Raw genomic sequence first — 224,120 nt, forward strand, 5'->3', positions numbered from 1 at the left:
GCCTGGCACGGGTCGCATGGCTCGCTTGCGCCACCTGAATTGGTCCGCCTCCGCACGCTCCCGAATTTCCGCGACCGGCTCGCGGTCATGCTTCCCAATATCAGCGTTGTCGGCCCCGTCGCTGCGCCGCTCGGATTCTGCGCCATCAAGGCCGACGAATTGTACCAGCTCTTCGTGTCGGCCCAGGCGCACGGCACCGGTGTGGCCGCAGCACTGATTGCCGATGCGGAAGTACGGCTCGCCGCGCGCGGCGTGGAGCTGGCGTGGCTGGCCTGCGCCGTCGGCAACATGCGTGCCGCGCGGTTCTACGAGAAAAGCGGCTGGCACAACGCCGGCACGTTCGTGATGCTGTCGGAAACGTCGAACGGGCCGTTCCCCGTGGACCAGTGGCGCTTCGAGAAGCGGCTCGCGCGCCTGGGGTGAACTGCCCGCGCTCCCTCTTCCGTCATCGCGAGCGCAGCGAAGCAATCCAGATTCTTTCCGCGGAGGGATTCTGGATTGCTTCGCTGCGCTCGCAATGACGGTGGATGCGTCGGGGCCTTCAGGCCCCGACCACCTCCGCATCAGAACTTGAAGTTCGCAAACGCCCGCACGCCGATGCCAGGCATCAGCACCTCGTCCTTGTTGTAGGACACCGAGTTGCGGATGTTCTCGTTGAGGAGATTGTTGCCGACGATGCCGGCCATCATCTCGCGTGCGCCGAACCAGTTGCGGTCGAGCTTGGTCTTGTAGCTGATTTCGGCCTTCAACAGATTGTAGCCCGATGTCGGCGTCTCCGCGATCACGGCGACATTGTTTTGCGCGAAGGCGTGCAACAGGTTGACCCGCATCAGCCAGTTGTCGTCGCGCCAGAACATGCCGCCGCCCATTCGCATCGGTGGGATGCGCGGCACGTTGGTGCCATCGGAGAAGGTCGCACGGACGAAATCCATCTGGTTCTCGATGCCCCAGATGCCGCCCTGGAACGCGCCGACGTCGAGCTGCGACTGGAATTCGCCGCCGCGGAAATTCGCATTGCGTTGCGAGTAGACCGCCTGGTTCAGCTCCGCACCCGGATTGCCGCACGAGGCAAAATCGTCATCGCACATCACGCCGGTGAGGCGGCGATAGATGAAATTGTCGAAGTGGGTGTAGTAGACGGTCGCCTCGAAACGAAAAGGTCCCGTCGCCTTGCGCACGCCGAGCTCGACCGATTTCGCGGTTTCGATCGTGAGGTTCGGATTGCCGATGTCAAAGGTCGCGGTCGCGTCATGCCCGCCGCGCGAAAACAGCTCGGCCGCCTTCGGCGCGCGCTCGACATATTGCGCGGTGATGCTGCCGACCATGCCGCCCGGCAGATCCTGCAACAGGCCGATGCTGCCGCTCTTCGGCGTGAAGGACGGATTGCGCGAGATTGCCGCCTGCGGCGTGCCGTCGGGCAGATAGTCCGCCGGGAAGTCCGGCGTCGTGCCGTGCAGCTCGACATGCTCGATGCGGCCGGCGATCTGCGCCCGCGTCGCCTCCGTGAACTTGAACTCGTTGAAGGCGTAGCCGGCAACGCGGGTGCTGTTGTTCGGGTCCCACAACCCGTTGAACAGCGTGCCGGGATTGTCCGGGCTCGGCGCGTTCAGCTCCTGATGCCCGACCTGGAAGCCCAGCGCCGTCGTCACCTCGGCGAAGCGCGCGTTGAAGGGCATCAGCTGCACCTCGGTGCGGATTTCCTGCTCCTTGTTGGTGAAGGTCTGCCGGACGCCGTCGCTGTTGAGGTCGGCGGGATCGGCAAGGCCGATCTCGTTGTGCCGGTAGTCGGTCGCGCCGGCCCAGAAGCGGACGGCGTCGATCGCGGCGGAGTCGGGATGGTACTCGCCCTTGACGTTGATCTTGGTCTGGTGGCCGTCGATCCGCGTGTGGTGGTCGGCGCCGTCGATTCCGGGGATATGGTAGAGTGCGTCGTTCTGCGTGATCGAGGCGCCGATATAGCCGCCCGTGAAAAAGTAGGAGCCGCCGATCGAGGCCCCGTCCGAGCGCGTCGCCGAGTTCGGCTGGCGGCCGTTCACGGAGCGCGTCTGGTCGTTCAGATAGGGATAGCTCGGAATGCTGTAATCGGAAGTCGTCCGGCCATAGGCGTCGGCGTGGAAAGCAAAATTGCCGCCGCCGGTGTCGAGCAGTACGCCGCTCTCGACGCCTCGATCGACCGAGCTGAACGCGGTGCGCGTCTCGGCGGTGACGCAAGGAGCGGTCGCGGCGGTCGCGAGCGGCGCCTTGGTCGGCATGCCCCAGGACTGGAACGACGGTGCGCAGGACGGCAGCGCATCCGGAATCCGGTTGTTGGTGGCGCTGACGACGCCGCCGATCGAGGTCGAGCCGTAGCGCAAGGCTGCCGGCCCGCGCACCACCTCGATCTGGTTGGTCGCGAGCGGATCGATCGGGACGAAATGGTCCTCGCCGAGATCGGAGGCGCCGTTCGCATTGGTGCCGTTTTCGACGATGCCGACGCGGTTGACGTCGAGACCCCGGATGATCGGCCGGCTGGAGGCGCCGGGCGCAAAGCTCGAGCCGGTGATGCCGGGCTTGGAGAACAGGAGGTCGCCGAGCTGGCCGCCGCCCTCGCGGCGGATTTCCTCGTTCGGCACCACGGTGACCGTCGCGAACTGGTTGGTCACGACAGGCAGCACGCCCTGCTGAGGTGCGGCCGGTGCCGCCGGTGCGGCTTCCGCCGTGCGTTCGCGGGGGCGCGCGGGTGCGGTGCGTGCTGCGCGGACGGGTTTGCGCGTCGGCACGATCGCTGCTCTGCGCACGATGGGGCTGGGCGCGGTCACCGTGACCGACGGCAATTCGGTCGTCGCTGACTGGGCCTGCGCGGGGGTGGCGGCGGCGCCGAGCAGGAGCAGGCTTGCTCCGGCGAGATGCTGCACGCGTCGCAATTCAAATGACATGGTCCTGATTCCACTCAGGCGCCGTCCGAAGGCTTTGCTGTTGATCGGAGGCGGCCTGCCGTCGCAGCGCGACGGAATTCGACTTCAACTGCTCCCGGACATGCGAGCCCGGGCGTGATCAAGTGCTGTTGGAAGTCAGGACGCGGGAGGGGCGCGCGGCTGGAATGCCGTGCCGGCCGATTTCAGGTGAACGAATTCGGCATCGGTCGTGCGGTAGAGCAGGTCGATCGCCTGCGGCAGCTGGAGCAGCGGCGGCGTTGCCGATACGACGGTGCCGGCCATCGCGACGACGGCGCAAATCGCGCAATTGTCCTCGCCCGGCTGCTCCCGGTCGGGGCCTGCGGGCGATTGCTTCTCGATCGCCACGCGATCGATCGCAGCGATGCTCTTGCCGCCGTCGGTCTGCTGAAGCGAGGCCTGGCTGAGGGGAGCGGCTTGGGCGAACCAGTGGCTGTGGCCGAACGTCAGCGCGAACTGCACCAGCATCGCGAACATCGCGAGCCGGGCGCCGTGCCTGATATTCGACCGGAACCACTTCATCTGAAAAAGCCACCCCACATCGCGAGGGATCGTCCCCTGATCTCGCGATGTTATAATGTAACATCGCAGCACCGGTCAGTGGATGTCAACGGCGGTCAGAGGTTCGCGCGCGTGTCGCCGCGCGATGTGTCGTTCGGGCAACTAGGTTTGTGCCCCGAAGGAGGGCGGTCCCTCCTCCTTACGGGGAGGGCAATCGCATATGGGAGAGACTCCCCTGTGGCCATCCTTCGAGACGCCCGCCTTCGGCGGGCCCTCAGGATGAGGACCGAGTGTGCGGCCGCAGTTCTGACGTGTACCGGTGCTGCTTAGCCTCATCCTGAGGAGACCGCGGAGCGGTCGTCTCGAAGGACGAGGCGCGCGCTCAGGTCACCGCCCCTCGCGGATCCAGGTCGCCGCAAACGCGCCCAGCAGCAGCAACAGCCCGATCAGGCCGGCGAAGATCGGCAGCACGCCGACGCCCTTCACCACGCTGGCGTCGCGCATCCGCACGCCCATCCAGCCGTCGCCGGCGAAGACGCTGGCCGAGCGCACCGGCACGATGCGCGGCAGCTCGACGCTGGTGCCGTCGACCACGCGCACGGCATTGCCGCCGGTCGCCTGCGTCAGCGGCTTCAACGTCTCGGTGGTGGAGGTGACCTCCGAAAACTCTTTCGGATTGGTCGGGCCGACATTGATCAGCGCCTTCAAGGTGCCATCGGTGGCCGCCCACAGCCCGAGCTCGCTTGCCGGCAGGCTGGCGCGCCACTCGCCGGGGTCGCCGGCGCTGAGCGTCAGGTCCTGCGACACGCCCGACGGCGAGGTCACGCTGACCGGCTGCACGCTGTCCGCCATGGTCTGGCGCACCACGACGAGATTCTTGCCCTGCACCTGCAGAGCCGCTGTGGACGGAGCTTAGACGGCATGAAGCCAATTAGTTCCATGCCGCGGAGGCGGCTTAGGGTCGCAAGTACAACCTATAGCCGAACTGAAGTGCTTGTGCTTTATGGCGGCTACGGACAGCGCTGTCCGTATTCCACTAGTCGCCGATGTACACGGTGGCGGAAAGAGGTCCCATGCTAATCAGCATTCGGATCAAGATCATCCTGACAAGGTGATCAAATAAGGGGATGGTCAGAGCTCCCCGATTTAGGTGATTACTTTCGGTTAGAGATCATTCTGAAAGGCCGTCCTTTGGGGCGGCCCTTTCTTTTGTGCCTCGGTAAAGTCTCGGAAGTGATCACGGGATGTTGCCACGACACTCAAATGATCTGCTTAAGCACCTTGAAGACGTTGCCGAGTACGGCTGCACCGTGATTTCCAGAAAGAAGCTCATTTACTGGTACGGACAGCAAAGACTGACTGTCACGATATGGAGGGACATTCTGGAAAAATGGAGCGAGATCCTGGAGAGCATTCCAGGCCAAGACACCAAAATCCCTCTGTTCGCTGCCGGCGGAAACGTCAACGATAGCGAAGTCGTACTGGTGTGGGGTGAGGGGCTAACCTCGAACGGAAAGTGGCTTAAGCCGATTTCAGATTGGGCTCGTACCTAACCGTTGATTCTTTTCCATGGTTCGTTCTTGTGGCGATCCACCGCCATTTAGAGCGAACCATGCCCTCCATCGAATTCATCCGCTCGGAGAGCGAGCGGATGCGCGTGCAGATTGGTCGCCAGCGCAAGGAAATCCTCCAGCTTCAAAGGACAGGGGAGGGACGGCTTCGGCTGAAGCTTTCTTGATCCGTATGCAAGCGAAGGTGGACAACCTCGTTACTCAGCGTGACGAGATAAAGAAGGCCGGGCCGCCGGAGATCAGGAAGCGAGTGTTGGGAGGCCGAAGTGTTGAGCGAACGACCGAAGTATTTCTCCGACATACAGGACCCGCCAGAATTCGTGAGAGCCCTTGACCAAGCCCGGCGCCTTTTCCCAAAGGTGCCCTCCGACTTTTCCACAGTTTTCTAAATCCCCGTAGTGCGGGGTTACCCTGCGAAACGGGATTCGAAAAAGTGTAATTCAACCAACACTTAACCGGGTAGTGGTGACAAGCATTTGGAAAAAGCGCCGGGGGCGTTCTTCCACCGTTTCGTGGCCGATAATTATTTAGTTGCGCCGCTCGAAATTTTTGATCTTATGAATCTAGTTCGAAAGGGCGTATCGGGATGAGCGATACGAGATAGAGCTGATTGCAGGCAGCTTCCAAGTTTTAAATGGAGAGCTGCGCCCATGTCGGACCATCGTCTGGAATTCAAAGGCTGGGGGTTCAGCGTCAGTGCGACGGGGTTGGGTATCCTCGCCGCAGTCGCGATCGTTGTGTTTCTGGTTTGGGTGCCTCGTCCTTGGTGACCTTTATCTTCGACTGGCAGTAACAGCTATTCCAGACCGCGGGACGGCGTGTTGCCGCAAGGCGCGGCCGCATTCTGTGTCTTGGTGCGCACGATGGTTATATTCTGCGTATAACGGTTGGCATTCGCGAGGTCTTCTGACTACCGAAGCAACATTTCGCCGCAGCCAGTTCGCTTTACCGCCCTTCGCGCACCCACGTCGCCGCAAACGCGCCGAGCAGCAGCAGCAGGCCGATCAGGCCGGCGAAGATCGGCAGCACGCCGACGCCCTTGACGACGCTGGCGTCGCGCATCCGGACGCCCATCCAGCCGTCGCCGGCAAAGACGCTGGCCGAGCGCACCGGCACGATGCGCGGCAACTCGACGCTGGTGCCGTCGACCACGCGCACGGCATTGCCGCCGGTCGCCTGCGTCAGCGGCTTCAACGTCTCGGTGGTGGAGGTGACTTCCGAAAACTCTTTCGGATTGGTCGGACCGACATTGATCAGCGCCTTCAAGGTGCCGTCGGTGGCAGCCCACAGGCCTAGCTCGCTTGCCGGCAGGCTGGCGCGCCACTCGCCGGGATCGCCGGCGCTGAGCGTCAGGTCCTGCGACACGCCGGACGGCGAGGTCACGCTGACCGGCTGCACGCTGTCCGCCATGGTCTGGCGCACCACGACGAGATTTTTGCCCTGCACCTGCAGGCGCAGCGCTTCTTCGTCGAGATCGGGCTGCTTCATCAGCCAGTGCGACATCCGCCTGAGCAGATCGAGATGCGGGCCGCCGCCTTCATAGCCGCGCGCCCATAGCCAGATGTGGTCGGACAGCAAGAGCGCGACGCGGCCTTCGCCGAAGCGCGACAGGAACAGCAGCGGCTTGCCGTCCACGCCCGTCATCACGGGCGGGTTGACGGCGTTGCGGGTGTCGACGGTGCGGAAGAAGCGGCTCCAGCGCGGCGGCTCGGAGGCCGAGCCTTCGAGGCCGCGCGTGACCGGATGGCGTTTGCCGACGTCGGACAGATGCGCATAGAACGGCTTTTCGGTCACGCCGACGGGTTCTGCCGGCAGCACCGAATCCAGCGGCGTGCGCCAGATGCTGGTGTTGGAGGCATAGTCGGGACCGGCCGAGACCAGCACGGCGCCGCCGGCGCGGACGTAGCGCGCGATGTTGTCGAAATAGGCGATCGGCAGCACGCCCTGGCGGGCGTAGCGGTCGAAGATGATCAGCTGGAATTCGTTGATCTTCTGCTGGAACAGCTCGCGGGTCGGAAACGCAATCAGTGACAATTCGTTGATCGGCGTGCCGTCCTGCTTCTCCGGCGGACGCAGAATGGTGAAGTGCACGAGGTCGACGCTGGCGTCGGACTTGAGAAGATTGCGCCAGGTGCGTTCGCCCGAATGCGGCTCGCCCGAGACCAGCAGCACGCGCAGCTTGTCGCGCACGCCGTCGATGGCGACGACGGCGCGGTTGTTCACCGGCGTCAATTCACGTTCGAGCGGCGATGCCTCGATCTCGACGATGTTCGGGCCGGCATGCTTGATGTCGACGTCGACGCTGGCACTCTGGCCGCTCGACAGCGTGCGCTCGCTCAGGACCTCACCGTCCCGGCGGATCGTCACCTTGGCGCGCTCGCCGGTGACGCCCTGGTCGTCGAGGCGGTAGCTGATGGTCTGGTTCTGCCCGACGATGCCGAAGCGCGGCGCCGCGGTGATGGCGATGCGGCGGTCGCGCTCGTCCTTCTGCCCGGTGATCAGCGCGTGCACCGGCGCCTGGAAGCCGAGCCCGGCGGCGTTGGCGGGAATGTCGTGGACGCGGCCGTCGGTGATCATGAACGCGCCGGCGACGCGATCGACCGGTACGTCCGCCAGCGCCGAGGCGAGTGCGCCGAACAGCTTGGTGCCGTCGGTCTCGCCGTCGGCCTGTGCGGCGTCGACGACGCGGACTTCGAGGCCCTTGATCTTCTTCAGGCTGTCGACCAGCGCTTCCTGCGCCTGGGCCGCCTCGCGATTGCGGTTGCCGAAATTCTGGCTCGGGCTCTTGTCGACGATGATGGCGGCGACCGAGGTGAGGGGATCGCGGTCCTCACGCGTGAAGGAGGGATTGGCGAGCGCCAGCAGAAAAAGCACCAGCGCCGCCACGCGCACGGCCGCGCCGCGCGCGCGCGACACCAGCAGCACGATCGCGATGACGACAATCGCCGCCAGCGCGAGCCACAGCACGATCGTGGGAACAAGCGGCGTGAAGGCGATGCCGTAATTCATGTCGATCCTATTGCCCCAGCCGTTCGATCAGGGCGGGTGCGTGCACCTGGTCGGCCTTGTAGTTGCCGGTCAGCGTGTACATCACGATGTTGGCGCCGGCGCGGTAGGCGAATTCGCGCTGGCGGGCGTCGCCGCCGGACATCGGCAGCATGAACTGGCCGTCGAGCCGCTGCGCCCAGGCCCCGGCCAGATCGTTGGAGGTGATGATGATCGGCGAGACGCCGTCGCCGCCGCGGGCCGGCCGCTGCGCGCTGTCCTCGTCCTCGTCGCGGGGCAGCGCCTCGACCCAGGTCTGGCCGGTCGAGAAACGACCGGGGAAGTCGCGCAGCAGATAGAAGGTCTTGGTCAGCACGTGCTCGCGCGGCACCGGTTCGAGCTCGGGCACGTCGAGCGACGACAGGATCTCGCGCAGCGTCTGCATGCCCGGGGTCTGTGCCGCGCCGTTGTCGCCGGGCGGCGCCTCGATCGCGTCGCGGGTGTCGAACAGCACGGTGCCGCCCTGCTTCATGTAGGCGTCGATCTTGTTGATGGCATCCTGCGGCGGCTTCGGCGCGCCCGGCACGATCGGCCAGTAGATCAGCGGGAAGAAGGCGAGCTCGTCGCGGCCGGGATCGATGCCGACGGGATCACCGGCTTCGAGCGCGGTGCGCTGCGCCAGAAACTGCGTCAGCCCGGACAGGCCGGCCTTGACGATGGAATCGACGTCGGCATTGCCGGTGACGACATAGGCGAGGCGGGTCTGCGACACCGCCTTCATCGCGAACTCGTCGGACGCGCTATCTGCGCGCGACGGCGCAGGCACGAGCGCCACGAAGCCGGTGAGCGCCAACCCGAACACGATCATCGCCGTCGCAGCGCGCCGGCGCAGCAGCGCGGCGATGCCGCCGCCGAGCACCGCGACGATGATGGCGTCGACCAGAAACAGCGCGAGCGCCGTCGACAGCAGCCAGCCACGCAGGTCACGCGGCTCGGCATTGGTGTAGGTGGCGTGCCGGGCGCGCAGGCTCGCGGTGTTCAGCTCGGCGATGCGGTCGGAAGCGGCGAGCGTGTTCACGGCGAGCGGTCCTTCTGCCGGACCGTAGAAGCCGGGCGGATGATCGGGCGTGGCGCGGTCGCGGTAATCCGCGGGCAGCGGCTTTGCGGTGGCCGGCGGCGGCCCGAACGCGCCAAAGCCGTCGAGGATGTGCAGCGGCGCCACCGTCTCGGCGGTCGCTTCGCCCGCGATGCCGGGACCGGGCTTGGCGGTGTAGCCGGACATGTCGACGACCCGGCGCAGCATTTCGACGAAGGTGCCCGACATCGGCAGATCCGACCAGCGCATGTCGGCGCTGACATGGAACAGGCTGACCATGCCCTTGCCGCGATGCTCGCCGGTGACGAGCGGCGTGCCGTCTTCCAGCGAGGCCCAGCTCTTGGTGGCGAGCACCGCGTCGGGCTCGGCCAAGACCTGGCGGTTCACGGTGATGTCCTTGGGGACCGCGACGCCGGCAAACGGGCCATCGGCGGCAAAGGAGGCGAGATGCTGCGGCTTCTCCCAGGTCAGGCTGCCGCCGAGCGTGCGGCCGCCCTTGCGCAGCTTGACCGGCACCAGATCGTCTTCGGCCTGCGCGAGGCGAGGGCCTGCGAACCGCACCAGCACGCCGCCCTGGTCGATCCAGGCATTGAGGCGCTCGCGGATTTCGGGGGCGACGGTGCCGACATCGGCGAGGATGATCATCGGCAGCTTCTGGTCGAGGAATTGCGTGATGCCCTGCTGCGGCGAGCCGCGGTCGGCCAGCCGCACGTCGGCGAAGGGCGCCAGCGCGCGGGTGAGATAGAAGGTCGGCGCCAGCAGCGGCTGCGCGGTCTCGCTGGTCGTGCCGGTGACGATGCCGATGGCGCGGCGGCGCCAGCGCTTGTCGAGCAGTTGCACTGCGCCGGCGGAACGTTCGGCCGAGATCTCGAGCCTTGTGATGTCGTTGCGCAGCTCGACGGGGAGATCAAACGCGGCCTCGGTCTCCTTGTCCTGGGGGCCGAACGAATAACGCGCTTCGGCGATCGGCGAGGCCTTCTGGTCCAGTGCGCGCACGGTGCCCATCGCAATGCCGCTGTCGGTGCGCAGCACCTTCACCGTCATCTTGGCGGCCGCGTTCTCGGCCGCAACCAGTGCCAGCGGGGAGGAGGTGCCGCCTGCGAACACCGTCAAGCTGCGATCCCCGATGGTCTTGCCGAGGCCCTGCACGAAGTCGTCGCCGCGGCCGGTGTCGATGCCGTCCGAGAGCCAGGCGATCTCGCAATCGCCGGTCGCCTTCAGGAAACGGTCCACCGCCGTCAGGGTCTCGACGCGATCGATCGAATAGGGCTTTGGCGCGATCTGCCGCAGCGCCACGCGCGCCGCCCCCGCCGGCATCAGCGTGATGTCGCGGTTCGGCTCGGACAGCGGCACCAGCGCGATGGCGCGGCGGTCGTTGTCGGCATTGGCGATCAGCTCGTCGGCGGCCCTGATCCTGACATCCCAGTGCGATGCGGCGCTCCAGCCGTCGTCGAGCATGATCATCAGCGGCGCCTTGCTGCCTGCGCTGCCGGTCTGCGGATTCCAGATCGGGCCGGCGGCGGCGAAGATCACCAGCGCCGCAGCCAGCAGCCGTAATGCAGTCAGCCACCACGGTGTCCGCGACGGCGTCTCTTCCCGCGGTACGATGTCGAACAGCAACCGCGTCGGCGGAAACTCGATGCGGCGCGGCCGCGGCGGCATCACGCGCAGCAGCCACCACAGCACCGGCAGGCTGACGAGGCCGATCAGGAGCAGCGGTTCGGTGAAGGCGAGCGGCAATCCCATCATGCGGCCGGCCCCGCCTTGATCGTGCGCCCGCCCGACTTGCTCACCTGCATGCCGGCATGGAGAAACAGCAGCAGCTCCGCGGCCGAGCGGTCGGTCGTGTGCGTCGTGAACAGCCAGTCCAGCTTGGAGGTCTCGGCGCGGATCTGGTCGCGGTGCAGCGCCAGCCGCGCGGTGTAGTCCTGCGCCCATGTCTCGGCGCGACCGGCGGTGATCATGCCGAAGCCTTCCGGCTCGACGAATTCGACGCGGCCCGAATAGGGAAAGCTCTCTTCGGCGGGATCGACCACCTGCACCAGCGTGCCGTGCGCACCGGAGCCGGACAGCCCTGCAAGCGTGTTCCTGATCTCCGCGATCGGCGACCAGAAATCCGACAGCACGATGGTTTCGGCGAGCGCCGCGGGCACGAAGGACGGCGGCAGGCTCAGCCGGTCGGCATCGTCATGCAGCATCGCCTGCGCCATCTTGTCGACGACGCTGCGGCTCGCGGTCGGGGCCATCAGTCCGGGAATGCCGACGCGTTCACCGCCCGACACCAGCAACTCGGCCAGCGCGAAGGCGACGATCAGCGTCCGCTCCAGCTTGGACTCGCGCGCGGTCTTCGAGGCGAATGCCATCGAGGGCGAGCGGTCCGGCCAGATCCAGACCGTGTGCGAAGCTTCCCATTCGAGCTCGCGGACATAGAGATGGTCGTCACGCGCCGAGCGCCGCCAGTCGACCCTCTGCGCCGGCTCGCCGGAGACGAAGCGGCGGTATTGCCAGAAATTTTCGCCGGAGCCGGCGCGGCGGCGGCCGTGCAGTCCGTGGATGACGTTGGCGGCGATGCGGCGGGCCTCGAGCACCAGGCGTGGCAGCGAAGCGGCGAGCGTACGGCTTTCGCCATCGGCACGTCGGATCGCGATGATCTCCTTCGCTGTGTGCCCGTTCTCTGCGGCCATCAACCGATCCGTGTCTTCAACTGCTTGATCACGTCCGGAATGGTGCGGCCTTCAGCGCGTGCCTGGAACGTCAGCGCCATGCGGTGCTTCAGCACGGGCTCGGCGAGGTCGAGCACGTCATCGATCGATGGCGCGAGGCGTCCGTCGATCAGCGCGCGGGCGCGCACCGCGAGCATCAGCGATTGGCTGGCGCGCGGGCCGGGGCCCCAAGCGATGAACTTGCCGGTCTCGCCGCTCTCGGGGCCCGGACGGGCCGAGCGGACCAGCGACAGGATCGCCTCCACCACGGAATCGCCGACCGGCAGGCGGCGGATCAGCCGCTGCGCGGTGATCAGCGCATCCGCCGTCAAAGACGCCTTCGCCAGCGTCTCTTCGGCACCGGTGGTCTCGAACAGGATGCGGCGCTCGGCGTCGCGATCGGGATAGTCGACGTCGATCTCCATCAGGAAACGGTCGAGCTGGGCTTCCGGCAGCGGATAGGTGCCTTCCTGCTCAAGCGGATTTTGCGTCGCGAGCACGTGGAACGGCTTCGGCAGATCGTGACGCGCACCGGCGACGGTGATGTGCTGCTCTTGCATTGCCTGGAGCAACGCCGATTGGGTGCGCGGGCTGGCGCGGTTGATCTCGTCGGCCATCAGCAGCTGCGCGAAAACCGGACCCGAGATGAATCGGAACGCGCGCTTGCCGGCGGTGCTCTCGTCGAGCACTTCGGCGCCGAGAATGTCCGACGGCATCAGGTCGGGCGTGAACTGGATGCGCTTGGCATCGAGACCGAGCGTGACGCCGAGCGTCTCGACCAGTTTTGTTTTCGCAAGGCCGGGCACGCCGATCAGGAGCGCGTGGCCGCCCGAGAGGATCGTGACCAGCGTGTTCTCGATCACCCGATCCTGGCCGAAGATGACGGAGCCGATCGCCTCTTTCGCGGCGCGAATCTGGCTCGACACCTGTTCGGCCGAACGGACGATTCCGTCTTCGAGTTTCTCGACACTCTCCGCCATCCGTCAGCTCCTCAAGAGTCCGCCACGCGGCTCGCCTGCGTCGTCGCACAGTTTGTCACATGGGCCCTATGCTAGACTTGCAGGAAGGCCATGTATTCGTTGAATTAACCTATCCCCACCTTATCGGCTTGGGGTTATGTAGGGCATCACGAAGTGGCGACCTCCACACCGGACAAATCCGGGGTGGAACCGTGCACCCGGGTACAACGTAAACCTGCACCAATCGTGCCAGATGACAAAGTCAGGGCAAACCATGGCGAACCAAGGGCAGAGCGCCGATCGCGGTCTTGAGGGGCTGACTGCCGCCGCCAAAAGTGCTGCCAGTGCCGAAGGCGCCAAAAAGGGCCTGCCTCCGGTGCATCTGTGGAATCCGCCGTTTTGCGGCGATCTCGACATTCGAATCGCCAGTGATGGTACTTGGTTCTACTTGGGGACGCCAATCGGTCGCCCCGCACTGGTTCGCCTGTTCTCGACGGTCCTGAAGCGCGAGGGCGACAAGCATTTCCTGGTCACGCCCGTGGAGAAGGTCGGCATCCGCGTCGACGATGCGCCGTTCATGGCGGTCGAAATGCTGAAGGCCGGCGAGGACAACCATCGCGTGCTCAGCTTCCGCACCAATGTCGACGACTGGGTGACCTGCGACGCCGCGCGCCGGCTGCGCTTCGAGCAGGCCAAGGACGGCGGGCTGACACCCTATCTGCATGTTCGTGCCGATCTCTGGGCCAAGGTCACCCGCGCGCTCTATTACGATCTGGTTGACATGGGTGAGGAGCGGATGGTCGATGGCCAGCCGATGTTCGGCGTCGAATCATCAGGCGAATTCTTCGCCATGGCCGATGCGGAGCAGGTGAGGGCCGCGCTTTGAACAAGCCTATCCCCAAGAGCGAGCCTGGTCACGAGCCCACAGCGATCGGCGCGGCGGATTTCTTCGCCCGCTCGAAGGCCAGGCTTGATTTCGACGTGCCGGCCGGTTTGTTCGACCCGAACATCATTCCGGCCTCGGGCGATCCCGGCACCGACAAGATGCTCGAGATCGTCGCGCGCGAGCAGCCGGTGCGGCCCGCGGCGGTGCTGATCGCCGTGGTCGACCGTCCCGAGCCGACCATCCTGCTGACGCAGCGCTCGGCGCATCTCAACGACCACGCCGGCCAGATCGCTTTCCCCGGTGGCAAGATCGACGCGACGGACTCCTCACCGCTCGATGCGGCGCTGCGCGAGGCCGAGGAGGAGGTCGGCTTGTCGCGCGACTTCGTCGAGCCGATCGGCTATCTCGATCTCTACGGCACCGCCTTCGGCTTCCGCATCCTGCCGACGGTCGCGAGGGTCAGGCCCGGCTTCGATCTCACCATCAACCATTCCGAGGTTGATGACGCCTTCGAGGTGCCGCTATCCTTCCTGATGAATCCGGTGAACCATCAGGTGCACAGCAAGGAATTCCGCGGCCTGGAGCGGTTCTATTACGCGATGCCGTTCGCGGAGCGTTACATCTGGGGCGCGACGGCCGGCATGCTGCGTGTGCTGTATGAGCGGATCTATTCGTCATGATCCGGCCGATCCTGACCGAGATCGGAATCTTTCTCATCCCCTTTGCCGTCTATGCGCTGTTCCTGGCCGCCACCCGCTCCGGCGTGTTCGCGCGATCGTCCTGGCCGGTCACCGTCGTGGCGCGGCTTGTGCTGGCTGCGCTCGTGCTTGTGATCGCGGGTCTCGTCGGCCTGGCGCATTACTCCGGCGCCGCACCGGATTCGACCTACATTCCCGCCCATATCGACAAGAACGGCAAGCTCGTGCCGGGCGTGGAAAGATAGGATTGGCACGATGAGCGCGGAGCCATTACTCGCCGATGCGCCCTGGCTGACCGCTGGCGGCACCGCGCGCGTTCTCGCGCTGCTCAACGCTGATGGCGAGCAGGCGCGCGTGGTCGGCGGCGCGGTGCGCAACGCGCTGCTCGGTCTCGTGCCCGGCGACATCGACATCGCCACCACGGCGCTGCCCGACGAGGTGGTGCGTCGCGCCAAGGCCGCCGGCATCAAGAGCGTGCCGACCGGCATCGACCATGGCACCATTACGCTGGTCATCGACAGCGAGCCCTACGAAGTCACGACGCTGCGCGAGGACACCGAAACCTTCGGCCGCAAGGCCAAGGTCGTGTTCGGCCGCGATTGGGTGAAGGACGCCGAGCGGCGCGACTTCACGATGAACGGATTGTCGGTCGATGCCACCGGTGTCGTGTACGACCATGTCGGCGGCATCGCGGATGCCAAGGCCCGCCGCGTGCGCTTCATCGGCGATCCCGACCAGCGCATCGCCGAGGATTATTTGCGCATCCTGCGCTTCTTCCGCATCCACGCCGCCTTCGGCGCCGGCGAGCCTGACCGCGACGGCACGCTCGCCTGCATCCGCGGACGCGCGGGTCTTGCCAGCCTGTCGGCCGAGCGGGTGCGCATGGAGATGCTGAAGCTGCTGGTCGCGCACGGTGCCTCTGCGGCCGCGCACGCGATGGCGGATGGCGGGCTGCTGCAAGCGCTGAGCGGGGGTGTCGTCTATACCGGACCGCTGTCGGCGATGATCGCGATCGAGCGTGAGCTCGGCCTGCCCGCAAGCGCGACGCGGCGCCTGGCCGCGCTGACGGTGGCCGTCACCGAAGATGCCAGGCGCGTCGCGACGCGCTTCCGGCTCTCCAACGCCGAGGCCAAGGCGCTGGATTCGATGGGGCACCGCTGGTGGCGCTTCGCCGCCAAGGACGAGGCCAATGCGCGGCGGTTGCTCTACCGGCTCGGCGCGGAGCGCTATCACGATCGCGTGTTGCTCGGCTGGGCGCGCGCGTCGAGCGACGTGCATTCGTCGCACTGGCGCACGCTCGCCGAGCTGCCGCAGCGCTGGACCGCGCCGAAATTTCCGCTGAAGGCCGCCGACTTCATCGCGCGCGGGATGGCGGAAGGACCTGCACTCGGACACGTGTTGACGCTCGCCGAGGACGCTTGGCTTGCCGCGGATTTTCCACTAGAGGAAGCCGCACTCGCTTCCATCGCCGATCAAGCTGCGGCCCGCATCAGCCGCGATTGAGAGAACGTGACCATCGTTTCAGGCTTCGCCGACATCTCGATTTTCCAGCTCCTGCTGGTCGCAATGATGGCGTTGTTTGCTTCGATCATCGGTGGTCTCGCCGGCTACGGCACCGGCGCCCTGATGCCATTGGTGCTGGTGCCGCTGGTCGGGGCCGAGCCCGTGGTGCCGATCATCGCGATCTCCGCGATGCTCACCAATTCGAGCCGGGCACTCGCCTACATCCGTTATGCTGATCGCCGCCGCGCGCTGATCGTGCTCGCCTGCGCGGCGCTGACGACGGCGCTGGGCGCCTATGGCTACACACGGCTGACCAATGCCGGCGCCGCGCTCGTGATCGGCTCCATGCTGATTTTGAGCGTGCCGCTGCGCCGCGTGCTTCGCCGCCGACAGGTCAGGATCGGCGACGCTGGTCTTGCCGCCGGCTCGGTCGGCTACGGCGTGCTGGTCGGCGGCACCTCCGGCTCCGGCGTGATCCTGCTGTCGCTGCTGATGGCCGCGGGCCTCGAAGGCGCCGCGGTGATCGCAACCGATGCGATGATCTCGCTCGGCACCGGCCTCATCAAGATATCCGTGTTCGGCCTCGCCGGCGCGGTGGATGCGCAGGTGCTCGCCTTCGCGCTGCTGATCGGCGGCATCGCCATCCCCGGCGCGTTTCTCGCCAAGGCTTTCGTCGAGCGGATGCCGGTGCACATCCACACCGTGATTCTCGATGCCGCGGTGATCACCGGCGGGCTGGTGATGATCTCGGCGGCGGCGAGGCAGTTGATCGCGTAGATCGCCCTGGCTCAGCGCACGGTCCCATTGGGCGTCGTGTTCAACGGCGCTCCCCCGACCGAGATCGGGCCCGTCGTGGTCGTGACGCGCGGCGGCGGCTTCTTTGGCCTTGGGGCGACACGGGCTGCTGGAGCTGACGCGACAGCGGGCACTGACGCCGACGGCATCGGGATCGCCGGCGCAGTCAGTGGAGACGGTGCGGCCGTCGCCTGCGGGGCGGGGCTCTTCAGTGCGTCGATTTTCGAACTGAGGTTGGCAAGTTGACCGACGATCGCCTTCAACTGCTCTTGCTGGCCGGCGATGGTCCGGTCGATCGTCGCCAAATCTTCGGCTGTCTTCTGTTGTGCGGCGAGCAGGTCCGTCATGATCGCCCGGTCATTGGCTCTGCTATCGGCATCCCCGTCCTCGCGGCCCGCAGACGGAACGAACAATCCCGGATTCAGCCAGGCATAGGCCGCGCCTGCGCCTGCAAGTGCGACCACAACGGCCACGAAGAGCGCAAACGGCCATCGGCGACGAGGCGCGGGTAGAAAAGGCGGTGGCTCTACAACTGGCCAATTCGGAGACGATTCGGTGCTCATCCGAACTTCCTAGTCAGCCTTTTTACCCAGCGCAATTGCTGCGTCAGCGATCGGCAGGCGTGAGCAATTGATTGTGCAAGTGGCCGACCTCGACCCTATCGGTTTTCGCGGTCGGCTTCACGGCAGCAAAGTCGTCAGCTCATAGACGGCGACGGCTGCTCCGAGACAGCGCCGCCAGGGATTGACGCCGCGGATGATCTCATCTGCGGCCCAGACCAGAAGCCCGCCTTTGACGACGACCGTCAAGGCGACGCTGAATTGACCTGATGACGGCCAGATCCAGAGCAGAACGGCCGCCACGATCACGATCCACAGCACGAGATTGGGCCACTGCGCGATCGTGATGGCGCCTGTTTCGCGATTGCGGAAAAACCAGTTCAGGATCTTGCGCACAATCGCGGTTCCGTCGGCAGCCTCGACATGGGGCATCGCAAAGCAATTCGTACGACAGGGCCCTGTCCGCTCAGAGCGTGACCTCGCCCTCTTCGCGTCCTGACCAGTAGGTCGCCCTGACAGCCCTGACCTTGATCAGGACGATGCCTGGCGTGTCGATGCCGTTGTCGAACCATTTGTCGAGATCGCTGGTCCAGTGCTGCTGGAACGCCGCCTTGTCGCGGATCAGTTCGGCAGTGCCTTCGACGGCCACGTAGATCCCCTTCGAGAACAGACCGGCCTCGGACGAGAATCCGAGCGCCACCTTCGGATTTCGCTGGATATCCGCTACCGTCCGGGCCTTTTCGTAGGTGAAATAATACGACGTGCCGTCGTAGTCGACGTCGCCATTGTTGCTCATGGGCCGGTTGGCGATCTCGCCCGCCTCGGTGTGGGTCGAAAGAATGGCGATATCGATGCCGGCCATTTCCTTTGCGATCTCGGCGAGCGATTTCTTTGACATGAATTTTCCTCCAGTGAGATGGGAGCAACGACGGAATCGGACCCATGTTCCTCCGAGAATGGCGGAGCGCAGGGCGAATTGAGCCCTTGCGAAACCGATCGCTTCCTTCTGCAATCATCTTCCATCGTGACGTTCGCGACTTTGTCCCGGGCGGCAGCTTCGTCTTCACCGTCAATCCGGCGGAGCCATGATTCGACTCGCGCGCTCAATCTCGCTTTGATGTGCCCTTGGTTTGCTTCACGATCGACAGGCCGCCGGGGCGGCCCAATTTGGGAGGTTTTGAAATGAGGACGTTTGCACTCGCTTTGCTGTCGACAGTCGCTCTCGGCCCGATCACGGCCCAGGCTGCGGATTTGGCGCCGGTTCGGATGCCGTTGAAGGCTCCCGCTCAAATGGGCAATTGGACGGGCTTCTATGTCGGCGGCAACGTTGGTTATGGCTGGGGCAGCTACGACGCTTCGAACGCCACCGGGACGATCGTGAACGTGAATGGCGGTTCGGGCATCTACGGCTTCAACGCTGCATCCGGCAGCGGCAATGGTGTCACTGCCGGTATCCAGGCGGGTTACAACTGGCAGATCGAGCAGGCCGTGCTCGGCATCGAAGCTGATTGGCAATATCTCAATTCGAAGGCCGGCACCGGCAACGCGGCCATTGCCGTCCCCGTCTTCATCGGCGGCAATTTTAGCGGCAGCATGTCCGTCGGCACCGATTGGTATGCGACCTTCCGTGGCCGGGTGGGTTATGCGTTCGGGCCGGCACTGCTCTATGCCACCGGCGGTCTTGCGCTGGCTGATACCAAGGTCAGTTCGAATGCGACGGGCAGTATCGTCACCGCGCTCTTCCCGCCGGCCTTGGGACCGCTGGGCTCCATGACCGCGTCCGACAGCGCCGTCCTGATCGGCTATGCCGTTGGCGGCGGTTTCGAATACGCCCTGGGGGCAGGGTGGTCGGTCAAGGGCGAGTATCTGCACATGGGCTTCGGCACGAAAGGCTACAACCTGACCGGCTCGCTTCAATCGCCCGCCGGGGTGACGGCCGTCATCGCGACCCACGTCGATATCAAGCCGAGCTTCGACATCGTCCGCGTTGGTGTGAACTATCGGTTCTGATCGGCAGATGAGCAGCACTATCAAGATTGAACAAACGAAGAGGTAGGTTCGCGGTGGCGTACGCTTCAACTGACGACCCATTTTCTCAGGAGCCAACACGATGAACCTCGTCATAGCCTCCAGCGGGATCAGTCGCCCTCCGGGCAGGATCGACATCCCATCTGCCTGGCTCGGCGTCGAGATGAAGGCTAATCCCAATCGATGGTTGATATCGCTTGCGGCCAGCGAGATCGCGGAGCTTGAGAACGCGGCCGAATCCTATCTCGGCAGCGCCAAGAACATCGCTGACATCAGCAAGCAAAGCTTTCCGCTTCCCCGCTTCGGCGCGCACCTGGAAGAACTCAAGACAAAGCTCCTGACCGGCCTCGGCTTCGAAGTCATTCGCGGTCTCCCGGTGGCCAAATACAGCCAGGAATTTGCCGCCACGATCTTTTGCGGGGTGGGCGCGCATCTTGGATCGGCGCGGTCGCAGAATGCTGCGGGTCACATTCTCGGTCACGTCCGTGACGTCGGCGCCGATGCGAAGGATCCGAACACTCGTATCTATCAGACATCGGAACGGCAGACATTCCACACGGATTCGTCCGACGTGGTGGGATTGCTATGTATCCGCGAGGCGATGGAGGGAGGGGATTCCCTCCTTGTCAGCACGTCGACCATCTACAACGAGATGTTTGCCAGGCGTCCCGACCTCGCGGCCCTGTTGTTCGACGCAATCGCGACAGACCGGCGCGGCGAGGTGCCGGAGAACGAAAAGCCGTATCTCGAAATTCCGGTGCTGAACTGGCATGCGGGGTTCCTGACCGGGTTCTATCAGCGCCAGTATATCGATAGCGCGCAGCGCTTTCCCGATGCGCTACGGCTGACGGCGGCTCATGTCGAGGCGCTCGATCTCTTTGACGCGCTCGCCAATGACCCCAACCTGCATTTTGGCATGCGGCTTCAGCCGGGTGACATGCAGTTCGTCTACAATCATGCCTTGCTGCACGACCGGACCGGTTTCCGCGATTGGCCCGATGCAGGCCAGAAGCGTCATTTGCTGCGCCTTTGGCTCAGCATGGAAGGCGACCGGCCGCTGCCCGATTGCTTCAAGCAGCGTTATGGCTCGATCGAGATCGGCAACCGCGGCGGCATCATCACCAAAGGCACCAGCCTCAACGTCCCGCTGGATTGAGGGTCGAAGCCGCGCGTTAGTGCTCGCCGGCGTCTAGCGCGGTTCGGACCGCCGATGCAAGCTCGGCGGGCCGGAATGGCTTGCGCAAGAACGGCGCATTCCCCAGCGCCGCCGAGTCCGCGTAGCCGCCGACGAACAGGACCTGGAGTTGCGCGACCTGGCTGCCGTGCAGGACAGCGAACAGCAGGCTGTCGAGCTGGCCAGGAAAATTGCGGAGCGGAGCGGTCGAGCGGTGATGGTCAGCGATGCCGACGGGGAAGTTTTGGGTGTCTTCGAAGGCGCCACAAAAAACTAGGTTGCGTTAGTATTTCCGGCCTTGAGCCGCGCAACACGCTCTGCGATGCGCCAGAACTCCCGTACTGCTCGTGAACGCTGTTCTCAATCCAAAAATCAATGGACGTGCGCGCATTGCTCGTCGTCATCCTTTTCCCTAGCGCGGTCTAGTGGCCCGCTGAGAGCCTGACCAGACAGGCTAGGCCACCATCCGATTCAACGTGGCGACCAGCTCGGCCGGCCGGAACGGCTTGGTGAAGAACTTGCCGCCCTCCGGAATGACGACCTCCGTCGTATCGACATGCCCGGATACGAGAATGATCGCGATCGGGGGCCAGCGGCGGCGGACCATCGCGACTAGCGCCATCCCGTCCATGCCGGGGGGCATTTCGATATCGCTGAGGATGATCTTGATATCGAGCCGATTCTCGAGGAGTTTGATCGCCTGTTTGGCGTTGGCGGCTTCCAGGGTGGGAAAGCCGGCTTCCTCGACCAGATCAACCGTATTCATTCTCAGCAGGGGCTCGTCCTCGACCACCAGCACGAGCGGCTTGTTTGTTGTCAACTGCTCCTCCTTATCCATCCAGGTCAGCAAGGAGTGTTGTGAAGGTCGCCTCGAGGCCCGAAGGTAGATAATCGAGCTGCGCGCCTCCCGTTCCTACGAGCCCCATTTTCAGGAGACGAGACCCGAAACCTCCACGAGTCGGTGCAACGACGCTCGGTCCTCCGGTCTCGCGCCAGTCGAGGCGAAACGTCTGGCCAGAGTTCTCGCCGTCGACGGTCCAGCTCAGCGCGATCCGCCCGACATCATTGGAAAGTGCGCCGTATTTCAGAGCGTTGGTCGTCAACTCGTGGAGCACCAGCGACAGGGACTGCGTCGCGCGTGAGCCGAGCGTGACAGTCGGACCCGAGATGTCAAAGCGCGCTATGTCGGCAAACGTGCAGACGGTCGTTTCCACGACGTTTGCAACCCGTGCCGAGCTCCAGTTTTGCTGAAGCAGGACATCATGCGCGACGCTGAGGGCCAACACACGATCCGAGAAGGCCCTGACCGGTTCCTGTTCCGGAACGTTCTTCAGGGTTTGCGAGGCGATGGCCTGCACCAGAGCCATGGTGTTCTTCATGCGGTGGCTGAGTTCGTGATTGAGCAATCGCTGCTGCGCCTCGGCCTGCAGCCGCGCTATCTCGGCCTCGACCCGGTCGGCGATATTGCGCAGATAAACCAGCGTTTCGTCTGACCAGGAACGCGGCTGCTTCGCATGGACGATCAGCAATCCGGTCACGCGTCCGCGGTCGATGACCGGCACATTGACCAGCGAGCGAATGTCGAGCTTCAGAAGCTTCTCGGAGAAATCGGCTGTGATCGGATCGTTCAGCACATCGGGTATGATGAGCGGGTCTCCTTCAAGCAGGCCGCGCTGCAAATCGCGACCGTAGTCGGCCAGCCGATGCCGTCCGGCAATGGAGGCGATGCCTGCGGCCGTCCAGTCGGGTTCCACGTCGACGAATTCGCCAGTGCTGTCGAAGTGTCCAAATGCTGCGCGTTCGACCTTCAGGCTTTCTCCAATAACCGCCGTTGCCGATCGGGTCACGTCGCCGATTGTCAGGGCATTGCGCAGTCGATCGCCGATGTGCAGGAGGCCATTGCGGCGGGTCTCCGCTTCCTTTTGCTCGGCCAGCAGTTTGTCCCGCTCGGCGAGCGCCCGGCGTAATTCCAGCTGGCTCATCACCTGACGCGCGAGATTTCGCAACGCTCCGGCCTGAGCAACGGTCAACCCGTCCGGCCTTGGCTCGGTGTCTATTGCGCACAGGCTTCCAAGCACTTGGCCCTGCGCCGTTCGCAGCGGCGCTCCGGCATAGAAGCGGATGAAGGGGGCGCCTGTGACAAGAGGGTTCTCGCGGGTACGAGCGTCCAGCATCAGATCGGGGACGACGAGCAAATCGGGCTCGATCAAGGCATGCGCGCACACTGAGCTGTTCAGGTCCGTCTCACGATCGTTGATACCGACCTTGGCTTTGAACCATTGCCGATTGTCCGCGACGAGACTGACGAGCGCGACCGGAACGTTGCAGATCTGCGCCGCCAGCTCGACAATATCGTCGAATCCTCGCTCGGGCGGCGTGTCGAGGATGTCGAACTGCGCCAGTGCCTGGAGCCTGTCGAGATCACGAGTATAGCTTGGGGCGCCCACCACAACTCCAAAACTCGAAATGAGAAATGACCAATCCGTTTGCAGCAAGTCTGGTTCCACGCGGCGGGCGCATAACAAAGTGCGGGCAGCCAGCGGTTGCGCGGTGACAGCTTCCGCCCGCCTGAACGCCGAACCGTCGGCATCGAAGGCTTGTACCGTCCGTTGCCAGACCATAGCATCTGTCTGCGAGGAAGAGGCTGAATGAGTTTCGATAGAGATATTGCCAAGGTCAGCGGTATTGCGGCCGTTCCCACCATTCTGGACGTCGTTGGTCGGACCACAGGCATGGGGTTCACCGCCGTCGCGCGGGTGACCGAGGACAGGTGGATCACGTGCGCCTCGCGCGATGAACTGGCGTTTGGTCTGAAGCCTGGAGACGAGCTCAAGGTCGAGACCACCATTTGCCACGAGATCCGGCAGAACCGGGAAGCCGTCATCATCGATGATGTAGACAAGGACACCATGTTCTGCGGCCACCACACGCCGGCGCAGTACGGCTTCAAGAGCTACATTTCCATGCCGATCATCATGGCGGACGGTTCGTTCTTCGGCACCCTCTGCGCGATCGATCCCAAGCCCCGCACATTGAATACGCCCGAGGTGATCGGGATGTTCAAGCTGTTCGCGGAGCTGATCGCATTTCACCTCGACGCCGCCGACAAGATCGAGGTCAGCGAGACCAGGCTCGCGCTGGAGCAGAAATCCGCCGAGCTTCGCGAGCAGTTCATCGCCGTCCTGGGTCATGATCTGCGCAACCCGCTTGCGTCAGTCGCGGGTGGATTGCGCCTTCTGAGAAAAAAGGTCGACGCCGAGGGCCAGGACTGGCTCAACCTGATGCAGGTCAGCGTCAATCGCATGTCCGGGCTCATCGACAATGTCATGGACTTCGCACGGGCGCGCCTGGGCGGCGGAATGCACCTGAAACTCAGGGACGAGTCGCTTGAGCCGCACATCAGGCACATTGTCGCGGAATTTGAGAACGTGCATCCAAGCCGCCGGATGAGTTCAAGCGTGAACGTACCGGGAAAAGTCAGGATTGACGCGGGACGAATGAGCCAGCTCCTGTCCAACCTCCTTGGCAATGCGCTCGCCTACGGCGACCCGGATGCGCCGGTCATGGTGATTGCCAAAGCCAACGAACACGGCTTCGAAATCAGCGTCGCGAATGAAGGACCACCTATTCCGGGCGAAGCTATGCCGTTGCTCTTCACGGCCTTTCATCGCGGAGAAGTCCTGCCGAACGAAAAGGGATTGGGGCTGGGGCTTTACATTTCGCAGGAGATAGCCCGCGCTCACGGTGGTGAAATCCGGGTGACGTCCACGGCCGGACGAACCATCTTCACCGCCGAATTTCCGATCGCTCCCACCGACACTTCGAGCGATCGAGAATAAGGAACGTGATGTCCGCTATCGCCCCGTTGTTGGCAACGAAGCGGACATCAGGAGTGCGGAGCTAAACGCTCCGGTCTAACGAGGACGCTGTCTCAGGCGTGCCTACTCCTCGTCTTCGTCCTCGTCATCTTCATCGTCTTCGAGCTCTTCCAGCTGCTCGAGTACGGCCAGTGGCAACGTCTCGCGGAACAGGTCGCCCTCCGCGCCCATCCAGAGGCAGAGCACGTCGTCGCCCTTCACGTCCGCGACGGTCAGTGGCTGCCCGCCGGATTTCAACATCACGATATCGCCGGCTTTCAGTTTCATGGATGGTCCTTTCAGGTTGATTGACGAAAGACGCTAGCAAGCCGTCATGACACGCCGATCACGGGTTACGCGACCCGTGAATTTGCTTCGGCTTGCTTGTCGGCCTGCGTAGCCAAACGCAGAGGTTCAAGTGGGGGATCGCTCGATTGTCACCCAAGGGCTGTTCCGTCCCGGGTGCGGCGACCATGGCATCATGCGCCTGTTTTGCCCGACGGAGCAAGTTATTTCGTTAAATCCGTAAACCCTTGATATTGCAGCAGCCGGCTACTGTGCATGGGGTTGTTTTCGACATTTTTGATTTTGTGCGTCGGTTAAGTCTGGTTTGGCACCAGCTCCGTCAGCGAGCGGATGATGCGGTCGGGCCTCACGGTCGAGCCTTCGGGCAGGCCATCGCCATGCACGTCGATCCAGATCGCATAGATGCCGAGGCGCTGTGGCGTCACGACCTCCCATTCCAGATTGTCGCCGATCATCCAGGTGTCCGCAGGCGTGACGCCGAGCGCCTCCATCGCGTGCAGATAGGCGCGCTCCTCGGGCTTGCCGAAGCCGTGCTCGCCCTCGATCTGGATGTGATCGAAGCGATGGGTCAGCTCGAAGCGCTCGACCTTGGCGCGCTGCATGTCGGCGGCGCCGTTGGTCACCAGCGCGAGTTTGATGCCGTGCGCCTTGAACGCATCGATTGCATCATGGGCACCTGGGAAAACGAAGATCGCTTCCTCGCGATAGGTGGTGAAGCGATTGGCGATGCGATCGGCGAGATCGTCGGGGAGGGCGCGATGGCCGTTCGCGGCAAGCGCGGCGAAGCCGCCGCGCACCGTGAGCCGTCGCGCCTCGCCGAGCTTCATGCGCCAGATCGGCTCCGCGGTCGACCAGAACTGCCGCGCATAAGCGAGCACGGCCGTGGCGACCTGCGGCGGCGGAAGCGGCGCAAGCTCCTCGGCAAATTCCTCGGCGATCGTGTTCCAGGCGATCTCCGGCCGGCCATAGGCCGACAGGATGGTGTCGTCCATGTCGATCAGCATGGCGCGCGGCAGAGGCTTCATTGCAGTGCTCATGGCCATTTCACCTCCGGCGGCAGCGACGACAGGATGGAATCCACATTGCCGCCGGTCTTGAGTCCGAAGATGGTGCCGCGGTCGTAGAGCAGATTGAATTCGACATAGCGGCCGCGGCGGATCAATTGCTCCTCGCGATCCTCCGCGGTCCAGGCGCTCGCGAAATTGCGCCGGACGATGTCAGGGTAGATCTTCAGGAAAGCGCGGCCGACATCCTGGGTGAAGGCGAGGTCGGCATCCCAATCACCGCTGTCGTGCCAGTCGTAGAAGATGCCGCCGATGCCGCGCGCCTCTTTGCGGTGCGGCAAATAGAAATACTCCTCGCACCATTTTTTGTACTTGTCGTAATCGGCGATGCCATTGGGCTGGTCGCAGGCCTCCTTCATCGCGCCATGGAAGGCGAGCGTGTCGGCATCGTCCTGCGTGCGCCTTCGGTCGAGCACCGGCGTGAGGTCGGCGCCGCCACCGAACCACGCCTTGGTGGTGACGACGAAGCGCGTGTTCATGTGCACGGCCGGCACGTGCGGATTGCGGTGATGCGCGATCAGCGAGATGCCGGAGGCCCAGAATTTCGGGTCGTCCGCCGCGCCGGGGATCTGCGCGCGAAACTCGGGCGCAAATTCACCGTGCACGGTCGAGCAATGCACGCCGACCTTCTCGAACAGGCGGCCGGACATCATCGACATCACGCCGCCGCCGCCGGGCGCGCCGCTATGATCGGTGCGCTGCCAGGGTGTGCGAGCGAAGCGGCTGGCCTCGCCGGGATAGAGGCTTTGCGGCGCGTCGTCCTCGAGCCGCTCGAAGCTCGCGCAGATGTCGTCGCGCAGAGCCTCGAACCAGGCGCGGGCGCGGGTCTTGCGGTCTTCGATCGTCGAAACGTCCATCTGCATTCCACCGCTCTCGTAGGGTGGGCAAAGGCGCCCTTGCGCTGTGCCCACCATCTCTCACCGTCGTCTCAACTGGTGGGCACGCTACGCTCTGCCTACCCTACGAGACCGCGATCGTAGCTACCCCTGCGGACCGTAATAGGTGCAGCTCTCGTTGCAACTGTCGCGGTGGATGCTGACGCGGGTGAGCTTGCCGATATGCGCAAGCCGCTCCCAGACGAAGCGCGACAGGTTTTCCAGCGTCGGTGTGCCCAGCGCCTCGATCTTGTTGAGGAACTTGTGGTCCAGCGTGAGCCTGACCTCTTCGATGGCGCGCTGGAGCAAGCCGAGATCGACCACCATGCCGGTCTTGGGGTCCAGTGTGCCGCGCACCGTCACCTCGGCGCGGAAGGAGTGGCCGTGGATCTCTTCGCTGGCTGCACCGAACGTCGTTCCCGACAATGTATGCGCCGCCTCGAAGCGGAACGATTTCGTCAATTCCCACATTTGTCGAAAACCAATCCTATCTGATGCCGAGCGACTTATGCGTCTGCACGCTCAGCCGCCATTGCGGATGGCGCAGGCAGTAGTCGATCGCACGTGCGGTGTTCTGGATGACCTCGGGTCCGTCCATCGGCTGGAGCGAGAAGCGTTCGAAGGCGAGGTCCTCGAACGTCTCGGGAGCGGCTAGGGTTTGCGGATAGACTAGCTTCAACTCGTGGCCGCGGCGCAGGACCAGCTCGCTGCCGCCCTTGGGGCTGACGCAGATCCAGTCGAGGCCGTCAGGCGCTTCAACCGTGCCGTTGGTCTCGACGCCGATCTCGAAGCCGCGCGCATGGAGCGCGTCGATCAGCGCGGCGTCGACCTGGAGCAGCGGCTCGCCGCCGGTCAGCACCGCGTAGCGGTTGTCGTTGGAGGCGGTCCATTGCGCGGCGATGGTATCGGCGAGTTCCGCAGCCGAGGCATAGCGGCCGCCGAGCGTGCCGTCGGTGCCGACGAAATCCGTGTCGCAGAATTTGCAGGTCGCATTGTCGCGGTCGGCCTCGCGGCCGCTCCAGAGGTTGCAGCCGGCAAAACGACAGAACACGGACGCGCGCCCGGCATGGGCGCCTTCGCCTTGCAGGGTCAGGAAGATTTCCTTGACCGCGTAACTCAACGTTCTCTCCTCAACATATCAAACTTGCGGGTTCCGGAGTTGCCGCAGGGCCTCGCCTGCGGCCATCGCCGCGGTCATGGCGACATTGAGCGACCGCAGCCCCGGATTGATCGGGATCACCAGCCGCGCATCCGCGGCCTCGACCACCGCGTCGGTGACCCCGGCGCTCTCGCGCCCGAATAGCAGGATGTCCGACGTCTGGTAATGAAAATCGCGGTAGTCGGTGGCTGCCTTGGTCGTGAACAGCAGCAGCCGGGTGCCCTGGCCTGCGCGCCAGTCCTCGAATCTCGACCAGGAATCGTGGCGGGTCAGGCTGACATGGTCGAGGTAATCCATTCCCGCCCGGCGGAACAGGCGGTCGGAGACCGGGAAGCCCGCCGGTTCGATGATATGGGCGGCGATGCCCAGGCAGGCGCAGAGCCTGAGAATCGTGCCGGTGTTCTGGGCGATGTCGGGTTGGAAAAGCGCGATCTGCATGGGCTCTGCCGGGGCGGTGCGGGCCGGAAATGTCTCAATAAAACATCGCTGGCCGCGGAATTCGTGCATTGCACGCCCCCACGCCGTTAGCGAGCTTGCGCTCGCCCGGCAAGGGTGCCAATAGAATGATTCTGGACTGCTGTTTTCGCCTTGTTTTGGCGGGGACAAGTGAAGTTCTGCCGCCGCGGGGGGCCGCGGGCGCCGGCAGATCGTTCCGGGGACCTTGGGGGCCTCTGGAGCGGTTCCGCCGGCAGCATAAGAAGAAAGGGTTGGAATCGTGACGACAGCGTCTTCGGCGGACCATCCGACACGCCGTGATTTCTTATTCGTTGCAACGGGGGCCGCTGCTGCAGTAGGGGGCGCAGCTGCGCTCTGGCCCTTCATCTCTCAAATGAATCCTGATGCGTCGACCATCGCGGCAGGTGCGCCGATCGAGGTCGATCTCAGCCCGGTCGCCGAGGGGCAGGACATCAAGGTGTTCTGGCGCGGCAAGCCGATCTACATCAGCCACCGCACCAAGAAGCAGATCGACGAGGCGCGTGCCGTCAACGTGGCGAGCCTGCCCGATCCGCAGACCGACGAGGCCCGGGTCAAGTCCGGCCACGAGCAGTGGCTGGTCGTCATCGGCATCTGCACCCATCTCGGCTGCATCCCGATCGCCCATGAAGGCAATTACGACGGGTTCTTCTGCCCCTGCCATGGTTCGCAGTACGATTCGTCCGGCCGCATCCGCCAGGGGCCCGCGCCCGCGAACCTGCCGGTGCCGCCGTACCAGTTCGTGTCCGACACCAAAATCCAGATCGGCTGAGCTTCGGACCTGCGTCCGAAGCCTCGCGTCGTCTCGTCGTTTTATTTCCTCAGGATCGCATCATGAGCGGACCATCCGACTACCAGCCGAGCAATCCGGCCCTGCAATGGATCGAGCGACGTCTGCCGATCCTCGGTCTCGTCCATTCCTCCTTCGTCGTCTATCCCACCCCGCGCAATCTGAACTATTGGTGGACCTTCGGCGCCATCCTCTCCTTCATGCTGGGGATGCAGATCCTGACCGGCGTGATCCTGGCGATGCACTACACGCCGCATGCCGATCTCGCTTTCAAGTCGGTCGAGCTGCTCGTCCGTGACGTCAATTACGGCTGGCTGCTGCGCAACATGCACGCCTGCGGCGCGTCGATGTTCTTCTTCGCGGTCTATATCCACATGCTGCGCGGCCTCTATTACGGCTCCTACAAGGAGCCGCGCGAGGTGCTCTGGATCCTCGGCGTCATCATCTACCTGCTGATGATGGCGACGGGCTTCATGGGTTACGTGCTGCCGTGGGGCCAGATGAGCTTCTGGGGCGCCACCGTCATCACCAATCTGTTCTCCGCCATTCCCTATGTCGGCGAGAGCATCGTGACGCTGCTGTGGGGCGGCTATTCGGTCGGCAATCCGACGCTGAACCGCTTCTTCTCGCTGCACTATCTGCTGCCGTTCGTGATCGCGGGCGTGGTCGTGCTCCACGTCTGGGCGCTGCATGTGGCCGGCCAGAACAACCCTGACGGCGTCGAGCCGAAGACGGAAAAGGACACGGTTCCGTTCACGCCGCATGCGACCATCAAGGACGGTTTCGGCGTCGCCTGCTTCCTGCTGCTCTACGCCTGGTTCATCTTCTACATGCCGAACTATCTCGGCGACGCCGACAACTACATTCCGGCGAACCCGGGCGTGACGCCGCCGCACATCGTGCCGGAATGGTATTACCTGCCGTTCTACGCGATCCTGCGTTCGATCCCGAACAAGCTCGCAGGCGTCATCGGGATGTTCTCGGCGATCATCATCCTGTGCTTCCTGCCCTGGCTGGATGCAGCGAGGACGCGCTCGTCGAAGTACCGTCCGCTGGCCAAGCAGTTCTTCTGGATCTTCGTCGCGGTTTGCATCCTGCTCGGCTATCTCGGTGCGCAGCCGCCGGAAGGCATCTACGTGATTGCCGGCCGCATCCTGACGTTCTGCTACTTCGCCTACTTCCTGATCGTGCTGCCGCTGCTCTCGCGCATCGAGACGCCGCGGCCGGTGCCGAACTCGATCTCGGAGGCGATCCTGGCCAAGGGCGGCAAGGCCGTGGCCTCCGTCATGGTCGCGCTCGTCGCCGCCGGCGCGCTGTTCCTCGGCAGCCTCGGGGACGCACGCGCCTCCGAAGGCAGCGACAAGCCGCCGGGCAACAAATGGTCGTTCTCGGGCCCTTTCGGCAAGTATGACCGCGGCGCGCTCCAGCGCGGCCTCAAGGTCTACAAGGAAGTCTGCGCCAGCTGCCACGGCCTGTCCTACGTCGCGTTCCGCAACCTCGCGGAGGCCGGCGGCCCCGGCTATTCCGTGGCACAGGCTGCGGCGTTCGCCTCGGACTACAAGGTCAAGGACGGTCCGAACGATGCGGGCGACATGTTCGAGCGGCCCGGCCGGCCGGCCGACTATTTCCCCTCGCCATTCGCGAACGAGCAGGCCGCGCGTGCCGCAAACGGCGGTGCGGCGCCGCCCGATTTGTCGCTGATCACCAAGGCGCGTTCCTACGGCCGCGGTTTCCCGAACTTCATCTTCGACTTCTTCACCCAGTACCAGGAGCAGGGCCCGGACTACGTCACGGCGGTGCTCCAGGGCTTCGAGGACAAGGCGCCGGAGGGTGTGACCATCCCGGAGGGCTCGTACTACAACAAGTACTTCCCGGGGCACGCCATCAAGATGCCGAAGCCGCTCAGCGACGGCCAGGTGACTTATGACGACGGCGCGCCGGCCACGGTCGCGCAATATTCAAAGGACGTCACCACGTTCCTGATGTGGACCGCGGAGCCGCACATGGAAGCGCGCAAGCGCCTCGGTTTCCAGGTGTTCATCTTCCTGATCATCTTCGCCGGCCTGATGTACTTCACCAAGAAGAAGGTCTGGGCCAGCTCGCACTGAGCAAGGCGCGGCACGATACGAACAAGCCCCCGCAAGGGGGCTTTTTTGTTGGACACGCGCGTGTGTTGTCTGGCGCGGTTGCCTATCGCGCGCGCAGCCGCCAAAATACCGCCAACCGCTCCCCCAGAACTCATCGGAGGACATCATGGGAACCGCCATCACCTTCAAGCGCCCGGACGGCAAGGACGCCTCGGGCTATCTCGCCAACGCCGCGCGCGGCAACGCGCCGGGCGTGGTCGTGATCCAGGAATGGTGGGGCCTGTCGGACCAGATCAAGGGCCTCTGCGACCGCTTTGCGCTGGCCGGTTTCGACGCGCTCGCGCCCGATCTCTACAAGGGCAAGGTGGTGCCGTATCACGACACGGAAGCCGCCGGCAAAGAGATGAACTCGCTCGACTTCATGGACGCCACCACGCAGACCGTGCGCGGCGCCACGCAATATCTGTCGCGTAACGGCGCCAAGGTCGGTCTGACCGGCTTCTGCCTCGGCGGCGCCGTCACCATCATCGGCTCGGTGCATGTGCCGGAGCTCGCGGCCGGCGTCGTGTTCTACGGCATCCCGCCCGAGCAGGCCGCCAAGCCCGCCGACGTCAAGATTCCGCTCCAGGCCCACTTCGCCAACAAGGACGATTGGTGCACGGCCGAGCTGGTCAACGGCTTCGAAAAGGCCATGAAGGCCGCCGGCAAGTCGCTCGAGCTGTTCCGCTATGACGCCGAACACGCCTTCGTCAACGAACAGCGCCAGGCCGTGCACGACCGCGAAGCCGCCGAGCTCGCCTGGGGAAGGGCGACAGAGTTTTTCCGGAAGCATCTTGGCTGATCACCGGTAGCCCGGATGGAGCGCAGCGTAATCCGGGGCTATCTCGCCCTGGCACGAATCCCGGATTGCGCTGCGCTCCATCCGGGCTACGGCATCAGGGCCACCCTTGACGCCGCCCTTTTGCCATGGTGAGTATCCGCCCCATGAGCACCGCCGTCCGCCCAGCCCGTCTTTGGTGGCGCACCTCCTAAGAGGTGGCCGGTGCGATTTATTCTCCCAAAATCGTCTGAGGTCGCCTGCACAGTGCGGCGGCCTTCTTGTTTGTCCTGTGTGGCGTTCCCTCGGCAAGTTTCGTAAGAGGACCACATGAACAGGACAGTCTTTGCCCTCCCGGCCCGAAGCGATTACGTGACCCGCGCAGGTCTCGCGATCACGCGCGTGGCGGAGCAGTTCACCGGCGGCGCCAACCGGCTCGACGATCTCATCAACCTGCTCGACCGCCGCCACGGCGTGGTGCTGTCCTCGGGTACGACGGTGCCCGGCCGCTACGAGAGCTTTGACCTCGGGTTCTCCGATCCGCCGCTCAAGCTCGAAACCACGGGCGTCAATTTCAAGCTGGAGGCGCTGAACGGTCGCGGCCAGGTGCTGATCGCCTTCCTCGCCGACGTCCTGCGCGAGCCCTGCGTCGTGATCTCCGAGAAGAGCGCCACGCGGCTTGCCGGCCACATCATTCGCGGCGATGCGCCGGTCGAGGAAGACCAGCGCACGCGGCGCGCCAGCGTGATGTCGCTGGTGCGCGCCATCGTGGCTGCCTTCTCCGCCAATGACGACGGGCTGCTCGGCCTGTTCGGCGCCTTCGCCTATGACCTCGTGTTCCAGATCGAGGATCTCGTGCAGAAGCGCGCGCGTGAAAGCGATCAGCGCGACATCGTGCTCTACATGCCCGATCGCCTGCTCGCCTATGACCGCGCCACCGGCCGCGGCGTGGTGCTGACTTACGATTTCACCTGGAAAGGCAAGTCCACCGCAGGCCTGCCGCATGAAACGGCGGAGAGCCCGTACCAGAAGACACCGCGCCAGGGCTTTGCCGATCACGCGCCCGGCGAATATCAGGCGACCGTCGAGACTGCGCGCGCGGCCTTCGCCCGCGGTGATCTCTTTGAAGCCGTGCCGGGCCAACTCTTCGCCGAGCCCTGCGATCGCTCGCCGGCTGAAGTCTTCCAGCGCCTCTGCGTCATCAACCCGTCGCCCTACGGCGCGTTGATGAATCTCGGCGAGGGCGAATTCCTCGTCTCTGCTTCGCCCGAAATGTTCGTGCGCTCGGACGGCCGCCGCGTCGAGACCTGCCCGATCTCGGGCACCATCGCGCGCGGCAGCGATGCGATCGGCGATGCCGAGCAGATCCGCCAGCTCCTGAACTCGGAGAAGGACGAGTTCGAGCTCAACATGTGCACCGACGTCGACCGCAACGACAAGGCGCGCGTCTGCGTCCCCGGCACGATCAAGGTGCTGGCGCGCCGCCAGATCGAGACCTACTCAAAGCTGTTCCACACCGTCGACCATGTCGAGGGCATGCTGCGCCCCGGATTCGACGCGCTCGACGCCTTCCTCACCCATGCCTGGGCCGTCACCGTCACGGGTGCGCCGAAGCTGTGGGCGATGCAGTTCGTCGAGGATCACGAGCGCTCGCCGCGACGCTGGTATGCCGGCGCGATCGGCGCGGTGAATTTCGACGGCAGCATCAACACCGGTCTCACCATCCGCACCATCCGCATGAAGGACGGTCTCGCCGAAGTGCGCGTCGGCGCCACCTGCTTGTTTGACTCCGATCCCGCCGCCGAAGACCGCGAGTGCCAGGTCAAGGCCGCTGCGCTGTTCCAGGCGCTCCGGGGCGATCCGCCGAAGCCGCTGTCGACCTTCGCGCCCGATGCGACCGGTTCGGGCAAGCAGGTGCTGCTGATCGACCATGACGACAGCTTCGTGCACATGCTCGCCGATTATTTCCGCCAGGTCGGCTCCGACGTCACTGTGGTCCGCCATGTGCATGCGCTCGACATGCTCAAGAAAAAGCGGTGGGATTTGCTGGTGCTGTCGCCCGGTCCGGGACGTCCCGAAGACTTCGGGATCAAGAAGACCATTGATGCGGCGCTGGAGAAGAAGCTGCCGGTGTTCGGTGTCTGCCTCGGCGTGCAGGCGATCGGCGAATATTTCGGCGGCGAGCTCGGGCAACTGACGCATCCGGCCCACGGCCGGCCCTCGCGGGTCCAGGTGCGTGGCGGTCGGCTGATGCGCAATCTGCCGAACGAGATCGTCATCGGCCGCTATCACTCGCTCTTCGTCGAGCGCGACAGCATGCCGGAGGTGTTGTCCGTCACCGCCAGCACCGAGGACGGCGTCGCGATGGCGCTGGAGCACAAGACCCTGCCGGTCGCCGGCGTGCAATTCCACCCGGAATCGCTGATGTCGCTCAGCAACGAGGTGGGGCTGCGTATTGTAGAAAACGCGTTCCGGCTCGATGCCGGGGCGGATTGAGTAAGGGCCGTCATTGCGAGAAGCGAAGCGACGAAGCAATCCAGACTGTTGCCGCGGAGAAGATCTGGATTGCTTCGCTTCGCTCGCAATGACGGTGAAAAAGCCAGAGCGAGATAACCATGACCTTTGACCACGATCTGAAAGCGAGCGTCCGCGCCATTGTCGACTATCCCAAGCCAGGGATCATTTTCCGCGACATCACCACCTTGCTCGCGGACGCGCGCGCGTTCCGCCGCGCAGTCGACGAGCTCGTCAATCCCTGGGCCGGCAACAAGATCGACAAGGTCGCCGGCATGGAAGCGCGCGGCTTCATCATCGGCGGTGCGGTGGCGCATCAGCTCTCGGCCGGCTTCGTGCCGATCCGCAAGAAAGGCAAGCTGCCGCACACCACCGTGCGGATCGCCTACTCGCTCGAATACGGCATCGACGAGATGGAGATGCATGTGGACGCGATCCAGCCGGGCGAGCGCGTCATCCTGGTCGACGATCTCATCGCCACCGGCGGTACCGCGGAAGGCGCGGTCAAGCTGCTGCGCCAGATCGGCGCCAACGTCGTCGCGGCCTGCTTCATTATCGATCTGCCGGAGCTCGGCGGCGCCGCCAAGCTGCGCGCCATGGATGTGCCGGTGCGCACGCTGATGACGTTCGACGGGCATTGAGAGAGAGTCAGATCGCCTCGGCCTTCAGCTCGGCCTGCCAATGCAGCATGCGCTCCTTCAGGAGCGCGTTCCTGACATAGGCGCTTTCTTCATCCTCCAGACGCTCGCATTCGCAAAGGCCAGGCCGGCTTCGCCGTGCATGGTCCACGCGGCCTGGAGGCTGCGACACATATGATTGCCCTGGCGCAGCGAGCACCAGATGCGGTTCTGGATCGTCGCGAGGTTCGGCGCTTGTCCGACCCAGGCCTCGCCTGAGGCCGCACAGCGGACGACGTAGATGCCCGCAATGGTCTTGCGTTCCTTGTAGGCAGCGATCGCTGCTTTCCGGTCGACGGTCACGGTGAGGGCCTTGCTGAGAATGCTGCTACGCAAGCTCAGTAGCGGCAGCGGCGCCCGGCGTAAATATTATCCGGGTAAAATATTCAGGACCGTTGCAGGATCAGGCTGAGCTCGAGCTCCCGGAAGGCGAGGTAATTGCGCCGGGTCCACTGGTGCAACTCGGTCGAGGCGTCCTTCTCCTGGCGCAGATAGCCGGTGAAGGAGAAGTTCAGCCGGTCGACATAGGTCTTCAGGAAGCCGGGCAGCGCGGGCAGGCGGAACAGCCGGCCCGCGGCCATCGCAGCCGGCAGTTCGCCGCGGATGACGTGCTCGTTGTCCACCGTGATCAGGTTCATCCGCGGGATCTGATCCCGCAGCATCTCATGCGCGCGGGCCGAGACGCGGTCGGTGTCGGCAACGAACAGGATCTGTGGCGCGACATGCCGGCGCGCCGCTTCCTTCAGCAGGCCGATCTCGCCGGTCATCTTGAAGAACTCGTCGAAGGCGTGGAAGCCGAGGTCGATCACCTTGGCGAGGCCGTCATCGACGATGACGCGGTCCATCAGCTGCATCTTGCCGTAGGTGTCGATCACGTCGGCGGTTTCTGTGATCTTCGGGAGATAGTCGAGCAGCGACGGCTCCTTCAGATTGACGTCGAAGGCCGTCACGTTGCCGTTCTTGAGCAGCAAAAATTCACTCAAAAGCCGCGCCAGCAGGGTCTTGCCGACCTGCGGGCGGGGCGAGCAGATGATGTAGAGGGGCGTGGCGGACATTACGAACTATTATCTGAGCGAACGCGCCGCTCAATCCAGCCGTATCCGCCCGGCTTGTGCAACTATTTTTCGCTGCGCGTGGCGGATTTGGAGCCGACGATGTCGGTCAGCCGGATCCGGTCGAACTCGCTCCAGACGTTGGCCAGCCAGTGCCGGACATAACCGCGCAGCACGAACGAATAGTTCGCGGCCTCGTCGTTGATGCCCTTGTTGGCGACGAATTTCAGGAACGGGACGGACGACACCTCGACCTGCTCATAGGCCATTTCGTTGAGCTTCGGGATGGTCAGCTCGGTCGCATCCTTGATGCGGTTGAAATACGATTGGTAGGTCGCCTGGTCCCACTGGAAGAACTGGGTGTCGTTGATGAAGTTCTTCACCAGGAAATATTTCGCGCCGCCCATGAAGCCCGCGGTCTCGGCAATTTCGTCCAGCGAGGCGATCGAGGGGCCCAGGATGTGGAACACCGCGAAGGTGATCTGGCCGGCCTTGGCGGCATCGAGGAAGCCGATGTCGCGCAGCGAAGCCAGTGCCGGCGAGAGCAGGCCGGCGCGAACGTCGATCACGGTGACCGACGGGCTCGTCGCGTTGAGCGTGTCGAAAATCTTCATCTGGTCGGCCGTCGTCGTCATGTCGACGATTTCGGTGATGTCAGGGTGGAAACGCTTCAGGGTTCCGCGCGGCGACTCCGTATCGAAGGCGCGCGTCGGCACGTTGTTGGCGGAGAAATAATCGAGCAGGGTGCGCGACACCGTGGTCTTGCCGACCCCGCCCTTGTCTGCGCCCACCACAACCACTGCCGGCTTTGCCATTGCTGTCCCCTAACGCGCCCCCGATCGCGAGATCGCAATCGGCCGGGCCCCAAATCGATGTCCCAAGGATGTCCCAAGTCTGCTGTTGGGCGCGAACATGGCAGAAACAAGGGAGAATTCAAATCTCTGGCACCCGGTTGCGGCAATTCCCGGGGTTTTTCCCACACGCTGCGAAACCCGCCGCGCATGGCGGCAAATCGCGTCGTCAATGGCGGCCCCAGGGACCCATCGGATTGATTGGGTTGCCTGCTGCGGTTCCGGCGGGGCTGGGTGCAGGCACGGGCGGCGGACGGACTGAGCCGCCTGCATCATCCCAAGGTCCCTGGCGCAGCGGCGGCGGAGCGTTCTGCTGTTCAGCCTGCGTCTCAGGCTCGTCCGCCTCATAGCCCGGCGGCGGCAGCGGGCCGGGATCGTGGCCGCCGGCGAACTTGACCAGTGCGTCGACCCGGGACTGCACCGAGGGATGGGTCGCGAACAGATCGGCAAAGCCCTCGCGCGGATTGTCGACGCAAAGCTCCATCACCGCCGAGGTCGCGCCCGGCAGCTCGCCGCGGTTCTCGATCTTGCGCAGCGCCGAAATCATGGCGTCGGGGTCTTTCGTCAGCTCGACCGAGCCGGCGTCGGCGAGATATTCGCGCGACCGCGACAGCGCCAGCTTCACCACCTGCGACAGCAGCCAGGCCACGACGATCAGCACGACCGCGATGATGATGACGATCACCGCGCCGCCGCCGGAACTCTTGCTGTCGCTCGATGACGAGGAGGAGCGCGAGGACGAGGAGGAGCCTGACGACCACGAGCCGCCACCGGAGCTCCAGCTGAAATTCGTGAACAGGCGGAAGAACAATTCGCCGAAGAAGCCGACCACGCCGGCGATGATGACGGCGACCACCATCAGCTGCACGTCGCCGTTCTTGATGTGGGTCAGCTCGTGGCCCAGCACCGCCTCGATCTCCTTGTCATCAAGCGCGTCGAGAAGACCCGTGGTGACGGTGATCGAATATTGCCGTGGATTGAGCCCGGTCGCGAACGCGTTCAGCGCCGGGCTCTCCATGATCTTCAGCTTCGGCATCGTGATGCCGCGCGAGATGCAGAGGTTTTCGAGCAGATTGTAGAGCCGCGGCTGTTCCTGCCGAGTGACGTCGTGGCCGCCGGTCACGGCATCGATCATCGACTGGTGGAAGAAATAGGCGATCACGACCCAGACCGCCGCCACGACCGTTGCAACGGGGGCTGCGACCTTCAGATCGGAGAGGGCGTGGCTGAGGTAGAAGGCGACGGTCCGGTTGCTGTCGATCAGAACTTCGGCGACCAGCGCGCCGGCATAGACCAGCACATAGACCAGCGCGAACAGGCCGGCGAGCAACAGCATCGAACGAAACTTGTTCGAGGCGATGTGCGTGTAGAGACCATACGCGGCCATGACGCGATGCCCTGCCGGCCTATCGGCTCACATCAGAACTTCACCTGAGGCGTGGCTTCGACCTCGGTGCGGCTGGCGCCGAGATCGAAGAAATCCTTCTTGGTGAAGCCGAACATGCCGGCGAACAATGCGGCGGGCATCTGTTGGATGCCGGTGTTGTATTCCTGGACCGCGTTGTTGAAGAAGCGGCGGCTCGCCGCGATCTTGTTCTCGAGGTCGGAGAGCTCGGATGCGAGCTGTTGGAAATTGGCGTTGGCCTTGAGGTCGGGATAGGCCTCGGACAGCGCGATCAGCCGGCCGAGTGCGCCGGAGAGCTGGTTCTCGGCCGCGGACACTTGTGAGGGGCCCTGCGCCGACATCGCCGAATTGCGCGCCTTGATGACGTCGTCGAGCGTGCCGCGCTCATGCGAGGCATAGCCCTTCACGGTCTCGACCAGGTTCGGGATCAGATCGTGGCGCTGCTTGAGCTGCACATCGATGTCGGCAAAGGCCTGGCCGACGCGCTGACCCAGCGCCACCAGGCGGTTGTAGGCGCTGAACGCCAGGAACACGAGGACGACGATGACGCCGAGAACGATCCAGCCGGTCGACATGGAGAACTCCTGATGGGGGAAGAAGACGGGGCCAGCCTAGACCAAATTGGCGCGGAGCGAGAGCCCGGCGCAGAGGGGAGGTAGGATTTGGTCGGACCGGGAGCCATCCGAGTTCAAGGTGAAAGCGGTGAACGGTGGTTAACTTTCGGCAATGACCGCCAGCACTGGCTACGCCACGGTGTCGAACCTGGGGATGCCGGTGGCATGCACCAGATGCGATACGGCCAGACTGACATCGCGAAACGTCCCGTTTGGCATGGGAATGGAATATTTGCCGCCTTGCTTCAATTCGACATAGGCCCCGTAACTGACGCCGTCGTCGTTGCGGTATTCCATCATTCCAACCCGGGTGCATTCGTCTAGCGGACAATCGAAAACGATCGTGTTCGGGCGCCCAAGCAGACTTTGCGAAATCGTCAGCTTTTGACCGGTCAGATCGAACTCCACGATCCAGCGTCGCATGACGGTCAGGAGGAAAATGAATGTCACGATGACGAGGACGACGACGCCTCCGGCGGTGCCTCCGGGTGTAGCGACCGTTCCAGTCACGCCATTCGCGAAAATGACCACGAAGCCAACGGCGATGATGATCCCGAAGATGGCCGCGCCCAATCCAGGCCTGGACGAAACGTATGTGAGTTTTCCGTCGCGGACGGTTGGATGAAACGGGACCATCACAGCATTCTGACAAAAATCGGCTGATGATAGCGGGATATCGGCGTGAGTTGTAGCTCGTGCCAGCTTCAATCTTTGATAATTGATCTAGTTTGTCGTGTCGCCCCATCGCCAGCGACGGGCATCTGCATAAGCGACTTTGTCGCGCCGGGCGACTTTCGTCAGCGCGACCCCACTCTCCGTGCAGAGCTTTGCCGTGATCTCCGCCTTGCCGACATCCGGCGGTGCCAGCACGCGTGCGGCACGGCTGTCCGGCAGCGTGCGGGTCAGCGCGACGTAGATGAAGCGTTCGTCCTCGAACGGCACCTCGGCGCCCTTGATCTGGCGATGCGCCTGTGAGCGCGGCAGGCGCTGGTTGAAATGGCACCAGTCGGGGGCGGTGAGCGGGCAGGGCTTTTCGTGTGGGCAGGGTGCGGCGACATGGGCGCCAGCCGCGATCAACTGCTGGCGCAGCGCGAGGATGCGGGCGTAACCGGCGGGCGTGCCGGGCTCGATCACGACCAGCGCGTGGCGCGCTTTCGCCCACATCGCCTCCGTGAACTTGCGTTGGTCGGCCTCACTGAGCTCGCCGATAATGTAGCTCGCCACGACGAGATCGGCTTGCGCGACCTCGGCGAGGTTGCCGCCGGCATCGCCCGGCAGATAGCGGCACTCCGCCAGCCGCGTGCTGCCGCGCGCGAGGTCGAGCGCGAGCCGGCTCAGCGTGGCGTTGGCATCGAGCAGGGTGAAATCCTGCAGCGACGGAAACGCTTCGGCCGCCGCCCAGCTCGCGGTGCCCGGACCTGCGCCGACGTCGAGCAATGTTTCCGGGGCGAGATCCGGTGCGATCTCGGTCAGCGCATTCAGGCTCGCGGCCACGGCCGCGTAGGTCGCCGGCATGCGCGCGAGCGCGTAGGCGAGCGCGTCGGCGTCCGACTTGATCGTGCCGGAGCCGCCCCCCGCGCGGTACGTGGTCGAGATTTTTTGCGATCGCTGTGCCGCGTCGGTGCGGGAGAAGCCTTGCAGCTTGCCGTCGAGCGCGGCCTTGAGTTCAGCGGGGAGGGTGGGCGAGATCATGTCCGCCCACCGTCATTCCCGGGCCAGCCGTCTCACGCCACGTTCTGGTCGAGGATGTCCACCGCCTCGGACAGGCTGACCGACACCAGCTGCGAGACGCCGCGCTCGGCCATGGTGACGCCGTACAAGCGGTTCATCCGCGCCATCGTGATCGGATTGTGCGTGATGATGATGAAGCGCGTGTCGGTCGAGCCGGTCATTTCGTGCAGCAGGTTGCAGTACCGTTCGACGTTGTGGTCGTCGAGCGGTGCGTCGACTTCGTCCAGCACGCAGATCGGTGAGGGGTTGGTCAAGAACACCGCGAAGATCAGCGCCATCGCGGTCAGCGCCTGCTCACCGCCCGACAGCAGCGACAGCGTCTGCGGCTTCTTGCCCGGCGGTTTTGCGATGATTTCGAGGCCGGCTTCCAGCGGATCGTCGCTCTCGATCAAATGCAGCGCGGCCTCGCCGCCGCCGAACAGCTCGACGAACAGGCGCTTGAAGTGGTTGTTGACGACCTCGAACGAGGTCAGCAGCCGCTCGCGCGCTTCCTTGTTGAGGCTCTGGATGCCCTGGCGCAGCCGCTTGATGGCTTCGACGAGATCGTCGCGCTCGGTGACGAGACCGGTGTGCTGGGTTTCGACTTCGCGCAGCTCCTCCTCGGCGCGCAGATTGACGGCGCCGAGGCGCTCGCGGTCGCGGCGCATCTTTTCGAGGTCTTCCTCGATGTCGTGCAGCGGCGGCAGCTCCGCGCCGGGCTCGAGCTCGGCGAGGCCGGCAACGGCCTGCGGCTCGACCTCGAGCATGTCGCGGATCTCGCGCTCGATGTCGTCGAGCCGGCGCCGTGAACCTTCCATGCGCTCCTCGGCACGCGCAGTGGCTTCGCGCGAGCTGGAGAGCGCCTCGAGCGTCAGCTTGGCGACGCGGTCGGTCTCGGCCATCGCGGTCTCCGCGGTCGCGAGGGCGTCGGCGGCCATGCGGCGGTCGTTCTCGGCATATTCGATCTCGGTGATCAGCGCGCTGCGCTTCTCGGCAAACACGGCGGGCGCATTTTCGAGATCGCTGCGCTCGATCGAGACCTCGGTGATGCGGGTCTGGATGGTGTCGATGTGGGAAGCTGCGCTCTCCTTGCGGCTCGCCCATTCGGTGCGCTCGGCGAGGATCGCCTGCACGCGGCGGTCGGCGAGCTCGGCTTCGCGCGCCAGCGCCTGCGCCTCGGCGCGAACCTGGGCGGCCATGCGGCGATGGCCTTCGATGTCGCTGCGGACGGCGGCGAGACGGGTCTCGGTGTCTTCGCTCGACGGCAGCTCGCCGATGCCGGCCTCGGCGTATTCATACGCGGCTTCGGCTTCAGCGCGGTCGGCGGCGAGGCGGCTGTGCGCTTCCGACAGCGTCGCCTTGCGGGCGGCATGGCGGCTGATCTCGCGCTCGGCGGTGGCATGGCGCTCGCGCGCGACGTTCAGCTCGCGCTGCGCGGCGCGCCAGGCTTCGCGGCTGGCACCTTCGGTGCTGGCCGCCATTTGAAGCTCGGCCTCCGCGTTCTCCAACGCCTGACGCTTGATCTGCGCGTCGATGCGGGCCTGCTCAAGCTCGTTCTCGATGTCGACCAGACGGGCGCGCTCGGCGAGGCGGCGTGCGGCGCCGGTCGGCGCGTGAGCGGCCGCCACAAAGCCGTCCCAGCGCCAGACGTCGCCTTCGGGCGAGACCAGCCGCTGGCCGGTCTTGAGCTGCGAGACCAGCTCGGCCCCGCGCTCACGCGGCACCACGCCGATCTGGGCGAGGCGGCGCGTCAGCTCGGCGGGCGCCTGAACGTGGTTGGCGAGCGGCACGGCGCCCTCGGGTAGCTCCGGATCGCCGTCGGTGATGCCGGCGTTGGTCCAGCGCATCGGCGCCGAGGGATCGACCGGCGCGTCAAGATCGTCGCCAAGCGCTGCGCCGATCGCCTTTTCAAAACCCTTGTCGACGGTGATGCCGTCGATGATCGGCGGCCACAGGTTCTTGGTCTCGCCGTTGACGATCTTGGAGATCGTGCGCGCTTCGGTATCGAGCCGCTGCACGCGCTTGTCGGCTTCGACCAGCGGCGAACGCGAGGATTCCAGCGTCTGGCGGGCGGCGACATGGGCGGCTTCGCTGGCCTGTGCGGCAGCTTCCGAGGCGGCCAGCGTCTGCTCGGCATTCTCGACCGTCGCGGTCAGCTCGTCGAGGTCGCCGAAGCCGCCGGTCGCCTCAGTGAGCTTCTGCTCTTCCGCGGCGACGTTCGAAATCTCCTGGTCGAGCCGGGCGAGCTTGTCGCGGTGGGTGCGGACGTTGGCTTCGAGCTGGTTGCGCTTGGCGGTGAGGTCGGCGAGCGCGGTGGTGAGTTCGGCGAACTGCTGCTCGGTTTCGGTCAGCACCGCCTCGGCTTCGCCGACGCGCTCATCGACGCCGGAGCGCTTTTCAACGCGCGACTTGATCTCTTCCTTCAGCTCGGAATCTTCGCTGTCGAGCCGCTGCAACGCGACGTCGGCGTCCATGGTTTGTTGCTGAGCACGGGAGATGTCGCCCTCGAACTGGGCGAGGCGGCGCTCGAGCTCGGCGACGCGCTCCTTGGCGCGCTCTTCCTCGCGGTCGAGCAGCTCGCGGGCATTGGTCAGGCGCTGGAGCCCTGCGGCGGCGCGCGCTTCGGCATCGCGCAGCGCCGGCATTTCGGCGGCGCGGATCGCCTGGATGCGGGCAGCCTCGGCCTGGTGCTGGGTGCGCTCGGCCATCTCGCGGACGGCGAGATCATGGGTGTGGCCGGATTCGCTGACGTCGGCATGCGCGCCGATCCAGCGCAGATGGAACAACGTGGCTTCCGCCTTGCGGACCTTGGCCGCGACCTCGCGGTAGCGCACGGCCTGGCGCGCCTGCTTCTTCAGGCCTTCCATCTGGCCGCCGAGCTGGCCGATCACGTCCTCGACGCGGGTGAGGTTGGTCTCGGCCGCCTTCAGCCGCAGCTCGGCTTCGTGGCGGCGGGCGTGAAGTCCGGCGACGCCGGCGGCGTCTTCCAGCACGCGGCGGCGCTGCTCGGGCTTGGCCTGGATGATCTCGCCGATCTTCCCCTGGTGGACGAGGGCGGGCGAGCGCGCGCCGGTGGCGGCGTCGGCAAACAGGATCTGCACGTCGCGCGCGCGCACGTCGCGGCCGTTGATGCGATAGACGGAGCCTGCCTCGCGCTCGATGCGGCGGGAGATTTCGAGCAACTGGCTGTCGTTCATCGCCGCCGGCGCGGTGCGATCGGCGTTGTCGATCGTCATCGTCACTTCGGCGTGGTTGCGCGCGGGACGGTTGCCGGAGCCGGCGAAGATCACCGCATCCATGTCGGCGGCACGCAGCGATTTGTACGAGGTTTCGCCCATCGCCCAGCGCAGCGCCTCGACGAGATTCGACTTGCCGCAGCCGTTGGGTCCGACCACGCCGGTCAGGCCGGGCTCGATGACGAAGTCGGTGGCTTCAACGAAGGACTTGAAGCCGTGAAGGCGCAGGCGGGTGATTTTCATAAGCACGCATCTCTGTTGGCAGGCGCGAATCCCCCTGCCGGGACAATACCATGGAAGGCAGTGTCGCTATCCGGGCGAGTCGCGCGAGGCGCCTCATGCGGCTGGACAATGGCCGCGGTGCGTCGCGAGGGCAACCGGCGAAAGCCGCTTTTCCCAAGGGATTTATGCCGGGAAAGATACGGCTTTCGAGATGCGAATCAGAATCTTGACGAGCGAATCAGCTCTTCAGCAGCGGATTGATCTTCTTGGCGAATTCCTCGAACGAGGTCTCGCCCTTGATCTTCTCGCCGTTGATGAAGAAGGTCGGCGTCGAATCCACCTTCAACACGTCGCTGGCATATTTCTGGTCGGCGGCGATCTTGTCGAGCAGCGCCTGGTCCTTCAGGCAGGCCTCGACCTGCTGCTGGGTGAGACCGGCCTGCTTGCCGATCCGGGTCAGCGTTTCGGTGGTGTTCTTCATCACCCAGTCGTTCTGCTGGCGGAACAGCATGTCGGTGACGGCGAAGTATTTCGGCGCGTCGTCCTTGGCGATGCAGCGCGACAGCATCGAGCCGGCGGCGGCTTTGATGTCGAGCGGGAACTCGCGGAAGATGTAACGCACCTTGCCGGTGTCGATGTATTCCGACTTGATCTTGGGGAACACCTGCTCGTTGAACGCCGCGCAATGCGGGCAGGTCATCGAGGCGTATTCGGTGATGGTGACGGCGGCGTCCTTCGACCCCAGCATCATGTCGGGCAGTGACACGGGCTTGGCGACGTCGCCAGCCGCCTGAGCCATTGCGTCCGAAACGAAACGCAGTGGGGAGAACCCGGCGACCGCGGCAAGCCCGGTCAGCGACAGCATCGTGGTGAAGGCGCGGCGGGTGATGATCAAGGTCGGCTCCCGAATTGGCGTGGTCTCGCCCCAAGGTCCTTGTCGAGGTTCCCATTGGGCGGCCTGTCGCTAGCTTGAAACGTGGTTTGAGGCAATGGCGAGCGGCAGGAACGGGTCCAGATTAGCCCGGGAATGGGGCTCAATTTCGCTTGATGGCGGCCCCGAGGCGCGCCAGCGCCGTCTTTAATTGTTCATCTTCGATATCCCCCAGGCCTTCCGCCACCTTGGCGATGCTCTTGGGGTCCGGCGGCCCCGGACGGACCGGCTTGCGGGCGCGCGACAGGGGCGCCTGGCGGAAGGCCAGCTTGCCGACCGCGCTCCAGCCGAAGAAGCGGTTGACCCGCTCCAGGATGACGTCCGCGGAGTGCTGGATCTCCAGCGCCATCGGTCCCTCGACCCGCAGCACCAGGGTCGCCGGTTCCTGCGGCTGGCCCTCCACGGGGCGCGGCCATTGCATCTTGAGCGGCTCGGCATGCGCCGCAATCTCCGGCCCGGCGATCTGCGCCCACCGCGTCACCAGCTCACGCGCGGCAAAGCCCTGCTTGGCATAGGCCTCGGCAAAGACGTCGTCGAGCAGCAGCGCCAGCGGCTTCGCACTGATGGGACCGGGTTTGTAGATGGGAGGAAGCTTGGGCATGGGCGCTTTATAGCACTTCGAGGCGCCAGCCACAGGTTCTTCGCCGTCATGGCCGGGCATAGCCGTCCGAAGGACGGCGTCGCTTGCGTTCGCCTATGTCCCGGCCATCCACGTTCTTTCGCGAAGAAAGACGTGGATGCCCGCGACGAGCGCGGGCATGACGTGGAGAGATCGGCGTGACATCGCTACAGTGAGCGCATGAGCCCCAAAACCGCGCTGAAGGCCAAGTCGAAACCAGTTCAGTCGGCAGGTTCGGCTCGCCCCACATTGCTGCTCGCCTGGTACGACCGCCACCGCCGCCGTCTGCCCTGGCGCGCGATGCCCGGCGAGATATCGGACCCCTACCGCGTCTGGCTGTCGGAGATCATGCTCCAGCAGACCACGGTGAAGGCGGTCGGGCCTTATTTCGAAAAATTCGTGGCGCGCTGGCCTGACGTTATAGCGCTCGGGAGCGCCTCGCAGGATGATGTGCTGCGGATGTGGGCCGGGCTCGGCTATTATTCGCGTGCGCGCAATCTCTATGCCTGCGCGGTCGCGGTGACACGCGAGCATGGCGGCGCCTTTCCCGATACCGAAGAGGGGCTGCGCGCGCTGCCGGGCATCGGGCCCTATACGGCGGCGGCGATCGCGGCGATCGCGTTCGACCGCCACACCATGCCGGTCGACGGCAATATCGAACGCGTGGTGTCGCGGCTCTTTGCCGTCGAAGACGAGCTCCCGCAGGCAAAGCCACTGATCCAGCAACTGGCGGCGACGCTGCTCGCGAATGCGCGTGCCGGTGACAGCGCGCAGGCGCTGATGGATCTCGGCTCCTCGATCTGCACGCCGAAGAAGCCGGCCTGCTCGCTCTGCCCGCTCAACGAGGACTGCACGGCGCGTATGCAGGGCACGCAGGAGACGTTTCCGCGCAAGGCGCCGAAGAAGAGCGGGACATTGCGGCGCGGCGCCGCCTTCGTCGTCACGCGCGGCGACGAACTGCTCGTCCGCTCGAGGCCTGAGAAGGGCCTGCTCGGGGGCATGACCGAAGTGCCGGGCTCGAACTGGCTGGCCGGACAAGAGGACGCGACAGCGAAGCAGCAGGCGCCCGCGCTGAAGGGATTGTCACGCTGGCAGCGCAAGGTGGGCGTCGTCACCCACGTCTTCACGCATTTCCCGCTGGAGCTGGTGGTCTACACGGCCAAGGCCGAGATGCGCACCCGCGCCCCCGAGGGGATGCGCTGGGTGCCGATCGCGACGCTGGCCGACGAGGCACTCCCCAACGTCATGCGCAAGGTGATCGCGCACGCGCTGGACTGATGGCTCAGGCGGCGCGCGCGGCGCGCTCGTCCTCCGCCGGCATCAGGAAGGTGCGGTTGCGTCCGGTTTTCTTGGCGACATAGAGGCCCTGGTCGGCGCGTTCGATGACATCCTGTACGTCGCGGTCGCTCTCGTCGAACAGTGCGAGCCCGACCGAGACGGTGATGGGGATGACGACGTCGCCATGACGCACCGTCGCGCTCTCGATCGATGCCCGGATGCGGTCGGCGAGCAGCACGGCGGTCTCCTGGTCGATCTCACGCAACAGCACCACGAACTCCTCGCCGCCGAAGCGGGCGGCCTTGTCGGTGGTCCGGATCGACTGGCTGATGATCTCGGCAATGCTCTTGATCGCATCGTCGCCGGCGGCATGGCCGTGGGTGTCGTTGATCTTCTTGAAGTGGTCGATGTCGATCATCAGCGTCGCCATGTTGCGCTTGTAGCGGCGGCAATACGCGACGGCATCGTCGGCGACGGCGAGGAAGGAGCGGCGGTTCATCAGGCCGGTCATGAAATCGGTGTCGGCGAGCTGGCGCAGCTTCAGCATATCCTCCTGGAGCTGCATCGCATTCTCGCTCGCGCGCAACTCGGCTTCCTTGGTGCGCTCTTCGGCGAGGCCGATGCGGCGGAGCAGTGAGCGCAGTGCGCGCGAGAGCTGCACCACCTCGACCGAGCCGCTCTGCCGCGCCAGCATGGTCGGGCCGTGGGCGCGTCCGATGCGGTCGGCTTCCTGCGTGAGGGCGATGATCGGTGCTGCGATCCGCCGCGAGACCAGCACGGCCAGCGACAGCGCGATCAGCGCGGTCGCCGCGCCGATCGCCAGAATCATCTGCGCCGAGGAGATCGCGGCCTTGAGCGCCACGTTCGCCGGCTGGGTCGCGGTGACGATCCAGTTCAGGCCCTGATAATCGCGATGGCCTGTGCCGACATGGAAGGCCGTCAGCATCTGCTCGCCGCCCTCGATTTCCCGGAACGTGCCGGCGCCGGCCTTCACGATGCCCGCGAGCTCGTCGCCGCGATATCGGATGGTCTCTTTCTGGTGGCCCACCAGGACCATGCCGCCCTTGCTGAGGATCGACAACGTTGCGTCGGCGTTGCCATCGTTGGCCTCGACGTCCTTGATCAGACTGCTCGCCCAATCCCAGTTCAGGTGACCGCCGAGCACGCCGAGCACATCGCCGTTGGTGTCACGCACGGGAACGGCGATGTCGACGAAGCGGTAGGGCTCGTTGTTCGCGCGCTGAGTCAGCAGCGATGACAGCAACACGGCCTCATGGACGTCGCCGACGGCGACCTTCTCCAGGCCTTGCTTGAACCAGGGACGTGCGGCCACGGACTTGCCTTGCAGCAAGCCGCCGGTGGCGGCGAGCACATTGCCGTTTACGTCGGCGAAACCAATCCAGGCGAATTCGGTGAATGACCGCTGGAGGTTCTCCAGCGAACTGCGCAAGGCGGCCGGATCACCCTGCCACTGCGTTTGCATCGGCTGCAGCTCCGCGAACAGCTTCATCTCCTGCTGGCGCGTCGCCATGAAGCGATCGAGCCGGCCGGAGGCCGTGGAGGCGGTTCCGGTGAGGCTGTTCTCGATCAGGGCTGCGGTGTTTCGGTAGCTGATGAGCGCTGCGCCGGCTGCCAGCGTACCCACGAGAACGATGGACATGGCGGCCACGGCCGCGGCGATCTGCGTCCGTACCGTCAGATGGTCTTCGATCGCGTGCAGGCGGTTGGCTGCCTGCTGGAAGAGGGTGCGCATGGAAAGCTCCGGTGTCACCTTCGCTCATGCCATGTCCTAACTTCCAACCGCTTACCGGCGGATTGCCCAATTGGATCGTATTGAATCGGTCGTGAAGTCGCGTGGTTGAAACGGCCTTAAAGGTCCAGGAATCTCCGGATATTTCCGTAGTTCCCTGGATTATTGCACTGCGGCGCGTCGCCTGCTGACATCAAGCTGGCAGCAGCTTTACGCTATCTGTTGCCGATAACGGAGGCTCGCATGGTCAAGACTGCGCTCGACAACTTCAAGAGGCCGCCCTGTGCCGAACTGCTCGGCTGGCAACTGCTCGATGCCCGCCCGGAGGAAGGCTGGATCAAGCTCGGCTTCGTAGGCAAGCCGGAGTTCTGCAACCCCGCCGGCTTCATCCAGGGCGGCATGCTCTCGGCCATGCTCGACGATACCATGGGGCCGGCGGTGTTGGTGATGACCGAGGGCCGGCTCTACACCACCACCATCAGCATGACCGTGAATTTTTTGGCGCCGGCAAAGCCCGGACCGATCATCGGCGAGGCGAGGGTGACGCAGCTCGGCAAGACCATCGGGTTCGTCGAAGCCAAGCTGATGTCGGAGGACGGGACGGTGCTGGCAACGGCGAGTGCAAGCGAGCGGCTGCTGGAGGCAGCGAGGGTGCTGGGTAAATAAGCTGGCCTTTGGCCGCCGTTCCTAAGAACGCCGAAGCGGAGCTTCGGCTATGGCGCCGGATGAGGGGTTCTCTCCGCGAGTTCGAATGCGAGTTGGACTCGCGGACAGAACCCCTCACCCAAGTCAGCTCGTATCTACCGGCGTCGCTGCCCTCTCCCGCAAGGGGCGAGGGCGCATTCATGCGCATCCCGCTTCGTGCGAGAGCTTACGCTCCCACGCGCCTCGCATCTTTACTCACGATCGCAGGCTTCGCGTTCAGCGCTTCGACCTGGAATCCCGCCACGCGCTTGTAGTTCGCGGCAATGTCCTCCAGCTCCTTCTGCGAGAGCACATCGGTGACAACCTTGTAACCATCCGGCGCGCGCTCCTCGACGAGCTGCATCACCTGCTCGGGACCGTTCTTGCGGTTGAGCAGGACGAGGTCGGTGGTCGCGGGCCGGCGCTCGGCTTCGTAGGCGAGCAGCGCCGCCTGCGTTGGGCCGTGCGCGAGGATTTCACGGGTGATGGTGCGGGCATCGAGGATCGCTTGCGAGGCGCCGTTGGAGCCGATCGGATACATCGGGTGTGCGGCGTCGCCCATCAGCGTGACCTTGCCGAAGGTCCATTGCCCCACCGGATCGCGGTCGACCAGCGGATATTCGTAGGCGTGCGGGCAGTTCTTGATCAGGCCGGGCACGTCCAGCCAGTCGAACTGCCAGCTCTCGAACCAGGGCAGAAACTCCTCCAGCCACGCAGTGCGGTTATAGTCCTCACGGCGCCACTGATAGGTCGGCGGCATATGCCGCTCGGCGACCCAGTTGATCAGATGGTTGCCCGCAGCATCCGGCTCTTTCGAGATCGGATAGCAGACGAATTTCAGGATCTCGTGGCCCGCCATGATCATGGTGCGGCCGGTGAGGAAGGCTTTTGACGGGGTGACGCCGCGCCAGAGGATGCGGCCGTTCCAGATCGGCGGCCCTTCGTCGGGATAGAGCTTTTCTCGCGCGGCGGAATGAATGCCGTCGGCGGCGATCATGATCGCGCCGTCGTAGGTCCCCGCGGCCTTGCCGGTCGCCCGGTCGATGAAGTCGGCGCGCACGCCGTCGGCCGTCTCGGTCCAGCCGGTCAGATGGTGGCTGGTCAGGATGTTGTCCCGGCCGAGCCGCTCGATCGCGGTGTCGAGCAGCAATTGTTGCAGCGTGCCGCGATGGATCGAGAATTGCGGCCATTTGTAGCCGGCTTCCAGCCCGCGCGGCTCGCTCCAGATCGGCTTGCCGTGCTTGGAGAAATAGGCGAGCTCGCGGGTCCGCACGCCGCTGGCGTCCAGTCTGTCCATCAGCCCGAGCTCGATCAGCTCGCGTACCGCATGCGGCAGCACGTTGATGCCGACGCCGAGCGGCTTCAGCTCCGCAACGCTCTCGAACACTTTCACGGGAACGCCGATTCCGTGCAGGCTGAGCGCAAGCGTCAGCCCGCCGATGCCGCCGCCGGCGATGAGTACGGTCATGACAATTCCCCTCCAATTCCGGGCGTCTTGGCACAGGCGGGCGGCGGTGGGCAACTGCGAAGGAGAAAGTCGTGCTATGGACCTCGGGGACGACAGAAGTTAATTTCCAGCTTTCCCATGAGGTCCGACATGCTCAAGCTCTACTACGCCACCGGCACCTGCGCGCTTGCCACCTACATCACCCTGGAAGAGGCCGGCGCCGACTACGCGGCCGAGCGGCTGAGCTTCAAGGACAACCAGCAGAACAGCCCGGATTATCTCGCCATCAACCCGAAGGGCCGGGTGCCCGCGCTGGTGACCGATCGCGGCGTGCTGACCGAGACGCCGGCGATGCTGGCCTATCTCGCGCAGACCTTCCCCAAGGCGAAGCTCGCGCCGCTGGACGATCCCTTCGACTTCGCCCAGGTGCAGTCGTTCAACTCCTATCTCTGCTCGACCTTGCACATCAACCATGCCCACAAGATGCGCGGCGCGCGCTGGGCGACGGAGGCAAGCTCGTTCGCCGACATGAAGGCGATGATCCCGAAGACCATGGGCGCCTGCTTCGCCCTGATCGAGCAGAAGATGTACAAAGGCCCTTGGGTCATGGGCGACCAGTTCACGATCTGCGATCCCTATCTCTACACCCTCTCGACCTGGCTCGAAGGCGACAGCGTCGACATCAACGCCACGCCGAAGATCGCCGACCATTTCAAGCGCATGTCGGATCGCCCCGCTGTGCGCAAGGTGATGGACGCGCAGAAAGCGTAAGGGCGGGGCTTTCGTAGGGTGGGCAAAGGCGCGAAGCGCCGTGCCCACGATCTTCTCCGTCGGCGGCAGGTGGTGGGCACGCTTCGCTTTGCCCACCCTACGGCAGTTTGCGCTTGGCTTGCTCCAACTCCCGCCCCGTCTCCAGCATCAGCCGCCGTAGCCAGATCGACCCCGGGTCCATCTGCGCCCGGGTCGGATGGAACATGAACTGCTCGTCGACCCCCGGGTCGAGCGGCGGCGCCACCGCGACGAGGCCAAGCTGCTTCGACAGCGCTGCGATCAGCCGGCGCGGCACGAAGGCGACGAGGTCGGTGCGGGCGGCGACGTGCAGCGCTTCGAGATAGCCTGACACCACCAGCGAAATGTGCCGCTCGATGCCTTTGGCGCGCAGCCAGGTGTCGATCAGGTCCTCGGGCTGGCCGCGGATGATCACGCCGACGTGGCGTGCGGCCAGAAACGTTTCCCGTCGCTTCAGCTTCGTAGCCTGCGGATGGCCGCGCCGCACCGCCAGTGCATCGGCATCGGTGTAGAGCAATTGCCGGTGAAAGCCCTTGAAGGCATTGCCGATCGAGATCACGAGATCGATGGTGCGGGCGAACTCGGCGTGGAAGATCGCCGGCCCCCGCCACGGCACGATGTCGATGCGGACATTGGGCGCGGCCTGCGTCACCTTCGCCATCAACGGCGGCATCAGCAGCTCGACCGCGAGATCCGGCATCATCAGGCGGAATTGCCGCTCGCTGCGCGCGGCGTCGAACTCATCGCGCACGAATAGCCCGCGCACCTGGTCGAGCGCCTGCGCCAGCGGCGCGCGTAACCCTTGCGCCCGGGGCGTCAGCTCCATTCGCACACCGGTGCGCACCAGCAGCGGATCGCCAAAAATGTCGCGCAGGCGCTGGAGCGCGTGGCTCGCGGCCGGCTGCGACAGGCCGATCCGCAAGGCCGCGCGGCTGACATTGGCCTCGCGCAACAACGCGTCGAGCGCCGTCAGGAGGTTGAGGTCGAGCGAATTCAAATTCATGAGGCGAATAGATATCATATTCACTATCGATTTGAAGAATTGTTCTTGCGCCGCGATCATCTCAATGTTGCCACCACACGGAGATGCCGCCATGAGCGCGAGCGCCAACAAGAAACTGATGCAGGACATTTTCGCCGCTGCCGCCGATCCCGATCCGGCCGCGCGCGACCGTTCCCTGTTCACCGCAAGCCTTGCCGACGATGCCAGATGGGTCGTCACCGGCCAGTATTCCTGGTCCCGCACCTTCACCGGCAAGCAGTCGATCCTCAACGATTTGCATGCCTATGTGCGGACCCGCCTGGTCGACCGCACGCGCACGGTCGCCCACCGCTTCATCGCCGATGGCGATACCGTCGTGGTGGAGGCCAAGGGTGACAACGTCACGCCCGAGGGCGTGCGCTACGACAACGATTATTGCCTGGTGTTCCGGATCGAGGACGGCAAGATCAAGGAGATCCGGGAGTACTGCGACTCCATCCTGACCGAGAAGGCGCTTGGTCCGTTTCCCCAAAGAGTGGCGGGAGCCGGCTGCTGACAGAAATTGCTATCGTGTCCCAACAGTCGCCGCATGCTAGCGCGGCGGCGACTAAGTCGCTCTTGCTTTTGGCGAGTTATTTTTTTGCCCTCGGTCTCTTCTGAGAGATGGCTGTTACGAGATCGGATTTCTTGATCAAGCTGATCGCGGCCCTTGGATGAGGTCGGGCCAATTCCTTCAGCCAGATATTGTGAACGTCTTCCACTTCATCGTCGGTCAGAAATCCGTTCTTCCCGTTTTTTGCTAGCGAAATGACGTGTGTCTTTTGTCCAACGTCGCGCGCGGTTTCTGAAGAGAACTTTGCATCGAAAATGCGATAGATCGTGTCCGCTAAAGAATTTCCGAGTGGCTTTTTATTCAGAGCGGCAAGTGCCATTAACGAGCCGCTTCCAATGGCTGCGTAGCCTCGCAAGGAGTGATTAATTACCTTGCCCGGATTTGCCACTTCAAAGATTGATCTGCGGCCGTGCCCGTCGAATCCGTAAATCAGCAGTTCAAGGCCAAGGTCAAACCTCGCCAACTCCATCGAGTACTCATGATATAAATCCTTTCCCATTTCCTCGTAGCCCGTTCGACGAAATTCAGCGATATCTAAAAATCCGAATCTGGCGAGCTTGTCTCGGAAAAAGCGGGAGGAGAATTCTTTCTCATAGGCCTGCCGCGCAGCGTCCATGACGACGGCGGTATCGAAATTACGATCTTCGTATTCTGTTTTTTCATCGTGCTTCAGACTTTGCAGAGTGTCTATGGTCGCATCAATGACCGGATCGAACGCCGTCGCATCACTCGCGGCGAACATCATCGCCCATTTCCCGGCAATTTTTTTGTTTTTCATCGTCGCATCGTCAGCGGCCGGAATGGCTTCGCCATATGAAAGGCGGGCATCAGAAATGGTTACGATTTCCTTGCCTTTTGAAGGACTGAAAGCAGCAACGGCGACGGTCATTTCTCTCGCTCCTTTTGGAGAGCCGCCAAATGGGTCCTCCTCCTATATTGTCTTAGGGCGATCGCCCCAAGATGGATGATACGACGCGAAAATTGACGGACGAAAGGGGGTGCACGAGCAGATTGCACTCTTATTCGTCTTTTGCCGATTCCCAACGGGAACCTTTGTTTCCCGCCGGTGTTATCTGCCTTCCGGGGCAGTTGCGCTCCCGGCTATGCGCGTTGGGAATTTCATGCTGGCTGGGGTTTCTGACGTTTCGACACAGGTGGTGGGCGGCAGCTTTCCGGGACTCCGCGAACGATTGAGAGACGCGACAGCGCACGCGCACCGCGACCTCGATGCGCAATTGTCGTCATTCGATCTCACCGTCTTCTCGGGCTATCGCCGCTTTCTTCAGGCCAGCGCGGGTGCTCTGCTGCCGCTGGAAGCAGCGCTCGTCGAGGCCGGCGTTGTCAGGATGTTTCCGGACTGGCTCAAACGGTCGCGCAGCGCTGCGATCGCGGCCGATCTCGAACGCCTCGGCAGTGACACGCAATACACCGTATCGGTGTCGCCGCTGACCCATAGCGGCGTACTCGGCGCGATGTATGTGCTGGAGGGCTCCCGGCTCGGGGCCAAATTCCTGATGAAGACGGTCGCCGACGCGGCCGATCCGCGCATCGGTGAGGCCACGGCCTATCTCAGCCACGGCGCGGGCCAACGGCTTTGGCAGAGCTTTCTGTCGAAGCTTCAAAACGAAGAGGCGTGCGACGAGGACGAGGCGATCGAGGCCGCTCGCGCTGCCTTTGCGGCGTTCGAGCAGGCGGCGGACCGCGCATGAACGAGGCGGTCAACCTCACCAATTGCGATCGCGAGCCGATCCACATTCCCGGCAGCGTGCAGCCGTTCGGCTTCCTGCTGACGGTGCTGTCGGACTTCACGATCTGCATGGCGTCGGACAATGTCGGCAGCTTTCTCGGCCCTGACGTCGCCGACCTGCTCCAGCAGCCGCTGTCACGGGTTATTTCGGACGCGGCCATCGAGACCATTCGCAGCCGTGTTGATCATCTCAGCGGCCCGGATGCGACCGAGCGACTGTTCGGCGTCGAGCTCCAGGCCGGCAAGCCGCTCTACGATCTCTCCATCCACTTCTCCGGCGCCTATCTCGTCATCGAGGCGGAGCCCAGCGTCAACGAGCCCGGCGTCAATTCCGGCGAGCTCGTCCGCCTGATGCTGGAGCGGATTCGCAAGACGCGCGGCACGACCGAGCTCGCCCGCGAGGCGGCACGGCAGCTCAAGGTGCTGACCGGCTTCGACCGCGTCATGGTCTATCAGTTTCACCCGGACGGTTCGGGCGAGGTGATCGCCGAAGCAGCCGAAGCCGGCCTCGAGACATTTCTGGGCCTGCACTATCCGGCCTCCGACATCCCCAAACAGGCGCGCATCCTCTATCAGCGCAACTGGCTGCGCATCATCGCCGATATCAACCAGAAGCCGGCCGCGCTGCTGTCGGTCGCCACCCACAATGCGGGACTGCTCGATCTGTCGATGAGCGTGCTGCGCGCGGTGTCGCCGATCCACATCGAATACCTGCGCAACATGGGCGTCGGCGCCTCGATGTCGGTGTCGATCCTGCGCGACGGCAAGCTCTGGGGCCTGTTCGCCTGCCATCATTATTCGCCGCGCTACATCTCGTTCGAGAAGCGCACCGCGTCCGAGCTGTTCGGCCAGATGTTCTCCTGGATCGTGGAGGGACGCGAGCGCGAGGGCGATGTCGCCTATGAGTCGCGCGCCCATCAGGTCACGGAGCGGCTGATCGAGACGGCGGCCGCGCATGAGCACAGCCGGCGCGCGATCGTCGATTTCGTCGGCGACTTCCGCAAGATGATCGCCTGCGACGGCGCGGCGATCTGGTCCGACAACAAGATCACGCTCGACGGCGAGACCCCGACCGAGGACGAGGTGAAGGAGTTGGTTGCCTTCATCAACCGGACCTCGCCGGGCCGGATCTGCGCCAGCGCGGAGATCGCCAAGGTCTACGCCTTGGGTGAGGCCTTCAGGGACCGGGCGGCGGGATTCCTCGCCATCCCGATCTCGCGCACGCCGCGCGACTGCCTGATCTTCTTCCGGCGCGAGGTGCTGCGCTCGGTGACGTGGGCGGGGGCGCCCGAGAAGGTCTACGAGGAAGGCCCGAACGGGCCGCGCCTGACGCCGCGCAAGAGCTTCGAACTGTGGCAGGAAACGGTGGCGGGCCAGTCGAAGCCGTGGTCGGCGGCCGACATCCGCATCGCCGAGAGCCTGCGCGTCACGCTGCTCGAGGTCATCCTGCAACTGTCCGACCTTGCCGCGCGCGAGCGTCGCGGCGCGCAGGAGCGGCAGGAGCTGATGATTGCCGAGCTCAATCACCGCGTCCGCAACATCTTGAGCCTTGTCCGCGCGCTGGTGGCGCAGAGCAAGGACACCGCGACCACGGTGGACGAATTCGCCGCCGTGCTCGGCGGCCGTGTCCAGGCGTTGGCGCGGGCCCACGACCAGATCACCAATCTGAACTGGGCGCCGGTCGCGCTGCGCACGCTGCTCGAATCCGAGGCGGGCGCCTATCTCGGCGCGCGCGCCGGCCGCGTGAAAATGGGTGGACCGGACGTCTCGCTCGATCCCAAGGCGTTCGCGACACTGGCGCTGGTGGTGCACGAGATGATGACCAATTCCGCCAAATATGGCGCGCTGGCCGATTCTACCGGTCAGGTCGAAGTGGTCTGGCGGCTCGATCCGAATTCGAGCCTCGAGATCGAGTGGAAGGAGACCGGCGGGCCGCCGGTGCAGCCGCCGACGCGCCGCGGGTTCGGCACCACCATCATCGAGCGCTCGGTGCCGTTCGACCTCAAGGGCGAAGCTGAAATCCGCTTCGACCTGCTGGGCGTCCAGGCCAAATTCGTCATTCCCCCCAATTTCGTCGAGCTGGTGCCGTCGATCGCAGGAGCCGCCATGCGCGTAGAAGAGCAGCAATCCGCCCGCCCCCGGATTTCGGAGACAGCACTGATCGTCGAGGACAATCTGATCATCGCCATGGCGGCGGAGGTGATCCTGCTCGATCTCGGCGCCCGTCACGTCGACACGGCTGCGTCGGTCGACCAGGCCCTGCGCGCGATCGAGCGGACGCGGCCGAGCTTTGCACTGCTCGATCTCAATCTCGGCAATGAGAGCAGCATCAGGGTGGCGCACCGGCTGAAGGAGATCGGCGTGCCCTTCATGTTCGCAACCGGCTATGGCGAGCGTGCGCCGATTCCGGAAGAGCTGGCGTTCGCGCCGGTGGTCCAGAAGCCCTACACGCTGGAAGTGGTCGAGCACGCGCTCGGCAAATTGCAGCAGGCGACCGCCCAATAAACATTCATTGCGGCATCGCATGCAGCGCGCTGCATGCGGCTGCGGGCGTTACGCCGAAGCTTTGCGCAGCTGCATAGAAGATCAGCAGATTTTGCGTGCGCTTCTTGAGACGTGCGCGAAAAATCAGAAGGTTCAATTAACGAGTGTCCCCCATTGTGTCGCAGTGCAGCGTGAGTCGCCCAAGGTGCGACGCGCGGCTGCCGGGGGTGGCCGTGACGATCGCCGGGTTTGTTCGCCCACCCGAATTCACATGCATCCGGGTGGACAGTGGGAATGCCGAAGTTTCGTTTGCGGATCAGGGGACGCCTGTACGCAGGCTTCATGGCCTTGGTGGCGGTTGGTCTCGTGATGGCGGTGGTCGCCATCTGGAATTTGCGGTCCGTCCAGGACCAGGTCGCAAAGGCCTCGGCGTTTTCGGACAGCACGGCGCGGGTGCTGGAGATCTCGACCCATCTCCAGGCGATTCAGCGGGCCAATCTGCGCTACATCTACGACGCCAGCGAGCCCGCAATGAAGGAGGCCTCCGAGCGTGAGGCTGCCGCAACCGAGCTGCTGAAGGTCGGCGCGAACGGCACGGCCTCGGAGGAGCGAAAAAGACTCTACAACGACCTCATCGCCGACATCGCGAAAATGAAAAGCCTGCGTGACAATCTCGGCGATGCCGTCAACGAGGCCAGGACAGGCAAGGCAACGCTGCTGCCGAGCGGCGACGAGTTGACCGTCAAGATGAACAAGCTGGTCGACGTGGCGCGTGCGGCCGTCGATGAAGACACGGCGGCCCTGGTCGCGGACCTCGAATCCCGGCTGCTTCTCGTTCAGATCGCGAACTGGCGTTTCCTGGCCCTGCGCGACGTCAAGGGCCCCGCCAACTTCAGAACCAATGTGGACCGGGCGTCGCAGCGGCTGTCGGCGCTCGAGAAGAGCCCGCAGGCAACGGAATTGCGCGCCACGCTCGCGCCGGTGAAGACCTCGCTCGGAATTTACAAATCCGCGTTCGAGACGACGTCGGCGGCGATGCTCCAGGCCGACGAGATCTATCACAAGAACCTCGCGCCGCTCATCGTCGACAGCATCGCCAAGCTCAAGGTCGCGGAAACCACCCTGAAGAAGGATTACAAGGATTCGCGCAGCCAGGCCGAAGCCGTGATCGACGGCACGATGACCGTGCAGGAGATCGCCGGCGGTCTTGCCACCCTGTTCGGGCTGGTCGTCGCCTTCCTGATCGCCCGCAGCATCGTCGGTCCCCTGACGTCGATGACGCGTGCGATGGGACTGCTGGCCGGCGGCGATCTCGCGGTCGAGATCCCCGGGCGTGGCAAGACCGACGAGATCGGCGACATGGCCAAGGCGATCGAGGTGTTCAAGACCAACATGGTCGACACCGAGCGCCTGCGCTCGGAGCAGGTCGAGGTCGAGGCACGTCAGGCCGAGGATCGCAAGAAAGACATGGTCCGGCTTGCCGACCAGTTCGAGCAGGCGGTCGGCGAGATCGTCGACACCGTGTCGTCGGCATCGGGCGAGCTCGAGGCGTCCGCCGGCACGTTGACGGCGACCGCGACGCGCGCGCAGGACCTGTCCACCGAAGTGGCGTCCGCGTCGCAGGAAGCGACCGCCAACGTCCAGGCCGTGGCGTCGGCCACCGAGGAGCTGTCCTCCTCGGTCAGCGAGATCGCCCGCCAGGTGCAGGAATCCGCCCGGATCGCCAAGGACGCCGTGGGGCAGGCGAGCCGGACCAACGAACGCGTCGGCGAGCTGTCCAAGGCGGCTGCGCGCATCGGCGACGTGGTCGAGCTGATCAACACCATCGCCGGCCAGACCAACCTGCTCGCACTGAACGCGACCATCGAGGCCGCGCGCGCGGGCGAAGCCGGCCGCGGCTTTGCGGTCGTTGCCTCCGAGGTGAAGGCGCTGGCCGAGCAGACCGCGAAGGCGACCGGCGAGATCGGCCAGCAGATTGCGAGCATCCAGGCCGCGACCGAGCAGTCGGTCGGCTCCATCAGGGAGATCAGCGGCACCATCGAGCGGCTGTCGGAAATCTCCTCGGCGGTCGCCGCCGCCGTGGAAGAGCAGGGTGCGGCGACGCAGGAAATCTCCCGCAACGTCCAGCAGGCGGCCCATGGCACCCAGCGCGTCTCGACCAATATCGGCGACGTCCAGCGCGGCGCCTCCGAGACCGGCTCGGCCTCCTCGCAGGTGCTGTCGGCGGCGCGCTCGCTGTCGTCAGACAGCAACCGCCTGAAGCAGGAAGTCGCCAAGTTCCTGAACTCGGTCCACGCCGCATAAAAGCAAAAGGCCACGCGCATGCGCGTGGCTTTCAAATCGCGGCGCGGTTGCGATCAGGCGACCTTGGTCGCCATGTGCTTGAACATGTTGCCCCGCGCCTCGTCGTCCATCTCGGCCTTGAAGGTGAACTTGTCCTTCAGCGCGATCGCGCGCGCCGCTGCCGGCCGCGCCGAGATCTCGTCCACCAGCCGCTTCACGTTCGGGTAGCGCGCAAAGGCGTCGTCGCCGAGCTTGAACGGCACCATCCGTGCCCAGCCCCACAGCGCCATGTCGACGATCGAATAGGCATCGCCGACCATGTATTTGCGGCCCTTGAGGTGATCGTCGAGAATCCTGTAGTGGCGATCGGTCTCGTACTGGTAGCGGTTATGAGCGTAGTCGTGGTTCTGGTCCTTCGGCGCGAAATGCTTGAAGTGCACCGCCTGGCCCGAATACGGCCCGACGCCGGTGGCGACGAACATCAGCCATGACAGCGTCTCGCCGCGCACATTGGCGGCGGGCAGGAATTTGCCGGTCGTCTCGGCGAGATAGAGCAGGATGGCATTCGAGTCGAAAACGATCGTGCCGTTGTCGTCGATCGCCGGCACCTTGGCGTTCGGATTGACCTTCAGATAGTCCGGCGCGAACTGATCGCCCTTGCGGGTGTCGATCTTCACCGGCTCGAAGGGCAGGCCGGCCTCTTCCAGGTAAAGCGCGACCTTGGTCGGGTTCGGCGACCCGTTGAAGTAGAATTTGAGCATGTTTGTCTCCCCTATTCCCGTTTTGGAGAATGAATGCCGCGTCGTGGCTCTCTCTGCCCGAACATGGCTTGGAGGCGCAACCGGCGAGTTTGCCGGGCGGTATCTGCGCGCCACGCAGATCAGCCGGCGTAACAAAGGCCGACGGCCGCCGTAATGACCATCGCGGCGCCGACAGCCTCCAGCCGCAAGCCCAGCCGGGCGGCGAGATGCATGTCGGAGGCCCGCGCCTTGCGCTCCGAGCCGCGCGCGTAACCATGCACGATGACGTCGTGATTGAAATTGTCGTGCGCCTCGTTGCTGCTGGCGAGCCCGACGCAGATCACCAGCACGCCGAACAGTGCGAGGCCGAAAAAGCCGAGCAGGGCGATCAGGAACATCGGAAACATGCCGAGCAGGAAGATCGGCAGCAGCGGCACCAGCAGCAATGTCTCGGACTGTCGTCGCATGGGAGGACCGGTCGGGACGGGACTGATCGCTCGAATGTAGTCCTGGCTCTTGCGTCGTTCAAGGCGCCGTAGGGTGGGCAAAGGCGCGAAGCGCCGTGCCCACGTCTTCTCTTCGTCGCCGGAAATGGTGGGCACGCTACGCTTTGCCCACCCTGCGAGACCGGTGAAGCGGCTACGCCGCCCCCATGCCCGCGCGGATCTCGGCGCGGAGCTCGTCGATCAGCTTGAGACCTTTCTTGGTCTCGACATGCCAGAAGGTCCAGCCGTTGCAGGCCTGCGCGCCTTGCGCCACGGCGCCCATGCGGTGGATCGAGCCGACCTTGTCGCCGAACATGATGGCGCCGTCGGCGCGGACCAGCGCGCCGAGCTTCTTCTTGGCGTCGAACAGCTTCGCGCCGGGCATGATCATGCCGCGCTCGATCAGCTCGGAGAACGCCACGCGAGGCGCTTCGCGCGCGGTCATGAACGGGGCGAGGCTTGCTTCCGGCAGCGGTTCGACCTTGGCGATGCGCGCTTCCGCCGCCTTCGCGTAGGTCTTGTCGCGCTCGAAGCCGATATAGGAGCGGCCGAGGCGTTTTGCGACGGCGCCGGTGGTGCCGGTGCCGTTGAAGGGATCGATCACGAGATCGCCGGGCTTGGACGACGACAGCAGCACGCGCGCCAGCAGGCCTTCCGGCTTCTGCGTCGGATGCACTTTCTTGCCGTCGGCGCCCTTGAGACGCTCTTCGCCGGTGCAGAGCGGGATCAGCCAGTCGGAGCGTGCCTGCACGTCCTCGTTGGCAGCCTTCAGCGCCTCGTAGTTGAACGTGTAGCCTTTGGCCTTTTCGTCGCGCGCGGCCCAGATCATCGTTTCGTGCGCGTTGGTGAAGCGACGGCCGCGGAAATTCGGCATCGGGTTCGACTTGCGCCAGACGATGTCGTTCAGGAGCCAGAAGCCGAGGTCCTGCATGATCGCGCCGACGCGGAAGATGTTGTGATAGGAGCCGATCACCCAGATCGTCGCCGACGGCTTCATGGCGCGGCGGGCGGCAAGCAGCCAGGCGCGGGTGAAGTCGTCATAGGCGGAGAAGGAATCGAACTTGTCCCAGTCGTCGTCGACGGCGTCGACATGGGATTCGTCGGGGCGTTTGAGATCGCCCTTGAGCTGAAGATTGTAGGGCGGATCGGCGAACACGAGGTCGACCGAACCGGCCTGAAGCTTCGACATCTCGGCGACGCAATCACCGAGGATGATGCTGTGCGAAGCGGACTCGAAATTTGTGCGGGGCGCCCTTGCAGACGCCCCGCGACGCGACTCTACCATGACTCACGAACTCTGACTCAGGCGACGCTGTCGGCGACGCGGGACCAAACAACCGACTGACCGTTACAATGAAGCGGCAAAGTAAAAATCGACTTAATCCGCCGCTTTGGTGAGCAGATCGTGCATTGCGTGTCGTGCGCGTTTCGCTGTCCGCATTCGCCGTGTTTTTCAGTGTATTTCGCGTTTCGTCGCGTTGCGCGAGCAATCATGGCTCCAAAAAGGCGCCGAATTTCTCTCGGAAAAAATTGCTCAACCCCGGAAAAAATTGCTGGCATGGGCATGCCGTCGCACTAGGCAATTTTTGCCGACCACGATATTGATAAAGGCAACGGAAATTTTACGTATGTGGCGCGTTGAGCTTTCGCACTGTTGTGCGCCACGAAATGCAATCCGGGCTCTGCCAATCCGGGACCTCAAAGGAAGGCCACCATGCGCTACGATGACTTCCGCCGCAGCGACGACGTCGAGGATCGTCGTGACGATGGTGGTGGCGGCGGTGGCGGAGGCGGCGGGTTCGGCCTGCCGATGGGCGGCGGCGGCCTCGGCATCGGTACCATCATCGTGCTCGGGCTGGTCGGCTATGCCTTCGGCATCGACCCGCGCATCCTGATCGGCGGCGCCGAGATCCTCACCGGCGGCGGCCAGGCGCCGAGCTACCAGACCGACCGCCAGTCGACGTCGACCGCCAAGCGCGGTGCCCCGACCGACGAGATGGGCAGCATGATCGCCGGCATCCTCGGCGAGATCGACGATCGCTGGAGCGAGATCTTCCAGGCCAGCGGCCAGAACTATACCGGCCCGAAGGTCGTGCTGTTCCGCAATGCCACCAATGGCGGCCGCTGCGGCCGGGCGGAGTCGGCGATGGGTCCGTTCTACTGCCCGCCGGACCGCACCATCTTCCTCGACACCGGTTTCTTCCGCGAGGTCGAGACGCGCTTCCGCGGCTGCTCCGGCAAGTCCGCCTGCAACTTCACCACCGCCTACATCATCGCGCATGAGGCCGGCCATCACATCCAGAACCTGCTCGGCATCATTCCGCGCGTGACGCGGCTGCAGCAGCAGGCCGGCAGCAAGGCCGAGGCCAACGCGCTCCAGGTCAAGGTCGAGTTGCAGGCCGACTGCCTGTCCGGCGTCTGGGTCAACCGCGAGGCGAAGAAGCGTCCGAACTTCCTCGAGCCCGGCGACATCGACGCTGCGCTGACCACCGCCAGCGCGATCGGCGACGATACGCTGCAACGCCAGGCCACCGGCCGCGTCGTGCCCGACTCCTTCACCCACGGCTCGGCGGCGCAACGCAAGCAATGGTTCATGACCGGCTATCAGCAGGGCACGGTCCAGGCGTGCAATACGTTCGGCAGCGGGTCGTAGTCGTTATCCGTCATCCTGAGGTGCTCGCCGCTTCGGCGAGCCTCGAAGGATGGCGAGCCCGTGGCCCATCCTTCGAGGCTCGCCTTGCGGTGCGCTTGCACCGCATGGCGCGCACCTCAGGATGACGGCGGTGGGTGGGCAAGGAGGTATCAGGTCGTGGCGTCCATCGACGAATCCAAACAATTCATCCCGCTCAACATCGCGGTGCTCACCGTCTCCGACACGCGTGCGCTCGCGGATGACAAATCCGGCCAGACGCTGGCCGACCGCCTCACGGCCGCGGGTCATCATCTTGCCGCGCGCGAGATCGTCACCGACGATGTCGAGGCGATCCGTGCGGTGATCCGCCGCTGGGTCGCGGATGCCGGCGTCGACGTGGTCATCACCACCGGCGGCACCGGGTTTACCGGACGCGACGTCACGCCGGAGGCGATCGAGCCGCTGTTCGAGAAGCGCATGGACGGTTTCTCGATCGCATTTCACATGCTGAGCCACGCCAAGATCGGCACGTCCACGATCCAGAGCCGGGCCACAGCGGGCGTGGCCGGCGCGACCTACATCTTCTGCCTGCCCGGTTCGCCCGGCGCCTGCCGCGACGGCTGGGACGGCATTTTGGCAGCCCAGCTCGACTACCGCACGCGCCCCTGCAACTTCGTCGAGATCATGCCGCGGCTGGACGAGCACCTGCGGAGAGCGAAGGCGCAGGGCGCCACGGTGTAGTCGCGCTCGCGCGGGAGCATCATTCGTAAGCCAAGCACAAGGCATCGTAGGGTGGGCAAAGCGAAGCGTGCCCACGATGATTGTCGATTGGAAGAGTTGGTGGGCACGGCGCTGTGCGCCTTTGCCCACCCTACGATTTCGGACTTGCGGATAGAGCGCAGCAACGCGCACCGCGCCGTTACAGATCCCGCTCCCACGTCTCGCCGACCAGATCGGCGCCGAAGCTGTGGTGTTTCTCTTCCTTCACCAGCTTGAAGCCGGCGCTCTTGTAGATCCCGCGCGCGGCGACCAAAATGCTTTGCGTCCACAGCGTCATCTTGCTGTAGCCCCTCTCGCGCGCGCCCTGCATGCATTGCTCGACTAGCGCGCGGCCGACACCGAGCCCGCGTGCTTTCTTCTCCACCTGTAAAAGGCGCAGCTTGGCGATCTCGTCCGTGGCCTTGACCAGAAAGATCGATCCGACCGGCTCGCCACCCACTTCCGCGATCCAGCAGTGCTCGCGCGCGGCGTCGTAGTTCCTGATGAACTGTGCGCAGATCTCGGCGATGAGCGCCTCGTAGCTGATATCCCAATTGTAGTCGGCGGCATAGGCGGCGGCCTGCCGGGAGACGACCCAGCCCATGTCGCCGACGCGATGACTGCGCAGCACGACAGACGCGGGCTGGGTTCGACGTTGCTCCAGCACGGTCTCGATGGTTGCCATGGCCTGCGTGAGCCGCGCCGCATCGCCGGCCGAAAGCCGGGCCAGCATGGCGGCGACCTCGTTCTGCGAACCCAGATTCAGCTTGGCGAAGGTCTGGCGGCCCTTGGCGGTGAGGCTGAGCTGGTGTTGCCTGCGATCGGCGGGCAGGGGCTTTCGCGTGATCAGCCCTTTTTCGTCGAAGCTCTGGACGATGCGGCTGAGATAGCCGGCGTCGAGGCCGAGTTCGTGTCCGATCTCTTTCGCCGCAAGGTCGTCGCGATGCGCAAGCTCATAGAGCACGCGCGCCTCGCTGAGCGAGAACGGGCTTCGGCCAAGATGCTGGTCGAGCACACCGAGCTTGCGGGTATAGAAGCGGTTGAAGGCGCGAACCGCCGCGATGTCGTCCGTACCGTCGATTGCCATGGGTCACCTCAATACTTGCCATTGTCAAATAATTATTTGACTTTGGCAAGTATCTGGGGGCCTCAGCCGACCATGACGATCCGGCTGCGCAGCATGATCCGGGACGAGCGGCCGAGCCGCCGCAGCAGCCTGGCTTCGGAGCGACGGGCCTGGGGCGGGTAGCCCCCGATCCGGTCGTAATGATCACGCGCGATCAAAAGTCCCTGATCGCCGAGGGGGCCGACGAGCCTGCGCACCACGGCCCAGAGCATGTCGCGAAATCCGGTATCGGCGTAAGGCGAGCGCGCGTAGCGGAACACCGCCGCACGATCGCGGCCGCTGGTCGCGACGGACTGGATGAACTGGGAGGTCTCCTCGATCCAGCCGGTTTCCAGCACCGCTCCGGCGGGGAGGAACATCAGCCAGGGCGAACGTGCCTGGAGCGCGCCGGCGGCGAGTGCGGCGCCTTGCGAGGATCCCTCGAAGCCGATGAAACGGCAGCCTGCGACGTCGGCAACGCGCTCGATGACGCCGTTGCGGGTGCCGTCGATCAGAAGCACTTCCTTGATGATGCCCGCAGCGGCACCGGGCACCAGTGCGGCCAGAGTTGCGACCGCTGTCTGCTCGACGCCTTCGGTCGGAATGATGACGCTCAGCATGGTTGAGACTTCGATGTCCGAACTTCGGGAGAAGCGTAGTTCTTCATGACGTTGTCATAAACACGCGGCCCTGCCGAGAGCAACTTTTCGGCGGGGCTTCGGTGTTCGATGGTAAACTGCCAGCGACGTCGCATCCAAATATGTCCGGCACGGGGTGGCGATGTTGCCGATTGTTTCGGCGGCGTGCGTTCTGACCGTATTAATGCGGAGCTTTGCCGCAACATTGCACAGCGCGCGGGCCCGTCGCAATCCTGCAAGCGGAGGATGCGATAGCGGACGGGCGCCGGAACGGGAAAAATCTGCAATTCACGGTGCTGACGAGGGCTTCGAATGAACGCCGATCAACTTGCTGTTAGCGCGCCGACCACATCTCTCAGGCCGGACGCCGCGCCGACCTTGCGGATCCGCGCGGTCATGCTGGGCGAGCGCATCAATCCGTCCGGGCTCGAGATCGGTGCTGCCGTGTCCTCGACACCCGCGGCCTTCCGCGTCCATGCCGGGCTCGTCGTGATCTTCCGCTATGGCGTCGTGGTGCTGATCGGCCTCCTCCCTTCGGAGGAGAAGGTCCTGCTCGACAGCCTGAAGTCCCGCGTGACCGGCGAGCTCAGCCCCTATGAGGAGGAGATCGCGCAAGCGCAGTTGTGCAAGGACGAGAACGCCGAGGCGATCCAGCCGGGCGGGCCGATCTGCCTCGCCAAATTCTCCGACGACCGGCTGTTGCTGATCGCGGACGCGCTCGCCAAGAGCACCTCGCTCGCCCGCGACGAGCGTCGTGTCGCCGCGGTCTTCGACGTGATCGAGCCCTTTGCGCGCCAGCTCGCCGAGCGTGGCCGCACCCCGCGCCGGCGCAGGGGCATCCTGCAACTGATCGGCAATGCGCTCCTGGTGCAGCAGCGCGTCGCCGGCCGCGTTGCGGTCGCCGAGAAACCCGACGTGCTCTGGGAGAAGCCCGAACTCGATCGCCTCTATGCCCGTCTCGAGGACGAGTACGAGCTGAAGGAGCGCCTCGACACGCTCGAGCGCAAGCTTACCGCCGTGTCCGAGACCGCCAATGCGCTGACCGACATCATCGACACCCAGCGCTCGCTGCGGCTCGAGATCGCGGTGGTGGTGCTGATCGTGATCGAAGTCGCGATCGGGTGCTTTCAGATCTGGTCGGGGACGCATTAGTTTGGGCTACGCATGATGGTGCCCTCGCTCGGCGAGTCCGGAATCGCAGGGTGGGCAAAGGCGCACTTGCGCCGTGCCCACCAGACAGAGGTGGTGGGCACGCTTCGCTTTGCCCACCCTACGATACTGGATTCCTTGACGTTCGCAGCACCGCCGCGCAATGCCGCGCGATCATCAGCTCCTCATTGGTCGGGATTACGAACACATCGACCGCACTAGCGTCGCCGTTGATGCGCTCGCGGGCCTCATCATTCGCAGCCGCATCGACACGCACGCCGAGCCACTCCAGCCGCTTGCCGATCCCGCTGCGAATTTCTTTCGCATGCTCCCCGATGCCGCCGGTGAAGACGAGGCAATCGAGTCCGCCAAGCGTCGTCGCCATCACCGCGACCTCCTGCGCCGCACGCAACGTGAAAAGCTCGACCGCCTCCCGCGCCGCAGCCTTGCTGCTCGTCAGCAGCGTGCGCATGTCGGCGGAAATGCCGGACACACCGAGCAGGCCTGACTCGTGATAGAGCAAGTGTTGGAGCTCATCGACTGACATCCTCTCATGCTGTTGCAGATACAGCAGCACGCCGGGATCGATCGTGCCGCAACGCGTGCCCATCACGAGACCATCGAGCGGCGTCAGTCCCATCGTGGTGTCGATGCTGCGGCCATCACGCAAGGCGCACAGGCTGGCGCCATTGCCGAGATGGGCGATGACGGTGCGCTTCGCCGCAAGCTCCGGTGCGATTGCGGCGAGGCGGCCCGCGACATATTCGAACGAGAGACCGTGAAATCCGTAGCGCCTGACGCCGCGTTCCTCGAAGCGCCGCGGGATCGCGAAGCGGTTTGCCGGCGGCGTCATGGTGTGATGGAAGGCCGTGTCGAAACACGCGATCTGCGTCAAATCGGGCTTGATCGCCCGGATGGTGCGGACCGGCGCCAGGCAACGCGGCTGGTGTAGCGGCGCCAGCGGCGTCAACGCCTCCAGCTTTGCATGGACGTCATCCGTCAATTCGACCGGACCTGAATAATCGGGTCCGCCATGAACGATGCGGTGGCCGACCGCGCGCAAGCGATGGTCGCCAAAGCGATCCTCGATGAAGCCGAGCACGTCGGCGAAGAGGTGACCGCTGTCCGCATCCGTCGCGTCCCTCTGCGCCTCGAACAAATCCTGGCCTGCGGGGCTTTTCACCACGAGACGCGGCTTGGCCTCGTGCTCGTCGAGCAGGCCCTTGCAGAGCAGGGCAGGCGCATCCGCCGAGATATCAAACAGGCCGAACTTGACGCTCGACGAGCCCGAATTGAGGACGAGGACCGACGCCGTCATGACGTCAGCCCCTCTTGCCCGGCCAGACCCAGTCGCGAATTTCCGGCATGTCCTCGCCATGCTCTCGCACATAGGCGGAATGCGCGATCAGTCTGTCGCGGAACTGCTGCTTCACCTGCGCAGCCTTGGAGGCCAGCCCCGGCACGCGCTCGATCGCCTCGATCGCGAGGTGGTAGCGGTCGAGCCCGTTGAGCACGACCATGTCGAACGGCGTCGTCGTGGTGCCTTCCTCGGCAAAGCCGCGCACATGCAGGCCGGCATGGTTGGTGCGGTTATAGGTGAGACGGTGGATCAGATAAGGATAGCCGTGATAGGCGAAGATCACGGGTTTGTCTGTCGTGAACAGGCTATCGAAATCGCGATCCGAAAGCCCGTGCGGATGCTGCTCTCTCGGTTGCAGCGTCATGAGGTCCACGACATTGACGACGCGGATCTTCAGGTCAGGCAGGGCCTTGCGCAAGAGGTCGACGGCGGCCAGCGTCTCCAGTGTCGGCACGTCGCCGGCACAGGCCATCACCACATCAGGCTCTTGTCCGGCGTCCTCGCTGCCGGCCCAGGTCCAGATGCCGATGCCGGCATCGCAATGCGTGGCCGCGTCCTGCATCGACAGCCATTGCGGCGCCGGCTGCTTGCCGGCGACGATCACGTTGATCCTGTTGTAGGTGCGCAGGCAGTGGTCGGCGATCCACAGCAGCGTGTTGGCGTCCGGCGGGAAGTAGATGCGGACGATGTCGGCCTTCTTGTTGGCGACGAGATCGACGAAGCCGGGGTCCTGATGGCTGAAGCCGTTATGGTCCTGTCGCCAGACATGCGAGGTCAGCAGATAATTCAGCGAGGCGATCGGACGTCGCCAACTGAGATGCCGCGTCACCTTCAGCCATTTGGCGTGCTGGTTGAACATGGAATCCACGATGTGAATGAAGGCCTCGTAGCAGGAGAAGAAGCCGTGGCGGCCGGTGAGCAGATAGCCTTCGAGCCAGCCCTGGCAGAGATGTTCGCTCAGCACCTCCATGACGCGCCCATCCTGGGCAAGATGCACGTCGTAGGGTTCGATCGGCTCCATCCAGACCCGCTCGGTTGCCTCGAACACCGCATCGAGCCGGTTTGACGCGGTCTCGTCCGGACCCATGATGCGAAAGTTTCGCTCGTGCGCGTTGAGGCGGATGACGTCGCGCAAAAATTTGCCGAGCTCGCGCGTCGCCTCGCCGGTGACGCCGCCGGGCTGCTGCACCTCGACTGCAAACTCCCGGAAGTCCGGCAGCTTCAGTTCCTTCTTCAAGAGGCCGCCATTGGCATGCGGAGTGGCGCCCATGCGGCGGATGCCTGCGGGCGCGAGTGCCTGTAGCTCAGGGATGAGCGCGCCGCTCCTGTCGAACAGCTTTTCCGGCTCGTAGCTGCGCATCCAGTCTTCGAGAATTGCCAGATGCGCCGGGTTCTCGCGGCAGCTCGCGACGGGCACCTGATGCGCGCGCCAGAACCCTTCGACCTTCTTGCCGTCGACCTCCTTGGGGCCGGTCCAGCCCTTCGGGCTGCGCAGCACGATCATCGGCCAGCGCGGCCGCTCGACGGTCTTGCGGCCATCGCGGGCGTGCTGCTGGATCGAGCGGATGCTGGCGAAGGCGACGTCGAACGCATCCGCCATGACCTGGTGCATCAATTTGGGATCGTCGCCCGCGACGAACAGCGGCTCGTGGCCGAACCCACGGAAGAGATCGCGGATTTCCCCGTCGCGCATGCGCCCGAGCACTGTGGGGCTGGCGATCTTGTAGCCGTTGAGATGCAGGATCGGCAGCACCGCGCCGTCATGGGCGGGATTGAGGAACTTGTTGGAGTGCCAGGACGCCGCGAGTGGGCCGGTCTCGGCCTCGCCATCACCGACCACACAAGCGACGATCAGATCGGGATTGTCGAACGCCGCGCCATAGGCATGCACCAGCGCGTAGCCGAGCTCGCCGCCCTCGTGGATCGAGCCCGGCGTTTCCGGCGCCGCATGGCTCGGAATGCCGCCGGGGAAGGAGAACTGTCTGAAAAGTTTTCGCAGTCCATCCGCATCGCGCGCGATGTCGGGATAGATCTCGCTGTAGCTGCCTTCCAGATAGGTGTTGGCAACCATGCCGGGGCCGCCGTGGCCGGGCCCGCAGACATAGAGCACGCTGACGTCGAGCGCGCGGATGACGCGGTTGAGATGGGCGTAGATGAAGTTGAGACCGGGCGTGGTGCCCCAATGGCCGAGCAAACGCGGCTTGATGTGCTCGGGCCGCAGCGGCTCGCGCAGCAATGGGTTGTCCAACAGATAGATTTGCCCGACGGAGAGGTAGTTCGCGGCGCGCCAGTAGCGGTCGAGGCGGTCGAGGTCGCTGTTCCCCAATGCTGATTGTCGTTGATTTGTCATGTTGTGCCGACCCTTCACGCAACGATCGGCACCAACCCGGCTCTGGCGCGATCGATCCTTCGGCGCCATCAAACGAAATCGCGACGTTGGTGATGTTGCGTGAGGTCAAGAAGGGGCGCGCAAAGTTTGGGCAGCTCTACTGTGCATGGGGTTGTTTTCGTATTTTTTGTTTGCGTTCTTGATTTGTTCCTTTGGCGTGCTATCTTGGCTTCATGAGTCCAGCAGCATCTCATGCTCTCAAGCACCCGCCGGTCACGGCGCCCTCCGAGCCGGCGGGTGCGGACTCTGATTTTCCCGAGCTTGCGGTCGCCATCGACAAGCAGCGCAGGCGGGGGCGGGGCGCCCAGTCCAATGCCAGCGGCCGTTACGAGGCCGAGGCCCGCGTCGCTTTCGACGACGGCTGGCAGAGCCTGGAAGAGCTGCCGCCGTTCAAGACCAGTGTCGGCATCGACACCTCGCGCAAGGTGATCACCCGCAACGAATCCCCCGACATCGGCTTCGACCGCTCGATCAATCCCTATCGCGGCTGCGAGCACGGCTGCGTCTACTGTTTCGCGCGGCCGACCCATGCCTATCTCGGCCTGTCGCCGGGGCTCGACTTCGAGTCGAAGCTGTTCGTGAAGCCGGATGCACCGGCATTGCTCGAGAAGGAGCTCGCCGCCAGCGGCTACGAGCCGCGAATGATCGCGATCGGCACCAACACCGATCCCTATCAGCCGATCGAGCGCGACCGCAAAATCATGCGCGGCATTCTGGAGGTGCTGGAGCGGGCCGGCCATCCCGTCGGCATCGTCACCAAGTCTGCACTCGTCGTGCGCGACATCGACATTCTCGCGCGGATGGCCAAGCGCAATCTCGCCAAGGTCGGGATCTCCGTCACCTCGCTCGATCCGAAGCTGGCGCGCACCATGGAGCCGCGCGCCTCGACGCCGCCGAAGCGGCTGGAGGCGCTGAAGCAGCTTTCGGACGCCGGCATTCCAACCACGGTGATGGTCGCGCCCGTGATCCCCGCGCTGAACGATTCCGAGATCGAGCGCATTCTCGATGCCGCTGCGCATGCCGGCGTCAAGGAAGCCTCCTACGTGCTGCTGCGGCTGCCGCTGGAGGTGCGCGATCTCTTCCGCGAATGGCTGATGGCGAACTATCCGGACCGCTATCGCCACGTCTTCACGTTGATCCGCGACATGCGCGGCGGCCGCGACTACGACGCCAAATGGGGCGAGCGGATGAAGGGTACGGGCCCGATGGCCTGGACCATCGGCCGCCGTTTCGAGATCGCTTGCGAGAGGCTGGGCCTCAACAAGCGGCGCTCGAAGCTGACCACGGACCATTTTGCCAGGCCGAAGCGGAACGGCGATCAGCTCGACCTGTTCTGATCGGGCAAGTTCTGATCGGGAATTGGAAAAGGCGTAACATGAGCAAGGAACTTCCCGCCCCGGTGCCGCGGCTGACCGTCATCACGCTCGGCGTTAGCGACATCCGCGCCAGCATCGCCTTTTACGACGCGCTCGGCTTCTCGCGCCGGCTGAAGGTCACAGGCGAGGCCGTCGCCTTCTACGACACCGGCGGTCCGGTGCTCGCGCTGTACCCCTGGGATCAGCTCGCCGCCGATGCCAAGCTTCCGGACAATCCGAGGCCAACGAGCTTCCGCGGCATGACGCTCGCCTGGAACTGCCGGACAGGCGAGGAGGTCGATGCGGTGCTGGCTTTCGCGCTTGGCAAGGGCGCCAAACTGGTGAAGGCCGCGCACGAGACCGAGTACGGTGGCTATTCCGGCTATTTCGCCGATCCCGACGGCCATCCCTGGGAAGTCGTGGTCGCGCCCGGCATCGAGGTCGGCGAGGACCGGCGGGTGCATCTGGCGGAGTAGGGGCCTGCCTGAATAGCGGGAATTGCGCGGGGTTCCCGGTTGCGCTGGCGAGGCTGCTTGCGCACGATCCCGGCCATGATTCGGAACAAGTCCACCAGGAAGCCGGCCAAAGACGCACCAAAGAAGGCCGCTGCGACAAAAGCTGCGCCTGCAAAGGCCAGCTTCCGCCGCGAGCGGGTGCTGATCAAGCGCGGCATCTGGCCGGTCGCCGGCTGCGACGAGGCCGGCCGCGGGCCTCTGGCCGGTCCCGTGGTCGCGGCTGCCGTGATTCTCGATCCCGACCGCATCCCGCGCGGCATCGACGATTCCAAGCGCCTGACCGCCGAGGAGCGCGAAAGATTGTTCGACAGGATCTGCGCCACCGCGCAGGTCTCGGTCGCGGTTGCCTCACGCGCCCGGATCGACCGCGACAACATCCTGCGCGCCTCGCTGTGGGCGCTGAAGCGCGCCGTGGTGGCGTTGCCCGAGGCGCCCAGGCATGTCTTCGTCGACGGCCGCGACCGGCTCGACACGGCTTGCGATTGCGAGGCCGTGATTGGCGGCGACGGTATCGTGCTGTCGATCGCAGCGGCGTCCATCGTCGCCAAGGTGACGCGCGACCGGCTGATGTGCGCGCTGGCGCAGGATTGCCCGGGCTACGGCTTCGAGCAGCACAAGGGCTACGGCGTCCCCGAGCATCTCGACGCGCTCAACCGCCTCGGCCCCACCATCCACCACCGCAGCTTCTTCGCCCCCGTTGCGGCTGCCCGTGCCAGGCACATGCCCTGGACCGTCGAGCCGGTGCAGGATCTGTTCGCGGTGAACGAGGTCGAGATGCAGGTTGAGTCGATCGTCGAAATCGATGCTTCCTCGGGCCTCTAGCGCAGACGGTCGTTGCCACGACGCGCAGCGCCCCTTATCAAAGCAGGCGTGAGCGAATAGGGCCGGCTGGACGGGTTGGCTGCATCTTTCGGACGTTGCATGCGGTTTACCTCCCTGGTCATCGAGCTCATTCGCGCCCGCCCGCGGCTGATCGTGTGGATCGCCGTGCTGCTTCAGGCCGCGATGTGGCTGTTCGTGGCGCTGGTGTTCTATCGCAGCCCGCCCGGCACCCTTGCGACCCTGCTGGCGTTCGGCCGCGAGTACCAGGTCGGGACTGACCTGGGAGCGCCTTTGCCGATCTGGCTCGCCGACATCGCCTACCGCGCCGCCGGCGGCCACATGTTCGGCGTCTATGTCCTGGCGCAGCTCTGCGAGATCGCGACCTTCATCGCCCTCTATCATCTCTCCCGTGCCGTGGTCGGCTCGCAGCACGCGGTGCTGGCCGTGCTCTTGACCATGACGGTGCTGGCGTTCTCCTCGCCGGCGCTCGACTTCGGACCGTTGGTCCTGGCGCGGCCGCTCTGGGCGCTGCTGCTGCTGCACTCCTGGCAGATCATCGGCCAGCGCCGCGGCAATGCCTGGTTCGCCTGGTCGATCGAGGCCGGTCTCCTGCTGCTGACGACGCCCGCGGCGATCTTCCTCCTCCTGCTGATCGTCATCTTCGCGATATCGACGGCCGGCGGCCGCCGCATCCTGCGCGCGCCCGATCCTTTGTTCGCGCTGATCGTCGTCGCCGTGCTGGCACTGCCCTATGCGGTCTGGCTGATGCGCGCCGAGACGCTGGTGCTGCCGACCTTGCCGCAAGTGGAGGAGTTGAACGCGCGCGCGCTGCACGCGGCCTGGCTGCTCGGCGGGCTCGTGCTCGGCGCTGCGGCGATCCCGGCCCTGAGCTTTCTCAACGCCGGCCTGTTCGTCGCCAAGGGCGAGGAGGCGCCGATCATCTACCGCCCGCCGGTCGAGCCGCTCGCGCGCAATTTCGTCTATTTCTTCGCGCTGGCGCCTGCGCTCGGCGCGGTGCTGATCTCGGGCGTGCTCGGACTTGAATCCGTGGTCGGCGGTGCCGGTGTGGTGCTTGTCGTGTCTGGGCTTGCCGTGGTCGTCGCGGCCGGCGACCTTATCGCGATGCGGCGCGCGCGCATGCTGCGGATGGTATGGGCCGCCGCTGTCGTGGCCCCTGCGGTCGGTGTCGTGCTCGCGGTGCTGTTCCTGCCCTGGACCGGCGCCAACGAAATCGCGACCTCGATGCCGGCGCGCGCGATCTCGGATTTCTTCGACGAGAGCTTTGCCCGCCGCACCAACCATCGCCTGCGCGCGGTCGCCGGCGAGACCCAGCTTGCGAGCCTGATCTCGCTGCATTCCGGCCGGCCGCATCTCTTCATCGACGCCCAGCCGGCGCGGACGCCGTGGATGAGCCAGGCCAAATTCAGCGAGACTGGCGGCGTCGTGGTCTGGCGCGCATCCGACACCGCAGGCACCCCGCCGCCCGAAATCCTCGCGCGCTTCCCCGGCATCGTGCCGGAAGTGCCGCGCGCCTTCGAATGGCTGGTGACGGGGCGTCAGCAACTCTTGCGGGTCGGCTGGGCCATCGTGCGGCCGAAGGGGCTGTGAGGTCTTTGCGTACTCTCTCCGTCGTCATTGCGAGGAGCCCTTGCGACGAAGCAATCCAGAGTCCCTCCCCGGAAAGACTCTGGATTGCTTCGCTGCGCTCGCAATGACGGGGAGGGAGCGGTTCGCCCCTTACGCTCCCGCCAGCACCTTCGCGATCGCGCGCAGATCCTGCCAGGCTAGCCGCTTGTAGGACGGCGAGCGCAACAGATAGGCCGGATGGAACGTCGCCAGCGCGCGGATGGTGCGCTGGCCGGTTTCGTACTCGAACCAGCGGCCGCGCGTGCGCATGATGCCTTCGCGCGTCGACAGCAGCGTCTGCGTCGAGGGGTTGCCGAGCGTCACCAGCACGTCGGGATTCACCAGCTCGATCTGGCGCTGGATGAAGGGCAGGCAGATCTGTGTCTCCTGCGGCGTCGGCGTGCGGTTGCCGGGTGGCCGCCACGGAATGACATTGGCGATGTAGGCGGTGGTGCGGTTGAGGCCTATGGCGCCGATCATCAGATCGAGCAGCTTGCCGCTGCGCCCGACGAAAGGCAGCCCCTCGATATCCTCGTCGCGGCCCGGCGCCTCGCCGACGAACATGATGCGCGCCTGCGGATTGCCGTCGGCGAACACCAGCCGCGTCGCGGTATGCTTGAGCGCGCAGCCCTCAAAATTTTGCATCAGCTCGCGCAGCGCCTCGAGCGTCGGTGCGGTGCGCGCGGCCTCGCGCGCCGAGGCAATCGCGATGTCGGGCGCGGGTGCGGCCTCGCCGCGCATCACCGTCGGTGCTGTGACCGGTCGTGGCGCTTCGGCGAGAGGGGCCGCACGCGGGGGCGGCGGCGCTTCCAATTCCGCCAGGCGGTCGACGGGTTCCTCCGCGAGCGCGCAATCGACCCCGGCCTCCAGATAGAAGGCGAGCAGCTCTCGGACGGTGGGTGCGGGTTCGAGGATCATTTGGAAAGTCAGACTGTTACTTCATCTTAGGGCGCCTTGCATCCCAGCGAAACGCATTTCCGTGGTTGTCCTGCCCGGAAAAATCGGAAACAAGGGGGCGCAAACGACCTTAGAACGTCTCAAGGGCTGAGATCAGATGAGCACCGAAGAACTCCCCCCGCGCGAATCCATGGAATTCGACGTCGTGATCGTCGGCGCCGGCCCCTCGGGCCTCGCCGCAGCGATCCGGCTCAAGCAGATCAATGCCGATCTCAACGTCGTCGTGGTGGAGAAGGGCTCCGAGGTCGGCGCGCACATCCTATCCGGTGCGGTGATCGACCCGATCTCGCTCGACAAGCTGATCCCCGATTGGCGCGAGGACGCCGACTGTCCGCTGAAGACCGAGGTCAAGGACGACCACTTCTACTGGATGTTCGGCGACAACCGCATCAAGCTGCCGGGCTTCGCGATGCCGCCGCTGATGAGCAATCATCACTGCTATATCGGCTCGCTCGGCAATGTCTGCCGCTGGCTCGCGCCGAAGGCGGAGGCGCTCGGCATCGAGATCTATCCGGGCTTTGCCGCGACCGAGGTGCTCTATGACGAGAAGGGCGCGGTGCGGGGCATCGCGACCGGCGACATGGGCATCGCCAGGGACGGCACGCACAAGGACTCCTACACCCGCGGCATGGAGCTGCTCGGCAAGTACACGCTGTTCGCCGAAGGCGCGCGCGGCTCGCTGTCGAAGCAGCTGATCGCGAAGTACCAGCTCGACGCCAAGAGCGAACCGCCGAAGTTCGGCATCGGCCTGAAGGAAGTCTGGCAGATCGATCCGGCCAAGCACAAGAAGGGCCTGATCCAGCACTCCTTCGGCTGGCCGCTCAGCAATTCCACAGGCGGCGGCTCGTTTCTCTACCACTACGACGACAACCGCGTCGCGGTCGGCTTCGTCGTGCATCTGAACTACGATGATCCGTATCTGTCGCCGTTCGACGAATTCCAGCGCTTCAAGACCCATCCCTCGATCCGCGACGTGTTCGAAGGCGGCAAGCGTCTCGCCTATGGCGCGCGCGCCATCACCGAAGGCGGGTACCAGTCGGTGCCGCGCCTGACCTTCCCGGGCGGTGCGCTGGTCGGCTGCGCCGCAGGCTTCGTCAACGTTCCCCGCATCAAGGGCGTCCACAACGCGATGGGCACCGGCATGCTCGCCGCCGAGCATCTGGCCGCTGCGCTCGCCGAAGGCCGTGCCAATGACGAGATCGCTGCCTACGAGAACGCCTGGCGCGATTCCGCGGTCGGCAAGGACCTGTTCAGGATCCGCAACGTCAAGCCGCTGTGGTCGAAGTTCGGCACCTTCATCGGCGTTCCCCTCGGCGCCATCGACATGTGGACCAATCAGCTGTTCGGCATCTCGCTGTTCGGCACGCTGTCGCACGCCAAGCCCGACCGCAAGACGCTCGATCCGGCCAGGCAGCACGCGCCCAAGAACTACCCGAAGCCGGATGGCAAGATCTCCTTCGACAAGCTGTCCTCGGTATTCCTGTCCAACACCAATCATGAAGAGGATCAGCCGGTCCATCTGAAGGTGGCCGACATGAACCTCCAGAAGACCTCCGAGCACGACGTCTTCGCCGGTCCCTCGAATCGCTATTGCCCGGCTGGTGTCTATGAGTGGGTCGAGGAGGGCTCAAACCCGCGCTTCCAGATCAACGCGCAGAACTGCGTGCACTGTAAAACCTGCGACGTGAAGGACCCCAACGGCAACATCACCTGGGTTCCCCCGGAAGGCGGCGGCGGTCCGAACTACGAGGCCATGTAAGCCCGGTCCTGTCAGCGGGGATTGGACCAAAGCGATCGAGCCGGGGCTAATGTGACGCGCCCCGGCATTGTGACGCACGTTCGCGTGAGAACGGGGCGGGGGTAGCGGTCCGCGGCCACGATAAGGCCATACTGGCAGCGTCTTGGGGCGCTCTTGATCGGTCAGTTGGCCGATTTGGGGCGTGCGGAGGGGACCGCCCGGCCCGAATCCTTGCGGTGAAGCGCCAAAAGCGGCATTGTCGGCCCAACGGTTCCGGGTCCCGATGCCACCGGCCGCGTTCGCATGCGAGACGGCCTCCTGCTGCAAACCCAGGCACTACCAACTCAAGGCGAGCCCCTGATGTTCTCAAATCGTTTCAACCGCTGGACTGTTGCCGCCATCGCCCTCATGGGCACAGCGATCGCGACGGTCCCCGGCGCGGTCCTGGCGCAGACGCCGGACCATCCGTCCGACACGGCGGCGCAGTTTCCGACCCGAAACGATCTGAAGTCGCTGACCACCTCCGGCAGCTATCTCGCCGCCCGCCACGCCAGCGTCGAGCGCGACGCGGCTTCGGCTGCCGCATTCTACCGCTCGGCCCTGCGCACCGACCCCAAGAACAACGAGCTGCTCGACCGTGCCTTCATCTCGTCGGTCGCCGACGGGGACATCGACGAAGCCGTCAAGCTCGCCGAGCGCATCCTCACCATCGACAAGACCAACCGCGTCGCACGGCTCGTCGTCGGCGTGCATGATCTGAAGTTCAAGAAATATGCGACCGCGCAAACCAACATCAACCAGTCGATCCGCGGTCCGATCACCGATCTCGTCGCCACGCTGCTGTCGGGCTGGGCCGCCTATGGTGCGGGCGATGCCAAGGGCGGCGTCGCCACCATCGACAAGCTCGCCGGTCCGGAATGGTATCCGCTGTTCAAGGACCTCCATGCCGGCATGATCCTCGAGCTCTCCGGCAAGGAGAAGGACGCCGGCACCCGCTTCGAGCGCGCCTACAAGCTCGACGATTCCATGCTGCGCGTCACGGAAGCCTATGCACGCTGGCTGTCGCGCAACAAGGACGCGGCCGCGGCGACCAATGTCTATCAGGCGTTCGACAAGAAGCTCGCCCGCCATCCGCTGATCGTGGAAGGCCTGCGCGACACCAAGGCCGGCAAGAAGTTGCCGCCGCTCGCCGACTCCGCGCAAGCGGGTGCTGCCGAAGCGCTCTACGGCATCGGCGCCACGCTGACCCGCCGCGGCGGCGAGGATCTGGCGCTGGTTTACCTTCAGCTCTCGCTCTACCTGCAGCCGCCCCATCCGCTGGCGCTGCTCTCGCTCGCCGATCTCTATGAATCGGTGAAGCGGCCGCAGATGGCGATCAAGGTCTATGAGCGTGTGCCGGCGACCTCGCCGTTGAAGCGCAACGCGCAGATCCAGCTCGCCATTGATCTCGACTCGGCCGACCGCACCGAGGAGGCGATCAAGATCCTCAAGGGCGTCACCACGGACGATGCCAAGGACCTCGAAGCGATCATGGCGCTCGGCAATATCGAGCGCGGCCGCAAGAAGTTCGGCGACTGCGGCGCGACCTATTCGCGGGGCATCGAGGTGCTGCCGGCCGGCAACGACAAGGCCAACAGCGTCTGGTATTATTATCGCGGCATCTGCGAGGAGCGCTCCAAGGAATGGAGCAAGGCCGAAGCGGACATGAAGAAGGCGCTCGAGCTGCAGGCCGACCAGCCGCATGTCCTCAACTATCTCGGCTATTCCTGGATCGACCAGGGCGTGAATCTCGACGAAGGCATGAAGATGATCAAGCGTGCCGTCGAGCAGCGTCCCGACGACGGCTACATCGTCGACTCCCTCGGCTGGGCCTATTACCGCATCGGCAATTACGAGGAAGCGGTGAAGAACCTCGAGCGTGCGATCGACCTCAAGCCCGAGGATCCCACCATCAACGATCACCTCGGCGATGCCTATTGGCGCGTCGGCCGCACCCTGGAAGCCAAGTTCCAGTGGGCGCACGCCCGCGATCTCAAGCCGGAGCCGGAAGAGCTTCCGAAGATCGAGGCCAAGATCGCCAACGGTATCACGGACGACAATTCAAACTCTTCGGCGGCGCAGGCCGACAAGAAGAAGGACGACGGCAAGGGCGGCTGATTGAGTGGGTTCTGGGGGCTTGTCGCCGATGCCGGCGTTGATTGAAGAAGGGCGCGCGAAGGTCAATCTGAGCCTTCGCGTCGTGGGTCGTCGTGCCGACGGCTATCATGATCTCGAAAGCGTGGTCGCGTTTGCCGATTGCGCCGACCGGCTGACGCTGGAACCGGGCGGCGAGCTGAAGCTCGCCACCACCGGACCGCTTGCCGCGGCCTGCGGCGATACCGCGGACAATCTCGTGTTCAAGGCGGCCAGGCTTCTCGCCGAGGCCGTACCGAATTTGAAGCTGGGTGCCTTCGCGCTCGACAAGGTGCTCCCTGTCGCGGCCGGCATCGGCGGCGGCTCGGCGGATGCTGCGGCGGCGCTGCGGCTGCTGGCGCGTCTCAACAATCTCTCGCTCGACGATCCCCGTCTTCAGAAAGTCGCGCTCGCGACCGGTGCCGACGTGCCGGTGTGCCTGTTCTCGCGCGCCTGCGACATGACCGGGGTCGGCGAGCAGTTGCTGCCGCTCGCGCTGCCGAGCATGCCCTGTGTGATGGTCAATCCGCGCGTGCCGGTCGCGACCAAGGACGTGTTCAAGGAATTGGGCCTGCGCAACGGTGAGCTGCTGGTCGGCGCCACCTCGGTCCTCGGCGCTCCGGCCTGGCCGGAGGAGGGCGGATCAATTGCCGATTGGGTCGATGTGCTCGAAGGCGTCCCCAATGATCTCGAAGCGCCTGCGCTGCGGATCGAGCCCGTGATCGGCGAAGTGCTCAGCGCCTTGCGCGACTCCGGCGGCGTCAAGCTCGCCCGGATGTCCGGTTCGGGTGCGACGTGCTTTGCGATCTATGGCGCGCCGGCCGAGGCCCATGCGGCGGCCGAAAGGATCCGGCGCGATCACCCCGGCTGGTGGGTGCATGCGGGGACGTTGAGCTAGCTGCTTCTCCAATGACGGTGCCGTAGGGTGGGCAAAGCGAAGCGTGCCCACCACTTCCAAGACGTGGGCACGGCGCTTACGCGCCTTTGCCCACCCTACGGCAGCTGAGCTAACCCGCACCATCCTCAGCCAACCCAAGAAACCGCCGGATCTCGCCCAGCACCTCCTGCGGCTTGTCGTGTTGCAGCCAATGCCCGGCGCCGGCGATGGTCTCGATGCGCGCATTCGGGAAATAGCGCTCAAGGCCCGCGGCCTTTGCGCCGGCCAGAAAGCTCTCACCAGCATTGAGCAGCAATGTCGGGCAGGCGATGCGCGACCACAGCGCGACGTGATCGTCCGGCCAGAGCCGGTGCGGCGCGCTGGCGCGCTGATAGGGATCGAACTTCCAGCTGTAAGTGCCGTCCTCGTTCTGCCGCGCGCCGTGGGTGGCGAGATGCAGTGCGAGGTCGCGGGCGAGACGTTTGTTGTGTAGCACCATCTGCGCGGCCGCGTCTGCGAGGGTCGCATAGCGACGCGGTGTGCGGTCGTGCAGTCTGTCGAGCTGGCTGACCCATTTACCGATGCGCTCGTGAACTGGCGGCTTCGGTGAATCTGGTCGCATGGTGACGCCGTCGAGCACGACCAGCTTCGAGACCAGTTCGGGGAACGATCCCGTGAAGATCAGGCTCACCATCCCGCCCATCGAATGGCCGATCAGCGTGATTTGAGGCACTGCGGTGCTGCGGACGAGCTGGGCGAGATCGTAGACATATTCGGTCAGCGCGTAGCTGCCGCCCCTGGTCCAGTCGGAATCGCCGTGGCCGCGCAAATCGGGCGCGAGCACGTGATAATGCGGCTGCAGCGAGCGGGCGATGACGTCCCAGCTCCGGCAATGATCGCGGCCGCCGTGAACCAGGATGGCGACGGGCGCGCCCTCGTTGCCCCAGTCGGCATAATGCAGCCGCAGGCCGTGCGATTCGTAGAAGCGGCTCTGCGGTGCGCTAGCCATTGACGGGCCGCCGCGCCAGCGCGAGCGAGAGGCCGAGGCCTGCGATGAAGACGCCGGAGCCTTGCGTCAGGCGCCGCATCAGATGCGGCCGTCCGATCAGCTGCGTGCGTGTTGCCGAGGCCATCAGCACCACCACGACATCGACGAGCGTGTTCAACGTCACGGAGATTGTGCCGAGCATGATGAATTGCAGCGTCGGGTTCGATCCCGCGGGATCGAGAAACTGCGGAATGAAAGCGAGGAAGAACGCGGCGGTCTTCGGGTTCAGCGCCTCGACCAATACGCCGTCGCGGAACGCGCGCTTGTCGCCGACGGGCTCGCCTTGCAGCGACAGAGCGCGGCCGGCACTGCGAAAGGTCTTGATACCGAGCCAGACCAGATAGAGCGCACCGACGAATTTCACCACCGCGAACAATTCCGCGCTGGCCAGGATAATCGCGGAGATGCCGAGGCTGCCTGCGACGACATGAACCAGCCCGCCGAGCGCCGTGCCCGCGGTTGAGGCGAAACCGCTGCCGCGCCCTTCCGACAAGGTTCGTGCCGCGACGTAGAAAATGCCGGGGCCGGGAACGGCGGCGATGAGACAGGCAGCAGCCAGGAACAGCCAGAAATGGGTGTCGATCATCCCGTTTCGTAGCGCAGCGTGCCGCGATTGCAAGGCCTCTTGTTCAGCCCATCCTGCGGAAGATCGCGCTGGCATTGACCCCGCCGAAGCCAAACCCGTTGGAGATCGCGTTGAGCATCGGCATCGGCCGCGCGCTGCCTGCGACGATGTCGATACCGTCTGCGCGCGCATCCGGGTTTTCGAGATTGAGCGTCGGCGGCGCGACCTGGTCGCGCAGGGCGAGGATGGTGAAGATCGCCTCCAGGCCGCCGGCGGCGCCGAGCAAATGGCCGGTGGCCGATTTGGTTGCACTCACCGCGATGTTCCCGTTGCGGCCGAACAGCGCGGCGATGGCGCCAAGCTCGCCCTCGTCGCCGGCCGGCGTCGACGTCGCATGCGCATTGAGGTGCTGCAAATCCGCAGGCGCAAGCTTTGCCTGCCGGAGCGCAATCTCCATGGCGCGGCGGGCGCCGTCGCCGTCGGGCGGCCCCGAGGTCATGTGATAGGCGTCCGCCGTCGTGCCGTAGCCGACGAGCTCCGCGATCGGCGTCACACCGCGCGCCAGCGCATGTTCGAGATCCTCGATCACCAGGATGCCCGCGCCTTCGCCCATGACGAAACCGTCGCGGTCGCGATCGAACGGGCGCGAGGCGCGTGCGGGCTCCTCGTTGAACGAGCTGGACAGCGCGCGTGCCGCGGCGAAGCCGCCGATGCTGACGATGTCGATGCAGGCTTCCGCACCGCCGCAGATCGCGACATCGGCCTCACCGGCGCGGATCATGCGCGCGGCATCGCCGATCGCCTGCACGCCGGCGGCGCACGCGGTGACGGGCGTGCCGAGCGCGCCCTTGTAGCCGTATTTGATCGAGACGTGGCCGGCGGCGAGATTGGCGAGGAACGAGGGAATCGTGAACGGCGACAGCCTGCGCGCGCCGCGTTGCTCGGTGATGCGCACCGCTTCCGCCATGGCCGGGAAGCCGCCGACCCCGGAGGCGATGATCGTCGCGGTGCGTTCCAGCGCGGCTGCGTCCTGCGGCGCCCATTTGGCTTGCGCGACGGCTTCGGCGGTGGCGAGCAGCGCGAACAGGATGAAGCGGTCCATCTTGCGCTGGTCTTTTGGCGCGGCCGCCTGTGCAGGATCAAAGCCGCCTTCGGCGTCATCAGCCTTGCCTGGTACGAGGCCGGCGATGCGTGCGGGCAACGCGTGCGCCCATTCGGGCAACGGCCGCAATCCGCTCTGGCCGGCGAGCAGCCGCCGCCAGGACAATTCGACACCGCAGCCAAGCGGCGATACCGCGCCCATGCCTGTCACGACGATACGACGCATATTACTCTCCCGCCGGCGCGACGGCCGGGTTCATGGCCTTGAGCGAGGCGAGCCGCGCGCGCATGCCGCGGCTGGCGCGTGGGCCTGGAATGGCAACCGTATTGGTGAGCGTGATCGGCTGCATGTCGTTGGCGTCGACCACGACCGGATCGAACGGGCGGGCGTCGCTCCGGTTCGCCAGCAGGATGGATTCGCCCTTGGGGGCGAGATGCTTGTTGCCCCAGGCCAGCAGCGCCACGACCACGGGGAAGAAATCCCGCGCCTTGTCCGTCAGCACATATTCGTAGCGCGGCGGGCGTTCGTTGTAGCGGCGCCGCATGAACATGCCGCTCGCGGTGAGATGCGCAAGCCGTCGCGACAGGATGTTCGGTGCGATGCCGAGGTTTTGCGAGAATTCGTCGAATTTCGTCGCGCCCTGAAACGCATCGCGCAGGATCAGGATGCTCCACCATTCGCCGACCATCTCTACGGCGCGGCCGACCGGGCATTCCAGGATGGATGGGGATTTGGGCTGCATGGCGGGAGGGTAGGTCAGTAACTTGCAAAATGCAAGTCACTGGGCGGGCAGCCGCGGGTGTGGGTGGAGCAAGTCCCAGCGGTTGCGGATCTGTCGGGCTGTGATTTCGGCTGTTGCTGCGATCGAAAATGCGAGCCGTAAACGACGGCCGTCCCCCATGCTCCGTCATTGCGAGCGCAGGGAAGCAATCCAGACTGTCTCCGCGGAGGGATTCTGGATTGCTTCGCTGCGCTCGCAATGACGGGGAGAGAGTAGCGCGCGCAAATCTATCGCCGTCACCCTGAGGTGCCGGAGCGCAGCGGAGGCCTCGAAGGGCGAACAGCCCGGATGCAGCTCGGCAGCGCATCCTTCGAGGCTCGCTGCGCGAGCAGCTCAGGATGACGGGATCAAGAGCGGTGCGGAATCGGTGGAAGCTTGAGCGCGCCGCCTAATGCGACCGCGCCAGACAGAACGCCACCACCTGCTCCAGCGCGCTCTTCATTGGCGACGACGGGAACAGCGCCAGCGCATCCACCGCCATGGCACCGTAATGGTGGGCGCGGCTGATCGTGTCCTCGAGTGCGCGGTGCTTGTTCATCAGGCCGAGGGCGTGGTCGAGGTCGGTGTCGCCGATCTCGCCGCGTTCCAGTGCCCGGATCCAGAAGGCGCGCTCGGTGTCGTTGCCGCGGCGGAACGCGAGGACCACGGGCAACGTGATCTTGCCTTCGCGAAAATCGTCGCCGGTGTTCTTGCCGAGTTTGGCGCTCTTGCCGCCGTAATCAAGCACGTCGTCGACGAGCTGGAAGGCGATGCCGAGATTCATGCCGACCGAGCGGCAGGCGGTCTGCTCCGCCTTCGGGCGGTTGGCGATCACAGGGCCGACCTCGCAGGCGGCCGCGAACAGCTCGGCGGTCTTGCCGCGGATCACGGCGAGATATTCGTCCTCGGTGGTCGCGGTGTTCTTGGCGGCGGCGAGCTGCATCACCTCGCCCTCGGCAATGGTGGCGGCCGCAGCGGACAGAATGTCGAGCGCACGCAGCGAGCCGACCTCGACCATCATCCGGAAGGCTTGTCCCAGCAGGAAGTCGCCGACCAGCACGCTGGCCTCGTTGCCCCAGAGCATGCGCGCCGACAGCTTGCCGCGGCGCATCTCGCTCTCGTCGACGACGTCGTCGTGCAGGAGCGTGGCGGTGTGCATGAACTCGACGGAGGCGGCGAGCTTGATATGGCCGTCGCCGGTGTAGCCGGCGAGGTTGGCCATCGCGAGGGTGAGCATCGGCCGCAGGCGCTTGCCGCCGGAGGAGATGAGGTGGTTGGCGACCTCCGGGATCATGGTCACGTCCGACCCGGTCCGCGACAGGATCGTGGCGTTGACGCGCTCCATGTCACCGGCGACAAGGGCCACCAGCTCTTCGATCGACGCGCCGGGAGTTTCGAAAGGTACGATGACGGCCACGCCGGTCTCCAATATTTGCCCCGGAAGGGCTATTCTGATGGAAATACAATAGAAACTGGCGGCGGATGCGGCAAGGCCCGCGCAACCATTGACATTTGCCGCTTTAGCCCCCTTTGGGGCAGGAGACCTGCGTTTTGCGTGAACTGGTTCGGACCAACGACATGGTGCTGGTGTCGGCGATCGGCGCGCTGCTCGACGGCGCCAACATCCATCATCTGGTGCTGGACCAGAATATGAGCATCATCGAGGGCTCGCTGGGCATCCTGCCGCGGCGGATCCTGGTCCATGAGGACGACGCCCAGGAGGCGAGGGCGCTCCTCACCGATGCCGGCCTCAGCCACGAATTGCGCGGCGATGATTGAGGCGCTCGCAGACATTACCGAGGACGCCTTTCTCGGCGGGCAGTTGCTATTGAAGCAGCAGCGGTCCGGCCATCGCGCCGGCCATGATGCCATTTTGCTTGCCGCGGCGACGCAGGCCCAGGCGGGCGACCGCGTGGTCGATTTCGGCGCCGGCATCGGCACGGCCGGGCTGGCGCTTGGCCGGCGTGTCGCCGGTATCGGGCTGAGCCTGGTCGAGATCAATCCGGAACTGGCGGAACTCGCGCGCGCCAATGCCGCGGCGAATGCGATTGCCGCCGAGACGATCGTGCTCGACGTCACTGCGGATCCGCGGGCGTTTGCGGCAAATGGCCTTGTACCCGACAGCGTCGACGTGGTGCTGATGAACCCGCCCTTCAACGACCCCGCGCGTCACCGCGGCTCGCCCGATCTGGTGCGCCACACCGCGCATGTCGCGACCGACGAGACGCTGAATGCCTGGGTGCATGCCGCGCGGCGCATCCTCCGATCGAACGGCGCGCTGACATTGATTTGGCGGGCAGATGGGATCGCGGATGTTCTGGCCGCGCTGTCGCGCGGCTTCGGCAGTCTTGCGATCCTGCCGGTTCACGGTGAAGCGGGACGGCCTGCGATCCGCGTGCTGGTGCGCGCAGTCAAAGGCGGCAGGGCGCCGGTGCGATTGCTGCCGGGGCTCATGCTCAATGAGAAGACACGCGTGCCTAAAAAAGAGGTGATGGATATTCTGGAGGGACGAGCGGTTCTACCGCTGGTGGAACCGTGAGGGCTTATTGCGGAAGCGATTCCGACTGCTGCTCTTGCGGGGTCGTCAGGCGGATCGCCATGAACAGCGCACCGATCAGCAGCATCAGCAGATAGATCTTCATGGCATTTCCTCCGCTGCTTATTGCAGCTTCCCAACGGGAAAACTGCAAAACACGTTCCAGGCACTTCCAATGACACTCGCGTGATAAGAAATGGTTAAGCAGAGGTAACGGCATGGCCGAACAATTGAATGATTCCCAGAGTTCCGGCTGGGCCGACAAGCTCATGCGCTATCTGCCGGCGCGCTTCCGTCCCGGCACGGCGGTGGTGCCGGTGGTCCGACTCTCCGGCGTGATCGGCGCGGTCACGCCGCTGCGTCCGGGCATGTCGCTCGCCGGCGTCGCGCGCGTGCTGGAGCGGGCGTTTTCGTATCGCAATGCCAAGGCGGTGGCGCTGGTGATCAATTCGCCCGGCGGTTCGCCGGTGCAGTCGCGCCAGATCTATCTGCGCATCAAGCAACTCGCCGCGGAGAAGAAGCTGCCGGTGCTCGTTTTCGTCGAGGACGTCGCAGCCTCCGGCGGCTACATGATCGCGTGCGCGGGCGACGAGATCATCTGCGATCCGTCCTCGATCCTGGGCTCGATCGGCGTGGTCGGCGGCAGCTTCGGTTTCCAGGAGGCGATCAGGCGGCTCGGCATCGAGCGGCGGCTCTACACCGCCGGCTCGCACAAGGCGATGCTCGATCCGTTCCTTCCCGAGAACCCGGATGACGTTGCGAAGCTGAAAGCGATCCAGCGCGAGATCCACCAGATCTTCATTTCGCTGGTGAAGGAGAGCCGCGGCGCGCGGCTCAAGGGCAGCGACGACACGCTGTTCACGGGAGAATACTGGGCCGGCGAGAGTTCGATCGCGCTGGGGCTTGCCGACAGCATCGGCGATCTCCGCTCAACTCTTCGTGCCCGCTACGGCGAGAAGGTTGTCACGCCCGTGATTGCCCAGCCGACCGGTCTTCTGTCCGGCCTTCTTGGGCGGAAATCGCCCGGCGCGGGCCAGCTTTCGGCCATGGAATCAATGGCCGGCCTGCCGGACGATCTGATCTCGGCGGTCGAGACGCGGGCGATTTGGGCAAAATTCGGGTTCTAGGCCGCGCTCCGCCGCGCCATTTGGTCCGGGCCGAGCCAATTGCGGCGCGGCCCGGTCTGCGCAAGAATGCTTGTGGGGGCTGAGCATTGTGAACAAGGATCGACCGATGCCGCCGTTCGTCGCATTCGCGGGCGCTTTGGGCGGGCTTGCCGTGGTCCGCTGGGCCTACAAGACCGCCGTCCGGATCAACCAGGAGCTGGAGGAGATGCGCCTCTCACGCGTCGCCGAGGCCGCCCATGTGGGGGATGTCCAGACGCTGAAACGTGACCCCGTGACCGGAGCCTACCGGCCGGGTTAGCCGCGCCATACGCCGCTGCCGTAGGGTGGGCAAAGCGAAGCGTGCCCACGAGCGGTATCGAATTCATCGAAAGATGGTGGGCACGGCGCAAGTGCGCCTTTGCCCACCCTATGGCAACGTCCCTGGAGCATGGGCCGTTAAGCCCGAATCCGCCCCCTTTGCCTTGATTCCCACCCCCGCCGTCGATACGGTCCCGCGCGATTCAAACCCCCGCGAGAGCCTGATCTGACGATGGACGCCTCCTTGCCCGCCCATATGCGCCCGGAACGCTCGTTCCAGGGTTTTATCCTCGCGCTCCAGACCTTCTGGGCCGAGCAGGGCTGCGTGATCCTGCAGCCCTACGACATGGAGATGGGCGCAGGCACCTTCCATCCGGCGACCACGCTGCGCGCGCTCGGGCCAAAACCCTGGAATGCCGCCTATGTGCAGCCCTCGCGCCGGCCCAAGGACGGCCGCTACGGCGAGAATCCGAACCGGATGCAGCACTACTACCAGTTCCAGGTGATCATGAAGCCGTCGCCGCCGAACCTTCAGGAGCTGTACCTGAAGTCGCTCGCCGCGATCGGCATCGATTCCGCCGTGCACGACATCCGCTTCGTCGAGGACGATTGGGAGAGCCCGACGCTGGGCGCCTGGGGTCTCGGCTGGGAGTGCTGGTGCGACGGCATGGAGGTCAGCCAGTTCACCTATTTCCAGCAGGTCGCGGGCGTCGAATGCGCACCCGTTGCGGGCGAACTCACCTACGGGCTCGAGCGGCTAGCGATGTATGTGCAGGGCGTCGATCGCGTCTATGACCTCAACTTCAACGGCCGCGATGGTGACGCCAAGGTCACTTATGGCGATGTGTTCCTGCAGGCCGAGCGGGAATATTCGAAGCACAATTTCGAAGTCGCCGACACCGCGATGCTGTTCGAGCAATTCAAGATGGCCGAAGGCGCGTGCAGGAAATACCTGGAGGCAGGCTGGAAGGACGGCAAGCGCGAGGCGCATCTGATGGCGCTGCCAGCCTATGATCAGTGCATCAAGGCCAGTCACGTCTTCAACCTCCTGGACGCGCGTGGCGTGATCTCGGTGACCGAGCGTCAAAGCTACATCTTCCGGGTGCGTGAACTGGCAAAGGCCTGCGGCGAAGCCTGGGTCCGCACCGAAGCCGGTGGAGCGGCCTGATGCCTGAATTGTTGCTTGAACTGTTCTCGGAAGAAATCCCCGCGCGCATGCAGGCCAAGGCGGCCGACGATCTGCGCCGCATGGTCACCGACAAGCTCGTCGCCGAGGGCCTCGTCTACGAGGGCGCGAAGGCGTTTTCGACGCCGCGCCGCCTTGCGCTCACCGTGCACGGAATCCCCGCGCGCCAGCCTGACCTCAAGACCGAACGCCGCGGACCGAAAGTCGGCGCGCCCGATGCGGCGGTGCAGGGGTTCCTGAAAGCGACAGGCCTGAACTCGCTGGATGAGGCCAAGATCCAGCGCGACCCCAAGGGCGATTTTTACATCGGATTGATCGAGAAGCCCGGCCGCGACGCGATCGACGTGCTCGCCGAAATCCTGCCCGTCATCATCCGCACCTTCCCCTGGCCGAAATCGATGCGCTGGGGCGCGCGCTCGGGCAAGCCGGGCTCGCTGAGCTGGGTGCGTCCGCTGCACGCGATCACCGCGACCTTCGGGCCCGAGACCGAAGAGCCCGATGTCGTGAAGTTCGAGGTCGACGGCATCGCCACCGGCCAGACCACCTACGGCCATCGCTTCATGGCACCTAACGCGATCAGCGTGCGCCGCTTTGAGGATTACGAGGCCAAGCTGAAAGCGGCAAAGGTCATCCTGGATCCGCAGGCGCGCAAGGACATCATCTTTGCCGACGCCAAGGAATTGACGTTTGCGCAAGGCTTCGAGCTGGTCGAGGATCAGGTGCTGCTGGACGAGGTCTCGGGCCTCGTCGAATGGCCCGTCGTCATGATGGGATCGTTCGAAGAAGAGTATCTTGCGATCCCCGAAGAGGTGATCCGCGCCACCATCCGCAACAACCAGAAGTGTTTTGTGGTCAGGGATGCCAAGACCGGCAAGCTGACCAACAAGTTCGTCCTCACCGCGAATATCGAGGCGACCGACGGCGGCAAGGTCATCGTGTCAGGCAATGAGCGCGTCATCCGTCCGCGTCTGTCGGATGCGAAGTTCTTCTATGAGACGGACCTGAAGACGAAGCTTGAGGATCGCCTGCCGAAGTTCGAGCAGATCGTATTTCACGAGAAGCTTGGGACGCAGGCTGAGCGGATCAAGCGCATCGAGCGTCTTGCGGCCGAGATCGCGCCGCTGGTCGGCGCCGATGTCGCCAAGGCGACGCGTGCTGCGCATCTGGCGAAGGCCGACCTATTGACCGAGGTGGTTGGCGAATTCCCGGAAGTGCAAGGCTTGATGGGCAAGTACTACGCGCTTGCCCAGGGCGAGGATGCGTCAGTGGCTGCGGCCTGCGAGGAACACTACAAGCCGCAGGGCCCGACCGATCGTGTGCCGACCGATTCCGTCAGCGTGGCCGTCGCGCTCGCGGACAAGATTGACACGCTGGTTGGCTTCTGGGCGATAGATGAGAAGCCGACCGGCAGCAAGGACCCGTATGCGCTGCGTCGCGCGGCGTTGGGTGTGATCAGGTTGATCGCCGACAACGCGCTGCGGCTATCGCTGATGAAGGTGGCGGCGTCGGCACTCGCTGGTCTATCGGTGAAGGCGGCCGATGCCTCGAAGCTTCCGGGCGATCTGCTCGCCTTCTTCGCCGACCGCCTCAAGGTGCAGTTGCGCGAGCAGGGCGCGCGTCACGATCTCGTCGATGCCGTGTTCGCGCTCGGTGGTCAGGACGATCTGCTGATGATCGTCCGCCGCGTCGAGGCGCTGGGCAAGTTCCTCGAGTCCGACGACGGAAAGAACCTGCTCGCCGGCATCAAGCGTGCGAGCAACATCCTCGGCATCGAGGAGAAGAAGGACAAGCGTAGCTTCGACGGCGCGCCGGATGCTGCGCTCTATGGCCTCGACGAGGAGAAGGCGCTGGCGAAGGCGATCGGTGAGGTGAAGGTGGAGGCGAGTGCCGCTGTGGCCAAGGAAGACTTCGCCGCCGCGATGAGCGCGATGGCAAAGCTGCGTCCGCCGGTCGATGCGTTCTTCGACAAGGTGCGCGTCAACGACGACGATGCGAAGGTGCGCGAGAACCGGCTGAAGCTGCTGAACGAAATCCGCAGTGCCACGCGTGCGGTGGCGGATTTCTCCAAGATCCAGGATTAGACCGGTCTCGTGCCCCGGACGCAGCGCAGCGCTACTTCAGCGGTGCGCTGCAGAGCCGGGGCCCATGCCGCAGGCACGAAAGATTCCGGGTCCCGGCTCTGCGCCGCACCGCTGCGCGCTGCAGCGCGTCCGGGACACGAGAGCGTGCACATACAGCAAACAAAAAAGCCCCGCCCGGCGGGGGGAAGACCGGGCGGGGCCTGATGTCCGACTATGCGATGCGCGTCAGCCTGATTGAAATGACGCGCCGGACATCGAGTTGAACGCGTGTCGCGTTGAGCTAATCCACCACCTCGACGATGCGCCGAGAGCGCGGCTCGACCAGCACGGTCTCGCCGTTCACGACGGTGTAGCGATAGGTGGTGGCGCCGAAGCGTTGCGGTACGTCATAATAGGTGACGCCGCTTTCGGGTAAGGTGCTGCCGACCACCACGCGATCCGGGATCCGGAAGGCCGGCACACGTTGCTCGACGACATAGTCACGGAAGGCCGGCCGCTGTTCGACCGCAATCGTCGTGCTGCTGTCGACCACGACGGGCGCACGCCCGACCGTGACACCGCTTTGCGCCTGCGCCGCGACGGGCGAGCCGATCGCGGCCGCGAACGCCGCAAGAGCAAGAATCCTGTTCCGCATGCAAAACTCCTTCGAGAAGGTTTTCGGGAAGCGCCAGTGGCGCGACCGGTTGCCAATGCTGCGACGCGCACGATGTTCCGGAAAATGCCCTGCCGCATTCGCGGCATTTTCGGGCAGATTTCGCGGAGCCGGGAACCCGCGCGGCGTTGGTGCGTCTCTACCCGCGGAACCCCGTCCGCTATGATCCGGCCGCGATTCGCCTCAGCTTACGGAAAGACAATCCATGCACATCACCGTCGCCCACATCTCGCCGCTTCTGTCGCTGCTTGCGGGCGTGCTCATTTTGATCATGCCGCGCCTTCTCAACCTGATCGTCGCGATCTTTCTCATCATAAATGGTGCAATAGGGCTGGGATTGTTGAAGTGGCTCCATCTCTAGGCCTTCATTTTCCGGAACTCTTCGACTTGCGCGGGCCTGCCCAAAGTGGTGTAAGGCGCGCGATTTCCCATTCCTCTCGCAGGTTGTGTGCAAGCTATGGCCAAAGCCGCCTCGAAGCCTTCTAAAACTACAGCGAAATCAAAGCCCTCCGGCAAGACGAAGGCCGCGCCGCCTGCCCGCAAGACGCTTGCCAAGAGCGCGCCGAAGCCGGTCGCTAAGGTAGCTCCGAAGGCCGCAGCCAAGCCGGCTGCAAAGCCCGCGGCCAAGCCGGCCGCCAAGGTGGCTGCCAAGGCCGTGACCAAGGCGGTTGCGCCAAAGGTCGCCGCGAAGAAAGCGGCCCCCGCCAAGGCGGCGCCTGTTGCGGCCAAGGCCGGCAAATGGGTGTTCACCTTCGGTGACGGCAAGGCCGAGGGCAAAGCGGACATGCGCGACCTGCTGGGCGGCAAGGGCGCCAACCTCGCCGAGATGGCCAATCTCGGCCTGCCTGTGCCTCCGGGCTTCACCATCCCGACCTCGGTCTGCACGTATTTCTACGCGCACGACAAGTCCTACCCTAAGGAATTGCAGTCGCAGGTTGAGAAGGCACTCGACTATATCGGCAAGTTGACCGGCAAGATCTTCGGCGATTCCAAGAACCCGCTGCTCGTCTCCGTGCGCTCCGGCGGGCGCGCCTCGATGCCGGGCATGATGGACACCGTGCTCAATCTCGGCCTCAACGACGAGACCGTGGAAGCGCTGTCGGAACTGTCGGGCGATCGCCGCTTCGCCTATGACAGCTATCGCCGCTTCATCACCATGTATTCGGACGTGGTGCTCGGTTTCGAGCATCATCATTTCGAGGAAATCCTCGACACCTTCAAGGACAGCCAGAGCTACACGCTCGACACCGACCTCACCGCCGAGGATTGGGTCGATCTGGTCGGCAAGTACAAGGATGCGGTCGCCCGCGAGACCGGCAAGGACTTTCCGCAGGATCCGCACGACCAGCTCTGGGGCGCGATCGGCGCGGTGTTTTCATCGTGGATGAACGCGCGCGCGGTGACCTACCGCAAGCTGCACGACATTCCGGAATCCTGGGGCACCGCGGTCAACGTGCAGGCCATGGTGTTCGGCAACATGGGCGAGACGTCGGCGACCGGCGTTGCGTTCACGCGCAACCCCTCGACCGGCGAGAGCAAGCTCTACGGCGAGTTCCTGATCAACGCGCAAGGCGAGGACGTGGTGGCGGGCATCCGCACACCGCAGGACATCACCGAAGAGGCGCGCAAGGAATCCGGTTCCGACAAGGCCTCGATGGAAGCCGCGATGCCGGAGGCGTTCAAGGAGCTGACGCGGATCTACACGCTGCTCGAGAAGCACTACCGCGACATGCAGGACATGGAGTTCACGGTCGAGCAGGGCAAGCTCTGGATGCTCCAGACCCGCGGCGGCAAGCGTACCGCCAAGGCGGCGCTGCGCATCGCGGTCGAGCTCGCCAATGAAGGTCTGATCACCAAGAAGGAAGCGGTGATGCGGATCGATCCCGCGTCGCTCGACCAACTGCTGCATCCGACCATCGATCCCGACGCCAAGCGCGACGTGATCGCGACCGGCCTGCCGGCCTCGCCCGGTGCGGCCTCCGGTGAGATCGTGTTCTCCTCGGATGAGGCGGCCAAGCTCCAGGGCGATGGGCGCAAGGTCATTCTGGTCCGCATCGAGACCAGCCCCGAAGACATCCACGGCATGCACGCCGCCGAAGGCATCCTGACCACCCGCGGCGGCATGACCTCGCATGCGGCGGTCGTCGCGCGCGGCATGGGCAAGCCCTGCGTCTCCGGCTGCGGCACCATCCGCGTCGATTACGGCCGTGGCACCATGAGCATCGGCTCGCGCACCTACAAGACCGGCGACGTCATCACCATCGACGGCTCGCTCGGCCAGGTGCTCGCCGGCCGCATGCCGATGATCGAGCCGGAACTCTCGGGCGAGTTCGGCACGCTGATGAAATGGGCCGACCAGGTCCGCAAGATCGGCGTGCGCGTCAACGGCGATACGCCGGAGGACGCGCGCACCGCGATCAAGTTCGGCGCCGAGGGCATCGGTCTCTGCCGCACCGAGCACATGTTCTTCGAGGAGACGCGCATCCGCACGGTGCGCGAGATGATCCTCTCCGAGGACGAGCAGTCGCGCCGTGCCGCGCTCGCAAAGCTCCTGCCGATGCAGCGCGCCGATTTCGTCGAGCTGTTCGAGATCATGAAGGGCCTGCCGGTCACGATCCGCCTGCTTGATCCGCCGCTGCACGAGTTCCTGCCGCACACTCATGCCGAGGTCGAGGAAGTGGCGCGCGCCATGAACACCGACCCGCGGCGTCTGGCCGACCGCGCGCGCGAGCTCTCGGAGTTCAATCCGATGCTCGGCTTCCGCGGTTGCCGCATCGCGATCGCCTATCCCGAAATCGCCGAGATGCAGGCGCGGGCGATCTTCGAGGCCGCCGTCGAGGCCGAGAAGCGCACCGGCAAGGCCGTCGGCCTCGAGGTGATGGTGCCGCTGATCGCGACCAAGATGGAGCTCGATCTCGTCAAGGCGCGCATCGACGCCATGGCGAAAGCCGTGATGCGCGACACCAACACCAAGCTGACCTACCAGGTCGGCACCATGATCGAGCTGCCGCGCGCCTGCCTGCTCGCGGCCGAGATCGCGGAGAGCGCCGAGTTCTTCTCGTTCGGCACCAACGACCTCACGCAGACGACCTACGGCATCAGCCGTGACGATGCGGCAAGCTTCCTCGGTCCCTACGTGACCAAGGGCATCTTGTCGGTCGATCCGTTCGTCGCGCTCGACCAGGAAGGCGTCGGCGAACTCGTCAAGATCGGCGTCGCGCGCGGCCGCAAGACGCGCCCGAAGCTCAAGGTCGGCATCTGCGGCGAGCACGGCGGCGATCCCGCCTCCGTCGCCTTCTGCCACGACATTGGCCTCGACTACGTCTCGTGCTCGCCCTACCGCGTGCCGATCGCACGCCTCGCAGCGGCGCAAGCAGCCCTCGGCAAGGCGGTTGCGAGCCAGGCGTAAGGCAAGACCGGGATTGCGAAATGCGAAGGAGGCGGGGCTTGCTCCGCCTCTTTTCATTTGGGCGAGCGTGCCTCCACATCGTCATTGCGAGCGCAGCGAAGCAATCCAGAAGCCGTCCGCGGAAAGACTCTGGATTGCTTCGTCGCAAGTGCTCCTCGCAATGACGAGTCTGTGGGACGCGCTCGCCGCACACTCGCTGTCATCGCCCGGCTTGACCGGGCGATCCAGTACTCCGAGACAGTGCGAGGATACGAAGAGGCCGCGGCGTACTGGATGCCCCGGTCAAGCCGGGGCATGACACTTGTTGTTGTCGCAGGCACTGGAACCACACGCGTCCCGTAATGATACGTGCGCGCAAGAGTTCCTTCACCATTCGTGTTGACCGATTGTTTACCGCTTCGGATCAGCCGGCGTTTACCACCGCGCATGATTGCCCCGTGAAAACACCTGCAATCGCTTGAGTGTGCCGCTGGCGCAACGCCGATTAACGCCCCGGCAACCTAAATTAGATACTCACGATAAAGATCGAATTGCACGGATGTACTGCCGATCGATCTTTCTGGCGTAAGCGTAGCGTGAGCGTGTCGATGTCTGTGTTGCGTAACCATCCGAAGGGCGCGCGGTTCGCGTCCTTCGGCATCGGTCTCTGCATCTTCGCATTGATGCCGAGAGAGACCGGCTATCAGGATATTTCGTCGTTGCTGGCGCGTCAGCCCGGCGTCGCCGAGCGTTGGCAGAAGCAGGTCTTCTCCGCGGCGTCCTCGATTCAGCTCGCCACTTACAGTTTCTCACGGCCGATCGGCACCTCCGTTCCGCAGAGCGCGATGGTTCGCCTCGCGAGCCTCGATGGCCGTGACGTCACCGGCGCAATCAGCCGCAATCCGGCGCTTCAGGCGCCACCGCGCTACCAGGCCGCCGATTTTCCCAAGGTCGACCGTTCGATGAAGGGGGATCGCCTCGCGATCGCCACGCCGACGCAAACGCCTGAGGCGGCCGCACCGTCCGCAGGACCGGCGCAGGAAGATCCCGCAACCTCAAACAGCTCGGTGTTCGGCGCCAAGACCGCCGCATTGCCGCAGGCCAAGTCGCAGGCCATGTCGCCTGAGTCCGCGGCCGCACTCGATCCCGAACTCGCTGAGGCACTGCGCGCACCGCCGTTGCCGCAATATGCCAATCCGCCGCAAGCCAGCGACGCTGCACGCGCCCTCGCGGTCCAGCCGCTCGAAGCGCTGAAGCAGGCGACCCTTCCGGCCCCACCGCCGCGCGATCCGTTCCGCGTCAAGACCTCGAATCTCTTCTTTGGCAGCTCGTCGCTCGGCGGCTCTCTCGAGAGCATCGAGAGCTGGCAGCCCGGTGCCGAGCCGCTGATCGTGATGCCCGATCCGGATATGAAGGTGACGGCCTCGCTGACGCCGCCGACGGCCGATATTGGGAAAGACATCGAAAGCGGCGAGAGCGTCGCGCCGAAGGGCGAGGTCAACGCCGACAACCAGCGCGCCAGATCGCCGGCGGAGCGGCTGGCGCTTGACGACAAGTCGCGCGCGAAGTCCGAGAAGTGTCTTGCCGAAGCCATCTATTTTGAATCACGCGGCGAAGCCGTTCGCGGACAGATGGCGGTCGCACAAGTGGTGTTGAACCGGGTGTTCTCCGGCAAATATCCCGACACCGTGTGCGGCGCGGTCTACCAGAACAAGCACCGCCATCTCGCCTGCCAGTTCACCTTCGCCTGCGACAACAATGCCGACGTGATCCGCGAGCCCGAAATGTGGGAGCGCGCCAAAAAGATCTCGAAGGCGATGCTGGACGGCCAGATCTGGCTGCCCGAAGTCGGCAAGTCCACGCATTATCACGCCTACTGGGTGCGCCCGTCCTGGGTCGCCGAGATGAAGAAGCTGTACAAGACCGGCGTGCACACCTTCTACCGCCCGCGCAATTGGGGCGACGGCAGCGAGGAACCGAGCTGGGGCACCCCGGCGCAGACCGCCGCACTGTCGGCTGAGCTCGCACAGGAAGCCAAGAGCTCCGCCGAGATGGGTGTGAGCGAGCGAAGGTAGCATCTCCACAGAAAGACTGTCATGCCCGGGCTTGTCCCGGGCATCCACGTTCTTCGTACTCTGCGGCAAGAGGTGGATGGCCGGGACGAGCCCGGCCATGACGTTGTGGATGAGTTCGCGCCCCAATCACGCCTCGATATCCAGCGCACAATCGAAATTCGGCGCAGAGTGCGTGAGCGCTCCGGCCGAGGCGTAGTCGACGCCGGTCGCCGCGATGGCCGCAATCGACTCCAGCGTGACGCCGCCGGATGCCTCCAGCTTGAGACGACCCTCGTTGATCCGCACCGCCTCGCGCAGCGTCGCGAGATCCATGTTGTCCAGCAGCACGGCGTCGGCGAGCCCCGTGCCGAGCACGTCGCGCAATTGCGCCAGCGTATCCACCTCGATCTCGATCTTGACCAGATGCCCCGCATGGGCGCGGGCGCGCTCCAGCACAGGACGAATGCCGCCAGCGACCGCGATGTGGTTGTCCTTGATCAGGATCGCATCGTCGAGCCCGTACCGGTGGTTGAAGCCGCCGCCGCAGCGCACCGCATATTTCTCCAGAGCCCGCAAACCCGGCGTGGTTTTTCGCGTGCAACAGATGCGCATTTTGGTGCCTTCGGTGCGCGCAACGTAGTCGGCCGTCAGCGTCGCGACGCCCGACAGGCGGCCGACGAAATTCAGCGCGGTCCGCTCCGCCGTGAGAATGGCGCGCGCAGGGCCGGAGATCGTCAGCACCTGCTGCCCGCGGGCGACGCGCGCGGCGTCGCGGACATGTGCGCGCATGTCGACATCGGGCGAGAGCTTTTGCAACGTTGCGATTGCCAGCGGCAGGCCGGCGATCACGCCGGACTGGCGTGCGACCAGGATCGCTTGCGCCTTTGTCGTTTCCGGGATCGTCGCCAGCGAGGTGATGTCGCCGGCGCGGCCGAGATCCTCGTCGAGCGCACGCTGCACGGCCGCGTCGATGGCGAGCGGCGAGAGGAAGGCGTCGGGATAGAGCAGGGAGGTCGGGGTGATCATGGGGCTTCCTTCAGGCGATCAGGGGTTGGGCGGCGCGCGGCAGCGGACGCGCGCGGAGGCTTTCCGCGACCTCGCGTGCCGCGGCCAGCGTGGTCATCGTTCGTTGTGCAAGGGCAGGAACCTCCGCCGGATGGTCGGAGCGGAAATGAGCGCCGCGGCTCTCCTGCCGGCTCCACGCGGCGGCTGCGACGAGCAGGGCGGTCGTTGCCATGTTGCGGACAGTAATACTCGTTGCCTCACGTTCCATCTCGGCAAAACTGCGCACGGCTTCCGCAAGGCTATCGCAATTGCGGATCACGCCGACATGCGCGCTCATCATTGTCCGGAGTCGCATCACAGCCGTCGCATCCGGCGCGGCGCCACGCGGCGTTACCAGGGCGTCAGGGAGGCCGGCCGGCGAGGGGATCGCGGAGCCGGCGATGTCGTCGGCGATGCGCGCGGCGTAAACCACGGCTTCGAGCAATGAGTTCGAGGCCAGCCGGTTGGCGCCATGCGCGCCGGTGGACGACACCTCGCCGCCGGCCCAGAGTCCGTCGATCGAGCTGCGGCCGCGATGGTCGACCGCGATTCCGCCCATGTGGTAATGCGCGGCGGGCGCGATCGGGATGACCTGCGTCGCGGGATCGATGCCGGCTGCGATGCAGCTCGCGTGCACCGTCGGAAATTTTTCGGCGAAGCGCACGCCCAGCGCCTCTCGCGCGTCGAGAAAGGCGCCGCGTCCGGCCGCGAGCTCGGCGAACACGCCGCGGGCGACGATGTCACGCGGGGCGAGTTCCGCGAGCGGATGGAGCGCCATCATGAAGCGATCGCCATCGCCGTTGATCAGCGTCGCGCCCTCGCCGCGCAGGGCTTCGGTTGCGAGCGGCGCGGGATCGCGGCCGACCATGACCGCCGTGGGGTGGAACTGCACGAATTCCGGATCGGCGATCAATGCGCCGGCGCGCGCGGCGATCGCAAGGCCGCAGCCGTTGGCCTCGATCGGGTTGGTGGTGGCGGCATAGAGATGGCCGATGCCGCCGGTGGCAAGCACCACCGCGCGCGAGGCGAGCAGGACCGGCCGTGCGGCGGGATTGCCGGCCTCGCGCAGTTGCAGGCCGGTGACGGCGCCTTCCGCCGTCAACAGCGCCTCGGCGACGAAACCCTCGATCAGGCGGATCGACGGCGTGCGCCGCACGGCATCACTCAAGGCTGCGATGATCGCGGCGCCCGCGCCATCGCCACGCACATGCACGATACGCCGGGCCGAATGCGCGGCTTCGCGTCCTACCGCGAGCCGGCCTTTGAGGTCGCGGTCGAACGGCACGCCATAGGCGAGCAGATCATGAATCCGGGGAGCTGCCTCGCGCGCGATGCCGAGGGCGACCGCTTCGTCGACGATGCCGCCGCCGACGGCAATGGTATCGGCAGCATGCGCCTCCGGCGTATCGCCCTCGGCCACGGCCGCGGCGATGCCGCCTTGCGCCCAGGCGGACGATGCGCCGTGTCCGAGCGGCGCCGCCGAGATCAGCGTCACCGGCCGCGGCGCGAGTTTCAACGCGCAAAACAGTCCGGCAAGGCCGCCGCCGACGATGACGACGTCATCGGCGGCGCGGGTGAGATCTTCGAAGTTGTCTTGCATGTTTTCTTGCATGTTTCTCTCCATTCACTCAGCTGTCGCCCCCGCGAAAGCGGGGACCCATACGCCGCGGCGGAAGTTGTTGCGCGAAAATCCATCGTCGTCCGCTTCGCTGCGCTTGTCCGGGACGACAGCTCGCATGTTGCTAGTTTTTCAGATTGATCATCCGCTCGACCGATCGCCTTGCACGCACCGCGAGCGCGGGATCGATCGTGACTTCCTCGCCCAGCGTCAGCAGGCTCTCCAGGATGTTGGCGAGCGTGATGCGCTTCATGTGCGGGCAGATGTTGCAGGGGCGGAGCATCTCGACATCAGGCAGCTCGGCGCGGACATTGTCCGCCATCGAGCATTCCGTGATCATCACCAGCCGGCGCGGCCGCCGCTCGCGCACCCAGTTGATCATGTGCGCGGTCGAGCCCGTGAAGTCGGCTTCCGCCAGCACATCAGGCGGACATTCGGGATGCGCGATGATCTGCACGGACGGATCGGCGTCGCGATAGGCGCGCAGCTCCTCGCCGGTAAAACGCTCGTGGACCTCGCAGGCGCCTTTCCAGGCGATGATCTTCACGTCGGTCTTGGAAGCGACATAAGTTGCGAGATAGCGGTCGGGCAGGAAGATCACGGTCGGCGCGTTCAGGCTCTCGACCACCTGCACCGCGTTCGACGAGGTGCAGCAGATGTCGACCTCGGCTTTCACCTCGGCCGACGTATTGACGTAGGCGACCACCGGCACGCCTGGGAATTTCTCGCGGAGCAGGCGGACGTCCGCGCCCGAGATGCTGGCGGCAAGCGAGCAGCCCGCACGCGAGTCCGGAATGAGCACCGTCTTGTCCGGGTTGAGCAGCTTCGACGTCTCCGCCATGAAGTGCACGCCGCACTGGACGATGATGTCGGCCTTCACCTTGGTGGCTTCGACCGCGAGCTGGAGCGAGTCGCCGCCGATGTCGGCGACGCAGTGAAAGATTTCCGGCGCCTGGTAATTGTGCGCGAGGATGACCGCGCCGCGCGCCGCCTTCAGCTCGTTGATCGCCTTGATCGTCGGCGCCATCAGCGGCCACTCGATCGGCGGGATCACGTGCTTGACGCGCTCGTAGAGCGGTGCGGTGGCGCGCTCGACCTCATCGGTCCATTCCAGCGAGGGCATCGGCAGCGCGGCTTCCGTTCGCGGCGGCGCGGCGGGGGGTGAGGTGGTTTGGCCCTGCGGCCGGCCTGCAAGATCGTCGGGGCCGTATAGTCCAGTGATCGGCATCGAAGCCTCCCGTGCTTACCAATTATGCTCTATATGAGTATATATGAAGCCCGAGAAATCCGGCCGAGGGGGCCGGTGGATTTGGTCAGAGCTTACATATACTCAACTTGAGTAAATCGAAGATACCATGGGGTTGGCGAGTCCGCTAGGCCCCGCCGCACACATTCCCGTCAAATCGCGCGACGCGCGCCGGGAGGGCCCGCGAGGAAACGCAATGCTCCCGCAGCAGCCCTTCGTGGAACGCAATCATTTTTGGCTTGGGATTTTCATGCAGTTGCATTAAATGCGGTGAGCAGCGGCTACCTATTCCGGATCCGCCAGCGACTGATGAGAAAAACCATGTCCACTCAAGCGGGCGAACTCGGTCCGGTCTCGCGCTCCTCATGGCGCACGCCGGCGATCATCATTCTCTGCGGCTGTGCGATCGGCATGCTCGGCTTCGGCCCGCGCTCGGCGCTGGGTTTCTTCGTGCAGCCGATGAGCCACGAATTCTCATGGGGCCGCGACGTGTTCGGCCTCGCGATCGCATTTCAGAATTTGCTGTGGGGATTGGGCCAGCCGGTTGCCGGTGCGGTCGCCGATCGCTTCGGCCTGTTCCGCGTGATGTGCGTCGGCGCGCTGCTCTATGCCGGCGGCCTGCTGCTGATGCGTTATTCCTCGACGCCGCTGTCGCTCAACATCGGCGCGGGCGTCATGGTCGGCTTCGGTCTCGCCGGCTGCTCGTTCAATCTGGTGCTGTCGGCGTTCACCAAGCTTCTGCCGGCCGAGAAGCGCGGCCTTGCGCTTGGCGCCGGCACCGCGGCGGGCTCATTCGGCCAGTTCCTGTTCGCGCCGATCGGCGTCGCACTGATCGACAATTTCGGTTGGCAGCAGGCGCTCACCGTGTTCGGCTTCCTGATGCTGCTGATCATCCCGCTGTCGCTGGCGCTCTCGACACCGCCGGTCGCAACCACGGCCAACGCGACGCCTGCGGACGATCAAACCTTCACCAAGGCGCTCTCTGAGGCCTTCGGCCATCGCTCCTATGTGCTGCTGGTGCTCGGCTTCTTCACCTGCGGCTTTCAGCTTGCCTTCATCACCGTGCATCTGCCGGCGTTCCTGGTCGATCGTGGCATCTCGACGCAAACCGGTGGCTGGGTGATCGCTGCGATCGGCCTGTTCAACATCATGGGATCGCTGAGTGTCGGCTATCTCCAGAACTATATGCCCAAGCGCTTCATCCTCTCGACGATTTACTTCACCCGCGCGCTTGCGACGCTGGCCTTCATCTCGTTCCCGATCACGCCGTTCTCGGCCATCGCATTCGGTGCGGTCTCTGGCCTGACCTGGCTGTCAACGGTGCCGCCGACCTCGGCGCTGGTCGCCTTGATGTTCGGTACGCGCTGGTTCGCGACCCTTTATGGTTTCGCCTTTGTCAGCCATCAGGTCGGCGGCTTCCTCGGCGTCTGGCTCGGCGGCATCGTGTTCGAGAAGTTCGGTTCCTACACGCCGATCTGGTGGCTCTCGATCCTGTTCGGCGTGCTGTCCGCGCTGATCAACCTTCCGATCGTGGAGAAACCGGTCCAGCGAGCGGTTGCGCAGCCTGCCTGATCGGCTAAACATCCCGTCAAACAAGTCAGGGAGTTCAGTCGTGGCCACATTCAAGGCGATCCGGATCGACAAGGCGGACAAGGCAACCACCGCCGCGCTCACGCAGTTCGACGAAGCCGAACTGATGGACGGTGACGTCACCGTCCGTGTCGAATGGTCGACGCTGAACTACAAGGACGGCCTTGCGCTGACAGGCAAGGCGCCGGTGGTGCGCCGCTTCCCGATGATCGCCGGCATCGATTTCGCCGGCACGGTCGAGGCGTCCTCGCATCCGCAGTGGAAGGCCGGCGACAAGGTCGTCTGCACCGGCTGGGGCATGGGGGAGACGCATCTCGGCGCTTATGCCGAGAAGGCGCGGGTGAAAGGCGACTGGCTGGTGGCGTTGCCGCAGGGCCTGTCCGCACGTGACGCCATGGCGATCGGCACCGCCGGCTTCACCGCGATGCTGTCGGTGCTGGCGCTGGAGAAGCACGGTATCTCGCCGAAGAGCGGCCCGGTGGTGGTCACGGGCGCGGCCGGCGGCGTCGGCTCGGTCGCGACGGCGGTGCTGTCGAAGCTCGGCTACCACGTCATCGCCTCGACCGGCCGCGCGGCGGAAGCGGATTATCTGAAAGAGATCGGCGCGGCCGAGGTGATCGATCGCAATGAATTGTCGGCGGCGGCGAAGCCGATCGCCAAAGAACGGTGGGCTGGCGGTGTGGACAGCGTCGGCTCGACCACGCTCGCGAATCTCCTGTCGATGACGAAGTACGGTGGAGCGATCGCGGCGTGCGGCTTGGCGGCCGGCATGGACCTGCCGTCGTCTGTCGCACCTTTCATTTTGCGCGGGGTGTGCCTTCTCGGCATCGATTCCGTGATGTGCCCGATCGAGCCGCGGAAAGCCGCTTGGCTGCGCCTGGCGTCCGATCTGGATCGGACGAAACTATCTGAAATCACTCATGAAATTCCGATCGAGGAAGTTTCGGAATGGGGCGCGAAAATCCTGGCCGGCCAGGTGCGCGGCCGCATCGTGGTAAAAATTGTTTAACCGCGTTCAGACTTTACCAACCATGCTGCTTCAATGTCGCCTTGGTTAGTATGGTAAGCAGCGGGTAAAGAGATAAGGCATCGCCCGCTGCGGGGTTGGTTCGGAGTAGAGCATGCTTGCGCGTATTGTGTTGGGGGCTGTCACGGCGGCCGTGACGTTTGCGCCGGCCATTGCCGGTGGCATGAACGCCGATGAGGCGCGCCGCTTCGTGGCGGGCAAGGTGTTCGCTTTCACCTGTTTCGACGGCACCCGTGGCGCAGGCCGCATCCTGGACGACCTCGGTGCCGCCGGGGCTGTGCAGTTTTCGGGCGCAGGCCCGGTGAAGCATCTTCGCCTGCCCGGCAACACGCTCCAGATCCGTGGCCAGAATGTCTGCGCCTCGATCAAGGGCATTCCGTTCGAGCCCTGCTTCAACCTGGAAAAGACCGACGATCGCAGCTTCCGCGGCTCGGTGTCGGGCATGGGCTTCGCTTATTGCGACTTCCACCACCAGGGCGGCAACCAGATGCTGATGGCCCGCGCCGCGGCGCGGCCGCGGTCGATCCGCTCGTCGGAGCACACCGGTTCGGTCGCTGCGTCCAACACCGAAGTCGCCGCGCGCGTCGAGACCCCGCGTGTCGAGAGCAGCCGGCTCGAGCCGGTGAAGCCGGAAGCCAAATCGGAGCCCGCCAGGATCGAGGCTCCGCTGGAACTGCGCCGCTCGACTCAGTGAGTTGGCTGCGCGGGGTTGTTCGCGCACTTTGCCCTTGAAAACATCGGTCGAACACGAAGCTGCTGCGCCGTAGTCATACGGGCGGCGGTTTTCATGCGTTGGTAGCTGTTCGCGCCCCAGTCTGCGTGACGGCCGGGGGGCGCAAGGGTTTTTCGATGTCGCTATATTTCTTTCGCATCAGCACCGGTCGCTATTCCGGCGCCGCCGATCAGCCGTACGAATTCGATAATCGCGCCGCTGCCTGGGCTGAAATGACCGAGGTCTGCGCCAATCTGCTCGGCAGCATCGCGCGCGGCCTGAAGCCGGATGCCGAGTGGTGCATGGAGCTGCTCGACGAGAACAAGAAGCCGGTCTTCCGCGTCAGCCTGGTCGGCGAGACGGTGTGCTGATGATGATCGCGACGGGCAACCCGTTAACGGACGCCAGCGCATGCAAATCCGCGAGATTCATTTCGTTACACGTGAAAAGTGCGCGGCTGCAGTAGTTTAGGCATCATTTCAGTAATTCTACCTAGGCTTCCGCGGCCACCCTTAACGTTAATGAGCAACCTCGCGGCTAGCCTTCCCGAACTGTTCACGCGCGTCGGCGCGGCAAATGCTTATTACGGGATGCTTCGATGATGTTCATTCAGAACCTGCGAATTGGCACCAAGCTCGCCGTGACCTCGGCACTCACCATCGCTCTCGTCGCGCTGATGATCGTCCTCCAGATGAACGGCGACGCCGCGGTTCAGAAGCTCGGCAATGCGGCATCGGCGCAGCAGTCGATCGCCCAGAACGCCGCGGAAGCCAAGGCGTCGGTCCGCGGGATGCAGATCGGCATTCGTGACATCCTGACCGCCTCTTCGCCGGCCGAGATGCAGAAGGCCGTCACCTATTTCAACGATCGGCAGACCGCGGCCCTGAAATTCGCGGGCGAGATGGCGAAGCTGTCGCGCTCGCCGGAGAATCACAAAAGGATCGACCGCCTGATCGTGTTGATCGGCAATTTTGGCAAGGGACAACAGCAGATCGAAGTGATCCGCAAGCAGGAGCTCGCCCTGAGCGCGAAGAAGGACGGCGAAGCGGCAGCGTCGCTCGCAAAGCTCGTGGCCGAGGTCGACCGCATCCGCAAAGAGATGCTGGCGCCGATCAACGAAGAGATATCGGAGCTGACCAATGATATCATCAACTTTGCCAAGCAGAAGAGCGCCGAAGCCCGTGTCGAGGCCGAAGCCGAGGCCGCATCCGTCGCGCGGACCTCGTTCATCACCGGCATGCTGGTCGCACTGGTCCTGATCGGCGCGTGCATCTTCTCGGTCTTCAGCATTGCGCGGCCCATGCGCGCGTTGACGGCTGCGATGGAAAAGCTCGCCGGTGGCGACTTCTCCGTGGTGCTGCCGGGCCTCGGCCGCAAGGACGAGGTCGGCGAAGTCGCCGGCGCCGTCGAGAAATTCAAGATCGTATCCGAACAGAAGGCGCGCGAGGAAGCGGAAGCCAAGACGCGGCAGGATCAGGTCGCGGCCGAGCAACGCAAGGCCGAAATGCGAAAGCTTGCCGACAATTTCGAAGGCGCCGTCGGCGAGATCGTGGGCACGGTGTCGTCGGCCTCGACCGAGCTCGAAGCCTCCGCCACGACGCTCACCTCGACCGCGGAGCGCACGCAGCAGCTCACCACCGTGGTTGCGGCAGCCTCCGAAGAGGCCTCCACCAACGTGCAGTCGGTGGCGTCGGCGACGGAAGAGCTGTCCTCGTCGATCACGGAGATCAGCCGGCAGGTTCAGGAATCCGCGCGCGTGGCCAGCGAGGCCGTCGGCCAGGCCCGCAACACCACCGAGCGCGTCAGCGAATTGTCGCGTGCTGCAACGCGCATCGGCGACGTCGTCGAGCTGATCAACACCATTGCGGGCCAGACCAATCTGCTGGCGCTCAACGCCACGATCGAGGCCGCGCGCGCCGGCGAGGCCGGCAAGGGTTTTGCGGTCGTCGCTTCCGAAGTGAAGGCGCTTGCCGAGCAGACGGCAAAGGCGACCGGCGAGATCGGCCAGCAGATTTCCGGCATTCAGGCCGCGACGCAGGAATCGGTCGGCGCCATCAAGGACATCAGCAACACGATCGAGAAGTTGTCCGAGATCTCCTCGACGATTGCAGCGGCCGTGGAAGAGCAGGGCGCGGCAACGCAGGAGATTTCCCGCAACGTGCAGCAGGCCGCGCACGGCACGCATCAGGTCTCGTCCAACATCACGGACGTGCAACGCGGCGCGAGCGAGACCGGATCTGCTTCCTCGCAGGTCCTGTCCGCCGCGCAGATGCTGTCCGGCGACAGCGATCGCCTCAAGCTCGAGGTCGGGAGATTTCTGGAGACCGTGCGCGCGGCGTGACGGCGCATTGTCGGGCAGATCAAGCTTGCGCCGTATGACGGTGCGTCGCGTACGCGTGTCTTGCCACGCTGCGAAGCGTCGTTCCTACCTCTGAGTGTGCTTAACCTGTTAAGTGCGCAGTCCGTGCCGGATTTCACGGAGCGTTTCGCTTGAGCCAGTATTTCTCCGGGCGCGGTTGTTAACCAAATCGGAATTGTGACCGCTCAAATTTTGAGCAAGGGCGACCAACGCCGAGGGCAGCTGACAATGATTTGGCTGCGCATTTCCCTGGAAAGCGTGCCCCATGTTGAGCCTCATTCAGAATTTGCGAATTGGAACCAAGCTGGCGATGACGTCGGCACTCTGTATCGTTCTGGTCCTTGCCATGAACGCCAGTCAGTTTTCAGGTAACCGCAACGTGCGTCATTCCAGCGAAGCCGTACTCGTCCAGCAGGAGCTGGCGCGGGATGCAGTCGAAGCCAAGCTCTGGCTGCGCAGCATGCAGCTCAGTGTCCGGGACATCCGGCTCGCCAACAATCCAGGTGAACTGCAAAAGTCGAACGACGCTCTTGTCGAGCGATCGAAGTCGCTGGGCAATCTGGCGGAAGGAATGCTCAAGCTGTCCCAATCCGCCGAGAACCGTGCGCGCATGGAGAAGCTCAAGAGCCTTTCCGTCGATTATATGAAGGGCGCGCAGCAGCTCGCGTCTCTTCGCGGCGAGATCATCGCCGCCACCAGCGCAGACGCCAATCGCGTCGCCAGGCTCACCGAAGAGACGGCGCGTATCTCGCGCGAGGTCACGTTGCCGATAGCCAGCGCACTGGACGCGATCGCGAGCGAGATCGCCGAGTTTGCCAAGCACAGGAGCGGTGAGGAAACGGCAAATTCCGTCGAGCAGATGGCGTTCAGCGAACGGGTTGGATTGCTTGTCGGTGCCGGCGCCGTGCTTATCCTCATCGGTTCGTGGCTGATGTCGTTCCTGACCATCGCGCGGCCGATCCGCGTGCTCACGATCGCCATGGACAAGCTCGCAGGCGGGGATTTTTCCGTGGTGCTGCCCGGGCTCGGCCGCAAGGACGAGGTCGGTGGGGTCGCCGCCGCCGTCGAGAAATTCAAGCTCGTGTCGGAGCAGAAGGCGCGCGAGGAGGCCGAGGCCAAGCTCCGGCAGGACCAGGCCGCCGCCGCGCAGCGCAAGGCCGAGATGCACAAGCTCGCAGACGGCTTCGAAGCCGCGATCGGTGAGATCGTCGATACCGTGTCATCGGCCGCGACCGAACTCGAAGCTTCCGCCTCGACGCTCACCGCGACCGCCGAGCGGGGGCAAGGGCTTGCAACGATGGTCGCCGCGGCCTCTGAAGAGGCTTCCACCAACGTGCAGTCGGTGGCCTCGGCGACCGAAGAGCTGTCGTCGTCGATCACCGAGATCAGCCGCCAGGTGCAGGAATCGGCGCGGGTCGCGAGTGAGGCGGTCAGTCAGGCCCGTATCACCACGGATCGCGTCAGTGAGCTGTCCCAGGCGGCGACGCGGATCGGCGACGTGGTCGAGCTGATCAACACCATTGCCGGCCAGACCAATCTGCTGGCTCTCAACGCCACGATCGAGGCGGCGCGCGCCGGTGAGGCCGGCCGCGGATTTGCAGTGGTCGCCTCCGAGGTGAAGGCCCTCGCCGAGCAGACTGCGAAGGCAACCGGCGAGATCGGCCAGCAGATTGCCGGCATCCAGGCGGCCACGCAGGACTCGGTCAGCGCCATCGGCGCCATCAGCGACACCATCGAAAAGCTGTCCGAAATTTCGTCCACCATCGCGGCAGCCGTCGAGGAGCAGGGCGCGGCGACACAGGAGATCTCCCGCAACGTGCAGCAGGCGGCGGAAGGCACCCATCAGGTCTCCTCCAACATCACCGACGTGCAGCGCGGGGCGGGCGAGACCGGGTCGGCCTCCTCGCAGGTCCTGGGTGCCGCGCAATCGCTCTCCGGGGACAGCAACCGCCTCAAGCTCGAAGTCGGCAAATTCCTCGACACCGTGCGCGCCGCCTGACGGCGGCCGTCTTAGCCATTCATCCGCCGACTGCAACCGCCGCGCGAAGTCGCGCGGCGGTTCGCACGCGTCTCGTCGAGATATCGTGCTGCGAATGGCCGCACGGTTAACCTTCCGGAAAAGCGACGCAGTCATGATCTCCGGAATTTCCCGGGCGTCTTGTCGCCCTCCCTGTATTGCGTATCGAGCGTATTGGAGCACATTCAATGAGCGGCCCTTCCATTCGCCTCACGCACAAGGTCATGGCGATCGGACTGTTCGGACTGTTGGGTCTCGTCGCCTTCGGCGCCATCTACGAGGTCGGCAGCCTCTCCCAGGACGCCTCCCGCGATATTGCCAACCGGGCTCGTGCGATCGCCGACCTCGACAAGCAGCTCTCGATCGAGATGCTGGAGGCCCGGCGCAACGAAAAGAATTTCCAGCAGCGCCGCAACGAGAGCTACGCCAGGGCGCATGCCGAGCTGATCGGGCCGATCAACCGCGACTTTGACGAGGTCGAGCGGCTGATGACGGCCGGCGGCATGAGCGCGCTGTCCGAGAAGATGAAGCAGGCGCAGGACGGCTTCAAACGTTATGCATCCGAGTTCGGCAAGCTGGTGGCGGCCGAGACCAGGCTCGGGCTGAACGAGACGCTCGGCCTGTCCGGTTCGCTTCGGAGCGCCGTGCATGAGATCGAGGTCAAGCTGAAGGAGATCGACGATCCCAGGACGACGACCTGGATGCTGATGATGCGCCGGCACGAGAAGGACTACATGCTGCGGCGCGATCCAAAATACATTGCAGAAGTGAAGAAGGCCGGGGCCGAGTTCACCAAGGCCTTGGAGGTGGTCGCGATCTCCGAGAAGGTGATGAACGACATCACGACCAAGCTGCAGAAGTACCAGTCCGAATTCGCGGCATGGGCCGAGACTGCACAGCAGAGTGCGGCCCTCGATGCCAGCATGATGAAGACCTTCCGCGAGCTCGAGCCCGCCATGGTCGAGGTGCGCACCGCCGTCGATGCCATGTACAAGCAGGCCGACGCTGCGGAAGCCGTAACGCGCGATGCCGTGCGGTTGTGGATGATGATCGCCTTCGCCTTCACCGTCGTCGTGCTCGCGCTGGTCGGCTTCTTCCTCGGACGTTCGATCTCGAAGGCGCTGTCCAGCATGGTCGGTGCGATGACGCGCCTTGCGCGCGGCGAACTCTCGATCTCCGTGCCCGGCGTCGGGCGCAAGGATGAGATCGGCGAGATGGCCGGCGCGGTCGAGGTGTTCAGAACCAATATGGCGGAAGCCGAGCGGCTTCGTGCCGAGCAGGCGGAAACGGACGCGCGCGGGCGCGAACAGCGCAAGGCCGACATGCGGCGCCTTGCCGACGGGTTCGAAGGTGCGGTCGGGGAGATCATCGAGATCGTGTCGTCGGCGGCGACCGAGCTCGAGGCGTCCTCCAACACGCTGACGCAAGCTGCCGAGCGCGGCAACGGGCTCGCCACGGCCGTGGCGGCTGCCTCGGAAGAGGCGTCCGCGAACGTGCAGTCGGTCTCGGCCGCCAGCGAGGAGATGACAACCTCTATCTCCGAGATCAGCCGCCAGGTACAGGAATCGGCGCGCGTCGCCGACGTCGCGGTCGAGCAGGCCGAGCGTACCAATGTGCGCGTCGCAGAACTCGCAAAGGCGGCCTCGCGTATCGGCGACGTGGTCGAGCTGATCAACACCATCGCCAGCCAGACCAACCTGCTGGCGCTGAATGCCACGATCGAGGCGGCGCGGGCGGGCGAAGCCGGCAAGGGCTTTGCCGTGGTTGCGACCGAAGTGAAGGCGCTCGCCGAGCAGACGGCGAAGGCCACGGGCGAGATCAGCCAGCACATCGGTGCGATCCAGACCGCGACACAAGACTCGGTCGGCGCGATCAAGGAGATCGGCGATACCATCGCGCGGATGTCGGAAATCTCGTCGACCATCGCCGCGGCGGTGGAAGAGCAGGGCGCAGCAACGCAGGAAATCTCCCGCAACATTCAGCACGCCGCGCACGGCACCTCGGACGTCTCTGCCAACATCGGCGACGTCCAGCGCGGCGCCGGCGAGACCGGGGCAGCCTCGGCGCAGGTGCATTCGGCCGCACAATCACTCTCGCAGGAAAGCAACCGGCTCAAGAGCGAGGTGGCACGCTTCCTGGAGTCGGTGCGGGCTGCGTGAGACCTCGCTCATCCGGACTCCGGAAGTGAAAACGGTGCGCTGGTGTGGCGTCGCGGGATGTCTGCTGCGCTGCAACGCGTGATTGCGGAACATATGACGGCGGCGACAGCGATTCCGTAGTTTCACGTAGGTTCCTGTTAACGCCTGTTTGCAACTATGAGCGCAATCTTACGGGATAAGAACCAGCCAGCATTGTTGGAATGACCCCGCCCTGTCGTCCGTCGTGACGATAGCGGCGCAGGCAAGTTGTGCGTTGCTAGGTATCAGCGGGATTTATCGTGATGTCGAAGTTGTCGATCGTCTTCAAGCTTCTGACCGTGTTGTCGGTCCTGGTGCTCTCGCTCGCCGGTGTCGGCGTGACGGCGATCGGCACCATGCAGAATATCAACTCACACACCGTCGAGATCGCGGAGAGCTGGCTGCCCAGCGTGCGCGCGCTCGGCTCGCTTCGCGCCGACATCAACGAGCTGCGCGTCGCGCTCCGCCTGCACCTGATGCAGGACACCCCCGAAGGCAAGGAGGCGGCCGAGAAGCGCCTTGCATCGCTCCAGACGCGCATCGACCAGACCCGCAAGGTCTACGAGCCGCTGATCACCAGCGCGGAAGAGCGCTCGCTGTATCAGCAATGGTCCAAGGCATGGGCCGAGTATCTGAACGGCGTGCAGGACGTCATGGCGATGTCGCGCAAGAGCCCCGGCAAATTCCCGACCGACGCCAACGAGCTGTTGCAGACCAAGGTCGCGAAGATGGCCCAGGCCGCAGATCCGCTGCTCCAGAAGGGCATCGAGATGAACAACCGCGGCGCGGAGCTCGAGACCAAGCAGGCGGCCGACAGCTACGCCATGATCTTCCGCGTGCTGGTCGGCATCATCGTGCTCTCGGTCGTGATCGCGATCGGCGCCGCCTATTATCTCGTGCGCGACGTCTCGCGTGGCATCGCTTCGATCATCACGCCGATGCAGTCGCTCGGCGAGGGCGATCTCGCGGCCGAGGTGCCGCATCGCGGCGAGAAGACCGAGATCGGCTCGATGGCGGATGCGCTCCAGATCTTCAAGGAGGCGCTGATCGCCAAGAAGGCCGCCGACGAGGCGGCTGCGGCCGACGCTGAAGCCAAGATCGAGCGCGGCCGCCGCGTCGACGCCATCACCCGCAAGTTCGAAGCCATGATCGGCGAAGTCGTCGGCACCGTTTCGGCGGCCTCGACCGAGCTCGAGGCGTCCGCAACCACGCTGACCAATACGGCGCAGCGCGGGCAGGAGCTTGCCACGGTCGTCGCTGCTGCGTCCGAGGAAGCCTCCACCAACGTCCAGGCTGTTGCTTCGGCTTCGGAGGAGCTGTCGTCCTCGATCACCGAGATCAGCCGCCGCGTGCAGGATTCGGCGCGGATGGCCGCGGAAGCCGTCGAGCAGGCGACGCGGACCAATGACCGCGTCAACGCGCTGTCGCAGGCGGCATCGCGCATCGGCGACGTCGTCGATCTCATCAACACCATCGCGGGCCAGACCAATCTGCTGGCGCTGAACGCCACCATCGAGGCCGCGCGCGCCGGTGAAGCGGGCCGTGGCTTCGCGGTCGTCGCGTCCGAGGTCAAGGCGCTGGCCGAGCAGACCGCGAAGGCGACCGGCGAGATCGGGGCGCAGGTGTCGGGCATCCAGTCCGCAACGCAGGAATCCGTCAGCGCCATCCAGGAGATCGGTGGCACCATCGAGCGGCTCTCCGAGGTGTCGGCCGCCATCGCGGCCGCCGTCGAGGAGCAGGGCGCGGCCACGCAGGAGATCTCGCGCAACGTCCAGCAGGCCTCGGTCGGCACGCAGGAGGTCTCGTCGAACATCACCGATGTGCAGCGGGGTGCGATCGAGACCGGCGAGGCTTCGGGCGAGGTGCTGTCGGCCGCGAAGTCGCTCGCGACGGACAGCACGCGTCTCAAGGTCGAGGTCGCGCAGTTCCTGGATTCGGTCCGCGCGGCCTGATCTTCAACTCCCCGCCTGCGGAGCCGGCGGCGGCGCGACCTGCCGCCGGAACAGGATGCGCTGGTAGAGCCAGCCGATCGCCACCAGCACGACACCGAGGCACATGAACGACAGTGCGCGGTAGACGCCTGTCAGCGTCGACATGTCGATCACGAAGGCCTTCAGGATCGTCAGCGCGATGACCGCCGCTGACGCCAGCCGCGCGCGTTCCGAGTTGACGAGGATGCCGACCCCGAGCAGCACCACGCCGAAGCCGAGCCAGCCGATCGAATAGGTGTATTGCTCGGCGCCCGTCGTCGGGCCGGTGGAGAGGATCGGGCCGTGATAGAAGCGGCGGATCTCCAGCGTGACATAGGCGAGCGCGAACACCAGCGCGCCGCCGGCGATCGTGTTGGCGTAGACCTTGCCGCGTTCGCCCGCCACCGCATAGGAAAGCAGCAGCATCAGCACTGCCGGCAGCGCGTAGCCGAGCAGCAGCAGGTTGAACACGGCGCCGCCGACGTCGGTGCGCCAGATCAGCGGGTTCTCCAGGATCAGGAGGCCGAACACGCTGATGAGGCCGGCGATCACCGTGAGCACGACCGCGCCGACATTGTGCACGATGCTGTGGCTCCGCAGCCGCAAACGCTCCAGCCCGATCGCCATCGCCAGCGTGATGCAGACTTGCAGCGCGAATTCCAGCAGGGACGGCGCGTCCGTCATGTTGCCGCCGGTCGCGAGGTGCCGGATCTCCGTGAAGGCGAGCAGCGCGGTGAACAGGATCGCGGCGGATTCAACCACGCGCAACGGCGGGTCGTCCGCGCGGCGGCGCAGGAAGATGCTCGCGCCCCAGAACGAGGCCGCCGGCAGGCCGTAGCCCCACAGCAGCCAGTTGAAGATCGGCGTGGTGCCGACGGCCTCGCCGACGATGCGCGGATCATAGCCGATGCGCGCGGTGACGATGGCGGCGAAGACGGCCGCGAGCCGGCGCAGCACCGGGATCGGCCGTTGCAGCGAGATCCAGGCGGTGCCGAGCGACATCAGCGCCAGCGCGATGGTCAGCCAGCCCTTTTCCAGCGCAAAGGTCAGCGCCAGTGCCAGCGCGCCGAGCGTGCCGGTCGCGAACAGCGCGACCGAGGTTGCAGCGCCCGGCCGGTCTTCGCGGCGCGAGAGCGATTCGGTCGCAGCACCGAAAGCGGCGGCCAGCAGCACCGCGAGGATCGCGAACGGGATCGAGCGGTCGAGATGGGCGATGCGGGCGTAGAGCGCAACGAGGATCGCGATCGGCGTGGCGACACCCGCGGCCGACCACACGACAGGAATGATCGCCGAGTTCGAGCGGCCCTGGGCAAGAAAGCCCGCGATGCCGAAGCCGGCGGCGAAGATCGCGGCCAGCACCAGATGCAGCGTGACCGAGCCGTCGGTCGCGACCGGTCCGACGCCGGGCATCGGGCCGCCCGGCAGCACCAGCATGTCGGGATTGGCGCGCACCGCCCATTCGGCGAACACGATGAAGACGGTCGCCGCGGCCGCGCCCAGCGCGCCCGTAGCCGAGGGCGCCCGCCACGCCACGAACAGCGTCCCGCCGACCAGAAGCGTGAACGCGATCAGTGCGAGATCGGCATGCGCGCTCGACAGCACGATCAGCATCGCGCCGAACAGATAGGCGCCGAGCGAGCTCGACGACACCGGCTCGATCTCGCCGTCCTCGATATCAGGGCCGAACATGAAGCCGCAGACGACGAGCAGCGCGGCCAGCACGAAGCCGGCGATGACATGGAAGGCATGCGGCGCGACCTGTATCCTCCCGGTGTCGAGACCCGGGAAGATCCAGAGCACGGCGAAGGCGATGGTCGTGACCGCCAGCCAGCGCCACAGCCGGATCCGGGCGAGACCGAAGCTCGCGGCGGTGACGATGGCGAGATAGATGTAGAGCGCCCAATAGTCCGGCTTGCCGCTGGAGACGAGGATCGGCGTCACGAACGCGCCGACCACGCCCAAGCCGGCGAGCGCGGGCCCATGCAGGAGCGCAGCCGCAAGCGTGCACATCGCGACGATGCCGAGCAGCACGAAGGCGGTTGCAGGTACGAGGAAGCCGTAGAGTGCGTAGGCGGCATAGACGGTCGCGAACGCCACGGCCGTGCCGGCCGCGGTGAGGATCGCGGGAATGTTGGCGATCGGCAGCGCGGCGATGCTGGAGATGCTTTCCTTGCGCCGCGACCATTCGCCGGCGCCCAGCAGCGCCGTTGCGAACAGGCCGCCGAGGAACACGCGCACGCCGGGGCCAAGCAGGCCGGCCTCGATCGAATAACGCACCATGAAGAAGCCGCCGAGCGCGAGCGCAAGGCCGCCGATCCACACCACCCAGCGCGTACCGAGCCGCTCTTCGAAGCCAGGCTCCGGTGCTGGCAGCGATGGCGGTGTCGCATCGGCCTCCGTGCTCGCCGCAAGCGGAGGCGGCGCAACCTCTTCGGTGACGAGTGGAGGCGGTGCTGCCTCGGCTTCCGGCGCGAGCGGCGGCGGTTCGGCGGCCGTCGTCGCGGGCGCTTCGGCCGGCACTTGCGCGGGCATCAACGGCGGCGGCTGCACCACGCGCCGTTGCGCATAAAACATCTCTTCGAGCGCGTTCAGCTTGCGCCGCAGCTCGGCCGCCTGGCTGGAAGCCTTGATCGCGATCAGGATGGCGATGATCGCAATGATCAGCGCAAAGACGTCAAATGGACCGTCGAACATGCAGCCTCCAGGCAACCGGCGGGCAGGGGCCGGTCGCGAATCCTAAAATCTAGCGCCGGGAGCGAACGCGCAAGCCGGGCGCGGGCCGCTCCTGGAGCACGTCGCGGCGGAAGCGGTAGAGCGCCGCCGGGCGTCCGCCCGTCTGTGTCGACATCACCCCGGTCGGTTCGACCAGGGCTTCGGTTTCGACCAGGCGACGGAAATTTTGTTTGTGCAGGTGCCGGCCGGAGATCGCCTCCACGGTGTGCTGCAACTCAGTGAGTGTGAACTCGGCGGGCAAAAGTTCAAACACCACAGGACGATACTTCAGTTTTGCGCGCAGCCGCGCGATTCCCGTGGCGAGAATCCGGCGGTGGTCGAAGCGCATCGAGGTGCCGAGCGCGGGAAGCGTCCTGCGCGCCAGTGCCGCAGGACGGCCGTCGCGGCGGGCCTCCTCGATCAGCCCGGCCTCGTAGAGCAGCTCGTAGCGGTCGAGCACGCGCTCCTCGTCCCAGGGCGCGCCGTCGAGGCCGAAATAGAACCGCACGCGATCCTTCCGCGGCAGCGCGCGCGTGGTCTCCGGCGTCTCCTCTTCAGCCCAATTCGTCAGCGCCGGAATGATGTCGCGGGCGATGATCGCGGGCGGCTCCTCGCGCCAGTCTTCCCAGGGCAGGAAGCGATACCATGGCTCGAAGCTCGCGCCATCAGCGGCAAGCTCGCCGCCGACGGCACGCGTCAGCGCGAGATATCCGATCGACACCATATGCGCGCCGGTGTCGCCGGCCTCGGCATGGCGGCCGCGGTCGCCAAACGTATAGAGCTGCTCGACATAGCCGAGCCGCAGGCCCGCCTGTTCCTCGACCCAGGCGCGCAGTCCGATCTCGAACGTGCGATGGCTCAGCGCATCGAACGGGCCGAACGGCAGGCCGGAGAGCCCGTCACTGCCGCGCGCGGTGAGGATCAGCGGCTCATGATCCTCGATCGCGACGATCGCCGCGGTCAGGCCGATCTCGATCGGCGTGAGGAGCTTATCGCTCATGCGGTCACGATCGCAGATGTCGCGAGAGGGATATGTCGGTTGATTGAGCTGATCTCGCCGCGGGCTCGCTGTAACCTCTCCCGCTTGCGGGAGAGGTCGGCGCGTAGCGCCGGGTGAGGGCTTTCTCCTCCAGGCGATTGTCCCGTTGTCGAGAGACCCTCTCCCCAACCCCCTCCCGCAAGCGGGAGAGGGGGCGCAGTCCCGTCGGGGCTGCTAATCGACTCCCGTATCATTCGAGCTCGATCACGAAGGGGCGGCCCTCGACCATCATCGCGCCCGGGCCCATCTCGTCGAGCGCGCGCAGCATGCGGCCGTTGCGACCCAGCGCGCGGTCGGCGAGGCCGACGATGCGCCGGTTCGGCGAGGCGATCGGCGAGGCCGCGCGGATTTTCCTGGCGATCTCGATCTCGTCGCGATCCGGATTGAGCGCGCAGACGGCCGCGAACGCACTCGCGGTCGAGCGGCTGATGCCGGCATAGCAATGAACCACCAGCGGCGCGCTGCGGTCCCAGCCCCGCACGAAATTCAGCACCTGGTCGACATGCGTCTCGGAGGGCGCGACGAAGCCGTCCATCTCCTCGGTGATGTCGTCCATCGACACCTTGAGATGGTTGGCCGGCAACACCGACACCGGCCGCGCGACCTGCTCGACATTGGCCATCACGGTCAGCACGTGGCTGGCCTTGGTGAGGCGCACGGTTTCGGGCAGGGCGGCGAGGGAACAGACGTGGATCATGGCGGACCTTTTTCTTGATTATAGCCGCGGCCGCAGGGTGGGAAAAGACGCATCGCGCCGTGCCCACCATTTCGCAATCGCGCGAGTCGCGCTCAGTTTGGTGGGCACGCGTCGTTTTGCCCACCCTACAATGGGATGATGCTACGCAAACACCGCACCGAACCGCTCCAGAAACTGCTTCTCGGCCCGTGCCGCAGTCCACGGCGTGAGATAGTCGCGCCGGACGCTGTCGGAGAGACCGGGATCCTTGCCGAACAGGCGCTTGGCCTCGGCATCGCTGAAGCCTGCAAGCTCGGTCGCCTCCAGATAGGCGGCACCGCGATCGGCGGCCTTGATGGCCAGCGTGATCTCATCGGGCAGCGACGGCGGCAGGCCGAAGCGGATGTGGATGGCACCGAGCAGGCGCTTCTCCACCGCCTTGTAATTGCCGGCGAGCACGGCCTTGAACGGCGAGATCATGTCACCGATGACATATTCGGGGGCATCGTGCAGCAGGGCCGCGAGCCGCATGCGCTGGTCGACGCGCGGCATCTCGTGCCGCAGCACGGTCTCGACCAGCAGGGTGTGCTGCGCGACCGAGAAGATGTGCGCGCCGGTGGTCTGCCCGTTCCAGCGCGCGACGCGCGCGAGCCCATGCGCGATGTCGGCGATCTCGACATCGAGCGGGGAGGGATCGAGCAGATCGAGGCGCCGGCCGGACAGCATGCGCTGCCAGGCGCGGGATTCCGCGGCGCCTGCCGTTTTCTTCGCGCTCATTTGGCCTTGAGGCGCAGCTTGCGCTGCGTCTTGCCGCAGCTTGCATGGCAATGGCAGTCGACGAGATGGTCGTTGACCATGCCGGTCGCCTCCATGAAGGCGTAGACAATGGTCGGGCCGACGAACTTGAAGCCGCGCGACGACAGGTCCTTGGAGATCTGCGCAGACAGCGGCGTCGAGGCCGGCACGCTCGCGGTGGTCTTGAAATTGTTGACCTTGGGCTTGCCGTCCATGAAGTCCCAGAGCAGCTTCGAGAAGCCCGGCCCCTTCTCCATGATATCGAGATAGGATTTCGCGCTCAGGATCGCGCCGTCGATCTTGGCGCGGTTGCGCACGATGCCGGCGTCGTTCATCAGCGCGTGGACCTTCTTGTCGTTGTAGCGCGCGATCTTCTCCGGCTGGAAATCGTCGAACGCTTTGCGGAAATTGTCGCGCTTGCGAAGGATCGTGATCCAGGAGAGGCCGGCCTGAAAACCGTCGAGGATCAGCTTTTCATAGAGCGCGCGGTCGTCATACTCAGGCACGCCCCATTCGGTGTCGTGATAGGCGACATAAACCGGATCTTCGCCGGGCCAGGGACAGCGCGTCTTTCCGTCGGGATGCAGGCGGGGGGCACGGCTCATGCGATCGGCTGCTTTACGGGAATGCGGACGACGTCCGGTTCGGCGAGCCTCACCGCAAGGCCGCCGGCGGTGAGCGGCTGGCCGGCATCGAGCGCATCGGCGACGCGGTCGATGCGCACCAGCGCGATGCCTTTGCCTTTCGCCGATGAGCCCATGGTGCCGACGGACTTGTCACCGGCCATCACGCTGACGCCGAGTTCGGGCGAGTGGTCCTCCAGCAGCACCTTCACGCTGCGGGTGCGCGCGGTGCCGCGATGCTGCATGCGCGAGACGACTTCCTGGCCGACATAACAGCCCTTGTCGAAATCGACGCCGGCAAGGCGGTCCATGTTGGTCTCGTGCGGGAACGCATCGCTGTACATGAAATCGAGCCCGCCACGCGGCACGCCGAGCGCGATGCGGTGCGCCTCGTAGTCGGCGGCATCGACCAGCTCGGCACCGATCAGGTCTGACAGCTTCTGCTTGAGGTCCTCGGGGATCAGGATGCGCGTGCCGAGCGCTTCGTTGCGCGGATCGGCGAAGGCGAGGTCCGGCTGAGCCGCGGGCTGGCCGTCCCAGGCCGCGAGCACGCCGAGATCCAGGCTTTCCACCGTGACCTTGGCGCGCAGCTTGTAGAATTTCAGCTTGGTGGCGAGGCCGTCGGCCAGCGCCTTCGGACAGTCGATCAGGAACCCGCCGCCGTGGCCGGCGGGCACTTCCGTGATCAGGAAATCCACGATGATCTTGCCCTGCGGCGTTAGCAGCGCGCCGAATCGCCCCAGGCCCGGCTTGAGCCTGTCGACATCGGTCGTGATGAGGCCGTTGAGGAAGCTGCGCGCATCCTCGCCTGCGACCTTGATCACGCTCCGGTCGGGAAGAAACGCTGATTTCATGCGAAAATCTCTTGCGACATGGTGCTCCGGAACGTAAGCCCGCAAGGCATAAACGACAAGACCTCAAGCCCTGCGCTTGGGGATGAGAGAGGCCCCATGACCCAGCGTTTCGATGTGATCCTCAAGGGAGGCACCGTAGTCAACCAGGACGGCGAGGGGGTTCGCGATATCGGCATCACCAACGGCCGCATCGCCGAGCTGGGCCCACTGTCGCAGGCCTCCGCGGCCGAGATGATCGACTGCAAGGGCCTGCACATCCTGCCCGGCGTGATGGACACGCAGGTGCATTTCCGCGAACCCGGGCTGGAGCAGAAGGAAGACCTCGAGACCGGCTCGCGCAGCGCCGTGATGGGCGGCGTCACCGCCGTGTTCGAGATGCCGAACACCTCGCCGCTCACGGTGACGGAGGCGACCTTCACGGACAAGGTGAAGCGCGCGCATCACCGCATGCATTGCGATTTCGCCTTCTTCATCGGCGGCACCCGTGAGAATGTGCAGGACCTGCCGGTGCTCGAACGCGCGCCGGGCTGCGCCGGCGTGAAAGTGTTCATCGGCTCCTCGACCGGCGCGCTGCTGGTGGAGGATGACGAAAGCCTGCGCCGCATCTTCCAGGTCATCCGCCGCCGTGCGGCGTTCCACGCCGAGGACGAATACCGCCTCAACGAGCGCAAGCCGCTGCGCATCGAGGGCGATACGCGCTCGCATCCGGTCTGGCGTGACGAGACCGCGGCGCTGCTGGCGACTCAGCGCCTGGTCAAGCTGGCGCACGAGACCGGCAAACGCATTCACGTGCTGCACATCTCGACCAAGGAAGAGATCGAGTTCCTGCGCGACCACAAGGACGTCGCCTCCTGCGAGGCGACGCCGCACCATCTCACGCTGGTCGCGCCCGAATGCTACGAGCGGCTCGGTACGCTGGCGCAGATGAACCCGCCGGTGCGCGGCGCCGATCATCGTGCCGGCATCTGGCGCGGCATCGAGCAGGGCATCATCGACGTGCTCGGCTCCGACCATGCGCCGCATACGTTGGAAGAGAAGCAGAAGACCTATCCGGCTTCACCCTCCGGCATGACCGGCGTGCAGACGTTGGTGCCGCTGATGCTCGATCACGTCAATGCCGGCCGCCTGTCGCTGGCAAGGTTCGTCGACCTCACCAGCGCCGGTCCCGCGCGTCTCTACAACATGGCCTGCAAGGGCCGCATCGCCGCCGGCTATGACGCCGACTTCACCATCGTCGACCTCAAGCGCAGCGAGACCATCACCAACAAATGGGTGGCGTCCAAGGCCGGCTGGACGCCCTATGACGGCGTGCGCGTCACGGGCTGGCCCGTCGGCACCTTCATCCGCGGCCGCCGCGTGATGTGGCAGGGCGAACTCGTGACGGCCTCGCAGGGCGAGCCGGTGCGGTTTCTGGAGACGCTGAAGCAGTAACGAATTGGGCTGCGCCGTCTACTCCGGCGTCATGCCCCGCGCAGGCGGGGCATCCAGTACGCCGCGGCTTCTCGGTTCGATCACAGCCGCCTCTGGAATACTGGATTGCCCGCCTTCGCGGGCAATGACAGAGTGCGAGGGAGCGCAAGCTCAAATTGGGAGAGAACGATGTCCCAGCCGACACCCCTCATCACCACCGAGCAACTCGCAGCCCACCTCGGCGATCCCGATCTTCGCCTCTATGATTGCACGACCTACAACGAGCCTGTCCCACCCGGTAGCGACATGCCCTATCGCGCCGTCCCCGGCGACAAGACCTTTGCGGCCGGCCACATCCCCGGCGCCGATTTCCTCGACCTGCAAGGCGAGTTCTCCGACACCTCCGCGCAACAATTCTTCATGATGCCTGGCGTCGCTCAATTGGAAGCCGCCTTCGGCCGCCACGGCGTCGATGCGTCCAAGACCATCGTGCTCTACAGCATCGGCACCATGATGTGGTCGACGCGGTTCTGGTGGATGCTGCGTTCGCTCGGTGTCGATGCGCGTGTGCTCGACGGCGGTCTCGACAAATGGAAGGCCGAGGGGCGCCCGCTTGAGACCGGCGCACCAAAGGGCTATCCAGCCGCGACCTTCAAGGCCACGCCGCGCGCGGGCTTCTTCGTCGACAAGAGCGCGGTGAAGGCGCGGATCGGCGATCCCTCAACCGTGATCGTCAACGCACTCGGGCCGCAATTCCATCAAGGCCTGGAGCCGAGCCGCTACGGCCGGCCCGGCCGCGTTCCCGGCAGCGTCAACGTTCCCGCGGCCACGCTCGCCAACGCCGACAAGACACTGACGACGTCGGCCGACGCCGAAGCGAAATTCGCCGCAGCGGGCGTCACGCGCGACAAGAACGTGATCCTGTACTGCGGCGGCGGCATCTCGGCGACGATCGACCTGCTGATGCTGACGCAGCTCGGCTACGACAAGCTGACGCTCTACGACGCTTCCATGGGTGAGTGGGCGAGGGATCCGTCGCTGCCGATCGAGACGGATTAAGGCGCGCATTCCTGCTCGCGGCGGGAATAACTCCCGGCCATCGCGAGACTAATGCTTGGCCGGGGGATGCGGCTTCCGTGCGATAAACACGTCAGACTTCGCGAACGTATTGGTCAAATCCTGTTCGCAAGGTCATTCATCCGTAGACTGGCCCCGCCCGCGTGGCGGGGTCATTTTCGGAGTGTGATTATTGCCGGGAAATGTCGATCGAGAATTCGCCGTTGCGGATGCGGCCGGGAAAGCCCTCGACGAATTTCGCCACCGCGTCCTCGCCATAGGTGCCGACGAGCTCGGCAAATGCCGCAAACAGGCTCGCCTGCGCCAGGCAGTCGCCGTCGACGCCTTCATGGCGTGCTTCGGCCCAGGCCTCGTTGAGATAGCTCAGTGCTGCCTGCTTCTGCTCGTGATCGGGCAGCGGCGCGCGGTCGGGGGCGTATGAAATCGGCTGGCTCATGAAACTCGATCAGGGCTGGGGCGCGATCCACGGCGATGCGCTGTGCAAGAGGTGTAGCACGCGTATTAACGCCCGCTAGGCCACATCTTTAGGAACGGTTAACGGCTGTGAACAAAGTCGATGACAGGGTTCCGGCGTGTGTGTTCGAACGCCTGTTCCTCATGGTGAGGAGCGTGCGAAGCGCCCGTCTCGAACCATGCAGGCCCCGCTGCTGCAGCCGGGCCTTTCATCCTTCGAGACGTGCGTTTCGCGCTCCTCAGGATGAGGATTTGCTGTTCAGGGCTTGGCCGACAGAGAGAGAGCTCAGTTCGCGTAGCGCGCCGTGAGATCACGCGAGATCTTCGAGCCTTCCTCGATGTAACGGCGGATCGCCACCGTCGCGGCCGGCGTGCAGCTCCGATAGGTCTGCTGGAAGCCGTTATAGCCGCGGTTGAAGCCGGCGATCATACGGGTGCGGCGCTCGCCCGAGGGGGTCTCGGCATCGATCAGCGCCTGCATCTCGCTGCGCCATTTGTTGCCCTCGTTGGTCCCGCAGATGGCGCGCAGATAGTGCAGGCCGCCGAGAATCTCCGCCAACCGCTGCAAATCGGCGTCGAACGGCGCCGCCACGTCCTGCGCCCTCGTGGGCGCGGAGGCGCAGGCGAGAATCAGGACAAAAATGGCCAGAAATCGCGTGGACATCGGCGGCGTGTATGCCGCGTCGAGGCGGTGGACGCAAGGCGACGTTAGGGGCGCAGTGAACGTGCGCTCCCTCTCCCGCTTGCGGGGGAGGGTGGGGAGGGGGTGTCTCCGCGGGCGATAGCCCCCAAGAGGAGAAAGCCCTCACCCGCCGCGCTCTCGCGCGTCGACCTCTCCCGCAAGCGGGAGAGGTGCAGCGGAGTTCGCCGCACACGATTACGCCTCAATCAGCCGGTGGGCTGACTGGATGATCTCCTCCAGCCCCCCGGTCATCTTGAGGCCGCCGAGGCTGCCCAGAGCGTCCGGGGCGATCCAGCGGTAATCGTCGAGCTCGTCGTTCAGAACCGGCTCTTTGGCCACCCAGCGGGCGGCAAAGGACATGATGAGATAATGGCCGGCGCCGGGCGTGGCCGGCAGCACCTCGCGCCAGCCAGCGAGGCCCACGATCTCGATGGCAAGCCCGGTCTCCTCGTCGACCTCGCGGGCAAGGGCCTGGTGCAGCGATTCGCCGAACTCGACCCGGCCGCCGGGCAGCGAATAGAAGCCCTTGGCGGGCGAGCGGGCGCGGCGGGTCAGCAGCACCTTGTCGTCGCGGAAAATGGCCGCGCTGACCGCGATCTGGGGACGGGTGGGCTGGACGACCGCCGACATCTCTTCAACGATCCTGTCTTCAAGTACCCTGGCTCAGTTCGACATGATGGTGTCGACGTCGGCCTCCGCGCCGCCATTGATGATGCCGCCGCAGGCGGCGATCAGCGGCTTGACCCAGAGGCTCGCCTGCTCGGCGAGGCGGACGCGGGTCGTGTCCTTTTCGACCTCGCGCATGGCCGAGCCGACCGCTGTCAGGATCGAGGTCATGGTGTCGGTGATGTGGTCGAACTGGGAGCGCACGCTCGGCTCGGCCTTCTCATAGGCTTCGATGGCCAGATCCCGTGCCTTGAAATTCGACGCCGTGAAATGCTCGGCATAGGACAGCGGCGACCAGGTCAGGAAGTCTTCGGCGCATTCCGGCATGTCAGGCACCATTTCCAGCAGCATTACGGCTTCATTGAAATGGTTGAGATAGTCAGTGGCAAGCCCGGTCCGCGGGTTGATGTTGGCCACGCGCAGCCGCTCGGCCCAGGCGGCAGCCTCGGGGCCCGTCTGTACATGCGTCCGCGCGGGGGAGGCCGTTGAGCTCATCTGCCGCAGTGTTAACGTTCGGGGTTAAAAGGACCTGAACGGACCCTATATAGACGCCTCAGGATGTGTGGACGCTTCGTCATAACTTCGGCCCCCGCGGCTTTACGGCAGCTATTCGGCTACATCGAGCAGCCGAATTTCCCGCCCCGGTACAATGTCGCCCCGACGCAACCGATTCCGGTCGTGTTGGTCGAGAATGGCGCCCGCCATTTCCGCCTGATGCGCTGGGGCCTGCTGCCGGGCTGGGTCAAGGACCCCAAGGGATTCACGCTGCTGATCAACGCCCGCTCCGAGACGGTGCTGGAGAAGCCCGCCTTCAAACGCGCGATTCGCCGGCGGCGCGGGCTGATCCCGGCCGACGGCTACTATGAGTGGAAGTCGGTCGACGGCCGCAAGCAGCCTTTCTACATCCACCGCGCCGACGGCGAGCCGCTGGGATTTGCCGCTCTGTTCGAGACCTGGGCGGGGCCGAACGGCGAGGAGGTCGACACGGTCGCGATCGTCACGGCGGCGGCGGGCGAGGACCTCGCGGCGCTGCATGACCGCGTGCCCGTCACCATCAGCCCGCGCGATTTCGAGCGCTGGCTCGACATCAGGGGCGACGAGGTCGATGCGATCCTGCCGCTGATGACTGCCCCACGGATCGGCGAGTTCGCCTGGCATCCGGTCTCGACCCGCGTCAATCGCGTCGCCAATGATGATGATCAGCTGCTGTTGCCGATGAGCGCGGAGGAGATGGAAGCGGAGGCAGAAGCGGCAAAGCCGAAGAAGATCGCGCGGAAGGCAGCGGCGTCGTCAGACGACGGGCAGGGGTCGTTGTTCTAGTCGCGCTGCCGCCACACACTCCGCCGTCGTCCCGGACAAGCGAAGCGCAGATCCGGGACCCATAACCACAGGACAACGTTTGGCGCGAGCTGGTCACCACTAGTCTTCGTCAAACACGATCCTGTGGTTATGGGTCCCGGGCTCGCGCTGCGCGCGCCCCGGGACGACAGTGTTTGTGAGGCGCCGCTCTAAACAATCTCCCGCGCCTTCAACGCCGCAATCTCCGCGGCATCGAAGCCGAGTTCGCCCAGCACCGCATCCGTATCCATTCCCAGCTCCGGCGCCATCCGGTCCAGCCGGCCGCCGCCATGGGCGAGCTTGAATCCGCTGCCGGCGAAGCGCAGGCGGCCGTAGGGCGTATCCAATTCCTGGATCGCGCCGCGCGCCTTGATCTGCGGATGGTCGATGACCTCCTCGACCTTCCAGATGCTGGCGCAGGGCGCGCCGGCATCTTCCAGGATCGTCTCCCATTCGCGCGCGGGCCTGGCCGCCAGCGCCTCTTCGATGATGGCGCGTAACGCCGGCTCGTTCTCGTTGCGCGAAAACCAGTCGGCGAAGCGCGGATCGCTCAGCGTGTCCTCGCGGCCGAGCGCGGACATCAGCGCGCGGTATTGCTTCTCGTTGTTGACGGCGAGCAGGATGTGGCCGTCACCGCATCTGAACAAATTCGCCGTGGTCCTGCGGCTCACCGCCTGGTTGCCTGACAGCTGCTGGTGATGGCCGGCGACCGACCAGTCCGCGATCTGCCCCGACAGAAACGCCATCGTCGCCTCCAGCATGGAGACGTCGATCAGCTGGCCCTTGCCGGTGCGGTCGCGCTGGTAGAGCGCGCTCGACACACCAAAGGCAGCCGTCGCGCCCGAGAGCACGTCGCACACCGCAAAGCCCGCGCGCGTCGGCCCCGTCTCCGGGTGGCCGGTGATGGCCATGATGCCCGAGAGAGCCTGCATCTTGCCATCGTAGCCAGGGCGCAGGCGATCCGGACCGGTCTGGCCGAAGCCGGACACGGCGCAATAGATCAGTTTTGGATTGATTGCGGACAGCGCCTCATAGCCGATGCCGAGCTTGTCCATCACGCCGGGGCGGAAATTCTCCATGACGACGTCAACCTGCGCGGCAAGCTTCTTCACGATCGCGATCGCCTCGGGCTTCTGCAAATCGAGCGTCAGGCTGCGCTTGTTGCCGTTGATGGCCTGGAACGCCGGCGCGAGGCCACGTTCCGCCCATTCGCGCGAGAGCGGCGTGCGGCGCATGTCCTCGCCCTCGCGCCGCTCGACCTTGATGACGTCAGCCCCCAGCAGCGCGAGCTGGTAGCTCGCATAGGGGCCGGCCAGCACTTGCGTGAAGTCCAGGATCTTCACGCCCTCGAACGGTCGTGTCACGTCGCTCTCCCCTTTTATTCATTGTTGTCGGAGGACGTCAGGCGGCGCGGTTGCCGCGCGCGATCTCCTTCTGCTTGTCGAATTCGGCGCGGCGGCGTGCCAGCTCTTCCGGCGACAACTGCGCGACGTTGTTGTAGTCGAGCTTCCAGGAGGCGTCCTCGCTCCAGCGCAGCGGCGACTGCATCGTCGTCTGCGGACCGCTTGCGGTCTCCAGCAGCCGTAGCGCAAGTTCAAGGGTCTGCGCCTGCGAGGCGATATCGTGCGGCTTGCCGGCGGAATTGCCGAGCGGGAAATCCGAGAACAGGAAGCGCGGCACGGCGGCGTGCTCGATGATGTCCTTGGCGCAGCCCATCACCACGGTCAGAATGCTGTTGGCCTCCAGATGCCGCGCCACCAGTGCGGTGGTCTGGTGGCAGACCGGGCAGTTCGGCACCAGCACGGCGACGTCGACCGCATCGGCGATGCAGCGTGCCAGAATCTCCGGCGCGTCGGTGTCGAGCGTGACGCGATGGCTGCGGTTGGTCGGCGCGCCGAAGAAGCGCGGCGCGACTTCGCCGATGCGGCCGGCGGCGCTTGCCTTCAACAACTGCGGCAGCGGAAACCAGCTGCCGTTGTCGGTCGCCGTGGTGTGCTTGCGGTCGTAGCCGATGTGCGAGATGCGAAGATCGTGCGCTTTCGACGTGTCGCCGTCATAGACCTGATAGAACTTCGCGCCGCCATTATACGCCGCGCCCGGCCCCTGGTCGCCCTTGGTCGGATCGAAGGGTGCGGCCGTGGTGATGATGGTCACCCGGGATTGTGCCAGCGGCTTCTTCAGCGGCTGGAACGGCGCCTCGGTGTAATGCGCCCAGCGATACGCGGTGGTGTAGCCGATCGCGGTGTAATAATCCCGCGTGCGCTGCATATAGGGAACGGGAGCATCATAGTCGGGCGCAAAGCCGAATTCATCGTCGCGCGAAGCGGACATGGGCGCGTCTCCTGGTTCTTGGTTAGGGCCAGACTAGAGATAGTTTTGGGGTTGCTCAACGGGGGCAGGGAGGACGCAGGCCTGAATTGCAGATGGGGATGGTGCGGCGCGGGCGGTGCCACTTACCCTCCCCCTCCAGGGGAGGGTAAGCAACCTACCTGAACACATGCAGCGCGGCGTATTGCAGCAGCATGATCGCCTTGGCGTCGACGATCCGTCCGTCGGCGATCATCGCCAGGGCCTCGTCGATGCCGAGCTCCAGCACCTCGATATCCTCGCCCTCGTGCTCGAGCCCGCCGCCGTCGCTGACCCGCATCGAAGGCTCGTATTCGGCGACGAAGAAATGCAGCTTCTCGGTCACCGCGCCCGGGCTCATGAAGGCCTCGAACACTTTTTCGACGTGGTGCAGGCGATAGCCGGTCTCTTCCTCCGCTTCGGCACGAATGCGGACCTCGGGCGAGGCGTCGTCCAGCACGCCGGCGGCCGCCTCGATCAGGAGGTCGTCATAGCCGCGGATGAACGCCGGCAGGCGAAACTGCTTCACCAGGATCACCGTACGCTGCGCGCGGTTATACGGCAGCACGGCGGCGGCATTGTCGCGCTCATAGGTCTCGCGGTGCTGCGTCTGCCATTCGCCGCTGGCGCGCCGGTAGTCGAACGTCGTGGTCTTCAGGGGCGTCCAGTTGTCCGAGAGCACGCGGACGTCCTTGATGCGGACGCGATCGGAAATGGTCATTGCTGTCTTCCGGGTAAGAACTAATTGGGCGAGCGGCCGTCGAGCCACTTCTGGAACATCACCGAGGTGGATTCCTCGAACCCCAGCGACTGGTAGAATGCATTGGCCTGTGCGTTCTCGCGGCGGACGAGAAGCTGCAGCTTTGCAATTCCCGCACTCCGCAGCCAGTCTTCCGCCGCGGCCATGATCACCCGGCCATAGCCGCGCTTGCGGATGTCGGGATCGACCGCGACGTAATAGACCCAGCCGCGATGGCCGTCATGGCCGACCATGACGGTGGCGACGAGCGTGCCGGCCTCGCGGCCGATCAGGATCGTCGAGTTGTCGCGGCGCCGCGCCAGCGCGATGTCGGCATGCGGATCGTTCCAGGGCCGCGTCAGGCCGCAGCGCTGCCACAGCGCGACGACGTTCTCGACATCGGTATCTGCAATCGCATCAATCGCAAGAGCGCTCACAGCACCTTCCCCGGATTCATGATGCCGTGCGGATCGAGCATCGCCTTGATCGCGCGCATCAGCTCGATCGCGGTCTTGTCCTTGACGTCAGGCAATTCGTCGCGCTTGAGCACGCCGATGCCGTGCTCGGCCGAGATCGAGCCGCCCATGCGCAGCACGATCTCGAACACGACGGCGTTCATCTCGTGCCAGCGCGCGAGATAATCCGCGGTGTCGGCGCCGATGGGCTGGCTGACATTGTAGTGCAGATTGCCGTCGCCGAGATGGCCGAACGGCACCGGCCGCGCACCCGGGATCAGCTTCACCACGGCGGCGTTCGCTTCCGCGATGAATTCGGGCACGGCCGCGATCGGCACGGAGATGTCGTGCTTGATCGAGCCGCCTTCGGGCTTCTGCGCCGACGACATCTCCTCGCGCAGCTTCCAGAAGCCGTTGCGCTGGGTGAGGTTGGCCGCGATCACGGCGTCGTCGACGATCTCCTCCTCCATGGCGCGGGCCAGGATCGTCTCCAGCGGCGTGCGGGCGTCGTCGCCGGGGGAGGACAATTCCATCAGCACGTACCAGGGATGCTTGTCGGCGAGCGGATCGCGCACGTCGATGCCGTGGCGCACGGAGAAATCGACCGCCATCGCCGAGAGCAGCTCGAAACTCGTCAGCGCGTTGGCGGCCTCGCTCTGCGCGATGGTCAGCAGGCTCAAGGCTGCCGCCGGCGATTTCAGCCCGACATAGGCGGTCTCGACCGACCGCGGCTTCGGAAACAGCTTCAGCGTCGCCGCCGTGATGATGCCGAGCGTGCCCTCGGCGCCGATGAAGAGGTTGTGCAGATTGTAGCCGGTGTTGTCCTTCTTCAGCTTCGACAGCACGTTGAGCACGCGCCCGTCGGCCAGAGCCACCTCGAGCCCCAGCGCCATCTCGCGCGCGACGCCGTAGGCGAGGGCTGCGGTGCCGCCGGCATTGGTCGAGAGATTGCCGCCGATGGTGCAGCTCCCCTCGGCGCCGAGCGACAGTGGAAACAGCCGGTCCACGTCGGACGCCTTCTGCTGCGCGATTTGCAGCACCACACCCGCTTCGCAGGTCATGGTGTTGGAGGCAGTGTCGACCTCGCGGATCTTGTCGAGCCGGCGCAGCGACACCACGACTTCGCCATTGTGCGGTGTCTGGCCGCCGACGAGCCCGGTGTTGCCGCCCTGCGGCACCAGCGCGATCTTATGTTCGGAGGCGAGCTTGCAGATCGCGGACACTTCGGCGGTCGAGCCCGGGCGCAGCACCAGCGGCGAGCGGCCGTGGAACAGATTGCGCTCCTCGGTGACATAGGCCTGGATGTCGGCCGCGTCGGTGATCGCGTGGCGCTCGCCGACGATCTTGCGGAATTGGTCGATCAGCTCGGGCGCAAGCGGAGGGGTAGCGGATTGATTGATGTTCATTGTCTCTTCTTCCACTCTTGTCTCTTGCGCATGATCTTATCGGAAAACCGCTGCACACTTGTCCGGATCATGCGCTATCTCGCGACTGCCGCGCGGCGCAGCCGGTCGTTGATCGCTTCACCCAATTCTTCTTCGGGGATCGCCATCACGGCGATCGCCCGCGGGCTCCTCGCATCGAGGGCGCGAAGATAGCCGAACAGATTGGCGGCGGCTTCATCGAGATCAGCCGCGGGCGACAAATTCATGACAGCGGCGGCGGCATCAATGCCGGGCAGGCGCCGAGGGCCGAACGCCAGCAGCGCTTCGCCCGGCGCGACGTCCTGCGCATTGAGCCGCACATGGGCGCGCGGCGCGTAATGCGAGGCCATCATGCCCGGCGCCAGCGGCTGGCTGTCGTCGCTCCCGGCCTCCACCGGCGGCCGCTCCAGGGTCAAGCCGAGCACCGCTTCGATCCGCTCCCGCGACAGCCCGCCGGGACGGAGCAGCATCGGTGCGTCGAAGCAGCCGACAATGGTCGATTCGACGCCGACCGCGACCGGCCCGCCATCGACGATCAGGTCGATCCGTCCCGCAAGGTCGCTTTCCACATGGGCCGCCAGCGTCGGCGAGACATGGCCGGAGATGTTGGCGGACGGCGCCACCACGGCCCCGCCGAAGGTGCGCAGGATCGCCTCCGCCACCGGATGGGCGGGAATCCGGATCGCGACGGTGTCGAGGCCCGCGGTGGCGAGATCGGCCACCGGGCAGTTCTCCGTCTTCGGCACCACCAGCGTCAGCGGCCCCGGCCAGAATGCCTCGGCCAGCTTCAGGGCGCGCGCGTCGAACCGCCCGATCCGCCGCGCCGCTGCGAGGTCGGCGACATGCGCGATCAGCGGATTGAAGGCCGGCCGACCCTTGGCGGCGTAGAGATGGGCAATCGCGGCGGCATTGGCGGCGTCCGCGCCGAGCCCGTAGACCGTCTCGGTCGGGAACGCGACCAGCCCGCCGGCGGCCAAAGTCCGGGCGGCGGCCTCGGCGGCAGCCGCCCCGGCCGGTAAAATCAGCGTTTCAAGACCCGTTTTCACAGGGACAAAATTCCTCATCTCGGCCGCTTGCGGTGCGTCAAACCCGACGCTATAAGCCGCCTTCTTGTCGGAGTGTGGCTCAGCCCGGTAGAGCACTGCGTTCGGGACGCAGGGGTCGCAGGTTCGAATCCTGCCACTCCGACCATTCTTCCCAAAAATCGACGTTTTCCAGAGGCTTGGCGGACCGGCCGCCAGCGCCTCGGAATCTCTTTTTGCAATGATTTAGGGCGCGGGTCCACGGCCGATTTGGGTCGACAGGGCGGCTTGCCGCTGCGACATGGCTTGTCATGCGCCGGCATCGACGGCATCGACGGTCCGGCGATGTGCGGTAGGTCAGAGGACGCGCCCAAGCAACGACAGCCACGATCTTCACGAACGATGTCCGGCGCATGCGGCGCGGATGGATTCGAATCGACCATCGGCTTCGACGCGTCCGAATTGGCCTCATGAACCGCCGCGGCCGATCAAACGCATGCGCTCGGCATAATCGGTTGCCCTCCGGTCAGGCTGACGGCTAGATGAACCGACAGCCGATCGCGCGTTCGAGAGCGCGCTTGGCCAAAAACAAAAACAGGGCTGGAAATCATGAACAAGACCATCGTCGCGCTCGTTGCAGCTTTCGGCTTCGCGGCTTGCGGGTCGGCATGGGCCGCGTGGCCGGACGACAAGCCGATCGAAGTCGTCGTTGGCTTTGCCCCCGGCGGCGGCACCGATGTCATGGCGCGCAAGCTTCTTCCCTTTGTCGAGCGCGCTCTGGGCGGCAAGGCGAAATTTGTCGTCCTCAACAAGCCCGGCGCCGGCGGGGAGATCGCGTTTGCCGCGATCGCGCGCGCGGCGCCCGACGCTTATTCCATCGGCGTCGTCAACGTGCCGGGCTACAACTTCCTGCCGATGACCCGCAAGACCCAATACACCACGGATGAAATCCGGCTGGTCGCACGGGTCGTCGAAGATCCCAACGTCGTCGTGGTGCCTGCGGAAAGCCGATTCAAGAATCTGGCGGATGTCATTGCCGCATTGCGCAGCAAGCCGGGCTCGGTGACGTTTGGTCACAATGGTGCCGGCACGAACGGTCATCTGGCCATCCGCATGCTCGCAGCGGTGGCGAAGGTCGAACCCAACGAAATCTCCTACCGGGGAACGGCGGCGCAGCGGACCGATCTGCTGGGCGGGCATCTGGACGTCGGGATGGTCACTCTCAGCGAGATTCCCGAACTGCATGGCACCAACAAGGGGCCGCTTCGCGTCATCGCGATCCTGTCGAAGAAGCGCTTTGCATCGTTGCCCGACGTTCCGACGGCAGAGGAGGTGGGCTTTCCGGTCACGACGACGGCGGAACGCGGCTTCGCAGTCCCGAAGAGTGTCCCGGACGACATCGTCAAGAAGCTCGAAGCCGGGATCGCCGAGGGCTTGCGTCATCCAGAGTATTTGACCGGCTCGCCCGGGGACGAACCGGTGATCGCCTTCTTGCCCGGTGCCGAGTGGCAAAAGCGCCTCGACGAGATGTCCGCGGCTTTGCGTCCTTACGCCGAGGAGATTCGAGCAAACGAGCAGAAGTGATCAATCCTGCCATAGCCGGCGGTCGTCGCGCGACTACCGCCGCGCCACCAGCACGCCGACCATGAACGCCACCATCAGCGCCGGCAGCGGCGCCTCGCGCACCATGCCGCGAACGATGTGCGTCCAATGCTGCTCGGGTGCGAGTTTCGGGGACCTGATTTCAGGCGCCGGCGTAAGGCCCCATTCCGAGGCGAGTTCGGAGATCTCGCTCGCGGCCAGTCGCACGCCGTCGCGAACGCGGAAGATGGCGGCGTCCGCGCGTTCGCGTGGCGCCAGCAGCATCAGCGTCGTGACCGCCGTGCGCAACGTCATCTCGCCATAGCCTTGCAGCCTGACCGATTCTTCGGGGTCGGATGTCATGCGAAATCCCTCACAGCGCGAAATGGCGCGCGATGGTGAAAGCCGCCGTCGCGCACAGGACCAGCGTGGACACCGCGCCGGCCACGCCGCGCGCGAGATGGGCTCGCGTCAGGTGCCTGGTCATGATTTTGCTCCATGCTCTGCATGGAAAATGGCGGCGCGCGGGGTTGGTTCCTCACGCTGCGCGTGAATCGGCAGGTTTCGTAGGGTGGATTAGCCGAAGGCGTAATCCACCTCTTCTCGATCGGCGACAGAAGCGGTGGATTACGCTTCGCTAATCCACCCTACGCGCCGGCGAATCGGCAGGCACCGCTTACTTCCGCAGCAACTCGCTCAATGCCGCCGTCGCCTCGGCGCAGCGGATGTCGTCGATCTCGCGCGACAGGCTGAGCGCGCTCGATCTGAGCTCCTCGACCTTCCGGCTCTCCGGCTGCTGATTTTCGAGCTGGCTGAGACGGTTGTTCAGATCGTCCAGCCGCGATTGAAGGTGCCCGATATTGGCGGCCCCGTTCACTTTCCAAACGCGTTGTGCACGCATCGTAGTTCCCCTGCTAGTCTCACGGCGTTGTGAGAGCGGTTCGTGGCCGGAATGGGAGTTTGTTTTGTCCGGCTTCAGACGGCGGGGAACCGTTGCAGTTTGGCAACGAAAGTTCCCGATGTTTTGCGCGGTCGCGCAGGGACGCCGCGCAGGCACGGAATTTGATTGTGCGCCGTCGGCGAGTGAATGAAGGACAGATTCGTGACGAGATGTGTGACGGTCGCGGCCGGCCAGCTTGGCCCGATTGCGAGAAGCGAGACCAGAACCGACGTTGTGGTGCGGCTGCTGGCGCTGATGCGCCAGGCGCACGCCAACGGCTGCGACCTGATCGTCTATCCCGAGCTTGCGCTGACCACGTTCTTTCCGCGCTGGTATTTTGAGAATCAGGCCGAGATCGATGGTTTTTTCGAGCGTGAGATGCCAGGGCCGGAGACGCGGGCCCTGTTCGATCTCGGGCGTGAGCTCGGCATCGGATTTTATCTGGGGTATGCCGAGCTGACCGTCGAGGACAGCATCGTCAGGCGCTACAACACCTCCATCCTCGTCGACAAGAGCGGTGCGATCGTTGGCAAGTATCGCAAGGTGCATCTGCCCGGCCATGCCGAGCATGAGCCGTGGCGCAAATTCCAGCATCTGGAGAAACGCTATTTCGAGCCGGGCTCCGCCTTTGGCGTGACCGAGGCCTTCGGCGGCATCATGGGCATGGCGATCTGCAACGACCGCCGCTGGAGCGAGACTTACCGCGTGATGGGTCTTCAGGGCGTCGAGATGGTGATGATCGGCTACAACACGCCGGTGCACAATCCGCCCGCGCCGGAGCATGACGATCTCTCGCTGTTCCACAATCATCTGGTGATGCAGTCCGGCGCCTACCAGAACGGCACCTTCGTGGTCGGCGTTGCCAAGGCCGGCATCGAGGAAGGCGTCGATCACATCGGCGGTAGCTGCATCATCGCGCCCTCGGGCGAGATCATTGCGCGCTGCACGACCAAGGGCGACGAGATCGCGCTGGCGCGCTGCGATCTCGATCTCTGCAATTCCTACAAGCGCACCACCTTCAATTTCGACGTTCACCGCCAGCCACGGGCGTACGGGATGATCGTGGAGCGGAAGGGCGTGAGCACGATGGCGGATGGGACGCCGGTGAAGAGGTGAGCGTAGCCCGGATGCCTAATTGCCCGTCGGGCAAAACACCCCGATAGCACGTCAATCCCTCCTCGCAAAAATATTCCACTTTACCGAAATTCGGAATTGCGGCACAAGTCGGAACAGCCCGGCCCACGAAGAGGGGCGGTTCGCGAGTCGTTCGAAACGCGGGCCGGGTTGCGGTGGACGCGGCAGCGTCGGCACGAGAGGTGCGGGCAGGGCGGGTAGTCCCTGTGAGCCCGAAGCCGCGTGCAGACGGACGGCGCTGAGCGCGTACGGCAAAACCGTGTGGTCCTGGCCGTCGTTGCTACGGTCAAGCCTTTGCGGAGATGTGCGCGAGCCCAACCGGGCAGACGGCATCGTCAATTCGTGGGGCGAGGGAGGCCAGAAGGAAAGTTCGGCTCCCGGGAGAGCACGGCATAAGCCGTCCGACCATCGCGCAGGGAAGGCCGTGTGTTGGGCTCCACCTGTATACTGCTGTGCGGTCTTTTTGCGCTACATCTTCGCGCAGCGGACCGCGGGTGCGAGCCGGCACCCGGCCTTCCCTGCGCCCTCTTGGCAAAGAGGGATCAAGCAAAGCTCGGGCGAAATGCGCCGCGAGAACGAGAAGGCATGTCTGCAACCAAACACTCGCTGTCATCGTCCGCGAAGGCGGGCGATCCAGTATTCCGAGGCCGTTGTGGTTCAGCCGAGAAGCCGCGGCGTACTGGATTCCCCGCCTTCGCGGGGAATGACCGTAGTTGGAGAACGGCCTGTCGCCTCGTACTCCGTCATTGCGAGCGCAGCGAAGCAATCCAGAATCCTTCCACGAAAAGACTCCGGATTGCTTCGCTGCGCTCGCAATGACGATGATGTGGAGGCAGCGGTGCACCGATCTCCCCTCTCGTGACCCGGACGCAGCGTCACTCGGTGCCGCAGAGCGTCCGGGACACGAGAGCAGGCGATGCTGCTAGCCCTTCACCAGCCTTATCCACTCCCGATCACAGCTCCGTGTCTTTATTTGGAAACGATCATTCCCTATTATCCCGCAATGCAAAAAACCGCTCGCATATCGCAACCCGCTGCCCGTCCGCCCGGTCGTCCGCGTGAATTCGACATGGATACCGCGCTCGACCGCGCCGTGAGGGTGTTTTGCGAGCGCGGCTATCATGCGACCTCGATCGGAGACCTGACCACTGCGATGCGGCTGGCGACCGGCAGCGTCTACAAGGCGTTTCGCGACAAGCAGGCGGTATTTCTGGCCGCGTTCGAGCGCTATGCCACGGTGCGCCGGGAGCAGACCCGCAGCGCGGCCGCGCGCGGCATCAATGGCCGCGAGCGGCTGCGGCATATGCTGCTGTCCTATGTCGAGCACTCCCAGGGGATCGAGGGCCGCCGCGGCTGCATCGTGGTCGGCGGCGCGGTCGAGCTCGCCGCGCTCGATCCGGAAGTCCGCGCCCGCGTCAACGCGCAGATCGAGACCAACGAAAGCTTCATCGCCGGCCTCATCCGCGAGGGCCAGGCCGACGGCTCGATTCCCGGGCATGTCGCGGCCGACGACACCGCGCGGCTGATGATCTGCATCACGCAGGGCCTGCGCGTCGTCGGCAAGGTGCGCCTGCCGCTCGATGGGACGCGCCTCGTCGGCGTCGCGATGAAACTGCTCGCCTGAATTCTTGTCCTATTAGGGAACAATCATTCCCGATCTCTGGAGTCTGCTGGAATGACGATGAATGCCACAATCGAGACCGCGCCAAAACCGGATACAGGACCGGATGCGGTGTCGCAGCGACTGACCTTCGTGCTTGCCGCGGCCTGCGGCATGGTCGCCGCCAACATCTACTACGCCCAGCCGCTGATCGCCCCGATCAGCGCCGCGCTCGGCCTGTCGCACGAAGCGGCAGGGCTGATCGTCACCATGACGCAGATCGGCTACGGCGTGGGACTTCTGTTCATCGTGCCGCTTGGCGATCTCGTCGAGAATCGCGCGCTGATCTGCTCCACCATCACCCTCGGCGCCGCCGCGCTGCTGGCTGCTGCGTTCGCGACGCATGCGCTGCCGTTCCTGATTGCCGCGCTGTTCATCGGGCTCGGCTCGGTCGCGGTGCAGATCATCATTCCCTATGCCGCGCACATGGCACCGGAGGCGATCCGCGGCCGTGTCGTCGGCAACGTCTCGACCGGATTGATGCTCGGCATCATGCTGGCGCGGCCGGTGTCGAGCTTCGTGACGGCGGCGCTGTCCTGGCACGCGGTGTTCTTCATCTCCGCCGCGCTGATGATCGTGCTCGCGACCGTGCTGTGGATGACGCTGCCGAAGCGCAAGCCGGTCGCGCGCATGCATTACGGCACGTTGTTGCTGTCGATGCCGCATCTGGCCCGGACCACGCCGCTGCTCCGCCGCCGTGCGCTCTATCAGGCGAGCCTGTTCGGCGCCTTTACGCTGTTCTGGACGGTGGCGCCGCTTCAACTTGCCAGCGTGTTCGGGTTCTCCCAACGCGGTATTGCGCTGTTCGCGCTGGCCGGCGTTGCGGGCGTGTTCGCAGCTCCCATCGCGGGCCGGCTCGCTGACGGCGGCCACAGCCGCGTGGCGACGCTGGTCGCGATGCTGCTCGCCGCGGCCGGCTTCCTCGTCACCTATGTCGGCGCGGCCGGCTCGATGCTGAACCTTGCCTGCCTCGTCGTCGCCGCGATCGCCATCGACATCGGCGTGCAGGGCAATGTCGTGCTCGGTTTTCGCGCCATCTTCGTGCTCGGGCACGAGCACCGCAGCCGCCTCAACGGCCTCTATATGGCGACGTTCTTCGCGGCCGGCGCGGCCGGGTCTGCGGTCGGCGCCTGGGCTTTTGCGCAAGGCGGCTGGACGCTGGCATCGGCCATTGGCCTTGCGCTGCCCGTCGCGGGCCTGCTCTATGCGGCCACCGAATAGCGGTACGATTGTGCCCCCGGCCGTTTACCAAGCCCGGGATATGGGGGCCGCGACCCCGCGATTTCCGTCTCGCGGATTCCCGGCACTTGTAGTACTTTGGTCGCAAGCGGGCCCGGTTAACGGGTGGCAGGGGGAGGCTGATGAGGCGTGCGGGACTGGTTGGCGTACCGCGAGTACGGCCATGGTCGTGGCAGGCATTTCTGCTCGGATTTGTCGTCGTCGCAGCGTCCGCTGCGCTTCAAGGCGTCTGCGTCGCGCTCGGCGCCAAGCTCTATTTCGCAGCGTTCCTGCCCAGCCTGTTCGTGCTTGGCCTCGTCGCGGGTGCGCCGGCGGCGGTGTTCGCCGCGCTGCTCACCATTCCCGTGGTGTGGTGGGCGTTCATTCCGCCGTTCTTCCAGTTTACGCCATTGAGCAGTGCGGGTGCGGATTCCATCAACCTGTTCTGCCTGCTCGCCGTGCTCCTGATCGGCCTTGCCGATCTCTGCCGGGAGACGATGGCGATGATCAGCCGCGGCGGGTTGAAGCCCTCGGGAGAACGCACGGCAACGAATTCGCAATAAATCAGCTTCGTGCGGGAAAGCGTTGCACCCGCGCAACAGTCCGGCAACCATCCGACAGCTTGCTCTGCGCCGCTAACTTTTCGAAAAAGATTTGGCCGCAATTTCTCCCCCGGGAATACGAGGGAGTTTTCGACATGAACGGCCACGCCATTTTTGAGAACGTGCGTCGCTATCGCGGCATCGCATCGCTCTATCGCCAGACCGCTGCCTTCCGCCCGGGCCAACGCTGGTCGCTGCTGGAGCAGGCGAGCGAATGGGAAGCGCGGGCGCTGTCGGAGCTGGAAGCCTATTTCGCGACGCGCATGGATTGCGCCGCCCGGCTTGCAGCCTGATCGTTAACCATCAGGGTATGATCGAAAGATCGGGTGCGGGCACCACGAATTGTCCGCCCCAGGCGCGAACCTCCGGGAGCTGGGCGATGATCTCGTCCCTCAGATTCCAGGGCAGGATGAAAACGTAGTCAGGTCTCGCCGTGATCAACGCAGCGGGGTCGCGGACCGGCAGATGCGTTCCCGGCAGCAGCAGGCCCTGCTTGTGCGGATTGCGATCCACGGTGAACGGAATCATCTCGCGCGTGATGCCGCAATAATTCAATAGCGTGTTGCCCTTCGCCGGTGCGCCATAGGCCAGCACCGACTTGCCCGCGCGCTGCGCCGCGAGAAGAAAGTCGCGGATCATCGTGCGCTTGGCTGCAACCTTCGCCCGAAATTCACGATAGGTCTCAGGCTGATCGAGCCGCGCCACGGCCTCGCTCTGGCGCAGCCGTTCGAGCCTCGGCGAGGGGCCGTGAGGCGCAGCGTCGGCGCAAACGTGCAGGCGCAGCGAGCCGCCATGAGTCGGCAATTCCTCCACATCGAAGACGCGCAAACCGTGCGTGTGGAAAACCCTCTCGATGGTTGCGAACGAGAAGTACGACAGATGCTCGTGATAGATCGTGTCGAACTGCACCTGCGCGATCAGGCGCAGCAGATGCGGAAGCTCCAGCGTGATACTCCCGGTATCCGGCAGGAGGATGCCCAGGCCCGCAACGAAGTCGTTGATGTCAGGCACATGCGGCAGCACGTTGTTGGCGACGATCAGGTCGGGGCTGTGGCCTTCGGCGCGAAGTGCTGCGGCGGTGTCGCGGCCGAAATAGCAGGTCCGGGTCGGGACGCCCCTGGTTCGTGCGGCCGCTGCGGGGCCCCCGGCCGGCTCGACCCCGAGCACACGGATGCCGGCGCGCCGGAAATATTGCAGGAGATAGCCGTCGTTGCTGGCAATCTCGATCACCTCGGACATCGCCCCCAGCTTCGCGCGTGCGATCATCTCGGTGGCGTAGGCCTCGGCGTGCCGCAGCCAGCTCTCGGAGAAGGACGAGTAATAGAGGTACTGGTCGAAGATACTCGCTGCCGGCTCGAACTGCGGAAGCTGCACCAGCCCGCACCCGTGACAGGCATAGGCTTGCAGCGGATAGACCGGCTCGAGGGCGTCCACCTGCGCAGGCGGCACGAAGGAATTCGCCAAAGGCGACTGGCCGAGATCGACGAAAATCTCGTCGAGCCCCTCGGCGCAGAAGCGGCATCGATGCCTGGCCATGGCGACTGCCCCGTTGTGCCGCTCTGCGTCGGCTGTTAGTGATTCCTCCGGAGCCATAGAAGCTCCGACATCGCCGTGCGCGATGCAATGAAAAAGCAGATTGCGTTCGGGGACGGAGCGGCGCGATGGCGCCGCAGCGAGGGGCGCCTGACATGAAGTTCACCCCGTTGAAATTGCCGGGGGCACTGGAAATCGGGATCGAGCCAGAGGCCGACGCGCGTGGATTCTTCGCAAGGCTGCTCGACATCGAGGCATTCGCCGCGCACGGCCTGCCGACGCATTTCACGCAACACAGCCTGTCCCACAACGAACGCGCCGGCACCTTGCGCGGCCTGCACTATCAGGCGGGACGGCCTGAAGCCAAGCTGGTGCGCTGCACTGCCGGCCGTGCCTTCGACGTGATGGTCGACCTGCGCGCGTCCTCGCCGACCTATCGGCAATGGTGTTCGGTCGAACTCAATGCCGACCGCCACAATGCCGTGTTCATCCCCGCCGGATGCGCGCATGGCTTTCAGACGCTCGTGGACAGCACCGAGCTGATGTACCAGATCGATGTGGCTTACGACGCGCAAGCCGCGTCGGGCATTCGCTGGGACGATCCGTCACTGGCGATCGCGTGGCCGCTTGCCGATCCCATCCTGTCCGCGCGCGACTGCGCGCTGCCATATCTCACATGAAGCGCGTGCTGGTCACAGGTGCGTCCGGATTCATCGGCCGTGCGCTCGTGCCTGCGCTGGTCGAGCGCGGCTTCGAGGTGCACGGCGTTGCGCGCACGCCGCAGCCGGTGACAGCCGGCGTGACATGGCACGTGGCTGATTTACTGACCGATGCCGGCCGTTCGCACGTGCTGCCCGCGGCACGCCCGACGCATCTGGTTCATCTCGCCTGGGAAGCGCGGCCGGGCCGCTATCGCGAGGATTCCGCCAATCGGCTCTGGACGGAGGCGAGCATCGACCTGCTTGCACGAGCGCAAGCGGGTGCCGTCGCCCGAATCCTCGGCATCGGAAGCTGCCTCGAATACGGACCGCAAAATGGCCTGTGCGACGAGCGCACCAGCCTGTGCCGTCCGACGACGCTGTACGGGCAAGCCAAGCTCAGCACGGGCGAAGCTTACATCGCAGCGGGCGCCGCGTGGGGTCGCGTGTTCTTCCCCTTCGGCCCGCACGAGCCGGAGCAGCGCCTCATCCCTGCGCTGATCAGGAGCCTTCGCGTAGGGCAGGCCTTCGACTGCTCGCATGGCAGCCAACTCCGCGACTTCGTCTATGTCGATGACCTCGCGCAGATGATCGCCGCCGTGCTCGACTGCGACCTCACCGGCCCGGTCAATCTCGCCAGCGGCGAGCCGCGCAGCCTGCGCTGCCTGATCGAGCATTTCGCCGGCCGGCTCGAGGCGCGGCACTTGGTCAGGTTCGGCACCGTCACCGCAACGGGCGTCGACGCCGAGCCGATCATTGCGGCCGACGTCGGCCGCCTCCGCAGCGTGACCGCGGGCGTGCCGGCTATCGGGTTCGAGGCCGGCGCGGACCGCGATCTCGCGTGGTGGATCGACCGGCTGTCGAGAAGGGGGTGACGCGCGGTCGCCTCACCGCGGACTGACTGCAGGCACACCCGGGACGACTACGGAGTTGTCTCGGCCTGCGCCTGTGCTAGCAACGGCTCAGCGGAAAACTCCTTATGTCGGCCGGGGCAAGCGATGACCACCTTCAACCGCATCTTCACGACCGAGCGCCTGTTTCAGATCATCGTGATCCTGGCGGCGACGATCGCGATGAAGCTGATGGGCTGAGGATTGGCGGGCTACAGGCCGCCAAACTCCGGTACGTCAGGCAGATAGTTCGAGCCCTCCGAGCCGAGGAAGTCGAACATCGCCTGCGCGGGCGGCAGCAGCACCTTGTCGCTGCGGCGGATCACGTACCATTGCCGGACGATCGGCAAGCCGGCGACATCGAGCACGATCAGTCGCCCCTCCGCGAGTTCGTGCGCGACGGTGTGGGCCGAGATGAAGGCGATGCCGAGGCCGGCAATCACTGCCTGCTTGATGGTCTCGTTGCTGCTCATCTCCATGCCGATGATCGGCTCGAGGTCCGACTTCTGGAACATGCCTTCCATCAGCGTGCGCGTGCCCGATCCCGGCTCGCGGGTGAGGAAGGTCTCGTGCACGAGATCGGTCAGGCTGAGGCCTGAATCCTTCTCCAGCCAGTGCCCCTTGCGCGCGACGATGATGTGCGGATTGCGCCCGAGCTGGCGGACGTCGACGCTGACGTCGGCCGGTGGCCGACCCATCACCGCGAAATCGAGGTCATAGCCGTGCATGGCTTCGCGGATCTCCTCGCGATTGCCGATGGTAAGCTTGATCTCGATCTTCGGGTGCCGCTTGGAGAACGCGGCGATCGCATGCGGCACAAAGTATTTCGCGGTCGAGACCGCGCCGAGATGGACGGTGCCGCCGGTCCGTCCAGCGAGCAGGTCAAGCGCCCCCTGGCAGTCCATGATCGCGGCTTCGACGCGTTCGGCGAGCGCCAGAACTTCCCGGCCGGCCTCCGTCAGCAGCATGCCGTCGCCGGTCCGCTGCACCAACGGCAGGCCGGCAAGGTCCTGAAGCTGCCGAAGCTGCTGGGTGACGGCGGGTTGGGTTAGGCCGAGCTGGCTCGACGCCGCGGTGACGCTGCCCCTGGCCGAGAGCGCCGCAAGCGATCGCAACTGCCGGATCGTCAGATGCCGGAGCTGCGTCGCTGCATGGCCGGGGCCATTATAAGAAAATTCTTTGGCGACCATTATGAATAGAAATTTTCCTTATTAAGTCGCCGCTGTCAATCTCCTGATGCCGGGATCGACCGCACCGACCTCCAGAGGGGAGGGAACTGGATGTGGCGCCCGCAAGGGGATGGACGCAGATGACCGGGCAACTCAGGCTGGACGACCACCTTCAACGCCATTCCGAGACGGCCCCGCATGCGCTGGCCGTGGCGGCCGCGGTCGATGCCATCGCGGCCGCGGCGATCGAGATCGCCGACCTCATCGCGACGGGCGATCTCGCGGACGCCTCCGGCCTGACCACCGGCCGCAACAGCGACGGCGATGTCCAGCGTGACCTCGACGTCCAGGCCGATGCGATCCTGCGCCGCTGCCTCAGCAAGCTTCCGATCGCGGCGCTGGCGTCGGAGGAGATGCGCGAGCCGCAGATCGGCGACCGCGAAGCAAAAATCTGCGTCGCAATCGATCCGCTCGACGGCTCCTCCAACATCGACATCAATATGACGGTGGGCACGATCTTCTCGATCCTGCCCGCGCCCGACGATCTCGCGCTCGCCTTCCATCAGCGCGGCTCGGCGCAATTGGCGGCCGGGTTCATCACCTACGGTCCGCAAATCTCGCTGGTGCTGACACTCGGCGACGGTGTCGACATCTTCACGCTGGACCGCAAGGCCGGCTGCTTCCGCCTCGCGCGCAGCGGCGTTCAGATCTCCGAGACGTGCGAGGAGTTCGCGATCAACGCGTCGAACCGCCGCCACTGGGAGCAGCCGGTGCGGGCCTTCGTCGACGAATGCCTCGCCGGTGTCGAAGGGCCCGCCAACCACAATTTCAACATGCGCTGGATAGGATCGCTGGTTGCGGAGGCCTATCGCATCCTCACCCGCGGCGGCGTGTTCCTGTACCCCGCGGACGCGCGTCCCGGCTATGGCGACGGCCGCCTGCGCCTGACCTACGAGGCGCACCCGATGGCCATGATCGTCGAGCAGGCCGGTGGCTCGGCCTCGACCGGCCGCGAGCGTATCCTCGATCTCGCTGCGCAAAATCTGCACCAGCGCGTGCCGCTGATCATGGGCTCGAGCAACGAGGTGCGGCGCGTTGCGGAACTGCACTGCGATCCGCTGCTGGTTGCCAGCGTCTCTGCGCCGCTGTTCGCGCGGCGCGGCTTCTTCCGGCTGTGAGGAGCGTGGTTCATGTCCAGGAAGCATCCGATCATCTCCATCACCGGCTCCTCCGGCGCCGGCACCACTTCGGTCAAGAAGACGTTTGAGCAGATCTTCTTCCGCGAGAAGGTCAATGCCGCCTACATCGAGGGCGACGCCTTCCATCGTTACGATCGTGCCGAGATGCGTGCGCAGATGGCCGCGGAAGCCGAACGCGGCAACAGGCATTTCAGCCATTTCAGCCCTGAAACAAACCTGTTCGAGGAGCTGGAGCGCGCCTTTCGCGATTATGGCGAAACCGGCACGGCGACGACGCGGCATTACGTGCATGACGCCGAGGAATCCGCGCTCCATGGCGCGGCTCCCGGCACGTTCACCGATTGGGAACGGCTGCCGGAGAATTCGGACCTCTTGTTCTACGAAGGCCTGCACGGCGCCGTCGTCACCGACAGGGTGAATGTTGCGCGTTATGCCGACCTCAAGATCGGCGTCGTGCCCGTCATCAATCTCGAATGGATCCAGAAGCTGCATCGCGACCGCAGCGCGCGGGGCTATTCGACCGAGGCCGTCACCGACACCATCCTGCGCCGGATGCCCGACTACATTCACTACATCTGTCCGCAATTCACCGACACGGACATCAACTTTCAGCGCGTGCCGACGGTGGATACCTCCAATCCGTTCATCGCGCGCTGGATCCCGACGCCGGACGAATCGATGGTCGTGATCCGCTTCAAGAATCCGCGCGGCATCGACTTCCCCTATCTGCTCTCGATGCTGCCGCACAGCTTCATGTCCCGCGCGAACTCCATCGTGTGTCCCGGCGCAAAGCTCGATCTCGCGATGCAGCTCATCCTGACGCCGCTGATCATGCAGCTGATCGAACGCAAGCGGGGCCTGAAGTGATCCGCAAGACCAACAATTGGAGGATCTGATGAACATCTCGGTTCATGCCGAAGCCGACCTCTATGCCGTCGCGCACGGCGATCTCGCCAACGCCGTCCGCTTTCTAGCGGTCGACGCCATCGAGACCTCGCAGTCCGGCCATCCCGGCCTGCCCATGGGCATGGCCGATGTCGCGACCGTGTTGTTCTCGCGCTTCCTGAAGTTCGACTCGGCCCATCCCAATTGGCCGGACCGCGATCGCTTCGTGCTGTCGGCGGGCCATGGCTCGATGCTGCTCTATGCACTGCTCCATCTCACTGGCGGCGATGTCAGCCTCGACGACATCAAGGCGTTCCGCCAATGGGGCTCGAAGACGCCGGGCCATCCGGAATATGGCCACACGCCCGGTGTCGAGACCACGACGGGACCGCTGGGGCAGGGGATCGCGACCGCGGTCGGCATGGCGCTTGCCGAGCGCATGGCCAATGCGCGGCATGGCGACGGTCTCGTCGATCACTTCACCTATGTGATCGCCGGTGACGGCTGCCTGATGGAGGGCATCAGCCAGGAGGCGATCTCGCTTGCCGGTCACCTTCAGCTGGCCCGTTTGATCGTGCTGTTCGACGACAACGGCATCTCGATCGACGGTCCAACGTCGCTCTCGACCTCGGATGATCACCTCGCGCGTTTCGCCGCCTCCGGCTGGTCGGTCCGGCGTGTCGACGGGCATGATCCCGAGGCCGTCGCGCTGGCGATTGCGGAAGAGCGCGAAAGCACAAGACCGTCGCTGATCGCCTGCCGCACCATCATCGGCTATGGCGCGCCGGACCGGCAGGGCACCGAGAAGGCGCACGGTGCGCCGCTCGGCACCGAGCAGACGGCAGCGGCGCGCCGGACGCTCGGTTGGGATTACCAGCCTTTCGTCGTGCCTGTCACGATCTCGAAGGCCTGGCGGATGATCGGCCAGCGCGGGCAGGTCGAGCGGCTCGCCTGGCTCGACCGCTATGAAGATGCGACGCCTGAGCAGCGTGACCTGTTTGTCGAAGGCAAGGCTGTTGCCCTGCCGGCCGCCTATGCGCTCGCCGCCGCGAAACTGCGCGAGCACTTTGCCACCGAACGTCCGAAGCTCGCGACGCGGCAAGCCTCGCAACAGGTGCTCGACGGTATCGCCGGGACGATTCCCGGTCTGGTCGGCGGCTCCGCAGACCTGACGCATTCGAACCTGACTCACGCCAAGGCGCAGGCTCCGGTCAAGAGTGGCGCGTTCGCCGGCGATTACATCCACTACGGCATCCGCGAGCACGGCATGGCGGCCGCGATGAACGGCCTTGCGCTGCATGGCGGCTTCATTCCCTATGGCGGCACGTTCCTCGCCTTCTCCGATTACAGCCGGCCGGCGATCCGGCTTGCGGCTCTGATGCGTCTGCGCGTCATCCACGTGATGACCCACGATTCCATCGGGCTCGGCGAGGACGGTCCCACGCATCAACCCGTCGAGCATCTTGCGGCGCTCCGCGTCATCCCGAATCTTCTGGTGTTCCGGCCCGCCGACGCTGTCGAGACGCTGGAAGCCTGGGATTGCGCGCTCGAATCGGAGGATCGTCCTTCCGTGCTCTGTCTGTCACGTCAGGCATTGCCGACCTTCCGCAGCGATGTCCGCGGCCGAAATCGCGTTGCGCGGGGCGCCTATCTGATCGTCGCGCCGGACGGTGGCCGCGACGTGACGTTGATGGCGACCGGCTCGGAAGTCTCGATCGCGCTGGAAGCCGCGCGCCTGCTCGCGACCGAGCACATTCGCGCGGCCGTTGTCTCCGCGCCCTGCTTCGCGCTGTTCGAGGAACAGCCGGACGATTACCGCGCCGCCGTGCTCGGGACCGCGCCGCGTGTCGGCGTCGAGGCGGCCGTCGCCGGTGATTGGCATCGCTGGATCGGCACCGACGGCGAATTTGTCGGCATGCGCGGTTTCGGAGCGTCCGCGCCCGCGCCGGTGCTCTACCGCGAATTCGGCATCACGTCGCAGAGCGTGGTCGAAGCCGCCCGGCGGGCCATCGCTCGTACCCGCAAGCCATAACAGGAGGATTCTTCGTGGCCCGTATCACCCTTCGCCAACTGCTCGATCATGCCGCCAGTCACGGCTACGCGGTGCCGGCGTTCAACATCAACAACATGGAGCAGGGCATCGCAATCATGCAGGCAGCGGCCGAGGTCGACGCGCCCGTCATCATCCAGGCCTCGCGCGGCGCGCGCAGCTATGCCGGCGATCTCATGCTCTCGCACATGATCGACGCGCTGGAGCGGACCTATCCCGACATCCCGCTCTGCATGCACCAGGACCACGGCAATGACGAGGCGACCTGCGCGTCCGCCATCGCCCATGGCTTCACCTCGGTGATGATGGACGGTTCGCTGAAGGCCGACGCCAAGACCGCCGCCGATTATGACTACAACGTCGCGATCACCCGCCGCGTCGTTGACCTCGCGCATTGGACCGGTGCCTCCGTCGAGGGCGAACTCGGCGTGCTCGGCTCGCTCGAGCATGGCGGCGGTGAGCAGGAGGACGGTCATGGCGTCGAGGGCAAGGTCAGCCACGACCAGTTGCTGACCGATCCCGACCAGGCCGTCGATTTCGTTTGTGCCACCAAGGTCGATGCGCTCGCGATCGCGATGGGCACCTCGCACGGCGCCTACAAGTTCAGCCGCAAGCCGGATGGCGACATCCTGGCGATGCGGGTGGTCGAGGAAATCCACCGCCGGCTGCCGAACACGCATCTGGTCATGCACGGCTCGTCCTCGGTGCCGCAGCCGCTGCAGGACATGTTCAATCAATTCGGCGGCGAGATGCCGCAGACCTGGGGCGTGCCGGTCGAGGAGATCGTGCGCGGCATCAAAAGCGGCGTGCGCAAGGTCAATATCGACACCGATTGCCGTCTCGCGATGACCGCGGTGTTCCGGAAAGTGGCCGCGCAAACGCGATCCGAGTTCGACCCGCGTAAATTCCTCAAGCCCGCGATGGACGCGATGCGCGAGCTGTGCCGCGACCGCTTCGAGCAGTTCGGGACCGCCGGACACGCCAGCAAGATCAAGGTCGTTCCCTTGAGCGAGATGGCGCGGCGCTACCGCGCCGGCGAGCTCGATCCGCGCATCGGAGTTCGCGAGCCGGTCGCCGCCTAATCATTCAGAGAGAGAAGAGCAGGAGAGAGCCATGAATGCACATGCAGGAACCGTCCGCGGCAAAGAGCGCTATCGATCAGGCGTGATGGAATACGCGCGCATGGGCTATTGGGAGCCCGACTATACGCCGAAGGACACCGACGTCATCGCGCTGTTCCGCGTCACGCCGCAGGAGGGCGTGGACCCGATCGAGGCGTCGGCCGCCGTCGCCGGGGAATCTTCGACCGCGACCTGGACCGTGGTGTGGACCGACCGTCTGACCGCCGCCGAAAAGTATCGCGCGAAATGCTATCGCGTCGATCCGGTGCCGGGCACGCCGGGTTCGTATTTCGCCTACATCGCCTACGATCTCGACCTGTTCGAGCCAGGCTCGATCGCGAACCTTTCGGCTTCGATCATCGGCAACGTGTTCGGCTTCAAGCCGCTCAAGGCGCTGCGGCTGGAGGACATGCGCTTCCCGGTCGCCTATGTGAAGACGTTCCAGGGACCGGCGACCGGCATCGTGGTCGAGCGCGAGCGGCTCGACAAGTTCGGCCGGCCGCTGCTGGGCGCGACCGTCAAGCCGAAGCTCGGACTTTCGGGCCGCAATTACGGCCGCGTCGTCTACGAGGCGCTGAAGGGCGGGCTCGACTTCACCAAGGACGACGAGAACATCAACTCGCAGCCCTTCATGCACTGGCGCGACCGTTTTCTCTATTGCATGGAAGCGGTGAACCGCGCGCAGGCAGCTTCCGGTGAGGTCAAGGGCACGTACCTGAACATCACCGCGGGGACGATGGAGGACATGTACGAGCGTGCGGAGTTCGCGAAGGAGCTCGGGTCATGCATCGTCATGATCGACCTCGTGATCGGCTATACCGCGATCCAGTCCATGGCCAAGTGGGCGCGGCGCAACGACATGATCCTGCATCTGCACCGCGCCGGTCACTCCACTTATACGCGGCAGAAGAGCCACGGCGTGTCGTTCCGCGTCATCGCCAAGTGGATGCGGCTTGCCGGCGTCGACCACATCCATGCCGGCACGGTCGTCGGCAAGCTCGAAGGCGACCCCAACACCACGCGCGGCTATTATGACGTCTGCCGCGAGGACTTCAATCCGACCAGACTCGAGCATGGCCTGTTCTTCGACCAGAACTGGGCCAGCCTGAACAAGATGATGCCGGTGGCGTCCGGCGGCATCCATGCCGGCCAGATGCATCAACTGCTCGATCTGCTCGGCGAGGACGTCGTGCTGCAATTCGGCGGCGGCACCATCGGCCATCCCATGGGGATTGCCGCGGGCGCAATCGCCAACCGCGTGGCGCTGGAAGCGATGATCCTCGCCCGCAACGAGGGCCGCGATTACGTCCATGAGGGTCCGGAGATCCTGGCCAGGGCAGCGGAGACCTGCACGCCGCTGAAGGCTGCGCTCGAGGTCTGGAAGGACGTCACCTTCAACTATCAATCCACCGACACGCCGGACTTCGTGCCGACCGCGCTGGAAACCGTTTGAGGAGACTGAACATGAAACTGACCCAGGGCTGCTTCTCGTTCCTGCCTGACCTGACCGACGACCAGATCACCAAGCAGGTGCAATATTGCCTCGCCAACGGCTGGGCAGTGAACATCGAGTTCACTGACGACCCGCATCCCCGCAGCACCTATTGGGAGATGTGGGGTCTGCCGATGTTCGACCTCCAGGACGCTGCCGGCGTGATGATGGAGCTCGCCGAATGCCGCAGGGTCTACGGCGACCGTTACATCCGCATCAGCGGCTTCGACTCCAGCCACGGCTGGGAATCGGTGCGGATCTCGTTCCTGGTCAACCGGCCGCCGCAGGAGGTCGAGTTCGACCTGGTGCGGCAGGAAGTCGGCGGCCGGGCCATCCGCTACACCACGGTGCGAAGGCCAGCCGCGCACGCGTCGACTTAAGTCGGTCTCCTCCGCGCGGAGCACTCCCTGCTCCGTTCCCTTGGCGGACCACTGCTTCGCCGCTCCCCCGCGGCGAAGCTCTTTTCTTCGAGGTTCCGATGCTTGATATCCCTCATGCGACGACTGCTGAAACCAGCGAGACCCATTTCGATCTCCGCAAGGAGGCCGAGGCGGCCGGGATCACCGGCACACTGCAACAGCTCGAGCAGGAGCTGATCGGCCTCCGGCCGGTCAAGAATCGCGTGCGCCAGATCGCATCGCTCCTGCTGATCGAGCGCATCCGCCAGCGTGCAGGGCTGGCCTCGGCGCCGCCGACGCTGCACATGTCGTTCACCGGCAATCCCGGCACCGGCAAGACCACCGTGGCGCTGCGCATGGCGAAAATCCTGCACGGCCTCGGTTTCGTGCGGCGCGGGCAGGTGATCTCGGTGACACGCGACGATCTCGTCGGGCAATATATCGGCCACACCGCGCCGAAGACGAAGGAGATCTTGAAGAAGGCGATGGGCGGCGTGCTCTTCATCGACGAGGCCTATTACCTGCACCGGCCCGACAACGAGCGCGACTATGGCCAGGAGGCGATCGAGATCCTGCTCCAGGTGATGGAGAACCAGCGCGAGGACCTCGTCGTGATCCTCGCCGGTTATGGCGAGCGGATGACGAACTTCTTCGCCTCCAATCCCGGCTTTCGTTCCCGCATCGCCCATCACATCGACTTTCCGGATTATGCGGAAGCCGAGCTGCTCGTCATCGCGGAATTGATGTTGAAGGAGCGGGGCTACCGCCTCTCGGCGGCGGCGCGCGAAGCTTTCGAGAAATACATCGCGCTGCGACGGACCCAGCCGTTCTTCTCCAACGCGCGCTCTATCCGCAACGCCGTCGATCGCATCCGGCTGCGGCAGGCCGACCGTCTGGTGTCGGATCTCGACCGCATGCTCGATGTCGCCGATCTCGAAACGATCGATCCCATCGACGTCCTGGCGAGCCGCGTCTTCAGCGGTGGAGCCGACGCGCGGAGTGCCAAGCCATGACCAGGAACATCATCATCTCTCCGTCGATCTTGGCCGCGGACTTTTCGCGCCTCGGCGAGGAGATCGCGGCGATCGACGCCGCCGGCGCCGACTGGATCCACTGCGATGTCATGGACGGACACTTCGTGCCAAACATCAGCTATGGCGCCGATGTCATCAAGGCTGTCCGGCCGGTGACGTCGAAGATCTTTGACGTGCATCTGATGATCGCGCCTGTCGATCCCTATCTGGAGGCGTTCGCAAAGGCGGGGGCGGACGTCATCACCGTCCACGCAGAAGCCGGCCCGCATCTCGACCGCTCACTCCAGGCCATCCGCTCACTTGGCAAGAAGGCCGGTGTCAGCCTGTGTCCGGCGACACCCGAGAGCGCGATTGAATATGTGCTCGATCGCCTCGATCTCGTGCTGGTGATGACGGTCAATCCTGGCTTCGGCGGCCAGTCCTTTCTCGATTCCCAGCTCGACAAGATCAGGCGCATTCGAAGCGTGATCGGGGATCGGCCGATCCGGCTCGAGGTCGATGGGGGTGTCACGCGCGACAATGCCGCCGCGGTGGCTGCCGCGGGTGCCGACACACTCGTGGCGGGCTCCGCTGTGTTCCGTGGTGGGAACAGTGCAGATTATGCGAGCAACATCTCCGCCATTCGGGCTGCGGCGGAAGCCGGCAGGGTTCCAGAGTTGCAGCATAGTTCCGTGCAGTCTCTGCGCACTGGCGAGGCTGCTCGCATCCGGTAGATTACGGAGGCGTAGCGCGCATGTGCGGCGTTTCTCCGGGCTGCTACGGAGAAATGATCGGGAATGCGCAATCCCCTTCAGGCCGGGGTAACCAACGGTCGTGAAGCAGGCGCGCGATTAACTGCGACGCAATGCGCCGCGCCACAATCTGTGGTTCAAGGACCGCAGAGAGCGCGCGGATGCACATTCAATATCTCCACTGGAATGCTGCCCATGGCTGGCGCGGAGCGAATGCTCTGCGCGAGCCCGCACAGCTCGTGCTCTATTTCGGCGGCCGGGAGAGGCTGGCGGGCGGTGAGCGCTATCGCGAGCTGCGCGGTCTCTATCCCGACAGCCATATCGTCGGTTGCAGCACCGGCGGCCAAATCCACGGTGACGACATCGCCGACGACGTGATCGTTGCTGTCGCCCTGCATTTTGCCCGGACGCAAGTGCGGGTCGTGAACGAGACGATCGAATCCCGCGATCTGTCGCGGGCCAGCGGCGCACATTTCGCCCGCCAGCTGGCGGCGCCGGATCTCGCGGGCGTGTTCGTCCTCTGCGATGGATTGAACGTGAACGGCAATGAGTTGATCGCGGGGATCACCGAAGTCCTGGGCCCGGACGTGCTGGTCACCGGCGGATTGGCCGGCGACGGCACCAAGCTCGAGCAGACCCTGGTCGGAGCCGACGGCGAGGCATTGCCGAACCGCATTGCCGCGATCGGCTTCTATGGCACGTCCTTCCGTTTCGCGCATGGCTGTGCCGGTGGCTGGGACGTGTTCGGGCCGCGGCGCAAGGTGACGAAGTCGGAGGGGCCTGTCGTGGTCGAGCTCGATGGCGAGCCGCCACTCGATCTTTACACCCGCTATCTCGGTGAGGAGGAAGTCGCGGCGATGCCGGGCTCGGGCCTCGCGTTTCCCCTGCGCATTCACGACGAATCCGAACCGGAGCGGCAGATCGTGCGCTCCGTCTTTGCGGTGGATCGCGATGCGGGCACCCTGACGTTCGCCGCCGACATTCCGGAAGGATGCACCGCACAGCTGATGCGCGCCAATTTCGACAGCCTCGCCGCCGGCGCGGGCGAGGCGGGCCGGCAGGCGCGCAGCGCGCTCGCCGACGGGATCGAGGGCGCCAAGCTTGCGATCCTGGTGAGTTGCACCGGTCGGCGCAAAGTGATGGGCCAGCGCACGCAGGACGAGCTGGATGCGGTTGCCGCCGAGCTCGGCGACGACGTCGTCCGCATCGGCTTCTACTCCTACGGCGAGATTGCACCCCCGGCCGCGTCCGGGCGCTGCGAGTTGCACAACCAGACCATGACCGTGACCATGATCGCGGAGACGGCCGCGTGACCACGCATCGCCTGCTGGCAAGACAAATTCGCCAGGCGACCGACGAATACGGGCAGGTCGACCTGACGCGGCTCGGCGAGCTTGTCAGCGCGGCCTATGAGGAGAGCGATCGCGATCGCCGCCGCACCGACCGTGCGATCAAGCTGATGATCGAGGAGCTCGAGCAAACGCACAGGCGTGCCGAACAGGATCTGCTGCGGGCGCGCGAATTTCTCGACAGCATCATCGAGAACATTCCGATCGCCGTATTCGCCAAGGACGCGAAGGATTCCCGCTACATTCTGCTCAACCGCGCCGGCGAAGAATATTACGGGATGCCGCGCGACAAGATGCTGGGCAAGACGCCGGAGCAGATCTTTCCGCAGGATATCGCCCGCGTCGTCAGCGAGCAGGACCGCCGCGTCGTCGACAGCGGCACGCCGATGTTCCTGGAGGGACACCTGCTCGATGTCGGCGTCAAGGGCCATGATCGCCTGGTCAATTCGCGGAAGCTGCTGGTTCGCGACGGAAACGGCGCGCCTCAATATCTCGTCGGCGTCATCGAGGACGTGACCGAGCGGATCACCAACGAGGCGCGGATCAGCCATCTCGCCCGTCACGACGCCCTGACCGACCTGCCGAACCGCAGTGCCTTCAACGCGGTGCTGGGTGAACGGCTGGAGCGGGCGCAGGAGGCGTCCACCGGTTTTGCGGTGCTCAGTCTCGATCTCGACCGCTTCAAGGAAGTCAACGACGTGTTCGGCCATCCGGTCGGCGACATGCTGATGCGGGCGGCGGCCGAGCGGCTTGCCGCGGAGGCCGACGGCGCCTTTGTCGCCCGCATCGGCGGCGACGAGTTCACGATCCTTATGCCGGACGGTGTCTGCCGCGAAGAGGTGCTGGCGCTCGGCGAACGCCTGGTCGAGGCGATCGGCAACGAGCTCGAGGTCGACGATTATCTCTCCCATGTCGGCCTGAGCGTCGGCATCGCGATCTATCCGGATGACGGCGTGGACGCCGCCACGCTGCTCGCAAATGCGGATTCAGCGCTCTATCGCGCCAAGCGCGAGGGCCGGGGCAGGGTGTGCTTCTTCGAATCCGAGACGGACCGCGAGCTGCGCGACCGCAGGCTGCTGTTGCACGATCTGCGGCAGGCGGTGGAGCAGAATCAGCTCCTCGTTTATTTTCAGCCGCAGGCGCGGATCGACGGCGAGGTCATCGGTTTCGAGGCGCTGGTGCGCTGGGATCATCCCACGCGCGGCATCGTGCCGCCCGACCAGTTCATTCCGCTGGCCGAGGAGAACGGGCTGATCATCCAGATCGGCGAATGGGTCTTGCGCGAAGCGTGCCGCGAAGCCGCGTCCTGGCCGCGGCCGTTGCAGGTTGCGGTCAATCTCTCGCCGGTCCAGTTCCAGGCCGGCGACCTCGAGCGGTCCATTCACCAGATCCTGTTGGAAACGGCGCTGGCGCCGACCCGGCTCGAGGTCGAGATCACCGAGGGTGTGCTGATCGGCGATTTCGCCCGTGCACTCACGCTGCTCCGCCGCCTGAAGGCGCTCGGCATCCGCATCGCGATGGACGATTTCGGCACCGGCTATTCCTCGCTGTCCTATCTCCAGTCCTTCCCGTTCGACAAGATCAAGATCGATCGCAGCTTCATCTCCAACCTCGAAGCGAAGCCGCAATCGGCCGAGATCGTGCGGGCCGTCCTGAGTCTTGCACGTGCCCTGCACATTCCGGTCGTCGCGGAAGGGGTGGAGACGGAGGCGCAGCGGGCCTTCCTGGCGGGCGAGGCCTGCGAGGAGATGCAGGGTTATCTCATCGGCCGGCCCGAACCGATCGAACGGTATCTCGATCTGATCGGCATCAATGTCGAGCGTCGCCGCTACGCCTAGCGGGTTTAACGAGTTCCACACCTGGGTTCGCGAATAGGAACCAATGCGCCCCCGCGTGCTTCCTAGAAGCAAGCCGGTGAGGCGAATTGGCGCGCAAAAAATGTTTTGCACAACCGCCATCGGCATGACGCAAATCCAGGCGATAAGCCCTTTGAATGCGAGGGAGGGTCTCATGGAGAACGTACGTCGCTACCGGGCGCTGGCGTCCCTCTGTCGCCAGCAGGCGGCCTACCGGCCGCTCCAGAACTGGCAGCTCCTCGGCCAGGCCGAACATTTCGAATATCTCGCCGAGATCGCGCTGAAAACGCATTTCGACGCGTGCAATGCGCAACGCGAGGACGACGCCATCTCAGCTGCGGCGTGGGAGACCCCCGTCGCAGCGTGAGGGCGTTGCACCGCCTCGCTAATGCGACATCAGCGTCGGGACCGTCATGGCCTCCAGCATGGCGCGGGTGACGCCGCCGAGGAAGCGTTCCTGCAAGCGCGAATGGCCGTAGCCACCCATGACCAGAACGTCGAGGCTCTCGTCGGCCGCGAGCGACAGGATGGTCGGCTGGATGTCGGCGCGGGCGGCGGACAGGCCGACCGTGCGGGTCGATAGTCCACGCCGGCCGAGATGCCTTGCGAGATTGCCGGAGGACGCTTCCTCCGAAGTGGCGTCGGCTTCGTTGATCGTGATGATCACGATCTCTTCGGCGCGAGCCAGGAACGGAGCTGCGTCGCGCATGGCGCGGGCGGCGAGGCGGCTGCCGTCCCAGCAGATGCCGATCCGCTTCGCCCGGAAGGTCCCGCGGAAGGTGTGGGGCAGGAACAGCACCGGGCCGCCCGACTGGAACAGGATCTCGCCGGGGATGTCGTTGTCGGAAGAGCTTTGTGCCGGATCCGGCTGAAGCACGATGCTGAGATCGTGCAGCCGTGCCATCTCACCGATCGAGGCGCTCGCATCGACCGGGACCGCACCGAGCGGATGGCAGGTGCAGGAAATCCCGGCGTTGGCCGCTCCGCTCCTGAACACCTCGAGCGCCGCCTCCGCGCGTTCCATCGCGCGCTCGCGCTCCAGCTCGAACACGGCCGCCACGGCAGCGCCGCCCTCCATGATGTAAGCCGCACTGCTTGCGACATAGCCGACAGCGACCGCGTCGATGTGTGCGTTGAGCTTGGCCGCAAGCGAGATCGAGCCGTCGATCAGGGCACGCATCGGGCGCTCGGTCGGAACGTGGACCAGAATATCCTTGTACATGGCGTACCTGCGATGGACATCATCCGATGGCCGCAGTCTTTCACCGTGCGAGGGGCTCGCGTTGAGCTGCATCAAAGGTTCAGCCGCGATGAGGGTCCTCCGGGCCGGCCGGAGCACCTTTGCCAAGATTTAATCGGACGGACGGGACGCTGTAAGGTGAAGATGTCCATGTTGGGTGCAAGGCGACTTACCCAACATGGACATTTCGACATGAACGATCGCGTCAATTCCGACACCACGACGTCTCGCACGATCTTGAAGCCGCGCCGGCTGGCGCTGCTCGGCACCGTGGCTGCGCTTGGCGTGGCCGTGCTCGCTGCCTCGCCCGGCGCCTCGCCGTTTGGCATCAATTCCTTCGTTGCGCCGGCTCAGGCTGCCGAGTCCGCTGCGACGCCGCCGGGCTTCGGCGATCTCGTCAGCAAGGTCAAACCCGCCGTCATCTCGGTGCGGGTCAAGATCGACCAGGACAACGAGAAGAGCGCGATGTTCCAGCAGAACCGGATGGATTCGGACGAAAATTCGCCGTTCGACCAGTTCTCGCGGCAGTTCGGCTTCCGTGGTCCGGGTGGCACGAATGGCATGCCGCGCCAGCGCCACCAGACGATCACGGGCGAGGGTTCCGGGTTCTTCATTTCGGCTGACGGCTTTGCCGTGACCAACAACCACGTCGTCGATCACGCCGAGTCGGTGCAGGTGACGATGGATGACGGCTCTGTCTACACGGCGAAGGTGGTCGGCACCGATCCGAAGACCGATCTCGCGTTGATCAAGGTCGACGGCAAGAAGGACTTTCCCTTCGTCAAATTCGCAGACCAGAAGCCGCGGATCGGCGACTGGGTGGTCGCGGTCGGAAACCCCTTCGGCCTCGGCGGTACTGTGACGGCGGGCATCGTCTCGGCCAGCGGCCGCGATATCGGCAACGGCCCCTATGACGATTTCATCCAGATCGATGCGCCGATCAACAAGGGCAATTCCGGAGGTCCTGCCTTCGACATGAACGGCAATGTGATCGGCGTGAACACCGCGATCTATTCGCCGTCCGGCGGCTCGGTCGGCATCGGCTTCGACATTCCGGCCACGACCGCCAAGCTCGTCGTCGCGCAGTTGAAGGACAAGGGCGCGGTCACCCGCGGCTGGCTCGGCGTGCAGGTGCAGCCGGTCACCGCCGAGATCGCCGACAGCCTCGGCCTCAAGGAAGCGCGCGGCGCGATCGTCGACAATCCGCAGGACGGCAGCCCGGCGGCGAAGGCCGGCATCGAGGCCGGCGACGTCATCACCGCCGTCAACGGCACCGCGGTCAAGGACTCCCGCGATCTCGCCCGCACCATCGCCACGCTGGCGCCGGGCAGCTCCGTGAAGCTCGACGTCTTCCACAAGGGCGACAGCAAGACGGTGACGCTGGCGCTCGGCGAACTGCCGAACGAGCGGCAGGCCAAGGCCGATGATGGCAAGATGCAGCCGAACGCAGGCACGCCGCGGCTTGGTCTCGCTTTGGCACCGGCCGGCGACGTCCAGGGTGCCGGCGAGAAGGGCGTCGTCGTCACCGAAGTCGATCCGCAGGGACCGGCAGCGCAGCGCGGCATCCAGACCGGCGACATCATCCTCAATGTTGGCGGCAAGCCCGTCGCCAATGTCGGCGAGGTCCGTTCCGAGCTGGCGCAGGCCAAATCGTCGGGCAAGAACAGCGTGCTGTTGCAGGTGAAGAATGCGGAAGCGACCCGGTTCGTCGCCGTGCCGCTCGCCTAACTCTTGAGCTTTCGACGGCAATTCAAAAGGCGGCCTGCGGGCCGCCTTTTTTTGTGCTCACCGGGAGATACCCACAGGCCTGCCGATAACATTCTCGTTAACGGCAGCATTGGTGACGGGCTCGTCCGAAAAAGCCGTGTTCGCTCGTCACACTTTGGAATCGCGGATGAGCTTTGGCGGCAATGAAGCCGCCAAGACGAATCGCAAGCGTGGAACTTCGAACCCCCGGCCGTCTTGTGGAGCCGGTCGTTCGCATTTGATCGGTGCCGACATGGATCGATTGAAGCTCTCGCTGACATGTGCGCTGCTGGCGGCGCCAATCGTGCTGACGACTGGAAGCGCCCTGGGGCGTGACGACGGTCGCTACGCCAACTCACCCTTGAAGCCCTGGTTCGACAGTTTGCGCAGCCATCTCGGACCGTGCTGCTCGGATGCCGATGGCTTTGCCGTCTCGGATCCGGATTGGGAATCGCACGATGGGCACTACCGCGTGCGGGTGGACGGGCAGTGGGTCGACGTGCCTGACGAGGCCGTCATCACCGAGCCGAACCGGGCGGGCCACACCATGGTGTGGCCGGTGAAGACCGCGTTCGGGATTTCCATCCGCTGCTTCATGCCGGGCAGCATGATCTGACGTCGCGTCAGCGCTTGCCGGATTTGCGCTTCGAACTCTTCTTCGTCTTCTTCGTGGCGGTCTTTTTCTTGACCGCCGTTTTCTTGGCCGTCTTCCGTTTCGACGCCGTCTTCTTTTTCTTCGGGACCTTCTTGCCCTTCGCGCGCGCCTCCGACAGGCCGATCGCGATCGCCTGCTTGCGGCTCTTCACGCGTCCGCCGCGACCGCCCGGCCCGCTCTTCGCGGTACCCTTCTTGTAGCGGCGCATCTCGCGTTCGACATCACTGCCGGCGCTGCGCGAATAGCGGCGCTTCTTTGCCTTGCGTGCCATCAACTCTCTCCCTTGGCCCGGGGAAAGAACCGTAGTGCTGACCCAACGTTCCAAGCGCGCCGGCTGCGCGCCTAGAAGGAGTTCGCGAGCTCGATCTCGGTTTCAAGCACCTGGATGCGGCGCGCGGCTTCGCTGAATGACAGGGCGCGGTCGTATTGCGCGGGCTGATAGGCTTCCTCGCTCAGTCGCTTCAACTTCAGGCCTTGCGCCCGCGTCATCTGCTCGCTGAGGAAAATCTTGGCGTCGGAAAATGCCTTGGCTTCGAAAAAAGCCTTGGCGTCGTATTTACCTTGAACCTGCATTGGAGCTCTCCGTTCTGAAATCGTGACTTGACTATATGTTCTTATTTTGTTCTAACAAGCCATGGACAACAGAATTAATGAAATTCGACGTAAAATCAGCGCCTTGAGGCTGGAAATGGCCGATATGGAGGCGTCCGTCCGCGACCTCGTCGATCGCGACCGCGACTGCACGGAAAAGGCCCGGGCGCAGATGGATCTGCGCCGGAAAATCAACCTGCTGATCGGCGAATGGAAGGCGGCCGGTGGCGGCGATGTTCTGCCCAACGTCCGTGACCGCGTGCGTTTGCGCGCGACGAAAACCGTCAGCATTCCGCTGCGCGTGATCGCGCGCCGCTGAGAGCTTTGGGAGCGTGCGGTGGAGGAAGACCCGGACACGTACCGGATTCTAAAGCTGCGCGCCGAGATTCTCGAACTCGGCTCTGCGATCCGACAGCTTCAGCGCGCGGGCCTTGACCATGCCGCAGCCCAGCTTCTGATCGCACGCAAGCGCGCACAGCTTGAGCATCTCGTGAAAGCGGATGCTGCTCGACAAGCGCTTTGACATCCAACGAGCTTGCGCACCAACGCAAGATAGCCCCGCGTCGTCGCGGGGCCATCAATCGCTGTCTCGGCCGAGCTCACTTGTGAGCTTACTTGGAATTGCTTGTGCCGCTCTTGTTGTTGGTCATGGTGCCGCCCTGATCGGAGCCGGGACCGGAACCACCCTGGCCGGAGGGATCGGCACCCTTCGATTTCGTGTTCGCGCCTGTCGTCTGCGAGGACGAGGACGAGGTCGAGGATTCGTGCTTCGCCTTGTGCGACTTGGCTTGTGCGGCGAACGGGGCAGCGGCGAGGCCGGTTGCCAGCATCACGGCGAGAGCGAGTTTGGTGGTTGTCATGCGCGGGAACTCCCTGAGTTAAATTGACGCAGGCAGCCAACCGCCGTTCGTCGCAGGAGTTCCGGCGTAAAGCGCTCCAGACACTTCACGTGCGCTTCAAGATTCCTTGTTCTCGGCGATGATGAACACGACGCCCGTGAGGGTCGCGCCGATCGCGAAGGTCGTCACCAGGGTGACGACGAAAACGATCGCGGCTGAATCGCCGCCGTGATTCAGCAAATTTGCGACGGCCGGATTGAACAGGATGAGCGCCAGACTGAAAGAAAGGCCGAGAGCTGCACCCATCATTGTGTGCGTCATCAGCCTGATGATTCCGGTCGGGGAAATGAGGCCCGGCGACTTTTTTGCGCGCATGGAACCACCTCACGATGTGCATGCAAACGCGGACATCGGTTGCGGGTTCCATCGTGATGAAGGATTTGTCATCCGCCGCTTCATCCGACGTTCATGCCGGCCTTGCGACGATGAACGCCGACAACACGGGAACATTCGATATGGGTAAGGTCGTCTATCTCTATCGCTCGCTGGCGTATCGTAACGCGGCCGCGGACATGCTGCGCAAGGCGCGCAAGCTGCCGCGCGGTGCCGAGCGCAGTGCAGCCCGCCGCTATGCGCGGGCGTTGCGCGATCTCTCGCAGACTGAAGCCTGGCTGGAAGGACGCGTCGCGGACGAATTGCCGCCGATGCCGCGATTGCGGGTCGTCGGCGCGCGCTAGCCCGAGGCTCGCTGAAGGGCTTCGGAAGGAGCCGCGTCGAACGTGCCCGCAGCCGCCGGTGCCGTGGTCTTCCGCGTCAGCGGCACTTCCAGGCGGCACAGCAGGCCCTCGGAGCGCCAGTCGAAATCCGCCTGTCCGCCGAGTTGCGATTCCACACTGGCAAGCAGGCTCCGCGTGCCGAAGCCGCGGGATTTCGGTGTCCTCACCAGCGGACCGCCGGTTTCGTCCCAGGTCAATGTGAGGTGATCGTCCTCGACCTGCCAGTCGATCGCGAGCCGTCCCGCGCGCGTCGAGAGCGCACCATACTTCGCCGAATTGGTGAAGAGCTCGTGCAGCGCCAGCGCCAGCGTCTGGGCGGTGGCCGGCATCAACTGCACCTCCGGTCCCGTCAGCTTGATCTGGCCGCCGAGCGAGTAGGGCGCTAGCTCCTCGTCGATCAGCCTGGAGAGTTCTGCGCCCTGCCAGCTCGACAGCGAGAGGATCGTGTGCACGCGCGCCAGCGCATTGATGCGCCCCTCGACCGCGTTGACGTAAGCCTTGACCTCGTCGGCACGGGTGAGGCGTACGATCGACTGCGCCAGCGCCAGCGCGTTCTTGGCGCGATGATCGACCTCGCGCGCCAGCAGGTTTTGCCTTTCTTCCGCGCGTTTGCGTTCGGTGATGTCCACGGTGACGCCGCTCACGCGCACCACGCGGCCGCCCGGGTCCACCGTCGCAGCCGCCGTGCCGACGCACCAGCGCACTTCGCCATCGGGTCGGCTGACGCGAAACTCGCCTTCATAGGCGTGCGCGCCGGTATTGAACGCGGCGATCGCCTGGCCGAACTGGTCGACGTCATCCGGGTGCAGCAGCGCCTGGATGTTCGCCGACGTGACGTTGAAGGTCTCCGGTGTCACGCCAAAAATGCGGTACTGGCCCTCGTCCCACATCCAGTCGCCGTTGACCCAGTCCCAGTCCCAGGACCCCATCTTGCCGGCGGCGATCGCCATGCTGCGCCGCTCTTCGCTCTCGCGCAGCTTTGCAGTGGAATTCTCGAGCTCGGCAGTGCGCGCGCGCACGCGGTCTTCGAGATCCCGGTTCAGCCGCTCGAGCTCGCGCGTCTTGCGATAGAGCTCGGCAAACACCTTGACCTTGGCGCGCAGCACTTCCGGCACGACCGGGACCGGCACGTAGTCGACCGCGCCCATCTCGTAGCCGCGCAGGCGGTCGATGTCGCTGACTTGTATGGCCGAGATGAAGATCATCGCCGTCTTCTGGAAGCGCGGATGCTCGCGGATCATCGCCGCAAGCTCGAAACCGTCGAGCTCGGGCATGCAGACGTCGACCAGGATCACCGCGACCTCGGTCTTGAGCAGCACCTCCAGCGCCTCGCGGCCCGACGAGGCGATCACGAGGTTCTCGCCGAGTTCCTTCAAGATCACCTCATAGGCGAGCAGCTTGGCCGGCTGATCGTCGACGAGGAGGATGTTGACCTTTTCGTGGTCCATTCGCGGATCCAACCTCAGCGGTGCAGCCACATGCGGATCGCAAGCAGCAATTGATCGGTGTTGACGGGTTTGGCGAGGTAGTCGGACGCGCCGGCTTCCAGGCATTTCTCGCGGTCGCCCTTCATCGCCTTGGCGGTCAGCGCGATGATCGGAAGGCGGGCGAAGGCCGGATTTTCGCGAATGACGCCGATGGTCTGATAGCCATCCATCTGCGGCATCATGATGTCCATCAGCACGATGGCGATCTCCGGGTTGGATTCGACCAGCGTCACGGCCTCGCGGCCGGTCGTGGCCGTCAGCACTTTCATGCCGCGCCGTTCCAGCACGCTGGACAGCGCAAAGATGTTGCGGGCGTCGTCGTCGACGAGCAGGGCGGTCTTGCCGATCAAATCCTCGTCGGAACTGTTCAGCTTCTCCAGCATGCGCTGCTTCTCGACCGGCAGTTCCGTGATCACGCGATGCAGGAACAAGGCGGTCTCGTCGAGCAGGCGTTCCGGCGATTCCACGCCCTTGACCACGATGCTGCGCGCCATGGTGTGAAGTTCCGCGTCTTCTTCCGCCGAGAGCTCGCGGCCGGTGAAGACCACCACCGGAACATTCGACAGCGCCTCGTCGTTGCGGATCTGGTCCAGTACCTCGAAGCCGCTCATGTCGGGCAGCCTGAGGTCGAGCACCACGCAATCGCAGGGCGCTTCGCGCAGCGTCGAGAGTGCGCCGGCACCGGTATCGGTCGTGATGATCTCGATGTCGTCGTGATGCAGCAGCTCGCGGATCGACAGCTGCTCGGCCTCGTTGTCCTCCACGATCAGGAGCCGCTTGCGCCGTGGCCGCGCATATTCCTTGATCTGGGTCAATGCAGCCGAGACGCCCTCGGTCGTGGTCGGCTTGTTGACGAAGGAGAATGCGCCGCGGGCCAGCGCGTGCTGACGGTCCTCGTCCAGCGTGATGATCTGCACGGGGATGTGCCGCGTCAGCGGATTGTGCTTGAGCTGGCTCAGCACCGTCCAGCCCAGCATGTCCGGCAGGAACACATCGAGCGAGACGGCCCGCGGCTGGTACTGCTTGGCAAGCTCGAGTGCTTCGGCGCCGCGCGCGGCAACCAGCACCTTGAAGCCCTTGTCGCGCGCAAGATCGACCAGAATGCGCGCATAGTGCGGGTCGTCCTCGACGATGAGCAGGATGCTGTCGCCGGGCTCGAGACTGAGCCTGTCGTCGGGAATTTGCTCGATGACCCGCGGTAGCTCGGGCGCGGCCATTTGCAGCGCCTGGGGCTGGCCGTGTTGCTGGGGCGCGGGCGCAGGACGTGGGGCGAGCGTCGGGCCGGAATATTTCAGCGGCAGATAGAGCGTGAAGGACGAACCCTTGCTCGGCGCGCTGCGCAGATGGATTTCGCCGCCGAGCAGGCCTGCAAGCTCGCGGCTGATTGCAAGACCAAGTCCGGTGCCGCCGTATTTGCGGCTTGTGCCGGCATCCGCCTGCTGGAACGCCTCGAAGATGAGCTTCTGCTTCTCCAGGGGAATGCCGATGCCGGTGTCGGACACTTCGAACGCGATCACCGCCGGCGCGGAGTTCAGCACCGGGTGATCCGTGCCCCAGCCGCCGACCGCGGCGGCGACCTTCAGGCGCACCTCGCCTTCGGCGGTGAACTTGAAGGCGTTGGAGAGCAGGTTCTTGAGAACCTGTTGCAGGCGCTTGGAGTCGGTGACGATGCTGCGCGCGAGGTTCGGATCGACGTCGATCTTGAACGACAGGCCGCGGTTCTCTGCCTCGTGCCGGAACGGCCGCCCGACGGTATCGAGCAGGTTCGCGGTCAGGATCTCCTCGGCGTCGACCGTCACCGTGCCGGACTCGATCTTGGAGAGATCGAGGATGTCGCTGATGAGGTTGAGCAGGTCGGTGCCGGCACCGTGGATGGTGCGGGCGAATTCGACCTGCTTGCCGGAGAGATTGCCGTCCGGATTGTCGGTGAGCTGCTGTCCCAGGATCAGGATCGAGTTCAGCGGCGTGCGCAGCTCGTGGCTCATATTGGCGAGGAATTCGGACTTGTATTTCGAGGTCAGCGCGAGCTCGGTCGCCTTTTCCTCGAGCGCGCGGCGGGCCTGCTCGATTTCCTGATTCTTGCGCTCGACTTCGACGTTGCGTTCGGCGAGCTGCTGCGCCTTCTGCTCGAGCTGGTCGTTGGTCTGTTGCAATTCGCGCTGCTGGGTCTGGAGCTCGCCGGCCAGCTGCTGCGACTGCTTGAGCAGGCCTTCGGTCTGCATCGTCGCCTCGATCGAGTTGAGCACGATGCCGATGGAGTCGGTGAGCTGTTCCAGGAACGTCATCTGCGAGGTCGTAAACGATGTCAGCGAGGCCAGCTCGATCACCGCCTTGACCTGTCCTTCGAACAGCACCGGCAGCACGACGAGATTTTTCGGCGCGACGCGGAACAGCGCGGAGTTGATCGGCACAACATCGGGGGGAATATCGGCGATGACGCGCGGCCGTCGGTCGAGGGCGCATTGTCCGATCAGGCCGTCGCCGAGTGGCAGCACGCGCTGGTAGGGATAGATGCCGTCGCCGGCATAGGAGGCGAGCAGGAGAAGCTGCGGACTGTCCTCGTTTTCGACCTGGTAGATCACGCCTGTATGGGCGTTCACCAGCGGCGACAATTCGGTCAGCAGCAGCCGGCCGACCGTGGCGAGATCGCGCTGGCCCTGAAGCATGTTGGTGAATTTGGCGAGGTTGGTCTTCAGCCAGTCCTGCTCGGTGTTCACGTCCGTCGTCAGACGGAGATTCGTGATCATCGTGTTGATGTTGTCTTTCAGCTCGGCGAGCTCGCCGCGGGCATCGACCTGGATCGACGGGGTGAGGTCGCCCTTGGTCACGGCGGTCGCGACCTCCGCGATCGCGCGGACCTGCGAGGTGAGGTTGGCCGCCAGCAGGTTGACGTTGCCGGTGAGGTCCTTCCAGGTGCCGGCCGCGCCAGGCACGTCGGCCTGACCGCCGAGGCGGCCCTCGACGCCGACCTCGCGCGCGACCGACGACACTTGGTCGGCGAAAGTCGCGAGCGTCTCGGTCATGTTGTTGATGGTGTCGGCGAGCGCTGCGACCTCGCCCTTCGACTTCACGGTGAGATTTTGCTTCAAATCACCGTTCGCAACGGCGGTCACCACCTTGACAATGCCGCGAACCTGCTCGGTGAGGTTCGCCGCCATGAAGTTGACGGTGTCGGTGAGGTCCTTCCAGGTGCCGGCCACACCAGGCACCTGGGCCTGGCCGCCGAGCTCGCCTTCGGTGCCGACTTCGCGGGCGACACGCGTGACTTCGCCTGCGAAGGCGTTGAGCTGGTCCACCATGGTGTTGATGGTGTTTTTCAGCTCGAGAATTTCACCCTTCACGTCCACGGTGATCTTGCGGGACAAGTCGCCGCGCGCGACCGCCGTGGTGACTTCGGCGATGTTGCGGACCTGCGTGGTAAGGTTCGCCGCGAGCAGGTTGACGTTGTCGGTGAGGTCCTTCCAGGTGCCGCCGACGCCGGGCACGACGGCCTGACCGCCGAGCCGACCTTCGGTGCCGACCTCGCGCGCCACGCGCGTCACTTCGGCGGCGAAGGAGCGGAGCTGCTCCACCATGGTGTTCAAGGTGTCCTTGAGCAGCAGGATTTCGCCGCGCACGTCCACCGTGATCTTTTTCGACAGGTCGCCGCCGGCGATCGCGGTCGCGACCTCGGCGATGTTGCGGACCTGGGCCGTCAGGTTCGAGGCCATGAAGTTGACGTTGTCGGTGAGATCCTTCCAGGTGCCGGCAACGCCGGACACTTCAGCCTGACCGCCGAGCTTGCCTTCGGTGCCGACCTCGCGCGCCACGCGGGTGACTTCGCCGGCGAAGGCATTGAGCTGGTCCACCATGGTGTTGATGGTGTTCTTGAGCTCGAGGATTTCGCCCTTCACGTCCACGGTGATCTTGCGGGACAAGTCGCCGCGCGCCACCGCCGTGGTCACCTCGGCGATGTTGCGGACCTGGGCGGTGAGGTTGCCCGCCATCGAGTTGACGCTGTCAGTGAGATCCTTCCAGGTGCCGGCGACGCCGGGCACGTTGGCCTGGCCGCCGAGGCGTCCTTCGGTGCCGACCTCGCGCGCCACGCGCGTCACCTCGCCCGCGAAGCGGTTGAGCTGGTCGACCATCGTGTTCAGGGTGTCCTTGAGCTGAAGGATCTCGCCGCGGACGTCCACCGTGATCTTGCGCGAGAGGTCGCCGCCGGCGATCGCGGTCGCGACCTCGGCGATGTTGCGGACCTGGGCGGTGAGGTTGCCCGCCATCGAGTTCACGGAGTCCGTCAGGTCTTTCCAGGTGCCGGCGACGCCGGGCACGCCGGCCTGGCCACCGAGCTTGCCGTCGGTGCCGACCTCGCGGGCGACGCGGGTGACTTCGCCGGCGAAGGCGTTGAGCTGGTCCACCATGGTGTTGAGCGTTTCCTTCAGCTGAAGGATTTCGCCCGACACGTTCACGGTGATCTTCTTCGACAAATCGCCTTTGGCGACCGCGGTCGCGACTTCGGCGATGTTACGCACCTGGCCGGTCAGGTTCGAGGCCATCGAGTTGACGGAGTCCGTCAAATCCTTCCAGGTGCCGCCGACGCCGCGCACGACGGCCTGGCCGCCGAGCTTGCCTTCGGTACCGACCTCGCGCGCCACGCGCGTGACTTCGCCGGCGAAGGCGTTGAGCTGGTCCACCATGGTGTTGATGGTGTCCTTCAGCTCCAGGATTTCGCCGCGCGTGTCCACGGTGATCTTCTTCGACAAGTCGCCGCCGGCGACCGCCGTCGTGACCTCGGCGATGTTGCGGACCTGCGCAGTCAGGTTCGACGCCATTGAGTTGACGCTCTCGGTCAAATCCTTCCAGGTGCCGGCGACGCCGAGCACGTTGGCCTGGCCCCCGAGGCGTCCTTCGGTGCCGACCTCGCGCGCGACGCGGGTGACTTCGCCGGCGAAGGCGTTGAGCTGGTCCACGCAGGTGTTGAGCGTTTCCTTCAGCTGAAGGATCTCGCCCGAGACGTTCACCGTGATCTTCTTCGACAAGTCGCCGCCGGCGATGGCCGTGGCGACGTCGGCGATGTTGCGGACCTGTGCCGTCAGGTTCGACGCCATGAAGTTGACGTTGTCGGTGAGGTCCTTCCAGGTTCCGGCGACGCCCGGCACCTGCGCCTGGCCGCCGAGCTTGCCTTCGGTGCCGACTTCGCGCGCGACGCGGGTCACTTCGGAAGCGAACGAGTTGAGCTGGTCCACCATCGTGTTGATGGTGTCTTTCAGCTCCAGGATTTCGCCGCGGACATCCACCGTGATCTTGCGCGAGAGGTCGCCGCGCGCCACCGCGGTGGTCACGTTGGCGATGTTGCGGACCTGTGCGGTGAGGTTGCCGCACATCGCGTTGACGGAGTCGGTGAGGTCCTTCCAGGTGCCGGCGACGCCGGGCACGATGGCCTGGCCGCCGAGCTTGCCGTCGGTGCCGACCTCGCGCGCCACGCGCGTCACTTCGGAGGCGAAGGAGCGCAGCTGATCCACCATCGTGTTGATGGCTTCCTTGAGCTGAAGGATCTCGCCGCGGACGTCGACGGTGATCTTCTTGGACAAGTCGCCGTTGGCGACCGCGATCGTCACCTCCGCGATGTTGCGAACCTGGTTGGTCAAATTGTTCGCCATCGAGTTGACGCTCTCGGTCAAATCCTTCCAGACGCCGGTCACCTCCGGCACCTGGGCCTGGCCGCCGAGCTTGCCTTCGGTGCCGACCTCGCGCGCCACGCGCGTCACTTCGGAGGTGAATACGCCGAGCTGCTTGATCATGGTGTTGACGATGGTCGCCGACTGCAGGAATTCTCCGCGGAGCGGGCGGCCGTCGACGTCGAGCTTGACGGTCTGGAGCAGGTCGCCCTGCGCCACGGCCGCGACGGCGCGCGTCACTTCGCGCGTCGGCCACAAGAGATCGTCGATCAGCGTGTTGACGGAGCCTTCCATGTCGGCCCAGGAGCCGCTCGCAAGCCCAAACTTCACGCGCTGGCGGGTCTTGCCCTCACGCCCGACCACCTGGCCGACCAGTTCGAGCTGCTGCGCCATGCGCTGGTTGGCGGCGATGATTTCATTCAAAGTGTCGGCAATCTTGCCGTCGATGCCGAGATAGTCGCTGCTCATCCGCACGGAAAAGTCACCGCTGCGCATCGCCTGGAGGGCCAGCAACAATTCCTGCCGGGAATCGGGGTCTGACGTGCCGTTGGGTTTTGGTTTCGGGACGCGACGACCGGACCTTGATGAAGCTCCGGAATCGAGGTCGCTCATACTCATTCCCCCGCAGGCGTCGGCCGAATCCAAGGCGTGACGCGACTGTTCAAAATAGAGCGTCAGCCAAATTCGAAATCAAGCGCCAACGTGCGACACTCGGATGGAACCTGCTTTGCTCAGCCCGGCACAGATAACCGCAATGGCCGCAAATGGTTCCATGCGGTTCCGGGATTTTTTTGCGGGCCGGTGGGGCTTGAGGCCGGTTGTCCGGCGATGGCCCGGAAAGGCAGGTGCCTATTTATCCGCCATGGTCCGCTCGGCGTCCCTCAGCTGCGTCCGCAGGATCGGCAATTGCTCGCGCGCGAACGTGGTGAGCGCGGCATTGTCGGGTCCCCGCAGGTAGCGCTCGAGCAGGAGGATGACGGACTCGTATTCGGTGACCTGCGCAGCGTAGAAGCGCCTGACATAGGTCGGCCCATCGGCATCCTCCGGCTCAGCAAGGTTTGCGCTGGCGAGCGCTGTCTTGCCGACGCGTGACTCGGTGCCGATCGCGTCCTGAATCTGCTTCAGGGCGCCGTCCCGCTTGGCGGCCTCTTCGGCGCGCAGGGCGGCGAGGTTCTTCACCTCCGCATTGCCCTTCAGGTCGGTGCTCTCGAGCAGGCCCTGCTGGAAGCGGCTGAATGTGTAAAGGCCGGTGATGACATCGGTTGCGGTCGGCGCAGGTTCAGCTGGCGCACGTTCGCCGTTGCTGTCGGCAAGCGCCGCGGTGCCGAAAAAGGCCAGGATGATGACGACAAGAATCCGCATCTCTTTCCAATGACCGATGGCGTGCGAAGTTCCCCGGACGTTAAGATCCGGTAAGGGCGGTTGCGGCCCGAGAGTTCCGTCCCCAAATCTTCCTGATGAAACAGTCTGACATCTTCAGGGACAATGCCGACAATTGCCTTCAGCTCGCCGAGCGCGCGGAAGGGCAGCCCGCCCATAATCGCTATTCACGTATGGCGAATGCCTGGACGGCACTGGCGAACGAGCAGGACTGGCTGGATGGTGAAATCCCGCCGGTGAAAGTGCGCGTCCTCCAAACGCAGGATGCGTGAGCAGTCTCGTTGTCGTGAAGCTGCGTGTGAGACCGCTCACGGATGGTGAGCGACCAATCTAGCAGGATACAGGAACAGTCGATCGCGTTGGTTTGTCGTTTCCAGAAGGAGGTTTTGCGATGGCTCCACGTCTGGCACTTCTCTCATTCATTCTCGCCTTCGGCGTCTCGGTGGCGTTCGCGACCGTGACGACGGTGCGGCAGGTGCATCTGGAAAATGCGTCGGCTGCGATCCACGCGGTGCATAGTTAGCGCTGCGGCCTCTCGCACTGGAACATTCGTTGTGCCGGCGCGTAACCGCTTCGAGACATCACGACAAGCGAGAGGATATCATGGCGCATTCCGACCACGGCATCGTCAAGGACAAGCGTGCAGAGGAGCAGCCGCGCGACAAGCAGCGTGCGCAGGCCGTGCACAAGACGGATCCCAAGGGCTCGGCGTCGCGTGAAGCAACGCGCGATCCGAAGCTGAACGACGACAGCAAGACGCCGGGCTCCGGCATGACGCCGGATGATTCCGGCGCTGCACCAAGCGGCTAACAGGCGCGAGGAACGATTCCACGCGCGATGAGTCGATAGATTGCTTCCGGTTGTCATGCCCCCGGTGATCCGGAAGCAATCTCCAAGGACGGCCCTGGCACCCACCGTGCCGGGGCCGTTTGGCGATGTGAGGCCTGTGTCGGTCAGTCTTCGTTGCTGCCTTCGGTGTGCCCCTCAGGCCCGCGGCCGAACACCCCGAAATTGCTGGACTTCGAGCCGGCCAGCGCATCGACGCCCACGGAAGCCAGCCCGAACTTGAGCAACTCGCGAACCGCGGCGGCACGCGTCGGCATGCGATGCTTGAACCGGAAATCGTCCACTGCGGCCAACTCTTCTGGCGAGAGCATGACCTGCAGGCGCTCGGCGCGAAGATCGTTCATGGTCAATCACGTAGTTTGAGTAGGTTGAGTAGTTTACTCAACGAGCAAACTCGACTGGAGTTCCACAAGAATCCTCAACGTCTCCAAATTAGTAGGAAACACTAGTAAAATCAATAAGTTATATTGAAACTACTTTTGCGGAGGCGCATTATCTTGGAAAGGGAGATAGGCCATGACGGACGAAGTCAGGTTACCCCGCAGGCTTTCCGAGGAGCTCGAAGGGCCCAAGCCAATGAGGTCGAGCCACCAGAAGGTCATTGAACAGGTCGAGCGCTGGGCCAACAGCTCCGGCCTGCAACCACCGAGGACAGAAGATGCGAAAACGGTCTGAACCACACACATTCGAACAACGTCTCGACGCGCAGAGGCTGCGGCTTGAGCATGAGATGGCAGGCCTGCCCGACGGCTTGCAGCGGGATTCTGTCGCGACGCGCATCGAGCAACTGCAGATTGCCGCAGAGATGCACGGCTTTCTGACGCTAAGGAACGTGGCCGCGGCGGCTCGCTGAGCGCGGCCAGCCCTCGGGCTGTTTGCGATGAGAGGTGATGCGAAGCTTCCGCCTGAGCCACCACGCCGACACGGCAACGATGGCCCAAGCCAGAATTGCAATCGCGAATGCGCCGACAACGCTTGTCGATATCATGACGTAGAAGGTGGCGGCGAACGCTGCGAGGCCGATGCTTCCAAGGCCGGCCCCCACAGCGTCCAGGGCCGCCGCCTGTTGCCCGCGTCTCCGTCCATTGAGACCGGCCTTCTCCTTGGTGCGGCGCTCGTGACTCTCGATCAGCGTTGCGCTGGCGCAGAAGATGGCGGGGAGCGCGAGGAAGAGACCGCCGGTGGAGACACCGAAGCGCGCGCCGACGATGCCTGCGAAAACCGTCGCGAAGCCGCCAAGCAGGAAGCGGACGCCATATTCGTACCAGCGCGTCTGCTTGAACGTCGATGATGACAGCTTGACCAGCATCAGGCTGCTCCTCCAAGACTCACGAGCAGGCCGAAGGCGACTGCGAGCCAGACGACAAAGGCGATCATGGTGGCGGGCAGCGCCGCAAGCCGAAACCTCACCAGGAGATGGCAGACGGCGAGACTGTAGCAGGCGAGAGCAACCGCGCCGTAGATCATGGTCCAGCTTTCGGCGGCGGCGTATTGCGGGCCGTGCTGGACCACCGCCATGCCAAGTGTGGCCAGCGCGACCGATGGCGCGGCGCCGAGGAGGCCGCCGAAGCTCTTGGGTCGCAGCATATCGCCGAGGATTGCGAAGATGGACACGATCACGCCGCCGGCGATGAAGCGCAGGACATATTCGGTCATGACCGGGCTCTTTGATCTGACGGCCTGCGGGCCGGCCTTGTCAGCGTCCACGGCCTCAGCATCCGTTCGACGAGAATGCCGAGAGTAAAACCTGCGACGACATCGCTGGCCCAGTGCGCAAGCAGCGCGACGCGTGTCAGCGAGAGGCCTGCCGCAAGGACGCGGACGAAGCGGCGCCGGGCCGGTGGCAGCAAGCCGGCCGCGGATGCCAGTGCGCCCATGTGCACGGCATGGCCAGACGGGAAGGCGTCACGGGGCCGTCCGGAGAACGGGATGCCGCGGCGGTGGCCGCGAACGGTCAGCCGGTCGGGCCTGATCTGGTCAAACACGGATTTCAGAATATGCGGCAGCATCGCCGTAGCAATCGAAACCGCCAGCACGTGATTGGCGGTGCGGCGCTCTTCCGCAGGTCGCAGCCGGGTGTAGAGCCAACCCGCGGCGGCGAGGGCGAGCAGAACATGCTCGTCCGCGCCCCAGGTCAGCGCCTCGGCGGTCTGCTCGAGCTCCGGATTGGTATGATCCGCGATCCCGTTCGCGATCGCGACATCGATCTGCGTTGGTTTGACTGTTACAAGCGCCATCGGTCGAAAATCGGCGAGCTGTTCTCCATGACGATTTTGTAACGACCTGATGACGACGATCGTTCCTACGGCTGTCCCGATCCGCCTGCGGAGCCATACACCTGGCCGGTCGCATAGCTCGCGTCAGTCGCGGCGAGCTGAACATAGATCGAGGCCAGTTCGACGGGTTGACCGGGACGGCCGAGCGGCGTCATGCCGCCGAACTTTTCAAGCTTCTCCATCGTGGCGCCGCCGGAGACCTGGAGCGGCGTCCAGATCGGCCCCGGCGCGACCCCGTTGACGCGGATGCCCTTCGACGCCAGTTGCTTCGCCAGCGACTTCACATAATTCATCGTCGCCGCCTTGGTCTGTGCGTAATCGTAAAGATCCGGCGAGGGGTCGTAAGCCTGCTCGGATGTCGTGCCGATGATGCAGGAGCCGGGCTTGAGATGCGGCAGTGCCGCCTTGATGATCCAGAACGGCGCGTAGATATTGGTCTTCATGGTCGCGTCGAAGTCCTCCGACGAGACGTCGAGGATCGAGGCGCGGGTCTGCTGCCGTGCCGCGTTGTTGACGAGAATATCGAGCCCGCCGAGGCCCTGCACCGCCTGCTCGACCAGCTTCTTGCAGAAGGCCTCATCCTTGAGGTCGCCGGGGATCGCAAGGCCTTTGCGTCCTTCCTTTTTGATCAGCGCGATCACCTCCTGCGCATCCGGCTCTTCCGCCGGCAGATAGTTGATGGCGACGTCGGCGCCTTCGCGCGCGTAAGCGATCGCGGCGGCGCGACCCATGCCGGAATCGCCGCCGGTGATCAGCGCCTTGCGGGCGGCAAGGCGTCCCGAGCCCTTGTAGCTGGTCTCACCATGATCCGGGCGCGGCTCCATCTGGCCGGCAAGGCCCGGCCAGGGCTGCGACTGTTTCTTGAACGGCGGCTTCGGATAGCGTGTGACGGGATCGATGAGGTCCTGCTCGGGCATGTCAGTGTTTCCTTTCGCTGTCGATGACGCCAGCGAAGCCGCAGCGAGCGTGGCGCTCGCTGCGTGGACGATTTGCCGGCGGGATATCGGGGTTTTGTCCTGCGCCATGATGGTCTCCGCGAATTGATTGTCTCAACAAGCGGAGAGGAGCATCGTTGCTAACGAGAGGACGCCGGGCGGGCCGGCGTCCTCGCAGGATGCTTACTTCGACTGCCCGACGCTCGGCGCCTTGCCAAGCTCTTTGGCCATGTCGAGGTGGTGCTTCAGCGCCGGCAGAGTCTTGCCGGCCCAGTCCTTCAGCGCGGCATTGTCGCCGCCCTTCGCGTAGCGCTCGAACAGCGAGACCGCGTCCTCATGGGCGCTGACCTGATAGGAATTGTAGTCCGAGCTGAAATCCTTGCCTGAAGCATTCTTGAGCTTGTCGAGCTTGCTCTGATGCGAGCTGTCGAGCGCCGTGGGCAGCGTCGCCTGCACCTTGCCGTCGCCGACCAGGCCCTTCAGCTCGCTGCTGGTCTTGGTGTGATCGGTGACCATCTGCTGCGCGAAGGTCTTTTCCCGCGCATTGCCCTTCTGGACGGCGAGCTTGCTCGACTCGATCTCGAACATGTCGCTGACAGCGACCTCCTTGACGAAGTCGGCCGTCGCAGGCGCGACGCCGAGCGCCGAGTTGACGCCGGTCTTTTCTCCCAGCGACTGGGCGAGCGCGGGGCCTGCGAGAAGCGTGCAAGCAAGGGCGATGACGGTACGTTTCATGGTCGGTCCTCCGGATTGGGGCCGCGGCTGCTTGCCGCGCGGGTGCGCCGACCAACCACGCGCCAGGACCGAGGTTCCTAGTCGGTCGGATTGCGGCCGGTGCGGGGGAACGATCGCCTCAAGGTCCAGTTGGTTATTCACATTGGCTGAGAGGAGGATCGAGATGTTGAATCAAGGCGAACTGGATCGCAGCGAGATGGGCCGACTGATCGGCAGTGACAAGGTCGAGGGAACCTCGGTCTATGGGGCCGATCGCAGCAAGATCGGCTCGATTGAACGCGTGATGATCGACAAGGTCAGCGGCAAGGTGTCCTACGCCGTGCTCGGCTTCGGCGGCTTTCTGGGTCTTGGCAACGATCACTATCCGTTGCCCTGGCAGTCGCTGAAATACGACACGGATCTCGGCGGCTATGTCACCGGCATCACGGCGAAGTCGCTTGAGGGTGCGCCGAAATACGGCGAACGCAGCGATTGGAACTGGGGCGATGACGCGGCGACCCGCGGCATCAATACCTATTACGGCGTTCCCTTCGCATAGGCGCTTCGCGAAAGGAGATTCGATGAGCAAGGAACGGCCGACGGACGATCCCCGCAATCAGAACGATTGGGGCTCGCATACCCAGACCGACAAGCCCTGGAAGGGTAATCCGGAGAAAGAGCAGAAGTCGGGCGAGGCGAAGCCCGATCTTGAAAAGTGGCAAGAGACCAAGACGCACTGAGCAAATCGGGGCGGCGCGGGGGCATTGAGGGTTTTCGTCATTGCGAGCGTAGTGAAGCAATCGTCGCTTCGCTTCGCTCGCAATGACGGGGTTGCGGCTCAGCCCACCGCCTCCTTCCGCCCCGGCCCCGGATGCACATGCACCTGCCTGGCATGCAGCGGCTCCCCGCATTCCGAGCACACCATGACGGGATCGAACTGCTTGCCGCAATTCTTGTGTTCGTGCAGCAGCGGGCGGCCGCGCTCGTCGCCCATGTGGGTGTCGCCCCAATGCACCATCGCCATGATGATCGGGTAAAGGTCGAGGCCCTTCTGCGTCAGGATGTATTCGTAGCGCTTTGGCGCCTCGGAATAGGGGACCCGGCGTAAAATGCCGAAGCGGACCAGCTTCTTCAACCGCTCCGAGAGAAGATGCCGCGTAATCTGGAGCGAGGACTGGAAGGCCTCGAACCGGCGCACCCGCAAAAAGCATTCGCGCAGGATCAGCAGCGTCCAGCGATCGCCGACCACGGCGACGGTGCGGGAGAGCGAGCACGGCTCCTCGTCCAGCGTGTCCCATTTCATGATCCGGTCTCCGGCAAGCATAGTAAGTCAGAAAAAGGAACTGACTTGAATGATCAGTGCTATTTGTCAGACAGCCTAGCATTTGGCCTCAAAGTTTGACAGTTCTATTTTAGAACTATAGCCTTCCTCCCAATCACACCATTCACCGGAGGAGGCGACCTTGCCCAAGCGAAACGCGACAGCCGCCGTCATTGGGGCCGGCGATTTCATCGGCTCCGAGATCGCCAAGAAATTTGCCGCTGAAGGCTTCACGGTTTTTGCCGGTCGTCGCAATGGCGACAAGCTGGCGCCGCTGGTGAAGGATATCGAGGCCGCCGGCGGCGAGATCCATGCACGCTCGCTCGATGCGCGGAAGGAGGAGGAGGTCATCTCCTTCCTCAACGACGCCGACAAGCACGCACCACTCGAAGTCTGCATCTTCAACGTCGGCGCCAACGTCAATTTCCCGGTTCTCGACACCACCGAGCGCGTCTTCCGCAAAGTCTGGGAGATGGCTTGCTATTCCGGCTTTCTCGCGGGCCGGGAATCTGCGCGGCTGATGCTCCCGCGCGGCGGCGGCAAGATCTTCTTCACAGGCGCGACCGCGAGCTTGCGCGGCGGCAGCGGCTTTGCCGCTTTTGCCAGCGCCAAGTTTGGCCTCCGCGCGGTGGCGCAGGCGATGGCGCGCGAGCTCGGGCCGAAGAACATCCATGTCGCGCATCTCATCATCGATTCCGGCGTCGACACCGAATGGGTGCGGCAGCGCCGGCTCGAGGCGCTCGGCCCGAACGCGCTCGACAATCCCGATCTGCTGATGCCGCCATCGGCCGTGGCCGACTCCTATTGGCAGCTCTACCAGCAGCCGAAGAGCGCCTGGACCTTCGAGATGGAGATCCGCCCGTTCGGAGAGAAATGGTGACCGCGGCGCCGAAGTCCGGCTAGACTGAAGCCAACGCAAGCAAAATTCCGGGAGGAGAACTGACGTGAAGACCGCGATCACCGAACTGTTCGGCATCGAGCACCCCATCATCCAGGGCGGCATGCATTTCGTCGGCTTTGCCGAGCTGGCGGCTGCCGTCTCCAATGCCGGCGGGCTCGGCATCATCACCGGTCTCACACAGAAGACGCCGGAATTGCTCGCGAAGGAAATCGCGCGCTGTCGCGACATGACCGACAAGCCGTTCGGCGTGAACCTCACCTTCCTGCCGACCTTCGCAGCGCCGCCTTATCCGGAATACATCGCGGCCATCGTCGAAGGCGGCATCACGGCGGTCGAGACCGCGGGCCGCAGCCCGGAAGCCTACATGCCTGCGCTGAAGGCTGCCGACATCAAGGTCATCCACAAATGTACCTCCGTGCGCCACTCGCTGAAGGCGGAGCGCATCGGCTGCGACGCCGTCAGCGTCGACGGCTTCGAGTGCGGCGGCCATCCCGGCGAGGACGACATTCCGAACATGATCCTGCTGCCGCGCGCGGCGGAGGAGTTGAAGATCCCGTTCGTCGCTTCCGGTGGCATGGCCGATGGTCGCAGCCTCGTTGCGGCGCTGTCGCTGGGCGCGGCCGGCATGAACATGGGCACGCGCTTCATCGCCACCAAGGAGGCTCCTGTCCACCAGAACGTGAAGAACGCGCTGGTCGCCGCCAGCGAGCTCGACACCCGCCTGATCATGCGTAGCCTGCGCAACACCGAGCGCGTGCTGAAGAACGCCAATGTCGATCGCCTTATCGAGATCGAACGCGAGAAAGGCGATAAGCTCAAGATCGACGACATCCACGACCAGGTCGCGGGCGTCTATCCCAGGATCATGCTGGACGGCCAGATGGACGCAGGCGCCTGGAGCTGCGGCATGGTCGCCGGCCTCATCCACGACATCCCCTCCTGCAAGGAACTGGTCGATCGCATCATGGCCGAGGCGGATCAGATCATCCGCAGCCGCCTGATGGGGTTCCTGGATGGAGCGGGGGCGGCGAAAAAGGTCGCCTGACACCGCCAAACTTCTTAACCAATGCGGGAACTGACTGCTGGAATTCCGCGCGACGCCTCCTAAATAGGGATAAAATACCCCTTTGATAATCAATTTCAGGAGGCGTCCGTGGTCCTGAAGAACGTTCATTTTGCTGTTGCCGCCGCCCTCGTGCTCGCATGGGGCGGTCTCGCACGTGCTGACGACTACAAGCCCGGTGAATATCTCGGTCTCGATCTGTCCAAGGCTGTCCTGTCGCCGAAGCGGCTCGGGCCCGAGACGCAATTTGCACCGATCGCGTTGGAGGCGAAGGGCGGCAACGAGGCGCAGGCCCGTGCCGAGCCGGTCGACGTACCGAAGAAGGTCGCGGCCGAACGCGTGCGCGTGTCCGAGCCGAAGGCCGCGCACACGAAGAGCGCCCAGCCGCGCGGTGCTGCGCGCACCAGGCTCGCGCATCGTCATGGCAATCCACTCGACGCGCAGGCGATGGATACCCGTATCCAGACCTGGCCGTGCCGCTCCGGCGGTATTTGCAACTGGAAGCACTAGCCTTTCAGCACCCGTCATCTCCGCGTCGTAAAACGGTAGGCGTGGAGTCAAGAAACCGTCAGGGTAGCAGTCAAACGACGCAGGCACCTTCCGTCGCGATTCGACGAAGGTTTCCTGAATGGCATTGCTCCGCGACTCGCGCGCATGGACCCGACGACAATTCCTGGTCCGCTTCGCGTCCAGTCTCGCCGTTGCCGGGCTCGCGAAGCCTCACCTCAGCCGGGCCGCCGATCGTCCGCAAATCTCGGGCGGCATTCAGTCCGGCGATGTCTCCGATGGCTCTGCGGTGATCTGGGCCCGCGCCGACCGGCCCGCGCGGATGCAGGTGGAATATTCGACTGTCGAGAGCTTCAAGACCATCATTGCGCAGGCCTCGCGTGATGCTCTGCCCGATGCCGATTTCACCGCGAAGCTGCAGCTCGACGATCTGCCACCCGGGCAGGACATCTTCTATCGCGTGCGCTTCGATGACATCGCGAGCGGTCTTGCCGGCGAAAGCCGCACCGGTCATTTCCGCACCGCGCCGGCAGCGGGTAAATCGATCTCGTTCGTGTGGTCGGGCGACGTCGCGGGGCAGGGCTGGGGCATCGACATCTCGCGCGGAGGTTATCGCAGCTATCGCACCATGCTCGACAACCACCCGGATTTCTTCATCCACTCCGGCGACCACATCTACGCGGACTGCACGATCCCTTCCGAGCAGAAGCTGCCGAACGGCGAGACCTGGCGCAATGTCGTCACGGAGGAGAAGTCCGAGGTCGCGCACTCGCTGGCGCAGTTTCGTGGCAACTACAAATACAACCATCTCGACGAACATTTTCGCGCGTTCCACGCGGAGGTGCCGATGTTCGCCCAGTGGGACGACCACGAGGTCACCAACGACTGGTCACCGGCCGGCAGCTTCGACGAGACTGGTTACGAAGACGACGGCACACCCCGTCTGGTCGCGCGCGCCCGCCGCGCCTTCTTCGACTTCATGCCGATCCGCGACATCGGTGTGCGGCAGGCGCGGGTTTATCGCAAGATCGCTTACGGTCCGCTGCTCGACGTCTTCATGATCGACATGCGCAGTTTTCGCGACAACAGCTGGAACAAGGGCGACGACCATCGCGGCTGGATTCTCGGTGCCGAGCAGCTCGCGTGGCTGAAGCGCGAGCTCGCGGCGTCGCGTGCGACCTGGAAAGTGATTGCGGCGGATCTGCCGATCGGTCTGGTCAGCCTCGATGCCGTCGCGCTCGGCAACGGCGCGCCTGACCGGCGCGAGCACGAGATCGCCGACCTTCTGTCGTCCATCAAGCGCGCCGGCATCCGCAACATCGTCTGGCTCACCGCCGACATGCACTACACCGCCGCGCATTATTACGATCCGAACAAGGCGCAGTTTCAGGATTTCGAGCCGTTCTGGGAGTTCGTCTCCGGCCCGCTGCACGCCGGCTCCTGGGGCCCGGGCGAGCTCGACGACACCTTCGGCCCGGTCGCGATGTACCAGAACGGCTGCAGCGCGGCGCAGGGCGACAATTTGGCGCCGTGCTTCGGCCTCCAGTTCTTCGGCCGCGTCGACATCGACGGCGCGAGCGGCGTGATGACCGTGACCTTGAAGGACGTCGACGACCGCGACCTCTGGTCGGTCGATATCGTGCCGCAGCCGCAGGTGCGGCCGGCCGTGGTGGCGCAGCATTCGTGAGAGCGGCAGCTCTGCGCCCCGGTCGTCATGCCCGGGCTTGTCCCGGGCATCCACGTTCTTCGTGCGGCGAGGCGTGGATGGCCGGGACGGGCCCGGCCATGACGGTGGGGAGGCGTCAAGGGCCACAATGCTAACCCGATCTTGATTGGCCGGCCTGCACCTCCCGCGCTATACTGAGCGCTCCCGCCATCTCTTTTCCATCATCGAGAAATCCGTCCCCGTGGCCCCACGGCGCGCATCTTAGCGGGATGAAATACGTCAGGAGTTTAGCTCATGGATTATGTAAAGACACAGGGCATCAGCATGCCCAAGCTCGGCCTCGGCACCTTCCGCATGCAGGGCGATGCCTGCCGTGCTGCGGTCGAGAGCGCGCTGTCGATCGGCTATCGCCATATCGACACCGCCGAGATGTACGCCAACGAAGAGCCGATCGGCGCCGCGCTCGCTGCCGCCCGTCTGCCGCGCGGCGAGCTGCACGTTACGACGAAGGTCTGGCACGAGAACCTCAGCCCCGACGCGATCCGCCGTGCCTTCGACACCAGCCTGAAAAAACTCAAGCTCGACCATGTCGATCTCTATCTCGTGCACTGGCCGTCGAAAGCTGCGAACTGGGGCGCGGTATTCGAGACCCTGATGAAGCTGAAGGATGAGGGGCGTACGCGGGCGATCGGCGTTGCCAATTTCACGACTGATCTGCTCAAGACCGTGGTCGAGGACATCAAGGCCCCGATCGCCTGCAACCAGATCGAATATCACGCCATGCTCGATCAATCGAAGGTGCTGGCCTATCTCAACGCCAAATCGATTCCTCTCGTCGGCTATTGCCCGCTCGCGCAGGGGCGTATCGCTTCTGATCCCGTGCTGGCCGAGATCGGCGCCAAGCATAATGCGAGCGCAGCGCAAGTTGCGCTCAAATGGCTGCTCGATCAGGACGGTGTGGCGGCGATTCCGAAGGCGTCGCGCCGCGAGAGCCAGCAGGCCAATCTCGACGCACTCAAGATCACGCTCGACGACGCCGATCGCAACAAGATCGCCGCGCTGCCCAAGGACCGACGCTGCGTCAATCCGGGCTTTGCGCCGGCGTGGGATTAGTCGGCTGACGTTTCAGGAACGCAAAAGAAATGGCCCCGTGAGGGGCCATTTCCATATTGCGTTATGCATCAATCCCAGTGGTGGTGGCGGTGACCACGCTTGACCACCACGACCCGGTCGCGACCGTGCCAGCCGCGATGCCAGCCATGATCGCGATGGCCGCGCATTTCGGCGCGAGCGCCATAGCCGTGATGATGGCCGTTCTTGATCACCACCGTTTGCGCACTGGCCAGCGTCGGGACCGCCACTGCGAGCGCACCGATAGCGGCAACGACATAAGCAAGTTTCTTCATGATGTCCTCCTCCAATTCAATACAGTTGAGAACATCGCATAGACGCGAACGTTCCGCAGGAATCGCAGGAGAATTCTGAACAGCTGTTCAGGTGGTTAATCGCAGCGTTGCTGCGCCGGTGTCAGCGCGCCGGTCGCGACGTATTTGCCGTCCTTGATCGTGTACACGCCGCGCTCGCTGCGATTGTAGATCGCGCGCAAGCTACCTTGCTTTGAAATCAGCAGGCCGAATTCACGCGTCTGCTGCAGCGAGGGGAAGTACACCATCACGTTGATCAGGCCGTCGTCGCTGACCGTGGCCGACACCACCTCGTTCTCGTCCCTCGCGTCGCCGAAATTGCGCCGGTACATCACCCTTCCGTCCTTCCGGATTTCATAAGTCAGCAGCGCGCCCTTGTCGCGGTCGGGCCGGGCGGTGCAATCGATCGCCCATGAGCCGAGCAGGCCCCATTGCTCGACCGTTGCAACGAGCGTCTCGGCTCCTGCCACGGAGGTGAACGCAACCCACAGCACGGCCGCCGTGGTCCAGCGGCTCAAACAACGCGTCATGTCCTGAAAAACCCCGCCTCGAACAATTCCAGATTTTAGCATCCTGCGTGCTGCCGTCCACGCCAGCCGCCATTCGCGCGCGAATTTGATCCGCGTCAATGAGGCCGGTCGCATCGAGGCTAGGATGGCGGTCCCGAAGGCGATACGTGGTGAGAGCGATGCTGAATCAAGTCATGGATTTCGCGGGCGAGGTGCTGCCGGGGAGCTGCGCCGTGCCGCCATATTCCGAGACCGCGTTTCTGGCCGAGCTGGGCGAGCGCCTGAGGTCTTCGCGCGCCCGCTGCGAGCTGTCGCGCCGGGAGCTTGCCCGCCGCTCCGGGATTTCCGAGCGCTACATCGCCCAGATCGAGGCCGGCAAAGGCAATGTCTCGATCGTGCTGCTGCTGCGGCTGGCCTCCGCGATCCATAGCAGCCAGCCGCAAGCCGCTTGAAGCCTTAGCCCCGCTTCTCCACATTGGCGCTGCGGGCGGGTACGCCGAATTCCTTGCGGCAGACCTCGGCCAGCACAGCGACGCCCTCGCGGATCTGCTGATGCGACGGGCTTGCAAAGCATAGCCGCAAACGCGAGCTGGAATGGCCCTTGTTGGTCGACCATTCCGGTCCCGGATTGATCGAGACGCCGGCGGCGAGTGCGGCCTGATACAGCTTCAGCGTATCGACCTGGTCGGGCAGCTTGACCCAGAGGAAGATGCCCCCCTTGGGCTCCTCGAATTCGGCCGCCGTGCCGAACTGCTCGTTGAGCGCTTCCATCAGCGTGTCGAGCTTGGTGCGTAGCGCCTTCGTCAGTGCCGGCACGTGGGTGGCAAAATGCGGCTTGCAATAGGCGGCAAGCACCATCTGCTCCAGTGCGCCGGAGCCCGCATCCGTCTTCAGCGCCAGCATCCGCGACATCACATCCCAGGGCGCGACGATGAAGCCGACGCGCAGCGCCGGCGCGATCGACTTCGAGAACGAGCCGATATGGATCACCCCGCCGCTCGGGCTCATCGCATGGATCGCCGGCGGCCGCTGCCCGGACCAGATGAGGTCGGCATAGCAATCGTCCTCGAAGATCGGCACGCCGTATTCGGTCGCGAGCCGCACCAGCTCAGTGCGGCGGCTCTCCGGCATGATGCTGCCGGTCGGGTTCTGCACGGTCGGGATGGTGTAGATGTATTTGGGACGGATACCGCGGCCCTTGAGGTCAGCGAGCGTCGAGGCCAGCACGTCCATCCGCATGCCGTCCTTGTCGAGCGGGATGCCGACGACGTTGACGCCAAGACGGGCCAGGCGGGTCAGGGAGCCCTGATAGCTGTCCTGCTCGAAGATCACGGTGTCGCCCCGCGTCAGCAACGTGCTGTTGACGAGGTCGAGCGCCTGGAGCGAGCCTGAGACGATCATGAGGTCGTCGACCGTGCAGTTGATGCCGGCATCGCGCTTGAGTTTCGTCACCAGGAATTCGCGCAAGGGGAGGTAGCCCTGCGGGCCGTGCGCCAGCCCGTAGGTGGCGAGCGAGCGGCCCTCGCGTTGCAGGGCGGAGCTGGTCGCCTCGATCAGGTCGTCCAGCGGCAGTTGCTCGGAATCATTGTTGCCGCCGACGAAGCTATATTTGGCGAGACCCGTCCAGCGCGCAGAAGGGGCCGGCAGCCCTGCGGGAAACAGGGGCGTGAAATCGAAGCTGGACGTCATGGGGCGTTCCTCGTTGTTTTCTTGTTGAGCCAGCCGGCATTGCGCCGGCCCGCCTTGTTTTGTCTCGGCCACCCAGATCGGGCGGGCCTTATTTCTTGCCGGCCGTCCGGGTCGGACGTCCCTGGCTGATGAAAGCGTAATGCGCATTGGCGACGCCGCCAACCATCAAGGCCTCGACCACCGGCTCGGCGATCTCGCCCGTTGCGGCCCAGTCGACGAGGAAATTGGCCCCGGTCCCGCCGCGCACGTCGTCGGTCGGGATGAAGATGGAGACGGTGGCGAGCGGCTTCAGCGCGACCTGACCCTTCAGGTAGGTCTCGACCTGCTTGCCTGCGGTGTCGAAATAGGCGATGCGTTTAACCACCAGTACTTGGGTCTCGGAGGCGTTGTGCACGCTCAGCGTCACCGAGAAGTCGACACGCAGCTTACCCTGGCTCATCGCGACGCTGGAATAGGCGGGCACGTAGAACCCACCGGAGACCGCAAGTTCCTCCTTCGGCAGTGCGGTGAGCGAATCGGCAAAGTTTTGTTCGATATTGACCTTGGATTGAGCAGCGGCGGGCATGGCGCAGGCGAGGGGGCATAGCAGCAATGCCGCGAAAAGCCCTTTTTGCATGTGACGAATTGCTCGCTTGCCGCGCCGCAACCCGTCTCTAGGGTGCGGCAAAACGGACCCATTTGGTATGCACGAACTCATTCGCGACATCACTCTCTGTATTCTGTTTGCCTGGATGCTGGGCCTGCTCGCCCATTTCTCTCGGCAGCCGCTGATCCTCGCCTACCTTATCGCCGGCTTTTGCATAGGTCCATTCGGCACCGGCTGGGTCCATTCGCAGGAATCGATCAGCGTCATCTCCGAGCTCGGCCTGATCTTCATGCTGTTCATGATCGGGCTGGAAATCGACCTGAAGAAGATCGTGCGGGCGGGCAAGGTGATCCTGTTCGCGGCAGGCGGCCAGTTGCTCGGCGGCTGCCTGCTCGGGGTGCTGTTCTTCGTCGGCATCGGCCTGTCGCTCGGCGGCGGGCAGTTCGATGCGGTCTATCTCTGTGTCGCCTGCGCGCTGTCGAGCACCGTGATCATCGTCAAGGTGCTCTACGAGAAGCGCGAGCTCGACACGCTGCCCGGCCGCATCACGCTCGGCGTCCTCGTGCTGCAGGACATCTTCGCCATCCTGTTCCTGGCGGTGCAGCCAAGCCTCGCCAATCTGGAGGTCAGCGTCATCCTGCTGTCGATCGGCCGCGTCGCGGTGCTGGTCGCCGCTGCGCTGCTGGTCAGCCGCTACGTGCTGCCGCGTGTGTTCCACCAGATCGCCCGCCGCCCCGAGCTGATCCTGCTCGGCGCGCTCGCCTGGTGCTTCCTCGTCGCCGAGACTGCGGAACGGCTGTCGCTGTCGCGCGAGATGGGCGCCCTGATCGCCGGCGTCTCGCTCTCGACCTTTCCTTACGCGCTGGACGTCACCGCCAAGGTCACCACGCTGCGCGACTTCTTCATCACGCTGTTCTTCGTCGCGCTCGGCATGACCATTCCGGTGCCGGGCCTCTCCGTGATCGGGCTTGCCTTGATGATCGCGGCGTTCACGGTGGTGAGCCGCCTCGTCACCACCTTCACCCCGTTGTATCTGATGAAGCAGGGCCTGCGGGCCAGCCTGTTGCCGGCCCTGAACCTGGCGCAGATCTCCGAGTTCTCGCTGGTGGTGATCCAGACCGGCGTTGCCAGCCGCCACATCGCAGCCGAGACGGCGAACGCGGCTTCTTTCGCCTTCGTGGTGCTGGCCGTGCTTTCGACCTTCGCGATGAGCCGCAGCGACGAGATCACCCGCTGGGCGATCGGCCCCCTGAAGCGGATCGGCCTGCGCGACCTCGACCATGGCAGCGGCCATGGCGAGGAGGGGCACGAGGGCGGCCATGGCGAGGCCCGCCGCATCGTCATCCTCGGTTTTTTCCGCGCGGCGAGCGCGCTGCTGGCCGAGATCGAGCGGCAGGCGCCGGTTCTGCTCGAGCAGATCACCGTGATCGATTTCAACCCCAATGTTTACCAGACCCTGCTGTCGCGCGGCCTGCACGTGATCTATGGCGACATCAGCAGTGCCGACACGTTGCTCCACGCCGGCGTCGGCAAGTCCGAGATGATCATTCTCAGCGTGCCGGATGCGCTTCTGAAGGGCGCCAGCAACGAGAAGCTGGTCCGCCATGTCCGCACCCTCAACCCGACCGCCATGATCGTGGCCACGGCGGATCTGTTGTCGGATGTGGCCGAGCTCTACGCGGCCGGCGCCAGCTACGTCACGGTGACCCGGCTCAGCGACGCTCATGAGCTGTTTACCGTGATCGAAGCCGCCCAGGCCGGCCTGCTGCCCGACAAGCGCGCCGAGCTCGATCAGCGGCTCGGCGAGCGGCGCGAAGTGCTGCCCTGAAGGCTGTCGGGCGGCCTTCCCCACGCGCGGGCCGCGCCTATATCCTTGGTATCTTCGGTGCAAGGCTGCCGCTGCCGGGTCCGTTGCGCGGAATATGCGGTTGCGTCCAGGACACTAGCGCCCCGGCCCAAGTCGGGCTAAGGCGTCCGGCTAACCCTCAGGCTCATAACCGATAGAGATTGGGAAATGCCCGATAGCGTCCAGGAAGTCTTGCAGGCCTTTGCCCGGGGTGAGCTCGTGGTCGTCACCGACGACGACGATCGCGAGGGCGAGGGCGATCTGATCGTCGCTGCCTCGCTGTGTACCGCGGAGAAAATGGCGTTCATCATCCGCCACACCTCCGGCATCGTCTGCGCGCCGATCACCACTGAAGACGCGCGCCGCCTGCGGCTCGACCCGATGGTCGCCCATAACGATTCCGCGCACACCACCGCGTTCACGGTCTCGATCGACTACAAGCCCGACGGCGGCACCGGCATCTCGGCCGAAGAACGCGCCTCGTGCTGCCGCGCGCTGTCCAATCCCAACGCCGGCGCCAACGACTTCGCCCGCCCGGGCCACATCTTCCCGCTGATCGCCAAGGACGGCGGCGTGCTCTTGCGCTCCGGCCATACCGAGGCCGCGGTGGACCTCTGCAAGCTCTCCGGGCTGCCGCCGGTCGGCGTCATCAGCGAGCTGATGAACGACGACGGCAGCGTGATGAAGGGCGAGCAGGTCGCCCGCTTCGCCGCCCAGCACAAGCTCAAGCATGTCACCATCGCCGACATGATCGCCTATCGCCAGGCGCGCGAAAAACTGATCGAGCGGGTTTCGACCTTCACGACCGAAAGCCCGATCGGGCCGCTGCAGGGCTATGCCTACCGCTCGCCGTTCGATTCCATCGCCCATGTGGCGTTCGTCTATAACGGCGTCGGCGACGGCAAGAACGTCCTGACGCGCTTCCACAAGCCGAACATCGTCAAGGACATTTTTACGGGCCACAAGCGCATGGCGGCCGTGCTGGAGCATTTCAAGAAATCCGGCCGTGGCGTCCTGGTTTACCTGCGCGACGGCGCGGCCGGTGTTCCCGTGGCGGCGCTGCCTGATGAGAGCGCGACGGAGGCCGACCGCAACCGCCAGTGGCGCGAGGTCGGCGTCGGCGCGCAGATATTGCGCGATCTCGGCGTCTCTTCGATCCGCCATCTCACCTCCTCGGTGCACGACTACAAGGGCCTGTCCGGCTTCGGCATCGAGATCGTCGCCAACGAGCAGCTCGAAAGCTAGCGCTGTCATTCCAGGGTGCGCTCGGGGTGCGCGAACCGCATCGTTGAGGGGTACGCGAGGCGCATTCCCGGGAGTCACGCAGACCATCCATCTGCAACGCAATTGCACTTGTTGCCGCGGCGCTCTAGTTTGTCGGGCAAATTTTGACGGAACCAGACGAAAGGACGTTTCATGACCGCGCGCCCTCAGGCCAAGGACAAGCCGACTGCGGCTTCTTTCCAGTGGGACGATCCGTTCCTGCTCGACGAGCAGCTGACCGAAGATGAGCGCATGGTACGTGACACCGCGCGCGCCTACGCGCAGGACAAGCTGCTGCCGCGCGTCACCAAGGCCTATCTCGAAGAGAAGACCGATCGCGAGATCTTCAACGAGATGGGCGAGCTCGGCCTGATCGGCATCACGCTGCCTGAGGAATACGGCTGCGCCAACGCGAGCTACGTCGCCTACGGCCTCGTCGCGCGTGAGATCGAGCGGGTGGACTCGGGCTACCGCTCGATGAACTCGGTGCAGTCCTCGCTGGTGATGTATCCGATCTACGCTTATGGCGACGAGAACCAGCGCAAGAAGTACCTGCCGAAGCTCGCCAGCGGCGAGTGGGTCGGCTGCTTCGGCCTCACCGAGCCCGACGCCGGCTCCGATCCGGCCGGCATGAAGACCCGCGCCGAGAAAGTCTCGGACGGCTATCGCCTGACCGGCAGCAAGATGTGGATATCGAACGCGCCGATCGCCGACGTGTTCGTGGTCTGGGCCAAGTCGGCCGAGCATGACAACCAGATCCGCGGTTTCGTGCTGGACAAGGGCATGAAGGGCCTGTCCGCGCCGAAGATCGGCGGCAAGCTGTCGCTCCGCGCGTCCATCACCGGCGAGGTCGTGATGGACGGCGTCGTGGTGCCCGAAGACGCCCTGCTGCCCAACGTCTCCGGCCTCAAGGGCCCGTTCGGCTGCCTCAACCGCGCCCGCTACGGCATCTCCTGGGGTGTGCTCGGCGCCGCCGAGGACTGCATGCATCGCGCCCGCCAGTACACGCTCGACCGCAAGCAGTTCGGCAAGCCGCTGGCTGCGACCCAGCTCATACAGAAGAAGCTCGCCGACATGCAGACCGAGATCGCGCTCGGCCTCCAGGGCTCGCTTCGCGTCGGCCGCCTGATGGACGAAGGCAAGTTCGCGCCCGAGATGATCTCGATCATGAAGCGCAACAATTGCGGCAAGTCGCTCGATATCGCCCGCGTCGCCCGCGACATGCACGGCGGCAACGGCATCTCGGCCGAATACCACGTGATGCGCCACGTCCATAACCTCGAGACGGTCAACACCTACGAGGGCACCCACGACGTGCACGCGCTCATCCTCGGACGTGCGATCACGGGCATTCAGGCGTTCTTCTAGTCACGGTGTTTTTTTGCCGTCGCTAGCTCGCTCCACTGTCATCGCCCGCGAAGGCGGGCGATCCAGTATCCCAGAGACCTCGCCTTCGTCACCGGCGCCGCGGCGTACTGGCTACCCCGCCTTCGCGGGGTATGACGTCAGAGAGTGCGGCTACAGGAATTGCCATGTCCGACAACGACGATGTCCCGTTCAACCGCAACTTTCCGCTGAAAGCCGGCATCGTCGAGGAAGTCCGCCCCGGCGTGCGGCGCGTGCTCTGTAACAATCCAAGCCCGTTCACCTTCACCGGCACGGTCAGCTACATCGTAGGCACCGGCAACGTCGCGATCATCGATCCCGGTCCGGACGACGAGGCGCATGCGAAGGCGCTGCTCGATGCCGTGCGCGGCGAAACCGTGAGCCACATCTTCGTCACCCACACCCACCGCGACCATTCGCCGAACACGCCGCGGATCAAGCAGGCGACCGGTGCGCCGGTTTATGCCGAGGGCCCGCACCGCGCTTCGCGCCCGCGCTTCGAGAGCGAGAAGCACAATCCGGAGTCGGGCTCCGATCGCGACTTCGTGCCCGATATCAGGATCGCCCATGGCGACGTCGTCGAGGGCGACGGCTGGCGGCTCGAGGCCGTGGCGACGCCCGGCCACACCGCCAATCATCTCGCCTTCGCCTGGCCGGAGCGAAAGTTCAACTTCGTCGGCGATCACGTCATGGGGTGGTCGACCTCGATCGTGGCGCCCCCCGACGGCTCGATGATCGACTACATGGAGTCGCTGGACCGTCTCGCCGCGCGCGAGGAGGATCTGTATTTCTCCGGCCACGGCCCCGAGATCCCGGACGGCCAGCGCTTCGTCCGCTTCCTGATCCGTCACCGCAAGGCCCGCGAAGCGTCGATCCTGCACCGCCTCGTCAAGGGCGAGACCGACATCCCGACCATGGTCCGCGCGATCTATATCGGCATCGACCCGCGCCTGACGACGGCCGCCGGCTATTCCGTGCTGGCGCATCTGGAGGATCTGGTCGCGCGCGGCGTGGTCGCGACGGACGGTGATCCCGTGATCGGTGGATCGTACAGAATGGCGAACGCCTAGCTCGCCGTCACTTCTTCACCGTCTTCGCCGCCGCCTTCGGCGGTGTCACCGGCGTCTTCTTCACCGGCTTCAGCGCATCCGCATCGGCGGCCGTGTTCAGATCCTCGATGAATTTCGTCACGCGCGCGGCGTTGCTGCCGAGATCGCTGTCGAAATAGCGCGAAGCCGAGCGGATATCGACGCGGGAATCCTCGCCGTCGGACACGACCCTGATCGAGATATCCTCACGCAGACCCATGATCGGCGAGCGCGCCACCGCCTCGATGCGGCCGATGCGGCGCGGCGGCTGCGGCGCGCGCTCGTCGATGACGAGCCATTTGCGCTTGTTGACGAGCTGGAGTGCGATCGCATAGGCGCGGTCGACCGAAATCTCGAGTTCGATCGGCTCGATGTCGGGATAGAACTGCCGCTGCTGCTCGGCCGAATAGAGGCCGGCATAGACAGCGGTGTTGGCGCCGTCGCCGGCGCGCAGACGCCCCAGTGCGTCGAAGCGCGGCGGGTCGATCGGGTCGGTGGTGATGTCGTGGATCGCCGGCAGCTTGCGGTATTGCAGGCCGAGATAGGCGGGGTAGGCGAGGATCGCGCCGTCGATCAGGAAGGCGAGCAGGATGCGCGCCATGCCGCGCGAGCCGTTTTGCCAGATCGCGGCAAAGCCGGCGAGCCCGAACAGGATCGAAAGTGCTGCGATCGCCAGGCCGCCGAAAAAGGTGACCAGCGCCGGCTTCGGCTCCAGGAAGCCGAAGCGGACGATGATGATCGACACCACCACCGCCACCACCGCGAACACGGCCAGATTACGCGCCCAGTTCGCGAGGCTGGATACGGGCTCCGTCTGGTAGGGAGCGGAAAACCTGCGGGCCATCGGGTGGGTTCTGCCGGGGTTTTGGGACGCTGCCGGCCGATTTGGCACGACGATGGGCCGTTGAGACCACGGCCCGAGGGCAAATTCAAGAGTTCCGCGGACACCCGGTTCGTCATGCCCGGGCTTGTCCCGGGCATCCACGTTCTCAGGACCACGGAACAAGGCGTGGATGGCCGGGACATCTAGCGCGAAGACGCGCCTCTGCCCGGCCATGACGTCGTGGAGCAGGCGGGTGTTACGCCGCCGCGTTCGGGAAGCGGTACTCCTTGAACTGGTCGCGCAACGCCGTCTTCAGGATCTTGCCCGTGGCCGTATGCGGGATGCCGTCGACGAAGGCGACGTCGTCGGGCATCCACCATTTGGCGATCTTGCCGTCCATGAACTTCAGGATGTCCTCGCGGCTGGCCTGCTGGCCCTGCTTGAGCTGCACGATCAGCAGCGGCCGCTCGTCCCATTTGGGGTGGAAGACGCCGATCACCGCGGCCTCCGCCACGGCCGGATGGCCGACCGCGAGGTTCTCCAAATCGATCGAGGAAATCCACTCGCCACCGGACTTGATCACGTCCTTGGAGCGGTCGGTGATCCGCATGTAGCCGGCCTCGTCGATGGTCGCGACGTCGCCGGTGTCGAAGAAGCCCTCCTCGTCGAGGATATTGGCATCGACGCGGTAATAGGCCTTGGCGACGGCGGGGCCGGAGACCTTGAGGCGGCCAAAGGTCTTACCGTCCCAGGGCAGCTCCTTGCCGGCATCGTCGGTGATCTTCATCTCCACCGCGAAGGGCGCATAGCCCTGCATCTGCAGCACGTCGAGCCTGGCATCGCCGGTCGCGTTCTGGAACGGCGGCTTCAGCGCCGCGACGCTGCCGATCGGGCTCATCTCGGTCATGCCCCAGGCGTGGCGCACGTTCGAGCCCATGTCGAGGAAGGCCTTGATCATCGAGCGCGGCATCGCCGAGCCGCCGCAGATCACCATCTTCAAATCCGGCAGCTTCAGATTGTTGGCGGCCATGTGCTGGAGCAGCATCAGCCACACCGTGGGCACGCCGGCGGTGTGCGTCACCTTCTCGGTCGAGAGCAGCTCATAGACCGAGGCGCCGTCGAGCTTGGCGCCGGGCATCACCAGTTTGGTGCCCTGCGAGGGCGCGGAGAAGGCGATGCCCCAGCTGTTGGCATGGAACAGCGGAACCACCGGCAGCATTGTCTCGGAGGCACTGGTGCCGAGCGCATCGACATTGTTGGCCATCAGCGCGTGCAGCACGTTGGAGCGATGCGAATACAGCACACCCTTGGGGTCGCCGGTGGTGCCGGACGTGTAGCACATGGCGGCCGCCGTGTTCTCGTCAAAGTCCTTCCATTTGAATTGGCCGTCGGCCTCCGCGATCCAGTCCTCGTAGGCGACCACATTCTTCAGCGTGGTCTGCGGCATGTGCGCCTTGTCGGTGAGCACGACGTAGCGCTCCACGCTCGTGAGCTTGTCGGCGATCTTCTCCAGGACCGGAACGAACGTGAGGTCGGTCATCACGATGCGGTCCTGCGCATGGTTGATGATCCAGGCGATCTGCTCGGGGAAAAGGCGGGGATTGACGGTATGGCAGATGGCGCCGATCCCCATGATGCCGTACCAGACCTCAAGATGGCGCCAGGTGTTCCAGGCGATCGTCGCGACGCGGTCGCCGAGCTTGATGCCGTCGTGCTCCAGCACCTGCGAGACCTTGAGGGCGCGCTTGTGGATTTCGCCATAGGTGGTGCGATGGATCGGTCCCTCGACCGATCGCGTGACGACCTCCTGCTTGCCATGGATTTTGGCGGCGTGTTCGATGATCCGGTGGCAGAGCAGGGGCCAATCTTGCATCAAACCAAGCATTCCGTCGTTCCTCCGAAAATTCGCTGGGCGTGTTATCGCTCTCAGCGCTGGGCCAAAGAATTGTCATGAGTTTTAGCCTGCCGGGGTTTCGCCGCAAATGGTCTTGTCGCGGCTATATGTCCGCCGGCGCGGCAATGGTTACCGCCGCGCTGGGGCTAACGCTCGTGCTGACGGAAACGGCAGAGGCGCGAAAATATGCTTCTCCGCTCGATATCTTTGGTCTTGGTACACCACGGCCGCATGCGGCGGTTCATTCTGCCAGGAATCCCGCCAGCAACCCGGCCAGGATACCGCTACCAAAACCCCGTCCTGAAGAGGCTCCCAAGGCGACGGCAAAGGCAACGGAGGAGGCCCCTGCGGAGACCGAAGCAAAACCCTCTCCGGACAAGCCGAACACCAGCAAGCCCGCCGAGGCCGCGCCGCCGCCCGAGAAGCAGCTCTCCGCCTGCCGCCTCGCACTGACCGAGGAGATCGCGGTCGCGCCGTCCATTCCTGACATCCGCGGTCCCGGCGCCTGTGGCGGCGAGGACCTGGTGCGGCTGGAGGCCATCGTGCTGCCGGACAAGCGCAAGGTGGCGGTCAAGCCGGCGGCGATCCTCCGCTGCACCATGGCGTCCGCGATCGCCGACTGGATCCGGAAGGACATGGTGCCGATCGCCACCAGTCTCGGCACGACCATCAGCGATCTCGACAATTTCGACAGTTTCGAATGCCGTGGCCGCAACCGTGTTGTGGGGGCGATGCTGTCCGAGCACGGCAAGGCCAACGCGCTCGACGTGCGCGCGATCAAGCTCGCCAACGGGCAGTCGATCGGCCTGACCGACCGCAGCATGTCGCGCGACGTCCGCGAGCGCGTGCTGCACTCGGTCTGCGCGCGCTTTTCCACCGTGCTCGGCCCGGGCTCGGACTGGTACCACGAGGACCACATCCATCTCGACCTGGCGCAACGGCGCAACGACTACCGGATCTGCCAGTGGAACGTCTGGGATCCCCTGCCGCAGGTCGCGCCGCTGCTGCCGGCGATGCGGCCCGAGGAGGCGCCGCCGCGCGAGGTTGCAGCCAAGCCTGAGGCAAAGGATGGAGCCGATGACGAGGCCGCGGAGAAGCCTTCTGCGGACAAATCGGCGGCCGACGGCAACAAGACCCAGCCGCACAAGCCGGCAACAAAAAAGCGCCGGTGAAACCGGCGCTTTTGATGGTCTGGGATCAGGAGGCGATCAGTTGCTGCCCGCCTGGCCCGTCTGGCTGCTGCCGAGCGCGAGGCGCGAATTGTAGGGCGAGTCGCCGTGCTTCGGCTCGAGCACCACGACGAGCGTGCCCATCTTCACGCGATCATAGAGATCGATCGCGTCCTCGTTGGTCAGGCGGATGCAGCCCGAGGAGATCGACGCGCCGATATATTCCGGCTGGTTGGTGCCGTGGATGCGGAACAGCGTGTCCTTGCCGCCCGAATAAAGGTACATCGCGCGGGAGCCCATCGGATTGTCCGGACCCGGTGCCACATAGGTCGGCACGCCCAGGCGCGAGATCTCGCCGGGGGTCGGATGCCAGGCCGGCCACTCGGTCTTGCTGCCCACCTTGGCGATGCCTGACCAGGCCATGGCTTCTTCGCCGACGGTGATGCCGTAGCGGATCGCCTTGCCGCCATCCAGCACGTAGTAAAGATAATGGTTGTCGGAATCGACGACGATCGAGCCCGGCGTTTCCTTGCGGTGGAACTCGACGATGGCGCGGCGGAACGGCTCTGCGACCGCAGTGTTCTCGTACCTGACCTTGGCGAGGAGTTCCTTGTCCTTCGGCTTGAAGGCTTTGGTGTCAGTCGCCTCGTAACGCGTGGCCTGCATGCAGCCCGACAGCATCAGGCCAGCGGCCAACACACCCAGCAAAACTTTCAGCGACGACATGATTTGGTTCCAATCGACAATAACAAGCTTTCGCGGAGATTGAGCCAGGCTCAAGAACCTCGACTCCGGTTGAGCCTATTATCGTCGAAATCTGCCACAATTCCAGCTTTTCGAAGCTTTTCCCGCGCTGCAAGACCCAAGCTGTGGCTTTTCTGCCGCAAGTTTTGCGTTGCTGGGCCGATTTTCGGGCGCCAGATGCCGAACTGTCGATTCCGTGCCACAGTTGGGCCACGCCGCCGCCACAAATGCAAACGCTCCGTTAATGTGCTTGTCATCTTGAACTTGTCAGAATCGCGCTAGGAGCGTTTTCGAGCGAAGTGGATACCGGTTCGCGTCAAGAAAACGCGTCAAAACAAAAGCCTTGAAGCCTCCGTTCCGATTTCATCGGGACGGGAAAGGCTCTAAGGGCTGTCAGTCTGTCGCAGGCCCTGCTGGAGTTATGCATGTTTTCTGTGTTCGTACCCTCCGAGGGCACCCTCAAGAAGGTCGTGGTCGCGGATCTTGCGGCGTTACCGGACAACGCGGTCTGGATCGACCTGGTCAACCCGACCGCGGCCGAGGACAAGGCGGTTGAACGGCTGGCGGGCATCGCCATCCCGACCCGGGAAGACATGCAGGAGATCGAAATCTCCAGCCGCCTCTATATCGAGAACAGCGCGCGCTACATGACCGCGACGCTGATGTGCCATTCCGATACCGACATGCCCCGGACCACGGCGGTGACCTTCATTCTGGGCGACCACCGTCTGGTGACGGTGCGTTACGACCTGCCGAAGCCGTTCGCGCTGGTCGAGGCCAAGCTGGCCCGTTCGTGCGCGCCCTCGATCACCGGGGAGATGGTGCTGGTGGAGCTTCTCGACGCGGTGATCGATCGCTGCGCCGACATCCTGGAGAAATGCGGCGCCGACATCGACCAGGTCAGCCACGACATCTTCGAGCCCGAGAGCGAGCGCCACGGCCACGCCAAGCAATATTCCCAGATCCTGATCTCGATCGGCCGCAAGGGCGATCTGACCTCGAAGGTTCGCGAGAGCCTGGTCTCGATCGGCCGCGTCGTTGCCTTCCTCTCGGCGGTGGTGGAAGGCGTGAAATGGTCGAAGGACATGCGCGAGCAGCTCAAGACCATGCAGCGCGACGTCGTCTCGCTGACCGACCACGCCTCCTACCTCTCCAGCAAGATCACCTTCGTGCTCGACGCCATGCTCGGCGTCGTCAATCTCGAGCAGAACAACATCATCAAGCTGTTTTCGGTCATGGCCGTTGTCCTGATGCCGCCAACGCTGATCGCCTCGATCTACGGCATGAACTTCAAGGCCATGCCGGAACTCGAATGGGCCCACGGCTATCCGTTCGCCCTGGTGCTGATGCTGATCGCCGCGATCGTTCCGTACTGGATCTTCAAGTGGAAGAAGTGGCTGTAGAGCGTGATCCGTTGGCGCGGAGATCATGCTCAAGCAAAGATACCTACCGAGACCTTACGCCGGTCGCAGAGACACGGCCTGTGGTGTCGCAGAATAGAGCGGGATTGAGGCCGCGCGATGATGTGTGCGCGCCGCCCCAATTCCTCCGGTAAAATTTGAGCAGTGGGCTGAACGTTTGCGCGAAACTTGTCTGCGATAAGCAGCATGTTAGCCGCGAGGAACAGCCATGGTTGAAAAACACATAACGTCGCTCCGCAACGTCATCGATCTGGCGAACTATCGTCAGGCGATGTCGAGCGGCAGGGCGGCGTCGATGTCGGCACGCCTGTGCCGGCACTGTGGTGCTCCGATGCTCGACGGCGAGAACGACGACGACTGCTCGACTGCAATCGACGCGGCCCCTCTCAGGCTGCGCGAACAACGGTCGCGTCGGATTCGAGTCGATTGAGCAACGGAAGGAAGGGCGGGCGATCCAGGTCTTGCGGCGGCGTTGTCTGGATCGCCTTGCTTCCACTCTTCGGACGATCTGTTAGCGCGTCACGCTCTGCGCTGTCTTGTGGGGATATCGCTTAGGACGAGGGGTATCGCTCAGGACAATTTCGCCCTGATAGGCGGAGACCGAAACAGAGATCCCGTATCTGCCCAATTCCGCAACAAGCGCGCGATCGAGACTTATCGACTTTGCCGGTGGTCCATCCATCACGATGCCGATATCCAGGTTCATCGTTTCAACGTTTTCAGGATGTTGAAGCGCGTATGCGAACGCTGCTTTATTCTCGTCGATGAACTGCCGGATATGCAACAATAGCTCCGATCTATTCGACGCGTCGGCGACGTCATAGAACAGCTGGTCGCGCCGCCCGTCCCTCGAGACACCTTTGCGATAGAATGACGCGTCGAAATGCTGGGATATGGCATTCTCCAGATTGTGTCCTTCGACTTGCAAAACACAAAGCATTGGATGCTCCTACATGATTGGCATGATCCGTCCTCCGGACCCGTGACAGTGCTGGACCGTTCACTTCGGTGGTCCAGTCCAATGCGCTAATTTCCTCGCGATCTCCGCGCGGCTTCGGTCCGGGCTTGGCCTCGCGATAGCTGCGATCGGCAACGTCGGAGAACAGCAGATCGTGCCCGTCCTTCGAATATCCCTGCGAAAGAATGGCGCCGCGAAATTCGTGAGGTCCGTCGACTACCAAAACAGTTCGTATCTCGGATGTTTGCTTTGTGTCAGGCTAAAATCCGTTCTTCATATTCCGGTCTCTTCCAAGCTCGAATACATGTAAGACGGACAATGTCGAAAGCGAGGGACGTGAGGAGCCACAAGCCCGATATTACTCGCGCAGGCCCAAATGATCCCCTGAAATAGAATCCGGCAAGATCCCGCTTAGCGAACAGGTGCCCTCTGCTGGTCGCAAATTTAAGCAGCCTCACACATTCTTCGAAATTCTTGCTTGTTCCCAAACCGCTCTCGTATGATTTAGCGAGGCGGTATATCGCGGGCAAATAGTCCTTTTGAGAACCTCGCGAAAAGGCTTTGAACGCCGCTTCGTGCTGACTAGACGATTCCAAGGCTCGGCCGAGAAGGTACGACGCGGGCGTCCAGCCAGCTTCTTCAGCACGTGAATACCAGAGTTCTGCTTTGCCAAGATCTTTGGCAATACGTCTCCCGTAAGAATAAGCGTCCCCCAGATACCACATGCTCGCAATCGATCCGGATTCGGCTAGTTCTTGTAGTTCAGAGACAGCCCTTGTTGGATCGGTTTCAAGCAGGTCAATTGACCGCTGCAGCCGCTCGATATTTGGTTCGCGTTTCCAATCAATTCCTTGCAGGATGACATCCCCTTGCTCAGCTGTTCATAGAGCTGGCGTTTATCTATCGGCATCACTATGCACTGTTCGGGCCTCAATGGCTTGGGTTGTAAACCAAAAAATATGCAACGTGAAATCTCCGGTTGAATTGACCGTGTTTAAAAATGGTCACATTTTGCCTGTCGGGCAAACACTTGGCTTTTTTGGCCACAGTCGATGTCAAGCCGCACGGTCGAAAATATTTCGCTTTACCGAAATTCGGAAAAGACGTATGTGTCGCCTATCCCGGTTCATCCTTGAGGGGCGATCTTGTGGTCGTCATTTTCGCGAGCCGGGCTTGCGGTGGACGCGGCAGCGTCGGCACGAGAGGAGCGGGCAGGGTGGGTAGTCCCTGTGAGCTCGCGTCCGCGTGCGGATGAACGGCGCTGTTAGGTTCGTCTCGTCTGTAAGTTTTCGGCTCCGTCGACAGGGCTGGAAAAACTGCGGCGAAATGGCGGGCCGTGCGTACGGCAAAACCGTGTGGTCCTGGCCGTCGTTGCTACGGTCAAGCCTTTCGAAGATGCGCGCGAGCCCAACCGGGTGGACGGCATCGTCAATTCGAACGGCGAGGGAGGCCAGAAAGAACTCGGCTCCCGGGAGAGCGCGGCATAAGCCGTCCGACCATCGCGCAGGGAAGGCCGAGCGTTCGGCTACACCTGTATGCTGCTGTGCGGTCTCTTTGCGCTACATCTTCGCGCAGCGGACCGTGGGTGCCAGCCGGCGCCCGGCCTTCCCTGCGCCCTCTTGGCTCAAGAGAGCGAGTGACGAGGCAAAGCTCGGGCGAAAATGCGCCGCGGGAATGCGAAGGTGTGTCTGCGTATCAAAACGTAAGTCGGAGAGCGACGCCATGCTCCGTGACGAGAAGGGCCTACACGTGCTGGCCGCCGTTGATGTGGATCTCGGCGCCGTTGACGTAGGAACTGGTATCCGTGCACAGCACGTAGATGATCTTGGCGACCTCGTCGGGCGTGCCGAGGCGGTGCATCGGGATCTGCTGGTCGACGATCTTCTCGGTGCCCGGCGACAGGATCGAGGTGTCGATCTCGCCCGGCGCGATCGCGTTGACGCGGACGCCGACGCGGCCGAAGTCGGACGCCATCTCGCGTGTCAGCGATGCGAGTGCGGCCTTCGAGGTGGCGTAGGCGGCGCCCGCGAAGGGATGCACGCGCGAGCCGGCGATCGAGGTGACGTTCACCACCGAGCCCTTGGCCGCCTTCAATTCCTCGATCAGGCCGCGCGCGATCATGATCGGCGCGAAGAAGTTGACGTGGAAGACATGGGTCCAGGTGTCGAGGTCGGTCTCGATCGAGCCAAGCCTGGAGCCGCCCGGTCCTTTCGGCGAGATCGCGGCGTTGTTGACGAGTGCATGCAGCATGCCGCCTTCGAGGCGGTCACGGATGTCGGAGATGGCGCGCGCGGTGTCCTGGGGATTGCCGAGATCGACCTGGATGTGATCCTCGGGGCCTGCGTCCCACGGACAATCCTCTGGGAAGGGATGCCGCGAGCAGGTGATGACACGCCAGCCCGCCGACGAGAAGCGGATCACGGTGGCGTGGCCGATGCCGCGGCTGGCTCCGGTCAGAAGCAGCGTACGGCGCGGCGCATTGGACTGCGGCATGGACATCTTTCAGGTCGGCCTAAAGCTCTAGGGATACATCCGCGTCTTGGACCACGGTTGGCCGGCCGCGTCACGGCGAAATTCGATGCGGTCGTGCAGGCGGAACGGGCGGTTATGCCAGAATTCGATCCGCGACGGCGTGATGCGCCAGCCGCTCCAGCCCGGCGGACGCGGCACATCGCCGATGACGTGCCTGGCCGCGACCTTTGCGATGGCCTGCTCGAAGGCGAAGCGGCTCTCCAGCTCCTGCGACTGCTTGCTCGCCCAGGCGCCGATCTGCGCCTGCTTGGGCCGGGTCGCGAAATAGGCGTCCGCCTCGGCGTCGGTCACCGGCGTCACGTTGCCGCGGATTCGGACCTGACGGCGCAGCGACTTCCAGTGAAAAAGTAACGCCGCCTTAGGATTTGCGGCGAGTTCGCGGCCCTTCTGGCTGGCGATGTGGCTGTAGAAGACAAAACCTTCGGTATCGAAGCCTTTCATCAGCACCATGCGCACGTCAGGCAGCCCGTCCGCGTCCACGGTTGCGAGCGCCATGGCGTTCGGATCGTTCGGCTCGCTCTTGATCGCCTCGTTCAGCCAGGCGTCGAACAGCGCAAATGGCTCGTCGGCGGCTGTGAAATCACCGGATGTTAAGGGTGTCTGGTGTTTCATCGAGGTCGTGTCGGTCATGTCTGGAGTCCGAGTTGCGTCCCGCGGCCCAAAACGCGTTGTTGTCCGCTACCGCCCTATATAGGGCATGGGGGCGCGTTGGCCTATCGGCGATCGGACCGTCCGGCTTCGTCATGACGATGATTCTGATCGGGCTCGGTGCCGGTGGCTGCAGCTTCTCCCGCAACGACACCAGTGCCTATGCCAAGGCCGACGACAGCGATCTCACCGGCTCGATCGCGCGGCCGGCGAAGGACGCTCCGCCAACCGAAACCGATCTTGCCTTCGCCCGCAACGCCGCCTCCGACGTGCTGAGCAAGGGTGACAAGGATTCCAGCCAGCATTGGGAGAATCCGGACACCGGCGCGCGTGGCTCGGTGACCCCGATCGCGCAATCCTATGCCGCCGAGGACGGCCGCAGGTGCCGCGATTTCCTGGCAAGCTACGTCAACGGCGCCACCGAAAGCTGGCTCCAGGGCGCTGGTTGCCAAAGCAGCCGTGGCCGCTGGGAGATTCATACGCTAAAGCCGTGGCGGAGCTAGGAATCAGCCCCGAAAGCTAGTTGCAAAAATACCACTCGCCCCCCACATGAGACGGAGACGGGGCGGGGAGCCCTTTGAACAATTCGATTCCTTGAAGGAGACGTGACGGATGCGCGACCCCTATGAGGTCTTGGGGGTGCCGCGGAGCGCCAACGCTGCCGCGATCAAGAGCGCCTATCGCAAGCTCGCCAAGAAGCACCATCCCGACAGCAACAAGGACGACCCGAAAGCCGCTGACCGCTTCTCCGAGATCAATTCGGCGAACGAGATCATCGGCGATGAGGACAAGCGCAAGCAGTTCGACCGTGGCGAGATCGGCGCCGACGGCAAGCCGCGCTTCCAGGGCTTTCCGGGCGGCGGCGCGCCGCGCGGTCGTGCAGGTGCCGGCCCGGGTGGCTTCGAGAGCTACAATTTCCGCGGCGGCGGCGCAGGTCCCGGCCAGGGCGGCGGCGCGTTCGAGGACATCCTCAACAGCATGTTCGGCGGCGCCCGCGGTGCGCGGCCCGGGGCCGGCGGCCCTGGTCAGTTCGAATTCGACACCGGCGGGATCGGGCTCGATCTCGACGTCAACGTCGCCATGTCCGTCTCGCTGGAAGAGTCGGTCAAGGGTGGCGACAAGCGCGTCAAGCTGCCGAATGGCAAGGAACTCAACGTCAAGATTCCACCTGGTGTCGCCGAAGGCCAGCAGATCCGGCTGCGGGGGCAGGGCGAGAGCGCCCAGGGCCATCCGCCGGGCGATCTGCTGATCACCATCAGCATCGCAGCCCACCCCTTCTTCAAGATCGAGGGTGCGGATTTGCGGATCGACCTGCCGGTCTCGCTCTACGAGGCGGTGCTCGGAGCCAAGGTTCGCGTGCCGACGCTGGGCAATGCCGTGGAGCTGTCGGTCCCGAAGAACACCTCCAGCGGCCGAACCTTCCGTCTCAAAGGCAAGGGATTACCAAAAGCCGGCGGAACCGGGGATCTCTTCGTCACGATCAGGATTATGCTACCGGACGGGAACGACGCCGAGCTTGAAGCATTGATGGAGAAGTGGCGGGACCAGCACCCCTACAATCCACGTAGCGGGCTTGGCTAAGCATGATCCGGAAAAGTGCGCGGCGGTTTTCCGGAAAAGATCATGCGCAAACAAAGAGCTAAAGCGCGAGCCATCGCGCTTTAGGGCGACATCGTAACTGAAGGGGTTCTCCTAAAGGCCTAGGGCGTCGTCGAGGAGATGATGCTCGTCATACACGTGAAGCGTGGTAGCGCTTCGATGCTCGACGTATCGACTGTCCGGCGGGGCAGCCGATAAAAAGGTGCGGCCTCGAGAGGGGGACCAGCGCGGTACCAAAAACCCCAATCGAGGCCGCCCGCGTCGATCGGCGGATCGAACGCCGCTCATAATCGCGTGAACACCCGGTGCGATAATGAGACGCGCCCATGTCTTGATTCCAAATTTTCAATGACGGAATCGAGGCACCGCGCATTTTGAAGGATGCCCAAGCAAAGCTTGGGCTATGGCAGGTTGTCTAGGTGCCGTTTTTCTCCGCCTGGTCGTAGACGGCCTGCGCCACCTTGGTCAGGCGATCGCGATCGCCACCGCCGCTGACGACGTAGCCGACGCCGCGCTCCGCCCAGAACAGCGCACCGTCCTTGTCCGTTTTCGCGTACCGCATTTGCGTCGCACCATTCTCGGTCTTGGCGGTGTAGATCGTGTACCGCTCGCCCGAGGCGCCCTCATACATCAGGAACGAGGCCGGACCGCTCGGCCCCGGCAAGAGCCGGCCGCCGACGAGCTTCAGCCCGCTCGCCTCGAGGTTTGGCGCGAACACGGTCCAGCCGCAGCGCCTGGTCAGCCAGGCCTGGAGATGGTCGCGCTCGTTGCCGCCGACCTCGACGGGATGACGGACCTCGACGACATAGAGGCGATGGGCGTCGAGCGCGTCTGCCGTGAAGCTCTGGAAAGTGGAGGGCGCGCTGGCAGCGCCATGCGCGAGCCAGCCGGCGGTGCCACCGGCGACGAAAGCGACCAACACGGCCGCGGCGGCGCCATAAAGCCATTGCCGGGGGCGCCGCTCCAGCCGTTCGAGCTCCAGCCGCGCCGGCACCGGCTCCTGCGCGACCGAGTCGTAACGCGCGTGCAGCATCTCGGCCATGGTCCGCCAGGACTGCACGCGTTCGGCATCGTCAGGGTGCGCGGCAAGCCAGGCCTCGACGTCGGCGCGGCGCTCGGCCGGCAGCTCGCCGTCGACATAGGCGTGCAGTTCGTCTTCGGTCACTGAAATCCTGTGGTCGTTCATATCGATCGTCTCTGGCTCTGCGGCCCCAAAAATCCGACGCGGTTCAACTGCGCTGCTTCTCTCTCCATGCAGGGGACGCGGTGCGCGCGATGCATCAACCCTGCCATCATTTCACCCGCTTGAGCGCCGGACGCTCACCTTCCAGCGACGCTTTAACGTGGGCACGGGCGCGCGCCAGGCGGGACATGACGGTGCCGATCGGTACGCCCTGGATGTCGGCGACCTCGCGATAGCTCATGCCCTCCAGCATCACCAGCAGCAGCACCGAGCGCTGCTCCTCGACCAGCGTCGCCAGCGCCTTCTCGATGTCGCGCCCTTCGGCTTCGGTGCCGCTGGCATCCGGGTTGTTCTCCGTCAGCTGCGTGAATTGCGGGCGCCTTGCCAGCGAGCGCCGCCGGTTCTTGTTGAGATTGGTCAGGATCGTATAGAGCCAGCTCCTGACGTCGCCTCCGAGGAACAGGCGCTCCGAACGCAGCGCCCGCACCAACGTATCCTGCACCAGATCGTCGGCCGTATCCGCATCGCGCGTGAGCGCGCGGGCGTAGCGGCGCAACGCCGGGATCATGGCTTCCACACTCTGGCGAAACGCGCTCATGCCGTCTTCGATGTCCTGCCGTTCGGCGCAAGCGCCACAATGATCATAACACCCGAACGGAACGGCTATTCCGGCGCTCGAAACAGCGTTAACGCCGTGTATTAGGACTGTACCGCAGGGGAGGGCTGGTGTACCTCCAGACCTCAACGAGAGCTCGACGGGACGTTAACAAAATGGCGCAGAATTCAGGTCTGATGCAGGGAAAGCGCGGGGTCATCCTCGGCGTTGCCAACAACCGCTCGATCGCCTGGGGCATCGCCAAGGCATGCCACGCGGCCGGCGCCGAGCTCGCATTCACCTATCAGGGCGATGCGCTGAAGAAGCGCGTCGAACCGCTCGCCGCCGAGATCGGCGGCCTCGTGCTCGGCCATTGCGATGTCACCGACGCTGCGAGCATCGACGCCGCCTTCGCGGTGCTGCAGGAGAAGTGGGGCAAGATCGACTTCCTGGTGCATGCGATCGCCTATGGCGAGCAGCTCGACGGCCGCTATGTCGACACCACGCAGGAAAATTTTTCGAAGTCGATGCTGATCTCCTGCTATTCATTCACGGCCGTGGCGCAACGCGCCGAGAAGCTGATGACCGACGGCGGCTCGCTCATCACGCTCAGCTATTACGGCGCCGAGAAGTGGATGCCGCATTACAACATCATGGGCGTGGCGAAGGCGGCGCTGGAAGCCAGCGTGCGCTATCTCGCCGCCGACCTCGGCGAGAAGAACATCCGCGTCAACGCGATTTCTGCAGGCCCCATCAAGACCCTCGCGGCATCCGGCATCGGTGACTTCCGCTATATCCTGAAGTGGAACGAGAACAATGCGCCGCTGCGGCGCAACGTCACGACTGAAGACGTCGGCGGCAGCGCGCTGTATTTCCTGTCCGACCTGTCGCGCGGCGTCACGGGCGAGGTGCACCACGTCGATTCCGGCTACCACGTGCTGGGCATGAAGCGCCCGGACGCGCCGGACATTTCGTTCGGTAGCAAGGACTAACTTTCAAGCCGGAATGCCCGTGCCCACGATCTATTATCTTCGCCATGGCGAGACCGAGTGGAATGCGCTCGGCAGGCTTCAGGGCACCAAGGACATTCCGCTGAACGCGCGCGGGCGCGATCAGGCCGTGCAGGCCGGTGGTGTGCTGGCCGACCTCTTCAAGCGCGACGGCAAGGACAAGGCGGCGCTACCTTACGTGTCGAGCCCGCTCGGCCGTGCGCGCCAGACCATGGAGCTTGCACGCGGGAAGCTCGAACTGCCGGTCGTCGACTACGCGCTCGATGATCGCCTGCGCGAGATCGGCTACGGCAGCTGGGAAGGGCTGACGCTGGCCGAGAGCGAGGCGACTGATCCCGACATCTATGCCAGGCGCCTCGCCGACAAATGGACGGTCGGCCCCGCCGGCGGCGAGACCTACGCCGATGTGCAGGTCCGTGTGCGGGCCTGGTACGACCAGCTCCGGACCGACACCGTCGCGGTCGCCCATGGCGGCACCTGCCGGGCCCTGATGGTCTCGCTCGGCCTGGAGACGCCGGCGAGCGCCGCCGAACTCTATATCGAGCAGGGCGCCGTTTACGTGTTCCGTGACGGCCGGCTGGAGAAGTATAGTTAAGGGTGGTGCCTGGAACCCGTTTGACGGTGGGTATCCCCGCGCGTTACGACACAAGTCAGAACTGACTTATGAGCTAGCGACCTATGTCCTTCAACACCTTCGGCCACATGTTCCGCGTCACCACCTTCGGCGAGAGCCACGGCGTGGCGATCGGCTGCGTGGTCGACGGCTGTCCGCCCATGATCCCGCTCACCGAGGCCGACATCCAGCAGGACCTCGATCGCCGCCGTCCGGGCCAGTCGCGCTTCACCACCCAGCGCCAGGAGGCGGACCAGGTCAAAATCCTGTCCGGCGTGATGGCGCATCCGGAGACCGGCGTGCAGGTGACGACGGGCACGCCGATCGGTCTCCTGATCGAGAACACCGACCAGCGCTCGAAGGACTATTCCGAGATCAAGGACAAGTTTCGGCCCGGCCACGCCGACTTCACCTATGAAGCCAAATACGGCCTGCGCGACTATCGCGGCGGCGGCCGTTCCTCGGCGCGCGAGACCGCGATGCGCGTCGCTGCCGGCGCGATCGCGCGAAAAGTGCTGCCGGACGTCAAGGTGCGCGGCGCGCTGGTGCAGATCGGCCCGCATAAGATCGATCGCGACAAATGGGACTGGGACGAGATCGCGAAGAATCCGTTCTTCTGTCCCGACAAGGACAAGGCGGCGTTTTTCGAGACCTATCTCGACGGCATCCGCAAGAGCGGCTCGTCGATCGGCGCGGTGGTCGAGGTGATCGCCGAAGGCGTGCCGGCGGGCCTCGGCGCGCCGATCTATGCCAAGCTGGATTCCGAGCTCGCGGGCGCGATGATGACCATCAACGCGGTCAAGGGCGTCGAGATCGGCGCCGGATTTGGCGCGGCAGAATTGACCGGCGAGGAGAACGCCGACGAGATGCGCACCGGCAATGACGGCACGCGCTTTCTGTCCAACCATGCTGGCGGTGTGCTGGGCGGCATCTCCACGGGCCAGCCGGTGGTGGTGCGCTTCGCGGTGAAGCCGACCTCGTCGATCCTCCAGCCGCGTCTCACCGTCGATCGCCAGGGCGCCGACACCGAGATCTTCACCAAGGGCCGCCACGACCCCTGCGTCGGCATCCGCGCCGTCCCGGTCGGCGAGGCCATGATGGCTTGCGTGCTCGCCGATCACTTCATCCGGGATCGCGGCCAGGTCGACCGCTAGTACCGCGTAGGGCGTTCGTGTCGCGGTACTAGCCCACCGCGCAGCTTGACGATCCCACAACTTCGTCGGCAAATGCGTGCATGCAAAACTCCGAGATCCAGCGCATCACCAACTGGCTGATCGACGGCGCGCGGTCGTCGGGGACGCCGGCCGAGATGATTGCGGATGTCTGCGAGCATCTGGTTGCAGCCGGCTTGCCGCTAGCGCGGTTCGGCATCTTCATCCGCACGCTGCATCCTGAGATATTCGGCCGCAACTTCATCTGGCGGCAGGGCGGGAAGGTCGAGATCGGCACCGTCGATTTCGAAATTCTCGAGACGCCTGAATTCGCCAAGAGTCCCCTGCGGATCGTGTTCGAGGAGGGGATCGAGGTCAGGGGCCGCATGGACGACCCCGACAGCAAGCGCTTTCCGTTCCTCGACGACATGCGCGCCGAAGGCGTGACGGATTACATCGCGGTGCCGATGCCGTATCTCGACGGCTCGATCCAAGCCACGAGTTGGGTGACGCGGGATCCCGGTGGCTTCAGCGACGACGACATCGCGGCGATCCGGACCCTGATGGCGCCGCTCGCCCGCGTCAGCGAGATCATCAGCCTGCGCCGCACCGCCGAGATGCTGCTCGACACCTATGTCGGTAACCGCGCCGGCGCGCGCATCCTCGGCGGCCAGATCCGCCGCGGCCACAACGACACCATGCAGGCCGCGATCTGGCTGTCGGATCTGCGCGGCTTCACCGCGCTGTCGGACCGGCTGCCGGCCGAGACGGTGGTCGAGATCCTCAACCAGTATTTCGACTGCCAGGTCACCGCGATCCGCGGCCATGGCGGCGAGGTCCTGAAGTTCATGGGCGACGGCCTGCTCGCGGTCTTCCCGATTGACGAATATGTCGGCGATGCCACCCATGTCTGCACGCGTGTGCTGGAGGCGGCCCGCGAGGCCCGCGCCGGCGTCGAGGCGCTCGCCTTTCCGGTCGGCGACATCGTCGAGCGCTTTCGCTTCGGCGTCGCGCTGCATGTCGGCAACATCCTCTACGGCAATATCGGCGGCGGCAATCGCCTCGACTTCACCTGCATCGGCCCCGCCGTCAATCTCGCGGCGCGGCTGGAGAAGATCGCAGGTCGCTTGGGACGAACGGTCGTGGTCTCGGAAGTCTTTGCCAATGCCTGCAGCCACGACTGGCGCGAGCTCGGCGAATTTCCGATCGCGGGATTTGCCAAGGCGCAGCGTGTGTATGGGCTCGCGGAGGAAACGCCGGCGGTGATGGCGTGACACCTTCGGCGTGAGAAATCGCCGCGTGGACCCGCGCCGCTATTCCTCCGGCTCCGTCGTGAACAGCAGCGGATAGCCCTTGGCGCGGCCGGCGTCGGTGGCGCGGGTGGCCTTGGTCTCGGCGACGTCCTTGGTGAACACGGCGACCACGCAGGCGCCCAGCTTGTGCGCGGTGATCATGACCTTGTAGGCCTGATCCTCGGTCATGCGGAACTCGCCCTTGAGGATCATGGTGACGAATTCACGCGGCGTGAAGTCGTCGTTGATCAGGATGACCTTGTGCAGCTTCGGCCGCTCGACCTTGATTCTGGTCCGCGTTTTCGGCGTGGTGACAGTGTCGGCCATCGTGTCCTGGGCGTCCCGGTGCTGATGAACTTCCAGCCCTTCCCATTATATTGCAGGACGTGGCGGTTCTCCAAGGTGGTGGACCCTCCCGCCATCATGCCGTTGCGGATGGGCAGGGATGCGTCGATGGCGCGCGCGCCGCTTACGGAAGTGCGCGAACGAGCTGCATGGCTGCGATGAGAGCGCCCAAAGACAACACCACCGATCCGATCATATAGGCGGCCGAGGCCCAGGTCTGACCGCGCTCGATGAGATACCAAGCATCCAGCGAGAAGGTCGAGAATGTCGTGTATCCGCCGCAAATTCCGACCGTCAGGAATATCCGGGCAGCCTGCGGCAGGTTCCATCTGGTCACGAACATCGCAACGAAAAGGCCGATCAGGAAGGACCCCGTCACATTGATGATCAGCGTGCCCCAGGGAAAATCGGCGCCAAAGGCGCGGGCCGAGCCGATCCCAACGAGATAACGCATGACCGAGCCTAGCGCTCCGCCCGCGGCGACCGCCAGAATGAATTGGATGTTCAACGTGTCGTCCCCCGGTTTGCGACGTGCATTATCTGTCCTCCACTGCCAACCCGTTGCCGACGGCGAGCAGCCCCACGAGCGCGAGCAGCGCAAAGCCGAGCCCGGTGAGGAAGGTCGCCGTCGGACCATAGGCATCCCATAGCGCGCCGGCGATCACGCTCGCGGCCAGCAGCGCGAGGCCCGTGAACAGGTTGAAATAGCCGAACGCGGTGCCGCGCAGGCTTGAGGGCGCGGTGTCGGCGACGAGCGCCGAGAGCAGACCCTGCGTCAATCCCATGTGCAGCCCCCACAGCACGACACCGAGTGCGAGGCCGCCAAGGCTCGGCAGCAACGCGAGCGCGAGGTCGGCGCCGGCAAGGAAGACGAGGCCGAGCGCGAGCAGGCCGGTCCGGTTGATCCGGTCCGACAGCACGCCGGCCGGATAGGCCGACAACGCGTAGGCGACGTTCATCAGCACCAGCACCGCGGGCACCCACATCACGCTGAGCCCGATATTCTGGGCGCGCAGGATCAGAAACGCCTCGCTGAAGCGCGCCAGCGTGAACACGATTCCGACCGCGACGATACGCCAGTACACGGCGCCGAGTTGCCGCATCGCGGCGGTGTTCAGCGGGTTCTTCGCGGGCTCCTTGCCGGCGTCCGGCTCCGGCTCGCTCACTGCAAATGCAATCAATCCGAACGACAAGAACGCCGGCAGCACCGCCACCCAGAACACGAGGGTAAAATTATCCGCCGTCCACCACATCAGGCCAATCGCCACGAGCGGACCGACGAAGGCGCCGATGGTGTCGAGCGACTGCCGTAGGCCGAAGCTGGCGCCGCGCAGGCCCGCGGGCGCGATATCGGCGATCAGCGCATCGCGCGGCGCGCCGCGAATGCCCTTGCCGATGCGGTCGATGAAACGCGCGGCGACCAGCCAACCGACGCTGGGAGCAAGCGGGAACAGCGGTTTTGTCAGCGCGGCGAGCCCATAGCCGGCCGCGGCGAGGAGCTTGCGCCGGCCGAGCCAGTCCGACAGCGCGCCCGAGAAGATCTTGGTGATCGAGGCGGTCGCCTCCGCGATGCCCTCGATGAAGCCCACGGTCAGCGTGGAAGCGCCGAGCACGGTGACGAGATAGACCGGCAGCAGCGCGTGGACCATCTCGGAGGAGATATCCATCAGCATCGAGACGAAGCCCAGCACCCAGATTCCCCTGGGCAGCCTGGCGCGCGCAGTATTCGGTGTCGTCGTCGTCACGTCCGGACCTTCGTTCTCAGGCAACAAAAAACCCGCCAGCGGCGGGTTGTCCATGCTCCCGCCAAAGGCAGAGGCTCAAAGATTGCCTCACCTCAAGCAGGAGTCATCAGCCCACTCCGGTCACAGGCCGACGGGCGGTTCTCGGGGGACTCCATCCCCATCTGTGCGTCCAGCCTAGCATGGAAATTGCGCCGGACAAGTGGTCGGGGGCGCGTCTCCACTGGCACCGGTGATTCCGGCTTCTCGCTTTGCAAGCGTGGAACGACGGTGCTTCTGGTCGAGCGCGCGTTCCCGTGTCAACGCGATGGCCAAACGACGGCAACGCGTGCCAGCGATGCACTCGAATGTGAAGCGCAAGCGATCTTCGCACTTTGCGGCAAGGCGATTGCATGTCACCATCGCGTCATACGACGGGAGACTGCGATGCGGTTGCTGTTCTCGATCGGGGCTGTGCTGTTAGCCGGCATGTTTGCCGGAGGGGATGTTGCGGGCATCGCGGCACCCGGGCCCAAACTTGAATCGCCCAAAAATCAGCCGCAGCGCCTGGCAGCCGACAGGGACGCCCAGACGGTTGATGTCGAGCTGATCCTCGCGGTGGACGTCTCCTACTCCATGGACATGGACGAACTCGCGATCCAGCGCGAAGGCTATGCGCAGGCGATCCAGTCGAAGGAATTCCTCCAGGCATTGAAGCTCGGTCCGAACGGCCGGATTGCGGTGACCTATTTCGAATGGGCCGCCTCGACCGACCAGAAGATCATCATTCCCTGGCGCCTGGTCGACGGACCCGAGACCGCGGATGCGGTCGCCGCCGAAATCATGAAGACGCCGATCCGGCGCGCCTCGCGCACCTCGATATCAGGCGCGATCACTTTTGCGATGCCGCTGTTCGACGAGGATCCCTATCGCGGCTTGCGCCGTGTGATCGACATCTCCGGGGATGGCCCCAACAACAATGGCGGGCCGGTCACCGCGGCGCGCGACGCCGCGCTCGAGAAGGGGATCGTGATCAACGGCCTGCCGATCATGGTCAAGGAGCCGTCCTATTCGACCATGGATATCGACAATCTCGATTACTACTACGAGGATTGCGTCATCGGCGGTCCCGGCTCCTTCGTCATCACGATCAAGGACCGCGACAAGTTCAAGGAAGCGATCCGCACCAAGCTTCTGATGGAGGTCGCAGGCCTTACGCCGGAGCGTCCCGTCATGCGCGTGGCTGACAAGGAGCCGCGGGTCAATTGCATGATCGGCGAGAAGATCTGGTCGGATCGCTGGGGACGCTGAAGGCGCTACTGTTTGCCTCGGTTGAATTTAACCGCTCTTTAACCACCGTATGGTCCTAATCGGATTGTTTCTGTCTGTTTCCTGTCGATGTCCCTAAATTGATCAGGAAGCGAACGAAGCGGGTCGATCAGACCCGTGTGCCGAGCAATCCAATGGCCGTCATCTCATCGAGCACCAGTCAGATTTCGCCCGCCAACGAGCGGATGTATCACCAGAGCGCTCTGGTCGGTGACTGGAAGGGCAATTGGGCGGGCAACAACCAGGAAGTCGGCTTCAAGGTCGTGAACATCCGGGGTGCCCGGGCCCAGGTCGAGTATACCCATAACGGGCATACCGAACGGGGCTTCGCCGAGGTCAACGGTGCGACCATCACCTACGGCAACGTCACGGTCGGCACCAAGGACGGCAAGAACCTCGTGCTCCTGTTTTCCTCTGGCGTCGGCAAGCAGACCGCGTCTCTCGAGAAGCAGGCGCCTCCCGGTTCCGACAATAATCTCATGGGGAGCTGGGGCGGTTACTCCTCCGACAACGGCAAGAGCGCGAGCTTTCGTGTTCTCGCCATCAACGACAAGGAAGCCACCGTCAGCGTCACCACCGACGGTATCACCCGTCAGGGCACCGGCTACCTCTACAAGAACGTCATCATGTTCGGTCAGTCGCAAATCTCGACCAAGGACGGACAGAACGGCACGATCATCTATCAGGTCGGAAGCAAGTCCTTCTCGGTGCCCGTGACGAAATATCCGCCTGCGGATTCGTCATCGTCGGTGGACCGGACGGCGTAGCCGCTCACCGCTGGATTGCGTCATCGCATTCAATCATTGCTCGACATCTGCATCCATAGCGCTGATGCGTACTCACGCTCGCAATGACGATGATGGAGTCGCGTTCTCCGGCTCCGCTACTCGGCTCGGCGGCGCGGCCCGCGCCCGAAATTGTTACGGCAAGCAGCGCGGCCAGCGCCAGACCCGGACAAATCAAGATTGCTTGCGACATGGAGGACCTATGACCGACGAAGCCCCGATGATGGCCGGCTCCGCCACTGTCTTCGTCGTCTCGGACGTCGCAGCGAGTCTCGCGCACTACCGCGACGTCTTCGGCTTCGAAATTGCCTTCGAGGACGGCTCGCCCCTGTCCTATGTCTGCCTCTGCCGTGAGGCGGTGAACCTGCATCTGCTCGCCGCAAGCAGAACGAAGCGATCGCCCGGGCAGGGCGGTCTCTGCATCTTCGTGCGAGACGTCGACCGGCTTTACGCCGAGCTGGCGGAACGCGGCGCCCGGCTGATCAACCAGCTGGAGGACCGCCACTATGGCATGCGCGACTTCGACGCGGTCGATGCCGACGGCAATCAACTCACGTTCGGGATGGGCATGAGCGGCGCGGCCTGACATTGCCGGCCGCGCGCCCGCTTTGGATCAGAGCCGTGCTTCCAAGATGAGGTTGAACGGCGTTTCCGCCGCGCGGCGGAAGCGCGACAGGCCGCCTTCGCTGGCGACCTTGCGCAACCTTGCCTCGCCGGCTTGGGCGCCGAGCGCAAGACCGACCTCCTGGTCGAGCGAGGCAGGCGTGCAGATCATGGTCGACGCCGCATAATAGACGCGCCCGACCGGATTGAGATTGTCTTCGAGGCGGTCGTTCGCGAACGGCTCGACCAGCATGCAGGTGCCGTCCTTCGCCATGGTCTCCCGGACATGGCTGATGGCGCCGACCGGATCGCCCATGTCGTGCAGGCAGTCGAAGAAGCAGACGAGATCGTATCCTTCGGCCGGATAGGTCTTGGCCGAATGGACTGCGAAGCTGACGCGTTCGCCGAGCTTGGCCTCGCCGGCCGCCTTTCGCGCCGCCTCGATCGAGCCCTCGTGATAGTCGAAGCCGTAGAAGCGGGAGTTCGGAAAGGCCTCTGCCATCAGCCGTGTCGAAACGCCGTGCCCGCAGCCGACATCGGCGACCTTGGCGCCGCGCTTGAGCTTGTCCACGACGCCGTCGAGCGCGGGCAGCCATTCCTGCACGAGGTGATGCATGTAACCGGTGCGGAAGAAGCGGGCCGTGCCGCAGAACAGGCACTCGCTGCGGCGGTTCCAGCCGACGCCCTTGCCGGACTTGAATGCGTCCGAAATCTTGGGCTCGTCGAGAAATGCCGACGCGATGAGGTTGCCGAATGCGCCGAGGAAGACCGGGCTGTCCTCGTCGGCGAGCGCCATCACCTGCTCGGGCAGCATCGAGAATTTACCCGAGGCTGAATCGTATTCGATGTAGCCGGACGCGGCCTGGCTCGCGAGCCATTCGCGGACATAGCGCTCCTTCGTTCCGGTGGTGCTCGCGAGCTCGGAAGAGTTCATCGGGCCCTTGGCGGCGAGGGCGCGGTAGAGACCGAGCTTGTCGCCGAGAAGGACCAGCGATGCATTCATCGCGGCACCGAACTCGGTGACCATCTTGCCCATAAAGGCATTCAACCTATCGGAATCGACGTTCATGGCGGCCTCCATGCTGAGGTGCCCCCAACATGGGTCAATCCGGCCCGAGGGAAGTTCAATCTCGCGGGAAAACGTGATCCGGAACCCCCGGGGGGAACGGGCGTCGCTATGCTGGCAATCACGATATCCTGAGGATATAATTCGCGGACTTTTCGATGGTTATTTGAATGTCCAGCCTTACACGCTCTTGCGGTCTCGCAGCTTTCTTCGCCGTGCTCTGCCTCGGTGGAGCGCCGGTTCATGCGCAGGTCGCGCCGCTGCAATATTGGATCCCGGGCGGGCCATTTGGCCCTGGCGGCAGCGCGGTCCAGAGCGCCGACGGCTACGACAATTTTCCGAGCTTCAATGGTGGCGGCAACGGAGGCTACGATTTTCGTCCCGGCTTCTTCGTCGGTAGTCAGCGAGGCAATTTGAACTGGAGCGGTCTCGGCCAGACGGGACTGACCGGCAATTTCAGCGCACTCTCCTATGACAGCACGCAGTTCGGCTACAACACCAAGACCGCGGGCGGCATGCCGGTCACGTTCTTTGCCGGTTTCAATTCGCAGAAATACGGCGACGGCATCGGCAGCTCGCTGGCCCCGCTCACGTCCGGTGTAGCGCCCGGTTACGGCGCATTCGCGGGTGTCGAGTTCAAGCCGACCTCCAACCTCAGCCTGTCGTTCGGCGCCGGTGTGGTCCAGCAGGACTCGGGCCGCATGGACAGTGATATCAGATCGAACATGCTGCCGGGCGAGTCGCCGGCGTTGAGTGGGCTTCGGCGCTAGCGCGTAAAGCGCGCCACCAATTCGACATGCGGCGTGTGGCGGAACTGATCGACCGGCACGACACTCTCGATCTTGTAGCCGCCGTCGATCAAGAGCCGCGCGTCGCGCGCGAACGTCGCGACATTGCAGGACACTGCGATAATCACCGGCACCTTGCTCGCAGCAAGCTTTAGCGCTTGCGCCTGCGCGCCCTGGCGCGGCGGATCGAACACGACGGCGTCGAAGTCGCGCAGCTCCGGCGGCACCAGGGGACGGCGGAACAGGTCGCGCGGCTCGGCCTTGATTGGCTTGAGGCCCGGCGTGCGCGCCGCTTTCACCAGCGCGGCGATGGCACCGGCGTCGTTGTCATAGGCGGCAACGCGGGCCTTCTCGGCGAGCCGCAGCGCGAACGGGCCGACGCCGCAGAAGAGGTCGAGAACCTCCTTGGCCTTGCCGACGCGCTCGGCGACGAGAGACGCCAGCGTCTCTTCACCTGCGACGGTTGCTTGCAGGAACGAGCCCGGCGGCAGCGTCACTTCAGCACGGCCCATCCTGACCGTCGGCGGCAGGCGCTGCAGCACCAGCTCTCCGTGTCGGGTCAGCCGCGCCAGCCGATGCTGCTCGGCGACGCGCGACAGTGCTGTGACCAGCGGCGTCGGCAGCGGGCCGGAGCCGCGCAGATCGACATCGAGGCCGTTGGCGGCCGCGGTGACCTGGATATCGAGCGGTTTCGTCACCGGCATTTTCGACGTCAGCGGCTCGGCCAGCGCCCAGGCGGCGTCGAGCGCACCGGCGAGCCCGGGATCGAGGATCGGGCAGCGATGGATCGGGATCACGTCGTGCGAGCCGGCGGCGGAGAAGCCGACCTTGAGGACATCATGCGTGCCGAAGCGGCCGTGCAGCGTCACGCGTCTGCGGCCCGCGCCATGGGCATCGACCAGTGGCGCCACCTCGCAATCGATGCCGGCCTGCGCCAGCGTCTCGACCACGATGCTGCGCTTCCAGGCGTGATAGGGTTCAGTCGCCCAGTGCTGGATCGCGCAGCCGCCGCAGACACCGAAATGCGGACAAAACGGCTGGACGCGCTCGGGGCTTGCGACATCGACCGCCAGCAGCTTGCGGCGGTCGGGATGATTGCCCGCAACGTGATCGACCTCGACGGTCTCGCCGCCGAGCGTGTAGGGCACGTAGACCGCATCGCCCGTGGTGAGCGAGATACCGTCGCCGCGATGGCCGACATGGTCGATGGTCACGCGCTCAACCACGGCGCGCGCCCAGGAAGAATTCGACGTTGCCGTCGCCGCCCGTGATCGAGGAGGCGAACACCTCGATATCGGTGCAGCCGAGCGACGCCGCGAAGGCTGCGATGTCGTCGCAGATCTCCTTGTGCACGGCGGCGTCGCGAACGATGCCCTTCTTGTTGTGCTTCCGTTCGGCCTCGAATTGCGGCTTGATCAACGCCAGCAGGCTCATCGGCGCAGCCGCCAGCGACAGCGCCACGGGCAGCACGGTCTTCAGCGAGATGAAGCTGACGTCGATCACGACCACATCGGGTCGCGCCGGCAACCGCTTGCCGTCATAGGCGCGGATATCGGTCTCCTCCATCGAGACAATCTTGGGATGACCGCGCAGCGAGGCATGCAGCTGGCTGGTGCCGACATCGATGGCGAACACCAGGCTCGCGCCGTTCGCCAGCAGCACCTCGGTGAAGCCGCCGGTGGAGGCGCCGACGTCGAGGCAGACATGGTCCTCGATCTCGATCGGGTAACGCTCCAGCGCGCCGGCGAGCTTGACGCCGCCGCGGGAGACGTAGGGGTGCGCGGCTTCGGCCTGGATCACCGCGTCCTCGGCGATCGTCTCGGACGGCTTTGCGACCTGCTTGTCGTCCGCCGTGACGAGGCCGGCCTCGATGGCCGCACGCGCCCGCGCCCGGCTCTCGAACAGGCCGCGCTCGACCAGCAGAACATCCGCGCGCTTGCGGGCAGGGGACATCGGATCTCCGGGAAAGACGTGATCGGCTTATGTGGCGATCAATCGCGCGGACGCCATCCGGACGCAAGCCTCGAACGCGGCCAGATCGTGCCAGACGTCGATCGGCATCGTGGCGGGCGTCACCAGCGGGCAGCCGTGCAGCTCCAGCGCATGGATCATCATGAGATTGTCGACGAGGCCGAAATCCTCGACCGACAGACCCTGTGCATCGACCAGCCGTCCGTCCTCGGAGGTGACGGCCATGAAGCGGCCGAGCCGGTCGGCATAGGCGGCGCCGTCGTTGGAATAGGCCAGGCAAAACTTGCGGCGGCCGGCCATGTAGCCGAGCTCGTAGACGGTGCCCGGATCGGCGCCGGCGCCACGGAACGGGGTGAGGTTGGCGATGATCGCGTCGGCCTCGTCCATCATCGCCTCATTGCCGCAGAAGATCTGCCGGGAGGCGTCAGGCGAGGTGAGGTCGATCGCGTTGTCGAGGGGATAGAGGCCGGTGAGCCCGTGCGCGGCACAGATCGCGACCTTGCGCCGGCCGATCTCGACCGCATCCGGCAGGAACACGTCGGGACCTGCCAGATAGATTTTCATGGACGTGATGTCGCTTCGCAGAAGGTCGAAGCTCGCTCTCAGGCGAGCTTGACCGTCTCGGTCTTGACGTCCTTGCCGAGCGCTTCGAACACCTTGGCGACGATGCCCTTGGCGTCGAGACCGGCGCGGGCGTACATCGCGTTCGGCGTGTCGTGGTCCTGGAACACGTCGGGCAGCACCAGAGAGCGGAAGCGCACCATGCCGGTGTCGAGCACGCCCTGATCGGTCAGGTACTGCGCGACATGCGAACCGAAGCCGCCGATAGAGCCTTCCTCGACCGTGATCAGGACGTCGTGGTCGCGCGCGAGCTTGAGCACCAGCTCGGTGTCGAGCGGCTTCATGAAGCGCGCATCCGCGATCGAGGTGGAGAGGCCATGGGCGGCGAGCTCGTCGGCCGCCTTCTCGCATTCGGCGAGGCGCGTGCCGAAGGAGAGCAGGGCGATCTTGTTGCCCTGGCGGATCATGCGGCCCTTGCCGACCTCGAGCGGAACGCCGACTTCGGGCATCTCGATGCCGCGGCCTTCGCCGCGCGGATAGCGCAGCGAGCTCGGACGATCGTTGATCGCGACCTGGGTCGCCACCATGTGCACCAGCTCGGCCTCGTCGGCCGCCGCCATGATCACCATGTTCGGCAGGCAGCCGAGATAGGCGTTGTCGAACGAGCCGGCATGCGTCGCACCGTCGGCGCCGACGAGGCCGGCGCGGTCGATGGCGAAGCGGACGGGCAGGTTCTGGATCGCGACGTCATGGACGATCTGGTCGTAGCCGCGCTGGAGGAAGGTCGAGTAGATCGCGCAGAACGGCTTGTAGCCCTCGGTCGCAAGACCGGCGGCAAACGTCACCGCATGCTGCTCGGCAATGCCGACGTCGAAGGTGCGGTCCGGGAACGCCTTGTTGAAGATGTCGACGCCGGTGCCCGACGGCATCGCCGCGGTGATGGCGACGATCTTGTCGTCCTTCTGCGCTTCCTTGACGAGGCTCGCTCCGAACACGTTCTGATAGGCCGGCGCATTCGGCTTGGCCTTGGCCTGGGTGCCGGTGGCGACGTCGAATTTGACGACGGCGTGGTACTTGTCGGCGGAAGCTTCCGCCGGGCCGTAGCCCTTGCCCTTCTGCGTCACGACGTGGACCAGGATCGGGCCGGTCTCCATGTCGCGCACGTTCTTCAGCACGGGCAGCAGATGGTCGAGGTTATGGCCGTCGATCGGGCCGACGTAATAGAAACCGAGCTCCTCGAACAGCGTGCCGCCGTCCATCATGAAGCCGCGCGAATATTCCTCGACGCGGTTGGCGCGGTTGGCGAGGATCTTGGGCAGGCGCTTGTTGATCTGCTTGGCCGCATCGCGCAGCGTGCGATAGGTCTTGCCGGAGTAGAGGCGCGACAGGTAGGCGCTCATGGCGCCGACCGGCGGCGCAATCGACATGTCGTTGTCGTTGAGGATGACGATCAGGCGCGAGTTCATCGCACCGGCGTTGTTCATCGCCTCATAGGCCATGCCCGCTGACATCGAGCCGTCACCGATCACGGCGATAACGTTGTTCTTGCCGCCGGAAAGGTCGCGGGCGACGGCCATGCCGAGGCCGGCGGAGATCGAGGTCGAGGAATGCGCCGCGCCGAACGGATCGTAATCGCTCTCGCTGCGCTTGGTGAAGCCGGACAGGCCGCCGGGGGTACGCAGCGTGCGGATGCGGTCACGCCGGCCGGTGAGGATCTTGTGCGGGTAGGCCTGATGGCCGACGTCCCAGATCAGACGGTCGCGCGGCGTATCGAAGATGTAGTGAATCGCGGTGGTGAGCTCGACCACGCCGAGACCCGCACCAAAGTGACCGCCGGTCACCGAGACTGCATCGATCGTCTCCTGACGCAGCTCGTCGGCGACCTGGCGAACCTGCTCGATCTTGAGCTTGCGCAGGTCGTCCGGCGTCTTGATGGTGTCGAGAAGCGGCGTCTTACTGTATGCGTTCACGGCGATTTCCAATTTGTCAGCGCCGGAAGATCGTTCCGGGGCGCGATGGGTTTGCACAATATCGGCGCAGCGCGAGTCCTTAAACCGTCGGAGCCACCTGCATGGGGCAAGGCCCCGTCTTCAAGCTTAGGTGAGCCTAAGTGCGCTCCGGTTCAGTCTCTGTGATCCCTGTCACGTAGATCGGCTTCGTCCGTCCCAGCCAATTTCATTAGCAGTTTGAAGCGCTTGTCGTCGGAATTCTCTGCCCACGCAAGGCTAACAAAAAGCCACACTCCGCGCAGCTTTACACCAAAGCTTGGGCCAAAGCCAACCCGCTGGGCCGATTACGGGCATGCAGGTGCAACTCGCGGGCCAGAGTGGTTAACCGTGGCGCCGGCGGAAGCGTTCCCGTCTTGCCCGGTTCCCTGACAGGATTTTGGGCGCGAGGAAGGCCATTTTGGACGGATTCGGACGCCGCGAGGCCCTCGCGGGCGAGTTCCACGATGCTCGCACCGGGTCACCCGGCCCATAAGAGAAATCAGCGGCGTGCGATCATGAAAAAATGCAGACGGCCGATGCTTGAGACGGGCGGCTTCGCGCGGCCTTTACTGCACGTCGAGCGGGGCGGTGCCGGTGGCCTGGCCGCTGGCGTCGGTGGTGATCTTGTCGACGCGGGCCTCGGCCTGGCGGAGCAATTCCTCGCAGCGCCGCTTCAAAGCCTCGCCGCGCTCGTAGATCGTCACGGATTCCTCGAGCGGCACCTTGCCGTCCTCGAGCCGCTTCACGATCGTCTCGAGTTCCTCGATCGCGCGCTCGAAGGTGAGCCTGGAGACGTCGACTTGGGTATTTTCGGCCATATCCGTTTCCGATTGCGCGATTCGCTTGCCTGACAATGAAGGCGGGTTTTGCGGGCTTTATGTGGCGGGTGTCGTCAGGCGCCCATGAGGGCGCCGACATGCGCCGTAACAGATTCTTTCAGTCCTTGCAGGTCGTAGCCGCCTTCGAGCACGGAAACAACGCGCCCACCGGCGGACTTGTCCGCGAGGTCCATCAGCTTGCGCGTGACCCAGGTGTAGTCCTCGGCGCGCAAGTTCAGCGAGGCGAGCGGATCGCGGTAATGTGCGTCGAAGCCCGCGGAGATGATGAGCAGCTCGGGACTGAATTTTTCGAGCTGCGGCAGGATCAGGTTCTCGAACGCGATGCGGAATTCGGGGCCGCCGTCCTCGGAGGCGAGCGGCGCGTTGACGATGGTGTCGTGGTCGCCGCGTTCGCCCTTCGCGCCGGTGCCCGGAAACAGCGGCATCTGATGCGTCGAGCAGTACATCACGGTCGGATCGGACCAGAAGATGTCCTGCGTGCCGTTGCCGTGATGCACGTCGAAATCGACGATGGCGGCGCGCTCGATGCCGTATTTGCGCTGGGCGTGGCGCGCGGCGATCGCGACATTGTCGAAGAAGCAGAAGCCCATCGGCTTGCCGATCTCGGCGTGATGGCCGGGCGGGCGCACCGCGACGAAGGCGTTGCGGTGCTCGCCGTTCATCACCGCTTCGGTCGCCGCCACCGCGCCGCCGACGCCGCGCATCACCGCTTCCCACGTGCCCGGTGACATCGAGGTGTCGCCGTCGATATAGACCTGGCCGCTGGTCGGCGCGATGTGGCGCAGCTCGGTGACGTAATGCTCGTTGTGACAGAGCGTCACGAGATCGAGATCGCCTTCCGGCGCAAGGTCGCGCACGAGGTACTGGAATCGCTCGACCGACAGCGCTTCCTCCACCGCACGCAGGCGGTCGGGTCTTTCAGGATGTCCCGGCGGCGTGACGTGGTCGAGGCAGGCCTTGTGGGAGAGGAGAAGCGTGCTCATCAGGTCGGCCTCACAGGATACGGCTCTTGACGTCGTTGGCGCATCCGGCACCAAAACGCAATGCAAAACCCAATCTATGCGTTCCCCACGGAATGGCAAAGGGCGGCCCCGCGCCGCCGGTTTGATCCGAATCAATTCACGCGCAGGATGCGGGTGGGCGGCAGCGGACCGATCGGCCCGTGCGCCCGGAAGAACGCGAACAGCGCGTCCGCGTCATAGCCGCCATATTGCGGCGCCGTGCCCTGCTTGGCGACAGTAAAGCCGTCGCCGCCGACCGCGAGATAATCGTTGAGGGTGACGCGGTAGCCGCTTCCAGGTTCGATCGGCCTGCCGCTGAGCGTCATCGTCTCGAGACTGATGCGCTCGCCGAATGGCTTCGAGGCGTCCCATGTGTAGCTGAAGCCGTTCGAGACCTGAAGGATTCGCGGGCGCTTCGGATCGAGCCATTGCTGCTCCAGCATGTCCTTGAGCTGGCTGCCCGTCAGCGTCATGGTGACGAGGCGGTTGCGGAACGGCTGGCTCGCGAACAATTCGCCGAACGACACCGCGCCGTTCTCCTTCGGGACGATGTCGGTGCGGACGCCGCCGGGATTGGTGAGGGCGATGACAGCGCTGCCATCCTTCGCATCTTTCGTGGCGAAGAGCTGGGCATCGGCGATGACGTCGCCGAGCGCGCTCTCGCCGGCCTCGTTCGGAACGCGCGACAGCATCTGCGTCACCGATCCGGCCGGGCGATTGGCGATCGGCGCCGACAGTCTGTCGTAAGCGTCGATCAATGCAGTCTGCTCGGGATCCTTCGCGAGCGAGGCCGTGGCGACGATGACGTTCTCGGCCCTGGCGCCGACGATGTCGCGCGTCGCAGGATCGAGCTTGAGGTCGATCGCGGTGACCAGCGTACCGTATTTGTCGCCGCTGGTGACGAGCCGGCCATCGATGTCGCAAACATAGGCGCGATGGGTGTGGCCGCTGACGACGACGTCGACGGCGCGGTCGAATTTCCTGACGATGTCGACGATCGGGCCGGTAATGGCCGGGCATTCATTGTAGTCGCCGGAGGGCTCACCGCCCTGGTGGATCAGCACGACGATCGCCTCCACACCGCGCGCCTTCAGCTGCGGCACCAGCGCGTTCACCGTCTCGGCCTCGTCGCGGAATTGGAGCCCGGCAATGCCTGCGGGCGAGACGATGCCCGCGGTCTCCTTCAAGGTCAGCCCGATGAAGGCGACGGGAATGCCCTCGAACTCCCGGATCTCGTAGGGCGGCAGCACGCTCTTGCCGGTCGCGGTCTCTACGGTGGATGCCGCGAGGTAATGGAATTTGGCGCCCGTGAAGGGATGCGGCCCCTGGCAGCCATCGACCGGATGGCAGCCGCCGTTCTGCATCCGCAACAGCTCGGTCTTGCCTTCGTCGAACTCGTGATTGCCGACCGAGGTGATGGCAAGCCCCATCAACGAGAGCGCCTCGACCGAAGGCTCGTCGTGAAACATCGCCGACAAGAACGGGCTCGCGCCGATCAGATCGCCGGCCGCGACGAAGATCGTGTTTTTGTGCCCCTCGCGCAGCTGCTTGACCAGCGTCGCCATGTACTCGGCGCCGCCGGCCGCGACTGCCACCTTCTTCGCCTTGTCCTCGGGGTCGTTGATGCGAATGCCGCCCGGCGGCGGCCGCAGATTGCCGTGGAAATCGTTGATCGCGAGAATGCGCAGCTCCACCGGCGCGGCGGTCTGGGCCGATGCGGGGAGGGTGGCGAGGACGAGCGAAAGCGTGGCAAGGATGGATCGATATCTCATGGAACCAGACTAGACGTTCCAAGCGAAGATTTCACGAAGCATTGTCGTGAGCGTTGCTGGATGAGGGGGCGTCCCCGAGCACGATCTCGTAGGGTGGGCAAAGCGTAGCGTGCCCACGTCTTGAAGCGCCCATGTCTTGAACCGTGCCACGTCTTGGCCACTTGACGAGAAGGCGTGGGCACGGCGCAAGTGCGCCTTTGCCCACCCTGCCATACCTCACTCGCGGGGAGAGCTCGCTACCGCTTCTTCCTGTTCGCGAACGCATTAAACGCCGCAATCGCCTCTTCGGACTTCAGCCGCTCGCCGAACAGATGGCCCTCCTGGTCGATGCGGCGGGTGAGCTCTTCGGGCGGGGTGCGCAGCAATTTGCGGGAGGCCGCAACCGCTTCGGCCGGAAGCCGGCAGATCTCGCGCGCGACCTTGCGGGCCTCGACCTCGGTATGACCCGGCGAGACCACGGTGTTGACGAAGCCGGCCGCGTGGGCCTCCGCGGCCGAAAAGGTTCGGCCCATGACCAGCATCGCGAAAGCGCGCTGGTAACCCATCGTGCTGGGCATCAACAGGCTGGCCGCGCCGACCGGCACCAGCCCGAGATGGATATAGGGCGCGGAGAAGGTCGCGGCGTTCGATGCGAGCACGTAGTCGCAATGGAGCAGCATCACGGTGCCCATGCCGATCGAGGCGCCATCCACGGCCGCGATGATCGGCTTGACGTTGAGCGTGAGCGAATAAAGAAACTTGGCGCCGTCCGACAATGTCTCCGGGCGCGAGGTGTCGGCGTGCATGAAATCGTCGATGTCGTCGCCGGCGGTGAACACGCCGGAGCCGCCGGTGATGATCATGCAGCGGATGTCCGGATTGTTCTGCGCGGTGTCGATCGCGCGGCTCATCTCGCGATACATGTCCTGCGTGATCGCGTTCTTCTTGCTCGGACGCCGCAGGGTGATGATACGCGTTCCGCGTTCTTCGGTGACGACGATATTGCCATTCGGCATGTGAGCCCCCTGCGGTCGCCGCGACGCTGGCCTTTGGCGAGTCCCGCAAGCTCAGCCTACATCATCTCGCAGGCCTGCCAATCCGCCCGCTCGACCTTTTCGAGACCGCCGCCGTGAGCCCATTGCATGGCGCGCCGTCGCTTGCTTTCGGGAACCGCGCCGTGCCGGATCATTCCGGTTGCATCGCTTCGCACATGCAGTTGCGCATTGCAACAAATGGCTACAATGTTTCATTTGAAAAACCGGTGGTTGTAGGGCACGATTGGGCCATGCCGTTCCATTTGGTCTGATTGCTTGATTGATGATTTCCGCAACAGGCATTGACGAATCCTCGCTGCATTATCGCGGCTGGCGCGTCGTGATGGCCTGCTTCCTGATGGCCTTCTTCATGTTCGGCTTCGGCCTTTACGGCCAGGGCGTCTATCTCGCCGAGCTCCAGCGCGCCCATGGCTGGCCGGGCTCGCTGGTCTCCGCGGCCAGCACCTTCTCGTTCCTGCTGACCTCCGTGCTCGTCATCTTTACCGACGATCTGCTGGCCCGTATCGGGCTGCGGTCGCTGATCCTGTGCGGCCTGTCGGCGCTCGGTGCCTCGACCGCGCTGCTGGCAGTCATGCAAACGCCCTGGCAACTGTATCTCGCCTATGCGCTGATGTCGGTGGGCTGGACCGGCATGGGCACCGTGGTGATCGCGACCGTGCTGAATGCCTGGTTCGAACGGCGCCGCGGCCTCGCGCTCAGCCTCGCCTTCAACGGCGCCACCTGCGGCGGCATCGTGCTCGTCCCGCTGCTGTTGTCTCTATCCAGCAGCATCGGCTTTCGCTCCGCCATGCTGGCGGCGACGATGGCAATGATCGTGTTGGTATTGCCTGTGGTCGCCTTCTTCATCGGCTGGCCTT

The 224,120-nt window shown here is 64.7% G+C and carries 216 protein-coding genes, 1 tRNA gene, 2 pseudogenes and 1 riboswitch (2 of these 220 cut by a window edge); of the genes and pseudogenes, 108 read left to right on the forward strand and 111 right to left on the reverse strand.

The features are described 5' to 3' along the window. Nucleotides 1-423, forward strand: partial view of a GNAT family N-acetyltransferase gene (locus AB7532_RS08030; protein ID WP_441234265.1) — the 3' portion only. Its footprint begins 60 nt before the window's first position; 423 of the gene's 483 nt are visible here — the last part of the coding sequence; the start codon falls outside the window, past its left edge; the stop codon is at nt 421-423. Nucleotides 424-563: 140 nt separating this feature from the next. Here the strand turns inward: AB7532_RS08030 and AB7532_RS08035 are convergent, their stop codons facing one another. From AB7532_RS08035 to AB7532_RS08045, 3 genes and pseudogenes are all read right to left on the reverse strand, one after another. Beyond that, nucleotides 564-2,915, reverse strand: a complete 2,352-nt coding sequence (locus tag AB7532_RS08035; RefSeq protein ID WP_441234266.1) for a TonB-dependent receptor — start codon at nt 2,913-2,915, stop codon at nt 564-566. 135 nt (nt 2,916-3,050) lie between these two features. After that, nucleotides 3,051-3,455, reverse strand: coding sequence for a DUF2946 domain-containing protein (locus AB7532_RS08040; protein WP_441234267.1), 405 nt, complete (start codon nt 3,453-3,455; stop codon nt 3,051-3,053). A gap of 366 nt (nt 3,456-3,821) precedes the next feature. Further along, nucleotides 3,822-4,328: pseudogene (locus AB7532_RS08045) on the reverse strand (hypothetical protein); the annotation flags it as partial. Nucleotides 4,329-5,046: 718 nt separating this feature from the next. Here AB7532_RS08045 and AB7532_RS08050 point away from each other — a divergent pair. Continuing rightward, a complete protein-coding gene (locus AB7532_RS08050) occupies nt 5,047-5,172 on the forward strand; it encodes a hypothetical protein (protein WP_441234268.1) in 126 nt (41 codons plus the stop codon). Nucleotides 5,173-5,950: 778 nt separating this feature from the next. Here the strand turns inward: AB7532_RS08050 and AB7532_RS08055 are convergent. Genes AB7532_RS08055 through AB7532_RS08070 form a run of 4 tightly spaced genes read right to left on the reverse strand, consistent with a single transcriptional unit; the run spans nt 5,951 to nt 12,768 of the window. Beyond that, a complete protein-coding gene (locus AB7532_RS08055) occupies nt 5,951-8,014 on the reverse strand; it encodes a hypothetical protein (RefSeq protein WP_441234269.1) in 2,064 nt (687 codons plus the stop codon). Between the two features lie 7 nt (nt 8,015-8,021). Continuing rightward, nucleotides 8,022-10,835, reverse strand: a complete 2,814-nt coding sequence (locus AB7532_RS08060; RefSeq protein WP_441234270.1) for a DUF4159 domain-containing protein — start codon at nt 10,833-10,835, stop codon at nt 8,022-8,024. Beyond that, nucleotides 10,832-11,770 carry a DUF58 domain-containing protein gene (locus tag AB7532_RS08065; protein ID WP_441234271.1) on the reverse strand — a complete coding sequence of 313 codons (939 nt, stop codon included), beginning with the start codon at nt 11,768-11,770 and terminating at the stop codon, nt 10,832-10,834. The genes AB7532_RS08060 and AB7532_RS08065 overlap by 4 nt, the downstream gene beginning before the upstream one ends. Then, nucleotides 11,770-12,768 carry an AAA family ATPase gene (locus tag AB7532_RS08070; RefSeq protein ID WP_441234272.1) on the reverse strand — a complete coding sequence of 333 codons (999 nt, stop codon included), beginning with the start codon at nt 12,766-12,768 and terminating at the stop codon, nt 11,770-11,772. Before AB7532_RS08070 ends, AB7532_RS08065 begins: the two co-directional genes overlap by 1 nt. A gap of 253 nt (nt 12,769-13,021) precedes the next feature. Between AB7532_RS08070 and AB7532_RS08075 the strand changes: the two genes are divergently transcribed. Genes AB7532_RS08075 through AB7532_RS08095 form a run of 5 tightly spaced genes read left to right on the forward strand, consistent with a single transcriptional unit; the run spans nt 13,022 to nt 16,611 of the window. Then, nucleotides 13,022-13,633 (forward strand): DUF1285 domain-containing protein, encoded by a 612-nt coding sequence (locus tag AB7532_RS08075; protein ID WP_441234273.1) that lies wholly within the window; start codon nt 13,022-13,024, stop codon nt 13,631-13,633. Continuing rightward, a complete protein-coding gene (locus AB7532_RS08080; protein WP_441234274.1) occupies nt 13,630-14,313 on the forward strand; it encodes a CoA pyrophosphatase in 684 nt (227 codons plus the stop codon). Before AB7532_RS08075 ends, AB7532_RS08080 begins: the two co-directional genes overlap by 4 nt. Then, nucleotides 14,310-14,576 (forward strand): DUF6111 family protein, encoded by a 267-nt coding sequence (locus tag AB7532_RS08085; RefSeq protein WP_441234275.1) that lies wholly within the window; start codon nt 14,310-14,312, stop codon nt 14,574-14,576. The genes AB7532_RS08080 and AB7532_RS08085 overlap by 4 nt, the downstream gene beginning before the upstream one ends. A gap of 10 nt (nt 14,577-14,586) precedes the next feature. Then, the gene (locus AB7532_RS08090; protein ID WP_441234276.1) at nt 14,587-15,834 is read left to right on the forward strand and encodes a CCA tRNA nucleotidyltransferase; all 1,248 of its coding nucleotides are present in this window, start codon (nt 14,587-14,589) and stop codon (nt 15,832-15,834) included. Between the two features lie 6 nt (nt 15,835-15,840). Then, the gene (locus AB7532_RS08095; RefSeq protein WP_441234277.1) at nt 15,841-16,611 is read left to right on the forward strand and encodes a TSUP family transporter; all 771 of its coding nucleotides are present in this window, start codon (nt 15,841-15,843) and stop codon (nt 16,609-16,611) included. 11 nt (nt 16,612-16,622) lie between these two features. Here the strand turns inward: AB7532_RS08095 and AB7532_RS08100 are convergent, their stop codons facing one another. The 3 genes from AB7532_RS08100 to AB7532_RS08110 form a co-directional block, all read right to left on the reverse strand. Next, nucleotides 16,623-17,192: a hypothetical protein gene (locus AB7532_RS08100; protein ID WP_441234278.1), complete on the reverse strand. Its 570-nt coding sequence runs from the start codon at nt 17,190-17,192 to the stop codon at nt 16,623-16,625. A 117-nt stretch (nt 17,193-17,309) separates the two neighbouring features. Then, nucleotides 17,310-17,621 carry a hypothetical protein gene (locus tag AB7532_RS08105; RefSeq protein ID WP_441234279.1) on the reverse strand — a complete coding sequence of 104 codons (312 nt, stop codon included), beginning with the start codon at nt 17,619-17,621 and terminating at the stop codon, nt 17,310-17,312. Nucleotides 17,622-17,655: 34 nt separating this feature from the next. Then, nucleotides 17,656-18,087 (reverse strand): pyridoxamine 5'-phosphate oxidase family protein, encoded by a 432-nt coding sequence (locus AB7532_RS08110; RefSeq protein ID WP_441234280.1) that lies wholly within the window; start codon nt 18,085-18,087, stop codon nt 17,656-17,658. A gap of 284 nt (nt 18,088-18,371) precedes the next feature. On the opposite strand from AB7532_RS08110, the gene AB7532_RS08115 reads away from it, so the two are divergent. The 3 genes from AB7532_RS08115 (at nt 18,372) to AB7532_RS08125 (ending at nt 20,668) form a co-directional block, all read left to right on the forward strand. Next, entirely contained in the window at nt 18,372-19,199 is an 828-nt protein-coding gene (locus AB7532_RS08115; RefSeq protein WP_441234281.1) for an outer membrane protein, read from the forward strand. A 100-nt stretch (nt 19,200-19,299) separates the two neighbouring features. Then, complete coding sequence (locus AB7532_RS08120) at nt 19,300-20,373, forward strand: TauD/TfdA family dioxygenase (protein WP_441234282.1); 1,074 nt, start codon at nt 19,300-19,302, stop codon at nt 20,371-20,373. 148 nt (nt 20,374-20,521) lie between these two features. After that, nucleotides 20,522-20,668, forward strand: coding sequence for a hypothetical protein (locus tag AB7532_RS08125; RefSeq protein ID WP_441234283.1), 147 nt, complete (start codon nt 20,522-20,524; stop codon nt 20,666-20,668). Nucleotides 20,669-20,845: 177 nt separating this feature from the next. On the opposite strand, the gene AB7532_RS08130 is transcribed toward AB7532_RS08125, so the two are convergent. Together AB7532_RS08130 and AB7532_RS08135 are read right to left on the reverse strand one after the other, a co-directional pair. Further along, nucleotides 20,846-21,229, reverse strand: a complete 384-nt coding sequence (locus tag AB7532_RS08130) for a response regulator (RefSeq protein WP_441234284.1) — start codon at nt 21,227-21,229, stop codon at nt 20,846-20,848. Next, the gene (locus AB7532_RS08135; protein ID WP_441234285.1) at nt 21,222-23,012 is read right to left on the reverse strand and encodes a GAF domain-containing protein; all 1,791 of its coding nucleotides are present in this window, start codon (nt 23,010-23,012) and stop codon (nt 21,222-21,224) included. The genes AB7532_RS08130 and AB7532_RS08135 overlap by 8 nt, the downstream gene beginning before the upstream one ends. Nucleotides 23,013-23,039: 27 nt before the next feature. Here AB7532_RS08135 and AB7532_RS08140 point away from each other — a divergent pair, with 27 nt between their 5' ends. Further along, complete coding sequence (locus AB7532_RS08140; protein WP_441234286.1) at nt 23,040-24,230, forward strand: GAF domain-containing sensor histidine kinase; 1,191 nt, start codon at nt 23,040-23,042, stop codon at nt 24,228-24,230. A gap of 102 nt (nt 24,231-24,332) precedes the next feature. Here the strand turns inward: AB7532_RS08140 and AB7532_RS08145 are convergent, their stop codons facing one another. From AB7532_RS08145 to AB7532_RS08170, 6 genes are all read right to left on the reverse strand, one after another. Continuing rightward, nucleotides 24,333-24,536, reverse strand: a complete 204-nt coding sequence (locus AB7532_RS08145) for a YodC family protein (protein ID WP_441234287.1) — start codon at nt 24,534-24,536, stop codon at nt 24,333-24,335. 311 nt (nt 24,537-24,847) lie between these two features. Beyond that, nucleotides 24,848-25,597 (reverse strand): HAD family hydrolase, encoded by a 750-nt coding sequence (locus tag AB7532_RS08150; RefSeq protein WP_441234288.1) that lies wholly within the window; start codon nt 25,595-25,597, stop codon nt 24,848-24,850. After that, nucleotides 25,588-26,475: an oxygen-dependent coproporphyrinogen oxidase gene (hemF, locus tag AB7532_RS08155; protein ID WP_441239214.1), complete on the reverse strand. Its 888-nt coding sequence runs from the start codon at nt 26,473-26,475 to the stop codon at nt 25,588-25,590. Before hemF ends, AB7532_RS08150 begins: the two co-directional genes overlap by 10 nt. A gap of 123 nt (nt 26,476-26,598) precedes the next feature. Then, a complete protein-coding gene (locus tag AB7532_RS08160; RefSeq protein WP_441234289.1) occupies nt 26,599-26,964 on the reverse strand; it encodes a 6-pyruvoyl trahydropterin synthase family protein in 366 nt (121 codons plus the stop codon). Between the two features lie 16 nt (nt 26,965-26,980). Beyond that, a complete protein-coding gene (gene queE, locus AB7532_RS08165) occupies nt 26,981-27,613 on the reverse strand; it encodes a 7-carboxy-7-deazaguanine synthase (RefSeq protein WP_441234290.1) in 633 nt (210 codons plus the stop codon). A gap of 18 nt (nt 27,614-27,631) precedes the next feature. Further along, nucleotides 27,632-28,090: a tRNA (cytidine(34)-2'-O)-methyltransferase gene (locus AB7532_RS08170; protein ID WP_441234291.1), complete on the reverse strand. Its 459-nt coding sequence runs from the start codon at nt 28,088-28,090 to the stop codon at nt 27,632-27,634. 277 nt (nt 28,091-28,367) lie between these two features. On the opposite strand from AB7532_RS08170, the gene petA reads away from it, so the two are divergent. From petA to AB7532_RS08195, 5 genes are all read left to right on the forward strand, one after another. Beyond that, a complete protein-coding gene (gene petA, locus AB7532_RS08175; protein WP_128924114.1) occupies nt 28,368-28,898 on the forward strand; it encodes a ubiquinol-cytochrome c reductase iron-sulfur subunit in 531 nt (176 codons plus the stop codon). A 62-nt stretch (nt 28,899-28,960) separates the two neighbouring features. Beyond that, nucleotides 28,961-31,024, forward strand: a complete 2,064-nt coding sequence (fbcH, locus tag AB7532_RS08180) for a cytochrome b/c1 (RefSeq protein WP_441234292.1) — start codon at nt 28,961-28,963, stop codon at nt 31,022-31,024. 145 nt (nt 31,025-31,169) lie between these two features. Next, complete coding sequence (locus AB7532_RS08185) at nt 31,170-31,844, forward strand: dienelactone hydrolase family protein (RefSeq protein ID WP_441234293.1); 675 nt, start codon at nt 31,170-31,172, stop codon at nt 31,842-31,844. Nucleotides 31,845-32,150: 306 nt separating this feature from the next. Continuing rightward, complete coding sequence (locus AB7532_RS08190; protein WP_441234294.1) at nt 32,151-34,316, forward strand: anthranilate synthase component I; 2,166 nt, start codon at nt 32,151-32,153, stop codon at nt 34,314-34,316. Between the two features lie 119 nt (nt 34,317-34,435). After that, on the forward strand, nt 34,436-34,975 hold the full coding sequence (locus tag AB7532_RS08195) for an adenine phosphoribosyltransferase (RefSeq protein ID WP_441234295.1): 540 nt from the start codon (nt 34,436-34,438) through the stop codon (nt 34,973-34,975). A 7-nt stretch (nt 34,976-34,982) separates the two neighbouring features. Here AB7532_RS08195 and AB7532_RS08200 read toward each other — a convergent pair. From AB7532_RS08200 to AB7532_RS08245, 10 genes and pseudogenes are all read right to left on the reverse strand, one after another. Then, nucleotides 34,983-35,314 (reverse strand): annotated as a pseudogene (locus AB7532_RS08200) (GIY-YIG nuclease family protein). A gap of 83 nt (nt 35,315-35,397) precedes the next feature. Continuing rightward, nucleotides 35,398-36,066 carry a hypothetical protein gene (locus AB7532_RS08205; RefSeq protein ID WP_441234296.1) on the reverse strand — a complete coding sequence of 223 codons (669 nt, stop codon included), beginning with the start codon at nt 36,064-36,066 and terminating at the stop codon, nt 35,398-35,400. A 62-nt stretch (nt 36,067-36,128) separates the two neighbouring features. Beyond that, on the reverse strand, nt 36,129-36,878 hold the full coding sequence (locus tag AB7532_RS08210; protein WP_441234297.1) for a hypothetical protein: 750 nt from the start codon (nt 36,876-36,878) through the stop codon (nt 36,129-36,131). A 205-nt stretch (nt 36,879-37,083) separates the two neighbouring features. After that, nucleotides 37,084-38,301, reverse strand: a complete 1,218-nt coding sequence (locus tag AB7532_RS08215) for a M48 family metallopeptidase (RefSeq protein WP_441234298.1) — start codon at nt 38,299-38,301, stop codon at nt 37,084-37,086. Between the two features lie 32 nt (nt 38,302-38,333). Next, a complete protein-coding gene (locus AB7532_RS08220) occupies nt 38,334-38,894 on the reverse strand; it encodes a LemA family protein (RefSeq protein WP_441234299.1) in 561 nt (186 codons plus the stop codon). Between the two features lie 168 nt (nt 38,895-39,062). Then, on the reverse strand, nt 39,063-39,506 hold the full coding sequence (locus AB7532_RS08225; protein WP_441234300.1) for a hypothetical protein: 444 nt from the start codon (nt 39,504-39,506) through the stop codon (nt 39,063-39,065). 150 nt (nt 39,507-39,656) lie between these two features. After that, nucleotides 39,657-40,625 carry a small ribosomal subunit Rsm22 family protein gene (locus AB7532_RS08230; protein WP_441234301.1) on the reverse strand — a complete coding sequence of 323 codons (969 nt, stop codon included), beginning with the start codon at nt 40,623-40,625 and terminating at the stop codon, nt 39,657-39,659. A 32-nt stretch (nt 40,626-40,657) separates the two neighbouring features. Next, on the reverse strand, nt 40,658-44,122 hold the full coding sequence (locus tag AB7532_RS08235; protein WP_441234302.1) for a chromosome segregation SMC family protein: 3,465 nt from the start codon (nt 44,120-44,122) through the stop codon (nt 40,658-40,660). A gap of 217 nt (nt 44,123-44,339) precedes the next feature. Next, on the reverse strand, nt 44,340-44,996 hold the full coding sequence (locus AB7532_RS08240) for a DsbA family protein (protein WP_441234303.1): 657 nt from the start codon (nt 44,994-44,996) through the stop codon (nt 44,340-44,342). Between the two features lie 139 nt (nt 44,997-45,135). Next, on the reverse strand, nt 45,136-45,633 hold the full coding sequence (locus AB7532_RS08245; RefSeq protein ID WP_441234304.1) for a DUF721 domain-containing protein: 498 nt from the start codon (nt 45,631-45,633) through the stop codon (nt 45,136-45,138). A 198-nt stretch (nt 45,634-45,831) separates the two neighbouring features. On the opposite strand from AB7532_RS08245, the gene mutY reads away from it, so the two are divergent. Beyond that, a complete protein-coding gene (gene mutY, locus AB7532_RS08250; RefSeq protein ID WP_441234305.1) occupies nt 45,832-46,929 on the forward strand; it encodes an A/G-specific adenine glycosylase in 1,098 nt (365 codons plus the stop codon). 4 nt (nt 46,930-46,933) lie between these two features. On the opposite strand, the gene AB7532_RS08255 is transcribed toward mutY, so the two are convergent. Beyond that, nucleotides 46,934-48,682, reverse strand: a complete 1,749-nt coding sequence (locus tag AB7532_RS08255; protein ID WP_441234306.1) for a sensor domain-containing diguanylate cyclase — start codon at nt 48,680-48,682, stop codon at nt 46,934-46,936. Nucleotides 48,683-48,922: 240 nt separating this feature from the next. On the opposite strand from AB7532_RS08255, the gene AB7532_RS08260 reads away from it, so the two are divergent. Then, nucleotides 48,923-49,345 carry a PaaI family thioesterase gene (locus AB7532_RS08260; RefSeq protein ID WP_441234307.1) on the forward strand — a complete coding sequence of 141 codons (423 nt, stop codon included), beginning with the start codon at nt 48,923-48,925 and terminating at the stop codon, nt 49,343-49,345. A 205-nt stretch (nt 49,346-49,550) separates the two neighbouring features. Here AB7532_RS08260 and AB7532_RS08265 read toward each other — a convergent pair whose 3' ends face one another. Further along, nucleotides 49,551-50,831 (reverse strand): flavin-dependent oxidoreductase, encoded by a 1,281-nt coding sequence (locus tag AB7532_RS08265; protein WP_441234308.1) that lies wholly within the window; start codon nt 50,829-50,831, stop codon nt 49,551-49,553. 129 nt (nt 50,832-50,960) lie between these two features. Here AB7532_RS08265 and AB7532_RS08270 point away from each other — a divergent pair, with 129 nt between their 5' ends. After that, nucleotides 50,961-51,581, forward strand: coding sequence for a glutathione S-transferase family protein (locus AB7532_RS08270; protein WP_441234309.1), 621 nt, complete (start codon nt 50,961-50,963; stop codon nt 51,579-51,581). Between the two features lie 97 nt (nt 51,582-51,678). On the opposite strand, the gene AB7532_RS08275 is transcribed toward AB7532_RS08270, so the two are convergent. Further along, the gene (locus tag AB7532_RS08275) at nt 51,679-52,602 is read right to left on the reverse strand and encodes a LysR family transcriptional regulator (protein WP_441234310.1); all 924 of its coding nucleotides are present in this window, start codon (nt 52,600-52,602) and stop codon (nt 51,679-51,681) included. 91 nt (nt 52,603-52,693) lie between these two features. On the opposite strand from AB7532_RS08275, the gene AB7532_RS08280 reads away from it, so the two are divergent. Beyond that, entirely contained in the window at nt 52,694-53,137 is a 444-nt protein-coding gene (locus AB7532_RS08280) for a nuclear transport factor 2 family protein (protein WP_441234311.1), read from the forward strand. A 76-nt stretch (nt 53,138-53,213) separates the two neighbouring features. Here AB7532_RS08280 and AB7532_RS08285 read toward each other — a convergent pair whose 3' ends face one another. Then, a complete protein-coding gene (locus tag AB7532_RS08285; RefSeq protein ID WP_441234312.1) occupies nt 53,214-54,083 on the reverse strand; it encodes a hypothetical protein in 870 nt (289 codons plus the stop codon). A gap of 232 nt (nt 54,084-54,315) precedes the next feature. On the opposite strand from AB7532_RS08285, the gene AB7532_RS08290 reads away from it, so the two are divergent. Both AB7532_RS08290 and AB7532_RS08295 read left to right on the forward strand, forming a co-directional pair. After that, a complete protein-coding gene (locus tag AB7532_RS08290; protein ID WP_441239215.1) occupies nt 54,316-54,903 on the forward strand; it encodes a biliverdin-producing heme oxygenase in 588 nt (195 codons plus the stop codon). Continuing rightward, nucleotides 54,900-57,446 carry an HWE histidine kinase domain-containing protein gene (locus tag AB7532_RS08295; RefSeq protein ID WP_441234313.1) on the forward strand — a complete coding sequence of 849 codons (2,547 nt, stop codon included), beginning with the start codon at nt 54,900-54,902 and terminating at the stop codon, nt 57,444-57,446. Before AB7532_RS08290 ends, AB7532_RS08295 begins: the two co-directional genes overlap by 4 nt. Before the next feature lie 4 nt (nt 57,447-57,450). Here AB7532_RS08295 and AB7532_RS08300 read toward each other — a convergent pair whose 3' ends face one another. Further along, complete coding sequence (locus AB7532_RS08300; RefSeq protein WP_441234314.1) at nt 57,451-57,582, reverse strand: hypothetical protein; 132 nt, start codon at nt 57,580-57,582, stop codon at nt 57,451-57,453. A 137-nt stretch (nt 57,583-57,719) separates the two neighbouring features. Here AB7532_RS08300 and AB7532_RS08305 point away from each other — a divergent pair, with 137 nt between their 5' ends. Beyond that, complete coding sequence (locus AB7532_RS08305) at nt 57,720-59,729, forward strand: methyl-accepting chemotaxis protein (RefSeq protein ID WP_441234315.1); 2,010 nt, start codon at nt 57,720-57,722, stop codon at nt 59,727-59,729. A gap of 53 nt (nt 59,730-59,782) precedes the next feature. Here the strand turns inward: AB7532_RS08305 and AB7532_RS08310 are convergent, their stop codons facing one another. The 3 genes from AB7532_RS08310 to AB7532_RS08320 form a co-directional block, all read right to left on the reverse strand. Further along, nucleotides 59,783-60,469, reverse strand: a complete 687-nt coding sequence (locus tag AB7532_RS08310; protein WP_441234316.1) for a glutathione S-transferase family protein — start codon at nt 60,467-60,469, stop codon at nt 59,783-59,785. Between the two features lie 119 nt (nt 60,470-60,588). Beyond that, nucleotides 60,589-60,915 (reverse strand): hypothetical protein, encoded by a 327-nt coding sequence (locus AB7532_RS08315; RefSeq protein ID WP_441234317.1) that lies wholly within the window; start codon nt 60,913-60,915, stop codon nt 60,589-60,591. 172 nt (nt 60,916-61,087) lie between these two features. Then, complete coding sequence (locus tag AB7532_RS08320; protein ID WP_441234318.1) at nt 61,088-62,218, reverse strand: site-specific DNA-methyltransferase; 1,131 nt, start codon at nt 62,216-62,218, stop codon at nt 61,088-61,090. Between the two features lie 429 nt (nt 62,219-62,647). On the opposite strand from AB7532_RS08320, the gene ypfJ reads away from it, so the two are divergent. Both ypfJ and moaB read left to right on the forward strand, forming a co-directional pair. Beyond that, complete coding sequence (gene ypfJ, locus AB7532_RS08325) at nt 62,648-63,586, forward strand: KPN_02809 family neutral zinc metallopeptidase (RefSeq protein WP_441234319.1); 939 nt, start codon at nt 62,648-62,650, stop codon at nt 63,584-63,586. A 156-nt stretch (nt 63,587-63,742) separates the two neighbouring features. Then, nucleotides 63,743-64,306 (forward strand): molybdenum cofactor biosynthesis protein B, encoded by a 564-nt coding sequence (gene moaB / locus AB7532_RS08330; RefSeq protein WP_441234320.1) that lies wholly within the window; start codon nt 63,743-63,745, stop codon nt 64,304-64,306. 178 nt (nt 64,307-64,484) lie between these two features. On the opposite strand, the gene AB7532_RS08335 is transcribed toward moaB, so the two are convergent. Then, complete coding sequence (locus tag AB7532_RS08335) at nt 64,485-65,411, reverse strand: bifunctional helix-turn-helix transcriptional regulator/GNAT family N-acetyltransferase (protein ID WP_441234321.1); 927 nt, start codon at nt 65,409-65,411, stop codon at nt 64,485-64,487. A gap of 62 nt (nt 65,412-65,473) precedes the next feature. After that, on the reverse strand, nt 65,474-66,049 hold the full coding sequence (locus AB7532_RS08340) for a glycosyl transferase (protein WP_441234322.1): 576 nt from the start codon (nt 66,047-66,049) through the stop codon (nt 65,474-65,476). A 330-nt stretch (nt 66,050-66,379) separates the two neighbouring features. Here AB7532_RS08340 and AB7532_RS08345 point away from each other — a divergent pair, with 330 nt between their 5' ends. Further along, the gene (locus tag AB7532_RS08345; RefSeq protein ID WP_441234323.1) at nt 66,380-67,219 is read left to right on the forward strand and encodes an RMD1 family protein; all 840 of its coding nucleotides are present in this window, start codon (nt 66,380-66,382) and stop codon (nt 67,217-67,219) included. A 118-nt stretch (nt 67,220-67,337) separates the two neighbouring features. Here AB7532_RS08345 and AB7532_RS08350 read toward each other — a convergent pair whose 3' ends face one another. After that, complete coding sequence (locus AB7532_RS08350) at nt 67,338-68,534, reverse strand: acetate/propionate family kinase (RefSeq protein ID WP_441234324.1); 1,197 nt, start codon at nt 68,532-68,534, stop codon at nt 67,338-67,340. Between the two features lie 4 nt (nt 68,535-68,538). Beyond that, complete coding sequence (locus tag AB7532_RS08355) at nt 68,539-70,926, reverse strand: phosphoketolase family protein (protein ID WP_441234325.1); 2,388 nt, start codon at nt 70,924-70,926, stop codon at nt 68,539-68,541. 212 nt (nt 70,927-71,138) lie between these two features. Between AB7532_RS08355 and AB7532_RS08360 the strand changes: the two genes are divergently transcribed. From AB7532_RS08360 to AB7532_RS08375, 4 genes are all read left to right on the forward strand, one after another. After that, the gene (locus AB7532_RS08360; protein ID WP_441234326.1) at nt 71,139-72,302 is read left to right on the forward strand and encodes a PA0069 family radical SAM protein; all 1,164 of its coding nucleotides are present in this window, start codon (nt 71,139-71,141) and stop codon (nt 72,300-72,302) included. A gap of 38 nt (nt 72,303-72,340) precedes the next feature. Then, nucleotides 72,341-72,796: a VOC family protein gene (locus AB7532_RS08365; protein ID WP_441234327.1), complete on the forward strand. Its 456-nt coding sequence runs from the start codon at nt 72,341-72,343 to the stop codon at nt 72,794-72,796. Nucleotides 72,797-72,871: 75 nt separating this feature from the next. Further along, a complete protein-coding gene (locus AB7532_RS08370) occupies nt 72,872-73,657 on the forward strand; it encodes a ribonuclease HII (RefSeq protein WP_441234328.1) in 786 nt (261 codons plus the stop codon). Nucleotides 73,658-73,756: 99 nt separating this feature from the next. Then, nucleotides 73,757-75,265 (forward strand): glycosyltransferase family 39 protein, encoded by a 1,509-nt coding sequence (locus AB7532_RS08375; RefSeq protein WP_441234329.1) that lies wholly within the window; start codon nt 73,757-73,759, stop codon nt 75,263-75,265. A 129-nt stretch (nt 75,266-75,394) separates the two neighbouring features. Here the strand turns inward: AB7532_RS08375 and AB7532_RS08380 are convergent, their stop codons facing one another. Further along, a complete protein-coding gene (locus AB7532_RS08380) occupies nt 75,395-76,201 on the reverse strand; it encodes a uracil-DNA glycosylase (RefSeq protein ID WP_441234330.1) in 807 nt (268 codons plus the stop codon). Nucleotides 76,202-76,337: 136 nt separating this feature from the next. Here AB7532_RS08380 and AB7532_RS08385 point away from each other — a divergent pair, with 136 nt between their 5' ends. Continuing rightward, nucleotides 76,338-77,999, forward strand: coding sequence for an electron transfer flavoprotein-ubiquinone oxidoreductase (locus tag AB7532_RS08385; protein WP_441234331.1), 1,662 nt, complete (start codon nt 76,338-76,340; stop codon nt 77,997-77,999). A gap of 339 nt (nt 78,000-78,338) precedes the next feature. Further along, nucleotides 78,339-80,135 carry a tetratricopeptide repeat protein gene (locus AB7532_RS08390; RefSeq protein ID WP_441234332.1) on the forward strand — a complete coding sequence of 599 codons (1,797 nt, stop codon included), beginning with the start codon at nt 78,339-78,341 and terminating at the stop codon, nt 80,133-80,135. On the opposite strand, the gene AB7532_RS08395 is transcribed toward AB7532_RS08390, so the two are convergent. Next, nucleotides 80,079-80,201 (reverse strand): PEP-CTERM sorting domain-containing protein, encoded by a 123-nt coding sequence (locus tag AB7532_RS08395; RefSeq protein ID WP_441234333.1) that lies wholly within the window; start codon nt 80,199-80,201, stop codon nt 80,079-80,081. The two genes, AB7532_RS08390 and AB7532_RS08395, sit on opposite strands and share 57 nt — an antisense overlap. On the opposite strand from AB7532_RS08395, the gene AB7532_RS08400 reads away from it, so the two are divergent. Next, on the forward strand, nt 80,164-81,048 hold the full coding sequence (locus tag AB7532_RS08400; RefSeq protein WP_441234334.1) for a 4-(cytidine 5'-diphospho)-2-C-methyl-D-erythritol kinase: 885 nt from the start codon (nt 80,164-80,166) through the stop codon (nt 81,046-81,048). The two genes, AB7532_RS08395 and AB7532_RS08400, sit on opposite strands and share 38 nt — an antisense overlap. A gap of 109 nt (nt 81,049-81,157) precedes the next feature. Here AB7532_RS08400 and AB7532_RS08405 read toward each other — a convergent pair whose 3' ends face one another. From AB7532_RS08405 to AB7532_RS08425, 5 genes are all read right to left on the reverse strand, one after another. Further along, complete coding sequence (locus AB7532_RS08405; protein ID WP_441234335.1) at nt 81,158-82,036, reverse strand: alpha/beta fold hydrolase; 879 nt, start codon at nt 82,034-82,036, stop codon at nt 81,158-81,160. After that, nucleotides 82,029-82,661 (reverse strand): LysE family translocator, encoded by a 633-nt coding sequence (locus AB7532_RS08410; RefSeq protein ID WP_441234336.1) that lies wholly within the window; start codon nt 82,659-82,661, stop codon nt 82,029-82,031. The genes AB7532_RS08405 and AB7532_RS08410 overlap by 8 nt, the downstream gene beginning before the upstream one ends. 43 nt (nt 82,662-82,704) lie before the next feature. Then, on the reverse strand, nt 82,705-83,967 hold the full coding sequence (gene fabF / locus AB7532_RS08415; protein ID WP_441234337.1) for a beta-ketoacyl-ACP synthase II: 1,263 nt from the start codon (nt 83,965-83,967) through the stop codon (nt 82,705-82,707). A 1-nt stretch (nt 83,968) separates the two neighbouring features. Next, entirely contained in the window at nt 83,969-84,484 is a 516-nt protein-coding gene (locus tag AB7532_RS08420) for a winged helix-turn-helix transcriptional regulator (RefSeq protein ID WP_441234338.1), read from the reverse strand. 427 nt (nt 84,485-84,911) lie between these two features. Further along, complete coding sequence (locus AB7532_RS08425) at nt 84,912-85,919, reverse strand: polyprenyl synthetase family protein (RefSeq protein ID WP_441234339.1); 1,008 nt, start codon at nt 85,917-85,919, stop codon at nt 84,912-84,914. A 134-nt stretch (nt 85,920-86,053) separates the two neighbouring features. On the opposite strand from AB7532_RS08425, the gene AB7532_RS08430 reads away from it, so the two are divergent. The 6 genes from AB7532_RS08430 to glyS all read left to right on the forward strand — a co-directional run bounded on the left by AB7532_RS08430 (nt 86,054) and on the right by glyS (nt 91,729). Next, on the forward strand, nt 86,054-86,281 hold the full coding sequence (locus AB7532_RS08430) for a putative signal transducing protein (RefSeq protein ID WP_441234340.1): 228 nt from the start codon (nt 86,054-86,056) through the stop codon (nt 86,279-86,281). After that, nucleotides 86,274-87,041: a tRNA1(Val) (adenine(37)-N6)-methyltransferase gene (locus AB7532_RS08435; protein ID WP_441234341.1), complete on the forward strand. Its 768-nt coding sequence runs from the start codon at nt 86,274-86,276 to the stop codon at nt 87,039-87,041. Before AB7532_RS08430 ends, AB7532_RS08435 begins: the two co-directional genes overlap by 8 nt. 215 nt (nt 87,042-87,256) lie before the next feature. After that, nucleotides 87,257-88,165, forward strand: a complete 909-nt coding sequence (locus AB7532_RS08440; protein WP_441234342.1) for a S49 family peptidase — start codon at nt 87,257-87,259, stop codon at nt 88,163-88,165. 106 nt (nt 88,166-88,271) lie between these two features. Then, nucleotides 88,272-88,463, forward strand: coding sequence for a hypothetical protein (locus AB7532_RS08445; RefSeq protein WP_441239216.1), 192 nt, complete (start codon nt 88,272-88,274; stop codon nt 88,461-88,463). 231 nt (nt 88,464-88,694) lie between these two features. Further along, nucleotides 88,695-89,630, forward strand: a complete 936-nt coding sequence (locus tag AB7532_RS08450) for a glycine--tRNA ligase subunit alpha (RefSeq protein WP_441234343.1) — start codon at nt 88,695-88,697, stop codon at nt 89,628-89,630. Then, nucleotides 89,630-91,729 (forward strand): glycine--tRNA ligase subunit beta, encoded by a 2,100-nt coding sequence (gene glyS, locus AB7532_RS08455; RefSeq protein WP_441234344.1) that lies wholly within the window; start codon nt 89,630-89,632, stop codon nt 91,727-91,729. The genes AB7532_RS08450 and glyS overlap by 1 nt, the downstream gene beginning before the upstream one ends. Nucleotides 91,730-92,009: 280 nt before the next feature. On the opposite strand, the gene AB7532_RS08460 is transcribed toward glyS, so the two are convergent. Continuing rightward, complete coding sequence (locus AB7532_RS08460; RefSeq protein ID WP_441234345.1) at nt 92,010-92,363, reverse strand: DUF1236 domain-containing protein; 354 nt, start codon at nt 92,361-92,363, stop codon at nt 92,010-92,012. A gap of 223 nt (nt 92,364-92,586) precedes the next feature. On the opposite strand from AB7532_RS08460, the gene AB7532_RS08465 reads away from it, so the two are divergent. The 3 genes from AB7532_RS08465 to AB7532_RS08475 all read left to right on the forward strand — a co-directional run bounded on the left by AB7532_RS08465 (nt 92,587) and on the right by AB7532_RS08475 (nt 97,844). Beyond that, nucleotides 92,587-92,742, forward strand: coding sequence for a DUF3096 domain-containing protein (locus AB7532_RS08465; RefSeq protein ID WP_014497329.1), 156 nt, complete (start codon nt 92,587-92,589; stop codon nt 92,740-92,742). Between the two features lie 96 nt (nt 92,743-92,838). Continuing rightward, nucleotides 92,839-95,790 (forward strand): pyruvate, phosphate dikinase, encoded by a 2,952-nt coding sequence (gene ppdK / locus AB7532_RS08470; protein ID WP_441234346.1) that lies wholly within the window; start codon nt 92,839-92,841, stop codon nt 95,788-95,790. A gap of 587 nt (nt 95,791-96,377) precedes the next feature. Next, the gene (locus tag AB7532_RS08475; protein WP_441234347.1) at nt 96,378-97,844 is read left to right on the forward strand and encodes a cell wall hydrolase; all 1,467 of its coding nucleotides are present in this window, start codon (nt 96,378-96,380) and stop codon (nt 97,842-97,844) included. Between the two features lie 126 nt (nt 97,845-97,970). On the opposite strand, the gene nadC is transcribed toward AB7532_RS08475, so the two are convergent. The 3 genes from nadC to nadA form a co-directional block, all read right to left on the reverse strand. Beyond that, a complete protein-coding gene (gene nadC, locus AB7532_RS08480) occupies nt 97,971-98,849 on the reverse strand; it encodes a carboxylating nicotinate-nucleotide diphosphorylase (protein WP_441234348.1) in 879 nt (292 codons plus the stop codon). 10 nt (nt 98,850-98,859) lie between these two features. Continuing rightward, nucleotides 98,860-100,467, reverse strand: coding sequence for an L-aspartate oxidase (locus AB7532_RS08485; protein WP_441239217.1), 1,608 nt, complete (start codon nt 100,465-100,467; stop codon nt 98,860-98,862). A gap of 142 nt (nt 100,468-100,609) precedes the next feature. Further along, nucleotides 100,610-101,713 carry a quinolinate synthase NadA gene (gene nadA / locus AB7532_RS08490; protein ID WP_441234349.1) on the reverse strand — a complete coding sequence of 368 codons (1,104 nt, stop codon included), beginning with the start codon at nt 101,711-101,713 and terminating at the stop codon, nt 100,610-100,612. Nucleotides 101,714-102,052: 339 nt separating this feature from the next. Between nadA and AB7532_RS08495 the strand changes: the two genes are divergently transcribed. From AB7532_RS08495 to AB7532_RS08530, 8 genes are all read left to right on the forward strand, one after another. Next, complete coding sequence (locus AB7532_RS08495) at nt 102,053-103,303, forward strand: MFS transporter (RefSeq protein ID WP_441234350.1); 1,251 nt, start codon at nt 102,053-102,055, stop codon at nt 103,301-103,303. 40 nt (nt 103,304-103,343) lie between these two features. Then, the gene (gene acuI, locus AB7532_RS08500) at nt 103,344-104,330 is read left to right on the forward strand and encodes an acrylyl-CoA reductase (NADPH) (RefSeq protein ID WP_441234351.1); all 987 of its coding nucleotides are present in this window, start codon (nt 103,344-103,346) and stop codon (nt 104,328-104,330) included. Nucleotides 104,331-104,442: 112 nt separating this feature from the next. Beyond that, on the forward strand, nt 104,443-105,042 hold the full coding sequence (locus AB7532_RS08505) for a hypothetical protein (RefSeq protein WP_441234352.1): 600 nt from the start codon (nt 104,443-104,445) through the stop codon (nt 105,040-105,042). A 155-nt stretch (nt 105,043-105,197) separates the two neighbouring features. Further along, nucleotides 105,198-105,431, forward strand: a complete 234-nt coding sequence (locus AB7532_RS08510) for a DUF6894 family protein (RefSeq protein ID WP_441234353.1) — start codon at nt 105,198-105,200, stop codon at nt 105,429-105,431. 227 nt (nt 105,432-105,658) lie between these two features. Next, on the forward strand, nt 105,659-107,401 hold the full coding sequence (locus tag AB7532_RS08515; protein ID WP_441234354.1) for a methyl-accepting chemotaxis protein: 1,743 nt from the start codon (nt 105,659-105,661) through the stop codon (nt 107,399-107,401). A gap of 283 nt (nt 107,402-107,684) precedes the next feature. Continuing rightward, nucleotides 107,685-109,418, forward strand: a complete 1,734-nt coding sequence (locus tag AB7532_RS08520; RefSeq protein WP_441234355.1) for a methyl-accepting chemotaxis protein — start codon at nt 107,685-107,687, stop codon at nt 109,416-109,418. Between the two features lie 206 nt (nt 109,419-109,624). Then, a complete protein-coding gene (locus AB7532_RS08525) occupies nt 109,625-111,595 on the forward strand; it encodes a methyl-accepting chemotaxis protein (protein ID WP_441234356.1) in 1,971 nt (656 codons plus the stop codon). Nucleotides 111,596-111,876: 281 nt separating this feature from the next. Then, on the forward strand, nt 111,877-113,565 hold the full coding sequence (locus AB7532_RS08530; protein WP_441234357.1) for a methyl-accepting chemotaxis protein: 1,689 nt from the start codon (nt 111,877-111,879) through the stop codon (nt 113,563-113,565). A gap of 3 nt (nt 113,566-113,568) precedes the next feature. Here AB7532_RS08530 and AB7532_RS08535 read toward each other — a convergent pair whose 3' ends face one another. From AB7532_RS08535 to ygfZ, 6 genes are all read right to left on the reverse strand, one after another. Beyond that, a complete protein-coding gene (locus AB7532_RS08535; RefSeq protein WP_441234358.1) occupies nt 113,569-116,277 on the reverse strand; it encodes a DUF2339 domain-containing protein in 2,709 nt (902 codons plus the stop codon). Between the two features lie 49 nt (nt 116,278-116,326). Further along, nucleotides 116,327-117,295: an NUDIX hydrolase gene (locus tag AB7532_RS08540; RefSeq protein WP_441234359.1), complete on the reverse strand. Its 969-nt coding sequence runs from the start codon at nt 117,293-117,295 to the stop codon at nt 116,327-116,329. A 229-nt stretch (nt 117,296-117,524) separates the two neighbouring features. Then, nucleotides 117,525-118,031, reverse strand: coding sequence for a tyrosine phosphatase family protein (locus tag AB7532_RS08545; RefSeq protein WP_441234360.1), 507 nt, complete (start codon nt 118,029-118,031; stop codon nt 117,525-117,527). Nucleotides 118,032-118,172: 141 nt separating this feature from the next. Continuing rightward, entirely contained in the window at nt 118,173-118,787 is a 615-nt protein-coding gene (locus AB7532_RS08550; protein ID WP_441234361.1) for a YfbR-like 5'-deoxynucleotidase, read from the reverse strand. Beyond that, a complete protein-coding gene (locus AB7532_RS08555) occupies nt 118,784-119,410 on the reverse strand; it encodes a DNA-3-methyladenine glycosylase I (RefSeq protein WP_441234362.1) in 627 nt (208 codons plus the stop codon). Before AB7532_RS08555 ends, AB7532_RS08550 begins: the two co-directional genes overlap by 4 nt. Next, nucleotides 119,407-120,282 carry a CAF17-like 4Fe-4S cluster assembly/insertion protein YgfZ gene (gene ygfZ / locus AB7532_RS08560; protein ID WP_441234363.1) on the reverse strand — a complete coding sequence of 292 codons (876 nt, stop codon included), beginning with the start codon at nt 120,280-120,282 and terminating at the stop codon, nt 119,407-119,409. Before ygfZ ends, AB7532_RS08555 begins: the two co-directional genes overlap by 4 nt. Nucleotides 120,283-120,378: 96 nt before the next feature. On the opposite strand from ygfZ, the gene AB7532_RS08565 reads away from it, so the two are divergent. Then, entirely contained in the window at nt 120,379-121,713 is a 1,335-nt protein-coding gene (locus tag AB7532_RS08565; RefSeq protein ID WP_441234364.1) for a dihydroorotase, read from the forward strand. A gap of 168 nt (nt 121,714-121,881) precedes the next feature. Then, complete coding sequence (locus AB7532_RS08570) at nt 121,882-122,751, forward strand: sulfurtransferase (RefSeq protein ID WP_441234365.1); 870 nt, start codon at nt 121,882-121,884, stop codon at nt 122,749-122,751. 187 nt (nt 122,752-122,938) lie between these two features. Here AB7532_RS08570 and AB7532_RS08575 read toward each other — a convergent pair whose 3' ends face one another. The 4 genes from AB7532_RS08575 to AB7532_RS08590 form a co-directional block, all read right to left on the reverse strand. Then, nucleotides 122,939-123,205, reverse strand: coding sequence for a hypothetical protein (locus AB7532_RS08575; RefSeq protein ID WP_441234366.1), 267 nt, complete (start codon nt 123,203-123,205; stop codon nt 122,939-122,941). A 303-nt stretch (nt 123,206-123,508) separates the two neighbouring features. Then, entirely contained in the window at nt 123,509-123,886 is a 378-nt protein-coding gene (locus tag AB7532_RS08580; RefSeq protein ID WP_441234367.1) for a TIGR02301 family protein, read from the reverse strand. Nucleotides 123,887-124,099: 213 nt separating this feature from the next. Continuing rightward, entirely contained in the window at nt 124,100-124,534 is a 435-nt protein-coding gene (locus AB7532_RS08585) for an NUDIX hydrolase (protein ID WP_441234368.1), read from the reverse strand. A gap of 33 nt (nt 124,535-124,567) precedes the next feature. Next, the gene (locus AB7532_RS08590) at nt 124,568-125,065 is read right to left on the reverse strand and encodes a hypothetical protein (RefSeq protein WP_441234369.1); all 498 of its coding nucleotides are present in this window, start codon (nt 125,063-125,065) and stop codon (nt 124,568-124,570) included. A gap of 63 nt (nt 125,066-125,128) precedes the next feature. On the opposite strand from AB7532_RS08590, the gene AB7532_RS08595 reads away from it, so the two are divergent. Next, nucleotides 125,129-125,890: an SOS response-associated peptidase gene (locus AB7532_RS08595; protein WP_441234370.1), complete on the forward strand. Its 762-nt coding sequence runs from the start codon at nt 125,129-125,131 to the stop codon at nt 125,888-125,890. A 188-nt stretch (nt 125,891-126,078) separates the two neighbouring features. Here the strand turns inward: AB7532_RS08595 and AB7532_RS08600 are convergent, their stop codons facing one another. The 6 genes from AB7532_RS08600 to AB7532_RS08625 form a co-directional block, all read right to left on the reverse strand. Next, nucleotides 126,079-127,272 (reverse strand): CaiB/BaiF CoA transferase family protein, encoded by a 1,194-nt coding sequence (locus AB7532_RS08600; RefSeq protein ID WP_441234371.1) that lies wholly within the window; start codon nt 127,270-127,272, stop codon nt 126,079-126,081. A gap of 37 nt (nt 127,273-127,309) precedes the next feature. After that, a complete protein-coding gene (locus tag AB7532_RS08605) occupies nt 127,310-128,239 on the reverse strand; it encodes a glycine reductase (RefSeq protein WP_441234372.1) in 930 nt (309 codons plus the stop codon). 154 nt (nt 128,240-128,393) lie between these two features. Further along, nucleotides 128,394-128,975 carry an NUDIX domain-containing protein gene (locus AB7532_RS08610; protein WP_441234373.1) on the reverse strand — a complete coding sequence of 194 codons (582 nt, stop codon included), beginning with the start codon at nt 128,973-128,975 and terminating at the stop codon, nt 128,394-128,396. A 20-nt stretch (nt 128,976-128,995) separates the two neighbouring features. Then, nucleotides 128,996-129,430, reverse strand: a complete 435-nt coding sequence (locus tag AB7532_RS08615; RefSeq protein WP_441234374.1) for a GNAT family acetyltransferase — start codon at nt 129,428-129,430, stop codon at nt 128,996-128,998. Then, nucleotides 129,427-130,854, reverse strand: coding sequence for an FAD-binding oxidoreductase (locus tag AB7532_RS08620; protein ID WP_441234375.1), 1,428 nt, complete (start codon nt 130,852-130,854; stop codon nt 129,427-129,429). The genes AB7532_RS08615 and AB7532_RS08620 overlap by 4 nt, the downstream gene beginning before the upstream one ends. Nucleotides 130,855-130,928: 74 nt before the next feature. Then, nucleotides 130,929-131,918, reverse strand: a complete 990-nt coding sequence (locus tag AB7532_RS08625) for an L-threonylcarbamoyladenylate synthase (protein WP_441234376.1) — start codon at nt 131,916-131,918, stop codon at nt 130,929-130,931. Nucleotides 131,919-131,986: 68 nt separating this feature from the next. On the opposite strand from AB7532_RS08625, the gene AB7532_RS08630 reads away from it, so the two are divergent. Together AB7532_RS08630 and AB7532_RS08635 are read left to right on the forward strand one after the other, a co-directional pair. Then, nucleotides 131,987-132,063: transfer RNA gene (locus tag AB7532_RS08630), tRNA-Pro, on the forward strand. A 440-nt stretch (nt 132,064-132,503) separates the two neighbouring features. Next, nucleotides 132,504-133,478: a Bug family tripartite tricarboxylate transporter substrate binding protein gene (locus tag AB7532_RS08635; protein ID WP_441234377.1), complete on the forward strand. Its 975-nt coding sequence runs from the start codon at nt 132,504-132,506 to the stop codon at nt 133,476-133,478. Between the two features lie 33 nt (nt 133,479-133,511). Here the strand turns inward: AB7532_RS08635 and AB7532_RS08640 are convergent, their stop codons facing one another. Then, nucleotides 133,512-133,838 (reverse strand): hypothetical protein, encoded by a 327-nt coding sequence (locus tag AB7532_RS08640; protein WP_441234378.1) that lies wholly within the window; start codon nt 133,836-133,838, stop codon nt 133,512-133,514. A gap of 313 nt (nt 133,839-134,151) precedes the next feature. Further along, a complete protein-coding gene (locus AB7532_RS08645) occupies nt 134,152-134,376 on the reverse strand; it encodes a hypothetical protein (RefSeq protein WP_441234379.1) in 225 nt (74 codons plus the stop codon). 201 nt (nt 134,377-134,577) lie between these two features. Between AB7532_RS08645 and AB7532_RS08650 the strand changes: the two genes are divergently transcribed. The 5 genes from AB7532_RS08650 to AB7532_RS08670 all read left to right on the forward strand — a co-directional run bounded on the left by AB7532_RS08650 (nt 134,578) and on the right by AB7532_RS08670 (nt 139,322). After that, a complete protein-coding gene (locus AB7532_RS08650) occupies nt 134,578-135,531 on the forward strand; it encodes an N-carbamoyl-D-amino-acid hydrolase (protein WP_441234380.1) in 954 nt (317 codons plus the stop codon). A 1,021-nt stretch (nt 135,532-136,552) separates the two neighbouring features. After that, nucleotides 136,553-137,173 carry a TetR/AcrR family transcriptional regulator gene (locus tag AB7532_RS08655; protein WP_441234381.1) on the forward strand — a complete coding sequence of 207 codons (621 nt, stop codon included), beginning with the start codon at nt 136,553-136,555 and terminating at the stop codon, nt 137,171-137,173. Nucleotides 137,174-137,224: 51 nt separating this feature from the next. Further along, nucleotides 137,225-138,430: an MFS transporter gene (locus AB7532_RS08660; protein ID WP_441234382.1), complete on the forward strand. Its 1,206-nt coding sequence runs from the start codon at nt 137,225-137,227 to the stop codon at nt 138,428-138,430. A 140-nt stretch (nt 138,431-138,570) separates the two neighbouring features. Next, complete coding sequence (locus AB7532_RS08665) at nt 138,571-138,990, forward strand: DUF4118 domain-containing protein (RefSeq protein ID WP_441234383.1); 420 nt, start codon at nt 138,571-138,573, stop codon at nt 138,988-138,990. 134 nt (nt 138,991-139,124) lie between these two features. Further along, nucleotides 139,125-139,322: a hypothetical protein gene (locus AB7532_RS08670; RefSeq protein WP_441234384.1), complete on the forward strand. Its 198-nt coding sequence runs from the start codon at nt 139,125-139,127 to the stop codon at nt 139,320-139,322. A 10-nt stretch (nt 139,323-139,332) separates the two neighbouring features. Here the strand turns inward: AB7532_RS08670 and AB7532_RS08675 are convergent, their stop codons facing one another. Beyond that, entirely contained in the window at nt 139,333-140,565 is a 1,233-nt protein-coding gene (locus AB7532_RS08675; protein ID WP_441234385.1) for a methyltransferase domain-containing protein, read from the reverse strand. Between the two features lie 152 nt (nt 140,566-140,717). Here AB7532_RS08675 and rfbC point away from each other — a divergent pair, with 152 nt between their 5' ends. Then, the gene (rfbC, locus tag AB7532_RS08680; protein WP_441234386.1) at nt 140,718-141,242 is read left to right on the forward strand and encodes a dTDP-4-dehydrorhamnose 3,5-epimerase; all 525 of its coding nucleotides are present in this window, start codon (nt 140,718-140,720) and stop codon (nt 141,240-141,242) included. Beyond that, a complete protein-coding gene (locus AB7532_RS08685; RefSeq protein WP_441234387.1) occupies nt 141,239-142,135 on the forward strand; it encodes an NAD-dependent epimerase/dehydratase family protein in 897 nt (298 codons plus the stop codon). Before rfbC ends, AB7532_RS08685 begins: the two co-directional genes overlap by 4 nt. Before the next feature lie 227 nt (nt 142,136-142,362). Here the strand turns inward: AB7532_RS08685 and AB7532_RS08690 are convergent, their stop codons facing one another. Further along, a complete protein-coding gene (locus tag AB7532_RS08690; RefSeq protein ID WP_441234388.1) occupies nt 142,363-143,340 on the reverse strand; it encodes a LysR family transcriptional regulator in 978 nt (325 codons plus the stop codon). A gap of 119 nt (nt 143,341-143,459) precedes the next feature. On the opposite strand from AB7532_RS08690, the gene AB7532_RS08695 reads away from it, so the two are divergent. The 11 genes from AB7532_RS08695 (at nt 143,460) to AB7532_RS08745 (ending at nt 155,801) form a co-directional block, all read left to right on the forward strand. Beyond that, nucleotides 143,460-144,497, forward strand: a complete 1,038-nt coding sequence (locus AB7532_RS08695; protein ID WP_441234389.1) for a class 1 fructose-bisphosphatase — start codon at nt 143,460-143,462, stop codon at nt 144,495-144,497. A 12-nt stretch (nt 144,498-144,509) separates the two neighbouring features. Then, nucleotides 144,510-145,385, forward strand: a complete 876-nt coding sequence (locus AB7532_RS08700) for a phosphoribulokinase (RefSeq protein ID WP_441234390.1) — start codon at nt 144,510-144,512, stop codon at nt 145,383-145,385. 28 nt (nt 145,386-145,413) lie between these two features. Further along, nucleotides 145,414-147,435, forward strand: a complete 2,022-nt coding sequence (gene tkt, locus AB7532_RS08705) for a transketolase (protein ID WP_441234391.1) — start codon at nt 145,414-145,416, stop codon at nt 147,433-147,435. Between the two features lie 14 nt (nt 147,436-147,449). Continuing rightward, nucleotides 147,450-148,535, forward strand: coding sequence for a class II fructose-bisphosphate aldolase (gene fba / locus AB7532_RS08710; protein ID WP_441234392.1), 1,086 nt, complete (start codon nt 147,450-147,452; stop codon nt 148,533-148,535). Between the two features lie 31 nt (nt 148,536-148,566). Further along, on the forward strand, nt 148,567-150,027 hold the full coding sequence (locus tag AB7532_RS08715; RefSeq protein WP_441234393.1) for a form I ribulose bisphosphate carboxylase large subunit: 1,461 nt from the start codon (nt 148,567-148,569) through the stop codon (nt 150,025-150,027). A gap of 11 nt (nt 150,028-150,038) precedes the next feature. Continuing rightward, nucleotides 150,039-150,446, forward strand: coding sequence for a ribulose bisphosphate carboxylase small subunit (locus AB7532_RS08720; protein ID WP_441234394.1), 408 nt, complete (start codon nt 150,039-150,041; stop codon nt 150,444-150,446). 98 nt (nt 150,447-150,544) lie between these two features. Next, a complete protein-coding gene (gene cbbX / locus AB7532_RS08725; RefSeq protein ID WP_441234395.1) occupies nt 150,545-151,477 on the forward strand; it encodes a CbbX protein in 933 nt (310 codons plus the stop codon). Continuing rightward, entirely contained in the window at nt 151,474-152,211 is a 738-nt protein-coding gene (gene rpe, locus AB7532_RS08730; RefSeq protein ID WP_441234396.1) for a ribulose-phosphate 3-epimerase, read from the forward strand. The genes cbbX and rpe overlap by 4 nt, the downstream gene beginning before the upstream one ends. 179 nt (nt 152,212-152,390) lie before the next feature. After that, nucleotides 152,391-153,542, forward strand: a complete 1,152-nt coding sequence (locus AB7532_RS08735; protein ID WP_441234397.1) for an FIST signal transduction protein — start codon at nt 152,391-152,393, stop codon at nt 153,540-153,542. Continuing rightward, nucleotides 153,539-155,416 (forward strand): putative bifunctional diguanylate cyclase/phosphodiesterase, encoded by a 1,878-nt coding sequence (locus AB7532_RS08740; protein ID WP_441234398.1) that lies wholly within the window; start codon nt 153,539-153,541, stop codon nt 155,414-155,416. Before AB7532_RS08735 ends, AB7532_RS08740 begins: the two co-directional genes overlap by 4 nt. Before the next feature lie 172 nt (nt 155,417-155,588). Next, complete coding sequence (locus AB7532_RS08745; RefSeq protein ID WP_441234399.1) at nt 155,589-155,801, forward strand: hypothetical protein; 213 nt, start codon at nt 155,589-155,591, stop codon at nt 155,799-155,801. Between the two features lie 18 nt (nt 155,802-155,819). Here AB7532_RS08745 and AB7532_RS08750 read toward each other — a convergent pair whose 3' ends face one another. Beyond that, nucleotides 155,820-156,656: a universal stress protein gene (locus AB7532_RS08750; protein ID WP_441234400.1), complete on the reverse strand. Its 837-nt coding sequence runs from the start codon at nt 156,654-156,656 to the stop codon at nt 155,820-155,822. A 210-nt stretch (nt 156,657-156,866) separates the two neighbouring features. On the opposite strand from AB7532_RS08750, the gene AB7532_RS08755 reads away from it, so the two are divergent. Both AB7532_RS08755 and AB7532_RS08760 read left to right on the forward strand, forming a co-directional pair. Further along, on the forward strand, nt 156,867-158,402 hold the full coding sequence (locus tag AB7532_RS08755; protein WP_441234401.1) for a Do family serine endopeptidase: 1,536 nt from the start codon (nt 156,867-156,869) through the stop codon (nt 158,400-158,402). A 271-nt stretch (nt 158,403-158,673) separates the two neighbouring features. After that, the gene (locus tag AB7532_RS08760) at nt 158,674-159,036 is read left to right on the forward strand and encodes a hypothetical protein (RefSeq protein WP_441234402.1); all 363 of its coding nucleotides are present in this window, start codon (nt 158,674-158,676) and stop codon (nt 159,034-159,036) included. A 7-nt stretch (nt 159,037-159,043) separates the two neighbouring features. Here the strand turns inward: AB7532_RS08760 and AB7532_RS08765 are convergent, their stop codons facing one another. Continuing rightward, entirely contained in the window at nt 159,044-159,346 is a 303-nt protein-coding gene (locus AB7532_RS08765) for a DUF6496 domain-containing protein (protein ID WP_441234403.1), read from the reverse strand. Between the two features lie 71 nt (nt 159,347-159,417). Then, the gene (locus AB7532_RS08770) at nt 159,418-159,648 is read right to left on the reverse strand and encodes a DUF3072 domain-containing protein (protein WP_441234404.1); all 231 of its coding nucleotides are present in this window, start codon (nt 159,646-159,648) and stop codon (nt 159,418-159,420) included. A 115-nt stretch (nt 159,649-159,763) separates the two neighbouring features. On the opposite strand from AB7532_RS08770, the gene AB7532_RS08775 reads away from it, so the two are divergent. Both AB7532_RS08775 and AB7532_RS08780 read left to right on the forward strand, forming a co-directional pair. After that, complete coding sequence (locus AB7532_RS08775) at nt 159,764-159,985, forward strand: hypothetical protein (RefSeq protein ID WP_441239218.1); 222 nt, start codon at nt 159,764-159,766, stop codon at nt 159,983-159,985. Nucleotides 159,986-160,003: 18 nt separating this feature from the next. Beyond that, nucleotides 160,004-160,189, forward strand: coding sequence for a hypothetical protein (locus AB7532_RS08780; protein WP_441234405.1), 186 nt, complete (start codon nt 160,004-160,006; stop codon nt 160,187-160,189). An 88-nt stretch (nt 160,190-160,277) separates the two neighbouring features. Here the strand turns inward: AB7532_RS08780 and AB7532_RS08785 are convergent, their stop codons facing one another. Continuing rightward, the gene (locus AB7532_RS08785; protein ID WP_441234406.1) at nt 160,278-160,526 is read right to left on the reverse strand and encodes a hypothetical protein; all 249 of its coding nucleotides are present in this window, start codon (nt 160,524-160,526) and stop codon (nt 160,278-160,280) included. Nucleotides 160,527-160,622: 96 nt separating this feature from the next. After that, on the reverse strand, nt 160,623-160,880 hold the full coding sequence (locus tag AB7532_RS08790) for a hypothetical protein (RefSeq protein ID WP_441234407.1): 258 nt from the start codon (nt 160,878-160,880) through the stop codon (nt 160,623-160,625). Nucleotides 160,881-160,936: 56 nt separating this feature from the next. Between AB7532_RS08790 and AB7532_RS08795 the strand changes: the two genes are divergently transcribed. Then, nucleotides 160,937-161,242 carry a hypothetical protein gene (locus AB7532_RS08795; protein WP_441234408.1) on the forward strand — a complete coding sequence of 102 codons (306 nt, stop codon included), beginning with the start codon at nt 160,937-160,939 and terminating at the stop codon, nt 161,240-161,242. Here the strand turns inward: AB7532_RS08795 and AB7532_RS08800 are convergent. The 3 genes from AB7532_RS08800 to AB7532_RS08810 form a co-directional block, all read right to left on the reverse strand. Beyond that, nucleotides 161,239-162,729, reverse strand: coding sequence for a sensor histidine kinase (locus AB7532_RS08800; RefSeq protein WP_441234409.1), 1,491 nt, complete (start codon nt 162,727-162,729; stop codon nt 161,239-161,241). The two genes, AB7532_RS08795 and AB7532_RS08800, sit on opposite strands and share 4 nt — an antisense overlap. A gap of 14 nt (nt 162,730-162,743) precedes the next feature. After that, nucleotides 162,744-169,040 carry a HAMP domain-containing protein gene (locus tag AB7532_RS08805; protein ID WP_441234410.1) on the reverse strand — a complete coding sequence of 2,099 codons (6,297 nt, stop codon included), beginning with the start codon at nt 169,038-169,040 and terminating at the stop codon, nt 162,744-162,746. Between the two features lie 237 nt (nt 169,041-169,277). Further along, nucleotides 169,278-169,790: a DUF4142 domain-containing protein gene (locus tag AB7532_RS08810; RefSeq protein WP_441234411.1), complete on the reverse strand. Its 513-nt coding sequence runs from the start codon at nt 169,788-169,790 to the stop codon at nt 169,278-169,280. 95 nt (nt 169,791-169,885) lie between these two features. Between AB7532_RS08810 and AB7532_RS08815 the strand changes: the two genes are divergently transcribed. The 3 genes from AB7532_RS08815 (at nt 169,886) to AB7532_RS08825 (ending at nt 170,618) form a co-directional block, all read left to right on the forward strand. Beyond that, nucleotides 169,886-170,080 carry a hypothetical protein gene (locus tag AB7532_RS08815; RefSeq protein WP_441234412.1) on the forward strand — a complete coding sequence of 65 codons (195 nt, stop codon included), beginning with the start codon at nt 169,886-169,888 and terminating at the stop codon, nt 170,078-170,080. Nucleotides 170,081-170,199: 119 nt separating this feature from the next. After that, on the forward strand, nt 170,200-170,331 hold the full coding sequence (locus AB7532_RS08820) for a hypothetical protein (protein WP_441234413.1): 132 nt from the start codon (nt 170,200-170,202) through the stop codon (nt 170,329-170,331). An 80-nt stretch (nt 170,332-170,411) separates the two neighbouring features. Then, entirely contained in the window at nt 170,412-170,618 is a 207-nt protein-coding gene (locus AB7532_RS08825; RefSeq protein ID WP_441234414.1) for a hypothetical protein, read from the forward strand. Between the two features lie 143 nt (nt 170,619-170,761). Here AB7532_RS08825 and AB7532_RS08830 read toward each other — a convergent pair whose 3' ends face one another. Beyond that, nucleotides 170,762-170,998: a hypothetical protein gene (locus tag AB7532_RS08830; protein ID WP_441234415.1), complete on the reverse strand. Its 237-nt coding sequence runs from the start codon at nt 170,996-170,998 to the stop codon at nt 170,762-170,764. Between the two features lie 172 nt (nt 170,999-171,170). Here AB7532_RS08830 and AB7532_RS08835 point away from each other — a divergent pair, with 172 nt between their 5' ends. Further along, nucleotides 171,171-171,329, forward strand: a complete 159-nt coding sequence (locus AB7532_RS08835; RefSeq protein ID WP_441234416.1) for a hypothetical protein — start codon at nt 171,171-171,173, stop codon at nt 171,327-171,329. A gap of 148 nt (nt 171,330-171,477) precedes the next feature. Here AB7532_RS08835 and AB7532_RS08840 read toward each other — a convergent pair whose 3' ends face one another. The 5 genes from AB7532_RS08840 to AB7532_RS08860 form a co-directional block, all read right to left on the reverse strand. Continuing rightward, entirely contained in the window at nt 171,478-171,963 is a 486-nt protein-coding gene (locus AB7532_RS08840) for a hypothetical protein (RefSeq protein ID WP_441234417.1), read from the reverse strand. Continuing rightward, complete coding sequence (locus AB7532_RS08845) at nt 171,963-172,310, reverse strand: DUF3147 family protein (RefSeq protein ID WP_441234418.1); 348 nt, start codon at nt 172,308-172,310, stop codon at nt 171,963-171,965. Before AB7532_RS08845 ends, AB7532_RS08840 begins: the two co-directional genes overlap by 1 nt. Continuing rightward, nucleotides 172,307-172,891, reverse strand: a complete 585-nt coding sequence (locus AB7532_RS08850; RefSeq protein ID WP_441234419.1) for a phosphatase PAP2 family protein — start codon at nt 172,889-172,891, stop codon at nt 172,307-172,309. Before AB7532_RS08850 ends, AB7532_RS08845 begins: the two co-directional genes overlap by 4 nt. Nucleotides 172,892-172,956: 65 nt before the next feature. Then, nucleotides 172,957-173,955, reverse strand: a complete 999-nt coding sequence (locus AB7532_RS08855; RefSeq protein WP_441234420.1) for an SDR family oxidoreductase — start codon at nt 173,953-173,955, stop codon at nt 172,957-172,959. 93 nt (nt 173,956-174,048) lie between these two features. Beyond that, nucleotides 174,049-174,600: a DUF4142 domain-containing protein gene (locus AB7532_RS08860; RefSeq protein WP_441234421.1), complete on the reverse strand. Its 552-nt coding sequence runs from the start codon at nt 174,598-174,600 to the stop codon at nt 174,049-174,051. Nucleotides 174,601-174,763: 163 nt separating this feature from the next. Between AB7532_RS08860 and AB7532_RS08865 the strand changes: the two genes are divergently transcribed. Both AB7532_RS08865 and AB7532_RS08870 read left to right on the forward strand, forming a co-directional pair. Beyond that, nucleotides 174,764-175,138, forward strand: a complete 375-nt coding sequence (locus AB7532_RS08865; RefSeq protein WP_441234422.1) for a PRC-barrel domain-containing protein — start codon at nt 174,764-174,766, stop codon at nt 175,136-175,138. A 22-nt stretch (nt 175,139-175,160) separates the two neighbouring features. Further along, on the forward strand, nt 175,161-175,319 hold the full coding sequence (locus AB7532_RS08870; RefSeq protein ID WP_441234423.1) for a hypothetical protein: 159 nt from the start codon (nt 175,161-175,163) through the stop codon (nt 175,317-175,319). Nucleotides 175,320-175,417: 98 nt separating this feature from the next. Here the strand turns inward: AB7532_RS08870 and AB7532_RS08875 are convergent, their stop codons facing one another. Beyond that, nucleotides 175,418-175,882 carry a winged helix-turn-helix transcriptional regulator gene (locus tag AB7532_RS08875; protein WP_441234424.1) on the reverse strand — a complete coding sequence of 155 codons (465 nt, stop codon included), beginning with the start codon at nt 175,880-175,882 and terminating at the stop codon, nt 175,418-175,420. 160 nt (nt 175,883-176,042) lie between these two features. On the opposite strand from AB7532_RS08875, the gene AB7532_RS08880 reads away from it, so the two are divergent. The 5 genes from AB7532_RS08880 to AB7532_RS08900 all read left to right on the forward strand — a co-directional run bounded on the left by AB7532_RS08880 (nt 176,043) and on the right by AB7532_RS08900 (nt 181,150). Next, the gene (locus AB7532_RS08880) at nt 176,043-176,780 is read left to right on the forward strand and encodes an SDR family oxidoreductase (RefSeq protein ID WP_441234425.1); all 738 of its coding nucleotides are present in this window, start codon (nt 176,043-176,045) and stop codon (nt 176,778-176,780) included. A gap of 64 nt (nt 176,781-176,844) precedes the next feature. Further along, nucleotides 176,845-177,846, forward strand: a complete 1,002-nt coding sequence (locus AB7532_RS08885) for an NAD(P)H-dependent flavin oxidoreductase (RefSeq protein ID WP_441234426.1) — start codon at nt 176,845-176,847, stop codon at nt 177,844-177,846. Between the two features lie 108 nt (nt 177,847-177,954). Then, entirely contained in the window at nt 177,955-178,374 is a 420-nt protein-coding gene (locus AB7532_RS08890) for a hypothetical protein (protein WP_441234427.1), read from the forward strand. Nucleotides 178,375-178,492: 118 nt separating this feature from the next. After that, the gene (locus tag AB7532_RS08895; RefSeq protein ID WP_441234428.1) at nt 178,493-180,058 is read left to right on the forward strand and encodes an alkaline phosphatase D family protein; all 1,566 of its coding nucleotides are present in this window, start codon (nt 178,493-178,495) and stop codon (nt 180,056-180,058) included. A 273-nt stretch (nt 180,059-180,331) separates the two neighbouring features. Continuing rightward, nucleotides 180,332-181,150, forward strand: coding sequence for an aldo/keto reductase (locus AB7532_RS08900; RefSeq protein WP_441234429.1), 819 nt, complete (start codon nt 180,332-180,334; stop codon nt 181,148-181,150). Between the two features lie 68 nt (nt 181,151-181,218). Here AB7532_RS08900 and AB7532_RS08905 read toward each other — a convergent pair whose 3' ends face one another. Continuing rightward, on the reverse strand, nt 181,219-181,443 hold the full coding sequence (locus AB7532_RS08905) for a hypothetical protein (RefSeq protein ID WP_441234430.1): 225 nt from the start codon (nt 181,441-181,443) through the stop codon (nt 181,219-181,221). A gap of 95 nt (nt 181,444-181,538) precedes the next feature. Continuing rightward, complete coding sequence (locus AB7532_RS08910) at nt 181,539-181,991, reverse strand: hypothetical protein (protein ID WP_441239219.1); 453 nt, start codon at nt 181,989-181,991, stop codon at nt 181,539-181,541. A 158-nt stretch (nt 181,992-182,149) separates the two neighbouring features. Between AB7532_RS08910 and AB7532_RS08915 the strand changes: the two genes are divergently transcribed. After that, nucleotides 182,150-182,422 carry a helix-turn-helix domain-containing protein gene (locus tag AB7532_RS08915; RefSeq protein ID WP_270167994.1) on the forward strand — a complete coding sequence of 91 codons (273 nt, stop codon included), beginning with the start codon at nt 182,150-182,152 and terminating at the stop codon, nt 182,420-182,422. Nucleotides 182,423-182,426: 4 nt separating this feature from the next. On the opposite strand, the gene AB7532_RS08920 is transcribed toward AB7532_RS08915, so the two are convergent. After that, nucleotides 182,427-183,659: a PLP-dependent aminotransferase family protein gene (locus AB7532_RS08920; protein WP_441234431.1), complete on the reverse strand. Its 1,233-nt coding sequence runs from the start codon at nt 183,657-183,659 to the stop codon at nt 182,427-182,429. Between the two features lie 88 nt (nt 183,660-183,747). Further along, on the reverse strand, nt 183,748-184,275 hold the full coding sequence (locus tag AB7532_RS08925; protein WP_441239220.1) for a DUF3124 domain-containing protein: 528 nt from the start codon (nt 184,273-184,275) through the stop codon (nt 183,748-183,750). 67 nt (nt 184,276-184,342) lie between these two features. Here AB7532_RS08925 and AB7532_RS08930 point away from each other — a divergent pair, with 67 nt between their 5' ends. From AB7532_RS08930 to AB7532_RS08945, 4 genes are all read left to right on the forward strand, one after another. Continuing rightward, on the forward strand, nt 184,343-186,073 hold the full coding sequence (locus tag AB7532_RS08930) for a cation:proton antiporter domain-containing protein (protein ID WP_441234432.1): 1,731 nt from the start codon (nt 184,343-184,345) through the stop codon (nt 186,071-186,073). Between the two features lie 186 nt (nt 186,074-186,259). Beyond that, nucleotides 186,260-187,336 (forward strand): 3,4-dihydroxy-2-butanone-4-phosphate synthase, encoded by a 1,077-nt coding sequence (gene ribB, locus AB7532_RS08935; RefSeq protein WP_441234433.1) that lies wholly within the window; start codon nt 186,260-186,262, stop codon nt 187,334-187,336. A gap of 171 nt (nt 187,337-187,507) precedes the next feature. Beyond that, entirely contained in the window at nt 187,508-188,722 is a 1,215-nt protein-coding gene (locus tag AB7532_RS08940) for an acyl-CoA dehydrogenase (protein ID WP_441234434.1), read from the forward strand. Between the two features lie 164 nt (nt 188,723-188,886). Next, a complete protein-coding gene (locus AB7532_RS08945; RefSeq protein ID WP_441234435.1) occupies nt 188,887-189,810 on the forward strand; it encodes an MBL fold metallo-hydrolase in 924 nt (307 codons plus the stop codon). A 7-nt stretch (nt 189,811-189,817) separates the two neighbouring features. Here the strand turns inward: AB7532_RS08945 and AB7532_RS08950 are convergent, their stop codons facing one another. After that, nucleotides 189,818-190,672, reverse strand: a complete 855-nt coding sequence (locus tag AB7532_RS08950) for a DUF1499 domain-containing protein (RefSeq protein ID WP_441234436.1) — start codon at nt 190,670-190,672, stop codon at nt 189,818-189,820. A gap of 235 nt (nt 190,673-190,907) precedes the next feature. Further along, nucleotides 190,908-192,536: a fatty-acid--CoA ligase gene (locus AB7532_RS08955; protein ID WP_441234437.1), complete on the reverse strand. Its 1,629-nt coding sequence runs from the start codon at nt 192,534-192,536 to the stop codon at nt 190,908-190,910. A 65-nt stretch (nt 192,537-192,601) separates the two neighbouring features. On the opposite strand from AB7532_RS08955, the gene AB7532_RS08960 reads away from it, so the two are divergent. Further along, nucleotides 192,602-193,717 (forward strand): extensin family protein, encoded by a 1,116-nt coding sequence (locus tag AB7532_RS08960; protein WP_441234438.1) that lies wholly within the window; start codon nt 192,602-192,604, stop codon nt 193,715-193,717. A 36-nt stretch (nt 193,718-193,753) separates the two neighbouring features. Here AB7532_RS08960 and AB7532_RS08965 read toward each other — a convergent pair whose 3' ends face one another. Continuing rightward, the gene (locus AB7532_RS08965; RefSeq protein ID WP_441234439.1) at nt 193,754-194,440 is read right to left on the reverse strand and encodes a L,D-transpeptidase; all 687 of its coding nucleotides are present in this window, start codon (nt 194,438-194,440) and stop codon (nt 193,754-193,756) included. A 443-nt stretch (nt 194,441-194,883) separates the two neighbouring features. Between AB7532_RS08965 and AB7532_RS08970 the strand changes: the two genes are divergently transcribed. Together AB7532_RS08970 and AB7532_RS08975 are read left to right on the forward strand one after the other, a co-directional pair. Further along, nucleotides 194,884-195,861: a magnesium transporter CorA family protein gene (locus AB7532_RS08970; protein ID WP_441234440.1), complete on the forward strand. Its 978-nt coding sequence runs from the start codon at nt 194,884-194,886 to the stop codon at nt 195,859-195,861. Between the two features lie 226 nt (nt 195,862-196,087). After that, on the forward strand, nt 196,088-196,309 hold the full coding sequence (locus AB7532_RS08975; protein ID WP_441234441.1) for a hypothetical protein: 222 nt from the start codon (nt 196,088-196,090) through the stop codon (nt 196,307-196,309). An 81-nt stretch (nt 196,310-196,390) separates the two neighbouring features. Here the strand turns inward: AB7532_RS08975 and AB7532_RS08980 are convergent, their stop codons facing one another. The 4 genes from AB7532_RS08980 to pdxH all read right to left on the reverse strand — a co-directional run bounded on the left by AB7532_RS08980 (nt 196,391) and on the right by pdxH (nt 199,999). Further along, nucleotides 196,391-196,819 carry a hypothetical protein gene (locus tag AB7532_RS08980; protein ID WP_441234442.1) on the reverse strand — a complete coding sequence of 143 codons (429 nt, stop codon included), beginning with the start codon at nt 196,817-196,819 and terminating at the stop codon, nt 196,391-196,393. Nucleotides 196,820-197,091: 272 nt separating this feature from the next. Next, a complete protein-coding gene (locus AB7532_RS08985) occupies nt 197,092-197,562 on the reverse strand; it encodes a tetratricopeptide repeat protein (RefSeq protein WP_441234443.1) in 471 nt (156 codons plus the stop codon). Nucleotides 197,563-198,580: 1,018 nt separating this feature from the next. Then, the gene (locus AB7532_RS08990; protein WP_441234444.1) at nt 198,581-199,330 is read right to left on the reverse strand and encodes an SDR family NAD(P)-dependent oxidoreductase; all 750 of its coding nucleotides are present in this window, start codon (nt 199,328-199,330) and stop codon (nt 198,581-198,583) included. Nucleotides 199,331-199,357: 27 nt separating this feature from the next. Then, nucleotides 199,358-199,999: a pyridoxamine 5'-phosphate oxidase gene (gene pdxH, locus AB7532_RS08995; RefSeq protein WP_441234445.1), complete on the reverse strand. Its 642-nt coding sequence runs from the start codon at nt 199,997-199,999 to the stop codon at nt 199,358-199,360. Nucleotides 200,000-200,112: 113 nt separating this feature from the next. Between pdxH and AB7532_RS09000 the strand changes: the two genes are divergently transcribed. After that, nucleotides 200,113-200,520 (forward strand): RT0821/Lpp0805 family surface protein, encoded by a 408-nt coding sequence (locus tag AB7532_RS09000; RefSeq protein WP_441234446.1) that lies wholly within the window; start codon nt 200,113-200,115, stop codon nt 200,518-200,520. A gap of 109 nt (nt 200,521-200,629) precedes the next feature. After that, on the forward strand, nt 200,630-201,598 hold the full coding sequence (locus AB7532_RS09005) for a DnaJ C-terminal domain-containing protein (RefSeq protein WP_441234447.1): 969 nt from the start codon (nt 200,630-200,632) through the stop codon (nt 201,596-201,598). Nucleotides 201,599-202,031: 433 nt separating this feature from the next. On the opposite strand, the gene AB7532_RS09010 is transcribed toward AB7532_RS09005, so the two are convergent. Together AB7532_RS09010 and AB7532_RS09015 are read right to left on the reverse strand one after the other, a co-directional pair. After that, a complete protein-coding gene (locus AB7532_RS09010) occupies nt 202,032-202,802 on the reverse strand; it encodes an anti-sigma factor family protein (RefSeq protein ID WP_441234448.1) in 771 nt (256 codons plus the stop codon). Nucleotides 202,803-202,908: 106 nt separating this feature from the next. Beyond that, a complete protein-coding gene (locus tag AB7532_RS09015) occupies nt 202,909-203,397 on the reverse strand; it encodes a sigma-70 family RNA polymerase sigma factor (RefSeq protein WP_441234449.1) in 489 nt (162 codons plus the stop codon). Nucleotides 203,398-203,570: 173 nt separating this feature from the next. Here AB7532_RS09015 and fabI point away from each other — a divergent pair, with 173 nt between their 5' ends. The 4 genes from fabI to AB7532_RS09035 all read left to right on the forward strand — a co-directional run bounded on the left by fabI (nt 203,571) and on the right by AB7532_RS09035 (nt 207,442). Next, nucleotides 203,571-204,386: an enoyl-ACP reductase FabI gene (gene fabI / locus AB7532_RS09020; RefSeq protein WP_441234450.1), complete on the forward strand. Its 816-nt coding sequence runs from the start codon at nt 203,571-203,573 to the stop codon at nt 204,384-204,386. Nucleotides 204,387-204,399: 13 nt separating this feature from the next. Beyond that, on the forward strand, nt 204,400-204,999 hold the full coding sequence (locus AB7532_RS09025; RefSeq protein WP_441234451.1) for a histidine phosphatase family protein: 600 nt from the start codon (nt 204,400-204,402) through the stop codon (nt 204,997-204,999). An 83-nt stretch (nt 205,000-205,082) separates the two neighbouring features. After that, nucleotides 205,083-206,171 carry a chorismate synthase gene (gene aroC, locus AB7532_RS09030; protein WP_441234452.1) on the forward strand — a complete coding sequence of 363 codons (1,089 nt, stop codon included), beginning with the start codon at nt 205,083-205,085 and terminating at the stop codon, nt 206,169-206,171. A gap of 80 nt (nt 206,172-206,251) precedes the next feature. Further along, nucleotides 206,252-207,442, forward strand: coding sequence for an adenylate/guanylate cyclase domain-containing protein (locus tag AB7532_RS09035; RefSeq protein WP_441234453.1), 1,191 nt, complete (start codon nt 206,252-206,254; stop codon nt 207,440-207,442). Nucleotides 207,443-207,481: 39 nt separating this feature from the next. On the opposite strand, the gene clpS is transcribed toward AB7532_RS09035, so the two are convergent. From clpS to AB7532_RS09050, 3 genes are all read right to left on the reverse strand, one after another. Next, nucleotides 207,482-207,787 carry an ATP-dependent Clp protease adapter ClpS gene (clpS, locus tag AB7532_RS09040; protein ID WP_441234454.1) on the reverse strand — a complete coding sequence of 102 codons (306 nt, stop codon included), beginning with the start codon at nt 207,785-207,787 and terminating at the stop codon, nt 207,482-207,484. Nucleotides 207,788-207,929: 142 nt separating this feature from the next. After that, on the reverse strand, nt 207,930-208,313 hold the full coding sequence (gene crcB / locus AB7532_RS09045) for a fluoride efflux transporter CrcB (protein ID WP_441234455.1): 384 nt from the start codon (nt 208,311-208,313) through the stop codon (nt 207,930-207,932). A 28-nt stretch (nt 208,314-208,341) separates the two neighbouring features. Continuing rightward, the gene (locus tag AB7532_RS09050; protein ID WP_441234456.1) at nt 208,342-209,604 is read right to left on the reverse strand and encodes an MFS transporter; all 1,263 of its coding nucleotides are present in this window, start codon (nt 209,602-209,604) and stop codon (nt 208,342-208,344) included. Between the two features lie 36 nt (nt 209,605-209,640). Next, nucleotides 209,641-209,718: riboswitch (Fluoride riboswitch) on the reverse strand. 255 nt (nt 209,719-209,973) lie between these two features. Between AB7532_RS09050 and AB7532_RS09055 the strand changes: the two genes are divergently transcribed. The 3 genes from AB7532_RS09055 (at nt 209,974) to AB7532_RS09065 (ending at nt 212,226) form a co-directional block, all read left to right on the forward strand. Then, on the forward strand, nt 209,974-210,837 hold the full coding sequence (locus AB7532_RS09055; protein WP_441234457.1) for a DUF1194 domain-containing protein: 864 nt from the start codon (nt 209,974-209,976) through the stop codon (nt 210,835-210,837). Nucleotides 210,838-210,989: 152 nt separating this feature from the next. Next, entirely contained in the window at nt 210,990-211,622 is a 633-nt protein-coding gene (locus AB7532_RS09060) for a hypothetical protein (RefSeq protein ID WP_441234458.1), read from the forward strand. Between the two features lie 220 nt (nt 211,623-211,842). After that, entirely contained in the window at nt 211,843-212,226 is a 384-nt protein-coding gene (locus AB7532_RS09065) for a glyoxalase superfamily protein (RefSeq protein ID WP_441234459.1), read from the forward strand. Between the two features lie 27 nt (nt 212,227-212,253). On the opposite strand, the gene AB7532_RS09070 is transcribed toward AB7532_RS09065, so the two are convergent. Further along, complete coding sequence (locus tag AB7532_RS09070) at nt 212,254-213,312, reverse strand: class I SAM-dependent methyltransferase (protein WP_441234460.1); 1,059 nt, start codon at nt 213,310-213,312, stop codon at nt 212,254-212,256. Between the two features lie 167 nt (nt 213,313-213,479). Here AB7532_RS09070 and AB7532_RS09075 point away from each other — a divergent pair, with 167 nt between their 5' ends. Then, entirely contained in the window at nt 213,480-214,079 is a 600-nt protein-coding gene (locus AB7532_RS09075; protein ID WP_441234461.1) for a hypothetical protein, read from the forward strand. Here the strand turns inward: AB7532_RS09075 and AB7532_RS09080 are convergent. The 8 genes from AB7532_RS09080 to AB7532_RS09115 all read right to left on the reverse strand — a co-directional run bounded on the left by AB7532_RS09080 (nt 214,076) and on the right by AB7532_RS09115 (nt 223,224). Next, nucleotides 214,076-215,323: a class I SAM-dependent RNA methyltransferase gene (locus tag AB7532_RS09080; protein WP_441234462.1), complete on the reverse strand. Its 1,248-nt coding sequence runs from the start codon at nt 215,321-215,323 to the stop codon at nt 214,076-214,078. The genes AB7532_RS09075 and AB7532_RS09080 overlap by 4 nt on opposite strands. Continuing rightward, a complete protein-coding gene (locus AB7532_RS09085; protein ID WP_441234463.1) occupies nt 215,316-216,050 on the reverse strand; it encodes a TlyA family RNA methyltransferase in 735 nt (244 codons plus the stop codon). Before AB7532_RS09085 ends, AB7532_RS09080 begins: the two co-directional genes overlap by 8 nt. Before the next feature lie 27 nt (nt 216,051-216,077). Continuing rightward, nucleotides 216,078-216,632 carry a nucleoside 2-deoxyribosyltransferase gene (locus tag AB7532_RS09090; RefSeq protein WP_441234464.1) on the reverse strand — a complete coding sequence of 185 codons (555 nt, stop codon included), beginning with the start codon at nt 216,630-216,632 and terminating at the stop codon, nt 216,078-216,080. Nucleotides 216,633-216,670: 38 nt separating this feature from the next. After that, nucleotides 216,671-218,599, reverse strand: a complete 1,929-nt coding sequence (gene dxs / locus AB7532_RS09095) for a 1-deoxy-D-xylulose-5-phosphate synthase (protein ID WP_441234465.1) — start codon at nt 218,597-218,599, stop codon at nt 216,671-216,673. Between the two features lie 584 nt (nt 218,600-219,183). Beyond that, nucleotides 219,184-219,435, reverse strand: a complete 252-nt coding sequence (locus AB7532_RS09100; RefSeq protein WP_008132970.1) for an exodeoxyribonuclease VII small subunit — start codon at nt 219,433-219,435, stop codon at nt 219,184-219,186. A gap of 74 nt (nt 219,436-219,509) precedes the next feature. Continuing rightward, nucleotides 219,510-220,439: a histone deacetylase family protein gene (locus AB7532_RS09105; protein ID WP_441234466.1), complete on the reverse strand. Its 930-nt coding sequence runs from the start codon at nt 220,437-220,439 to the stop codon at nt 219,510-219,512. Nucleotides 220,440-220,570: 131 nt separating this feature from the next. Further along, nucleotides 220,571-222,229 carry a bifunctional metallophosphatase/5'-nucleotidase gene (locus AB7532_RS09110; RefSeq protein ID WP_441234467.1) on the reverse strand — a complete coding sequence of 553 codons (1,659 nt, stop codon included), beginning with the start codon at nt 222,227-222,229 and terminating at the stop codon, nt 220,571-220,573. A 236-nt stretch (nt 222,230-222,465) separates the two neighbouring features. Next, complete coding sequence (locus AB7532_RS09115) at nt 222,466-223,224, reverse strand: enoyl-CoA hydratase-related protein (RefSeq protein ID WP_441234468.1); 759 nt, start codon at nt 223,222-223,224, stop codon at nt 222,466-222,468. A 301-nt stretch (nt 223,225-223,525) separates the two neighbouring features. Between AB7532_RS09115 and AB7532_RS09120 the strand changes: the two genes are divergently transcribed. Continuing rightward, nucleotides 223,526-224,120, forward strand: the 5' portion of a protein-coding gene (locus tag AB7532_RS09120) for an MFS transporter (protein ID WP_441234469.1). 638 nt of this gene lie beyond the right edge of the window; the window shows 595 of its 1,233 coding nt (coding positions 1-595); the start codon lies at nt 223,526-223,528; its stop codon lies off the right edge, out of view.

Source organism: Bradyrhizobium sp. 930_D9_N1_4 (assembly GCF_052076015.1).
GTDB lineage: Bacteria > Pseudomonadota > Alphaproteobacteria > Rhizobiales > Xanthobacteraceae > Bradyrhizobium.

Coding starts and splice junctions, on each gene's coding strand:
- AB7532_RS08035 (WP_441234266.1), bottom strand. CDS start 2,915: ATGTCATTTGAATTGCGACGCGTGCAGCATCTCGCCGGAGCAAGCCTG.
- AB7532_RS08040 (WP_441234267.1), bottom strand. CDS start 3,455: ATGAAGTGGTTCCGGTCGAATATCAGGCACGGCGCCCGGCTCGCGATG.
- AB7532_RS08050 (WP_441234268.1), top strand. CDS start 5,047: ATGCCCTCCATCGAATTCATCCGCTCGGAGAGCGAGCGGATGCGCGTG.
- AB7532_RS08055 (WP_441234269.1), bottom strand. CDS start 8,014: ATGAATTACGGCATCGCCTTCACGCCGCTTGTTCCCACGATCGTGCTG.
- AB7532_RS08060 (WP_441234270.1), bottom strand. CDS start 10,835: ATGATGGGATTGCCGCTCGCCTTCACCGAACCGCTGCTCCTGATCGGC.
- AB7532_RS08065 (WP_441234271.1), bottom strand. CDS start 11,770: ATGGCCGCAGAGAACGGGCACACAGCGAAGGAGATCATCGCGATCCGA.
- AB7532_RS08070 (WP_441234272.1), bottom strand. CDS start 12,768: ATGGCGGAGAGTGTCGAGAAACTCGAAGACGGAATCGTCCGTTCGGCC.
- AB7532_RS08075 (WP_441234273.1), top strand. CDS start 13,022: ATGGCGAACCAAGGGCAGAGCGCCGATCGCGGTCTTGAGGGGCTGACT.
- AB7532_RS08085 (WP_441234275.1), top strand. CDS start 14,310: ATGATCCGGCCGATCCTGACCGAGATCGGAATCTTTCTCATCCCCTTT.
- AB7532_RS08090 (WP_441234276.1), top strand. CDS start 14,587: ATGAGCGCGGAGCCATTACTCGCCGATGCGCCCTGGCTGACCGCTGGC.
- AB7532_RS08100 (WP_441234278.1), bottom strand. CDS start 17,192: ATGAGCACCGAATCGTCTCCGAATTGGCCAGTTGTAGAGCCACCGCCT.
- AB7532_RS08105 (WP_441234279.1), bottom strand. CDS start 17,621: ATGCCCCATGTCGAGGCTGCCGACGGAACCGCGATTGTGCGCAAGATC.
- AB7532_RS08110 (WP_441234280.1), bottom strand. CDS start 18,087: ATGTCAAAGAAATCGCTCGCCGAGATCGCAAAGGAAATGGCCGGCATC.
- AB7532_RS08115 (WP_441234281.1), top strand. CDS start 18,372: ATGAGGACGTTTGCACTCGCTTTGCTGTCGACAGTCGCTCTCGGCCCG.
- AB7532_RS08120 (WP_441234282.1), top strand. CDS start 19,300: ATGAACCTCGTCATAGCCTCCAGCGGGATCAGTCGCCCTCCGGGCAGG.
- AB7532_RS08130 (WP_441234284.1), bottom strand. CDS start 21,229: ATGGATAAGGAGGAGCAGTTGACAACAAACAAGCCGCTCGTGCTGGTG.
- AB7532_RS08135 (WP_441234285.1), bottom strand. CDS start 23,012: ATGGTCTGGCAACGGACGGTACAAGCCTTCGATGCCGACGGTTCGGCG.
- AB7532_RS08140 (WP_441234286.1), top strand. CDS start 23,040: ATGAGTTTCGATAGAGATATTGCCAAGGTCAGCGGTATTGCGGCCGTT.
- AB7532_RS08145 (WP_441234287.1), bottom strand. CDS start 24,536: ATGAAACTGAAAGCCGGCGATATCGTGATGTTGAAATCCGGCGGGCAG.
- AB7532_RS08150 (WP_441234288.1), bottom strand. CDS start 25,597: ATGGCCATGAGCACTGCAATGAAGCCTCTGCCGCGCGCCATGCTGATC.
- hemF (WP_441239214.1), bottom strand. CDS start 26,475: ATGGACGTTTCGACGATCGAAGACCGCAAGACCCGCGCCCGCGCCTGG.
- AB7532_RS08160 (WP_441234289.1), bottom strand. CDS start 26,964: ATGTGGGAATTGACGAAATCGTTCCGCTTCGAGGCGGCGCATACATTG.
- AB7532_RS08170 (WP_441234291.1), bottom strand. CDS start 28,090: ATGCAGATCGCGCTTTTCCAACCCGACATCGCCCAGAACACCGGCACG.
- fbcH (WP_441234292.1), top strand. CDS start 28,961: ATGAGCGGACCATCCGACTACCAGCCGAGCAATCCGGCCCTGCAATGG.
- AB7532_RS08185 (WP_441234293.1), top strand. CDS start 31,170: ATGGGAACCGCCATCACCTTCAAGCGCCCGGACGGCAAGGACGCCTCG.
- AB7532_RS08190 (WP_441234294.1), top strand. CDS start 32,151: ATGAACAGGACAGTCTTTGCCCTCCCGGCCCGAAGCGATTACGTGACC.
- AB7532_RS08195 (WP_441234295.1), top strand. CDS start 34,436: ATGACCTTTGACCACGATCTGAAAGCGAGCGTCCGCGCCATTGTCGAC.
- AB7532_RS08205 (WP_441234296.1), bottom strand. CDS start 36,066: ATGTCCGCCACGCCCCTCTACATCATCTGCTCGCCCCGCCCGCAGGTC.
- AB7532_RS08210 (WP_441234297.1), bottom strand. CDS start 36,878: ATGGCAAAGCCGGCAGTGGTTGTGGTGGGCGCAGACAAGGGCGGGGTC.
- AB7532_RS08215 (WP_441234298.1), bottom strand. CDS start 38,301: ATGGCCGCGTATGGTCTCTACACGCACATCGCCTCGAACAAGTTTCGT.
- AB7532_RS08220 (WP_441234299.1), bottom strand. CDS start 38,894: ATGTCGACCGGCTGGATCGTTCTCGGCGTCATCGTCGTCCTCGTGTTC.
- AB7532_RS08230 (WP_441234301.1), bottom strand. CDS start 40,625: ATGATCTCGCCCACCCTCCCCGCTGAACTCAAGGCCGCGCTCGACGGC.
- AB7532_RS08235 (WP_441234302.1), bottom strand. CDS start 44,122: ATGAAAATCACCCGCCTGCGCCTTCACGGCTTCAAGTCCTTCGTTGAA.
- AB7532_RS08245 (WP_441234304.1), bottom strand. CDS start 45,633: ATGCCCAAGCTTCCTCCCATCTACAAACCCGGTCCCATCAGTGCGAAG.
- mutY (WP_441234305.1), top strand. CDS start 45,832: ATGAGCCCCAAAACCGCGCTGAAGGCCAAGTCGAAACCAGTTCAGTCG.
- AB7532_RS08255 (WP_441234306.1), bottom strand. CDS start 48,682: ATGCGCACCCTCTTCCAGCAGGCAGCCAACCGCCTGCACGCGATCGAA.
- AB7532_RS08260 (WP_441234307.1), top strand. CDS start 48,923: ATGGTCAAGACTGCGCTCGACAACTTCAAGAGGCCGCCCTGTGCCGAA.
- AB7532_RS08265 (WP_441234308.1), bottom strand. CDS start 50,831: ATGACCGTACTCATCGCCGGCGGCGGCATCGGCGGGCTGACGCTTGCG.
- AB7532_RS08270 (WP_441234309.1), top strand. CDS start 50,961: ATGCTCAAGCTCTACTACGCCACCGGCACCTGCGCGCTTGCCACCTAC.
- AB7532_RS08275 (WP_441234310.1), bottom strand. CDS start 52,602: ATGAATTTGAATTCGCTCGACCTCAACCTCCTGACGGCGCTCGACGCG.
- AB7532_RS08280 (WP_441234311.1), top strand. CDS start 52,694: ATGAGCGCGAGCGCCAACAAGAAACTGATGCAGGACATTTTCGCCGCT.
- AB7532_RS08285 (WP_441234312.1), bottom strand. CDS start 54,083: ATGACCGTCGCCGTTGCTGCTTTCAGTCCTTCAAAAGGCAAGGAAATC.
- AB7532_RS08290 (WP_441239215.1), top strand. CDS start 54,316: ATGCTGGCTGGGGTTTCTGACGTTTCGACACAGGTGGTGGGCGGCAGC.
- AB7532_RS08295 (WP_441234313.1), top strand. CDS start 54,900: ATGAACGAGGCGGTCAACCTCACCAATTGCGATCGCGAGCCGATCCAC.
- AB7532_RS08305 (WP_441234315.1), top strand. CDS start 57,720: ATGCCGAAGTTTCGTTTGCGGATCAGGGGACGCCTGTACGCAGGCTTC.
- AB7532_RS08310 (WP_441234316.1), bottom strand. CDS start 60,469: ATGCTCAAATTCTACTTCAACGGGTCGCCGAACCCGACCAAGGTCGCG.
- AB7532_RS08315 (WP_441234317.1), bottom strand. CDS start 60,915: ATGCGACGACAGTCCGAGACATTGCTGCTGGTGCCGCTGCTGCCGATC.
- AB7532_RS08320 (WP_441234318.1), bottom strand. CDS start 62,218: ATGGTAGAGTCGCGTCGCGGGGCGTCTGCAAGGGCGCCCCGCACAAAT.
- ypfJ (WP_441234319.1), top strand. CDS start 62,648: ATGCGCTACGATGACTTCCGCCGCAGCGACGACGTCGAGGATCGTCGT.
- AB7532_RS08335 (WP_441234321.1), bottom strand. CDS start 65,411: ATGGCAATCGACGGTACGGACGACATCGCGGCGGTTCGCGCCTTCAAC.
- AB7532_RS08340 (WP_441234322.1), bottom strand. CDS start 66,049: ATGCTGAGCGTCATCATTCCGACCGAAGGCGTCGAGCAGACAGCGGTC.
- AB7532_RS08345 (WP_441234323.1), top strand. CDS start 66,380: ATGAACGCCGATCAACTTGCTGTTAGCGCGCCGACCACATCTCTCAGG.
- AB7532_RS08350 (WP_441234324.1), bottom strand. CDS start 68,534: ATGACGGCGTCGGTCCTCGTCCTCAATTCGGGCTCGTCGAGCGTCAAG.
- AB7532_RS08355 (WP_441234325.1), bottom strand. CDS start 70,926: ATGACAAATCAACGACAATCAGCATTGGGGAACAGCGACCTCGACCGC.
- AB7532_RS08360 (WP_441234326.1), top strand. CDS start 71,139: ATGAGTCCAGCAGCATCTCATGCTCTCAAGCACCCGCCGGTCACGGCG.
- AB7532_RS08365 (WP_441234327.1), top strand. CDS start 72,341: ATGAGCAAGGAACTTCCCGCCCCGGTGCCGCGGCTGACCGTCATCACG.
- AB7532_RS08370 (WP_441234328.1), top strand. CDS start 72,872: ATGATTCGGAACAAGTCCACCAGGAAGCCGGCCAAAGACGCACCAAAG.
- AB7532_RS08375 (WP_441234329.1), top strand. CDS start 73,757: ATGCGGTTTACCTCCCTGGTCATCGAGCTCATTCGCGCCCGCCCGCGG.
- AB7532_RS08380 (WP_441234330.1), bottom strand. CDS start 76,201: ATGATCCTCGAACCCGCACCCACCGTCCGAGAGCTGCTCGCCTTCTAT.
- AB7532_RS08385 (WP_441234331.1), top strand. CDS start 76,338: ATGAGCACCGAAGAACTCCCCCCGCGCGAATCCATGGAATTCGACGTC.
- AB7532_RS08390 (WP_441234332.1), top strand. CDS start 78,339: ATGTTCTCAAATCGTTTCAACCGCTGGACTGTTGCCGCCATCGCCCTC.
- AB7532_RS08400 (WP_441234334.1), top strand. CDS start 80,164: ATGCCGGCGTTGATTGAAGAAGGGCGCGCGAAGGTCAATCTGAGCCTT.
- AB7532_RS08405 (WP_441234335.1), bottom strand. CDS start 82,036: ATGGCTAGCGCACCGCAGAGCCGCTTCTACGAATCGCACGGCCTGCGG.
- AB7532_RS08410 (WP_441234336.1), bottom strand. CDS start 82,661: ATGATCGACACCCATTTCTGGCTGTTCCTGGCTGCTGCCTGTCTCATC.
- fabF (WP_441234337.1), bottom strand. CDS start 83,967: ATGCGTCGTATCGTCGTGACAGGCATGGGCGCGGTATCGCCGCTTGGC.
- AB7532_RS08420 (WP_441234338.1), bottom strand. CDS start 84,484: ATGCAGCCCAAATCCCCATCCATCCTGGAATGCCCGGTCGGCCGCGCC.
- AB7532_RS08435 (WP_441234341.1), top strand. CDS start 86,274: ATGATTGAGGCGCTCGCAGACATTACCGAGGACGCCTTTCTCGGCGGG.
- AB7532_RS08440 (WP_441234342.1), top strand. CDS start 87,257: ATGGCCGAACAATTGAATGATTCCCAGAGTTCCGGCTGGGCCGACAAG.
- AB7532_RS08445 (WP_441239216.1), top strand. CDS start 88,272: ATGCCGCCGTTCGTCGCATTCGCGGGCGCTTTGGGCGGGCTTGCCGTG.
- AB7532_RS08450 (WP_441234343.1), top strand. CDS start 88,695: ATGGACGCCTCCTTGCCCGCCCATATGCGCCCGGAACGCTCGTTCCAG.
- glyS (WP_441234344.1), top strand. CDS start 89,630: ATGCCTGAATTGTTGCTTGAACTGTTCTCGGAAGAAATCCCCGCGCGC.
- AB7532_RS08460 (WP_441234345.1), bottom strand. CDS start 92,363: ATGCGGAACAGGATTCTTGCTCTTGCGGCGTTCGCGGCCGCGATCGGC.
- AB7532_RS08465 (WP_014497329.1), top strand. CDS start 92,587: ATGCACATCACCGTCGCCCACATCTCGCCGCTTCTGTCGCTGCTTGCG.
- ppdK (WP_441234346.1), top strand. CDS start 92,839: ATGGCCAAAGCCGCCTCGAAGCCTTCTAAAACTACAGCGAAATCAAAG.
- AB7532_RS08475 (WP_441234347.1), top strand. CDS start 96,378: ATGTCTGTGTTGCGTAACCATCCGAAGGGCGCGCGGTTCGCGTCCTTC.
- nadC (WP_441234348.1), bottom strand. CDS start 98,849: ATGATCACCCCGACCTCCCTGCTCTATCCCGACGCCTTCCTCTCGCCG.
- AB7532_RS08485 (WP_441239217.1), bottom strand. CDS start 100,467: ATGCAAGACAACTTCGAAGATCTCACCCGCGCCGCCGATGACGTCGTC.
- nadA (WP_441234349.1), bottom strand. CDS start 101,713: ATGCCGATCACTGGACTATACGGCCCCGACGATCTTGCAGGCCGGCCG.
- AB7532_RS08495 (WP_441234350.1), top strand. CDS start 102,053: ATGTCCACTCAAGCGGGCGAACTCGGTCCGGTCTCGCGCTCCTCATGG.
- AB7532_RS08505 (WP_441234352.1), top strand. CDS start 104,443: ATGCTTGCGCGTATTGTGTTGGGGGCTGTCACGGCGGCCGTGACGTTT.
- AB7532_RS08510 (WP_441234353.1), top strand. CDS start 105,198: ATGTCGCTATATTTCTTTCGCATCAGCACCGGTCGCTATTCCGGCGCC.
- AB7532_RS08515 (WP_441234354.1), top strand. CDS start 105,659: ATGATGTTCATTCAGAACCTGCGAATTGGCACCAAGCTCGCCGTGACC.
- AB7532_RS08520 (WP_441234355.1), top strand. CDS start 107,685: ATGTTGAGCCTCATTCAGAATTTGCGAATTGGAACCAAGCTGGCGATG.
- AB7532_RS08525 (WP_441234356.1), top strand. CDS start 109,625: ATGAGCGGCCCTTCCATTCGCCTCACGCACAAGGTCATGGCGATCGGA.
- AB7532_RS08530 (WP_441234357.1), top strand. CDS start 111,877: ATGTCGAAGTTGTCGATCGTCTTCAAGCTTCTGACCGTGTTGTCGGTC.
- AB7532_RS08535 (WP_441234358.1), bottom strand. CDS start 116,277: ATGTTCGACGGTCCATTTGACGTCTTTGCGCTGATCATTGCGATCATC.
- AB7532_RS08540 (WP_441234359.1), bottom strand. CDS start 117,295: ATGAGCGATAAGCTCCTCACGCCGATCGAGATCGGCCTGACCGCGGCG.
- AB7532_RS08545 (WP_441234360.1), bottom strand. CDS start 118,031: ATGATCCACGTCTGTTCCCTCGCCGCCCTGCCCGAAACCGTGCGCCTC.
- AB7532_RS08550 (WP_441234361.1), bottom strand. CDS start 118,787: ATGAGCGCGAAGAAAACGGCAGGCGCCGCGGAATCCCGCGCCTGGCAG.
- AB7532_RS08555 (WP_441234362.1), bottom strand. CDS start 119,410: ATGAGCCGTGCCCCCCGCCTGCATCCCGACGGAAAGACGCGCTGTCCC.
- ygfZ (WP_441234363.1), bottom strand. CDS start 120,282: ATGAAATCAGCGTTTCTTCCCGACCGGAGCGTGATCAAGGTCGCAGGC.
- AB7532_RS08565 (WP_441234364.1), top strand. CDS start 120,379: ATGACCCAGCGTTTCGATGTGATCCTCAAGGGAGGCACCGTAGTCAAC.
- AB7532_RS08570 (WP_441234365.1), top strand. CDS start 121,882: ATGTCCCAGCCGACACCCCTCATCACCACCGAGCAACTCGCAGCCCAC.
- AB7532_RS08575 (WP_441234366.1), bottom strand. CDS start 123,205: ATGAGCCAGCCGATTTCATACGCCCCCGACCGCGCGCCGCTGCCCGAT.
- AB7532_RS08580 (WP_441234367.1), bottom strand. CDS start 123,886: ATGTCCACGCGATTTCTGGCCATTTTTGTCCTGATTCTCGCCTGCGCC.
- AB7532_RS08585 (WP_441234368.1), bottom strand. CDS start 124,534: ATGTCGGCGGTCGTCCAGCCCACCCGTCCCCAGATCGCGGTCAGCGCG.
- AB7532_RS08590 (WP_441234369.1), bottom strand. CDS start 125,065: ATGAGCTCAACGGCCTCCCCCGCGCGGACGCATGTACAGACGGGCCCC.
- AB7532_RS08595 (WP_441234370.1), top strand. CDS start 125,129: ATGTGTGGACGCTTCGTCATAACTTCGGCCCCCGCGGCTTTACGGCAG.
- AB7532_RS08605 (WP_441234372.1), bottom strand. CDS start 128,239: ATGTCCGCTTCGCGCGACGATGAATTCGGCTTTGCGCCCGACTATGAT.
- AB7532_RS08610 (WP_441234373.1), bottom strand. CDS start 128,975: ATGACCATTTCCGATCGCGTCCGCATCAAGGACGTCCGCGTGCTCTCG.
- AB7532_RS08620 (WP_441234375.1), bottom strand. CDS start 130,854: ATGAACATCAATCAATCCGCTACCCCTCCGCTTGCGCCCGAGCTGATC.
- AB7532_RS08635 (WP_441234377.1), top strand. CDS start 132,504: ATGAACAAGACCATCGTCGCGCTCGTTGCAGCTTTCGGCTTCGCGGCT.
- AB7532_RS08640 (WP_441234378.1), bottom strand. CDS start 133,838: ATGACATCCGACCCCGAAGAATCGGTCAGGCTGCAAGGCTATGGCGAG.
- AB7532_RS08645 (WP_441234379.1), bottom strand. CDS start 134,376: ATGCGTGCACAACGCGTTTGGAAAGTGAACGGGGCCGCCAATATCGGG.
- AB7532_RS08655 (WP_441234381.1), top strand. CDS start 136,553: ATGCAAAAAACCGCTCGCATATCGCAACCCGCTGCCCGTCCGCCCGGT.
- AB7532_RS08660 (WP_441234382.1), top strand. CDS start 137,225: ATGACGATGAATGCCACAATCGAGACCGCGCCAAAACCGGATACAGGA.
- AB7532_RS08665 (WP_441234383.1), top strand. CDS start 138,571: ATGAGGCGTGCGGGACTGGTTGGCGTACCGCGAGTACGGCCATGGTCG.
- AB7532_RS08670 (WP_441234384.1), top strand. CDS start 139,125: ATGAACGGCCACGCCATTTTTGAGAACGTGCGTCGCTATCGCGGCATC.
- AB7532_RS08675 (WP_441234385.1), bottom strand. CDS start 140,565: ATGGCCAGGCATCGATGCCGCTTCTGCGCCGAGGGGCTCGACGAGATT.
- rfbC (WP_441234386.1), top strand. CDS start 140,718: ATGAAGTTCACCCCGTTGAAATTGCCGGGGGCACTGGAAATCGGGATC.
- AB7532_RS08685 (WP_441234387.1), top strand. CDS start 141,239: ATGAAGCGCGTGCTGGTCACAGGTGCGTCCGGATTCATCGGCCGTGCG.
- AB7532_RS08690 (WP_441234388.1), bottom strand. CDS start 143,340: ATGGTCGCCAAAGAATTTTCTTATAATGGCCCCGGCCATGCAGCGACG.
- AB7532_RS08695 (WP_441234389.1), top strand. CDS start 143,460: ATGACCGGGCAACTCAGGCTGGACGACCACCTTCAACGCCATTCCGAG.
- AB7532_RS08700 (WP_441234390.1), top strand. CDS start 144,510: ATGTCCAGGAAGCATCCGATCATCTCCATCACCGGCTCCTCCGGCGCC.
- tkt (WP_441234391.1), top strand. CDS start 145,414: ATGAACATCTCGGTTCATGCCGAAGCCGACCTCTATGCCGTCGCGCAC.
- AB7532_RS08715 (WP_441234393.1), top strand. CDS start 148,567: ATGAATGCACATGCAGGAACCGTCCGCGGCAAAGAGCGCTATCGATCA.
- AB7532_RS08720 (WP_441234394.1), top strand. CDS start 150,039: ATGAAACTGACCCAGGGCTGCTTCTCGTTCCTGCCTGACCTGACCGAC.
- cbbX (WP_441234395.1), top strand. CDS start 150,545: ATGCTTGATATCCCTCATGCGACGACTGCTGAAACCAGCGAGACCCAT.
- rpe (WP_441234396.1), top strand. CDS start 151,474: ATGACCAGGAACATCATCATCTCTCCGTCGATCTTGGCCGCGGACTTT.
- AB7532_RS08735 (WP_441234397.1), top strand. CDS start 152,391: ATGCACATTCAATATCTCCACTGGAATGCTGCCCATGGCTGGCGCGGA.
- AB7532_RS08745 (WP_441234399.1), top strand. CDS start 155,589: ATGGAGAACGTACGTCGCTACCGGGCGCTGGCGTCCCTCTGTCGCCAG.
- AB7532_RS08750 (WP_441234400.1), bottom strand. CDS start 156,656: ATGTACAAGGATATTCTGGTCCACGTTCCGACCGAGCGCCCGATGCGT.
- AB7532_RS08755 (WP_441234401.1), top strand. CDS start 156,867: ATGAACGATCGCGTCAATTCCGACACCACGACGTCTCGCACGATCTTG.
- AB7532_RS08760 (WP_441234402.1), top strand. CDS start 158,674: ATGGATCGATTGAAGCTCTCGCTGACATGTGCGCTGCTGGCGGCGCCA.
- AB7532_RS08765 (WP_441234403.1), bottom strand. CDS start 159,346: ATGGCACGCAAGGCAAAGAAGCGCCGCTATTCGCGCAGCGCCGGCAGT.
- AB7532_RS08770 (WP_441234404.1), bottom strand. CDS start 159,648: ATGCAGGTTCAAGGTAAATACGACGCCAAGGCTTTTTTCGAAGCCAAG.
- AB7532_RS08775 (WP_441239218.1), top strand. CDS start 159,764: ATGGCCGATATGGAGGCGTCCGTCCGCGACCTCGTCGATCGCGACCGC.
- AB7532_RS08785 (WP_441234406.1), bottom strand. CDS start 160,526: ATGACAACCACCAAACTCGCTCTCGCCGTGATGCTGGCAACCGGCCTC.
- AB7532_RS08790 (WP_441234407.1), bottom strand. CDS start 160,880: ATGCGCGCAAAAAAGTCGCCGGGCCTCATTTCCCCGACCGGAATCATC.
- AB7532_RS08795 (WP_441234408.1), top strand. CDS start 160,937: ATGAAGGATTTGTCATCCGCCGCTTCATCCGACGTTCATGCCGGCCTT.
- AB7532_RS08800 (WP_441234409.1), bottom strand. CDS start 162,729: ATGGACCACGAAAAGGTCAACATCCTCCTCGTCGACGATCAGCCGGCC.
- AB7532_RS08805 (WP_441234410.1), bottom strand. CDS start 169,040: ATGAGCGACCTCGATTCCGGAGCTTCATCAAGGTCCGGTCGTCGCGTC.
- AB7532_RS08810 (WP_441234411.1), bottom strand. CDS start 169,790: ATGCGGATTCTTGTCGTCATCATCCTGGCCTTTTTCGGCACCGCGGCG.
- AB7532_RS08815 (WP_441234412.1), top strand. CDS start 169,886: ATGAAACAGTCTGACATCTTCAGGGACAATGCCGACAATTGCCTTCAG.
- AB7532_RS08820 (WP_441234413.1), top strand. CDS start 170,200: ATGGCTCCACGTCTGGCACTTCTCTCATTCATTCTCGCCTTCGGCGTC.
- AB7532_RS08825 (WP_441234414.1), top strand. CDS start 170,412: ATGGCGCATTCCGACCACGGCATCGTCAAGGACAAGCGTGCAGAGGAG.
- AB7532_RS08830 (WP_441234415.1), bottom strand. CDS start 170,998: ATGAACGATCTTCGCGCCGAGCGCCTGCAGGTCATGCTCTCGCCAGAA.
- AB7532_RS08835 (WP_441234416.1), top strand. CDS start 171,171: ATGACGGACGAAGTCAGGTTACCCCGCAGGCTTTCCGAGGAGCTCGAA.
- AB7532_RS08840 (WP_441234417.1), bottom strand. CDS start 171,963: ATGCTGGTCAAGCTGTCATCATCGACGTTCAAGCAGACGCGCTGGTAC.
- AB7532_RS08845 (WP_441234418.1), bottom strand. CDS start 172,310: ATGACCGAATATGTCCTGCGCTTCATCGCCGGCGGCGTGATCGTGTCC.
- AB7532_RS08850 (WP_441234419.1), bottom strand. CDS start 172,891: ATGGCGCTTGTAACAGTCAAACCAACGCAGATCGATGTCGCGATCGCG.
- AB7532_RS08855 (WP_441234420.1), bottom strand. CDS start 173,955: ATGGCGCAGGACAAAACCCCGATATCCCGCCGGCAAATCGTCCACGCA.
- AB7532_RS08860 (WP_441234421.1), bottom strand. CDS start 174,600: ATGAAACGTACCGTCATCGCCCTTGCTTGCACGCTTCTCGCAGGCCCC.
- AB7532_RS08865 (WP_441234422.1), top strand. CDS start 174,764: ATGTTGAATCAAGGCGAACTGGATCGCAGCGAGATGGGCCGACTGATC.
- AB7532_RS08870 (WP_441234423.1), top strand. CDS start 175,161: ATGAGCAAGGAACGGCCGACGGACGATCCCCGCAATCAGAACGATTGG.
- AB7532_RS08875 (WP_441234424.1), bottom strand. CDS start 175,882: ATGAAATGGGACACGCTGGACGAGGAGCCGTGCTCGCTCTCCCGCACC.
- AB7532_RS08895 (WP_441234428.1), top strand. CDS start 178,493: ATGGCATTGCTCCGCGACTCGCGCGCATGGACCCGACGACAATTCCTG.
- AB7532_RS08900 (WP_441234429.1), top strand. CDS start 180,332: ATGGATTATGTAAAGACACAGGGCATCAGCATGCCCAAGCTCGGCCTC.
- AB7532_RS08905 (WP_441234430.1), bottom strand. CDS start 181,443: ATGAAGAAACTTGCTTATGTCGTTGCCGCTATCGGTGCGCTCGCAGTG.
- AB7532_RS08910 (WP_441239219.1), bottom strand. CDS start 181,991: ATGACGCGTTGTTTGAGCCGCTGGACCACGGCGGCCGTGCTGTGGGTT.
- AB7532_RS08915 (WP_270167994.1), top strand. CDS start 182,150: ATGCTGAATCAAGTCATGGATTTCGCGGGCGAGGTGCTGCCGGGGAGC.
- AB7532_RS08920 (WP_441234431.1), bottom strand. CDS start 183,659: ATGACGTCCAGCTTCGATTTCACGCCCCTGTTTCCCGCAGGGCTGCCG.
- AB7532_RS08925 (WP_441239220.1), bottom strand. CDS start 184,275: ATGCAAAAAGGGCTTTTCGCGGCATTGCTGCTATGCCCCCTCGCCTGC.
- AB7532_RS08930 (WP_441234432.1), top strand. CDS start 184,343: ATGCACGAACTCATTCGCGACATCACTCTCTGTATTCTGTTTGCCTGG.
- ribB (WP_441234433.1), top strand. CDS start 186,260: ATGCCCGATAGCGTCCAGGAAGTCTTGCAGGCCTTTGCCCGGGGTGAG.
- AB7532_RS08940 (WP_441234434.1), top strand. CDS start 187,508: ATGACCGCGCGCCCTCAGGCCAAGGACAAGCCGACTGCGGCTTCTTTC.
- AB7532_RS08945 (WP_441234435.1), top strand. CDS start 188,887: ATGTCCGACAACGACGATGTCCCGTTCAACCGCAACTTTCCGCTGAAA.
- AB7532_RS08950 (WP_441234436.1), bottom strand. CDS start 190,672: ATGGCCCGCAGGTTTTCCGCTCCCTACCAGACGGAGCCCGTATCCAGC.
- AB7532_RS08955 (WP_441234437.1), bottom strand. CDS start 192,536: ATGCTTGGTTTGATGCAAGATTGGCCCCTGCTCTGCCACCGGATCATC.
- AB7532_RS08960 (WP_441234438.1), top strand. CDS start 192,602: ATGAGTTTTAGCCTGCCGGGGTTTCGCCGCAAATGGTCTTGTCGCGGC.
- AB7532_RS08965 (WP_441234439.1), bottom strand. CDS start 194,440: ATGTCGTCGCTGAAAGTTTTGCTGGGTGTGTTGGCCGCTGGCCTGATG.
- AB7532_RS08970 (WP_441234440.1), top strand. CDS start 194,884: ATGTTTTCTGTGTTCGTACCCTCCGAGGGCACCCTCAAGAAGGTCGTG.
- AB7532_RS08975 (WP_441234441.1), top strand. CDS start 196,088: ATGGTTGAAAAACACATAACGTCGCTCCGCAACGTCATCGATCTGGCG.
- AB7532_RS08980 (WP_441234442.1), bottom strand. CDS start 196,819: ATGCTTTGTGTTTTGCAAGTCGAAGGACACAATCTGGAGAATGCCATA.
- AB7532_RS08985 (WP_441234443.1), bottom strand. CDS start 197,562: ATGTGGTATCTGGGGGACGCTTATTCTTACGGGAGACGTATTGCCAAA.
- AB7532_RS08990 (WP_441234444.1), bottom strand. CDS start 199,330: ATGCCGCAGTCCAATGCGCCGCGCCGTACGCTGCTTCTGACCGGAGCC.
- pdxH (WP_441234445.1), bottom strand. CDS start 199,999: ATGACCGACACGACCTCGATGAAACACCAGACACCCTTAACATCCGGT.
- AB7532_RS09000 (WP_441234446.1), top strand. CDS start 200,113: ATGACGATGATTCTGATCGGGCTCGGTGCCGGTGGCTGCAGCTTCTCC.
- AB7532_RS09005 (WP_441234447.1), top strand. CDS start 200,630: ATGCGCGACCCCTATGAGGTCTTGGGGGTGCCGCGGAGCGCCAACGCT.
- AB7532_RS09010 (WP_441234448.1), bottom strand. CDS start 202,802: ATGAACGACCACAGGATTTCAGTGACCGAAGACGAACTGCACGCCTAT.
- AB7532_RS09015 (WP_441234449.1), bottom strand. CDS start 203,397: ATGAGCGCGTTTCGCCAGAGTGTGGAAGCCATGATCCCGGCGTTGCGC.
- fabI (WP_441234450.1), top strand. CDS start 203,571: ATGGCGCAGAATTCAGGTCTGATGCAGGGAAAGCGCGGGGTCATCCTC.
- AB7532_RS09025 (WP_441234451.1), top strand. CDS start 204,400: ATGCCCGTGCCCACGATCTATTATCTTCGCCATGGCGAGACCGAGTGG.
- aroC (WP_441234452.1), top strand. CDS start 205,083: ATGTCCTTCAACACCTTCGGCCACATGTTCCGCGTCACCACCTTCGGC.
- AB7532_RS09035 (WP_441234453.1), top strand. CDS start 206,252: ATGCAAAACTCCGAGATCCAGCGCATCACCAACTGGCTGATCGACGGC.
- clpS (WP_441234454.1), bottom strand. CDS start 207,787: ATGGCCGACACTGTCACCACGCCGAAAACGCGGACCAGAATCAAGGTC.
- AB7532_RS09050 (WP_441234456.1), bottom strand. CDS start 209,604: ATGGACAACCCGCCGCTGGCGGGTTTTTTGTTGCCTGAGAACGAAGGT.
- AB7532_RS09055 (WP_441234457.1), top strand. CDS start 209,974: ATGCGGTTGCTGTTCTCGATCGGGGCTGTGCTGTTAGCCGGCATGTTT.
- AB7532_RS09060 (WP_441234458.1), top strand. CDS start 210,990: ATGGCCGTCATCTCATCGAGCACCAGTCAGATTTCGCCCGCCAACGAG.
- AB7532_RS09065 (WP_441234459.1), top strand. CDS start 211,843: ATGACCGACGAAGCCCCGATGATGGCCGGCTCCGCCACTGTCTTCGTC.
- AB7532_RS09070 (WP_441234460.1), bottom strand. CDS start 213,312: ATGAACGTCGATTCCGATAGGTTGAATGCCTTTATGGGCAAGATGGTC.
- AB7532_RS09075 (WP_441234461.1), top strand. CDS start 213,480: ATGTCCAGCCTTACACGCTCTTGCGGTCTCGCAGCTTTCTTCGCCGTG.
- AB7532_RS09085 (WP_441234463.1), bottom strand. CDS start 216,050: ATGTCCCCTGCCCGCAAGCGCGCGGATGTTCTGCTGGTCGAGCGCGGC.
- AB7532_RS09090 (WP_441234464.1), bottom strand. CDS start 216,632: ATGAAAATCTATCTGGCAGGTCCCGACGTGTTCCTGCCGGATGCGGTC.
- AB7532_RS09100 (WP_008132970.1), bottom strand. CDS start 219,435: ATGGCCGAAAATACCCAAGTCGACGTCTCCAGGCTCACCTTCGAGCGC.
- AB7532_RS09105 (WP_441234466.1), bottom strand. CDS start 220,439: ATGAGCACGCTTCTCCTCTCCCACAAGGCCTGCCTCGACCACGTCACG.
- AB7532_RS09110 (WP_441234467.1), bottom strand. CDS start 222,229: ATGAGATATCGATCCATCCTTGCCACGCTTTCGCTCGTCCTCGCCACC.
- AB7532_RS09115 (WP_441234468.1), bottom strand. CDS start 223,224: ATGCCGAATGGCAATATCGTCGTCACCGAAGAACGCGGAACGCGTATC.